The organism is Burkholderia sp. AcTa6-5, from assembly GCF_017815075.1.
GTDB lineage: Bacteria > Pseudomonadota > Gammaproteobacteria > Burkholderiales > Burkholderiaceae > Burkholderia > Burkholderia sola.
Window position 1 is genome coordinate 56,929 of record NZ_JAGIQE010000010.1, and the last position, 182,337, is coordinate 239,265.

The window sequence follows — 182,337 nt, forward strand, 5'->3', positions numbered from 1 at the left end:
AGTTCGGCGACCGGATGAATGCTGATCACGCCCGCGCAATTCACGAGGATGTCGAGCCGGCCGAGTTCGGCGAGCGCCTGCGCGACCATCGCGTCGACCTGCGCGGCCTGCGTGACGTCGACGTTCGCGATCGCGGCCCGGCGGCCGAGCGCGCGGACCTCGCGCGCGGTGGCGTCGAGCGCGTCGTCGAGCAGGTCGGCCAGCAGGATGTCCGCGCCGGCGCCGGCAAGCGTCAGCGCGATGCCGCGGCCGATGCCGCGCGCGCCGCCCGTGACGATGGCGACCTGTCCTTCGAGAGGGGCTGTCATGCGATGTCTCCTTGATGATCGTTATGGATGGCGAAGCGTCTTCGTCAAACCGGGGTATCAGTCGTGCCACGCGCCGGCGTCGCGCAGCAGCTGCCGCGACGATGCGTAGCGCAGCGTGCGACCGACGTCGACCGTCAACGGCCCGCGCCAGTCGAGCGCGATCTCGTAGCGATCGCCGCGCGCGACCTCGATCTCGCGCTCGCCGTCGAACGCGAGCGTGCCGCACTCGAACGGAATCGCGTGCCACGTGCCGGGTTCGAGCCGCTCGCAACTGCGCATCACGACACGATCGACGCGCCCCGGCGCGATCGGCGCGACGAGCGGCGTGCCGGCCGCGTTGCCGGCTTGCGCGAAGCGCATCGAGAGCCCGTGCGGCGCGCTGCGCTCGAGCGGTGCCCACGCGCCGCCGAGCGCGGACAGGCCGATGCCGTCCGGTTCCGCGAACGTCAGGTAGAGCGAGTCGATGTCGTCGGAGCCGGAAATCGCGCGCGCGCCGATGAAGCGCTGCCGCGCGGCGCACACGTCGACGAGCGCAATCTCCTCGCGCCCCGGCTGCGCGCCCGCGACGCAGCGCACGACGAGCCGCTTGTTGCGCACGAACGCGACCTCGGCCGGCACGGCGCCGGTCGCGGCGAGCCCCGCGGCGACGCCGGCGACGGTTGCCTCGCGATGTTCGGGAAACGCGTTGTTGGTGCCGGTGGACAGCGCGACGAGCGGCGTCGCGCCGCAATGCGCGGCAACCGCGCGATGGGTGCCATCGCCGCCGAGCACGACGATCAGCGACACTTCCATCCGATGCAGATAGGCAGCGCCCGCCTGCGTGTCGGCGACGCTGTCGGTGATCGGCAGGTCGACGAATTCGACCTGGGGCCAGCGCTCGTGCGGCGCGACCGCGCGATGCGTGTCGATCGCGCGCAGCAGCAGCGTCGCGATGCCCGTGCGGTCGCGCAGCGTCAGCACGCGCTCGACGCCCATCGCGCCGAGGCCGGCCAGCAGGCGCACGATCATGTTCGCCTTCTCCGCGGTCGGAAACACGGATGCATGCGTCGTGAGGCGGCGGATGTCGCGCCCCGATGCGGGGTTCGCGATCACGCCGACGGTAACGGGCGTCGTCACGGGTTTGTCTCCATCCAGTCGACGGAGCCGGCGCATTGACGCGCGCCGGCTCCGCCTGTTTCGTCCGCAGCCATCGACGGGCGGCGGATCGTCGTCGCCGACGCGATCGCGGCGGCTTGCCCGTCATTAATGCAAGCGGCGTGCCATCGTGCGTGCGATCGCCGCGAAACCCGCGTGGACGCTGGCGCGGCGGGCATGCGCGGGTTCCGGATGCGCGGCCGTGACGACGCAGCGCGCGTCGAATCCGCGCAGACGTCTCACGTCGCCGATACGGCGACGCGATTGCCGCGGCGCCCGTGCATGCGCGGCGTTCCGCCCGCCAACCCTGCGTTCGCGCCGCGCCGCGCACGCGACGCCCCGCCGCACGGCCGCCGCGCGCCGCGCATGCGGCCGTCTCAACTGCGCGAGACACGGCGCGATACCGGTGAGACGACCGTCTCATGCGCGCCGCGTGCTGCGATGCAATGTGATTCGCCGAACCGGATGTGCTACAAGAACAGCGACATCCCCGCCGTACGGAACCGGAGCCGACCATGCCCTACGCCGTCCCCCAGGCCCAGCACGCCGACCGTGTACTCGGCGCGCTCGCCGGACGCCTGCCCGCGCCGGCGGATTCCGCGCGCCTCGTGTCGTCGTGGCAACGGTCGCTGGAGCGCTACCGTCTCGACCCCGCTTCGTCGATCGGCCCGCGCGTGCTGACCGCGGCGGAGCTGCGCGAGGTGCGCGACAAGGAGGAAGCCTTCCTGCGCGCGTCGGGCCAGTGCCTGACGCGGCTGCACGACATGATTCGTGTCGCCGACTACTGCGTGATGCTGACCGACGCGCACGGCGTGACGATCGACTACCGGATCGACCGCGAACGCCGCAACGACTTCCGCCATGCGGGGCTGCACATCGGCTCGTGCTGGTCGGAAAGCGAGGAAGGAACGTGCGGCGTCGCGAGCGTGCTGACCGATCTCGCGCCGATCACCGTGCACAAGACCGATCACTTTCGCGCGGCGTTCACGACGCTCACGTGCAGCGCGGCGCCGATCTTCTCGCCGGGCGGCGAACTGATCGGCGTGCTCGACGCGTCGGCCGTGCATTCGCCCGACGGCCGCGACAGCCAGCGTCTCGTCTACCAGCTCGTGCGGCAGAGCGCGGCGCTGATCGAGGACGGCTACTTCGTGCACAGCACCGCGCAGCACTGGATATTGTTCGGGCATCCGAACCGTCACTACGTCGAGGCGCAGCCCGAGTGGCTGATCGCATTCGACGAATGCGGCAACATCGTCGCCGCGAACCGGCAGGCGCGCGACGCGCTGCCGGCGCTGCGCGAGCCGCGCCATATCGACGAGATCTTCGATGCGACCGAGATGCCGCTGCGCGACGCCGCGCGGCTCGACACGATCGTCGCGCTGCGCGTGCGCGCGACCGGCGCCCCGCTCTACGCGCGGCTGCGTGCGCCGCTACGACGCGCCGGCCGCGACCCCGGCGCGGCGTCGCGCCGCCCGGGCACCGCTGCGCCGCGTCACGTCGGCGCGCTGACGCCGTTCCTGCACAGCAGCGATGCGCGCATCGCGCAACAAGCGGAACTCGCGCTGCGCGTCGCGAGCAAGCGGCTGCCGATCCTCGTGCTCGGCGAAACCGGCGCAGGCAAGGAAGTGTTCGCCCGCGCGATCCACGACGCCGGCGCGCGGCGCGCGCGGCCGTTCGTCGCCGTCAACTGCGGCGCGCTGCCGGAAGCGCTGATCGAGAGCGAACTGTTCGGTTATGCGGCCGGCGCGTTCACCGGCGCACGCAAGCACGGCGCGCGCGGCAAGATCGCGCTCGCCGACGGCGGCACGCTGTTTCTCGATGAAATCGGCGACATGCCGCTCGCGCTACAGACGCGCCTGTTGCGCGTGCTCGCCGACGGCGAGGTCGTGCCGCTCGGCAGCGATACGCCCGTGCGCGTCGATCTCGACGTGATCTGCGCGACGCACCGCGATCTCGCGCGGATGGTCGCCGACGGCACGTTCCGCGAGGATCTGTACTACCGGTTGAGCGGCGCGACGTTCGACCTGCCGCCGCTGCGCGAACGCGCGGACGTGCGCGACGTGATCGCCGCCGTGTTCGCCGAGGAAGCGCAGGCGACCGGCCACGTGCTCACGCTCGACGCGACGCTCGCCGAACAGCTCGCCGCGTATGCATGGCCGGGCAACGTGCGGCAACTGCGCAACGTGCTGCGCTATGCGTGCGCGGTGTGCGACGCCGCGCGCGTGACGCGCCGCGACCTTCCGGCCGACCTCGCCGCGCAACTCGGCGGCGCGCCGCCGGGCGCGCTGCCCGACGACGAACGCGGCCGCATCGTCGCCGCGCTCACCGCGCATCGCTGGCGGCCCGACGCGACCGCTCGGGCGCTCGGCATGTCGCGCGCGACGCTGTACCGGCGCATCGCGAAGTACCGGATCGTCGCGCCGCACCGCGCGTGACGCACGGGCGCACGCCCCGTCATGCGGGCTGTCCGGCCGCTTCGTTCGCGTCGTCCGTCACGCCGGCCGCCTCGTCGCGCCGCGCGAACACCTCGCGCGCGGCGAACAGCGCGTTCAGCGCGGCCGGCATCCCCGCATACACGGCCATCTGCATGAACACCTCGACGATCTCGTCGCGCGTGCAGCCGACGTTCAGCGCGGCCTCGATATGCACCTTCAGTTGCGGCTGCGCGTTGCCGAGCGCGGCCAGCGCCGCGATCGTCGCGATTTCGCGCGCCTTCAGGTCGAGCTGCGGCCGGCTGTAGATGTCGCCGAAGCTGAATTCGACCAGGAGCCGCGCGAAGTCCGGCGCAATCGGCGCAAGCGCCGCGATCACGCGTTCGCCCGCTTCGCCGTCGATTTCCTTCAGTTTGTTCCAGCCGCGCGTGTAGCGATCCTCAACGAGTCGTTCCATCGTGTCCGTCCTGTTCCGATAAAGAGTGTGAAGGTTTCGCCCGTCGTTCCGTTTCCCGTTCCTGCGCCTCGTAGTACGCGATCTTGTCGCCAATCGCGTCGAGGCTCGCCTGCAACTCCGCGATATGCGCACGCACCGCGTCGCGATGCGCGACCAGCAAGTCGCGCCGCGCGCCGAACGTCGACGCGCCCTGCTCGCGCAGCACCGCGAACGCCTGCATCTGCGCGATCGGCATGCCGGTCGCCTTCAGGCGCATCACAAAGGCCAGCCAGTCAAGGTCGGCCGGCGCATAGAGCCGGTGCCCGGCCGCCGTGCGCGAAATCGCGCGCAGCAGCCCGGCCTGCTCGTAATACCGCAGCGTGTGCGTCGACACGCCCGTCAGTTCGGCGACTTGCCCGATCGTCAGCGGACCGGCGGCGGAGGGTTGGGATACGGTTTTCGACATGGCAGGAACAAGGTTAGGAGTTAGAGTTCACTCTAAGTCAAGCATTGTCTGACGGCCAGTGGGGCGTTCACCCGCGATACGCTCGCGATACCCGGCGACACCGTAAAGAATGGTCAAAATCGGCGCCCCGCAGCGGTTTCGGCCTTTACAGCGCCGCAAGCCTTCAGCAAGATTCGGTCAGCCTGTCTCAAAAAGGGCACGCATTTGTCCTATGCTTAACGGCGACGCCCGGCGAGCTCGCGCGTCGTCGTCCGTTGCAACAGCCATTCATCCGTCAGAACCAGGGAGCCCTTGCCATGCTGAAAAAGCTGCTGATGCTGTTTGTCGCGCTGTCGCTGTCGCTCGCCGCCGGCCTTGCCGCGGCCGTCGAAGTCAACACGGCCGACCAGGCCGCGCTCGAATCCGTGAAGGGGCTCGGGCCCGTGAAGTCGAAGGCGATCATCGACGAACGCACCAAGAACGGCCCGTTCAAGGACGCCGACGATCTCGCGAACCGCGTGAAGGGCCTCGGCACGAAGTCGGTCGGGCATCTCGAGGAAAACGGCCTGACGATCGGCGGCGCGTCGACGCCGCCGAAGGGCGTGAAGCTGTCGAAGCCGGCCGCGACGACGTCGGCGGGCACGTCGACCACGACGTCGGCGGGCACCGCATCGACGTCCACGACCGCGACGGCCGGCACGACGACCGCGGCGCCCGCGCCGACGGCGAGCGCGCCGGAAGCGGCAACCAAGCCGGCCAAGAGCAAGCGCGCATCGAAGAAGGAAAAGGCGGCCGCTGCTGCCGCGGCATCCGCCGACGCCGGCGCGAGCGCACCGGCCGCCGCGTCGTCCGCGAAGGCGACGAAGGGTTCGAAGAAGAAGAGCAAGAAGGACAAGGCCGCCTCCGCCGCCGCGGCGTCGGGCGCCTGATGTGCGTCGCGCGCGCGATGGCGTGCGCGCGGCATTCGTTCAACGGGCGCCGTCGTCACGGCGCCCTTTTCAGTGAAGGTGAAGAATCATGGGTCTCCTCGACATCGTTGGCGGTCTGATCGGCGGCCAGGCCGGCGGCAACTCGCAAAGCGCGCTCATCGCGACCGCGCTCGAATTCATCAACAACCAGCCGGGCGGCCTGAACGGGCTGATCGAGAAGTTCAAGGCCGGCGGCGCCGGCGAGATCATCGGTTCGTGGGTCGGCACCGGCGAAAACCAGCCGATCTCGCCGGATACGCTGCAAAACGTGCTCGGCTCGGACGTCGTCGGCTCGCTCGCGAGCAAGGTCGGCATCGATCCGTCGCAGGCGTCGTCGATCCTCGCGCAGGTGCTGCCGCACGTCGTCAACGGCGCGACGCCGAACGGCGAAGTGCCGGCCGGCGGCCAGGTCGACACGTCGAACCTGCTCGGTACGCTCACGCAGCTCGCCGGCATGTTCGGCGGCAACAAGGCCTGAGCCCGCACGCCTGACAGCCCGGGCGGCCGCTTCGAACGTTTCGGCCGCTCCATAAGCAAACACCCCGCCTGAGCGGGGTGTTTGCTTTTGCGCGCCCGGCGGTGCGAACCGGGCGCACCGCCGATTACCGGCGATCAGTGCACGACGCGGTCGAACACGAACTGGCCGTCGTTGACGTCGACCGGGATCACGTCCTTCGGACCGAAGCGGCCGGCGAGGATCAGCTTCGCGACCGGGTTCTCGATCTCCTGCTGGATCGCGCGCTTCAGCGGCCGCGCGCCGAACACCGGATCGTAGCCGACCTTCGCGATCTGCTCGAGCGCCGACGGCGACACGTCGAGCGCCATGTCGAGTTTCGCGAGCCGGTCGTGCAGGCGGGCGAGCTGGATCTTCGCGATCGACTCGATGTTGCTGCGGTCGAGCGCATGGAACACGACGACGTCGTCGATCCGGTTCAGGAACTCGGGGCGGAAATGCTGCTTCACCTCGAGCCACACCGCGTCCTTGATCTCGTCCTGCGGCGCGCCCGTCATCGCCTGGATCACCTGCGAGCCGAGGTTCGACGTCATCACGATCACCGTGTTCTTGAAGTCGACCGTGCGCCCCTGCCCGTCGGTCATGCGGCCGTCGTCGAGCACCTGCAGCAGCACGTTGAATACGTCCGGATGCGCCTTCTCGATCTCGTCGAGCAGGATCACGCTGTACGGCTTGCGGCGCACGGCTTCCGTCAGATAGCCGCCTTCCTCGTAGCCGACATAGCCCGGCGGCGCGCCGATCAGCCGCGCGACGCTGTGCTTCTCCATGAACTCGCTCATGTCGATGCGGATCAGATGCTCTTCCGAATCGAACAGGAACGACGCCAGCGCCTTGCACAGCTCGGTCTTGCCGACCCCCGTGGGGCCGAGGAACAGGAACGAGCCGTACGGACGGTTCGGATCGGCGAGACCCGCGCGCGAACGACGGATCGCGTCGGCCACCGCACTGATCGCCTCATCCTGGCCAACCACGCGCTCGTGCAGCTTTTCCTCGATGTGCAGCAGCTTCTCGCGTTCGCCCTGCATCATCCGCGACACCGGAATCCCGGTCGAACGCGACACGACTTCCGCGATTTCCTCGGCGCCGACCTGCGTGCGCAGCAGGCGCGGGCGCGTCGGGTTGTGCTGCTCCTGCTCTTCGGCCTGCGTGACCTGCTTGAGCTGTGACTCGAGCTGCGGCAGCTTGCCGTACTGCAGCTCGGCGACCTTCTCGAGCTTGCCTTCACGCTGCAGGCGCGCGATATCCGCCCGCACCTTCTCGATCTCTTCCTTCAGTTGCGCGCTGCCCTGCACCGCGGCCTTCTCGGCGGTCCAGATCTCTTCCAGGTCCGCATACTCGCGGCCGAGGCGGTCGATCTCTTCCTCGATCAGCTGCAGGCGCTTCTGCGACGCTTCGTCCTGCTCCTTCTTCACGGCTTCGCGCTCGATCTTCAGCTGGATCAGACGACGGTCGAGCTTGTCCATCTCTTCGGGCTTCGAATCGATTTCCATCTTGATCTTCGAAGCGGCTTCGTCGATCAGGTCGATCGCCTTGTCGGGCAGGAAGCGGTCGGTGATGTAGCGATGCGACAGCTCGGCCGCGGCGACGATCGCCGGGTCGGTGATGTCGACACCGTGGTGCAGTTCGTACTTCTCCTGCAGCCCGCGCAGGATCGCGATCGTCGCCTCGACGCTCGGCTCGTCGACGAGCACCTTCTGGAAGCGGCGTTCGAGCGCGGCGTCCTTCTCGATGTACTTGCGGTATTCGTCGAGCGTGGTCGCGCCGATGCAGTGCAGCTCGCCGCGCGACAGCGCCGGCTTCAGCATGTTGCCCGCATCCATCGCGCCTTCGGCCTTGCCCGCGCCGACCATCGTGTGGATCTCGTCGATGAAGACGATCGTCCGGCCTTCGTCCTTCGCGATGTCGTTGAGCACCGCCTTCAGGCGTTCCTCGAACTCGCCGCGGTACTTCGCGCCGGCGAGCAGCGCGGCCATGTCGAGCGACAGCACGCGCTTGCCCTTCAGCGTCTCGGGCACCTCGCCGTTGACGATCCGCTGCGCGAGCCCTTCGACGATCGCGGTCTTGCCGACGCCCGGCTCGCCGATCAGCACCGGGTTGTTCTTGGTGCGGCGCTGCAGGATCTGGATCGAACGGCGGATTTCGTCGTCGCGGCCGATCACCGGATCGAGCTTGCCCGCACGGGCGCGCTCGGTCAGGTCGACCGTGTATTTCTTCAGTGCCTCGCGCTGGCTTTCCGCGTCCTGGCTGTGCACCTGCGAGCCGCCGCGCACCGCGGCGATCGCGGCTTCGAGCGCCTTGCGCGTGAGGCCGTGCTGACGCGCGAGCTTGCCGGCGTCGCCCTTGTCGTCGGACACGGCGAGCAGGAACATCTCGCTCGCGATGAACGTGTCGTTGAGCTTCTGCGCTTCCTTGTCGGCCTGGTTCAGCAGCCCGGCCAACTCACGGCCGATCTGGATGTCGCCGCCCGTGCCCGTCACTTGCGGCAGGCGCGAAATGGCTTCGTTCAGCGCGCCTTGCAGCGCCTGCACGTGCACGCCCGCACGCGACATCAGCGAGCGGGCCGATCCGTCCTGCTGCGCGACCAGTGCCGCGAGCACGTGAACGGGTTCGATGTATTGATTGTCGCGGCCGGCCGCGAGGCTTTGCGCGTCCGCGAGTGCTTCCTGGAACTTGGTGGTGAGCTTGTCGATTCTCATTTGGTTGAGACCTCCAATTTTCGATTAACACCAAGATGAGGATGGTTATGCGGCTTTCAAGCGAAATTCGGGTTGATTCAGCGCAAAAAATGCCGGACACCCTTAAAACGGCCCGGCGGTGTGATCGGATGGACGCAGGGGCCCGCGGCGCCCGCGTGTCAGTGGGCGTTGGACGACGGCTCGGCGGCCGTCGGCGCTTCGTCCGGCGTCGGCGCGGCGCGCACGAGCGCGACCGGACGGATGCCGAGCAGCGCCGCGAGCGGCGACGCGGGCTCGGCCAGTTCGCCGAGCGTGTGACGATCGAGTTCCGCGAAGAACGCATCGCGTGCGGCCGCCAGCACGCCCTTCAGCCGGCACTGCGGCTCGATCGCGCAGCCGCGCGACTCGCCGCCATCCGACGAAAAGCAGCCGACCAGCGCGAAGTCGTTTTCGGTCGCCCGCACGACCTGGCCGACCGTCAGTTGCAGCGAATCGGCGAACAGCCGCAGCCCGCCGTTGCGGCCGCGAACGGTGTCGACCCAGCCCAGCTCGCCGAGCTGCTGGACGACTTTCATCAGATGGTTCTTCGAGATGCCGTAGGCGTCCGAGATCTCCTGGATCGTCGCGAGTCCCTCGCCGCGCACGGCGAGGTACAGCATCACGCGCAGCGAATAGTCGGTGTAGTCGGTGAGTCTCATGAGCGAATACGGAAAAGATCGATCGTGCCCCAACGACGTGAGCCGGGCCGATCGCGACGCGTGCAAGGCCGATCGAGGATCCCGCGGCGCGGCCCCGGGTTGCCGGGATCGCGTGCGCGCAATAAGATGCGTGATATCCGCACGTTTTCCAGGGGTTACAGGACGCTATTTTGCGTCAAAATCCGGCCGGCGTCCTGCTCGTTGCCTGCGCCGGCGCCCTGTCGCTGCCCTGCTCCACCGGCCCTTTTTGTCATGACTGCCCTGCCTGCCTCGCCCGAACCCGTACCGGCCCGCCCCCGCGACGCCGAGCCGACCGAAGACAACATCCGCGCTCTCGTCTACGCGTTTTACGACCGCGTACGCGCCGATCCGCTGCTCGGGCCCGTGTTCGACGCGAAGCTCGCCGGCCGCTGGGACGATCATCTGCCGAAGATGGTGATGTTCTGGTCGAGCCTCGTGCTCGGCACCAAGGGCTATCGCGGCAACGTGCAGCAGGCGCACCAGCCGCTCGACGGCATCGAGCCGGCCCATTTCAGCCGCTGGCTGTCGCTGTTCCTGAACACCGTCGAAGCGCGTTACGCGCCGGCCGCGGCGATCCGATTCATGGAGCCCGCGCTACGGATCGCGCAGAGCCTGCAGTTGAGCCGGTTCGGCTGGGACTACCGGATTCCGCCCGAACAGCAGGCGCTGCTCGACGCGGTCGCGCCGCGCCGTCGCGACACGGGCGACGATCCGCACGCGTTGCCGTCGCGCGCTCGCGGCGAGCCGTTTCCGACGAAGATCATCGGGCGCGGCGTCGACCCGGACGCGTAATACCCGTCACGCGCGACGACGCCGCACCTGCGGTACGTCGCCGCATCGTCCGCGCGCCGCACTCAGCGCCGCGTATTGCCCGACTCGACGCCCCAGCGCGCGAGCGCGGCGTCGTCGGTACTGCGCGCATCGACCCAACGCTCGCCGTCCGGCGTCGTTTCCTTCTTCCAGAACGGCGCTTCGGTCTTCAGATAGTCCATCACGAACTCGCATGACGCGAACGCATCGCCGCGGTGCGACGCGACCGTCGCGACCATCACGATCTGGTCGAGCGGCAGCAGCCTGCCGACGCGATGCACAATCGCGACGTCGATGCCCGGCCAGCGCCGGCCGGCCTCCGCCGCGATCTTCTCGAGCGCCTTCTCGGTCATGCCCGGATAGTGCTCGAGCTCCAGCGCGGCGACCGCATCGCCTTCGTTCAGGTCGCGCACCGTGCCGACGAAGCACGCGAGCGCGCCGATCTTCGGGTTGCGCGCGCGCAATGCCGCCACTTCGGCGTTCAGGTCGAAATCGTCGGTCTGGATTCGTATCGTTGCCATCACCGGTCCCATGCAAAGCTCAGCCGCCCGTCACCGGCGGGAAGAACGCGACCTCGCAGCCTTCGGTGAGCCGCGTGTCGGGATCGGTCATCTCGTGGTTGCAGGCCATGCGCAACGCGCGCCCTTCGGCGAGCGTGTCGGCCCACGCGCCACCGCGCACGCGCAGCCACGCACGCACGTCGCCGACGGTCGTCACGCTGTCCGGCACGTCGGCTTCTTCGTCGGCCACGCCCAATGCTTCACGCACGCTTGCAAAAAATTTAAGCTGAATCTTCATGGTTCGGAAGCCGCCGCGTTACGACAGCAATTCGGAAAACGGAATGAAACGCACGGTCTCGCCCGCGCTGATCGCGTGCTGCGGCGGATTATCGATCAGGCCGTCGCCCCAGACCGTCGACGTGAGCACGGCCGAACTCTGGTTCGGGAACAGGTCGAGACCGCCGGCCGCATTGACGCGCGCACGCAGGAATTCGTTGCGCCGGTCGCCCTTGCTCTGCGAAAAATCGGCACGCAGCGACAACGCGCGCGGCGCGACGTCGCGCACGCCGGACAGGCGCAGCAGGAACGGCCGAACGAACAGCAGGAACGTGACGAAGCTCGAGACGGGGTTGCCGGGCAGCCCGATGAAGTGCGCGTCGGCGCGCGCGTCGCCACGGCGCACCGCGCCGTACGCGAGCGGCTTGCCGGGCTTCATCGCGATCTGCCACAGCGCGAGCCGCCCTTCGGCCTCGACGGCCGGCTTCACGTGGTCCTCGTCGCCGACCGACACGCCGCCGCTCGTCAGGATCACGTCGTGATCGCGGGCGGCCTCGCGCAGCGTGTCGCGCGTCGCGGCCAGCGAGTCGGGCACGATTCCGTAGTCGGTCACGTGGCAGCCGAGCCGCTCGAGCAGCCCGCGCAGCGTGAAGCGATTCGAGTTGTAGATCGCGCCGGGCTTCAGCGGCTCGCCGGGCATCGTCAGTTCGTCGCCGGTGAAGAACACCGCCACGCGAATCCGCCGCGCGACCGACAGTTGCGCGCAGCCGACCGATGCGGCGAGGCCGAGCGCCTGCGGCGTGAGCCGCGTGCCGGCCGACAGGATCACCGAACCCTGACGAATGTCCGCGCCCTGCGCGGTGATCCATTCGCCGGCCTTCGGCGTGTGCAGGATCTCGACCGCGTCGCCGTCGGCCGACGTCTGCTCCTGCATCACGACGGCGTCGGCGCCGGGCGGCACCGTCGCACCGGTGAAGATCCGCGCTGCCGTGCCCGCCGCGAGCGGCGCGGCCGGGTGGCCGGCCGGAATCCGCTGCGACACCGGTAGGCGCCGCTCGCCGTGCAGCAGGTCGGCGACGCGCACCGCATAGCCGTCCATCGCGCTCGTATGCATCGGCGGCACGTCGAGCGGCGAGCTGACGTCGGCCGCCAGCACGCGGCCGAGCGCGTCGAGCGTGGCGACGGTTTCGGCCCCGGGCAGCGGCTTCGCGGCATCGAGCAGCGCGGCGAGCGCCTCGGCGGTCGACAGCATCGGCGCGCGCGGCGCCGCGGGATTCGGGTTCGACATCGATGGAATCGGGGATCGTTGGAATCAATACGTCATTGTAGCGACGCCGCCGTACGCACGCGCGATATGGCGAACATGCGAAGATTGTGATCGGCGCGAACCCGCAGGTCTGACACTTGTTTCGCGCATTTCGCGCCACATGCGATGTCCGCGTACCCAACCCGCGGGCCAAACGAAACGGCCGGAACCCCGATCCATTCGACGAATCGGCATTCCGGCCGGCCTGCCTGCACGCCGGGCTCGCGCCCGGCGGCACATCATGCGCCCGTATGGGCGGCGATGAAGTCCTTCACCTGCTGCGCGTCGGCCTTCACGACCTCGAAGCGCTGCGGCAGCGCCTCGAGCCCATCGAATGCGGCCGGCCGCTCGGCTTCGCGATCGAGCGCTTCGCGGATCGTCTCGCCGAACTTGATCGGCTGCGCCGTCTCGAGCACGACCATCGGCACGCCGGCCTCCAGATGCTCGCGCGCGACCTTCACGCCGTCGGCCGTATGCGTATCGATCATCGTGTCGTAGCGCGAGAACACGTCGCGGATCGTCGCGATGCGGTCGGCGTGGCTGCTGCGGCCCGACACGAAACCGAATTCGGCGACGCGCGCGAAATCGCCGCTGGCCGCGAGATCGAAGCCGCCCTTCTCCTCGACGTCGCGGAACAGTTGCATCACGCGGGCCGGATCGCGGCCGAGCAGGTCGAACACGAAGCGCTCGAAGTTCGAGGCCTTCGAGATGTCCATGCTCGGGCTGCTCGTGTGATAGGTGTGCTCGGCGCTGCGCACGCGGTATGCGCCGGTACGGAAGAACTCGTCGAGCACGTCGTTCTCGTTGGTCGCGACCACCAGCTTCGCGATCGGCAGCCCCATCATCCGCGCGATGTGGCCCGCGCAGACGTTGCCGAAGTTGCCCGACGGCACCGTGAACGACACGCGCTCGTCGTTCGACTGCGTCGCCGCGAAATAGCCCTTGAAGTAGTACACGACCTGCGCGACGACGCGCGCCCAGTTGATCGAGTTGACGGTGCCGATCTTCTGCTGCGCCTTGAATGCGTGATCGTTCGATACGGCCTTCACGATGTCCTGGCAGTCGTCGAACACGCCTTCGACCGCGAGGTTGAAGATGTTCGGATCCTGCAGGCTGAACATCTGCGCGGTCTGGAACGCGCTCATCTTCTTGTGCGGCGACAGCATGAACACGCGCACGCCGGCCTTGCCGCGCATCGCGTATTCGGCCGCGCTGCCGGTATCGCCCGACGTCGCGCCGAGGATGTTCAGCGCTTCGCCGTGCTTCGCGAGCGTGTACTCGAACAGGTTGCCGAGCAGCTGCATCGCCATGTCCTTGAACGCGAGCGTCGGGCCGTTCGACAGTTCGAGCAGCGACAGCGCCGTGCCGTGCTCGGTGCCGAGCGTCTTCAGCGGCGTGATGTCGGATGCGTTCTCGCCGTGGCGCGTGTTGCTGTACACGGCAGCCGTGTACGTGCGGCGCGTGATCGCGCGCAGGTCGTCGGCCGGCACGTCGTCGCAGAACTTCGACAGGATCTCGAACGCGAGATCCGCGTACGGCAGCGTGCGCCAGCGCGCGAGCTCGTCGGCGGACACCTTCGGATACTCGGCCGGCAGGTAGAGCCCGCCGTCCTTCGCGAGACCGCCGAGCAGGATGTCGGAGAACGTATGGCGCTCGCCGATGCCGGCGCCGCGCGTGGAGATGTAGTTCATGTCGTCAGCCTCAGTTCAGCGCTTCCATGCGCAGCTTCGTCACCTTCGACACGACGGTCGCGAGGCTCTCGATTTGCGCGATCGCCGCGTTGACGTTCTTCTCGACCGTCTCGTGCGTGATCAGGATGATGTCGGTTTCGCCGTTCGCGCCGTCGATCTGCTCCGATTCCTTCTGCAGCAGCGCGTCGATCGAGATGCCCGATTCGGCGAGGATGCGCGTGATCGCGGCGAGCACGCCGGTCTGGTCGGCGACGCGCAGGCGCAGGTAGTAGCCGCTCGTCACTTCCTCGATCGGCAGAATCGGCGTGTTCGACAGGCTGTCCGGCTGGAACGCGAGGTGCGGCACGCGATGCTCGGGATCGGCCGTATGCAGGCGCGTGACGTCGACGAGATCCGCGACGACGGCCGAAGCGGTCGGCTCCGCGCCCGCGCCCTTGCCGTAGTACAGCGTCGTGCCGACTGCGTCGCCGTGCACGACGACCGCGTTCATCGCACCCTCGACGTTCGCGAGCAAGCGCTTTTCCGGGATCAGCGTCGGGTGCACACGCAGCTCGATGCCGTTTGCGGCGCGGCGCGCGATGCCGAGCAGCTTGATCCGGTAACCGAGCTCTTCCGCGTAGCGGATGTCGGTCGCGTCGAGCTTGCTGATGCCTTCGACATACGCGCGGTCGAACTGCACCGGCACGCCGAACGCGATCGCGCTCATGATCGTCGCCTTGTGCGCGGCGTCGACGCCCTCGATGTCGAAGGTCGGATCGGCTTCCGCGTAGCCGAGCGCCTGCGCGGCCTTCAGCGCGGTCGCGAAGTCGAGCCCGCGGTCGCGCATTTCGGACAGGATGTAGTTCGTCGTGCCGTTGATGATGCCGGCGATGTACTGGATGCGGTTCGCGGTCAGGCCTTCGCGCAGCGCCTTGATGATCGGGATGCCGCCGGCGACGGCCGCCTCGAACGCGACCATCACGCCCTTCTCGCGCGCGGCTTCGAAGATCTCGGTACCGTGCACCGCGAGCAGCGCCTTGTTCGCCGTCACGACGTGCTTGCCGTTCGCGATCGCGCGCAGCACGAGCTCGCGCGCGATGCCCGTGCCGCCGATCATCTCGGCGATGATCGCGATCGACGGATCGTCGACGACCGCGTTGAAGTCGTCGGTGATCTGCGCGGTGCCGGCGTGGGCGCCGAGCGCCGCCTGCGCCTTGGCCGGGTTGCGCACGGCAATGCGCGCGACCTCGATGCCGCGCCCCGCGCGTCGTTTGATTTCTTCCTGGTTGCGGTGCAACACCGTGAAGGTGCCGCTGCCGACGGTGCCGAAGCCCAACAGGCCAACTTTGATCGGTTCCATGCTGCGTGTGATCGATGAGTAAGAAGTAGTGAGTTCCGTGAGACGCTGCCCGCTCAGACCGAATGGCGCTTGCGGTAGCCGTCGAGGAAGCGTGCGATCCGGTTGATCGAATCGGTCAGGTCGTCGAGGTTCGGCAGGAAGACCACGCGGAAATGGTCCGGCGTCGCCCAGTTGAAACCCGTGCCCTGCACCAGCAGCACGCGCTCCTCGAGCAACAGGTCGAGGATGAACTGCTGGTCGTTCTGGATCGGGTAGAGCTTCGGGTCGAGGCGCGGAAACATGTACAGCGCGGCCTGCGGCTTCACGCAGGTCACGCCCGGGATCGACGTCAGCATGTCATACGCGAGTTCGCGCTGCTTGTACAGGCGCCCGCTCGGCACGATCAGCTCGTTGATGCTCTGGTAGCCGCCGAGCGCCGTCTGGATCGCGAACTGGCCGGGCACGTTCGCGCACAGGCGCATCGACGACAGGATGCCGAGCCCTTCCAGGTAATCCTTCGCGCGCCGGCGGTTGTCGCCGCCGAGGCCCGACACGGCCATCCAGCCCGCGCGATAGCCGCACGACCGATAGCTCTTCGACAAACTGTTGAACGTGACGGTGATCACGTCCTCCGACAGCGCGCCGAGCGCCGTGTGCTCGAGGCCGTCGTAGACGATCTTGTCGTAGACCTCATCCGCGAACACGATCAGCCCGTGCTGGCGCGCGATCGCGAGCAGCTCGAGCAGCAATTCGTCGGAATAAAGCGCGCCGGTCGGGTTGTTCGGGTTGATCACGACGATCGCCTTCGTGTTCGGCGTGATCTTGCTGCGGATGTCGTCGAGATCGGGCATCCATGCGTTCTGCTCGTCGCACACGTAGTGCACGGGCGTGCCGCCCGACAGGCTCACGGCCGCCGTCCACAGCGGGTAGTCGGGCGCGGGCAGCAGCACTTCGTCGCCGTCGTTCAGGAGCGCCTGGGTCGCCATCACGATCAGCTCGGACGCGCCGTTGCCGATGTAGATGTCGTCGAGACCGACGCCGACGACGCCCTTTTCCTGCGTGTAGTGCATCACGGCCTTGCGCGCCGAGAACACGCCCTTCGAATCCGAATAGCCGGACGACGCCGGCAGGTTGCGGATCATGTCCTGGATGATTTCGTCCGGCGCGTCGAAACCGAACGGCGCGAGGTTGCCGATGTTCAGCTTGATGATACGGTGGCCTTCTTCCTCGAGGCGCTTCGCGTGCTCGAGCACCGGGCCACGGATGTCGTAGCAGACGTTGAGCAGCTTGTTCGACTTCTGAATCGGTTTCACGACGACACGGTTCCTGGGTTGGCCTTGCGGCCGGGGGACGGGATCAAAACTGGAAAGCGGCCGGTCTGTGCGCGCTGTCTAGACTGGGAAAAAGCGGCGGCCGGACGCGGCTTGTGGCGACGCACGACGCAAGTGGCGCCCGCGGGCGACCAAAAAGTTATAATTTAGCGGATTTTGGCCGACTTTCGCAATGCACCATAGCCGCGCCGGGCCCGCGCCGTCGGGCGTCCGCGCGTGGCCGGGCGCGCGAAACCGGCCTGCCGGGCCCTTGCGGCCCGGCCAACCCATTCCCCTACGGAACCGCGGAATACCGATTTGAAACTGCACCAGGACACGAGCGGCGCGCTCAACACCGTCACCGGCTACGGCCCCGATTATGTCGATGTCAATCTCGAACGCCATGAAACGAGCGTCATCGTGCTGCCCGGCGCGCCGGTCCAGGCCTGGCCCGTGTCGTCGTTCGACGCGCTCGCGCCCGAGCATTTCGCGATGCTGCTCGATCCGACGCCCGAACTCGTGATCTTCGGCAGCGGCGCGCGGCTGCGCTTCCCGCACCCGCGGCTCGTCGCGGCGCTCACCGCGAAGCGGATCGGCGTCGAGACGATGGATTTCCAGGCCGCCTGCCGCACCTACAACATCCTGATGGCCGAAGGCCGCAAAGTCGCCGCCGCGCTCTTAATTGAACGTTAATCCCGGTTGCGGTAAAACTCGGGCCGGCGCAGCGGGTCGATCCCCCGGATCGGCCCGGCCAGGCCGCCCGCCCCCGGCGCAACCCGCCGGCGGCCCGTCACAATAACCAACAGGCTGAAAACCCATGAACGATACGCCGTCGAGGCTACCGCTCAATCGCATCACGCTCGTCCTCCTGCTCGTCGCGTTCGCGATCGTCTGGTTCGCGCCGCTCGGGCTGCGCCACCTGATCCCGAGCGACGAAGGCCGCTATGCGGAAATGGCGCGCGAGATGTTCGTCACCGGCGACTGGATCACGCCGCGCTACAACGGCTACAAGTACTTCGAGAAGCCGCCGCTGCAAACCTGGCTGAACGCGCTGACGTTCGCATGGTTCGGCATCGGCGAATGGCAGGCGCGCCTGTATACCGCCGTCGCGAGCTTCGCCGGCGTACTGCTCGTCGGCTACACCGGCGCGCGCCTGTTCAACCCGCTGTCGGGCTTGCTCGCGGCCGTCGTGCTGGCCAGCGCGCCTTACTGGAACCTGATGGGTCACTTCAACGCGCTCGACATGGGGCTCGCGTTCTGGATGGCGCTGTCGCTGTGCTCGCTGCTGCTCGCGCAGCGGCCCGGGCTGCGCCCGGCCGCGGTGCGCGGCTGGATGTGGGCGTGCTGGGCCGCGATGGCGTTCGCGGTGCTGTCCAAGGGCCTCGTCGGGCTGATCCTGCCGGGCGCCGTGCTCGTGCTGTATACGGTGATCGCGCGCGACTGGGCGCTGTGGAAGCGCCTGTATCTGGTCAGCGGCCTCGTGATCTTCTTCGCGATCGTCACGCCGTGGTTCGTGCTCGTCCAGCAGCGCAACCCCGAATTCTTCAACTTCTTCTTCGTCGTCCAGCAGTTCCGCCGGTACCTGACCCCGGAACAGAACCGCCCGGGCCCGCTGTACTACTTCGTGCCGGTGCTGCTGGTCGGCTTCCTGCCGTGGCTGTCGGTCGCGTGGCAGAGCATCCGCCATGCGCTGCGCATGCCGCGCCAGCCGAACGGCTTCTCGCCGATGCTCGTGCTGCTGATCTGGAGCGCGTTCATCTTCCTGTTCTTCAGCGCGTCGCATTCGAAGCTGATCTCGTACGTGCTGCCGGTCGCGCCGGCGCTCGCGCTGATCATCGGCGCGTACCTGCCGCTAATGACGGCCGAGCGCTTCCGCCGCCACCTGCTCGGCTATCTCGTGTTCTTCGTCGCCGCGGCGTTCGGGATCATCTTCCTCGCGTACCAGGGCGACACCCGCACGCCGAACGCGCTGTACCGCGCGTTCCAGATGTGGCTGTACGCCGGTCTCGCGGTCTCGGCCGCGCTGACGCTCGCGGCCGCGTGGCTGAACCGCCGCGCGGGCGTAGCCGCCGCGCTCGCCGCGTTCGGCGCCGCATGGCTCGCGTTCGGCACGATCGGCGGCACCGGGCACGACGAGTTCGGCCGCTACAGCTCGGGCGCGCTGCTCGCGCCGGCCGTGCGCGCCGAACTGGCGAAGCTGCCGCCCGACACGCCGTTCTACTCGATCGAAATGCTCGATCACACGTTCCCGTTCTACATGGGCCACACGACGATCATGGTCCAGCGCCAGGACGAGCTCGCGTTCGGGATCTCGGTCGAGCCGAACAAGTGGATCCCGACCGTCGGCGAATGGGTCACGCGCTGGAAGCAGGACACCCATGCGCTCGCGATCATGCCGCCCGGCCAGTACGACGCGCTCGCCAAGGAAGGCGTGCCGATGCGCGTGGTCGCGCGCGACAACCGCCGCGTGATCGTCGAGAAACCGCAATCGTAAGGACGTCCTTCGCATGAATCCCGTTTCGTTCGTCTGCATCATCACCGGCGTGATGCTCAACGCCTGTGCGCAACTTCTGCTGAAAGCCGGCGTCAACGCCGTTGGACACTTCGAATTCAGCCGTGCGAACATCATCCCGGTCGGGTTCAAGATCGCGACCCAGTTGCCGATCATCGGCGGGCTCGGCTGCTACGTGCTGAGCGTCGTCGTGTGGATCGTCGGGCTGTCGCGGGTCGACGTGTCGATCGCGTACCCGATGCTGTCGCTCGGCTACGTCGTCAACGCGTTCGCGGCGTGGTACCTGTTCGGCGAGGTGCTGTCGATCCAGAAGTTCGTCGGCATCGGCATCATCCTGATCGGCGTGCTCGTGCTCGCGCGCAGTTGAGCGCGGCCCGCGGCCCCGGCGTTCGTTAAGCGTCCGCCTACAAAAAATCACGGTGCGAATCGGCCAACCGGTGTTTAATGCCGGTTTCGGACGGATCGCCCGACCCTTTTATTACACGCCATTACAGGCCCAACGCGTTCATGAGCCAGACTACCGCTCCGTTTCTGCCGTTCACCCGCCCCGAGATCGATGAGGAAACCATCCAGGGCGTCGTCGACGTGCTCCGTTCGGGCTGGATCACGACCGGCCCGCAGTGCCAGAAATTCGAAGCCGCGCTGTCCGAGTACTGCGGCGGCCGTCCGGTCCGCGCATTCAATTCGGGCACCTGCACGCTCGAGATCGGCCTGCGCATCGCGGGCGTCGGCCCCGGTGACGAGGTGATCACGACGCCGGCGTCGTGGGTCTCGACCAGCAACGTGATCATCGAAACCGGCGCGACGCCCGTGTTCGCGGACATCGATCCCGTCACGCGCAACATCGACCTCGACAAGCTCGAGCAGGCGATCACGCCGCGCACGAAGGCGATCATCCCCGTGTTCCTGTCCGGCCTGCCGGTCGACCTGGACCGCCTGTACGCGATCGCCCGCGCGCACAAACTGCGCGTGATCGAGGATGCCGCGCAGGCGTTCGGCTCGACGTGGCACGGCAAGCGCATCGGCGCGATCGGCGACATCGTGTCGTTCAGCTTCCACGCGAACAAGAACCTGACGACGATCGAAGGCGGCGCGCTCGTGCTGAACAACGAGGACGAAGCCGTGCTCGCGCAGAAGTACCGGCTGCAGGGCATCACGCGCACCGGCTTCGACGGGATGGACTGCGACGTGCTCGGCGGCAAGTACAACCTGACCGACGTCGCCGCGCGCGTCGGCCTCGGCCAGCTGCCGCACATCGAGCGCTTCACCGCGCAGCGCCGCGCGCTCGCCCGCGCGTATTTCGCCGCGTTCGACGGCGGCGCGGCCGTGAAGCTGGGCCTCGGCCTGCCGGTCGCCGAATTCGAGAACGGCAACTGGCACATGTTCCTGGTCACGCTGCCGCTCGAGCGGCTGACGATCACGCGCGCCGAATTCATGGCGCAGATGAAGGAACGCGGGATCGGCACCGGCATCCACTACCCGGCGATCCATCTTTTCACGCTGTACCGTGCGCGCGGTTTCAAGGAGGGCATGTTCCCCCACGCCGAACGGTACGGCGCGTCGACCGTCACGCTGCCGCTGTTTACGCAGATGACGGAAGGCGACGTGCGTCGCGTGGCCGACGCCGTCAATCAGATTTGCGAACAATACGGAAAATAAGCGTACATGAGTCACCTTGAAGCACGCGCCGGGCATTCGGGCGCCGGGCACCCGGGCGCCGCGCATCTGGACACCGACCGGCCCGAAGTATCGGTCATCATCCCCGTATACAACGAGGAAGACGGCCTCGCCGCGCTGTTCGCGCGCCTGTATCCGGCGCTCGACGCACTCGACGCGTCGTACGAAGTGATCCTGATCAACGACGGCAGCCGCGACCGCTCGGCCGCGATGCTCGCCGATCAGTTCCACGTCCGGCCCGACACGACGCGCGTCGTGCTGCTCAACGGCAACTACGGCCAGCACATGGCGATCCTCGCGGGCTTCGCGCAGTCGCGCGGCGAGATCGTCATCACGCTCGACGCCGACCTGCAGAACCCGCCCGAGGAAATCGGCAAGCTGATCGCGAAGATGCGCGAGGGCTACGACTACGTCGGCTCGATCCGCAAGCAGCGCCAGGACAGCCTGTGGCGGCGCAAGGCGTCGCAGATGATGAACCGGCTGCGCGAGCGCATCACGCGCATCAAGATGACCGACCAGGGCTGCATGCTGCGCGCGTACAGCCGCCGCATCATCGACACGATCAACGTGTGCGGCGAAGTCAACACGTTCATCCCCGCGCTCGCGTACACGTTCGCGCAGAACCCGACCGAGATCGAAGTCGCGCACGAGGAACGCTTCGCGGGCGAATCGAAGTATTCGCTGTACAGCCTGATCCGGCTGAACTTCGACCTCGTGACGGGCTTCTCGGTCGTGCCGCTGCAGTGGCTGTCGTTCATCGGCGTGATCCTGTCGCTCGGCTCCGCCGCGCTGTTCGTGCTGCTGCTCGTGCGCCGCTTCATCGTCGGCGCGGAAGTGCAAGGCGTGTTCACGCTGTTCGCGATCACGTTCTTCCTGCTCGGCGTGATCATCTTCGCGCTCGGCCTGCTCGGCGAATACGTCGGCCGCATCTACCAGCAGGTGCGCGCGCGTCCCCGCTACCTGATCCAGGCCGTGCTCGAGCAGCACGACGGCATGCCGCCGGTGCCGGCCGCCGCGAACCGCCCGGGAGCCGCGCAATGAAGCCGCGCGCGGTCGTCTTCGCGTATCACAACGTCGGCGTGCGGTGCCTGCAGGTGCTGCTCGCGCGCGGCGTCGACGTCGCGCTGGTCGTCACGCACGAGGACAATCCGAACGAGAACATCTGGTTCGGCAGCGTCGCGTCCGTCGCGGCCGAGCACGGCATTCCGGTGCTCACGCCGGCCGACCCCGCCGATCCGGCGCTGCGCCGCGCGGTGTCCGACGCGCGGCCCGATTTCATCTTCTCGTTCTACTACCGGCACATGCTGCCGGTGGACCTGCTTGCGATCGCGCCGCGCGGCGCGTACAACATGCACGGTTCGCTGCTGCCGAAATACCGGGGTCGGGTACCGACCAACTGGGCCGTGCTGAACGGCGAGACCGAGACCGGCGCGACGCTGCACGAGATGGCCGCGAAGCCCGACGCGGGCGCGATCATCGGCCAGACGGCGGTGCCGATCCTGCCGGACGACACGGCCGCGCAGGTGTTCGACAAGGTCACGGTGGCCGCCGAGCAGACGCTGTGGCGCGTACTGCCCGCGCTGCTCGCGGGCGAGGCGCCGCACCTGCCGAACGATCTCGCGACCGGCAGCTACTACGGCGGGCGCAAGCCCGAGGACGGCCGCGTCGACTGGTCGAAGCCGGCCGCGCAGGTCTACAACCTGGTGCGCGCGGTCGCGCCCCCGTATCCGGGCGCGTTCACGGACGTCGACGGCGCGCGCTTCGTGATCGCGCGTGCGCGCCTTGCAGCGCCCGGCAGCGCGGCAGCGGCCGCCGCGGCGGATTTGCCGCCCGGCCTGCACGTAAGCGATAATGCGCTATTCGGCGTCTGCGGCGACAGCCGCGCCCTATCCATTCTCGAGCTCTGGCAGCAGCGCGACGGCAGCGAAACCGTCGTGACGCCCGCGGAATTCGCGCAGTTCATTCATTCTTCCCGTCATTCATGAAAGCAAAAAAAGTCCTGATCCTGGGTGTGAACGGCTTCATCGGCCATCACCTGTCGAAGCGCATTCTTGAAACCACCGATTGGGAAGTGTTCGGCATGGACATGCAGACCGACCGGCTGGGCGACCTCGTCAACCACGAGCGGATGCATTTCTTCGAAGGCGACATCACGATCAACAAGGAGTGGGTCGAGTATCACGTGAAGAAGTGCGACGTGATCCTGCCGCTCGTCGCGATCGCGACGCCGGCGACCTACGTCCAGCAGCCGCTGCGCGTGTTCGAGCTCGACTTCGAGGCGAACCTGCCGATCGTGCGCTCGGCCGTCAAGTACGGCAAGCACCTCGTGTTCCCGTCGACCTCCGAGGTCTACGGCATGTGCTCGGACGAGCAGTTCGACCCGGACGCGTCGGCGCTCACCTACGGCCCGATCAACAAGCCGCGCTGGATCTACGCGTGCTCGAAGCAGCTGATGGACCGCGTGATCTGGGGCTACGGGATGGAAGGCCTGAACTTCACGCTGTTCCGTCCGTTCAACTGGATCGGCCCGGGCCTCGACTCGATCTACACGCCGAAGGAAGGCAGCTCGCGCGTGGTCACGCAGTTCCTCGGCCACATCGTGCGCGGCGAGAACATCAGCCTCGTCGACGGCGGCTCGCAGAAGCGCGCGTTCACCGACATCGGCGACGGCATCAGCGCGCTGATGAAGATCATCGACAACACGGGCGGCGTCGCGTCGGGCAAGATCTACAACATCGGGAATCCGAAGAACAACTTCTCGGTTCGCGAACTCGCGCACAAGATGCTCGAACTGGCCGCGGAATTCCCCGAGTACGCGGATTCGGCCAAGCAGGTGAAGCTCGTCGAAACGACGTCCGGCGCCTACTACGGCAACGGCTACCAGGACGTGCAGAACCGCGTGCCGAAGATCGACAACACGATGCAGGAACTCGGCTGGGCGCCGCAGGCGACGTTCGACGACGCGCTGCGCAACATCTTCGAAGCGTATCGCGGCCACGTCGCCGACGCGCGCGCGCTCGTCGAACAGCAAGGCTGACCGGGACGTTCGCTTGGCTCGCATTGTCCTCAAGATCGACGTCGACACGCTGCGCGGCACGCGCGAAGGCGTGCCGAACCTTGCGCGCATCTTCGACCGCTTCAACGCGCGCGCGACCTTCCTCTTCAGCCTCGGGCCGGATCACACCGGCTGGGCGCTGCGGCGCGTGTTTCGCCCGGGCTTCCTGAAGAAGGTGTCGCGCACGTCGGTGGTCGAACACTACGGCGTGAAGCAGCTGATGTACGGCGTGCTGCTGCCCGGCCCCGACATCGGCCGTCGCGCGATCGCCGACATGCGCGCGATTCACGAGGCCGGCTTCGAATGCGGGATCCACACGTGGGATCACGTGGTCTGGCAGGACAACGTGCGTGCACGCGATCGCGACTGGACCGCCCGTGAAATGCAGAAGAGTCACGCGCGCTTCGTCGAGATCTTCGGCGCGCCGCCCGTCACGCACGGCGCGGCCGGCTGGCAGATGAACGACGCCGCGTTCGAGCAGATCGACGCATGGGGAATGCGCTACGCATCCGACGGTCGCGGCCATTCGCCGTACCTGCCCGTCGTCGGCGGCCGCACGCTGTCGCACGTGCAGATGCCGACCACGCTGCCGACGCTCGACGAAGTGCTCGGCGTCGACGGCATCGACACGCACAACGTCGCCGCGCACATCCTCAAGTTCACCGAAACCAATCCGCACGACCAGGTATTCACGCTGCATGCGGAGCTGGAAGGCCAGAAGCTCGCGCCGGTGTTCGAGCAACTGCTCGCCGGCTGGCGCGCGCAAGGCCATACGTTCGCGACGATGGGCGACTACCACGCGACGCTGGACCGCGACTCGCTGCCATCGTACCCTGTCGCGTGGGGCGAAATCCCCGGCCGCTCCGGCGAACTGGTCGTCCAGCCCGACTGAATTCGCGCGAGCCGGCGTCGTCGCCCCGCCCTTGCGGCGCGCTGCCGCGACGCCCCGCCGAACCGCGCCGCCGCAGCGGCGCCATTCCATAACAACAGGAGAAGCACGTGTCCGTCGAAGTTGACCGTCAAGTTCCCGATTTCACCGCACCGGCCACGGGCGGCGACATTTCGCTGTCCGGCCTGAAGGGCAAGAAGCTCGTGCTGTACTTCTATCCGAAGGACAACACGCCGGGCTGCACGACCGAAGGGCTGCAGTTCCGCGATCTCTATCCGAAGTTCAAGAAAGCCGGTGCGGAAGTCATCGGCGTGTCGCGCGACAGCCTCCGCTCGCACGACAATTTCAAGGCCAAGCTCGAACTGCCGTTCCCGCTGATCTCCGATGCCGACGAAGCGCTGTGCGCGTTGTTCGATGTCATCAAGATGAAGAAAATGTATGGCAAGGAAGTGCGCGGAATCGAGCGCTCGACGTTCCTGATCGACGCCGACGGCGTGCTCCGACAGGCATGGCGCGGCATCAAGGTACCGGGTCACGTGGACGACGTGCTAAAGGCTGTACAAGCGCTTTGAGGCGCGTTATATTGGGCCGCAATGAATGCCAGTTCGCCCCATATTTCTCGTAGCTGCGCCGGTGCCTGTTGCAATGCTTCACGGCACCTGACGCGCATCACGACGGCATCAGCCGAGCCGCATGTCCCTGTCGACGGGGCAGCGGCTTTTTTTATGGAACGCGCGCCGGCCCGCCCCGGTCCGGCCTTTACCGCATCGAGGAGCTGATCGACACTTAGGCGAACCGGCTAGACGAAATTCCTGTGCGCCACCGCGCGCAAACTGCATGCGTCTACGTCACGCAGGATGCGATCAGCGGCGCACGCCATGCGACACGATTCCTCCCGAGGGACACCATGCCTTTGCCTACTCCCCCCAGCAAGCTCGGCAGCCTCCTGCCGCCCGACGAATACAAGGCGAAAGCGCGGCCCGCGAAAGCCGCGAAGAAATCCGCCGAAGGGGACGCATCCACAGCCGGTGACTATGGTCCGGCCAGCGTGGCCCAACCGATGATCGAAGCCGCGAACACGGCCGCGCCGCTGCGCGCCGTCGCGTCTTCGGCGCCCGAGGCCGCAAGCGCCCCCGCGCGCGGCCGCAAGACGAGGCAGACGGCCGCGCTGCTGCAGCCGCTGCAGACGCCCGCCGAACCGGCGGCACCGGTCGTCGCACGCAACGACAAGCCGGCCGCCGACAAACCGGCCGCCGCGCCCGCGCGCGATGCCGGCGCCGCGACGAAGTCGCGCAGCCGCAAGCCCGCCGAAGCCGAACTGCAGAAGCTGTTCGTGCTCGACACCAACGTGCTGATGCACGACCCGAGCAGCCTCTTCCGCTTCGAGGAACACGACGTCTATCTGCCGATGATGACGCTCGAGGAACTCGACAACCACAAGAAGGGGATGTCCGAAGTCGCGCGTAACGCCCGCCAGGTCAGCCGTACGCTCGACGCGCTCGTCGCCGACGGCGGCCCGATCTCGGCCGGCATTCCGCTGTCGCGCCTCGGCAGCCGCGACGCGCTCGGCCGCCTGTACTTCCAGACGAAGCTCGCCGACATCGCGCCCATCGAAGGCCTGCCCGAAGGCAAGGCCGACAACCAGATCCTCGGCGTCGTGCGCGCGCTGCAGCGCGACCGGCCCGATCGCCAGGTCGTGCTGGTGTCGAAAGACATCAACATGCGGATCAAGGCGCACGCACTCGGCCTGCCCGCGGAAGACTACTTCAACGACCAGGTGCTCGAGGATTCGGATCTCCTGTACAACGGCGTGCGCGAGCTGCCGCAGGATTTCTGGACCAAGCATGCGAAAGGCATGGAGAGCTGGCAGGACACGAAGACGGGCACCACGTACTACCGCGTGACGGGCCCGCTCGTCGCGTCGATGCTCGTCAACGAGTTCGTCTATCTCGAGCCGCAGAACGGCGAGCCGACGTTTCATGCGATCGTCCGCGAGCTGAACGGCAAGACGGCGCTGCTGCAGACGCTGCGCGACTACAGCCACCACAAGAACAACGTGTGGGGCATCACCGCGCGCAATCGCGAGCAGAATTTCGCGCTGAACCTGCTGATGAACCCCGAGATCGATTTCGTCACGCTGCTCGGCCAGGCCGGCACCGGCAAGACGCTCGTCGCGCTCGCGGCCGGCCTCGCGCAGGTGCTCGACGACAAGCGCTACAACGAAATCATCGTGACGCGCGCGACCGTGCCCGTCGGCGAGGACATCGGTTTCCTGCCCGGCACCGAGGAAGAGAAGATGCAGCCGTGGATGGGCGCATTCGACGACAACCTCGAGGTGCTGCAGAAGACCGACGACGCGGCCGGCGAATGGGGCCGTGCGGCGACGCAGGAGCTGATCCGCTCGCGCCTGAAGGTGAAGAGCATGAACTTCATGCGCGGCCGCACGTTCGTCGACAAGTACCTGATCATCGACGAGGCGCAGAACCTGACGCCGAAGCAGATGAAGACGCTCGTCACGCGCGCGGGCCCCGGCACGAAGATCGTGTGCCTCGGCAACATCGCGCAGATCGACACGCCCTACCTGACCGAAGGCAGCTCGGGCCTGACCTACGTCGTCGACCGCTTCAAGGGCTGGGGCCACAGCGGCCACGTGACCCTCGCGCGCGGCGAACGCTCGCGGCTCGCCGACTACGCGTCGGACATTTTGTAACGCGCAGGCCGGCCTCTCGGCCGGGCTTTCGACGCCCACGCGGCGCCCCGTTTTTTGGGGCGCCGTTTTTATTTGGGGTCGAAGAGAAAAGTAACGCTTTGTCACGCAACAATGCAGTTTACGCGCGAAACTTCAAGTAAATTCTCAAGAATGGTTGCTTAAGCCCCGTCGGAGCGTCTACCATCGGGTCTGTCTGTTGTCATACGATTCGCGAGCGCGTCGCGCTCGCCCGCCTTGCCATGCTTCGAATCTGGGTTCCCGTCGCCGTCGTCTCCCTGCTTGCGGCCTGCTCCAGCGTGCCGCCGCAGTCGGCATCGCGTTCCGCGTCGGGCATGAAGATCACGACGCCGCGTGCGTTCCCGGCGCCCGCCAATTTCCCGAAATTCGTCGACCACAGCGTCGGTCAGGAAGAAATCTCGATCCAGGCGATGAGCCTCGTCGGCGTCCCGTATCGCTGGGGCGGCAACACGCCGACGAGCGGCTTCGACTGCAGCGGGCTCGTGCGCTACGTGATCGGCCGCGCGGCCGACGTGAACCTGCCGCGCACGACCGCCGACATGAGCGGTCGCGGCGTGTCGATCGAGCCCGACGAGATCGCGCCGGGCGACCTGATTTTCTTCAACACGACCGGACGGCCGCATTCGCACGTCGGCATCTATGTCGGCAAGCTGCGCTTCGTCAATGCGCCGTCGACGGGCGGCACCGTGCGGCTCGACTATCTGACGAACCCGTACTGGGCCAAGCGATTCGACGGCATTCGCCGCGTCGCGCCGCCGCGCTCGGCCCCGACGCCGTTCGATGCGCCGACCTACGAGGCCAAGCGCGACGAGCCGCGCAATCCGCCGACGGTCGCGGCTGCTCCGGTGGTCGTGACGGCTGCCGCCGCGTCGCGGCAGCCTGCGACTGCGTCGTCGCAAGCGAGAGCGGCGCAGGCACCGGCTCCCGCTCCGACCGTTCCGAGCACGCCGGTCGTGACGGCTGCCGCAGTTGCACCGGCAGCCCAGGCCGCCGACCCGTACGAGCCGCCGCCACCGCGGATGCAGGTGGCCCGGCAGCAGGCCACGTCGGTAAATGACGATGCGGCCGCGACGACGGCCAACGCCGCACCGGCCGCGCCGGCGGAAGTCGGCACGCAGATTCCGACGACCGCGCTGACGGCCGCCCAGGCCGCCGCGTTCGATGCCGAACCGCCGCCCGCCGCCGCGTCGGCGCCCCCACGCAATATCGAGCCCGCGCCCGTGCAGGTATGGCGTGCGTCGACGCAATCCGCGCCCGTCAGTCCGCGCACGAGTACGGCTGACGATCCGATCGCGCGATTCGCGAACGGCAGTTACTGACCGCTCGTTCTTGCCGAGCGGCGGTGACGTCGAAGGTATTGTCGGCCGCCCCACCCGCGCCGCAGCACGCTTTGGCCACCCCAAAAGAAATGCGCCGCAGCCTTTCGGCTTGCGGCGCATTTTTCATGTCGATCCGGGCGTGTCGGCGATCAGAAGATCTGATGCCCGAGCCACCACCCGCCGGCCGCAAACAGCGCGGCTGCCGGCAGCGTCAGCACCCACGCCCACACGATGTTGCCGGCGACGCCCCAGCGCACGGCCGACAACTTCTGCGTGGCGCCGACACCGACGATCGCGCCGGTAATCGTGTGCGTGGTCGACACCGGAATGCCGAGGAACGACGCGACGAACAGCGTGATCGCGCCACCGCTTTCCGCACAGAAACCGCCGACCGGCTTGAGTTTCGTGATCTTCTGGCCCATCGTGCGCACGATGCGCCAGCCGCCGAACAGCGTGCCGAGGCCCATCGACAGGTAGCACGCGCCGATCACCCACGCCGGCGGCGCATCGGCGGTCGCCGACGCGTAGCCGCTCGCGATCAGCAGCATCCAGATGATACCGATCGTCTTCTGTGCGTCGTTGCCGCCGTGGCCCAGGCTGTACAGGCCGGCCGACAGCAACTGCAGCCGGCGGAAGCGCCGGTCGACCTTGCTGGGCGCGGTACGGAAATACAGCCACGACACGCCGAGCATGAACAGCGAACCGAGGATGAACCCGAGCAGCGGCGAAATGAAGATGAACGCGATCGTCTTCAGCAGACCGTCGACGTTCAGCGCACCCCAGCCGGACTTCGCGAGCGCCGCGCCGACGAGGCCGCCGATCAGCGCGTGCGACGAACTCGACGGAATCCCGTAATACCACGTGATCACGTTCCAGCCGATCGCACCGACCAGCGCGCCGAACACGACGTAATGGTCGACGATCTCGGGATCGATCGTGCCTTTACCGACGGTCTGCGCGACTTTCAGGTGGAAGATGAAATACGCGATCACGTTGAACGCGGCCGCGAACACCACGGCCTGCTGGGGCTTCAGCACGCCGGTCGACACGACGGTGGCGATCGAGTTCGCCGCGTCGTGAAAGCCGTTCATGAAGTCGAATACGAGCGCGACGAGCACCAGCGTCGCGACCATCCATAGGGCGAGTTGTATCGAATGCATCGTGGTCCGCTCAGGCGTTTTCCAGCACGATGCCTTCGATGATGTTCGCGACGTCCTCGCACTTGTCGGTGATCTCTTCGAGCAGCTCGTAGATCGCCTTCAGCTTGATGAGCGTCTTCACGTCGTCTTCCTCGCGGAACAGCTTCGACATCGCCGCGCGCAGCACGCGGTCGGCCTCCGACTCCCAGCGGTCGATTTCCTCGCATTGCTTGAGGATCTGTGCCGACTGCTTCATGTCGGACAGCAAGCCGACGGCCTGCTGCACGTGTTGCGCCGACTGCGTGACGATGTGCGCGAGCTGGCTCGCCTCGGACGTGACGGACTGCACGTCGTACAGCGACACGGCCGTCGCGACGTCCTCCATCAGGTCGAGGATGTCGTCCATCGTCGTGATCAGCTTGTGGATCTCGTCGCGATCGAGCGGCGTGATGAAGGTCTTGTGCAGCAGATCGATCGCCTCGTGCGTGAGCTTGTCGGCGGCCTTCTCGGCGATTTGCACGTTTTGCTTGTGAATCTCGGCGTCGGCGAGATTGTCGATCAGCAGTTCGAGTTCGCGGCCACCGGAAACGATGTGCTTCGCGTGCGCGTTGAAGAGTTCAAAGAACTTGCCCTCGGTGGGCATGAATCGACCGAACATGGGATTCCTGAGAGATTGTCAAACTACTGTCACGAAAACGGGCGACATTGTACCGGTTTCGGTCCCGACGCGACGTGCGCATATGCGCACGCCGGGATTGGATACAACAATTGGCGAAATAGGTGTTTACAACCGGCTTTACTCGCCGTAGAAGGTCTGCGCCCCGGCAAAATTGTCGAACTTCGTGTATTGCCCCAGGAACGTGAGCCGAACAGGGCCGATCGGGCCGTTACGCTGCTTGCCGATGATGATTTCGGCCGTCCCCTTGTCGGGGCTGTCCGGATTGTAGACCTCATCGCGATAAATGAACAGGATCACGTCCGCGTCCTGTTCGATTGCGCCCGATTCGCGCAAATCCGACATCACCGGACGCTTGTTCGGGCGCTGTTCGAGGCCGCGGTTCAGCTGCGACAGCGCGATCACCGGCACGTCGAGCTCCTTCGCGAGACTCTTCAGCGAACGCGAGATTTCCGAAATTTCGGTCGCGCGGTTCTCGCCCTGCGACGAACCCGACATCAGCTGCAGGTAGTCGACGATGATCAGCCCGAGCTTGCCGCACTGACGTGCGAGGCGCCGCGCGCGCGAGCGCAGCTCCATCGGGTTCAAGCCGCCCGTCTCGTCGATGAAGAGCTGCGCCTCGCTCATCTTCTGCACCGCGTGCGTCAGCTTCGGCCAGTCCTCGTCCGTCAGGCGGCCGGTACGCATCCGGTGCTGGTCGAGCCGGCCGATCGAGCCGAGCATACGCATCACGAGCTGGGTGCCCGGCATTTCCATCGAGAACACCGCGACCGGCAACCCGTACTCGACCGCGACGTATTCGCCGATGTTCATCGAGAAGGCCGTGTTGTGCGTGACAACATAATCGTCGGTCACGTACAGCCGAGACGGATGCGAAATCGAGATGCACTGCGTGGCGGTCCGGCGCGACGGCTCGATACCCATAATTACCGGCAGCTTGCGGCGCGTCCGCCCGGCCATTAGCCGCTCGCGCTTGCCCTCGAACAGGAACAGGCTTTGCGGATCCGGGTGACTGATCGTGCAAATATAAGCCGTCGCACCGGCCTTGCGTTCGCCGTCGACCGTGAAGCTCGTCGCCTTTTCGGCAACCTGGCACCACGCGCCGAGCGAACGCGCCAGTTCGCGCACGTCGCTCGCCAACTGCGCACTGGCGGTCGAATAGCGCACCGTACCCCACGATTCGACCCAGCCGTCCGTGTCGAGCAACCCGCGCAACACATCCAGCCGCGCGTCCTTGTCCGCATCGAGGTAGAGACGCGGGATGAACTTGTCGTAACTCGTCCTCCCCCACACACCGAGTTGCTCGAGCGCAGCCTTGAGCGGGTTGGCGGACGGCCGGGCCACGGTGGCCGTCGACGGCCGGCGCTTGATGCGCCAGTCGTACTGGCCCGCGTATTCAAGTTCGAGCGACGCGTCGACACGCTCGCGCATCCGGTTCAACGTCTCCTCGGCCTTCACGCTGAAACGCACGGCGGTCCCGCCGAGCGCACCGTCGCCCAGCAGCGCGCCGAGTACCCATGGGTCAACCGGCAGCGCCTCGCGATGACCAAACTCGCCGCTCGGCATGTCGATCCACAACCGGTTCCGGTAGCGTTCGCGCGTCAGCAACGTGCGAATCTCCGCGGTCGACAGCACACGGGGCTTTTCCCACTCGCGGAAATGGACGCACCACAGGTGCTCGTCGCAGCATTCGGCCGAACGCCCATCCGAAAAGCGGACCCGATACACCTGGCGTTCGCCCTGCGGGTAGATGCCGGTCACGATCGATGGAGCCCCGTCGACCGAAGCAAGTGCATCACCGACCGCCAGCCCGCCCATCGGCTTCCAGCCCGTCAACGTCCTGACGCGCGCATCGAGCGGCTGCGCCTTACCCATCGACGGGCGCCCCGCCACGATGATCAGCTCGCCGCCATGCATCCCCGACGTCATCCGGTCGAGGTCGACGAAGCCGGTCGGCGTGCCGGTGACGTCGCTCGGGTTCGCGGTGTGGTACAGCGTGTCGATGCGCTCGACCACCTGCGTGAGCAGCGGGCCGATCTCGAGGAAGCCCTGGTTGCCGCGCGCGCCCTCTTCGGCGATCGAGAACACCTTCGATTCGGCCTCGTCGAGCAGCTGGCGGACTTCCTTGCCCTGCGGATTGAATGCGTCGGCCGAGATCTCGTCGGCGACCGACACGAGCCGGCGCAGCACCGCGCGGTCGCGCACGATTTCCGCATAGCGGCGGATGTTCGCCGCGCTCGGCGTGTTCTGCGCGAGGGCGTTCAGGTACGCGAGCCCGCCGACGTCGTCGGCCTTGCCGGACGTGGTCAGCGCTTCGTACACGGTCACGACGTCGGCCGGGCGCGTCGACGCGATCAGGCGGCCGATGTGCTCGTAGATGATCCGGTGGTCGTAGCGGTAGAAGTCGCCCTGCGACAGGAAGTCGGCAATCCGGTCCCATGCCGCGTTGTCGAGCAACAGGCCGCCGAGCACCGACTGCTCGGCTTCCACCGAATGCGGCGGGACTTTCAGCGATTCGATTTGGGGATCTTGCGGCGCGTTCATGAGTTGGGATTATCGCGAATAGATGGCGGCAGCGCTACCACCGCTTGCCGGCGAGCAGGCAATAAAAAAGGCAGGCCCCGGTTACCCGGGCGCCTGCCCTTGTCCGGACGGCGGAAGCCGCCCGGCAAGCTTGCGTCTACGCTTACGCGTGGTCGCCGATCACGTTGATCGTGACGTCGACGACGACGTCCGTATGCAGCGCGACTTGCACGTTGTGCTCGCCGATCATCTTCAGCGGGCCTTCCGGCATGCGAACTTGCAGCTTCTCGACTTCGTAGCCGGCCTTCTTCAGCAGTTCCGCGACGTCGCCGTTCGTGACCGAGCCGAACAGACGGCCGTCGACGCCCGACTTCTGCGTGATTTCGAACGACTGGCCGTTCAGCTTCTCGCCGACTGCCTGCGATGCCGCCAGCTTTTCAGCGGCGATCTTTTCGAGTTCAGCACGGCGCACTTCGAATTCGGCGATCGCTTCCTTCGTTGCACGGCGAGCCTTGCGGTTCGGGATCAGGAAGTTGCGAGCGTAACCGTCCTTGACCTTGACGATGTCGCCGAGGTTGCCCAGATTGGCGACTTTTTCCAACAGAATGATTTGCATTCGAATTCTCCTTATTGCGTCGCCTGATTACGCCTTGTGCTGATCGGTGTACGGCAGCAGCGCGAGGAAACGCGCACGCTTGATTGCCGTATCCAGCTGACGCTGATAGTGGGCCTTCGTACCCGTCAGGCGAGCCGGCGTGATCTTGCCGTTTTCGCCGATGAAGTCCTTCAGCGTTTCCGTGTCCTTGTAGTCGATCTGCTCGACGCCGGCAGCCGTGAAACGGCAGAACTTCTTGCGCTTGAAGAGCGGGTTTTGTTGCTGACGACGCTTGTCGAATTTCTTACCAGTCGGGCGGGCCATGATTTCAGTCCTTTCCTGTGTCCTGCAATGCAGTGATGTGAAACACCAAGGTTCTCGCGTTGCGGCTTTTCTTGGCCAGGAAGCCCGTGAACAGCGTTTCGACGCCCATTTCACGACTTTCCAGCTTGCCGCTCGCCTCACCGGCCGCCACCGCCTCGATCGTCATTTCGACCTGACGGGGAATGCCTGCTTCGACGACTTCCGTGCGGTGATGCAACGTGGCGCTTGCGATCGGAACACCGGCCGGCGTATATCGCACCGGTGCGCGTTCGACGACGCTCGCCGTCAATTGCAACCTGTTCACGTGAGTGGCACGCTCCTTGATGGCTTAATAAGTGACGAACTTAAGCCTGCGCTTCGGCCGGCTGAGCGGCAGCCGCCTTCTTGGCTTCTTCGCGCTGAACTTCCTTCATCATCGGCGACGGGCCGGTTTCGGCCTTCTTCATCTTGACGATGAGGTGACGCAGCACGGCGTCGTTGAACTTGAACGCGTGTTCGAGTTCGTCGAGCGTCGTCTGGTCGCACTCGATGTTCATGCAGACGTAGTGAGCCTTCGCGAGTTTCTCGATCATGTAGGCCAGCTGGCGACGGCCCCAGTCTTCGACACGGTGGATCTGGCCGCCGTGCGACGTGATCGTGGACTTGTAGCGCTCGATCATCGCGGGCACTTGCTCGCTTTGATCCGGGTGCACGATGAATACGATTTCGTAATGACGCATACACACTCCTTGTGGATTAAAGCCACCCGGGCGTCTGAACCGGTGTGGCAAGTGAGAAGCCGAAGATTCTAACCCGGTTACGGGGCGCATGCAAGGCCAATCGACGATTCGCCGACTGATTCGGCCGTGTTTTCAAAGACTTGAACGGGTATGCGGGCCCGCGAGCGCCCTTCGCCCTTTCGCGGCCGGGGTCGGAACAAGAGTGCGCCCCCCATAACGGCATGGTCATTCGCCGTGCGCGCCGGCCAGCCGCGCGTCGAGCGCCGTTCGGAACGCCGCGAGCGCCGACGGCTCGGCGTCGGTCACCGCCCACCACGTCATGCCGGCCGCGTTCCAGCGGTCCAGCGCATAGCCCTGCGACACGGTCGCGTACGGGGCCGCCGGCCGTTCGCCGGCCGGCTGCACGTAGACGTCGACCACGTGCTGCCGGTGGCGGTAGACGAGCACTGCGACGCGACGCCGCCCGACGTAGTCGAGCCGGCCGCCGACCAGCGCGAAACCGTCCGTGGCGAGATTCTCGACCGGCGGCGCATAGTCGAGCCGGCCGTTGAACCACGGCTTGACCGTGTGCTGGTCGGTCGAGATCACGTCGATGTCGCGCGCCGACAGGTCGGCCCGCACGTGGCTCGCGACCAGTTCGTCGACCGTGCGGTCGGTGTCCGCGTGGCGGGCGGACCACGCCACGCCGCCCGCCGCCGCGACCGCCATCAGCAGCGCGACGCCCCAGCCGAGGCCCGGCCACGCGGCCACGCGCGACCCGGCGCCTGTGCCGGCCGACCCGGCCCGCCCGGTCAGCCAGGCGAACCAGTCGCGTCCGCGCGGCCGCCGGGGCGGCGCTGACTGCCGTTCAGGCCGGGGCGCGGCCCGCGACGGCTCATGGGCCGGCGCGTCGGCCGCGGCCGGCAGGCTCGCGAGGATACTCGCCCGCAGCGCGTCCGGCGCACGGTGATAATCGGCCTGCCGCACCGCCTGCACCAGCGTGACGATCCGTGCGCGTTCGCGGCGGCATGCGTCGCACCCTTCGACATGCTGCTGGACCCGCAACGCATCGGGCGCCGACAGCTCGCGGTCGACGTCCGCGTCCAGCAACGCTCGCGCTTCGTTACAGTCCATCGATCGCCTCCGATGCGGTTCCGCCAGCCGGCGCACGGCCCGGCCGGCCTTCGGTCGCCGGCGCCTGTGCCTCGCCCAGCAGCGCGGCAAGCTTGCGCCGGCCGCGCGCGAGCCGCGACATCACCGTGCCGACCGGCACGTCCGCGATCGCCGCGATCTCGCGATAGCTCAGGTCCTCCATCTCGCGCAGCACGAGCACCTCGCGGTATTCCGGCGGCAGCTTCGCGAGCGCCGCGTTCACGAGCCGCACGTTCTCGCCGCGCAGCAACTGCGCGAGCGGGTCCTCCGTCGCCGGCTGCCAGTCGTCGGGCACGTCGGCATCGTCCAGCGTGTCGGGCAGCGCGACCTCGTGCGCCTGCGTGCGCCGCCGCCACTCGGTGTACCAGGTGTGGCGCACGATCGTCAGCAGCCACGGCCGCGCGTTGTCGCCGCGACACGAGTCGACGAAGCGCAGCGCGCGCATGCACGCGTCCTGCACGACGTCGTCCGCGTCGCCGGCGCTGCCGCTCAGCCAGCGCGCGAGGTTGTACGCGGCGTCGAGATGCGGCAGCACGAGCGCGCGAAACCGCTCGCCGCGCGCGAGCGCATCGTCCACCGCCCGCTCATCGACCGCCTGTCCGGCTTGCCCCACATGGCCTCCCTGGTCCCGGCGGCCGACGCCGCGCCCGTTCCGCGCACGGCGCGCGGACAGACCGGCAACGTGCGCGCTCGATGACCTTACCGCTGCTGCGTCGAGTTTATTCCCGCGCCGCGCGCATGAAGCGTAAAAAATCGCCGGACGGCCGGGCAGCCCGCCCCGTTACGGCGTGGTGCTCCAGTAACCGGGGCGCGCATACGCTTCGCGCAGGTAGTCGATGAAATAGCGCACGCGCGCCGGCACGTAGCGCTGCTGCGGGTAGACCGCGAGGATGTCGTAGTCGGGCAGCGCGTACTCGTCGAGCACGGTCTCGAGTTCGCCCGTTTCGAGCTGCGCGGCGATTTCCCACGTCGAGCGCCAGCCGAGCCCGAGCCCTTCGGCCACCCAGCGATGCAGCAGCTCGCCGTCGTTGCAGTCGAGATTGCCGGTCACGCGCATCGTCGCGATCTTGCCGTGGCGCTGGAAATACCAGCCGCGGTTCTGCCCGCCCTGCAGGTTGAAGGCCAGGCAGTTGTGCTTCAGCAGGTCATCGAGCGATTTCGGCCGGCCGTGCTGGCGGAAATACCCGGGCGTGCCGCACACCACGCGCCGGTTCGACGCGAGCTTCACCGCGACGAAGTTCGGATCGACCGCGCCGCCGATCCGGATCGACAGGTCATAGCCCTCGCGCACGAGATCGACGACGCGGTCGGTCAGGTTGAACGACAGCTGCATTTCCGGCTTGTCGGCGAGAAAACCCGGCGCGTGCGGCGCGACGTGCTTGCGGCCGAACGCGGCCGGCGCCGACACGATCAGGTGTCCGCTGACCGCGCGCCGCCCGGCGGCCAGCTCGTTCTCGGCCTGATCCCATTCGGACAGCAGCCCACGGCAGCGCTCGAGGAACGCGGCGCCCTCCTCGCTGACCACCAGCCGCCGCGTCGAGCGGTACATCAGCTTCACGCCGAGGCGCTTCTCCAGCGCGTCGATCCGCCGCCCGAGCACCACCGGCGACACGCCCTCCTCGAGCGCGGCCGCCGCGAGGCTGCCGGCATCGGCCACCCGCACGAACGTCTCGATCTGCTTGAAACGATCCATCTGCTGTCTCCGTCCCGGCTCCGACACCGGCGGGAAGCCCCGTCCGGCCGTCATTCCATACTTTTAGTTTCGAAATAAGCGACTTCGGCTGATCTTATCAAACCTTTCGTGCATCCCTAAAGTGTCCTCAACAGACCGATTCGCAAGATCCCACTATCCAAGGAGACATTCATGGCCAAGATGAGAGCCGTCGACGCAGCCGTACTCGTGCTCGAGAAGGAAGGCATCCAGACCGCGTTCGGCGTGCCGGGCGCCGCGATCAACCCGTTCTACTCGGCCATGCGCAAGTCGGGCGGCATCAGCCACGTGCTGGCGCGCCACGTCGAAGGCGCATCGCACATGGCCGAAGGCTTCACGCGGGCGGCGCCGGGCAACATCGGCGTGTGCATCGGCACGTCGGGCCCCGCCGGCACCGACATGATCACCGGCCTCTACTCCGCATCGGCCGACTCGATTCCGATCCTCGCGATCACCGGCCAGGCGCCGCGCGCGCGTCTCTACAAGGAAGATTTCCAGGCCGTTGACATCGAATCGATCGCGAAGCCGGTCACGAAGTGGGCGGTCACCGTGCGCGAACCGGCGCTCGTGCCGCGCGTGTTCCAGCAGGCATTCCACCTGATGCGCTCGGGCCGTCCGGGCCCGGTGCTGGTCGACCTGCCGATCGACGTGCAGCTCGCCGAAATCGAATTCGACATCGACACGTACGAACCGCTGCCGGTCTACAAGCCCGCGGCCACCCGCGCGCAGATCGAGAAGGCGCTCGCGATGCTCAACGACGCGGACAAGCCGCTGATCGTGTCGGGTGGCGGCGTGCTGAACGCGGCGGCCGAAGACCTGCTCGTGCAGTTCGCGGAAACAATCGGCGTGCCGGTGATCCCGACGCTGATGTCGTGGGGCGCGATTGCCGACGACCACCCGCTGATGGCCGGCATGGTCGGCCTGCAGACGTCGCACCGCTACGGCAACGCGACGCTGCTCGCGTCCGACTTCGTGCTCGGCATCGGCAACCGCTGGGCGAACCGCCACACGGGCAGCGTCGAGGTCTACACGAAGGGCCGCAAGTTCGTGCACGTCGACATCGAGCCGACGCAGATCGGCCGCGTGTTCGGCCCGGATCTCGGCATCGTGTCCGACGCGAAGGCCGCCCTCGAGCTGTTCGTCGCGGTCGCGCAGGAATGGAAGGCCGCCGGCAAGCTGAAGGATCGCAGCGCGTGGGTCGCCGACTGCCAGGCACGCAAGCGCACGCTGCAGCGCAAGACGCACTTCGACAACGTGCCGGTCAAGCCGCAGCGCGTGTACGAAGAGATGAACAAGGTGTTCGGTCGCGATACCTGCTACGTCAGCACGATCGGCCTGTCGCAGATCGCCGCCGCGCAGTTCCTGCACGTGTTCAAGGCGCGCAACTGGATCAACTGCGGCCAGGCCGGCCCGCTCGGCTGGACGATCCCCGCCGCGCTCGGCGTGCGTGCGGCCGACCCGAGCCGCCCGATCGTCGCGCTCTCCGGCGACTACGACTTCCAGTTCATGATCGAGGAGCTCGCCGCCGGTGCGCAATTCAAGCTGCCGTACGTGCACGTCGTCGTGAACAACTCGTACCTCGGGCTGATCCGCCAGGCGCAGCGCGCGTTCGACATGGACTACTGCGTGCAGCTCGCGTTCGACAACGTGAACGCGCCGGAACTGAACGGGTATGGCGTCGACCACGTGGCCGTCGCGGAAGGCCTCGGCTGCAAGGCGCTGCGCGTGTTCAAGCCGGAAGAGATCGAGCCGGCGCTGCGCCAGGCGCAAACGCTCGCGGAAGAGTTCAGCGTGCCGGTGGTCGTCGAGGTGATCCTCGAACGCGTGACGAACATCTCGATGGGCACCGAAATCGACGCGATCAACGAATTCGAGGATCTCGCCGATAAGGCCGAGCACGCGCCGACCGCGATCTCGATGCTCGACTGAACCGCACGACATTTTTGACCGACCGAAGAGGCTTAGCTCATGCCGAAGTTTGCTGCAAACCTGACCATGCTGTTCAACGAAGTGCCGTTCCTCGACCGTTTCAAGGCGGCCGCGGACGCGGGTTTCGACGCCGTCGAGTTCCTGTTCCCGTACCCGTACGCGAAAGAAGAACTCGCCGAGCAGCTCGAGTCGCACCGCCTGCGCCTCGTGCTGCACAACCTGCCCGCCGGCAACTGGGATCAGGGCGAGCGCGGCATCGCGTGCCTGCCCGATCGCGTCGGCGAGTTCCAGGAAGGGGTCGGCCGTGCGATCGGCTACGCGAAGGCGCTGAAGGTGCCGCAGCTGAACTGCCTGGTCGGCATTCCGTCGGCGAGCACCGCGCGCGACAAGACTTTCGTGACGATCGTCGACAACCTGCGCTTCGCGGCCGATGCGCTCAAGCGCGAAGGCATCCGCCTGCTCGTCGAGCCGTGCAACCGCTTCGACATCCCGGGCTTCGCGCTGAACCGCTCGTCGGAAGGGCTCGACGTGATCCGCGCGGTCGGCTCGGACAACCTGTTCCTGCAGTACGACATCTATCACATGCAGCGCATGGAAGGCGAACTGGCCGCGACGATCGAACGCAACCTCGCATCGATCGGCCACGTCCAGCTCGCGGACAACCCGGGCCGCAACGAGCCGGGCACCGGCGAGATCAACTATGCGTTCCTGTTCGCGCTGCTCGACCGGCTCGGCTATGCCGGCTACGTCGGCTGCGAATACAAGCCCCGCACCACCACGACGGAAGGCCTCGGCTGGCTGCAAAGCGTGGCCGGCTGCGCACCGGCCTCGGCGCGTCGCGCCGCCTGAGTCGCCCCCTTCCCGTTTTCAGCCCCAGAGGAGACTTTCACATGGCAATCATCGGTTTCATCGGCCTCGGCATCATGGGCGCGCACATGGCGCGCAACCTGCTCAAGGGCGATCACCAGCTCGTCGTGAACGGCGCGTTCCCGATTCCGGACGATCTGCGCGGCAGCGCGAAGGTCGTCGCGAACTCGACCGAAGTCGCGCAGCACGCGGACATCATCATCGCGATGGTGCCGGACACGCCCGACGTGCGTAACGTGCTGTTCGCCGACGACGGCGTCGCGAAGGGCCTGACGGCCGGCAAGCTCGTGATCGACATGAGCTCGATCTCGCCGCTCGACACGCAGGCATTCGCGAAGCAGATCAATGCGCTCGGCTGCGACTACCTCGACGCGCCGGTGTCCGGCGGCGAAGTCGGCGCACGCGAAGCGACGCTGACGATCATGGTCGGCGGGCCGGAAAAGGCGTTCGAGCGCGCGAAGCCGCTGTTCGAGAAGATGGGCAAGAACATCACGCTCGTCGGCGACAACGGCGCGGGTCAGACCTGCAAGGTCGCGAACCAGATCATCGTCGCGCTGAACATCGAGGCGGTCGGCGAAGCGCTGCTGTTCGCCGCCCGCTCGGGCGCCGATCCGGAGCGCGTGCGCCAGGCGTTGATGGGCGGCTTCGCCGCGTCGCGCATCCTCGAAGTGCACGGCGCGCGGATGACCAAGCGCACGTTCGATCCGGGCTTCCGCATCGAGCTGCACCAGAAGGACCTGAACCTCGCGCTCGACGGCGCACGCAAGCTCGGCCTCGCGCTGCCGCACACCGCGAGCGCGCAGCAGCTGTTCAGCGTATGCGCGTCGCACGGCGGCAAGGCGTGGGATCACTCGGCGCTCGTGCGCGCGCTGGAGATCATGTCGAACTTCGAGATCGGCCAGACGCCGGCCGCGTAACGCGGATGCAGCAACGCGCGTTTCGCTGCAATGGTGAAACGCGTGTCACGAACAGACGCGATCCGGTTACGGCCGGTCGCATCGATGCGCGACGCACGCGCGCATCACGGTGGGGCGCCCCGCCCTGCATCGCCAACGGCATGCGGGACGGGGCGAAAAACGCCGCTCTGGGCTGAGAGCGGCGTGGTGGGGTCCGCAGCGGCACCCGGCGGCGCCGGGGAAGCCTTGGTCGGTCAGACGTCGTCGTCGGGTGTCCGCCTGTCGGATTTCGCGTATTACATTTCTTTACGTTCGAGCGTGCGATTTTTCATGCATTCGTCGCGATGAACGCCTACACTTTCGCCACGCCTTTCGAGAAAACCGCCGCGCCTGCGCGCCCCTTCCGGGCCCGCACCCAGCGCGGTGTTTTTTTCGCCACTTCACGGCGCGTTTTCTTTTCAACCACCTAAGGAGTGCAACGATGGGTCTTCTTTCGTTTATCAAGGAGGCGGGCGAAAAACTGCTGGGTCACGCCGATGCACAGGCAGCGGAAGATCCGAATGCCGCGAACCAGACCGCGGCCGATGCGATCAAGAATTACATCAACTCGCAAGGTCTCGACACGTCGAACCTGACCGTCGCGTTCGACGGCGCCTCGCGCACCGTCACGCTGTCGGGCAGCGTCGCCGATCTCGACACGAAGGCGAAGGTCAAGGTCGCGGCCGGCAACGTGCAGGGTGTCGCGGGCGTCAACGACGACGATCTGCAGCCGGACGATCCGGAAGTGCGGTACCACGACGTGAAGCCGGGCGACACGCTGTCGGCGATCGCCAAGGAAGTGTACGGCGACGCGAACAAATATCCGGCGATCTTCGAGGCGAACAAGCCGATGCTGTCGAGCCCGGACCGGATCTACCCGGGCCAGAAGCTCGTGATTCCGCCGCAGTCCTGAGCATTCGCGCAGCACTGACGTAAAAATGGCAGGCTATTCATTGGCCTGCCATTTTTTTATGCTTTCTACGCGCCGCCCGAGCGGCGGCCATCGGTCACAGCGTGTCGAATACGCGTTGCAATGCGTCGCGATCGCGAATGCCGTTCGCGAGTGCGAGCATCAGCAGCACGCGCGCCTTGAACGGGTGCAGCGAGCCCGCGCTCACGAAACCGAGCGCATCGTCGCTCGCGGCGCCGTTGCGCATCACGTGCCCCGAACCGACGCGCGACGCACGGACCACGGCCACGCCCGCGTTCACCGCATCGGCGAGCGCCGTCTGCAGCGTCGCATGGATCGACCCGTTGCCGGTGCCCGCGACGACGAGGCCGCGCACGCCGGCCGCGACGAGCGCGTCGACGGCCGTGCGCGTCACGCCCGCATAGCTCGCGACGACTTCGACCGGCGGCCAGGTCGCGGCGATCGCCAGTTGCGCGTCGCGCGTGCGCGTGACCCGGCGGGCGAATTCGACGCGGCCGTCCTGCACCCAGCCGAGCGCACCGAGCTCCGGTGACTGGAACGCGTCGACCGCGTACGTGCTCGTCTTCACGACGTCGCGCGCGCCATGGATCCGGTTGTTGAACGCGACCAGCACGCCCTGCCCGCGCGCGGCCGGATGGGCGGCCACGGTCACCGCGTTCAACAGGTTCAGCGGGCCGTCGGACGACAGCGCAGTGGCCGGCCGCATCGCGGCCGTCAGCACGACCGGCTTGTCGCCCCGGACGACCAGATGCAGCCCGTACGCGGTTTCCTCGAGCGTATCGGTGCCGTGGGTGATCACGATGCCGTCGATGGCCGGATCGGCCATCAGCGCGTCGATCCGCGCGGCGAGCGTATTCCATAGCGGCAGCGCGAGATCCTTGCTGTCGATGCTGGCGACCTGCTCCGCGTCGATGCGTGCGACCGACGCGAGCGCCGGCACGGCGTCGACCAGAAAATTGACGCCGAGCGCGCCGGCCTGATAGCCGGCCGTGCTGGCCGCGTCGGGCGCGGCGCCGGCGATGGTGCCGCCGGTGGCGAGTACGGCGATGCGCGGCAGCGCCGCCGCGGACGAAGGGGATGCGGTGTTCGGTGTATTCATGGCCGCGATTGTAATGGCTCGCGCCCGGCATCCGGTAGGTCCGGCGCGAACGCGCGCTGCGCGCGCCCCGTGTCATGGTTTGTCCCGATCGCCGGCGCGTGCGCGCCGTCAACGGCCATGCCGCCCACCGCGTTATAGAAAGGCCGTTTTGGTGTTTTCACATTGATTTGCCATAATCGGAGCGCGCGGCGCGATGCGACCCTGTTCACGTCGCGCCGGGCTTCGTGACGGCGTCGATATAAAACGCAATTCACCCCATGGGAGTGTCGAAATGAAAATCCAATCGCTCGTAGCCGCAGTGCTTCTCGGCGGCATGCTGGCTTCCCCCGCATTCGCGGCGAACAGCCAGCAGGACAAGATGAAGGCCTGTAACACGCAGGCAGCCGGCAAGACGGGCGATGAACGCAAGGCGTTCATGAAGGACTGCCTGTCGGCGAAGCCCGCGAAGGCGATGACGCAGCAGGAAAAGATGAAGGCGTGCAACACGCAGGCCACCGGCAAGAAGGGCGACGATCGCAAGGCGTTCATGAAGAGTTGCCTGAGCAACCAGCCGGCCGCCTGAGTTCCGGCGCTCCCGTCTCGAATGCCGCGCCCCGCTTCGGCGGGCGCGGCATTTTTATATTCGTTGCACGCGCATCGACGCACGCATTCCAGCGTTTCCCGCCCCGTTTTTCCGGCCCGCCGCACCGGCGCCGCCACATGGTGCGGCAATTCGCCGCGTTTTCTTCTATGATGGCTGCAACGCGGCCCACCCAAGACCAAGAAGCGCCATCGGGCCGCCCTCGAGACGGACGCGCACGCGCGTCAAACGGAGGCTTGGATGGCATGGAGACAACACCGCTGGTTCCGCCGCTGGCTGATCGTGATCGTGTTCTGGGCGGTGCCCGTCGCGATCATCGCCGTGCGCGAGATCCGCGAGGAAATGGCGTACAACAAGGCGGACCTGCAGCTCGCGCTGACCACCTGGCAGCTCACCGACGCGCAACAAGCCGCCGGCGCCGCCGCGAAGTGCCACGGGGATCCTGACGAAGCGCGCGCGGCCGGCTGCCCGGCCGACGTGCTCGCCGCCAACGCGCCGCGCCAGCAGGCGGCCCGCGACGAATACGTGGTGCGCCGCAATACGCTCGCCGGTTACCTGTGGCATGCGTTCGTCGGCTACTGGGTCGTCCCGGCCGCGTTCCTGTTCGCATGCGGCGTCGTGATCGCGCTGATCCGCCGCGCGCTGCGCCGCCCGCCGATCAAGCCGCCCGTTCCGCCCGTCACGCACTGACACCGACGCACATCGACGCACACCGCAAGCGCCGCCGCTCTCCGCTCGCCCCTCGCGTTCGCCGCACGCCGGCCACGCGCGGGCCACGCGTCGCGCGTCGGCGTCGTTTCGTCCGTTGGCGCGCCGCGACATCCCCGCGCGATTTGACGCTTTTTCACACGGCAACGAAAAGAGGCCGTAATCCGCTGTGATATAACTGCCGACGTGATCCGCTCCTTGAGCGAGACTCACTCCGAACGTCATCCGATGGAGAACAACGATGCAAAAACGGACTCTTGTGCTCAAAGCCGCCGCCGCGCTCATCGTCGGTAGCCTCGCGCTCACCGGTTGCACCACCACCCCGGACAAGCCGGACAACGCCGCGACCAACGCGTCGAAGCGTCAGTCGATCGACGCGAGCGTCGACGCCACGCTGTCGCGCATGTACTCCACCGTCAAGGGTTCGCGCGAGCTCGTCGCGAAATCGCGCGGCGTGCTGGTCTTCCCCGAAGTGCTCCAGGCCGGCTTCATCGTCGGCGCCCAGTCCGGCAACGGCGCGCTGCGCGTGGGCGGCAGCACCGTCGGCTACTACAACACGTCGTCGCTGTCGGTCGGCCTGCAGGCGGGCGCGCAGTCGAAGGCGGTCGTGTTCCTGTTCATGACGCAGCAGGCGCTCGACGAATTCCGCAACTCGGACGGCTGGGCAGCCGGCGCCGGCGCATCGGTCGCACTCGTGAAGATGGGCGCGAACGGTGCGGTCGACTCCAACACGGCCACGGCGCCGATCCAGGTCGTCGTGCTGACCAACGCGGGCCTGATGGGCGACGTGTCGATCAACGGCACGAAGGTCACGAAGCTCAAGATCTGACGTCGACGCACTGCCCGCGCGCATGGCGCGCGGGGCATGCGCAAACGGCGATGTCCTTGCGGGCATCGCCGTTTTTTTATCCGCCCGCGACGCGCGCCAGGTCGGACAGGTTGCTCAGGCCGATCAGGTCGTCGAATCGATCACCTTGAAGCGCGAGCGCTTCTGCGCGCGGATCACCGACTGGTACACGTCGACGTACTGCTGCGCCATCCGGCGCGACGTGAAGCGCTCCTCGAAGCGCTGCCGCACGCGCGCACGCGGCAGCAGATGCAGCCGGTTCACGGCGGCCACCGCGCTGATTTCATCCTCGACGATGAAACCCGATACGCCCTCGTCCACCACTTCGGGCACCGCGCCGCGGTTGAACGCGATCACCGGCGTGCCGCACGACATCGCCTCGATCATCACCAGGCCGAACGGCTCAGGCCAGTCGATCGGAAACAGCAGCGCATGCGCGCCCGACAGGAATTCGGCCTTCTCGTGATCGGCGATCTCGCCGATGTATTCGACGTGCGGCAACGCGAAGAGCGGCTTGATCTCGCGGTCGAAGTATTCCTGATCGGCCGTGTCGATCTTCGCGGCGATCCGGATCGGCAGCCCGCACTGGCGGGCAATGCGGATCGCGGTGTCGACGCGTTTTTCCGGCGAGATGCGGCCGAGGAACGCGAGATAGCGCGGCTCGACCGGCTGCGGCATGTACAGCGTATCGGGCAGCCCGTGATAGACGGTCGTCAGCCATTTCGCCTGCGGCAACGGCTGGCGCTGCGAATTGGAAATCGAGATCACCGGCGCCGTGTTGAACGTGTCGAACACCGGTTGCTGCTCGGGCAGGTCGAGCCGGCCGTGCAGCGTCGTCACGTAAGGCGTTTCCTGCCGGTTGAAGACCGAGAACGAATAGTAGTCCATGTGGAAATGGAGCACGTCGAAATCCTTCGCGCGGCGCGCGACCGTCTCCATCAGCAGCATGTGCGGCGCGACCCGGTCGCGGATCGACGAATCGAGCCGCAGCGCGCGCGGCCACACGGGCTCGAGTTTCGCCCGCGTCGTCGAATCGCCGCTCGCGAACAGCGTCACGTCATGGCCGAGGTCGACCAGCGCCTCGGTGATGTAGGACACGACGCGCTCCGTGCCGCCGTACAGCTTCGGCGGCACGGATTCGGTCAGCGGGGCGATCTGGGCAATTCTCATGGTCCACGTCTCCTGTGTCGTGTCCGTTGCGGCACGGCCGGCCGGGCCGCGCCGGCCGGCGTGGGGCCAGCCGGATATCTCATTATTATTCGCGATCCCGGCGAGCGGAACCGCAGGTCTTGCATTTTTTGGGGGTTGTTACAGACCGGATACATTCGACCGAGCGGGTCCGGCCGCCCCGCGTCGGGCCCCGGTCGGGCCGATCCCGCGCCACCGGGCGCCGATCGCCACCCCGAGCACGCGATCGGGCTGTCAACGCGACGGCCACTTCCACGCCGGCAGGTCGCGCGAATCGGCATCGACGAGCGCGGTCGCGCCGAGCTGCTTGTCGAGCACCAGCGATTCGCAGCCGGCCTCGCGCTCGAGTGTCGCGATGAGCCGCGCCGCGTGCGACACGACCAGCACCTGCGAGTGCCGGGCCGCCTGCGCGATCAGGCGGCCGAGCGCGGGCAGCAGATCGGGATGCAGGCTCGTCTCCGGCTCGTTCAGCACCATCAACGCAGGCGGCCGCGGCGTCAGCAGCGCGGCCGCGAGCAGCAGGTAGCGCAGCGTGCCGTCGGACAGCTCGGCCGCCGCCAGCGGCCGCAGCAGCCCCGGCTGGCGCATCAGCACGTCGAAGCGGCCGCGGCCGCCCGGATTGTCGATCTCGACCGACGCGCCGGGAAACGCGTCGTCGATCGCCGCGTCGAGCGCCGCCGCGTCGCCGATTTCGCGAATCGTCTGCAGCGCGGCGGCCAGGTCGGCCCCGTCGTCCGCGAGCACTGGCGTATGGGTGCCGATGTGCGACTGACGCGCCGGCGCCTGCGCATCGGTCCGGAAATGGTCGTAGAAGCGCCACGAGCGGATCCGTTCGCGCATCGCGATCATCTCGGGCGCGCCGGTCGGATCGGCGAACTCGGTCATCATGCTGTCGAAGCTCGCGACCGGCTGCGGAATCGTCCGCCAGTCGCCCGATGCGGTGCGCGCACGGATCTGCGCGCCCTGCCGGTCGACCAGCAGCGTGGACGGGCGCGGCACCGCGCCGCCCCAGATGCATTCGCGCTTGACCACCGGATCGAGCGCGAACTGCGAGCGGCTCGGCAGCGGCAGGCCGAGATCGATCGAATAGCCGAAATCGTCGCACGCGAAGCCGAGCTTCAGGCTCACCGGGCCATTGCGCACGGTGCCCGTCACCGGCACGTCGCCCGCCAGCATCGCGCGCGAAAAGCGCTCGGGGCCGGCCCACAGCGTCGACGGCAAGCCGCCTTCGCGCGCGAGCGACGGGATCACGCGGCCCTGTGCGGTATCGGCGAGCAGCCGCAGCGCGCGGTACACGCTCGACTTGCCGCTGCCGTTCGGTCCCGTGACGACGTTGAGCGCCGCGAGCGGCACGATCAGCTCGCGCAGCGAGCGGTAATTGGCGATGGCGAACGTCTTCAGCGCGGTCATGGGAATGGGGGCGGGAATGGCAGGCCGGGCCGCGTTCAGCGGCCGTCGACAGCCTGCGGATCGGCTGCGGTGTTGGCCGCCGTGCTGGCGGCAGGCGAGCGCGCATGCGGCCGCTCGGGATTCGGCGCGCCCGGCGCGGCTTCGTGCGGGTACAGTTCCATCCGGTCGCGCGGGAGGCATTGCGGATAGCGGTTCTGCAGATAGGCGATCAGCCCCTCCCGCACGCGGCAGCGCAGATCCCAGCACGACGACGAATCGACCGCGCTGACCAGCGCGCGCAACTGCATCGTGCGCTCGGTCGCGTCGGTCACCTGCAGCACCTGCACGCGGCCGTCCCACTCGGGCGCGGCATGGACGAGCCGCGCGAGTTCCTCGCGCAGCGGCGCGAGCGGCGTGCGGTAGTCGACCGACAGATACACGGTGCCGATGATTTCCGCGCTGCTGCGCGTCCAGTTCGTGAACGGGTTCTCGATGATCCACTGCAGCGGCACGACGAGGCGCCGCTGGTCCCACAGCCGCACCGACACGAACGAGCCGGTGATTTCCTCGATGCGCCCCCACTCGCCCTGGATCACGACCACGTCGTCGAGCCGGATCGGCTGCGTGAGCGCGATCTGCAACCCGGCGATCAGGTTGCCGAGCACCGGCCGCGCGGCGATACCGGCAACCAGCCCGGCCACGCCGGCCGATGCCAGCAGGCTCGCGCCGACCTGCCGTACGTTGGGGAACGTCATCAGCGCGGCGCCGGTGCCGATGATCACGATCAGCACCATCACGGTCCGCACGAGCACCTTGGCCTGCGTATGGACGCGCCGCGCCTGGAGGTTGTCGGCCGTGTCGATCGGATGGGCCTGGATGATCGCGTCGCCGACGCCGGCCGCGAGCCGCACGAGCAGCCAGGTGAGCGATACGATCGAGCCGACCGCGGCCGCGGCGCGCATGCCGCGCACGAACGATATGCCGTCGTCCGCCTGGACCCACAGGAATTCGAGCGCCAGCAGCGCCAGCACGACGAGCGACGGCTTGTCGATGTAGCGCAGGATCGCGCTCATCAGCGGATACGGCTGCGCGATGCGCTTGACGATGCGTGCGCCGAGGCGGTGCACGACCGTGACGACCAGTATGACGATGACCGACACGAACAACGTGCCGAGCCACGAATGCAACGGCGCATCGGCGATGCGCTGCAGTTCCTCGATTGAAATCATCGGCGCCCTCGAGTGATGAAGCGCACAGGCTTCGTCCTGGATGCGTCGGCGACGTCCGGGCCACGCACGCGCCCGGACACGGCGTCAGATCAGTTGCCGCTCCTGCAGGGAAACGCCTTGCCGAGACCGAGCGACACCGCGGTGCTCGCGTTGTAGTCGGCCAGCTTCGGATTTTCCGCGATGTACTTGCGTACCGCGTCCGTCATCTGTTGCGCCCGGATGTCGGGCGGCAGGCAGAAGTACTGGCCGACGCGCGGCCCCGTGGTGCCGCCGATCGCATCGATCGTGTTGTAGACGCCGTCGGCGGCGCCTTCGATATAGGCCGCGCACGACGCCCGCGACTTGACGTCCGTCTTCGCGCACAGCCGGTCGAGATCCGCGCCCGTGAAAGCCGCCGCCGACAACGGCACGGCAAACGCCGCGGCACAAAACATTGCGCGCAACATGGTGTTCCTTCTTATGTCAATGCGGCCGGAGACCGCCTGCTGCCTTGGCCGGTGCGGCGCCGGACGCCCTGCTCCGGCCGGAAAGCCGGCCGGGCGGACACGCGCCGCCGCACCAAAAACCGTTATTTTGCACTCTTTTGAGCATCTGCCGGCGTCGCCGCACCGATACGCGTCGTTCGCTTGCTCAGGATCTCGATCGCGTCCGGCGCGTTGTAGTGCTTCGCGAACTCGAGCGCGGTGATGCCGAGCTGGTTCTTCACCTGCGGATCGGCGCCCTGGTCGAGCAGCAGCGTGACCGTCGACGCATGGTTGCCGCGCGCGGCCATCATCAGCGGCGTCGTGCCGTTCGGCGATGCGGTGTCGATGTACGCGTCGTGGTCGAGCAGCACCTTGACGACCGCATCCTGGCCGTTGGTCGCCGCGTAGTGCAGCGGCGCCCAGCCCTTCTTGCTCACTTCCGCGCCCTTGTCGATCAGCAGCTTGACGAGGTTGAGGTCGCCGTTCAGCGACGCGAGCATCAGCGCGTTTTCGCCGGCCTTGTCTTCCTTCTCGAGATCGACGTTCGGCGTCGTGGCGATCGCCGCCGCGACCTTGTCGGACTTCTCGCGTGCGGCGATCACGAGGAGCGGGTCGCCGTTCGGCGCGACCGTGTTCGGGTCGAGCTTGCCGCTCTTGAGCTGCTTGCCGATATCGGCGATGTCGTCGAACTTGACTGCCTTGACGATCGCGTCGAGCGACTCGGCATGCGCGCCGGCGGCGGCGAACAGGCCGCTCGCGACGAATGCGGCGGCAACGAGTGCGCGTTTGGGCAGATGGTTGGTCGGCTTCGTCATTGTTGTGGGCTCCTTCCCTGGGTTGTCGGCTGCGCGCCCGTCGTTAGCGGGCGATCTTGAACAGCCGGAAAAAGTTCTGCGTCGTTGCATCGGCGAGCGCCTCGACGGCGATCCCGCGCTCGGATGCGATAAAGCGTCCGACATGGCTGACGTACGCAGGTTCATTCGGCTTGCCGCGATACGGCACCGGCGCGAGGTACGGCGAGTCGGTCTCGATCAGCAGCCGGTCGAGCGGCACGCGCCGCGCGACGTCCTGCACGTCGGTCGCGTTCTTGAATGTGACGATGCCCGACAGCGAGATGTGGAAGTTCTGCGCGAGCGCCTGCTCGGCGACCGGCCACGGCTCGGTGAAGCAGTGCATCACGCCGCCCGGCACGTCCGCGCGCTCCTCGGCCATGATCCGCAGCGTGTCTTCCGACGACGAACGCGTGTGGATGATCAGCGGCTTCATCGTCGCGGTCGCCGCGCGGATGTGCGTGCGGAAGCGCTCGCGCTGCCATTCCATGTCGGCGATCGAGCGGCCTTCGAGACGATAGTAGTCGAGGCCGGTTTCGCCGATCGCGACGACCTTCGGATGCGCGGCCAGCTCGATGAGCTCCGCGAGCGTCGGCTCGCGCATGTCCTCGTGATCGGGATGCACGCCGACCGACGCGTACACGTTGTCGTGCGCTTCGGCGATCGCGAGCACGTCGGGCAGCGTCTCGAGATCGACCGACACGCACAGCGCGTGCGTGACGTCGTGCTCGCGCATGTTCTCGAGAACGGCCGGCAGGCGGTCGGCCAGGCCCTTGAAATTGATGTGGCAGTGAGAGTCGACGAACATCGTGTTTCCTGAATACGTGAGACAGGCGCTCATGCGCCCGCCGGCATGCGGCACCGGGCGACGTAGGCGGGCCGGCCGACCACGGTCGCGCCGCCGCGTGATCCGTTCATCGTTTCGCAACGCATCGGAAACAATGCCGGATCAACCAAACATTTCCCGATATCCGAGAAACAATTCCTCGAATACGAGCCGCGCGTTGAGCGGATGGTTCTCGGCCGTGCGCTGCCGCGTCACGGCCTTCATGAAGCGCGCGAATGCGTTCGCATCGACCGCTTCCGCGCAGCGCGCCAGGGCGGCCGCGTGCGTCGGGAAGTAGCGCGGCGCGCCGGCCATCCGCTGCGCGAGCAGATCGTACAGCCAGCGCTGCAGCCAGCCGAGCACCAGCGGCACCGGCAGCTTCTGCAGCGCCTCGCCGCACGCGAACGGATCGCAGCCCGCACCGGCGGCCAATTGCCCAAGCGTGTAATCGCGCAGCGGGCGATTCTCGTCGCTCGCGAGCGCCAGCGCGGCGAGCGGCGCGCCGCCGGCCTCGGCGAGCAGCGCGCTGGCGTGGTCGACGCCCTGCGCCGCGAGCCACGCGGCGGCGGCCTCCGGCGCCGGCACGGTCATCGGCCACTGCCGGCAGCGGCTGATGATGGTCGGCAGCAGGCGGTCGATGCGCGCCGACACGAGCAGGAACACGACGCCCGGAGGCGGCTCCTCCAGCGTTTTCAGCAGCGCGTTCGACGCGGCGACATTGAGCGCCTCGGCCGGATACAGCACGACGACACGCGCGCCGCCGCGGTGCGAACCGACCCCGCAGAAGTCGAGCAGCGCGCGCACCTGCTCGATCTTGATTTCCTTGCTCGGCGCCCGCGTCTTCTTGCCGCCTTCGTCCGCGTCGGCCGGCTTCGCGTCGTCGGCCGCGCCCGGCGCCTCACCCGCCAGCGCCTCGGGCAGCACGATCCGGTAGTCCGGATGGTTGCCCTGCGAGAACCAGTTGCAGGCCGCGCAGGTGCCGCACGGCTCGCCGTTCGGCTGCGGCGATTCGCACAGGAAGCCCTGCGCGAGATGCTGCGCGAACTGCAGCTTGCCGATCCCGGCCTGACCGTGCAGCAGCAGCGCATGCGGCCATTGCGCGCGCAGTTGCTGCAGGCGGTCCCAGTCGTCGGTTTGCCACGGATAGATCATGGGTGCGTTCCTTGCGGGTTACAGCGCGGCGAGCACGCGTTCGAGCTGCTGGCGAATCTCGGGAATCGATCGCGTCGCGTCGACGATCGCGAAGCGGTGCGGCGCCTCTTCCGCGCGCCGCAGGTATTCGGCGCGCGTGCGGGCAAAGAACGCGTCGGACTCGCTTTCGAACTTGTCGGGCATGCGCGCGGCGCCGCGACGCTCGCTCGCGACCTGCGGCGCGACGTCGAACAGCACCGTCAGGTCGGGCTGGAAGCCGCCCTGCACCCAGCGCTCGAGCGTCTCGAGCTTGTCGCGCGGCAGCCCGCGGCCGCCGCCCTGGTACGCGAACGTCGCGTCGGTGAAGCGATCCGACACGACCCAGTCGCCGCGCGCGAGCGCCGGCTCGATCACGAGCGCGAGGTGCTCGCGACGCGCGGCGAACATCAGCAGCGCTTCCGTCTCGAGATCCATCGGCTGGTTCAGCAGGATCTCGCGCAGTTTCTCGCCGAGCTGCGTGCCGCCCGGCTCGCGGGTCACGACGACCTGCCGGCCGGCCGCGGCCAGCCGGCCCTGGAGGCGTTCGCAGAACCATTGCAGGTGGGTGGTCTTCCCCGCGCCGTCGATGCCTTCGAACGTGATGAATTTACCGCTCGCCATTATTGACCTCGTATGTATTTATCCACGGCCTTGTTGTGGTCGCCGAGCGTGTCCGAGAACACGCTCGTGCCGTCGCCCTTCGCGACGAAATAGAGCGCGCTCGTCGGCGCCGGATTGATCGCCGCCTGCAGCGCGGCGACACCCGGCAACGCGATCGGCGTGGGCGGCAGCCCGCGTCGGGTGTAGGTATTGTAGGGAGTGTCGGCCTGCAGGTCGCGCTTGCGCAGACGGCCGTCGTACGCGTCGCCGAGCCCGTAGATCACCGACGGATCGGTCTGCAGCGGCATGCCGATGCGCAGCCGGTTCGCGAACACGGCCGCGACGAACGCGCGATCGGCCGCGTGGCCGGTCTCCTTCTCGACGATCGACGCGATCGTCAGCATTTCGTAAGGCGTCTTGTACGGCAGCCCCGGCGTGCGCGCGGCCCAGGCCTCGTCGATGCGCGTCTGCATCAGGTGGTACGCGCGCCGGTAGATGTTCAGGTCGCTCGTGCCCTTGTCGAACAGGTAGGTATCGGGGAAGAACAGCCCCTCGCCGCTGCCGCGCTGCACCGCGCCGTCCGATGCGCCGATCGCGCGCAGCAACTCGGCGTCGCTCATGCCGGCCGTCGCGTGCGACAGATCCGGGTTCGCGTCGAGCTCCGCGCGCATCCGCTTGAAGGTCCAGCCCTCGATGACCGTCGCGACGTACTCGTTCACGTCGCCGCGCGCGATCTTCTGCAGCACGTCGTAAGGCGTGATGCCGGTCTTGAATTCGTAGTTGCCCGATTTGAGCCTGCTCGACAGCCCGAGCACGCGCGTCATCGCGACGAACGCGAACGGCTCGACCGGCACGCCGCCGTGCTTGAGCTGTAGCGCGACGCTCTTCACGCTGCTGCGCGGCTTGATCGTGACGTCGAGCGATGCCGAGCCCAGCAACAGCGGCCGGGTCGCCCAGTAATACCCGCCGCCCGCGCCGGCAGCGGCCACAACGACGGCCAGCGCCACGATCGTCGCGGCGCATTTCTTCAGTAGGGACATGGAAACGTGACTCAGGTAAGACCCATATAATACTTGCTCGCCTCCGTCAAAGTCAGGGTTGACTGTTCCCTCATTCCATGAGCACACCGTTCGCTTCACCGGCTGCCCAGGCCGCATCTGCCTCGCTCCCCGTTTTCCCCCGCCCGCCTGCCGCCGATTTCGATGCGCCGGGCGCCTGCATGCCGCTGCCGCAGTTCGGCGTGATCGACGTGGCCGGCGACGACGCCGCGACGTTCCTGCACAGCCAGCTCACCAACGACATCGAGCATCTCGATGCCGGCAGCGCGCGGCTGTCCGGGTACTGCTCGCCGAAGGGCCGCCTGCTCGCGTCGTTCCTCACGTGGCGCGCCGGCCACGACGTGCGCCTGCTCGTGTCGAAGGACGTGCAGCCGGCCGTGCAGAAACGGCTGTCGATGTTCGTGCTGCGCGCGAAGGCGAAGCTGACCGACGCGAGCGACACGCTCGCGGTGGCCGGCTTCGCGGGCGACGTGCGCGACGCGCTGTCGGGCATCTTCGATGCGCTGCCCGACGGCGTGCACGTGAAGGTCGACGGCCCGGCCGGCGCGCTGATCCGCGTGCCCGATGCGGCCGGCCGCAAGCGCTATCTGTGGATCGGCCCGCGCGCCGAGGTCGACGCGCGCCTCGCGGCGCTCGCCGGCACGCTGCCCGTCGTGTCGCCCGCCGTGTGGGACTGGCTCGACGTTCGCGCGGGCGAGCCGCGCATCACGCAGCCGGCCGTCGAACAGTTCGTGCCGCAAATGGTCAACTTCGACGTGATCGGTGCCGTTAACTTCAGGAAAGGGTGCTACCCGGGCCAGGAAGTGGTGGCGCGCAGCCAGTACCGCGGCACGATCAAGCGCCGCACCGCGCTCGCGCACGTCGCCGGCGAGACCGATACCGTGCATGCCGGCGTCGAGCTGTTCCACAGCGACGACCCGGGCCAGCCGTGCGGGATGATCGTCAACGCGGCGGCCGCACCGGCGGGCGGCGTCGACGCGCTCGTCGAGATCAAGCTCGCCGCGCTCGACAGCGGCACGGTGCACCTCGGTTCGGCCGACGGCCCGGCGCTCGCGTTCGACGCGCTGCCGTACGCGTGGCCGACCGAAGCGTGATGCACTGACAACCCGTTCGCGCGCCGGCTCGCGAGTCGCAGCCGGCGCGCGACGTTTCCTGCGAGAGATTCGCCCGATGTGTCTGATTGCCTTCGACTGGCAGCCCGATGCCGCCGCCGGTCCCGTCTTTACCCTCGTCGCCAATCGCGACGAGTTCTTTCGCCGGACCAGCGCGCCGCTCTCGTGGTGGGAGGACGTGCCGGGCGTGCTGGCCGGCCGCGATCTCGAAGCGGGCGGCACGTGGCTCGGCGTCTCGCGCGACGGCCGCTTCGCCGCGCTGACCAACTACCGCGCGCCGTTCGACATCCGCGCGGGCGCGCCGACCCGCGGCAAGCTGGTCTCCGACTTTCTCGGCAGCGCGTCCGTCGCGCCGCTCGACTATCTCGCGCAGCTTGCCGAGCATGCGGCCGTGTACAACGGCTTCAACCTGCTCGTCGGCGACTGGCGCCGACGCGAGCTCGCGTGGTTCTGCAACCGCGCGCCCGAAGGCGAAAGCCGTGTCGCCGCGCCCGTCGCGATCGCGCCGGGCGTGCATGCGCTGTCGAATGCGCGGCTCGATACGCCCTGGCCGAAAGTGGTGCGCAAGCGCGCGGAGCTCGGCACGCTGCTCACCGACAACCCGACGCCGTCGCTCGACGAACTGATCGCGCTGATGCGCGACCCGCACGTCGCGGACGACGACGCGCTGCCGCACACCGGCATTCCGATCGAGCGCGAGCGCGCGCTGTCGGCCGCGTTCATCGAGACGCCCGAATACGGCACGCGCGGCACGACCGCGCTGCGCGTCACGATGAAGGAAGGCGTACGGCTGACGGTCGAGGTCAAGGAACGCAGCGACGACGACGGCTCGCACCGCACCGTCCGCCCCGGCGCGTTCGAACGCGCGGTTACGTTCGATATCGACGCGGCGCGGCCGCGCTGAGCCCACACGTGGCGCGCTACGGCGCGCGCGCCATCTCGACGTGCGGCACGCCGGCTTCGACGAACGGCTCGCCGACCGCCGCGAAGCCGTGCCGCAGATAGAACGACACCGCCGAATCCTGCGCGTACAGCCGCACGACGGCTTCGCCGCGGCGGCGCGCGGCGTCCAGCAGCGCATTCAGGACGGCCGACCCGACACCCTGCCCGCGCATGTCGGCCAGTACCGCGACACGGCCGATCGTGCCGGACGGCAGCAGCCGCCCCGTCGCGACCGCACGGCGCAGCCCGGTCGCCGCGTCGGTCCGGTACGCGACCGCATGCAGCGACAGCGGATCGTCGTCGTCGAGTTCCCATTCCGGCGGAATCTGCTGCTCGCGCACGAACACCGCGTCGCGGATCCGCGCGGCGTCGCCGCCCAGCACCGTCCAGTCGCCCGTTTCCACCCCGCCCACGCCGTTCGTCATCGCCATCCTCCCGCGGCGCGCGCGCCTTCCGCGCTCGCCGTCAAACCTCGTCGAATGCAGCCTTCAGCGCCGCGACCGCATCGGCATGCGCGACGCGCACCTCCGGCACGTAGCCGCCCATCTTGAAGAATTCGTGGATCATCCCCGGATAGCAGACCAGCGTGACCGCGTTGCCGGCCGCGCGCAACTTGTCCGCGTACGCGGCGCCCTCGTCGCTCAGCGGATCGTATTCGGCCGTCGCGATCCACGCCGGCGCGACGCCCGCGAACGACGGCGCATCGCGCGTGCCGTCGAGCGGCGCGAAACGCCAGTCGTCGCGATCCGCGCGATCGCGCACGTATTGCGTGAAGAACCACTGGATCGTGTCCTGCGTCAGCAGGTGGCCGCTGGCGAGCCGCGCGTGCGATTCGGTGTCCTGGTCACGCGTCACACCCGGATAGATCAGCAGCTGCAGCGCAAGACGAATGCCCGCGTCGCGCGCGAGCACCGCGCAGACCGTCGCGAGCGTCCCGCCCGCGCTGTCGCCGCCGACCGCCAGCCGAGCGGCGTCGATGCCGAACGCGGCGGCCTCGCGATGCAGCCATCGCAGCGCGTCGTCCGCGTCGTTCACCGCGGTCGGAAATCTGTGTTCGGGCGCGAGCCGGTAGCCGACCGACAGCACCGCGCATTGCGCATCGCGCGCGAACATCCGGCACAGCGCATCGTGCGTGTCGACGCTGCCGACCGTGAAGCCGCCGCCGTGGTAGTACACGAGCGCGGGCAGCGGCTCCGCCAGGCTCGGCGCGACCGGCAGATACAGCCGCGCACCGATCGTGCGGCCGTCGCGCGTCGGCACCATGCATTCCTCCACCGAATGCATCGGGGCCGGCGCGACGTCGAGGATCGGCGCGCTCTTCTCGTACGCGGCGCGCGCCTGCTGCGGCGTCTGATGGTGATACGACGGACGTTTCGCGCGCTCGATCATGTCGAGCACCTGGGCGATCTTCGGATTCAGCGGCATCGGAGTGGACGGCGCGGGCGTGGCGCCGTGAACGGACAAGCGTGACATGATGCCACGTGGGGGGCTGGACAGCAGCGGCGCGCCGCGCCGTGTGCCGTTCCGTCCTGCCAAACGAGACGGCCCTGCCGCATCGAAGAGACAGGGCCGTGCGTGGCGGAGGCTTACGCGTCGCTCGGGCCGGGATGGGCGTCCGGCGCCGTGCGCGAGCGTTGCCGCTTGATGTCGCGGCCGACCGCCAGCCGCCGCATGTACTTGAACGTACCGAGCGCCTTCGCGACGAAATTGCCGTCGCTGTCGCGCACTTCGCCTTCGCAGTAGGCCATCGTCGTCGAGCGGTGCATCACGCGCCCGTAAGCGCGCAGCTCGCCGCGGCCCGGCTGCATGAAGTTCACCTTCATCTCGACCGTGACGACGCCGACGCCGTCGTCGGTCAGGCTGCGCGCCGCCATCGCGAGCGCGATATCGGCGAGCGTCATCGTCACGCCGCCGTGCGCGATGCTCCACGTGTTCATGTGGCGCGCTTCGAGCGGCAGCACGATCTCGCTCGCACCGTCCTTCGCGGACACGAGCTGCACGCCGAGCAGATCGACGAACGGGCTTTCGATCGACGGGCCTTCCGTCGGGGTTGCCGCGTCGCTCATCGTGCGACGTCGACGATGTAGTCGACGCACTCGCGCGATTCGGCCACCGCGACGACGAATTTCTTCACTTCCTGGTGAACCGGATGCACCTGGTACGCGTCGAGCGCCGCCTTGTCGGTGAAATCGGAGACGAGCACGATGTCGGCGGTCGCGTCGAGGCCAGGCGTCGCGAGGCCGACGTCGATCTGCAAGGTGCCGGGCACAAGGTCGCGGCAGCCTTCGAGCTTTTCCTTCAGCTTTAGCGCGTTCTGTGCGCGCGTCGCGCCTTCGGCGGATTCTTTCAACTTCCACATGACGATATGTCTGATCACTTCGTTCGCTCCTGTTCGTGTTGGTTCGGCGATTGGCCGGGGACCCTTGGCAGTCGGGCACATTACGCCCGTTCGCCGGTCGCTTTCGTTCGCTCGGGATCTCGTCCGGTTGGAAAAAGCGGGCATCTTTGAAATCTTCACGGAAGATACCCGCTTTCTCACCGTATCATTTACCGGCGTCAAGACGCCGACAAGCGAAGGCAGGCGACAAGCCTACCAAACTTACTGACGGCAATGGACTGTGTCTTGACGTGGGTCCGTCAGCTTTGGTCACTGCCGACATGAGTCTGACGAACGGCGCAATGCAACCCTCTCCGTCACTCCGCCGGCTGCAGCGCGGCAACCTTGTTCCGCCCGGTCGCCTTCGCGTAATACAGTGCCTCATCCGCCGCCTTGATCACGGCATCCGGCTGCCCTTGCTGATCCGGCATCCAGCACGCCAGGCCGATGCTCGCCGTCACACGCCCGTATTCGCTGCCGGCGTGCTCGAGGGCCAACGCATCGATTGCCGCGCGGATCCGCTCGGCAATCTGCGCCGCTCCGGTCTGTGGCGTGTCAGGGAGCAGCACGACGAACTCCTCTCCGCCATAACGCGCCGCCGTATCGGCCGGCCGGCGAATATTCTCGCCGATGCACCGCGCGACCGCCGCCAACGCATCGTCCCCGGCCTGATGACCGTACGTGTCGTTGTAAGCCTTGAACCGGTCCACATCGACGAACAGCAGCGAGAAAACGGAATGCGCGCGTCGTGCGCGACGCCACTCCTGATCCAGCACCTCGCCAAAGCTGCGACGATTGCTCAGGCCGGTGAGACCGTCCGTCCGGGCGAGCAGCACGAGTTCCGATTCCGCCCGCATACGGCGCCGTAGCTGCGAACCGAGCAGAAGGGACAGTGCGATAAACGCCGCCCCGAACGTCGCGACCAATCCGCCGATCTTGATCGCACGTTGCCGCCATGCGGCGTAAATGTCCTCCTCGGCCTCCGCCACCATGATGATCAGCGGCAGTTTCGGCAAATGCTTGAAGTAGTACAGGCGGCGCACGCCGTCGATCGATGACGTTTCGGAGAAGGCGCCCTCTCGCGCGGTCTGAAACCGCCGGAACGTCGCGGCTTTGCTGATGTCGCGGCCGATGGTATGCACATCGTACGGCTGACGCATCACCATCTTGCCGTCTTCGCCGATGAGCGAAATCGAGCCATGCTTGCCAAGCGAAAGCCCGGCGAAGAGCTGATGGAAATAATCGAGATTGACCGCGATAACGACGATGCCGCCAAACGATCCATCGGGGTTCGAAATCCGCCGCGTGAGCGCGATACTGAGCTTTCCCCCACGCAAACGGGAGACGAACGGGTCACTGATATAGAGTCCGACGTTCGGATTGTCGCGGTGGACCGTGAAGTATCGGCGATCGGAGAAATTACCCTTGCGCGGCTCGTCATAGCCCGAATCCAGAACGATATTGCCGCCTGCATCCATCACGAGCATCGAACCGAGAAATTCCGCGGTCATCGCGTGATCGAACAGCACCGACCGGCGCAGGCCCGGCGAAGCATCCATCACATCGCGGCGCTGCAACCCATGGATGACCGCCTGCAAAGACAGGTCGTACAACTCGATATTGCGTTCGATGTCGCGTTCGGCGATCAGTCCGAGGTTGCGGGACGTTTCCCTTGCCCGCTCCATCGCATCGTCACGACTCTGCAAGAGTTGCAGCACGCATAGCGCCATGAGCGCGCATGCGATCACGGAAGCAATCGCCACGATGATGTAAGGGGCGGTCTTACGGGGATGCATGGGTCTCCTCACCGCGAATGCGCGCCCCTCGCGTCGAGCGCAGATTGCTCATACTAAATCAGTTGGGCCGATGTTCGCGCCCGGCGCGAACGGAAAGGCTCAGCCGCGGGCGATTATAAATATCCAGCACGAAAAATTGCCCGCTTGCAGGGGGCTTCTGCCTCCCGATACACACGTTCGGCGCGCGTCATCGGCCGCGAACGAGCCGCTCGAGCTTCGCGCCGTCTTCGTCGAACTGCTTCAGCCGCCGAAGCGCCGATGGCGACGTCGCGTCGTCGTGCGGGCATACGCAGGAACGCGGATGCCAGGCGGCCTTCGCGCGCGTTTGCCGCGCACGTCGGCCTGTCACGACACCGACCGACACAATCCGGCGATTCGTTTCCTTTCCGGCATCAATCGCCGGCGCGACAGCGTATTGTCGACCGGTTTTCAACCGATATCCGGAATGCATTAATCCGATCCCGTTGAATCGCACATTTTACCGGCGCGACGGGTAATAATTGCGACCGGTTTTCAATTCAATATTGGAAAACAAAAACATTATTGACTTCGACTTTCCCGCAAATTTAGAATCGCCTACGACGGCCTACGTATCGTTTTCCTCGCCGCTCCGGATTCGCCACTCACCTGCGCGAAGGCCCTTCGCATCGGCCTTCCCGCCGGGCATCGACGTGCGCCCCTGTCGTTTTCAGCTGTCGGCATTTATCGACCACCCGGTTGTTTTTCAACCCATTTTCCTTTCGAAGAAACGCAATACCTCCATTCATTCCGGTCATTCGCCAAGAATGAATGCAAGGCAGCACCAAACGGACCCAAGATCCGCCAATTAGATATCCAGATAAAAAATCGCCAGTCATCAGGAGGGACATCAACATGCATCGCCTTGCGAAGTCGCTGTGTCTCGGGCTCGTCTGCGCCGGCCTGCTGTCGGCCTGCAACGACGACGACGTCCAGTCGACCACCCCGCCGTCGAACACCGCCGCGTTGTCGTTCCGCATGGATACCGGCGGCCAGATCAACGCGTTCTACCGGCAGGACAAGGTCGCCGCGCACCTGCTGGTACGCTCGTCGACGAAGCCGCGCCTGCTCGTGGTCTTCCCCGCCGGCAACAGCGGCACCGGGCTGTGGTTCGACGACACCGCGCAGCCGGTGAACTGGAGCCTCGACACGCCGCCGTCCGCGCTGTCGGCCCCGGACGCACACGGCCGCCCGCTGTACGGCATCGGCGCCGACGTGTCGGTCGACACCGCTACGCTGACGATCCGCCAGGGCGTGCTCAGCAACGTGCGCTTCCTGCGCGACTTCAACGGCGGCGCGACGATTCCGCAGCAGATCCTCACCGCGCCGACGGTCCAGGGCGGCACCGCGCAATGGCAACGCGACCGGCTCGACGGCGCGCCCGGCTATGCGCTGCGCATCACGCTGCGCGACGGCGGCAGCATCGCGCCGGCAGCGGGCGGCAAGCTCGTGCTGAACGCGCCGGCGGGCTCGCGCACGCTGAAGCTGCACATCGATGCGCTGTCGGGCGAGACGCCGCTGTCGCCGATCACGCACGCGGACCTGTTCGCTCCGTCCGTGAATCCCGACCCGGTCAGCCAGAACGTGCTCGAATTCCTGAGCTTCAACGACAAGCTGCTGGCCGGTTCGTGGCAGTACGACACGTACTTCGGCCGCGACACGCTGATTTCGGTCCGCATGCTGATGCCCGTGCTCGAACCCGCGGCGATCGAGGCCGGGCTGTCGTCGGTGCTGAGCCGCCTGTCGGCGGACGGCAAGGTCGCGCACGAGGAAGGCATCGGCGAATTCGCGCTGGTCGACAACCAGAAGAACGGGCGGCCGAACGACGCGACACCGACCTACGACTACAAGATGATCGACAGCGACTACCTGCTCGCGCCGATCGCGGCCGCGTGGCTGATCGACGATACGCGCGGCCAGGCGCGTGCTGCCGCGTATCTGGCGCAGCGCGGCAGCGACGGGCAAACCAACGGCAGCCGCCTCGTCGTCAATCTGCTGCACGTCGCGACGACCGCGCAGCCGTTCGCGCAGCAGCCGTCGGTCGCGAACCTGATTCACCTGCGGCCCGGCGAAATCGTCGGCAACTGGCGCGACAGTACCGACGGCCTCGGCGGCGGCGTGTACCCGTACGACGTGAACGCAGTGCTCGTACCGGCCGCGCTGCGCGCGGCGAACGCGTTCCTCGCCCGCGGCCTGCTCGATCCGTACCTCAACGCCGGGCAACGCGCGACGCTCGCCAACACGGCGAACGAAGCGGCCACGTGGGAAACGCAGGCGCCGCCGCTGTTCCAGGTCAGCGTGCCGGCCGCGCAGGCGGCCACCGACGTATCGGCCTATGCGCCGTCCGCCGGGGTGCCGGCCGGCGCCGCGCCCAATGCGCCGCTGGCCTTCTACGCGCTATCGCTCGACCAGCAGGGCAACCCGATCCCGGTGATGAATTCGGACGGCGGCTTCGCGCTGCTGTTCGGCACGCCGCCGGACGATCAGCTCCAGCGGATCGTGACCGACGTCACGCGGCCGTTCCCGACCGGCCTCGTGACCGATGCCGGGATGCTGATCGCGAACCCCGCGTATGCGAACCCGTCGCTGTGGCCGAAGTTCACGAGTTCCGCGTATCACGGCACGGTGATCTGGTCGTGGCAGCAGGCGATGTGGGTGGCCGGGCTCGATCGCCAGCTGGCGCGCCAGGACCTGTCGGCCGCGACCCGCACGCTGCTCACGCAGGCGCGGCAGACGATCTGGCAGGTAATCTCGAACGGACGCGACATGCGCACGTCGGAAATGTGGACGTGGTCCTACGTGAACGGCAAGTACCAGACCGACGCATTCGGCACGCGCAGCGCCGATGCGACCGAAGCCAACGCGGCGCAGCTCTGGAGTACGACGTATCTCGCGATCCGCGATCCGCAGCAGCGCGCGGGCAAGTACTGGTGGCAAGCGTCGCAGCCGATGCAGGACGGGCAGCCGAAGCAGGCGACGGCGGTGGCGTCGCGCTAGCGCGCGGCCGGCACCGGCCTGCAAAAGCCCCGGCGGCGCGCCCGCCGCCGGGGTGTCGGTGCCATGCGGATCATCGCGACACCACGCGGTTGCGCCCTTCCCGCTTCGCCTGATAAAGCCGCTCGTCGACCGCCCGCAGCAGCGCATCGACCGTGCCGCCGTCGACGCCGTATTGCGCGACGCCGACGCTGACCGTCACCTGCACGCGCTTGAAGTCCAGCCCGAACGGCGCACTCGCGATCGACGAACGCACGCGCTCGGCCGTCATCCGCGCGCCTTCGAGCGGCATCTCGGGCAAGAGCGCCATGAATTCCTCGCCGCCGACCCGCGCGAGCGCGCCCGCCGGCCGGATCGCCTCGAGGCACTGGCGCACGACGCCGCGCAGCACCTCGTCGCCGATCTGGTGCCCGTAGGCATCGTTGATGTTCTTGAAATTGTCGAGATCGAGCGCGAGCAGGCAGAACGGCGTGCCGTCGCGCTCGGCCCGCACGATTTCGCGCTCGACCTGCGCGATGAACTGCCGGCGGTTCGACGCGCCCGTCATCGGGTCGGTCGCGGCCATGTACTCGAGCTTCTGGTTCGTACGCCGCAGCTCCTGCAGCGCGCTTTCGGTGCGCGCCATCGATTCCGACAGCCGGCTCATCAGGTCTTCCTGGCTGTAGATCGCCGAGAACGAGCGCGTCGTCTGCAGCGCCTGCACGACACCGTAGCTCAGCAGGAAGAACCCGCCCGCGAAGATCGCGTGCGCGAGCCACCACATGTGATTCCACGGCTTGCCGAGGATGAACGCGAGCGACGACAGCGCGAACGCCATGATCGACACGCCGTAGATCACCATCAGCGGCGAGCGGATCCGTCGTGCGAGCAGCAGGCACACGTTCAGCAGCGAGAACACCAGCGCGCCGCCTTCCATCGACAGCCGCGTGCCGAGCGCACCCGCGACCGGCGAATACGCGATGTACGCGACCGCCACGTTGACGAGCAGGAAGAACACGATCCACGGCAGCCACGTGCGCACGCTCGTGCGCTTGTCGAGCCGGTCGGGCGGACGCGAATACGACAGCAGCCCCGTGAGCAGCAGCGCCGACATCACGAACCGCGACGCGGGCCCGTACAGCAGGAACAGCCAGATATTGTGGTGCGCCATCCCGGTGAACGCGCCGTGCAGCGCGTAGATCATCGCGAAGCCGAGAAAGCCGAGCGTCAGCCAGCGCAGCAGCGGCTCGCCGGACGACCGGTAACACACCCACGTCACGTAGGTGACGAACGCGCCTTCGATCGTCGCCGCCGCGATCGCGATTTCATGGAAGGCGTGGTTCTCGAACACGACGCTCCGGTCGCTGAAGAACCACAGATAGGCAATCAGATAGGCCGGCAACAACGCGAATCCGACCAGCAGGCATTTCGCGTAGAGCCTGGCGGCCGCGCTGACGACGCGCGGCGGTTCCCCGGCTGCATAGGTCGTACTCATTCGGTCCCCGGTCGGTCTGCTGCGTTGGCTGGAATCTTCCCGGAACGGATCGCGCCCCCACGCGCGATCTGGCCCATCATGCCGAAAGGCAAATGTCAGAGCTAGTATAGGAGGGGTAATTCGTTTGACAAGTCAGGGGAAACGGCATTGCCGGGTGCATGCCTTTTGTTTCCCCATCATTGCGAATGGCGCATCGGTCGCGCCGATTCGCTGCGGCGGGGTGCGGTGGCGCCGAAGCGCGACCGCGGCCGCCGCCGGTCAAAGATCAGAGGATTTCGAACAGGCCGGCCGCGCCCTGCCCGCCGCCGATGCACATCGTGACGACCACGTACTTCACGCCGCGCCGCTTGCCCTCGATCAGCGCATGGCCGGTCAGGCGCGCGCCCGACACGCCGTACGGATGGCCGACCGCGATCGCGCCGCCGTTCACGTTCAGGCGGTCCTCAGGAATCCCGAGCGTGTCGCGGCAGTACAGCACCTGCACCGCGAACGCCTCGTTCAGTTCCCACAGGCCGATGTCGTCGACTGTCAACCCGGCCTGCTTCAGCAGCTTGGGCACAGCGAACACCGGGCCGATGCCCATTTCGTCCGGCTCGCAGCCGGCCACCGCGAAGCCGCGGAACGCGCCCAGCGGCTGCAGCCCTTCGCGCTGCGCGGCCTTGGCGCTCATCACGACGCATGCCGACGCGCCGTCCGAGAACTGGCTCGCATTGCCCGCGGTGATCACGCCGCCCGGCACGGCCGAACGGATCTTCGACACGCCTTCGAGCGTCGTGTCGGGGCGAATGCCCTCGTCGGCCGAGACCGTCACTTCCTGCGTGAACAGGCGGCCCGTCGCCTTGTCGGCGATGCCCGCGAGCACGGTGATCGGCACGATCTCGTCGCGAAAACGCCCGGCTTCCTGCGCGGCCGCGGCCCGCAGTTGCGACTGCACGCCGTATGCGTCCTGGCGCTCCTTCGAGATCCCGTAGCGCTTCGCGACATTCTCGGCGGTCTGCAGCATGTTCCAGTAGATCTCGGGCTTGTGCTGGACGAGCCAGCCTTCCTGGACCATGTGCCGGTTCATCTCGTTCTGCACGCACGAGATCGACTCGACGCCGCCGGCCACGTAGATCTCGCCTTCGCCCGCGATGATCCGCTGCGCGGCCAGCGCGATGGTCTGCAGCCCGGACGAACAGAAACGGTTCACCGTCATCCCCGGCACGCTCACCGGCAACCCGGCGCGCAGCGCGATCTGCCTCGCGATGTTCGCGCCGGTCGCGCCTTCGGGGTTCGCGCAGCCCATGATCACGTCCTCGACGCGCGCCGGATCGAGCTTCGCGCGCTCGAGCGCGGCCGCGACCACGTGGCCGCCGAGCGTCGCGCCATGCGTCATGTTGAAGGCGCCGCGCCAGGATTTCGCGAGCGGCGTGCGGGCGGTCGATACGATTACGGCTTCGGTCATGCGAGTCTCCTTCGGTCCTGCTTCATGTTGGGGTCTGCGCTACGCCGCCGGGCGCGCGCTGGCGGACGTCGCATGCACGACGCCCGCTGCCTGCATCTGCTGCCATGCGTGCGCGAGCGACCCGTTCAGGTCGATCGCGCGGCACGCATCGTTGATCACCGCGGCTTCGAAACCGGCCGCGCGCGCATCGAGCGCCGACCACGCGACGCAATAGTCGGTCGCGAGCCCGCAGCACCACACGCGCTTCGCGCCGAGTTCGCGCAGATAGCCCGCGAGCCCCGTGCGCGTCGTGCGGTCGGCTTCGACGAACGCGGAATAGCTGTCGACCTGCGCGTCGCCCCCCTTGCGGATCACGAGCCGCGCATGCGGGATGTCGAGGTCGCGATGCAGCGCCGCGCCGTCGGTGTCCTGCACGCAGTGCACGGGCCACAGCACCTGCTCGCCGTACGGCAGCGCGAGCGTCGAGAACGGCTCGCGGCCCGGATGGTTCGCCGCGAACGACACGTGCTCGCGCGGGTGCCAGTCCTGCGTGAGCACGACCTGGTCGAAGCGTTGCGCGAGCGCGTTGATCACGGGCACGACCGCATCGCCGTCGGGCACCGCGAGCGCGCCGCCCGGCATGAAGTCGTATTGCACGTCGATCACGAGCAGGACGTCGTCGGTGCGTTTCATTGCGTGTCTCCAGACAGGATCGGTCGCGCCGCGATGCGGCGGCGTCAGCCGTTGAACCCGCGGCCGGCCTTCGCCCGTTCCGCGATCGACGGCGCGAGCTGCCATGCGTCACCGTTCGGCGCGGCCGCATAGCGGCGAATCGCGCGCTCGACGTTGTAGAGGCCGACCATGTCCGCGTACAGCATCGGGCCGCCGCGCCACAGCGGGAAGCCATACCCGGTCAGGTAGACCATGTCGATATCGGACGCCTTCGACGCGATCTTCTCTTCGAGGATCTTCGCGCCTTCGTTGACGAGCGCGAACACCAGCCGCTCGACGATCTCGTCGTCGCCGATCTTGCGCCGCTCGACGCCGCGCTCCTTCGAGTACGCGACGACCATCTCGTCGACGAGCGACGACGGCTTCGCCTTGCGGTCGCCCGGCACGTAGTCGTACCAGCCGGCGCCCGTCTTCTGGCCGAAGCGGCCCTGTTCGCACAGGCGGTCGGCGATCTTCGAATAGTGCAGATCGGGCTGCTCGACGTAACGGCGCTTGCGGATCGCCCAGCCGATGTCGTTGCCGGCGAGGTCGCTCATCCGGAACGGCCCCATCGCGAAGCCGAACTTCTCGATCGCGCGATCGACCTGCGCGGGCAGCGCGCCTTCCTCGAGCATGAACAGCGCCTGGCGGATGTACTGCTCGATCATCCGGTTGCCGATGAAGCCGTCGCACACGCCCGACACGACCGCCGTCTTGCGGATCTTCTTCGCCACCGCCATCACGGTCGCGAGCACATCCTTCGCGGTCTGCGCGCCGCGCACGACCTCGAGCAGCTTCATCACGTTCGCCGGGCTGAAGAAGTGCATGCCGACGACGTCCTGCGGGCGCTTCGTGAACGCCGCGATCTTGTCGACGTCGAGCGTCGACGTGTTCGACGCGAGGATCGCGCCCGGCTTCGCGACTTCGTCGAGCTTCTTGAACACCTGCTCCTTCACGCCGAGTTCCTCGAACACCGCTTCGACGATCAGGTCGGCGTCCTTCAGGTCGTCGTAGGACAGCGTCGGCGTGATCAGCGCGATGCGTGCGTCGAGCTTCTCCTGCGTGAGCTTGCCCTTCTTCACCTGCGCGTCGTAGTTCTTGCGGATCGTCGCGAGGCCGCGCTCGAGCGCATCCTGCTTCGTCTCGAGCAGCGTGACCGGCAGCCCCGCGTTGATGAAGTTCATCGCGATCCCGCCGCCCATCGTGCCCGCGCCGATCACGCCGACCCGGCGGATCTCGCGCAGCGGCGTATCGGCCGGCACGTCGGGAATCTTGCTCGCCGCCCGTTCGCCGAAGAACGCATGGCGCAGCGCGCGGCTTTCCGGCGTCATCATCAGCGCGACGAAACCCTCGCGCTCGGCGATGCTGCCTTTGTCGAAGCCGTTCAGCACGCCGGCCTCGATCGCGTCGATGCACTTGTGCGGCGCGGGGAAATTCGGCGCGGCGGCCCGCGCGGAATTGCGCGCGAACTGGATGAAGCCCGCCGCGTTCTCGTGGACGATCTTGCGATCGCGGACGCGCGGATGCGGGCCGTTCTGCGCGCCGACCTTGCGCGCGAACGCGACGGCCGCGTCGAGCAGGTCGCCGTCGGCCATTTCGTCGAACAGCCCGCTCTTCGCGAGTTGCTCCGACGGCACCGGCGCGCCCGACACGATCATGTTCAGCGCGGTTTCGAGGCCGACCGCGCGCGGCAGGCGTTGCGTGCCGCCCGCGCCCGGCAGCAGCCCGAGCTTCACTTCGGGCAGCGCGACCTGCGCGCCGGGCGCGGCGATGCGGTAGTGCGCGCCGAGCGCAAGCTCCAGCCCGCCGCCCATCACGACGCTGTGCAGCGCCGCGACGACCGGCTTCGCGCTTGCCTCCACCGCGCGGATCACGGTGTGCAGCGTCGGCTCCTGCAGCGCCTTCGGCGTATTGAATTCGGTGATGTCGGCCCCGCCCGAGAACGCGCGGCCCGCGCCGGTCAGCACGATGGCCGTGATCGACGGATCCTGCGCGGCGCGATCGAGCGCGTCCATGACGCCCTGGCGGGTCGACAGGCCGAGCCCGTTGACGGGCGGATTGTTGAGCGTGATGACGGCCACGCCGTCGCGAGTCGAGTAATCCACTGCCATCTGCCTGCCTCCATGCATCGCGCGCCGGATTGGCTGCGCTTCATTGTGCGCGGTCGAACGGCCGCATGTCCGAATGAACGCAGGCAGCATACAACGAAAAAGCACGGTCGTTCAATTTGAATTTCGTTCCCGATCCGGGGACGGATCGGGGGATCGCATCGGGACCGAATCGCGGGCCGACGGCGGCCCGGACGCGAAGGCTTACGGCGCGCACACCGCCGTCGGCAACACGTAATCGCGGAACGTCTCGCGCAGCTTCAGCTTCTGCAGCTTGCCGGTCGCGGTGTGCGGCAGCGATTCGACGAACACGACGTCGTCGGGAATCCACCATTTCGCGACCTTGCCCTCGTAGAACGCGAGCAGCGCGTCGCGGCTCAGGTTCGCGCCTTCGCGCGGCACCACGACGAGCAGCGGCCGCTCGGTCCATTTCGGGTGCGCGCACGCGATGCACGCGGCTTCGGCCACCCCGGGATGCGCGATCGCGACGTTCTCGATGTCGATCGAACTGATCCACTCGCCGCCCGACTTGATCACGTCCTTGCTGCGGTCGGTAATCTGCAGGAAGCCGTCGGGGTCGATCGTCGCGACGTCGCCGGTCGGGAACCAGCCGTCCGCCAGCGGCGACGCATCGCCGCGAAAGTAGTGGTCGATCACCCACGGCCCGCGCACCTGCAGTTCGCCGAACGCGACGCCGTCCCACGGCAGCTCGCGGCCGTCGTCGCCGACGATCCGCATGTCGACGCCGCAGATCACGCGCCCCTGCTTCTCGAGCAGCCGGCGCTGCGCGTCGAGCGGCCGCTGCGACTGCGCCCAGTTGAGCTTCGCGAGCGTGCCGAGCGGCGACAGTTCGGTCATTCCCCATGCATGGATCACGCGCACGCCGTATTCGTCCTCGAACGTGCGCAGCATCGCGGGCGGGCACGCGGAGCCGCCGATCACCGTGCGGTTCAGCGTCGAGAAACGCACGCCGGCCTCGCGCATGTAGTTCAGCAGGCCGAGCCATACGGTCGGCACGCCCGCAGAGAACGTCACGCGCTCGGCCTCCATCAGCTCGTACAGCGATTTCCCGTCGAGGTCCTTGCCGGGCAGCACCAGCTTGCCGCCGGTGAGCGGCACCGCGTACGGCAGCCCCCATGCGTTGACGTGGAACATCGGCACGACGGGCAGCACGGCGTCCATCGCGGACAGGTTCATCGCGTCGGGCAGCGCGGCGCCGTATGCATGCAGCACGGTCGAGCGATGCGAATACAGCACGCCCTTCGGGTTGCCGGTCGTGCCCGACGTGTAGCAGAGCCCCGATGCCTGCTGCTCGTCGAGGCGCGGCCAGTCGTAGCGGCCGTCCTCGACTTCGACGAGCGTTTCGTAGCAGAGGAACGGCGTCGCGCCGGACGGCAGGTGCGCGGCGTCCGTCATCGCGATCCAGCCCTTCACGTGCGGGCATTGCGGCGCGATCGCATCGACGAGCGGCGCGAAATTGATGTCGAAGAAGACGTAGCGGTCTTCCGCGTGATTGACGATGTACGCGATCTGTTCGGGAAACAGGCGCGGGTTGATCGTATGGCACACGGCGCCCATCCCGCCGATCCCGTAATACGCTTCCAGATGCCGGTACCCGTTCCACGCCAGCGTGCCCACGCGGTCGCCGGTTGCGACGCCGAGCCGCGCGAGCGCCTGCGCCAGTTGCTTCGCGCGGCGTTCGCAATCGCGATACGTGTAGCGATGCAGGTCGCCTTCGACGCGCTTCGACACGATTTCCGTGTCGCCCGCATGCCGCGCGGCATGCGCGATCAGCGACGACACCAGCAGCGGCACATCCATCATCTGGCCCAGCAACGGCTTACCCATCGTCTTGTTCTCCGTGAGGATGCGAATCGGTGACCCGCCTCGCGGCCGTTTCCATCCGGAAGCAGCCCGCATGCGCGCCCGTCAGCGGCCCGGACGGGCGTGGCGCACGATGCGCGGGCCGCCATGCGGGCGGCGCGACGCCGCCTTACAATATCGGCTTACCCAGAGGCGCTCAACATGTCGTTTTCCCGAAGCGCAGCCGATGCGGCTGACACTCTCCCCGACCTCGCCGCGACGCTCGGCGCGCCCGCCGAACGCGCGTTCGTCACGCTCGGCGACGCGTTTCATACGCGGCTGCCGGCCGCGCCGCTGGCCGCGCCGTACGTCGTCGGCTTTTCCGACGAAGTCGCGCAGCTGCTCGACCTGCCGCCCGCGATCGCCGCGCAGCCCGGCTTCGCCGAGCTGTTCGCCGGCAACCCGACGCGCGACTGGCCTGCGCACGCGATGCCGTACGCGTCGGTCTATTCCGGCCATCAGTTCGGCGTGTGGGCCGGCCAGCTCGGCGACGGCCGCGCGCTGACGATCGGCGAGTTGCCCGGCGCTGACGGCCGGCGCTACGAACTGCAGCTCAAGGGCGGCGGCCGCACGCCGTATTCGCGGATGGGCGACGGCCGCGCGGTGCTGCGCTCGTCGATCCGCGAATTCCTGTGCTCGGAAGCGATGCATCACCTCGGCATCCCGACCACGCGCGCGCTGACGGTGATCGGCTCCGACCAGCCGGTGGTGCGCGAGGAGATCGAGACGGCGGCCGTCGTCACGCGCGTGTCGGAAAGCTTCGTGCGCTTCGGCCACTTCGAGCACTTCTTCTCGAACGATCGCCCCGACCTGCTGCGCCAGCTGGCCGATCACGTGATCGACCGCTTCTATCCGGCCTGCCGCGACGCGGACGATCCGTACCTCGCGCTGCTCGAGGCCGCGACGCTGCGCACGGCCGACCTCGTCGCGCAATGGCAGGCGGTCGGCTTCTGCCACGGCGTGATGAACACCGACAACATGTCGATCCTCGGCGTGACGATCGACTACGGTCCGTTCGGCTTCGTCGATGCATTCGACGCGAACTACATCTGCAACCACTCGGACACCAACGGCCGCTATGCGTACCGGATGCAGCCGCGCATCGCGCACTGGAACTGCTATTGCCTCGCGCAGGCGCTGCTGCCGCTGATCGGGCTGCAGCACGGCATCGCCGACGACGACGCGCGCGCCGAGCGCGCGGTGGACGACGCCCAGGCCGTGCTCGCGAAGTTTCCGGAGCGCTTCGGCCCCGCGCTCGAACGCGCGATGCGCGCGAAGCTCGGCCTCGAACTCGAACGCGACGGCGACGCCGAGCTCGCGAACAAGCTGCTCGAGACGATGCATGCGAGCCACGCGGATTTCACGCTGACGTTCCGCCGGCTCGCGCAGATCTCGAAGCACGACGCGAGCCGCGACGCGCCCGTGCGCGACCTCTTCATCGACCGTGAAGCATTCGACGCATGGGCGAACCTCTACCGCGCGCGGCTGTCCGAGGAAACGCGCGACGACGCGGCTCGCGCGGTTGCAATGAACCGCGCGAACCCCAAATACGTGCTTCGCAACCATCTGGCCGAAGTTGCGATCCGGCGCGCGAAGGAAAAGGATTTTTCGGAAGTCGAGCGGCTCGCGCGGATCCTGCGTCGCCCGTTCGACGAACAACCGGAGCATGAAGCGTACGCGGCGTTGCCGCCCGACTGGGCCGGCACGCTCGAAGTGAGCTGCTCGTCCTGAGCCCGCAACCCGCGCATCTCGACCGACCGATCAGGAGAACCCCCATGTCCCACGATTCCGACGACAAGACCTTCCCGTACCAGAAGGACGACGCCGAGCTGCGCCGCCGGCTCACGCCGATGCAGTACGAGGTCACGCAGCACGCGGCGACCGAGCGCGCGTTCACCGGCGAATACACCGACACCGAGGATGCCGGCATCTACAAGTGCGTCGTCTGCAGCACGCCGCTGTTCGAATCCGGCGCCAAGTTCCATTCGGGCTGCGGCTGGCCCAGCTACTTCAAGCCGCTCAACGGCGAGGTGATCGACGAGAAGGTCGACTACTCGCACGGAATGGTGCGCGTCGAGGTGCGCTGCAACCACTGCGGCGCGCATCTGGGCCACGTGTTCGAGGACGGCCCGCGCGACCAGACCGGTTTGCGGTACTGCATCAATTCGGCTGCGTTAAACTTCGAGTCCCGACCCGAAAACGAATGAGCGGCGCCGGGCGGATCTGCCGGGCGGCCAGCCGCGGGCCGGCCGCCCGGCTCCGCGACGGCGATGCCTGGCGGGTCCCTACAACGGTGACAGGCCGCACATGCGGCCTGTCACGCAGCTGCGAGCGCCATGAAATTCCTGTTCGATCTGTTTCCGATCATCCTGTTTTTTGTCGCCTTCAAGGTCTGGGGCATCTTTACCGCCACCGCCGTCGCGATCGTCGCGACGCTGGCCCAGGTCGCCTGGGTCGCCTTCCGGCACCGGAAGGTCGACACGATGCTGTGGGTCAGCCTCGGCGTGATCGTCGTGTTCGGCGGCGCCACCCTCGTCCTGCATGACGAGAAATTCATTCAATGGAAACCGACTGTGCTGTACTGGCTGTTTGCGATCGGGTTGCTCGCCGCGCGTTATGCGTTCAGCAAGAACCTGATCGAGAAGATGATGGGCAAGCAGCTCACGCTGCCGCACCCCGTGTGGGACAAGCTGAACGCCGCCTGGGCGCTGTTCTTCGCGGTGCTCGGCGTCGCGAACCTGTACGTGGTGCACAACTTCACCGAATCGCAATGGGTGAACTTCAAGCTGTTCGGTACGACGGGCGCGATGGTCGTGTTCATCATCCTGCAGAGCCTGTGGCTCACGAAATACCTGAAGGACGAGTGACATGAGCGACGCCTTTCTCCACGCCTCCGCCGACGAACGCATCGCGCTGATCGAAGCGCGCCTCACCGCGTCGCTCGCGCCGCTGTCGCTCACCGTGCGCGACGACAGCGCGCAGCACGCGGGCCATGCGGGCGCGGCCGCCGGCGGCCATTTCACGGTCACGATCGTCTCGTCCGCGTTCGCGGGCAAGCCGCGCGTCGCGCGGCACCGGCTGGTGTATGATGCGCTCGCTGATGCGATGCAGCGCGGCATTCACGCGCTCGCGATCGTGGCTTACACGCCCGAAGAATTCAACGAATCTTCAATCTAGTCTCATTAGGAATTCCCGATGATCCTGAAATCCCCCCGCCTGTGGGTCGCGGCGGCTGCGTTTGCAGCGGCACCGGCATTTGCCCAGAACATCGCCGTCGTCAACGGCACGCCGATTCCGAAATCGCGCGCCGACGCGATGGTCGCGCAGCTCGTCCAGCAAGGCCAGACCGACGGTCCGCAACTGCAGCAGGCCGTGCGCCAGGAACTCGTGAACCGCGAAATCCTGATGCAGGAAGCGATTCGCGAAGGCATCCCGAACCGTCCGGACGTGAAGGCGCAAGTCGCCGTCGCGCAGCAGACCGTCGTGCTGCGCTCGATGATCGAGAGCTTCCTGAAGAAGAACCAGCCGACCGACGCCGAAGTGAAGGCGCGCTACGACGAACTCGTCAAGGGCGTGGGCGGCAACCGCGAGTACCACCTGCACCACATCCTCGTCGAGAGCGAGCAGCAGGCGAAGGACCTGATCGCGAAGATCAAGGGCGGCGCGAAGTTCGAGGATCTCGCGAAGCAATACTCGAAGGATCCGGGGTCGGGCAAGAACGGCGGCGATCTCGACTGGTCCGACCCGAAGGCGTACGTGCCGGAATTCGCGGCGGCCGCGCAGAAGCTGCAGAAAGGCCAGATGACCGACGCGCCGGTGAAGACGCAGTTCGGCTGGCACATCATCCGCGTCGACGACATCCGCGACATCGCGCCGCCGCCGTTCGACCAGGTGAAGGCGCAGATCGCGCAGCAGCTCGTGCAGCAGAAGCTGCAGGCGTTCGAGGAAGGTCTGCGCCAGCAGGCGAAGATCCAGTAACGCCGGCGCGCGTCGTACGCGCATCGACAAGCCGCTCTTCGGAGCGGCTTTTTCTTTTGGCGCGCACGAAACAGATATACCGCGACGCGATGGTGCGCGGCGCGCCGTGCAATAAAAAACCGCTCCGGAGAGCGGCTTTTCCACGCCAGGTGTCGCCCGCCCGCGGCATGCGCTACGCGGCGGGATGGAACACGTCGTGATAACGCACGTCGCCCGCCGGCAGCGAAGCCGATTCGTCGAACGACAGCGCGAGAAAATACTCGGCCGGCACGCCCGGAAACACGATGTCGCCGTGCGGTTCGAACCCGAAACGCGTGTAATACGCGGGCTCGCCGAGCACCACGCAGCCGCGCGCGCCGAGCCGACGCAACGCGTCGAGCCCCGTGCGCACGAGCCCGGCGCCGATGCTCTGCCGCTGGCAATCGGGCCGCACCGCGAGCGGCGCGAGCCCGTACCACTGCTGGCTGCCGGCCGGCTCGCCGCCGATCGCGACCGGCGAGAACGCGACGTGCCCGACGATACGTCCGTCGCGCTCCGCGACGAGCGATACGCTCAGCGCACCGTCCGCACGCAGCGTGTCGACGATGCGCTGCTCGAACGCGCCGCCTTGCGGCTCGCCCGCGAACGCCGCGCGGATCACGCGGCCAATCGCGTCGGCCTCGCTCGCCCGCGCGTCACGCAGCGTGACGACCTCGACCGATGCGTTCGGGTCGAACATCATCCCGATCAGCCGATCCAGCGGCGCGCGTTGCGGAATACGCGCAGCCACGGGCTCGCTTCACCCCAGCCTTCCGGGTGCCAGCTCATCGTGACCGTGCGATGCACGCGCTCCATGTGCGGCATCAGCACCGAGAAGCGGCCGTCGGCCGTCGTCACCGACGTGATGCCGGCCGGCGACCCGTTCGGGTTGAACGGATAGCGCTCGGTCGCTTCGCCGCGGTGGTCGACGTAACGCATCGCGACCGCGACGCGATCGATGTCGCCCTGCTGCGAAAAGTCCGCATAGCCTTCGCCGTGCGCGACCGCGACCGGAATCCGCGAGCCTTCCATCCCCGCGAAGAAGATCGACGGCGACTTCTCCACTTCGACGAACGAGAAGCGCGCCTCGAACTGCTCGGACTTGTTGCGCGTGAACTTCGGCCACGCTTCCGCCCCGGGGATCATCGACGCGATGCTCGACAGCATCTGGCAGCCGTTGCAGATACCGAGTGCGAACGTATCGGGACGCGCGAAGAACGCCGAGAACATGTCGGCGAGATTCGCGTTGAAGCGGATCGTCTTCGCCCAGCCTTCGCCCGCGCCCAGCACGTCGCCGTACGAGAAACCGCCGCATGCGACCGCACCCGCGAAATCGGCCAGCGACGCGCGGCCCGCGAGCAGGTCGCTCATGTGCACGTCGTGCGCATCGAAGCCGGCGCGGTCGAACGCGTAAGCCGTTTCCAGATGCGAGTTCACGCCCTGCTCGCGCAGGATCGCGACGCGCGGCCGTGCGCCCGTCGCGATGAACGGCGCGGCGATGTCGTCGACCGGGTCGAACGTCAGCACCGGCGAGATGCCCGGGTCGGCCGCGTCGAGCAGCGCGTCGTATTCGGCATCCGCGCAGGCCGGGTTGTCGCGCAGGCGCGCGATGCGCCAGCTCACTTCGCTCCATGCGCGATGCAGTTCGGTGCGCGGCGCGTCGAAGATCTTCTTCGCGTCGCGGTACACCTCGATCACGTCGCGATCGTTGACCGAGCCGATCACGTGCGAGCACGTCGACAAGCCGAACTCGCGCAGCGCGCCGAGCACCGCGTCGCGGTCGGACGCGCGCACCTGCACGACGGCGCCGAGCTCTTCGGAGAACAGCGCGCGCAGCGTGCGGTCGTCGCGCAGGCCGCTCGTCTGCTTCGCCCAGTCCTTCGCGTCGCCGTAGTCGAATTCGTGGTTCGGGTCGAGCGTCAGCATGTCGACGTTCAGCGACACGCCCGCATGGCCCGCGAACGCCATTTCGCATACCGTCGCCCACAGGCCGCCGTCCGAGCGGTCGTGGTACGCGAGCAGCTTGTCTTGCGCATTGAGCGACTGGATCGCGTTGAAGAAGCGCTTCAGGTCTTCCGCGTCGTCGACGTCCGGCGTCGTGTCGCCGACCTGCTGCGTGACCTGCGCGAAGATGCTGCCGCCCATGCGGTTCTTGCCGCGGCCGAGATCGATCGCGATCAGCACCGTGTCGCCCGCGTCGGCCACGCGGCGCAGTTGCGGCGTGAGATGACGGCGCACGTCCTCGACCGGCGCGAACGCCGAGATGATCAACGACACCGGCGACACGACTTCCTTCGCGACGCCCTGCTCATCCCACTTCGTCTTCATCGACAGCGAGTCCTTGCCGACCGGGATGCCGATCCCGAGCGCCGGGCACAGCTCCATGCCGATCGCCTTGACCGTGTCGAACAGCGCGGCGTCCTCGCCGGCCGTGCCGCACGCGGCCATCCAGTTCGCCGACAGCTTCAGCTTGTCGAGCGACGCGATCGGCGCGCTCGCGATGTTCGTGATCGCTTCGCCGACGGCCATGCGACCCGACGCCGGCGCGTCGATCACCGCGAGCGGCGTGCGCTCGGCCATCGTCATCGCCTCGCCCTTGAAACCGGCATAGTCGAGCGCGGTGATCGCGCAGTCGGCCACCGGCACCTGCCACGGGCCGACCATCTGGTCGCGCACCGACGTACCGCCGACCGAACGGTCGCCGATCGTGATCAGGAACGACTTGCTGCCGACCGTCGGGTGCTTCAGCACGTCGAGCGCGACGGCCGACAGCGCGATGCCCGTCACGTCGACCGGCGCACGCTCGGTCGTCACACGCGCGACGTCGCGGTGCATGCGCGGCGGCTTGCCGAGCAGCACTTCCATCGGCATGTCGACCGGGTATTCGTCCGCGCCCGTCGCTTCGTCGTCGACGAGCTTCAGCTCGCGTTCGTCGGTCGCGACACCGACTACCGCGAACGGGCAGCGCTCGCGCGCGCAGATCGCCTCGAAGCGCGGCAGGTCGGCCGGCGCGATCGCCAGCACGTAGCGCTCCTGCGCTTCGTTCGACCAGATTTCGCGCGGCGACAGGCCCGATTCCTCGAGCGCGACCTTGCGCAGTTCGAAGCGCGCGCCCTTGCCCGCGCCGTCGACGATTTCGGGGAACGCGTTCGACAGGCCGCCCGCGCCGACGTCGTGGATGCTCAGGATCGGGTTTTCCGCGCCGAGTTGCCAGCAGCCGTTGATCACTTCCTGCGCGCGACGCTCGATTTCCGGGTTGCCGCGCTGCACCGAGTCGAAGTCGAGTTCGGCGGTGTTCGCGCCGGTCGCCATCGAGCTCGCGGCGCCGCCGCCCATGCCGATCCGCATGCCGGGGCCGCCGATCTGGATCAGCAGCGAGCCGGCCGGCACGTCGTGCTTGTGCGTGTGCTGATCCGCGATGTTGCCGAGGCCGCCCGCGATCATGATCGGCTTGTGATAGCCGTGCACCGTGCCGCCGACGTTCTGCTCGTACACGCGGAAGTAGCCGCCGAGGTTCGGGCGGCCGAATTCGTTGTTGAACGCGGCGCCGCCCAGCGGGCCATCGATCATGATCTGCAGCGGCGACGCGATGCGGTCCGGACGACCGTACGGGCCGTGCACTTCGTTCGGATTGCGCTCGGCGACCGGCTGCGCGGCGTCGCGCGCGTTTTCCCACGGCTGGCGCGCATCGGGCAGGTCGAGGTTCGACACGGTGAAGCCCGTGAGGCCGGCCTTCGGACGCGCGCCGCGGCCCGTCGCGCCTTCGTCGCGGATCTCGCCGCCCGCGCCGGTCGCCGCCCCCGGGAACGGCGAGATCGCCGTCGGATGGTTGTGCGTCTCGACCTTCATCAGCGTGTGCGTGAGTTCGGTGTGGCGGCCGTAGCGCTCGCCCGGCTCGCCGGCCGCACCGGCCTTGCGCGGGAACCAGCGCTCGGCTTCGGCGCCGACCATGATCGACGAGTTGTCCGAATACGCGACGATCGTGCCCTGCGGGCTCAGCTTCTCGGTGTTGCGGATCATCGCGAACAGCGACATGTCCTGCGCTTCGCCGTCGATCGTCCACTGCGCGTTGAAGATCTTGTGGCGGCAGTGTTCGCTGTTGGCCTGCGCGAACATCATCAGTTCGACGTCGGTCGGGTTGCGTTCGAGCTTGCGGAACGCGTCGACCAGATAGTCGATCTCGTCGTCGGCGAGCGCGAGGCCCAGCTCGACGTTCGCACGCTCCAGCGCGCCGCGGCCGACGCCCAATACGTCGACGGTCGACAGCGGCTTGGCCGGCAGTTCGTCGAACAGGTGTTTCGCATCGTCGCGCGCCGCGACCACGCTTTCGGTCATCCGGTCATGCAGCGCGGCCGCGACGGCCGCGCGCGCGTCGTCCGACAGCGCCTTCTTGCCGCCGAGCAGGCCCGACTTCAGCGTGACCGTGAATTCGACGCCGCGCTCGATGCGGCGCACCTGCGTGAGGCCGCAGTGCTGCGCGATGTCGGTCGCCTTGCTCGCCCACGGCGAAACCGTGCCGAAGCGCGGCAGCACGACGAAGGTCTCGGTCGCGCCCTTCTCGCCCGCCGGCTGGAACGGCGCGCCGTAGTGCATCAGCGCATCGATGCGCGCGCTGTCGTCGGCCGACAGCGGCTCGGCCGCATTGACGAAGTGCAGGAACTGGCCGCGCACCGCGACGATGTTGGCGTCGATTTGCCTGAGCGTGTCGAGCAGACGGGTTTGACGGAAATCGGAGAGGGCCGAAGCGCCGGGAAAACACGAGAAGTGAGCCATGGGCTGGACTGACGTCGATGAGTCGCGCGGGGTGGCGACGTGGGGCGAAAGGAAGGCCGTAATTATACCCGGAAGTCGGCCGCCCAAGACCGGCCAATCGGTAGTCCGGCTGCACCGCCACGGTGCTGGTGCGGGCGGCACGCGCGGCTGTCCGCCGGATCGGCCTCTATCGGCCCGGGCGCCGGCCGCCGCCGCATGGCCGCACGGCCATGCTCGCCCGCCGCCGGCTCGCGCACTTTTGGCGCTATCATTCCGGGTTCACCGGGCCCGGGCCCTCAGCGAATTCTCACCGGGCGGCGTGCGCGCCGCCCGTCATCGAAGCAATCTCAATGGATGTCATCGTCATCGGCGGCGGAATCAGCGGCGTCGCCACCGCCTACCAGCTGCGCGCGGCCGGCCATCGCGTATGCGTGGTCGAACGCCACGCGACCGTCGCGCAAGGCGCGACCTACGGCGACGGCGGCGCGCTGCTGCCGAGCCCGCTCGACGTCTGGTTCGGCCCGACTTTCATGCACCAGCGCCAGGCGCGCGACAGCGGCATCGTCTACAAGCCGGGCTTCAACGGCGGCGTGCGCCGCTTCATCAAGCAGCTCGGCACGCTGCGCGAGCCCGATGCATTCGCCGCGCAGTACGCACGGCTGCGCCCGCTGATCGACGTGTCGCGCGACGCGCTCGCCGATATCGAGGCGCGCCTCGAGCTCGAATTCGAGCAGAAGCCCGGCATCCTGCACATCGTGCGCGATCCGCGCGACTGGGACGCGCTGCAGCCCGCGCTCGACCTGCTGCGCACACTCGACCAGCCTTACCGCACGCTCACCGCCGACGAATGCGTGGCGCTCGAACCGTCGGTACCGGCCGAGCCCGGCTTTGCCGGCGGCGTGCTGCTCGAAACCGAGCGCACCGGCAACTGCCCGCTGTTCGCGAAACTGGTCAAGCAGACGCTCGACGAGCATGGCGTGCAGTTCCGCTTCGGTGCGGACGTCGCCGCGATCCGCGTCGACAACGGCCGCGTCGCGGTCGAGCTCGCCCCGCCGGGCAACCGGAGCGCGGCGCACGCGCGCGAGGTCGACGTGATGTCGGCCGACGCGATCGTGGTCGCCGCCGGCGCCGGCAGCCTTGCGCTGCTCGAACGGCTCGGCTGGCGCCTGCCGCTGCACCCGGTGCGCGTGCATACGCTCACCGCGCCGGTCGCGTACGAAGAACATGCGCCGCACCTGAGCGTCGTCGATTCGATCAAGCGGATCTCGATCACGCGCACCCACCAGCGGCTGCGCATCGGCGGGGCCGCCGTGCTGCAGAGCCTGGCGGATACCGCGAAGCCGCTCGCCGAGCCGCTGTCGGAGGCCGCGCTCGCGCTGCTCGGCCAGGCCGTCCACGACTGGGTGCCCGGCGCCGCGAAGATCTCGGCCGCGCTGTCGTGGCAAGGCATGCAACTGCTGTCGCCGGACGGCTTGCCCGTCGTGGGTCCGACCCCGCATCCGCGCGTGTTCGTCAATTTCGGCCATGGCCCGGCCGGCTGGGGCCTCGCGTGCGGGTCTGCTAAAGTGGTGACCGACTATCTGGGCGGCAACGTCCAGCACTGGCCCGCCGACACGCTCGCCGCGCTGAACGCCGGCCGCTTCACGACCTGACCGCCGCGGGCCGGCCCGTGGCGGCATCCTTGCCAGCCGCCACGATCCCGCGATGACCGTTACCCCCGCTCCCCCCGTTCGCCCCCCGTTCCCCGATTCCGATCCGATCGCGCTGCTGCGCGTCGCCGACCTGCGCGCGGCCGAAGCCGACGCCGCCGCCGCGCTGCCGCCGCACACGCTGATGGGCCGCGCCGGCGCGGCCGCCGCGCGCTGGCTGTCCGAGCGCGTCGCCGGCGACGATCGCCCCGTCTGGTTCGCGGTCGGCCCCGGCAACAACGGCGGCGACGCGCTGGTGGCCGCCGCGCAACTCCAGCAGCTCGGCGTCGCGACGCATGCGTGGATGCCGGTGCCGGTCAAGCCGGACGACGCGCAATGGGCGCTCGGTCTCGCACGCTCGGCCGGCGTGCCGCTGTCGGCCACCCCGCCCGCGTCGCTGGAGGGCTATGCGTGGGTCGTCGACGGGCTGTTCGGCATCGGTCTCGGCCGCGCGCTCGATGGCGCGTTCGCCGAACAGGCAGCACGCATCGCCACCCATGCGCGCGGCGGCGGCCGCGTGCTCGCGCTCGACGTGCCCAGCGGGCTCGACAGCGACACGGGCCGCATCGTCGGCGCGGGCGTCGCCGTGGCGGCCACGCAGACGCTCACCTTCATCGGCGCGAAGCCCGGCCTCTACACGGGCGACGGCCGCGATCTCGCCGGCGAAATCCACGTCGCGTCACTCGACGTCGCGCCGCCCGCCGCGCCGGCCATCGTGCTGAACGCGCCCGCGCGGTTCGCCGCGGCGCTGCCCGCGCGCGCGTTCGCGTCCCACAAGGGCACGTACGGCAGCCTCGCGGTGCTCGGCGGCGACACCGGCATGTGCGGCGCGCCGATCCTCGCCGCGCGCGCCGCGCTGTTCGCGGGCGCCGGCAAGGTGCACGTCGGCTTCCTCGGCGCGGGCGCGCCGCCGTACGACCCGCCGTTCCCCGAACTGATGCTGCATCCGGCCGACACGCTCGACCCCGGCGCGATGACCGCGATCGCGGCCGGTTGCGGGCTCGGCACGCGCGAAGCCGCGGCGACGCTCGTGCGCGACGTGCTCGCGCACGACACGGCGACGCTGCTCGATGCCGACGCGCTGAACCTCGTCGCGACGCACGCGGACCTCGCGACCGCCGTCGCCGCGCGTGGCGCACGCGGCAATCCGTGCGTGCTGACGCCGCATCCGCTCGAAGCCGCGCGCCTGCTCGGCGGCGACACGGCCGCCGTGCAGCGCGATCGCGTCGCGGCCGCGCAGGCGCTCGCCGCGCGTTACGCGGCCATCGTCGTGCTGAAAGGCTCGGGTACGGTGATTGCGGCGCCCGACGGCCGCGTGACGATCAACCCGACCGGCAACGCGGCGCTCGCCACCGGCGGCACCGGCGACGTGCTCGGCGGCCTGATCGGCGCGCTGCTCGCGCAGCGGGTCGCACCTTACGAAGCCGCGCTGGCCGGCGTCTACCTGCACGGCCTCGCGGCCGACACGCTGACCGCGACCGGCACCGGCCCGGCCGGGCTCACCGCCGGCGAGCTCGCGCCGATGGTGCGCACGCTGATCAATCGCCTTTTTTATCCGTCGCCGCGCGCCGACACGTAACGCCGCTATACTGACTGCCCCGCCGCACGGCGGGCCTTCTCGTCCGCCGGCTTTCCGATCACGATGAGCCGGCGCGGCATTCCTCCCGATTCACGCTTCACTCGAACCGCCATGACGCTGAAATCGCTCCCCGCCTGGACTGCCCTTCAATCCCACTTCGAACAGATCCGCCACGCGCGGCTGCGCGACTGGTTCGCGCCGGAAAACGATCGCGCGCCGACCCGCGCCGAACGCTTCACGATTCCGGGCGGCGGTCTCGCGGCCGATTTCTCGAAGAACCGCATCGACGACGAAACGCTGCGCCTGCTCGTGCAGCTCGCGCGCGACGCCGGCGTCGAAGCGCGCCGCGACGCGATGTTCGCGGGCGAGGTCGTCAACCCGACCGAAGGCCGCGCGGCGCTGCACACCGCACTGCGCGCGACCGATCCGCAGGCGCCGTTCCACGCGCAGGTGAGCGCCGAGCGCGCGAAGATGGCGACGTTCGCGCGCGCCGTGCGCAGCGGTACGTGGACGGGCTATACGGGCAAGCGCATCCGCCACGTGATCAACATCGGCATCGGCGGCTCCGATCTGGGCCCGAAGATGGTCGTGCATGCGCTGCACCACGTCGCGACGCCCGAGATCTCGACCCACTTCGTGTCGAACGTCGACGGCGCCGATCTCGCGCGCGTGCTCGAACAGGTCGATCCCGAGGAAACGCTCGCGATCATCGTGTCGAAGACGTTCACGACGCTCGAGACGATGACGAACGCACGCTCGCTGCGCGACTGGTTCGTCGCGCGCGGCTGCCCCGAGGACGCGCTCGCGAAGCACTTCGTCGGCGTGTCGGCGAACCCGGCCGAAGTCGTGAAGTTCGGCATCGCGGCGGACAACGTGTTCGAAATGTGGGACTGGGTCGGCGGCCGCTATTCGCTGTGGTCGGCGGTCGGCCTGTCGATCATGATCGCGGTCGGCCCCGAACAGTTCGACGAACTGCTGGCCGGCGCGAACGACATGGACCGCCACTTCCGCGAAGCGCCGCTCGAGCGCAATTTGCCGGTGCTGCTCGGCCTGATCGGCATCTGGTACCGGAATTTCTTCGGCTCGCAGAGCTATCTCGTCGCACCGTACTCGGAAGCGCTGCACTACCTGCCGTCGTACCTGCAGCAGCTCGAGATGGAAAGCAACGGCAAATCCGCGCGCCTGGACGGCGCCTTCGTCGACTACCCGACGTCGGCCGTCACGTGGGGCGAGCCGGGCACCAACGGCCAGCATGCGTTCTTCCAGATGCTGCACCAGGGGCCGACGATCGTGCCGATCGACTTCATCGCGGTGCTGACGCCCGAGCATCCGCTCGCGAGCCATCATCCGAAGCTGCTCGCGAACTGCTTCGCGCAGAGCGAGGCGCTAATGCTCGGCCGCACGCTGGAAGAAGCGCGCAAGATCGCCGGGCCGGGCAAGGAGGCGCTCGCGCCGCACCTGACGTTCCCCGGCAACCGCCCGACCACGACGCTGCTCGTCGATGCGCTGACGCCGCGCACGCTCGGCGCGCTGATCGCGCTTTACGAGCACAAGGTGCTCGTGCAGGCGACGGTGTGGGACATCAATCCGTTCGACCAGTGGGGCGTCGAGCTCGGCAAGATTCTGGGCAAGGTCGTCGAGGCCGATCTGTCGGCCGACTCGGTCGATCCGGCGAAGCACGATTCGTCGACCACCGCGCTGATCGAGCGCGCCCGCGCGGCGCTCAAGCGTTGAAGCACTGACGCGACGGCGTCATGCCCGTGCCGGCCGCGCGCTTCACGCTGCGCGGCCGGCACGAACATTCACGCGTTGCGCGATGCCGCGTGCGGCGCGACGATGCGCCCCGCGTCGATGGTAACCGTCGTCGCGCAGCGGCGCGCGAGTTCGGCATCGTGCGTGACGAGCACGAGCGTCGCGCCGTGCATGCGGTTCAGTTCGAACATCAGGTCGATGACCGCGTGGCCGGTGGCCGCGTCGAGGCTACCGGTCGGCTCGTCGGCGAACAGGATCGCCGGCCGCGTGACGAACGCGCGTGCGAGCGCGACGCGCTGCTGTTCGCCGCCCGACAGCAGCTTCGGATAATGCGCGGTGCGTTCGCCGAGACCGACCTGCACGAGCAGCGCCCGGGCGCGGTCGGCCGCATCGCGCGCGCTGATGCCGCCCTGCAGTTCGAGCGGCAGCATCACGTTCTCGAGCGCCGTCAGGTGCGGCATCAGCTGGAACGACTGGAACACGAAACCGACCGCGCCGTTGCGCAATGCCGCCCGCTCGTCCTCGTCGAGCTGGTCGAGCACGCGGCCGAGCAGGCGAACCGTGCCGCTCGTCGCGCTGTCCAACCCTGCGAGCAGGCCGAGCAGCGTCGATTTGCCCGACCCCGACGCGCCGACGATCGCGAGGCTGCTGCCCGGCTGCACGGCGAGCGTGATGTCGTCGAGGATCGTCAGCTCGCCCGTTGCATCGGCAACCCGCTTGCACACGTCATGGACTTCGATGATCGGATCGGTAATCTTGAACATGGACACGACATTTCGCTGGAAAAGACGCGCGGCGACCGCCGCGCTGCTGGGCACCCTGCTGGCCGTCACCGTGCCCGTACGCGCTGCGACGGCGCCGGCATCGAGCCCGCCCGTGATCGTCGTGCTCGGCGACAGCCTGTCGGCCGAATACGGATTGCCGCGCGACACCGGCTGGGTGGCGTTGCTGCGGCAACGGCTCGCGACCGAGCGAATCGATTATAGCGTCGCGAACGCCAGCGTCAGCGGCGACACCACGAGCGGCGGCCGTGCGCGGCTGCCCGCGGTGCTGCAGCGGCTCAAGCCGTCGATCGTCGTCGTCGAACTCGGTTCGAACGATGCGCTGCGCGGCGTGCCGCTCGCGACGACCGAACAGAACCTGCGCGATATCATCGCCGGCGCGCGACGTGCGCAGGCAAAGGTCGTGCTGGTCGGCATGTACGTGCCGCCCAATTACGGCCCCGACTACACGCAGAAGTTCCATGCGCTCTATACGCGGCTGTCGAAGGATCTCGCCGTGCCGCTCGTGCCGTTCCTGTTGGCCGGCATCGAGAACAAGCCCGAGATGTTCCAGGCCGACCAGATGCACCCGGCACGGCAGGCCCAGGGCATCCTGCTCGACAACGTATGGCCGGCGCTGAAGCCGCTGCTCGGCAAGCCGCACGGCTGACCGCGGCTGCACCGGAAAACAAAAAGCCCCGCTTCGAGCGGGGCTTTTCGATGGTTGCGGGCGAAACGATGCTCAGTTGTCGCCGTCCTGCTGCTGGCTGGCCGTCGTGCTGCCGTACAGCTTCACCTTCGAGCGATCGCGCAGCGCGGCGAGGTACGCTTCGCCTTCGCTTTGCGCGTCGACCTGCGCCATCTGCTGCTGCGCGGCGGCCAGTTGCTGCGGATCGACCGCGGAACCGGGGATCACCGCGTTCACGCGGTAGATCGCATAGCCGTCCGCACCGAGGTCGACACCGACGTAAGCCGGCAGCGTCTTCGCATCGACCTTGTAGACGGCGCTCAGCGCAGCCGGCGTCAGGCCCTGCGACTGCGTGCGCGACACCTTCTGCGCGGCCGTAAAGCCGTCGGCCGACTTCGACTTCTGCAATTCGGCCAGCTTCGCCGCACCGTCCTTCTTCGCGAGTTCCGCGGCCTGCTCGGCGATGACCTTCTGGCGCACGACGTCCTTGATCGCGTCGAGCGCGGGCACCGCAGCCGGCTTGTGCTCGGTCACGCGCGCCGAGATCAGCGTGTTGTTGCCGACGTCGATCGCCTGCGTGTTGTTCTGGTTCTTCACCGCGTCGTTCGCGAACACGGCGGCCAGAAACTTCGGATTGTTCAGCGGGCTCGTCGGCGGCAACTGCGGATTCGGCGTCGGCGTGACGGTGGCCGTCTGGATCGTCAGCTTGTACTTGTCCGCGGCCGGCTGCAGCGTCTTCGCCTTTTCATAGACGGTCGATGTGAAACCTTCCGCATTGTCCGAGAACGCCTTCGCTGCGTACTGCTGCTTCAGGTCGATCGCGATCTGGTCTTTCACTTCCGCGAACGGCTTGACGACGGCCGGCTTCACTTCGGTCGCCTTCAGGATGTGGAAACCGAGATCCGACTGCACGAGACCGCTCACGTCGCCCTGCTTGAGCGAGAACGCGGCATCGTCGAACGCCTTGCCGCCCGCGGTCGAACCGCGCGTGATGAAGCCGAGGTCGCCGCCCTTCGCCGCCGACGGCGCGTCCTGCGAGTTCTTCTGCGCGATCTGCGCAAATTGATCGGGATGCGCTTTCACGTCGGCGAGCAGTTGCTCGGCCTTCGCTTTCGCGGCCGCCTTGTCGGCCGCGCTGGCGCTGCCCGGCGCGGCGATGAAGATGTGGCTCACGCGCACCTGCGCTTCGGTACGGAAGTGCGTCGGGTTGTCGTCGTAGAACTTCTTGATGTCCGCTTCGGTCGGCTGCGCGCTCGCGGCCGCCGCGGCCGGCGAATAGACGAGGTACTGGATCGTCGCGGTTTCCGGCGTCGCGAAGCTCTGCTTGTGCGCGTCGTAGTACGCGGTGAGCTGCGCGTCGGTCGGCTGGACCTTCGCTGCGAAGTCGCTCGTCTTCAGCACGAGCGCCTGCACTTCACGCTGCTGCGCAGCGAGTTCGGACAGGCGTTGCGCGAGGCTCTTCGGCGTGAACGCGCTCGACACGATGCTCGCAGGAATCTGCTGCAGCGACAGGCTGTAACGCACGCGCTCCTGATACTGCTCGGGCGTCATCCCCTGGAATGACAGCAGTTGCGCATAGCGTTCGACGTCGATCGTGCCGTCGGGCTTCTTCAGCGACGCGATCATCGGGTCGCTCATCAGCGCGTCGCGCACCGCGTTGTCGGACGCGGTCAGGTGCAGACGCTGCGTCTCGTCGGCCAGCACGCGTTGCTGGATCAGGCCGTCGAGCACCTGCTTGCGATGCTCGGGCGTGTCGAACATCTTGATGTCGAACTGCCCACCGAGCGCCTGGCGCGCCTGGTCGATCTGCTGGCGGAACGCGCCGTCGAATTCGACCCGCGTGATCTTGTGCCCGTTGACCGCCGCGACGTTCGCACTGTCGTCGAAGAAGCCGCGGAAGCCTTGGATCCCGACGAAACCCAGCCCCGGCAACACGATCAGGAGCAGGAGCGCCATCATCAGGCGCTGGTGATTACGGAAGAAATCGAGCATGCGTGACGGAAAAATTGGACAAAACGACCGATATTACAACATACGGGGTGGGACGGGAAAAAAGCAGGCAAATGCTGTGCGCGAACGGAACCGGAATCCGGAAGCCTCGCAGGCGACTTTTCGCCACTCCGCAGCCACGCGCTCGCAAGCGAGCGCAAACCGAACGCACAAACAACAATGCCCGCACAAGGCGGGCATCGTTGTTTGTTTGGCGGAGCGGACGGGACTCGAACCCGCGACCCCCGGCGTGACAGGCCGGTATTCTAACCGACTGAACTACCGCTCCTTGGTCTGGCTGAATCGTGAAACTGGTGGGTGCTGAGGGGTTCGAACCCCCGACCTACGCCTTGTAAGGGCGCCGCTCTACCAGCTGAGCTAAGCACCCGTTTCCGATTCGTTCTGACTGCGATCTGCGTTTGCGCATCAACAATCAGCGAGCCCGCAAGTTTAATTCATCCCCGATCATTTTGCCAAGCCTGGCGCGCGAATTTTTTACGAACGCGCTCGCATGATTCCGATGCGCGTAAAAAAACCCGCGGACACCGCCGCGGGTTTTCGGGAACGACCGTCAGCAACGACGGCGTTCAGCGCCTCAGTGCTTGACGACTTCCGTCGAGCCGGCATCCTTCGCCGCCTCGCCGACCGGCGCCGCAGCCTTCGCCTCTTCTTCCGGCGGCAGCGGCGTCGGCGAACGCTCGAGCGCGAGCTCCAGCACCTTGTCGATCCAGCGAACCGGCACGATCTCGATCGCGTTCTTCACGTTGTCCGGAATGTCCGCGAGATCCTTCACGTTCTCTTCCGGGATCAGCACGAGCTTGATGCCGCCGCGATGCGCCGCCAGCAACTTTTCCTTCAGCCCGCCGATCGGCAGCACTTCGCCACGCAACGTGATTTCGCCCGTCATCGCGACGTCGGCCCGCACGGGAATACCCGTCAGCACCGACACCAGCGCGGTCGTCATCGCACCGCCGGCGGACGGACCGTCCTTCGGCGTCGCGCCTTCCGGCACGTGGATGTGGATGTCCTGCTTCTCGAACGCTTCGTCCTTGATACCGAGACGACGCGAACGCGAGCGCACGACCGAACGCGCAGCCTCGACCGACTCCTTCATCACGTCGCCGAGCGAGCCCGTACGAATCACGTTGCCCTTGCCCGGCATCACCGCGGCTTCGATCGTCAGCAGATCGCCGCCGACTTCCGTCCACGCGAGCCCCGTCACCTGACCGACCTGGTTTTCCTTCGCCGCGAGGCCGAAGTCGTACTTGCGCACGCCGAGGAACGTATCCAGATTCTCGCCATCGACCTTGATCGCGCCCGACGCCTTCTTCAGCAGCAGCATCTTCACGACCTTGCGGCAGATCTTCGACACTTCCCGCTCGAGCGAACGCACACCGGCTTCGCGCGTGTAGTAGCGGATGATGTCGCGAATCGCCTGCTCGGTGACCTCGATCTCGCCTTCCTTCAGCCCGTTGTTCTTTTTCTGCTTCGGCAGCAGGTAACGCTGCGCGATGCTGACCTTCTCGTCTTCCGTGTAGCCCGACAGACGGATCACTTCCATCCGGTCGAGCAGCGGCGGCGGGATGTTCAGCGAGTTCGACGTCGCGACGAACATCACGTCCGACAGATCGAAGTCGACTTCGATGTAGTGGTCGGCGAACGTGTGGTTCTGTTCCGGATCGAGCACTTCGAGCAGCGCCGACGACGGATCGCCGCGGAAATCCATGCCCATCTTGTCGACTTCGTCGAGCAGGAAGAGCGGATTGCGCACGCCGACCTTCGCGAGGCTTTGCAGGATCTTGCCCGGCATCGAACCGATGTACGTGCGGCGGTGGCCGCGGATCTCGGCTTCGTCACGCACGCCGCCGAGCGCCATCCGGACGAACTTGCGGTTCGTCGCGCGAGCGATCGACTGGCCGAGCGAGGTCTTGCCGACGCCCGGGGGCCCGACGAGGCACAGGATCGGCGCCTTGACCTTGTCCACGCGCTGTTGCACCGCGAGATACTCGAGGATCCGTTCCTTGACCTTCTCGAGGCCGAAGTGATCCTCGTCGAGCACCTGCTCGGCGTTCGACAGGTCGTTGTTGACCTTGCTCTTCTTGCGCCACGGCAGGCCGATCAGCGTGTCGATGTAGTTGCGCACGACGGTCGCTTCCGCCGACATCGGCGACATCAGCTTCAGCTTCTTCAGCTCGGCGTCGGCCTTCTTCTTGGCTTCCTTCGGCATGCGCGCGGCGTTGATGCGCTTCTCGAGCTCTTCGAGATCCGCACCTTCCTCGCCCTCGCCCAGTTCCTTCTGGATCGCCTTGACCTGTTCGTTCAGGTAGTACTCGCGCTGGCTCTTTTCCATCTGGCGCTTCACGCGCCCGCGGATGCGCTTTTCGACCTGCAGGATGTCGATCTCGGCTTCGAGCTGCGCGAGCAGATGCTCGAGGCGCTCGATGACCGGGAACATCTCGAGGATGTGCTGCTTCTGGTCGAGCTTCAGCGGCAGGCGCTCGGCGATCATGTCGGCGAGACGGCCGGCTTCGTCGATGCCCGACAGCGACGTGAGAATCTCCGGTGGGATCTTCTTGTTCAGCTTCACGTACTGGTCGAACTGCGACACGATCGCGCGACGCAGCGCTTCCGTCTCGGCGCTGTCGGCATGATCCGGCTCGAGCGGCATCACTTCGCAGGAGAACTGCGTCTCCTGTTCTTCGATGGACAACGCCTTCGCGCGCTGCAGGCCCTCGACGAGCACCTTCACGGTGCCGTCCGGCAGCTTCAGCATCTGCAGAATGTTGGCGATACAACCGACCTCGTACATGTCCTTTTCGGTCGGTTCGTCCTTGGCCGCGGTTTTCTGGGCGACGAGCATGATGTGCTTGCCGCCTTCCATCGCTGCTTCGAGGGCCTTGATCGATTTCGGCCGGCCCACGAAGAGCGGAATGACCATGTGCGGGAAAACGACGACGTCCCGCAGCGGCAGCAGCGGGAGCGTGATGCGTTCCGGCGGGAGAAGTTGGGTGCCTGACATTTCATTTCCCCATGAGTGGAATCAATTGTTCGGTAATTGAGGCCGCCACAACGAATTGCAAGCCTTCAAGTGCGGGAAATATTCGGTAAGAAAGTAACCACCGCGTGTCGAGTCAGAGTTACCCACAAGATAAACGAAAAAAAGCCGCCCACGGACTCATGAACGGCCTTTTTCGCTGAACATCGTCGGCAAGCCGGTCAGTTCGAACCCGCCACCTTCGGCGTGTCCTCGTAGATCAGCAAGGGCTTGCCGTCCCCATCGATGACATTCTCGTCGATGATGACCTTGCTGACCCCTTTCATCGTCGGCAGCTCGTACATCACGTCGAGCAATGCCTGTTCGATGATCGAACGCAAACCGCGCGCGCCGGTCTTGCGGCGGATCGCCTTGCGGGCGACCGCCTGCAACGCGCCCGGCCGGATTTCCAGCTCGACGCGCTCCATTGCGAACAGCTTGTGATACTGCTTGACGAGCGCATTCTTCGGCTCGACCAGGATCTTCATCAGCGCGGCTTCGTCGAGCTTGCCGAGCGTCGCGACCACCGGCAGGCGGCCGATCAATTCGGGGATCAGACCGAATTTGATCAGGTCTTCCGGTTCCGTTTCGCGCAGCACCTCGCCCGCGTCGCGTTCCTGCTTGCTCTTGACCGTCGCGCCGAAGCCGATACCGGTTTTCTCGGTACGATCGGTGATCACCTTTTCGAGACCGTCGAACGCGCCGCCGCAAATGAACAGGATGTTGGTCGTGTCGACCTGGATGAAATCCTGGTTCGGATGCTTGCGGCCGCCCTGCGGCGGCACCGACGCCATCGTGCCCTCGACGAGCTTCAGCAGCGCCTGCTGGACGCCCTCGCCCGACACGTCGCGCGTGATCGACGGGTTGTCCGATTTGCGGCTGATCTTGTCGATTTCGTCGATGTAGACGATCCCGCGCTGGGCCTTGTCGACCTCGTAGTTGCAGTTCTGCAACAGCTTCTGGATGATGTTCTCGACGTCCTCGCCGACGTAGCCGGCTTCGGTCAGCGTCGTCGCGTCGGCGATCACGAACGGCACGTTGAGCAACCGCGCGAGCGTCTGCGCGAGCAGCGTCTTGCCGGAGCCCGTCGGGCCGATCAGCAGGATGTTGCTCTTCGACAACTCGACGTCGTCCTTCTTGTCGAGATGCTTCAGGCGCTTGTAGTGGTTGTACACGGCCACCGCGAGGATTTTCTTCGCGCGCTCCTGGCCGATCACGTACTGATCGAGGATGTCGCGAATTTCCTGCGGGCTCGGCAGATCGGACCGGGACAGGCTGGCCTCGACGCCGGCGGCAGCCGCCTCGTCGCGAATGATTTCGTTGCAGAGGTCGATACATTCATCGCAGATGAACACCGACGGACCCGCGATGAGTTTTTTCACCTCATGCTGGCTTTTCCCGCAAAACGAGCAATACAACAGCTTCTCGCTGTTCGAACCTTTTTTGTCCGCCATGAATGTAGAGCCTCCGGACAGGTAAATGACATGATACGCCGATTGCTCCGGACGCCGCGCCTAGGGCGCGACCGGAGCCGGCTGGATGCGCTTGCCGCAGATGCTCAGGGCACTCGGGACGTTTGAGGGCGCCGGCCCGAATCGGGGCGGCACCCCGTTTAAGCTCACGGGCGCTTCAGCAGCACCTGATCGATCAGCCCGTACGCCTTCGCGTCCTCGCTCGACATGAAGTTATCACGGTCGGTGTCGCGCGCGATGCGCTCGACGTCCTGGCCCGTGTGCTGCGCGAGCAGGTTGTTCAACCGTTCCTTCAGGTACAGGATCTCGCGTGCCTGGATCTCGATGTCGGATGCCTGGCCGCGCGCGCCGCCGAGCGGCTGGTGAATCATCACGCGCGAGTTCGGCAGAGCAAAGCGCTTGCCCTTCGCGCCCGACGCGAGCAGGAACGCACCCATGCTGGCCGCGAGGCCCATGCACAGGGTCGACACGTCCGGCTTGATGAACTGCATCGTGTCGTAGATCGCCATCCCGGCCGACACCGAGCCGCCCGGGCTGTTGATGTAGAGGCTGATGTCCTTGTCGGGATTCTCGCTCTCGAGGAACAGCAATTGCGCGACCACGAGGTTGGCGGTCTGGTCGTTCACTTCGCCGACCATGAACACCAGGCGCTCCTTCAGGAGACGCGAATAGATATCGTACGAACGCTCGCCGCGGCCGCTCGTTTCGACGACGATCGGCACCAGCCCCAGCGCTTGCGCCTCGAAACCCTGCGGCGCGTTCGAAGCAAGCATGTCCAGCAATTCAGCGCGAGTGATCATTCAATGAACCTTGTTCGAATGGAAAATTGAACGGAAGGAAGCCGCCCGCCCAATCGCCATATTAATGGCAACCGTGCGCTTGACGTAAAAACGGCGTGCGGGCCGTCGCTCCGACAGCCGGCACGCCGCTAGAGCAACACTTACGCTTGCGCCGATGCGCTCGCGAGTGCCTCGAAGCTCACTTCCTTGTCCGTCACCTTTGCCTTGCCCAGCACGAAATCGACGACGTTGCTTTCAACGACGAACGCTTCCATCTCGGCGAGGCGCTGCTGGTTGGAATAATACCAGCGGACCACTTCCTTCGGGTCTTCGTAGCTCTTCGCGAACTCGTCGACTTCCGCGCGGATCTGTTCCGGCTTCGCTTCGAGGCCGTTCGCCTTCACCAGTTCGGCCAGCACGAGGCCCAGCTTCACGCGGCGCTCGGCCTGCTCGACGAACATTTCGGCCGGGATCGGCGCGTCCTTCGCGTTCGGCACGCCGCGCTGCGCCAGATCCTGGCGAGCCATTTCGACGAGACGTTGCTGGTCCTGCTCGATCAGCGCCTTCGGCACGTCGAGTTCGGAAATCTTCAGCAGCGCGTCCATCACCTGGTTCTTGACGATCGACTGCGTGCGACGCTTCGCTTCGCGCTCGAGGTTTTCCTTGATCTCGGCGCGCATCTTCGTGAGGTCGCCGTCTTCGATACCGAGCGACTTCGCGAATTCCGCGTCGATTTCCGGCAGGTGCGGCCATTCGATCTTCTTCATCGTGACCGTGAACTGCGCCGTTTTGCCGGCGACGTCCTTGCCGTGGTAGTCGTCCGGGAACTTGAGGTCGAACGTACGCTGTTCGCCGACCTTCAGGCCGAGCGCCGCCGTTTCGAATTCCGGCAGCATGCGGCCTTCGCCGAGCACGAACGGGAAATCTTCGGCCGTGCCGCCCGGGAACGCGACGTCGTCGATCTTGCCGACGAAGTCGACCGTCACGCGGTCGCCGTTCTTCGCTGCGGTGTCGTCGCCGCCGTCGCCGTGCTCGCCGGCTTCGCCGCGTGCGTGGTAGTGCACGCGCTGCTTGCGCAGGATGTCCAGCGTGCGGTCGATTTCGGCGTCGCCGATCGACGTGGTCGAGCGCTCGACTTCAGCCGTCGCCAGATCGCCGATCTTCACTTCCGGGTAGACCTCGAAGGTCGCGTCGAACGCGTAGGCATTCTCAGCCTGCTCCTGCTTCGGCTCGAAGCTCGGCTGGCCGGCGACGCGCAGGTTTTCCGCGCGGCTGATCGTGAAGAATTCCTGGCCGATCTTGTCGCTCAGCACTTCGGCTTCGACCTGACCCGCGTATTGCTGGGCGACCATCTTCACCGGCACCTTGCCCGGGCGGAAACCCGGCATGCGCACGGTCTTCGCGAGTTTCTGGATGCGGGCGTCGATTTCCTTCTGCACGGTGTCTTTCGGCAAAGAAATCGTCACACGGCGTTCAAGCTTGCCGAGGTTCTCAACAACGTTAGCCATGGCTTCAATCGTCCTAAAATTATTCGAGCGAATCGGGTTTTCCTTGCCGTGCCTGCCTGCAGCATGCGGTGCGTCGCACTCGCACGCCGCGCCGGAGCGCCACGCCATCCCTGCACGCGCCGGATGGCTAGCGCAAGCGGCTCGGAGCACGGCTTTGGCCGGAAGAATCGAGTATTCTAGCAAACAATTTTCCTCATACGGCCAGATCGGTGCGACACGCGTGCGTCCCGCGCCGTCGACGGCCCGTTACACGGCCCACGCACGCGGATCGCGGCTATGCCGAACGGCGTATCCACCGCGCGCGCGCCATCCTGTAAGCTCCGATAGCGTGTGAGCCACTCTCGTGGCCCGACCGCTCATTCTTCACACCAATAACGCCTTCCGGAGACACCATGCCGCACCACCCGTCCGCGCCTGTCGTCGTCATCGCGCCCGATTCGTTCAAAGGCTCGCTTTCCGCCGAGCAGGTCGCGGACGCGATCGCCACCGGCATCCGCCGCGCGCGGCCCGACGCGGTCGTGCGCTGCTGCCCGATGGCCGATGGCGGCGAAGGCACGCTCGACGCGATGCTGGCAGGCGGCGGCACGCGGCGCACGCTGCGGGTGGCCGGTGCGTCGCTGGCGGCGCGCGATGCGGCGGTCGGCGTGATCGATGCGCGCACCGCGATCGTCGAGACGGCCGAGATCGTCGGGATCACCGACCCGGTCGGCATGAGCGTGCCGGTCGACGCGCGCAGCACGCGCGGGATGGGCGACGCAATCCGCACGCTGCTCGACGACGGCGTGCGCCGCTTCTTCGTCGCGCTCGGCGGCAGCAGCACCAACGACGCGGGCGCCGGGTTGCTCGCGGGCCTCGGCCTGCAATGCTTCGACGCCGGCGGCCAGTCGGTCGAGCCGGTGCCGTCGCGGCTCGCCGACATCGCGCACATCGACGCGTCGGGGCTCGATCCGCGCCTGAAGGAAACGGAATTCGTCGGCATGTCCGACGTCGACAACCCGCTGACGGGCGCGCATGGCGCGACCGCCGTATTCGGTCCGCAAAAGGGCGTGACGGCCGCCCAGGTCGCGATCCTCGATGCGGCCCTCGCCCGCTTCGCCGACCTGCTCGAAGCCGCGCTCGACCGCCGCGGCCGCGATCTGCCGGGTGCGGGCGCCGCGGGCGGCCTCGGTTTCGCGCTGCACATGCTCGGCGCACGCTTCGAGCCCGGCGCCGAAGTGGTCGCGCGCCAGGTCGGGCTCGACGCCGCACTGGCCGGCGCCGACTGGCTGATCACCGGCGAAGGCCGCTCCGACGTGCAGACGCTGCACGGCAAGGCGCCGTTCATCGCTTGCCGGCACGCGCGGGCTGCCGGCGTAAGCGCGTCGCTGCTGTCGGGCGCGGTCGACCCGGCCGCGCTGCCGCGCCTGTCCGAGCATTTCTCCGGCTGCTTTTCGCCGGCGCCCGGGCCGATCACGCTCGACGTCGCGATCCGCGACGCGGCCAATCTGCTCGCGAACGAAGCGGAACAGTTGACACGCCTGAAGTACGGTGCACACTGACCGTTGACCCGAGCGCGCGATACAGGAACAATCGGGCCCGCCCTTTTTCTTCAGGATTCGACATGAAAGGCCGTCAAGCCGGGCTCGATCAGTTTCTGACCTATCGCCTCCATGCGCTCACGAAGCGCTCCGACCGCGGGATCGGCGAGGTGTACCGGCACAAGCTCGACATCTCGCTGCCCGAGGCGCGCGTGATCGCCGCCGTCGGCGCATTCGGCCCGTTCTCGATCATGGATCTCGCGCGCCACACCAATCTCGACAAGAGCCAGGCGAGCCGCGCGGCGGAAGCGCTGCTGCGCCAGGGGCTGCTCGAGCGCAGCGCGAGCGACGAAGACGGCCGGATCGTGCTGATCGCGCTGACCACCGACGGTCGCGCGCTGCATCGCAAGATCATGCCGATCGTGCGCAAATGGAACGACGGCTTGCTCGCATGCCTGTCCGACAGCGAACGTCAGACGTTCGAGCGGCTGCTCGACAAGGTCGTCACGCACGCGATCGAACGCGACGACTGAGCCGCGTGGCGGGCCGCCATCGCCGGATTGGCGAGCGCTGGCGGCAGGTTTGATCCGACGCATCAGACAGGCCGCCCGGGTCGCGTCACGTGCGATCCGGGCGGCCCGTTTTGCATCATGCGGCCGGCATCGCACGAAGCCCGCGTGGTCGCGTTGACGGCGTTGCCGGCGGCCGCGAATTCAGCCGCCCCGTGCGCACTACAACCCGCTGTTCGCCGCGCGCTGGCGCAACAACCCGAGCACCGCGTCGCAGTACGGGGTCGGCACGCCAAGCTTGCGGCCGAGCTCCGGAAACACGCCGAGGATCGGCCCGATCTCCAGCGAGCGCCCCGCCTCGAAATCCTGCAGCATCGACGTCTTGAATGCGCCGAGCTTGCGCGTAACCGCGATCCGCTCGGGGCCGCTCATCCCGGTGGACAGGCCGAGCCTCGCGCCGATCGCGGCTGCCTCCTCCATCATCCGCAGCGCGAGATCCTGCGTGAACGGATCGTCGAGCAACTGCTCGGCCGTCGACCCGGTCAGCGCGCTCAGCGGATTCATGTTCATGTTGCCCCACAGCTTCGTCCAGATCTCGGTCCGGATCGCGCGCGTCGATTCGACGTCGAAACCGCCGGCCGAGAGCGCGTCGGCGAACCGCGCGGTGGGCATGTCGAGCCGCGGATCGGGCGTGCCGACGATCAGCCGGTTGCCGCGCCCGCGACGCACGACACCCGGCGCATCGGTACTCGACGACAGGTGCACGACGCAGCCGATCGCCTGTGCAGGCGGCAACGCGGCCGACACCGCGCCGGCGGGGTCGACCGCATCGAGCGGCACGCCGTCGATTGCCCCTTCGAGCCCGTGCGTGAACCACCACGGCAGCCCGTTCATCGCCGCGACGATCACGGTGTCCGGCCCGACCAGCGGCGCGATGCGCGCGGCCAGCGCCGGCAGCGCCTGTGCCTTCAGCGCGATCACCACGTAGTCCTGCACGCCGAGCGCGGCCGCATCGTCGCTGGCGCGCACCGGCACCGACGAGATTGCGCCCGCCTCGTCGATCACGCGCACGCCGTGCGTATTCAGTGCATCGAGCGTCGCGCCGCGTGCGTACGCGCTCACGGTCATGCCGGCTCTCGACAACGCGGCCGCGAGCAATCCGCCGATCGCGCCGACGCCGACCACCGCCGTGCGCACCGACCCCGAATTCGTGTCCTTCATGATGGCATTCCGTCTCCTGGGAGCTGACGAGCATAACGCTCAATGGTTGCGGGCACAACCATTCTGGCAACGCAGTGCGCGCCGCCCGGCACACGTTCGTGCGCTTCAGCGCGGCACGCCGCCGGCTTCCACAGCTTCGTCGTCGGTCGCGCCGCCGGTCGCGCCGAGCATGCCGGCGATCTGGCTCTTGTCGTGCATGCCGAGCTTGCGGTACGCGCAGCGCAGGTAGTGGCGCACGGTGGTCGGCGAGATCGCCATCTGCTGCGCGACTTCCTTGTGCGAACGCCCGGCGCCGTAATAGCGGATCGCCGCGAGTTCGCGCGGGCTCAGCCGGTCGAGCAGCGAGCGCGGCCGCGCGTCGATCTGGAACAGCCCCGCGACGGGCACGCACTGGATGCGCAGCGCGTCGCCGACGAACGGCCGGCCCGAGTGGCGCCGCAGGTACGCGACGAGCGGCTCCGGCACGCGCGCGCCGGCCCAGTCCGGCCATTCCGTGCGCAGCACGTCGTCGAAACCGTGATCGGCGTGGTGCAGCACCCCGAAGTTGTCGCACAGCGCACGCGCGGCCGGCGCGACCGTGTCGGCGCGCTCGCGTTCGCGCGTGAGCTGCGCGGCGCGATTGATCGTCAATGCGGCCGCGAGATGCGGAATGACCTCCTCGAAACGACGCGCGTCGTCGTCGCCGAACGGCCGGTTCAGGCCCTGACGGTAGATCGACACGAACGTCGTCAGGCCGAAGCGGCGATCGAGCGTACACACGAACATCAGTTGCGCGAGCCCGTATTTCACGCACCAGTCGCGAAACCGCGCATCGAGCCCCGGCTCGACGACCGACAGCCGCACCGCGCGGCCGTGTGCGCCGTGCAACGTGCGGTGCGCGAGCGGATCGCAATCGCGCACGCGCTTCCAGTCGCTGAAGAACGCGTGCGGCAACCGGTACAAAAAGCTGTTGTGCATCACCGGGCCGGTCGGCAGATGGGTCGCGACGCCCGTCCACGCGGCATCGAACGGCATGAGCGCCTGCAGCAGCGAAAAGAACCGGTACTCGAATTCGCCGATGGCGGACTGCACGGCCACCGCGTACAGGTCGAGCAGCATCAGGCCGAGTGCGCGCTGCGCTGCGTCGCCACGCGTGACGCCGTCGAAATCGGCGCGACGGGACGGCCGCGGCGGCCACGCGAATTCGTCGAGCACGATGGCGGCCGGCACGTCGCGCAGCGCGTCGAGATCCTGCCCGATATCCGTCGTGATCCTCACCTTCCGCTCCCCTGCCCGGTCGGGCTGCTGATGTGCGCAACGACACCGGCCGATTATAGCGAGCGGCTTTTTTGGCGGGCCGGGGCGCCGGAACGCTCGCCAGCCCCATCCATTTGAACGGTGCGCCGCCGGTTGCTGCTGCGCAGCAACGCGCGCGGCGGCATCGCGGGGCCTTTGCGCCGTGCGTCGCGGGTTTTCCGCACCGTTCATCTGGACGACTGTTCGGCCGTTTTCCCGCTGCGGACACTGCGTCGCGACAACACCAACGACAAACCGATGCAGGACGGTATGGAGAACCCGACGTGACGACACCCCGCTTCATCCGCACGGCCGCGGCCGCCGCGGCGCTTGCCGCATGCGGCGCCGCCGCGCACGCGCAGTCCGCCCTCACGCTGTACGGCGCGCTCGACGCCGGCGTGCAATATCTGACGCACGCCGACGGGCATCGTTCGGCCGTGCGGTTGCAGAACTACGGCATCCTGCCTTCGCAGTTCGGGATCAAGGGCCACGAGGATCTCGGCGGCGGGTGGCGGGCGCTGTTCAAGCTCGAACAGGGCCTCAACCTCAATGACGGCACCGCGACCGTGCCCGGCTACGCGTTCTTCCGCGGCGCATATGTGGGGATCGCCGGGCCGGTCGGCACCGTCACGCTCGGCCGCCAGTTCAGCGTGCTGTTCGACAAGACGCTGTTCTACGACCCGCTCTGGTATGCGTCGTACAGCGGTCAGGGCGTGCTCGTGCCGATGAGCGCGAACTTCATCGACCACTCGGTCAAATACCAGTCGCCGACGTTCGCCGGCTTCGACGTCGAGGCGCTCGTCGCGACCTCGGGCGTCGCCGGCAATACGCGCGCCGGACGCGTGCTCGAGCTCGGCAGCCAGTACACGAGCAACGGCCTGTCGGTCAGCGCGGTGCTGCATCAGGCGCACGGCGACGTATCGGCGGCGGCCGACGCGTCTGCGCGGCGTCGCGAACTCGGCACGCTCGCCGCGCGTTATGCATTCGCGACGCTGCCGCTCAGCGTGTATGCGGGCGTCGAGCGCCTGACCGGCGACCTCGACGCGGCCCGCACGATCGTCTGGGGTGGCGCGCGCTACCTGACATCGAACGGAATCGGCCTGAACGCGGGCGTCTACCACACCGATTCGCGCACGCCGGCGATCGGCCATCCGACGCTGTTCATCGCGAGCACCACGTACGCGCTGTCCAAACGCACCGTCGCGTACGCGAACCTCGGCTATGCGCGCAACAGCGGCCAGAGTTCGCAGACCGTCTACGAATACGACCCGACGCCGCTCGCCGGCGCGTCGCAGTTCGGCGCGATGGTCGGCATGTACCACCTGTTCTGATTCCGTCAACGAGATCCCGCCATGAAAACCTTGTCCTCCGATGCCGCCCTCTCGCCCGGCCGCGCATCGACATTCGCTCGTGCGACCCTCGTCGCGCTCGTCGTGTTCGCGGCCATCACGCCGCTGCTGCTGCTCGTGGCGCCCGCCGTCGCCGGTCGGCTGGCGACGCAGCTCGGTTTGTCCGCGTCGCAAATCGGCATCTACTTCTTCGTCGAACTCGGCGCGTTCAGCGTCGCGACCGTGCCGTCGTACCTGTGGCTCGGTCGCATCGACGCGCGCCGCGTCGCCGCGTTCGCCATCGCGGTGTTCGGCGCGGGCAACCTACTGACCGCGCTCTGGATGCCGGGCTTTGCCGCGCTGCTCGCGCTGCGCGCCTTCACCGCGCTCGGCGGCGGCTCGCTGATGGTGCTCTGCATGACGAGCGCGGCGACGAGCAAAAACAGCGACCGGGTGTACGGCCTGTGGGTCGTCGGCCAACTGATCGCGGGCGCGATCGGCCTGTTCGTGCTGCCGCACGTGTTCGCCGCATTCGGGCTGCGCGCGCTGTACGTCGGGCTCGCCGCGCTCGCGCTGCTCGCGGCGCCGCTGTCGCGCGGCTTTCCATCGTCGCTCGGCATGCGGACGGCATCCGCGCACACCGCGCGCAGCGACGCACCGCGAACGCCGCGACGCTTCGTCGTACTCGCCATCGCCGCGGTGCTGACGTTCTATCTCGCGATCGGCAGCGTGTGGACGTTCGCGAGCCGCGCGGCGGCCGAGGCCGGGCTCGATCCGCAGTCGACCGGCAACGTGCTCGCGATCGCGAGCGTGATGGGGATCGCCGGCGCGGCGCTCGCGTCGTGCGCGGGCGGCCGGCTCGCGCGGCGCGCAATGCTGGCGGCCGGTTACGGGCTGCTCGCGGCGTCGCTCGTCGCGCTCGCCGCGCTACGTGACACCGGCGGCTACAGCGCGGCGATCTTCGTGTTCAAGTTCGCGTGGACCTTCGTACTGCCGTTCATCCTCGCGACCGTCGCGCAGATCGACACGTCGGGCCGCCTCGTCGCGACGCTCAATTTCGTGATCGGCGCGGGGCTCGCCGCCGGCCCGCTGCTGGCGGGCCTGATGCTCGACGCCGGCGGCACGATGCGCGCGCTGTTCGCGGCCGCGACGGCCGTCGCGATCGTGTCGTTCGCCGCGCTGCGCCACGTCGATCGCCGTTCTTCTGTTTCCTCCCAACCGTGACAGGTCACGCATCCATGAATCGCACTGCCTTCTTCACCGACGAACGCACTTTCTGGCATACCGGCGGCACGCACGCGCTGTTCTTTCCGGTCGGCGGCTGGGTCCAGCCGCCATCGAGCGCGGGCTACGCGGAATCGCCCGATTCGAAGCGCCGCTTCCTGTCGCTCGTGCAGGCATCGGGCCTCGCCGCGCAGTTGGACCTGCGCGGCGCCGAGCCCGCGACGGCCGCCGACCTGCTGCGCATTCATCCCGCGCACTATCTCGACGCGTTCCGCGCGCTGAGCGACGCGAACGGCGGCGACCTCGGCGAGCTCGCGCCGTTCGGCAAGGGTAGCTACGAGATCGCCGCGCTGTCGGCCGGCCTCGCGATCGCGGCGGTCGACACCGTCGTCGGCAAGCGCGCGGCGAACGCGTTCTCGCTGTCGCGGCCGCCCGGCCATCACTGCCTGCGCGACCGCCCGATGGGCTTCTGCCTGCTCGCGAACGTCCCGATCGCGATCGAAGCCGCGCGCGCGAAGCACGGCATCGAGCGCGTCGCGGTGATCGACTGGGACGTGCATCACGGCAACGGCACGCAGTCGATCTACTACGACGATCCCGATACGCTGACGATCTCGCTGCACCAGGACCGCTGCTTCCCGCCCGGCTACAGCGGTGCGGACGATCGCGGCGAAGGCGCGGGCATCGGCGCGAACCTGAACGTGCCGCTGCTCGCGGGCAGCGGCGACGATGCGTATCGCCATGCGTTCGAGCGGATCGTGCTGCCGGCGCTCGTGCGCTTCCGCCCCGAGCTGATCGTCGTCGCGAGCGGCCTCGATGCGAGCGCGGTCGATCCACTCGCGCGCATGCAGCTGCATACCGACAGCTACCGGTTCATGACCCTCGCGGTGAAGGAAGCCGCGCAGCGCCATTGCGGCGGGCGACTGGTGATCGTTCACGAAGGCGGCTATTCGGAGGCGTACGTGCCGTTCTGCGGGCTCGCGATCGTCGAGGAACTGGCCGGCATTCGCACCGAGGTCGCCGATCCGATGCTCGACCTCGCGATCGCGCAGCAGCCGGGCGAGCGGTTCGTCGCGTTCCAGCGCGCACTGCTCGACGAACTGGCCGCGTCGTTCGGGTTGTAACGCGCGGGAACGGACGTGACGGGGCCGGCCCGTGCCGGCCCTTGCGCGATCGGTGCGGATGGGGTTTCCTGTGTCTTTACCCCTGTTCCGGCACGAGGCCGCACTCTTCCGATGAAATCGTCCCCGCGCGACAACAACGACAACGCCAAAACGCGCCGCCAGCCGTCGAAGCTGGCCCTGAACATCGCCGCCGTGACGGTCGGCCTCATCACGTTCGCGATCGGCGCGGCGTGGGTAATCTATAGCTGGATCGTCGATCGCGAAGCGCAGTATTTCGCGATTCCGCTGGTGTTCTCGGTGCCGGTGATCGTGGCCGTCGCGATCCGCAGCTTTTGGGAATAGGCGCGGCGGAAATGGCGAAGCGCCGCGGTCAGGCGACGCGTAGCGCTTCATATCGTGCTTGTTTCAACTGAAGCGGCGCAGTCCGCGATCGGCTTGCGAGCGAATCACAGGCCAGGGCGCGCGCACGGATTGGGGGCTGCGCCCTGATATCCGCCGACGACAGCGCCTAGCGCGGCGCCGGCCAGCGACGTGCCGAGCGCTTTCAGCACACCCTCGGTCGACAGCGACTCACCGCTCGACATCACGCGCCCCGAGTATGCGGAGCAGGCGGACGACGATGCAGCCATCTTCACGGGCTGGGCGCTCCAGGCGATGTTGTCGGCGGGCGTATTGGCAATGGCTGGTGCGGCCAGCATCAGCGCCAGAACGGAAATCGGGATGCGTACGGTGGGTTTCATCGGTGGCCCCTCGGTGTGGTTGTGCGTCTTGTATGAAAAGCGCACACGATATTACACGCGGCCGATTGTTCGGACGAGGTCCGAATGCTTGACGAGGAAATCGACATCGACAAAAAAGCGCTGCGGTTAGCCGCCCGCAGCGCTTTTTCGCGAACGGCTCCGACAGGGCACGTTCAACTTCTGGTGCATGAGGCCGAACTTGAATTCAACCATCAATTCATTGCCACGCAGCAGTCTCTTCGATGAACCACCGGCAACTTCGCCAGAGTGCTCGAGTTTTTTCATCTTTCGAATCTGAGATTTTTTCTTTTTGATGACCCATCAAGCAAATCAAGGACACAATGCATCAAGCTATATGCCTTGTTCATTGCAGATCGGAGCATGAAGGTAAAACATGCTTGACTCCTTATCCGAAAACTACCTTTCACATTTTTGAGTCGCAAAATCCGGAGTGTAAGTCGGATCATAAAACGTCGACTTCCGCTTGACCAAGTCGATAACATCAACCCCAAATCTACTATCGACAACAGCCACTCTCTGATCGACGCTGAATGAAACGTCGTAAACCCGACTCTCGTACTCCTCCTTTATGAAAAGACTCACGCGATTGACCCTAAAAATGGAAAGGAATGTTCTTTGAGGGCTTCTCCCACTTACATTTCTAGGCAGGCCGTAAATAATCAACAACGAATCGTCATTGCTGAACGCCCCGCCATCAATCTCATGGTCGATCTTCGACGCGCCCACTACTTTACCTGCACGCTCAACAATGAGTAAACCATGACTACTTTTCGCAGAAAACAAAGCATCACATGACTCAATCGCAGTCTCAGCCATCGCGCTCGTCGATAGCAATATTGCGGCAATTAAAAAAATATGTCGTTTCACAGCCACTCCCCCACCACCTTACTTGCATCAAAAGTTTCCCTCCAACGCAAGGGAGGACTCTTTTTATCATAAGGATTAACAATTTTTGTGACTGCCGCAGACACCGCCTCCGTGAGCCCGCCATCGGCAGCTTTCGTGACAAGATATCTGACGCAAAATAACCCAGCAGTATCGACGGCCGCGTAGGCATCATTTCCAGCGAACTCCGGGTTTAAAATTTCAGGCCCAGTAAGAAAATTCCCATTAGGATTTTTCTTAAACCAAGCGTGATTGTAAGAATTTGACTTGAGCCAACCACGATAAACCCAGTACTCGGAATAATTATATCTACCCGTAAGCTGCTTAAACCCTCTGCCTCGAAACTTCACACCATCCCCTGCATCCGTGTTTCCAAGAGACAACATCCCCTCATAGCGCAAAAAACTTTCAACATCTGCCGCCGAGGCTGGAGGGGATCGTAGATAGCCATGCTCTTCCGGCATGACTGAGATGTGATTTTTCTTAATGGCGACACCGACCGATATCGAGCTCTCCCTTGGAGCCATCATGTAAAATGATTCAACCGCGCATTGACCGAAAAAATGAGAATATCTGACCGAATCATTTAGTCCGTACTTTCTAGCGACAGCATTGATTTCGAGGCGATATTTCTCTTTATACTCTTTCCCTATTTTTCCAACGGCCCGATACTTTGATTCTGGGTAGATCTGGGATAGCTCGGCTTCCGAAAACCACCCACACTTTCTGAAATGCCGAATAAACGCAAGGGGATGAAAAAACCACAGCTTCTGCCCTGCCGGTAGTCCAGTGTTTTTCCAAAACTGAACGGCCTTCAGGTGCTTCATGAAATCGTTGTAGCCCTTATCGTTGCCGTGATAGAACCCACCCTCATCGAGCAGTCTTGCATAGCGCTCCTCGTTCTCTGTACTATCCCATTCGCTCGGCGCATTGCAGACAAAGCCGCGTAACTGGCGCCGCACCTGGTCGTTACCTTTGACATAGGCCGAGAGTACCCTGGCCTTGTGTGCTTCCGTCGCTTCCCCTGGCTCCGCTGATACTTCATGCGGGGCAGCATCATTCACTATTTTCTTCAGCACATCCAGATCACACATCCCGTCACTATCGAACGGCGTATTGCCCTCACTGACTTTCTGCCAATCCGTAAAGGCCAGGAAGTCTGCATCAGAGAACTTGTGGATACTTGCATCATTCACATCTATGTAGCCGACCTTGCCTGAGGCCCAATTGACCTTGATCCACGTTACGCACTCATTTTCCGCCAGCTTTGGGGACGGGGAGAGGATGCGACCAAAACGCAGCAGCTCGTAGCCGTCGCTTGGACATGACGGATAGAGTGCCGTAGCACGCTTGTACAGATCGTATTCGTAGCCCTTTTCCTCGACGGGTTGCGGCGTGAGCAGCGTACGGGTGCCGTCTTGTGCAACAGTCCAGACATTGGTGTATTTCGAGCCGAGGCTGAAGTAGGTCTCGACCAGCAGCGGCAGGGATGAGTTCGAGCCCTCTTGACCTGGCTTGAATTCGATTCCGCTCAACTTGTTGTGAGTGTCGATCTTCTCGGGCAGACGACGAAACGTGCTGCCTGCCGGAATAATGAAATACGCGTGCCCCCACCAGTCCGTTCCAGTCGACGGGGTAGGTATGCTGTTGCCCAGCTGCGTGCGTCCAAAATATGCGTCGAAATCCGCCGGCAGCATGAAGATTTCGAAATGCAAATGCGGCATGCCCTCGTACTGGCCGAGCCACCCGAGCACGTCTTTGCGCCGGACCTTCTTACCGTCTCCCGAAACCGCAGGCGTCACCTGGCCCCTGGCCGTCGGACCAGTCGGCTTGCGCAGGAATTCCGGCAGATCGGCGTCGCTCGCTCCGGCCTTTCCATATTCGTTCAGCGATAGCAGATGCATATACAGCGAATAGAACGCCAGCGTGCGGCCTTCACCGGTCTCCGTCGTATGCCTGAGCAACACAAATCCCGCATTGCTGATCAAGGGAAATTTCGGATCGGTCGTGCCCTCGTCAATCCCATGCTGACAGATGCGATAAGCAACGACCTCGCCGTCTGCAATCGCGTACACCTTGCCCTGCGTGCTGGGCTGAAGATGTACGCCGCAATGCCAGCGGCGATCAAAGGCGATCGGATAGATGCCGTGTGCACATTCGAACTGGTCCACTGCGTCCATCATCGGATCAGGGTTCGTCCCGGTCGGGGCAACGAGCCCAGCTTCGGGCAAAAAGGGTGGGCTGATAATCATGATCGTTACTGTGTGTGGCTGTATCTGGCGTTAGGCCGGTAGTCGCTCACCCGGAGTGGCGGCAAGTCGAACGAGGTATGGCTGCGCCCTTCGAACATGAACGAGGCTGCTCTAATGCGGAAGTCGGCCGGACAATGAAGACGACATTTCCGTTTTCGATGGTCATTGACGCACCGCCGCCGGCCACCATTTCCCTCGTCTTAGCGTTACAAGCATATTCTCGTTGGGGCTCGACACGTGCAATTGATCGTCGGCATAGAGATCCATTGCAGCGCGCTGCGCTTGCAGCTCGATTTTTCCTTTTGAGAAGATCTTGGTGCCTAGTTTATGCGCGTACAGCGAGATAAGCTCGCCCGCCATCATGCGTGCCTGATCGATACTTCATCATGTTATCCCCGCTCGTACGGCGAAATCTCAAGGAACTTATACGCGGCAAGCCTGGGATGCGCAAAAACACACCACATGCGTCTTTCAACTTAAATGTCACAAATCGTTAAATATAAACGCTCTTCTTTTAGACTCGGTCGGTCAATTATCTTAAAAATATTTTCGCCAGACCATCGCCTCCTCCCTCACGCCCGATAGGCTGGTCTTTATTTCCTTGTAGGGTGATGGTTACTGGTGCGAGAAATCACATTTATTTGTAGAGATTGATCGCGTCTTTCATGAAATTTCTTTTATAGGTTACGCTGCTTCATCAAATAGCGCCCTGCCGCACGAGAAACCATGCGAATTGAGAAGCCACTATGGTACGAGGGCCTGATCCTGACGCAGCAGCATTTTCAGCAGCAGGACAGACAGGTCGGGTTTGCGCTAGACCAGTACGTATCCACTGCAACTGCGCAAACCGATCCGCCGTCGGCAAGGATGCGATGTCGGCTACCCAGACCTGTTCGGGATCGCCAGGCACGACCTGTTCCGGCCCGGCTTTCAGCAGATTCAGACGATGTCGGAAGCGACGATGGCTTGCAGCGTCTTGATAGGTCCGGTGGTGCAGCGTCCTTAGCGAGCGAAGCCTTTAATCTCGTTGCGAGCCTTCCGAGCAGCCAGCAAGGTGACGGCCGGGACACCCCGAGGGCCATCCGTTTCTCCTTGCCGTCGATGCGATACTTCAACCGCCAGTATCTAGAGCCGTTCGGCATGACCTCGAGATACATGCCTTGGCCGTCGGCCAGCTTGTACGACTTTTCGCGGGGCTTGGCCGCACGGACAGCGACATCGGTAAGGGGCATTTGAGCGAGGGGGCATTTCGATGCCCCAGATCAGGAAAACTGCCCCCGACGATGCCCCGGGGTTCCGTGGGTGTCAATTGGAAACGCTGCGCAACGCTGGCAACAAAAAGCCCCGCAAGTATCTGACTGACGGGGCTTTTTGGCCAAACATGGGATTGCTTGGGAGTATATGTGGTGCGTGAGGCCGGACTCGAACTCATTTGGTTAGCGGCATAATTCAGGATGCGTGGGGAATTTGTGGGGAGATATTTCGAAAATCCGAATATGACTCGAACCGGCGCATCCCTGCTCGCGGGCGGCGTTTTCGCGTAGCATCAGGTTCACAATAACGCAATGTGCGGGGATGGCATGAACAGGAAGCAAATTGGTCTTGCCTTGACCATCGTCGGGATCGTCGTGGTTGCGAGCCTTGGGCGCCATCTCTTCGCGCCACCACACGATAGCGGGGGCGACCCGCAAACAATCTCGGAGACGCAACCCACCGAAGCGGCGCGCACGAGCCGGCCGTCGACCCAAATGGGGCAAGAGCGCGCCAGCGCCGAACAGATGGCCGTTCTTGGCGTCATCGGCAAGACCTTCGATGCAATGCGTGATCAGGCGTCGATGACGGTCTCTAGCGTCGGCGTGGTCAATTCATCGAAATCCATCACGGCCTGTCTCGAGTACGCATCGAAAAATGGCTTCGGTGGCATGAACCGCGGGTACTCGGTATGGCAGATGGACGATGCGAAAGGATTTCACTTTTCGATGGATGACGCCGGCCCGTGGAACAAACGATGCGCCGGCCGGCAAATGGCCGACTATACCGACGTCGGCCGCGAGCTGCTGCTCAAGTTGAAGAGGAATGGCGGATTTTGAGCTGTCCCCAGACTAGAGCCACGAAGGGCACCTCATAGACTCCATCAGTTGGTGAGCACCGGCCACTTCTGCGGCGCATAAACCGAGAACCAGCGGCGCACCCACCAGATTGTCGCGATGCCCATGATCGCGCCCGCTCCGATATCGGCAAGATAGTGACCGCCGATCGAGAACGTCGACGCGAGCATCACCAAGTTGATACCCAATGCCACACCAAAGAGCACGCGGAAATTTCGCATGACGTAGATGAGCATCAGCGCGAGCACCGTGTGGAAGGACGGCATCGACACGATGCCTTGGACCGCGAACGGGTCCACCACTCTCAACTGCCCATTTCGAACGTTGTAGAAATCCGACACCTGCGACGCAGTACCAGGGTCGGTTATTCCGAAATGGACAAATGGGCTGGCGGCGGGATACACAGCGGAGATGGGAAGCACTATCGCGAGCGAACAGACGAAAATCAATATCATTTCGCAAAGCTCTTGCCTTCGTCTCAGAAGCCCGAACAGAAAGCAAAATCCGATCATCTGGGGGAAAGCGCTCTCATACGCGATCCGCAATATCAGTTGCAGGCCGCGAAATTCGCTGATCCAGTGGTACGTCTTCAACCAGTCAAATCCGAATGTCTGCTCGAGCGCGAGAAGGCCATCCTGAACTGTCGGACGCCCAATCGCGGCGGCAATGTATGAGGTGATCGTGGCTGCCTGCCCATACACGGCAATCGTCAGCAAGGAAAAAATGATGATTGAGAGGTCGCGACACCGGAATTTTTCTGCGACGGGTTTATATCGAGGAATGCGCTGGAGTTCAAACAGGGCGTAACACAACAGCGCCGATATCACGCACAACTTCGTAAATCTTGGACTCCACGCTGGGCTGATCGATAAGCCGACGTGGGGCATCGCGATGAAGTCGATCGCGAACATTACTATCGTCATAGCCCACGCGATCGCGTACGCCCCCTCAATTTTTGTTTTCATCGCTTTCCCCGAGTCTACTTCTTGGGTCGCCTAGTGATTTTCCCTAGTCGTATTGCGGCATAGCCTACCCTCATCTATAAACCAAAAAATACGGGGAAATACTGATATTTGCGAAGAGGCACTAGGTGAACAGGACAATCACTGGCCTGGAGGGCTTGCGCGGCGTTGCCGCGCTTTTTGTCGTTCTGTTCCATATGCAAATTAGCCTGCCAGAGTTGGGGCTCGCGCGGAACGGCTATCTGGCCGTCGACCTATTTTTCGTGCTCAGCGGATTCGTAATCGCGGGAGCGTACGGGAAGCGCGTCGCCAGCGGCGCCGAACTGGCGCATTTCCTAGTTCGTCGGGCCGGTCGCCTATGGCCTACGCATATCGTCACGAACGCACTGTTCTATATCCTACCGAGCGCATTCGGCATGGCCGCGCTCGCCTTGGGCGCTGAGAATGTGAAGTTGTCGTTTCCGAATACTGGAGAAGCGATTGGCCTCATCCTCATGTTGCATGGGCTGCCGATCTATGATCACTTCGTCGGCTCGCTGGTGAGTTGGAGCACCAGCGTCGAGTTTTACGTCTATGTGCTATTCGGAGTTGTGTGCCTGTTGGTGCGCGGCCGCGCACGCTCGATGGCGTACTTGGCGCTCGCCGGGATAGGCTATACGACTGCCGTCTGGGCAGCAGCGCATTCGAATGACTGCGTAGCGCGCCTATTTTGTTTCTCGTTGACGTACGACTACGGATGGGCTCGGTGTCTCGCTGGATTTTTTCTGGGGGCGCTGATCGCGGAGCATCGAAATGCCGCGCCGGTCGTCGCAATGACACGACCAGTCGTTCAGATCGTTGCGTTCACCGCGGCCATGTCGCTTATGCTATTCGCAAATCACGCATATGGGTCGGTGTATTTTGCTCCGGCCGTGTTCGCCATGGCGATTGCGTCAATGAGCCGAGATACCGGGCCGGTCTCACGCATTTTACGCACGCGGCCGGCACAATATCTCGGCAGTCTCTCGTATTCGCTATATCTGGGCCATGCAGTACTGCTCCCAATCCTAATAGCGATATCCAGAACATGGCGTACCTCGATCGGACATGTAGTTGCCGGTGCACTGTTTCTCGCTGCGTCGATCGCGCTGGCGAGGCTACTTAACCGAGCGATTGAGATTCCGTTTCGGGAAAAGGTCTACGCATGGGCCGATGCGGAATTTCGGCCGCGCCCGGCCGGCAGCGTGGCGTCAGACAGGTGACGACTGCGCGATATTAATCATTGCCGCCGACGTCGTCGCATATCCGTCGTCATAGAGGCGCTGCCGCGTGGCGACTGCCATGTGTCGGTCGAATGAACTGGCGTAGCCGGTGGGCACGCGCACGATCGTAGCGCCGTTGACCATATCGAGCGCGACATGCGAATCCTCATTCGAGGCGAGCATGATGTCGATCATCCGCGGCGCAAGCGTGCCGAAGCCATATGCGCCAGGCGGGAGTGGCGCATCGTCGGACTCGAGATAGATCCCGACGCGCGGAACGCCATCGACCGTGAGATCGCTGACCGGGATGTTGTCACACATTCCGCCATCGACCATCAGGCCGCCGGCCACCTCGACCGGAGCGAATACGATCGGGATCGACGCGCTAGCGCGCGCCGCCAGCGCGACCGGCACGTCGGGCGTCGTCTCCTTCGAGAATTGAAACTCGCGCTCGGTGAGCAGGTTAGCTGCGATCACCTTCAGTTCGACTTCGATCTGCGCGAACGTCTTGCCGTTCGTGACCTTCGTCAGGTACTGCAGCAGCGCGTCACCCGAGCACAGCGCCTGGTGCTGGATGAGTGCCCACGGCGAGAATCCCATCATGCGAGACCAGTTGAGATCCATCAGGATCTCGCGCATGACGTCGAGCGGCATGCCGCTGGCGAACAGGGCCGCGATGATCGAGCCGCCGGACGTGCCGGCGAGCTCGACGATGGTGTATCCGGCGTCGACGATCGCCTGCAGCGCGCCAAGGTGCGCGCCGAGGCGAAAGCCGCTGCCGCTGAGAGCGACGCGGATCGGTTTCGTCATGCCGACCTCCACACGCCACGCTCGAGCCAGCCGTGCCACTCCGGCGGCGTCTCGCCGGTCTGTGTGACGAGAATCGACGGACTCACCGTGATCGAACCGTCCGGATGCTCGACAACGTGATGAGCGGTCAGGTTTGCGCACTTCCCATCCGGAACGCACGCATACCAGTTGCCCTTATCAGCATCCCAGCGACCGTAATCGCCCGGTTCAAGCTCGTGCGGAGCTTTGCCATAGACGCGCCGCCCGTTCATTGCAGCGCGCTCCCGGCGAGCGACGTGGACGCTGCCGCCGGCGGCGTTGCGGCCGCCTGGTTCATCGAGATCGCCACATTGAACGCGAGGATTGCCGTGTCGATCGCAGCATCGGCCGCTGCCTTGTTCGGGAGCGACGACGCGTCGACCAGCGATTTGATCGCCGGCAACGTGTCGTTGACGATCGTCTGAAGGTCAGGCGTCGTCACAGTCGCGCCAAGCGCGCACGCCTTCGCGATTGCCGGCTTGACGGTCTTATCCAGCGTGGTGGCCGCGCCACCGGTGAATACGCCATCGGCCTTCAGAATGGCGATCTCGCCATTCGCCGCGCCGCACGCGATCGCAACTTGTTGCGGGAACGTGAGCGCGGGTGCCGATTTGCAGCCGGCGAGGATGGAAACGGACGCGGCAATGCCTGCCGCAAGCAGCATGAGGTTCTTCACGGTAAAACTCCTTGATTGAGGGAGAGATTTCCCTATTTGGGGTAGAACTTGATCGCGGCCGCCGCCGCGTTACTGACAGCCGTCGCGACATTCGAGACGACTGCACCCTGCGCGGCGGCCGGCGCAGTTGCGCCGACGCCGGACTCTTGGAAGTGGATCGTCACGGTGCCATCCGGCGACGTGACGACATCGAGCTGCAGTGCGGCGATGTCCTTGCCGTTGAAGGCGAGCGCCTCGCAGCACACCATTCGGCCTAGACCAGGCTCATAGAAGGGATGCACCGAATACGTGGCGGTGCCGGCACATCCGGCCACCGAAGCGAGCATCGAGGCTATGACGGCATGCCGGATCATTGCGCCTTCTGCGTCGACTTGGCGGCATACAGCTCGCCAAGCCAATGGGCCGCGACGACGATGCCGCCAGCGATCGACACGACGTCTTGCGCGGTCAAGCCGAGCCCGAAATGTTGATTGATGGGCGTGATGATCGCGACGATCGCCGCGATCACAACGCCAGCGGTACCGGTTGCGGCCGGGGACGTTTGGTTCATGGCTGCTCCTTCATGTTTCGGCCAGTGGCCGGTGGGTGATTTCGTCGTTCAGAGGATGCCGAGCGCCGCACACGACGCCTTGTACAGCGCGCGCCGCTGATCGGCGCCGGCCATCGCCGGGTTGATGCGCCGCGTGATCGAGTCGAACGACCGCGCGTCGGCCAGCGTGTTGCATCCGTTCGTGAACCAGAACCAGGCGGCCGCGAGCGCGGCAGTCGCCGGATCGTTGCGCACGAGATCGGGGCTCCCCACCGCGTCGATCCCGCACGCAGTGCCGAACGCTTCGAAGTTGTCGTGGAATGTGAGCTGGAGCATCCCCGAGCCGCGGTATCGCCAGCCATCGCCGCTCGCGGCGTCGCCGTTGCCCATCTGGCCGGCATAGACGATGCTCGCGATCTTCTGCTGCGTGGCGAGCGGTAGCGCCGGCGCGCCCGGCTGCCGGCCGAGCGACGCGGCGAGCGCCGGCGTCATCCTGCGGAACGTCGCGCGCAGCCCGGCCACGCTGTAGTTGAACGATTCAGCGAACTGCGACAGGCCGGTCGACTCGTGACCGATCTGCGCGAGAAACGCCGCGACGCGCAGGTTCGACGCGCTGATCGAGAAGCGATCGCACGCCGCCTGAATCGGCGCGAGCATCGCGTCCGCGCGCGCCGGCGTCGCGCCGCAACCGCACGCGATGATGTTGGCGGTCAGTTGCACGGCTACCTCCCGAACGGAATGTGCTGAATCAGCCACGTCAACACGCCGCCCACGACAGCACCGATCGACGTCAACATCAGCAGGCCACCGCGCCCCTGATTCGCCATCGCGAGGAGCCGTTTGATATCGCCACGCATCTCGGCGATCTGCTTGTCTTGTTCGTCGAGCCGAGCCAGAACCTTCCCGAATTCGACCGGATCAATTTCGTCGCCCATACGCACCCCGCAATAAAAAAGCCGCCCGAAGGCGGCTTGTGTGTGATCGTTCTGTTCTGCTTATGCAGGCAGCGGCGTGTTCCCGGCCGCGAGCCACGGTTCGTATATCTCGGTCCAGATGCGGTGGCCGCGCGGTACCGTCCAGACGACGCCGTCCGGGTCCGTGTACAGGATGACGTCCGGGTCGACCTGACCGGTGAACGGGTTTAGGTATTGCTTGAACATGGCGGCCTCCTCACAGACGAGCGTCAAAAGTCAGTACTGCGCCACCGCTCCCGGACTGTATGTAGCCGGCCTGCCCCACTGTCAGTCCTGATGCGACGTCAGTCAGGATGATGCCGTTTAGCGGCCCTACGTTCGCTGAGCTGAACGCCGTGACCGTGAACGCCGAGCCTGCCGCAGTGATTTGAAGCGCGCCAGAAGTAAGCGCTATGGCTGGCGCCTTTCTCATCGTGACGGGGTACTGAATGGTGGAGTACCCCCGGGTGGTCGTTTGAATGGCGCACGTGTTGAACGCTCCGAAGGCCGGGATATTGAACACCCATAGGGAGCGCAACACGCGCATCATCTCCAAAGCCGGCCCTCGGTACCGGAACGGCTGCGGCGTGCCGCCCGCGCCGGTTGTATCGCTGCTCGCCGCGCTGCCGCACACGTCGATCTGCGCCTGATCGACGTACAGGGTGAACGTGAGCCCGGTTTGCGTGCGGAGTTCCACGGCGAGGTAGTCATTGCCATTGGTGCCGAGCGTCTTGCCGCTGATGCTGGGGACGTCCAACCTGACGCTGAAGCGCTTCTCCGTCGTGGTGACTGCCCAGGTCACGGCCTTCGTGGTCGTGACCGTAGACGAGGGGGACCCGCCCGTGCCGAAGTTCTGGATCAGGTTGACGTTGACCACGTTCATGTTCACGTCGGACTGCAACCAGTACGACACCGTGATGCTCTGCCCGTTGTACTGCGCCACGCTCTCGAGCGCCTGCCCGATACGCGACTCGATGCTGGCCGACGTCGTCTGCTGAAATTTGAGGCGGTACTTCGAAGGCCGGGTCATGCCGGACGGCTCGCCTCCCAGCGTGCGCGTGTCCTGGCTGACCGTGGCAACGCCGGAGAACCCCGCGTCGCAGTACCACATGTCGGCCGTGTACGTCTTGGTCTGACCGCTGATGCTGAACGACGTGCCGACCTGCCACGAGTCGAAGTTCCCGTCGACGAACCCGCCTGCCTCGTCCGGATAAAGGCGCACCAGCTCGTCGTTCGCCGTCATGGCGAACCTGTCCGCGAGCCGCGCCGCGATTTCCGCGTTGGTGATGGTCATAATTGCACCTGTGCAAATTGGGTTAGGCCGCCGCGAAGCTCATGACCGAGACGGCGATCTGGGTCGTGGCGCTGGTGCTGCCGAGGTTGTGGTCGACCCACACGCCGCACACGGAAGGCGTGGATATGTAATCCGTGACGCTGATGGCTAGCATCTGCGCGAACGTCTCACCGTCGGCCGATAGCGAGAAGACGAAGTTGCCACCAGAGGTGTAGCTCAGCTTCATCCACACGGGGACGCCCGGCGGCAGCGGGTACGCCGAGTACCCCGTCCGCCCTGTGAACGAGTTGATGCTGGCCCACTTCCCGTAGGTCACCTTGACCGCGAATGCATCGAATCCGAACAGGACGATCTTTCCCGACGCGTCCTGCACGGCGAGGCTGTAGTTGCTGGCGTTGCCGGGCGGCACCATCGGCACGAGCATTGCGGTCATGGTCCACGATGAGCCGCCGGGGACCGCCTTGTTCACAAACGCGTTGTTGTCGGCCGAGCTCTGGCACGGCACGACGATGTTGAAGCCTCGGCCGCTGGCGAGGTTGTTCATGCTGGCGTTGCCGGACAGGCTCGTCGACTGGCTGAGCGTGAACCCGGAGGTGGTCGGGTAGTTCGCCAGGTAGAAACCCTGCGCGTCCTTCTGCGTCCCGGCGCCACCGATGGAGGGCATCCCGATATACAGCATCTGGTCGCCGGTCTTGACGGCGACAGAGAAGTTCACGTTGACGCCGTCCGTCGCCGTGAAGTCGATGGTGGGGGTCAGCAGCGACCCGTTCTTCACGACGAGCACCGTGCCAACCGTATAGCCGCCAGTCGGCTTGTACTGGGTGGATGAGGCCATGCCCGCCAGCACAAACGGCGTGAGCGCGGCGCCGCTGACGCTGGCCCACGCCGGCGCACCGCTGGCGACCATCATCACCTGCCCCGTGGACCCGATGCCGAGGCGCTGCGGCGTGCCGCCACTGCCGCCAATGATAATGTCGCCGGCAGTGGTCATCGGGTTGGTCATGCCTCCGCCGCCTCCCGACCCGGCAATGCCGCGAATCGTGTAGACGTCCGTCCCGTCAGTAAAGAACGTCACCCCGTTGTTGGTCGGCACGGCCAGCGTTCCGTTCGTGACGCCGTCGAGCTTCGTGCCGGTCGGCACGGTCAGCGTCATCGTGCCCGCGCCGATGTTCTCACACGCAGCCCACCACTGAGCACCGAACGACGCGGCATTCAGTTGCTGGGAGACGGCGCCGGAGCTGTTCATGATCAGGCACTGGCCCTTGTCGCCGCTGACGAACGTGTACGCCGCCGTCTTGATGGTGCCGCCCGCGAGGCCCATCCCGCCGGAGCCCGAGCCGACGGCGGACGGCTGGTAGCTGCGGTAGTCAAGCCAGCTCGATATGGCCGACGCGCCAGTGACGACCGAATACAACGGCACCTTTCCCGCCGGAAAGCCGGTCATGTTCGACGAGACGGCCCCGGTCACGTTGTCGGCGTAGATGTAGGTCGTGGTGCTCGCGCCGAGCGTGATCGCGCCGTTGGCGATCGCGTGGGCCGTGCCGGTGCTGTCCACGAAGCGGCCGCCGTAGTATCCCCACGTCAGGCCGAATGTCGCGGAGGCGTGCCGCCCCCAGATCATGGCCGGGCTGGCGGCGTCCGTAAGAGCGTTCATCGTCAGCTCTTTGTTCGCCTGCGTTGAGCTGATCTGGTCGATCGGCGCGCTACCGGAGAAGTCAGCCATTTCGATTCCTTAGATGGTGATGGCAGTCGTCGAGACGTATCCCGGAACGCCCTGGTCGCTGTTCTGGTACACCTGGAACGTGATCGTGCTCCCGGTCGTGAAGCCGTCAGCTGCGATCAGCGCCGCCGTGTACACCCACGTCGGCTGCGCCGGCGCCGTGAATGGCCCCGACACCGTGAGCTGACGAACGGTCGCCCCGCCGGCGTTTAGCACGGTGACGTTGTAGGTCTCGGCCGACTCGTCAAGCGGCACGTCGGTGCCGCTCACCCATGACGTGCCCACGCGCGCGCGACGGATCCACTTCAACGTCACATCGCCGGCCGCGCCGCTCGCACTTCCCTTCCCTGCTGCGAGCAGGTACGGAGCGAGCGGCTTCACGCGCGCGCGGACCGGCGTCACCTGCGTGACGCTGCCCGGCGTGTTCCCGAAGATGTTCAGCAGGAAAGGCTCGAAGTACAGCGGCTGCCCGATATCGGTCAGGTTTATCCCAACCTGCACCAGCTTCGTCGCATCGAGCAGCACGAACGTTTCGCCTGACGTGTGGCTCCCGATCGCCGCCCCTGTGCCTTTGACACCGCGCACAAGCCCAGTGAGCGTGTACGCGCCGGCGCCGGTCTGCGTCGCCGTGCGGAAGTAAATCAGCTCGCTCCCGACGAGCGCTGCGTTTGCACCGTTGAGGAACGACGCGTACGGAACCGACGACAGAGTCTGCGACGTGTTGTACAGCTGAACCGTCAGCGCGTTTCCCTCGTCTGGAAAGTTTCCGCCCGCGTATCCGCCTAGCGCTGACGTGGTCTGCCCGATGACGCTCTGCGACGTGATTGACGTCAGTTGGGAGAAGTTCACGTCGTCGCGCGAGATGTCAACCGCAACACCGGGCCACGCGTTGCTGAACCCTGCCGCCGCCAGATATAGGCCCGGCGTCGTGTCTTGATCGCGCAGCGGCGGCACGTCAAGCAGTCGCAACAGCGTGCCCCCATTGTATGGGACATTCTGCTGAGTGAAGCCAGCCGACACGCCGCCCTGAGCGACGTATGTAGCTGGGTTGGGGTATATCTGCGGCACGCTGGGATCTGCCGATATGCTCAGCGAGCCTTTGCCATCGTTCACGATCTTCGTGATGCGAAGGTCAATCGAAGTACCGAATTGATTAACTACCGTTGCGACATCGCCAGGCTCGAGCGGAAGATATTTCAGTTGTACCGAAAACTGAAACGATTTTCGCTTTATCCATCTCTCCCACAACATGGCCTGCACGCGCAGTTTGGCATCGTTATCGGCAAACACGATAGGAACGTTGGCCGATTCGTCAAGATTAGATGTCGTTTGCGGCATTATCTCCGGCTGCAATCCGGGATTGTAATCGGTATTGGCAGATGCATATGAAAGCGACATCTTGCGAGGAAGTTCGAATTCATGCGTGATTGTCTCTTGTATCGGGTTCTGCGCATTATGGGATTGATGGTCTGAATCAGCGCCAAGATCAGACCATGGGATCGTCAACGCTGGCGCGCCGCCGCGGCGTACGAATTTCAACGGCCCACCGGTATCGCAAGCATCAAAGAAGTACGTTGCCATGAGCGGCGCAAGGGCATCGCGCGGCGAGGAGTTGCCGGTGATAGCATATCCCATCACACCGTCTATTAGCTGCGTAACGTCGAATTGAGAGTTCTGCAGACCTGCGTAGTTGCACTCAGCGGATACGACCGACGACAATTGAAGATCTGATGCGTTTGGGTTGAGTACCTGTGCGCCGAAGGTGGTGCCGAAAGCAAAGTCCGAGAAGAAGACGATGTTGCCGGGCGAGACGACATTGAGCAGCGACTGGTTACCGGAGCTACTGCCGGGCATGCCCGTGTCGACGGAACCGGCCTGCGGCGTCCACTGCCATACGTGACCGTTCCCGCCGTTGTAGTAGATGAGGTTGTCATTGATGACCTGACCCACGGTCAGCGCGCTGTACTTGGTGAAGCTCGGACCGTCCAGCACTGCCACGAGGTTTCCAAGCATGTCCAGGCGGAGTAGGCAGTACTGGTTCGCGCCGTTCGTCGACACTGCGTAGATGTAGTTCGCCGTGACGCCCAGCAAAAACAGGCAGTCGCCGGTCCATGCACCCGTGATGATGGTCGGTGGCACCACGGAGGCGGCGATCTGCAGCACCGGCGTGATGATATACACGGGCCCGACGGTGGTCCCGAGAAAACTAGTCACGTAGATCTTGCCGCCAGCCTTGATATAGGTCTGATCCGTGACCGGGCTGAAGGTCATTCCGATGCTCAACACGTCGCCGTTGTTCTTACGAAACAGCCCATCCGAGCACAGGATCCCCTGGTCGTCCTGGCAGTGGCCGTACGGTATCGGGAACCCTTGGCCGAGGTTGACCGGCGGCATCATCCACTCGGTGCCGTTGGGCGTCATCTTGAACGGCTGGCCGGTGATGGTCGTCAGGCCCGGCACAGTCAGGCCGTACTGCCAACCCCATACGGTACCGGAGTTATCCATGTAAGAGCCGATGCTGCGCGAGACCGTGCCCACCTGAGCCGGCACCATGCCGGGCGAGTTCGGCACCTGCGCACCGCTCTTCACGAAGGTCGGCGTTCCGGACTTTACGACCTCGAACGACAGCGAAGGCAGGTAGTTACCCCAGTTTTGCAGGTTCAGCTCGTTGAAGACGACATACGCTAGGCCGCGATACGCCGGCACATTGGCAGCCCCGAGATACGACTGCATAGTTGGGTCAGCCGTTTGACTCTCATCACCGGGATACACGATGAAGTTCGTCACCATCTGGGCTGAGCCAGAGATCGCCTGGAAGTTCGACGGATTGGTGATGTCGTAAATCAGCTTGCCATTCGCCCAGATGCGCGTTACGGCGGCGATCGGACCAGCGCAGATGGCAACAGCAAGGCTCATCGTCACATACGGCTGGTTGCCCTTGCCGCCCATGCCCTTCCCACCTTGGCTATGTTCGTGCGCGGGCCCAACCCAGATCACATTTCCGGAAAGCCGATATTTGCCGTAGACGCGCGGAATGTACTTGCCGTATGCCGCGTCCTGAACACGAATGTCTGGAAGTTGGGGAAGCTTGTGCGGCGTCAGGATTGCACCAAGCACTGCTCCCGCCAAAAAACCAGCTTGAATCGCCAGAGACGCGCCGCCCGTTAAAACCCCACCGACGACAGCGCCGGCGACGCCAAGAACCAAGCCAAGAGACTGGCCCATATCAGTCCACCCCGCGAACTTGGCGCACGCACGTTATATGGCGGCACATATGATCGTCAAGATCATGCTCGACGACTTCGCGGGCCATTGCGTAGGCATGGATGATCGTGCTGGGACTGGTCAGGATCCCAAGATGGCATGGATCGTTATCCCAATGCATAAGCACCACGTCTCCAGCCCTCCAATCTGCAGTCGCTTCGGTCTGACGCCGCACGATATCGAGCAGCGAGCCATCCGGCCGGCGCGAATATCCCTCGACGTCCTCTACCTCCAATCCGACATTTCGAAGCACGCACACGACGAGACCGGCGCAGTCGACGCCGACGCCCTTGAGCCGTCCTTGATGTTGCCAGCGCGTGCCGATCCAGGTCCGCGCCTCGTCAACCACCTGTTGCCGCGTAACCATCTCAACTCCCCTGCGCTCGAAGGATCGTGTCGGGACCGGGCACATACGGCTCACCGCGGAAGTGCACGACGTTGTTGTAACGGTCGCGACACGTACCAAATTGCTTATCGCATCCCGCGACAATCGTGTACGTATCGCCGACCTGAATCGGATTCGGCATCGGCATACCCAACGTCACAGAGCCTACGGCAGATGTCTTCACTGGGCCACTAAGGCCGATGTTTGCGCCGCTGGTCCATGTGACATTCCCATACGCGAAATAGCCGACTGCATACGTGAAGTTGATCTTCACGAACCAACCGGCCTGCGCAATGTTGAACGTGTAGAGACCGGTCCCGGACACCGAATACTGACCAGCGCCGGGCGATCCGCCGACCAGCGTCAACGGATTGCCATCTGCGCCGACCACGCCGGCATCCGCTTGGAACGATCCCGATGGCGAGACGACCTGCACCGTGTATGGGCCGGTCGTCGGCACGCGGTGACCGATCGAATCCACGAAGGTCGAGATAGGACCGGTCTGGGTCAGCGATGTGTCGCCCCATTGCAGCTGATTCACGACAGACGTCACGGAACCAGATGCAGTAAGCGGAGCGAGATTGATAGTGCATTTCGCGTCGCCGAGACGTGCGCGGCACATGGGCGAGAACTGATCGCCCTTTGCCTGCTGAAACGTCTGGGAGACACCGCGCAACTCAACCTTCCACGATCCGTTCAGCAGCGTGAAATTGCCGAGATTCCCGTTCACCAGGTTGATCTGGCCCATCGTCAAATCTGCGTAGTTCACGCCGAAAATGAGGACCGCTGCATTGCTCCACACGCCGCCTTCGATATCCGAAAGCGCGAACGCGCCACCGGCAGAAAACAGAAGGCCATCAATTTCGAGATTGGAGGTTGAAAGGCTGGCACCATATTCGATCGCCGACCCTGAAAATCCGTTGAATGCGCTATAGGTAAGACCGCCATAGACGATGTCTACGTCGTGGTCGGTAAATCCCCACACCGATCCATCTGAACGAGTGATCTGCACACAGGTTGCCCATGTCAGCACATCGCTCGCGAGCCATGTGGCCATCGCCGTCGAGATAGACCTCATACACGGATCTCCACGATCGGAATGGAGCCCCACTCGACCACGAGATCGCCGTTCGTTCCGTTTCTGTCGACGATCTGCTTCTTCATTTCATCAACGTCAAAGCGCACCGGAACATCGAACTGACCGACCCATGACAAAGTGTCGCTCGGCTGCGGGTACTTCAGACCGACGCCAGAGCCGACGGTGATCGTTTTACCGCTCGTATTGACGGTCAGGGAATATTGCGATCCTGAAATGGAATTGATGGTCGACTGCTTCCCATTTAGCAGGCCCGCATCGGCACCACCCAATCCCGTTAAGGTAAGAAGTCCGCCGGCGCTTAGACCTGGAAGCGCAGCGTTGAGTGTTACTACCGTCGGAAATCCAACCGCGATAGCCGTTACGGCCGACGATGCGGATGCCGACAGAGTGACGAGCCCAGTAGTGGTATCAACGGTCACGCCAGTTGTCAGTGTCGTGCCGTTTAAAATAACCGAGACAGTGCCAGCCACTGGCTTCGATATCAGACGCGTTTCAGTAAATGCCCCCTGCGAATACAGCTTGCCCATCTGATACGAACCTGGGCTTGATTGCGCGATGAGGACGCCGGCGCCCCCATCCGTGAAGTCTGTCCAGTCCTTGATACGAAATCCATAACCGCGTCCTTTCACAACTCGAAAGAACGCGTCGATCGCCGCCGTGTCGGCCGCTTTGAGGGCCCTCATGCCGACCTCGAAATTGATCTTCGATTGACTCCACGCGACGATGCGATTCTCGCGCCCGGAAAATATCGAATTGATCACCGTCGAATACGTCGGCCCCACGACTGCGCCAAATGAAATGCTGTCCGGAAAGCGCGGGGATTCAAGGAACGTTGCCATTACCCATTCCTCCGTTGCGCGATCGACGCACTTTCCATAATCGCGCGGCCCTGCTGCTGTGCTGTTGCGCGCGTCGTGCCGGCCGGTACGTTGACGTTGATGTTCATCACCGAGTTCGAGACATTTCCTGCGCGGGACGCATCAGTTCCTCCGGCACGCAACTCGTGATTCGGGACCACACGCCCAGACTGCTTGGGGACGAATATTTCCGGACCCTTTTCCCCAACCAGATACGGAGTCCCGCCATCTGCAGATCCGCCACCCGCCAGTGCGCCGCCGAGGCCGAATAGAGCCGACATCCCGCTCACACTCGAGTCCGACATCGCGCCGGCCATAACCGCATCCGCCGATCCAGTAACACCGGTCGCCGTAAAACCAAATGCCCCAGCCATGTCACCCTGTCCGAGTCCACCAAGCAAACCGCCCAAACCACCGATACCGCCACTGGAGCCGGTACCGAATCCGCCGATCAGCGTCCCGACCGTCATGGTCGCGACGGTTGCATTAGCGGCGTTGAGGGCGGCGGTATTCTGCGTGGCCGCCCCCATCGAACCGATCGCCTTCGGCAAAATTTGCGCGCCCGTCGTCCCGAAGCCCTTCGTGAGCTTCATCAGACTTTCCAGCGGGTCTCCTGGCAGCAAGTTCGCCGTCTTGGCTGCCACATCAGGATGCGATGCGAAAATACCGCCAGCTATTTGGCCGCCGAACGAAGATGCATTCTCGAATGCCTTCGACATGAGTCCGCGCGTTGCCATCCGCGTGAGATCAGCGAGGATCCCATCCGCCAGCTTGGTGAAACTCACGCGCCCAGTCGTAACGAACTCGACCATCGCGTCTTCCATGCCTTTGATCGTTCGCGTTACCGCTTCCTGCGCCTGAGCAGCGGCGTTGTGCGCGGAATCGACATAGTTAGCAAACGCTGCGGCTGCGCCATTCGTCCAATCGTCCTGCTTGGCCTTCAGCGCCGCGTAGTAATCGTCGAAATCCTGCAGCGATTGATTCAACCCGGCCTTAATTTCGGCCTGCGCCGCAAGATATTGCTGCGTCCCGCGCGCGCTCTTCGGCGTCTCCTTCTCAAGCTGCCATTGAAGGCGCTCGTATTCCGAATAGATAGATTTGATGGCCTGAGCGCGTTGCATCGCTTCATTGCCCATGCCGAACGCATCGAGCTGGCGCTGATGTTGTTCGTTCTGACTGCGCTGATAGTTGCCGATCTGGGCGCGTACTTGAGAAGCGCGTTCGTCGAGCTTCTCGATGTCCTGCTTGAGTTTGAGTTCTCGCTCGTGCTCGATATTGATGGCGAACTGAGCCTTGATGCGGTCCTGCGCCGCAAGGAGGCTTTTCTCGTCGGCCGTGAGGATCTTGCGCTCTTTCAGATCGGAGATCTTCTGGAGGAATTCGGCCTGCTGCTTCTCTGCCTCCGTCAGCTTTTCATTCGTCGAAAGCGCCGCGCGCGTCGCAGCATCCTGATCTCGAAGCTGTTGGATGAAGCGGGTTGCGGCATCTTCATGGAACGCCTTCGGCGCATGGCTGCCCCCCTTCGCGAAGTTGAGTTGATTCGCGCCGACGGGACCGACATTCGGCGTAGGCGGAGCCGTATCGGACCAGAGCTGCTTGATGAACTTCGCGTAGTTCTCACCTTGAGACTTGATATCTCGATACCCAGCCTTCGCCGCGTCGATCATGCCGGAGAAATCGCCAGCGCCGGCGCGATTTGCGATCGTCACGACCGTGGAGAGAGCCGCGCCGGCCTGCTGTGCTCCCACGACAAACGTCGAAATCACGGACGCGGCGCCTTTCACGACGTCCGCGACTCCGGTATAGAAATCGACCAGCATCGGCTTCAACGAAGCGTTTTCCGACAATGCCATCGTGAGATTCATGATGGTAGGCAAGAGCACCGTCTTGGCGCTCATCGACATGGCGTCCATCTTGGCGTGCGCGAGCTCCATGTGCTCCTTGAATGCCGCCATCTGCCTGACCGTATCGTTTCCGATGATGGCACCGGCATCGCGCGCGGCCGTCCCCAGCTCGTGCAACCCCTCTGCCCCGCGATCCAGCAACGGGATCAGGTTCTCGCCCGATGCGCCGAAAATCTCGTTCGCGATGGCAGCCTTCGCGGCACCATCTGCAGATTGATGGAACGCCTCAGCGACCCGCGGAAGCAGATCACTCGGGCTGCTCTTCTTCAGGTCAGCCAGAGAAATGCCGATCGCTGCGAAGGCGGCGGCCGCATCCTTGTTGCCGTGAACTGCTTTGTTCTGCGCCTCACCGAGATCGCTGATCGACTTGACGGTCTCCTTGGCATCGATCCCGGTTGCCTTCGCGGCGAACATCCATTGCTGGATAGAATCCGTGGACATGCCAGTCCGACGAGCGACCTTTTCAACCTCATCGCCATACTCGCCCATGGCCTTGGCGGCCTCATAGGTGGTATGGATCGCCATCGTCACCACGCCCACGAGTGCGCCGACAGACAGCGTGCCCTTGTTCATGATGAGCGACATCGCATCGGTTCTCTCGCCGAGAACCATCAGCGAGCCGGCGAACCGCTTCCAGTTGCCTTGCGATGCTTCATGCGCGAGAACGAGCATCTCGCGCCGCGCGCCGGCGGTCGCAAAGTTGAGACCGTGATGCGCGTTCTCTGCCGCCTTCACCTGGGCGATATAGCTCGCCATGGAATCGCTCACGCCGAGCTGCGCGGCCTTCATCTCAAGCAGTTGGCTTCGCGTCTTGCCGACGGTATCGGCCATACGCATCGTCGACTGCACGAACGAGTTGATCGCACTGGCAGACGCCTTGCTGCCGTTGGTCGCAGCCTCCGTGATCGCCTCTTGCGCGGCCTTCATGCGCTTCGAAACCGCCTCCTGAGATGCGGCAAACGATTCGGCGCTGCGCTTCGCTCGGTCGAGTCCGGCCGTATAGCCGGATGCGTCGACTGTGACGCGTGTAACGCTTTCGTTGCTCATGGGGTGGCTTCCTTGACCTTGCGATCAATCACTTCATCAATGGCTTGCGCAACTTGCCGCTGCTTCGCATCAAACGATGGACGGAGGAACGGTTCAGCCGCCATCTTTGCCGTCCCGTATTCGACAAACCGTCCATAGAACGCGTCTTTGCTCCATGTGACGATGTACGACGCGATTTTTCCTTCGACCGATTTCTCACGGTCATAGGCGATGAGCATGCTGTCGCGAAGCATCCCCGGATACCGCTTCTGCGATGTCGTCTCCCAGCCGCGCACGCCAACCGGCGCGCGCAACTTCACCTCGTCGAAAATCACGCGCGCGCCAGCGACGGCCGCCTGCCGCAAAGTCGACTCGCTGGCCACGTTGCTCAGCGCGCGCAGTTGCGAGGTCAGCGCATCCGGATTGACGATGTAAAAATTCTTAGCCATTTCGGTTCGGAAACATCGTCGAAAACAACAGCTCGGCCTGCGCGTTGGGGTCTTCCAGCAAGATCGGAACATCCGGCTCGTTCGCCGCCTCATGAACCTCATTCCATGGAATGAAATCGAGCGTTTCGAATGGATCGCGCCGCAACTTCGTGTTCCGATTGACGTTAGCGATCATCGACGCGATAGCGCCGGCGCGAAGATCGTCGTAATGGCCCCCGCGCTGGTCAATCTGGTACGAGGCCATGTATTCGACGAACTCCGCGCTCGTGATGCGCTGCTGTAGCTCCCTTACTGGGATGCCGAGGTCGATGCTGAGCCGGAGCCAGAATCGCCGCTCGGGGCGGCGTCGGAGTTTTTTGCAGCCTCCTCCACGGCTTTCGACTGCATACCGTTGAGTCGCATTGCGGCGTCGGCGATCCGGTCGAGCGCGGAGAAGCTTTGCGCGCGAAGTGCCGGGATGTCGCCATCGCTCAACACAAGCTCGCCGGCCTCGTCGACGACGGTCAGCAACAGGAGTGCTGCTTGCTGCTCGCTCACCGGCGCCTTGAGCCGCTGGTCCTGGTTGCTGATGAACGAATCGCGAGCGAGGCCGGACATCTCCGACACGATCACAAACATGTCTTCGCCGAATTCCGGGACCGGCACGCGCTCCGTCTTGAGGCGCGTGCTGTCGAGGATGTCGTGCTTCGTTTCTTTCGAGAGGGTCGGCATTTCAGCTGTCCTGTTCCTTGATAGGTGCGTTGATGAATCGCGGCGATTACGCGTACGTCACGGTGCCGCTGATGCGGATCGAAATGCCCGGCACCTTCATGAGCTGATCGACCCCACCGTCGAGCGGCGTGTTTTTCACGTAGCCGCTGAAGGTGGCCGACTTGCCATTCGGTGCGAGCAACTTGAATTGCTTCAGCGTGCCGTTCTGTTTCGCCTGGTCGCAGGCGACCTGGCCCGGATCGGTGAAATCCTTGTCGACGTCGAACGAGAAGTGGCCGAAATCCTGCAGGCCGAGCATGAATTCCTTGGCCGTGCTCGACAGATTCGTCTTGTCGATTTCGTTCGCCTGGCCGTCGAACCCCTTGAAGCTGGTGATGTTGGCGATCGGCGTCCACGTCGTCGGCGTCGCGGTGCCGCCGCTGGTGTATGCGGAGCCCCCGGTCGTGTCGATGTCGACCGCGAATGTGTTGGTCGTCACGTTCTTGACGACAGCCGTCTGACCGTTGAGCGTCGTATTGCCGCCCAAGCTGGCAAACGTGACGATGTCGCCGTTTGCAAAGCCATGCGCGGCCGAAGTGACGATGGTCGGGTTGCCGAGAGCCAGACCCGTGATGGTCTTTGCGGTGCCAGCGGAACCGGAAACCGAGAAGGTGGTTCCCTGAGCGGAGATTGCGGTCGAAGTCATTTCTGCCTCACAAAAGAAAAAGCCCGCTCAGGGCGGGCCGGTGGAAAAACGCGATGCGCGTATGAGCGATGTAGGGAATTAGGGGGTGAACCAGATCGAAAAATCGACGCGTGAACCGTACAGCTTCGTATCGAAATCGCGCTCGCTCGCCGGCGCGCCCATGCTTGTAGCGTTGATGGGCGGCACACACAAAGCTGCGATGATCGACCTCATCAAGGCGTTCGCTGCAATTCGGTCATCAGCCCAAACTGCGACCTGAAGTCGGCAATTCTGCTGCGCCGAAACGGTCTCGCTCAGATAGCTTGCGGACTTGCCGCCAACGCTCTGATAAACGACATACGGTTTCAGTGCGCCGACCGGAGCCTCGTCCGGATACATGCGGAACGTGCCGTCTCCGTTATCGACCAGCGGCTTGATCGCGGCAACCGCAATCGCCTCTGCCGAGTTAGCCATTGTTGATACCCTCACGCGCCTGAATCATCACCAGGCAATTCCGCTCGTCCTGGTTCATCGAGTCGGTCAAATCAAAAATGCGGGTGCCGAACACCACGCGCATGGCTGCGACGTTCTTCGGTACCTGGAGTTCGGGCCGGTAACGCACGCTGATCATGTGCGTCACCTCGGATTGCGCGCCCTGAGCCAGACGCTTTTCGTAACCAGAAATGGGAGACACCTCTCCGCGGCATTTGAAGACCTCAGTCCATACGTTTTGCGGCTGAAGCAGTGCATCCTGCGCTTGCGACTTCTGCTGAAAACTCAGCACATGACGAAGCCGGCCCGCAGGGACCAGATAGCTATTGACGCCCGGCATTTTCCGCCTCTCTTTTTGCGCTTATGCGGTAGCGACGCGGTACGGGTCGAGCAGCAGATCGAAGAACGGCATCGGATCGACCTTGATCGATCGCTCAGCGACGATTTCCTCCCGGAACGCATACAGCGAACCGATGCGCAGCAGCATCCACCGCTTGATCCCTTCAGGTACGGCCGTATCGTCGCCGTATCCGGCCGTGTAATTGACGGTCACGGCACCGATCTCAGGCATCGGAATCGGCCAGATACGGCCGAACGCCGGCGCGATGCGCGCCGGAAGTGCGGTCAGGTCGGCGACGATGTTGCCATCAGTCGACCGCTGAATTCCACTCGATGGCATATCGAATGCGACAGACTGGATCGTTCCGGACATGTCGCGATACGTAATCGAATTGATTTTCTGCACGACACCGCGCTCGAGCGCAATGCAGATCGGGAAATAATCGAGCGTCAGTTGCCACGTCTGCGTGACAAAGCTGCGCCCGGTGAGCGACTCCGCGAACTGACGCGCCGCCGCAATCAGCGCGGTGATCAACGAATCGTCATCGCTGATATCGACGCGAAGATGCAACTTCGCGGCCGCGAGCGTGATCGGCTCGATAGCGGGCGGAACGGTTTGAACAAGCATAGCGGCTCACAAAGAGGCGGCCCGCTCGCAATTGCGCGCGGGCCGCATACGACTGCCGATTTAGACGACCTGCACGACGCCAGCCTGGTTGAACGCCGATGCCGGCATGAAGCGCGGGGCCACGCCCAGCAACTTCCCGGCGATCAGCGACGCGGCCGTGCCGACCGTCATCGAAAGGCGCACGTAGGCGAAGCCGTTCGTACCGTCGAGATCGGTATCGGCGAGCACCTCGATATACGCCTGCTTGCCGTCTCCGGTCGCTTTGACGATTTGCGTGATCGCCTTGTTCGGCACGTCCTTGGCGCCCGTACCGCTCGAGTCCTGCGCTTGCTGAACCTTTGCGTCCAGCGTGGCGCTCGCGCCCATGATGCCCGTCTGGATCTCGGCGCAGATGCGATGGAAGTTGGCGACCGAGACCCAGCCGGTCGTTACCGTGCCAGCCGCCTGGCTGATCGGATCGATGGTGGCGAGCACCGAAACGCCCTCGGTGTATTTGATGTTCCCGTTCATGAGAAAGCTCCGATAGAAAATCGATTGATGGACAGGCGGCTCGCGCCGCCCATCTCACATCCGCCGACGATCAGCGCGCGCCGAGCGTGACGAAGTAGCTGCGGGTGTTGGTGCTCTTGCCGGTCGGCGGCGTCACCGGCGCCTGCATCACCGGCTGACCGTCGATTCGGAAGATGAACCGGAACGCCGTCGCATTCGCGTCGAAGTACAGATGCATCGACGTCGCGGTCTCGAGGCCGCCAGCCTTCGTGATCGTGCGGTAACCCTTCAGCGAGATCAACGAAAGGTCGGACTGCGAGCTGAGTGCCGCAGCATGCTCCGTCAGGATCAGCGGCCGACCGTTCAGCGTGCCGTCATATCCGCCGTCACGCAGACCGGTACCGGGCGGCAGGAAGATCGGGATCTGCCCGACAACCAGGCTTTCGAGCGCGGGAAGGATGTCCGGGTTGCCGATCCAGATCGCGTTCTTGAGCTGCCCGGTCAGGAGACGGCTGCGCATCTTCGAGATATTCGGCTGCAGAATCGTGCCCGACGATTGACTCCCCTCCTTGGCAACGACGACGAGTGCATTGCTGTTCATGCAGCCCTGCGGTTGCGCGCCGCCCGTGCCGTACAGGATCGCTTCGTTCGTTTTCCACTGGATGCGATCGCTCGCCAGCGGCGTCAGGTACGAGCCCAACGCCGGCGCGTCCTCGAGCAGCTCGTTCGTCACCGGAACCAAAACCATCAGCTCCTTCAGGCGCAGCATCTCGGTGCCGAGTTGCATTTTCGATTGCGCGGTCGCCGAACCTTCGCCCTTCCAGTACGCCTGGATGCCCGAACCCCACGGCGTCGTTTCGTCTTTCGGGAAGACCATGCTGTTGCTCGACGTCTCGGTGTTCAGCGTCATCGGCACGAGCGAGCCATCCTCGATCGAGAGACGCCAGATCTCTTGCGAGAATTCCGGCGGCACGGCGAAACCACCGTCTGCGCCATTGCTCTCGTTGTTGAACGTCGTCGGGGCTGCGGCCATGATGCCGAGGCGACGGTCGAGCGGCGCGCCAGTGAGCGATGCCATCGCGGCACCGCGAACGGCGCGCGAGAAGTCGCCGAAGCTCTGGAAGCCGCGGCGCGGATCGCGCATCACGTTGTCTTCGACCGAGATACTCGCACCGCTCGGAACGACGACGCCCGACGGCGCCGCATTCGCGCCGGATGCACCACCGGTCATCGGAGCGATGGCACGCAGGCCAGCTTCTTCGGTGATCAGAGCCTGCTCGCGGTCGATCGATGCCTGCGTTGCGACGATGCCTTCTCGCATCGCATGATACTGGGCCGTTTCTTCATCGGTCCAACCGCGGCTTTCGGCCTGAGCCTTGGCATCGGTTTCATCGTTGAACTTGCGGGCGGCAGCGACCTGTTCGGTCTTCTTCGCCTGAAGTGCGCGGAGTTTGACGGACATTTCAGTTCTCCAGAAATGCAAAAACCGCCCGGAGGCGGTTGAAATTAAAAACCCGCACATGGCGGGCTTACGGGTCGCACAACGGCCCGAAGGGGCCGCGCTCGCGAGCCGAAGGACTCGCTAGCGGGTGGGCCGTGCCAGCCCTTGCCTTGAAATTAGATAGAAAGAAGGTCGATCTCGTTGCGGTTTGCCTGCGCGGAGCGGCCCGGTGCGCGCGATGCCTTTGCATCGCGCTGCATTTTGCGAATCACCTGGTCGACGTTCATCACGCCATCAATCATGCCGGCAGCGAGCGCTGCATCGGCACCGAGAACGCGACCCTGGCCCATTCCGTTGCGCACCGTATCGATCGGCACGTTGCGGCCCTTCGCGACCGCCTTCGTGAACATCGCGTAATAGTCTTGTGCGCGCCGCTCCTGATAGGCGACTGCCTCCGGCGAGAGACCATCGCTGAATGGGCTCATTTCGGTCTTGTACTTGCCGGCGCTGAACAGTTGGATGTCGACGCCAGCCATTTCCATCGCTTTCGCGATGTTCTGATAGCCGGAATAGACTCCGATGCTGCCCACCTCACCGCCCGGCGTGCAATACGCCTCCGTGCATTGCGAGAGTGCCCAGTAACCAGCCGACGCGGCAAGACTCTGCGCCACGCCGATGACGGGCTTCGATGCCTTCACGCGATTGATCACGTCGCCGAGCTCCGCGGTGCCATAGACACTGCCGCCAGGCGTGTTGAACACCATCAGGATTTGCCCGACGGTTTCATCGTTCTCCGCATCGGTGAGCTGCTGCGCTACCACTCTGGCGCTCGCGCCGCCCTCGCAGACGTCGATATCACCGGGCCATTCGACCATTGCACCGAACACGTTGATCACGGCGATGTTGCCGGCCCGGCTGGACTGCCGAGCCGACGATTGCGAAGCCGCTTCAGGAGCAGGTTGCGATGCCGGCGGCAACGATCCTGCATAGTGCGATGCGAGAACGCCAGCATATGCAGCCATACGCTCCGGCATGAGAGCCCACGGATGGGACAGCGCCCACGCGATCAGATGTGCGTTTTTCATGTGAAATCTCCAGACCCAAGGCTCAGAAATGCGATGGTGAGTTGCTCGACTGTATCCGACGGATCGGGACTCCATGTCGCCGCGAGTTCTTCCGAGATCCCGAGCGCCTCGGCGAGCAACCGAGCCGGCACCGGTTGACCGGCAACGACACGTCGCGCCAGGCGCTCGGCATTTCCACGAAGAACCCGCGCCAGGCGCGCGGAGGCATCGTTGTCGCCCTGATCATCCTGAGTCGGCGCAGGAAGTTTGGCGGGCGGCGGCGCACCCTTTGTCACCGTCGGCTCGCCGGCCGCATCAACGGTCGTCACGTTGAGCGGCATCAGCGGTTTGTCCAGTCCGGCGAGCGGGTCATAGCCCTCTTCGCCGCGTCCCTCGTTACGCGTCATGACGCCAGCAGTGACGAGCGTGCTGATGCGGCCCGCGCGTGCGACGCCATCGCCGCGCATCATGGGCTTGTGATCGAACTCGGGATCGAGATCCGAGTCCGGGCCCAGCAAGTTGAAGCACATCGAATATTCCCAGAGCCGCGCCCACGGAAGCATGGTGTCGGTCCAGAACTCGATGGACAGGTGTTCGATGTTGCTGAATGTCGCCTTGCTCAGGTCGCCGATCTTATGCGGCGGCACTCGGAAAATGCGCGCGATTTCGGTCGTCTTCGCGCCGCGCGCCTCGATGAACTGGCTGTCTTTGTTGTTCATGCCCAGTTCATGGAACTTCATGCCGCGCTCGAGCACGGCAACCTTGCCGCGGTTCGCGCCGCCCTGCATTTCCTGCCAGGAGTCGCGGAATTGTTGCTTGACTTCCTTGCTGCCAAACGTCCCCGGATACTCGATCCAACCGCCGCCGGGCTTCGCATCGTTTGCAAAGAAGCGTGTCGAGTAGTCCTGCATCGACAAGCCCTCGCCGAACGCTTCCCGTGCCAAACCGATGAGGCTCAGCCCCATATAGCCGTCATCGCTCATGCCGCGCAGATGCCAGATCTCATGTCGGCTGTAATAGATGATCTGGGCGTTCTGGTCGACATACCGATAGCGATATGACCCATTGCTCAGCGGCTCGATCGACATCCGATCCGGATGGAGCGGCAGAAGTTCGGTAATCTCGCCGGCACCGTTGGCTGTGATCTGGCTGAATGCATTCCCGCGCAACGCGAGATGTCCGGCGAGCATCATTCGATACTCATACGGCGACTGAAAGCGATTCGGTGCCTTCTCGATCAGCTTATACAGCCAGTGCTTGTGCTCGCGCGTGCGGCCACCGCCCGCCTTCGGCTTGTAGAGCTCGAACGGCATGATCGCGAACGATTCGGCCAAGACGCGCACACACGCCAGAACATCGGGCAGCGAAAGCGCGGATGTTGCCGTGACACGCGATCCGGCCGTCGACCGATAGCCGAGCGGCGCGAACCAGAAATTCCCCCACGGGGATTTGTCGCTCGGCGCACCGATGTCGGCGCGAATGCGCGAGATGAACATCAGGCCACCTCGCTCTCGTCAGCCTTCTTCGGCCGCGGTGGCTGTTCCCAGCCAGCGAGATACGCAGCCACCAGCGTCAGCGCGATGAGGAGGCCGCCGGCCGCGATAATGCCCCACCCGACATTCAGAATGACGCCGCCAGCGAGCACCATCAGCCAACCCAACAACAGGCAGAGGTTGAAGACTTTGATATTCACGTTCACACCGCCATCAGTTCGTAGTCGTCGCCGATCACCATCGAGACCGGATTGAGCGCCATCAGCGAGACGGCATTGAATGTGGCCATCAGCGGGTCGATCTTCGCCTTCCCGGATGCCGCCTTGGTGATCAGGATCGCATTCCCCTTGTCCTCGACCCTCGCATTGCTGACGCACCAGTTCATGAGCGTCGAGCCACCGTGCACCAGCTCACCGCCAGCCAATTTGCGCTCGCACGTCTTGATCGCGCCGCTGAGGCGCCACCCCTGAGAAATGCCAATGATTTGTTCAGGCTCAATGCCACGGAGATCAGAAGTAAGCTCATCGATGATGTCGCCGATTCCGGCGGGATCGACGCCGATCGCCTTTTCGGTTGAAAGCAATCCAGCATCGCGAACTTGACAAACGATGTCTGCGAGGTGCGCGACGTCTTCACCCGGCATCTTCACAATCGTGAGGCTCCCCTCAGCCGCGAAATCATGCAGCCGCGGGGCAATCTCCTTCCTCCGCTCCAGCACAATTTCATGAGCCCATGCGTGGTTCCACGCAAGCCATCGGCGCGTCTTTCGATCACGGCCCAACGCGCTGAACCCGAGCAGGTCATCGAGACCACCGCCATCAATACCGATGGTCACGACTTCCGATCTTGCAAGGAGTTCTTCGAGCGTCAGCACCGGATCGGCCGCCTGCTCCCAAAAATCGGCACCAGCCCACCGATCGGAACGCAAATTCAGCCCGATCTCGATATTCAGATGCTTCGCAAGGAACTGCTGAAATGATCCGTCCGTCTTGTCGCGGTTCTTCGCTAGGTTGTCCTCAATCCATTCGGCACTGACCGAACGACCAAGATTCGGGTTAGTGATGTAGCAATATTTCGGGTCGAGATATGCCTTGCTCTTGACCATCTCATCGGGGAACTCATACAGCACGCCGAGCGACTTGCGGTCGATGATCTTTCCGTCGCGTACGTCGCGGTAATACTGCAATTTCTCCTTGAAGACGCCGGCCGGCGGGTCATCGCTTTGCGTCGTCAGGTAGATCACCCAACCTTCATCGCGCGACACCTGGCCGCCGGTAGCCTCCATGAACATCGCGGCGGCGTTGGAGCGCTTCCCGAAAACCCAATGCTCATCAACAAGAATCTTTCCCGACTTCTTGCCCGATACGGTGTCGGTATCGGCGGCCACCACTTTCAGCGATGCCCGACTCACACGATGCGTGATCGTGCGGATATGGTCCTGCACATGAAACAACGCGGACAATTCTTCGTCGGCACGCACCATCCCTGCCGCAGGCTTGAAGCTGTTTCCGGCAACTTCGATTGTCGGCGCGATGATCAGGTGCTCCTCCTCTTCGCGCCAACAGAGGATCACCGCGGTGAGCATGATCCCCGCAGCGATCGTCGACTTCGAGTTCTTCTTGCTGATGAGCAGAAAGAATTCGCGAATCAACTGGTTCCCCGTCTCGGCGTCATAGGCGCCAAAAATCGCGGATACGAAATCGAAGACCCATTGCTCGCAACACTCGCCGAACGTCGGCTTGCCGGGCAGATCGACGACACGCAATTCCTTGAAAATGGCGAGCGCCTGCGCGGCCTGGTCCGGAAAGATCGGTGCCGGGATAATCGACTCACGATCGATCAGCCGGCGCTCCCAATCTGGGCACGCAGTGGTCCATTCCATAGTCATGTCTTCTTCCCGCCATTCGCGACTAGTCGCGGCGGTGCTGCCGGCGCAAATCGATTCGCGACTCGCTTAGCTGCATCAGCGACTTCATCCTTCTTTCCGCCATCACCCTTTTTCGTGTGCGTGTATTGCACGGCCGCAATCGCGGCACGGACTTGCAGACTGCTCGCCTTGACCTTCCCGAGCGCAACATCCTTCAGGAGCGTGAGCATGTCGCGCTCGGCAATTTCTACCGAATCTTCTTTCGATCGCTTCAGGGCACCGCCGTGAGCCTGCGGCTCGAGGCGCACCGTAACCGCCGCCTTCACAGGCGATTTCGCAGCCACCGGCTTCGATTTCGGCTTACGCCCGGCGCCGGGCCGCGCGCCGCCGCGCCGCTTCGGTGCCTCCAGCGTTTGATTTTTTTCCGGTTTGATTTCGGCCGGTTTGGCCTTCGGCTTGCGACCCGCTCCCGGTCGCGAACCGCCGCGCCCATTGGGTTTGCTGGCCATTTGATTTCAGCCTCGTTTGAATTTGAAAATTGAAAAAGGGGATTTTTTCTCTGCAAGCGGGGATGCGCGGTGTCCCGCGCCGCAACACGCAGAGATTTGACCCCCTTACCCCTACAAATGAGAATTATTCCCGTTTATTGCGTGGGCCGCTGCTGCGCACAGATGGAATCGATACTCAATCTCAATTGCATCAGCGCGCTCGTGTGCGCGCCTCATTTGCGGTCTTTAGCTTGTGGCAGTCGTCACATAACAGCTGAAGATTGCTATCGTCGTTACTGCCGCCCTGCTCGAGAGGGACTTCATGGTCTACCTCATCGCGCCATGGCAGCCAAGTACATCCGCAGCCGCGGCACACGAACTGCTGCTCAACCGCGATCCGCTTTCGCGTCTCAACCCATCGGCGCCCGCGGATACGCGGCGTCGCGCCGGCCTTAGTCTCTAACGTCGAGACCCGCGATTCCTTCAGCGTCCCGACGCGAGCCTTAAGAGTCGACAAGCGCGCGACCATGTTTGATGCTCCGGGTCATTTGACCCATTCCTTCATATCGAGCGCGCAAGCACGCATACGAGTTTGAATTGTTTTTGGAGATCAACGAGTTATGCGCGCTTTCGATATTTGATGGTCATTTGATCGTAACACGCATCGCGCGCTTGATCGTCGCCTCTAGCTTTGCCTGGTCAGCCACGCGGCCGGTTACGACGCAAAGCAACGCCAACACGAACAGATACGGCTTCAACCACCATGCGATGGTGACGTTGAGGCGGAAATCCTGTTTCATGCTCATGTGGGCGCACAAATAAAAAAGCCGACCTAGCCGCGCATGCGCGCGAACGGTCGGCAACCCGACGCTCACGCGACGGAGGAGACACCAGAAATGCAAAAACCCGCCACTCGGGCGGGTTTCAGCACAGCAATGGTACGGTATAGATTGAGGCAGATTTTTGCGCACTCAATCTGCAATGTCAAGTGGCATTCCACGAAACCCATGCCGATTCCATCTTTTGCTTGGGTTCATCGACATTGACCGGCATCGAGAACGTGATGCCATGGAGTGGATGCGTCACCCACAACGCCTGACGCGGCAACTCAAACGGGAAGTTGTTGGCGTACGCATACTCGTCGTACCCCTTCAACGAACCATTGACGATCAGGCGCGGCAACTGAATCCACTGATGCCAGTGACCCAACAGCATCGTGTCGTATGACTCGCCGATCTGCGTCTGCCGACTGCGCTTCTTGTGGTCACCCCGTATGATCGGACCCAGTGCGCCGATCATGCCATCGCCGCCACGGAACTGATCGCCGTGCGTCAGCAGATAGCGGTGGCCGTAGATCCGATATAGCGCGTCGGAGCCATTCGGGATCAGGAAAGATACGCGCTTGTCGCCTTCGAAGTGCTTCGCCAGGAAGCAATACAGCAACCAATCGAACGACGTATAGTTGCGACCCTTGGCGCGGATCTTGTGAGTGTTTCGCCCATGATTGCCAGAAACGCACGGCACGAACACGCGACCGAAGTGATTCGCCAATGTCGTGATGCACCATATGAGCACGCCGAACAAGTCGATCACGGTAGGCATGATCTCAGCCTCGTTGGTCGCCATGAGTTCTTCGTGAATGTCCCCGCTGACCATATCCCCGCCCAGCGGAAACACGATGCCGGGATATTTCGGGTTGACCATGTGATTGTTCAGCAGGTCGATCGCCGTGAGCACCATGCGCCGCGCGCGGGCGTGCGCAATCTCCAAGTTGTATTCGTTCACACCGCCAATTTGCCGCGGATCGACGATTTCCGCCCAATGCCAGTCGGATGCGAAAAGCGTCGGAACACCAGGCGCGCCCTTAGCGAACTGCTTGGGCACCAACCATGCCGGCGGTTCGGTTACGGAAGATGAGAGCTTGAAAATCTTCGCCTTGACGAACTCCTCGTCCAGTTCATCGCGTGCACGCTGCGCGAGGGCCGCGCGCAAGGTGCGCAACTCCGTCTGCAACTGAGCCACATTTGAATCACTATCGGATAGCATTTCGCCGGTGCGCGCAGCACGCATCTCCGACCTTTCTGGGACGCCTTTCAGCCGGCGGCGGATACGCGTCGCATTCACACCCAACGCTCGCGCTGCAGCGCGAATGCTGCCATGCTGCTTGATAGCGGCCTTGTATTGATCGATCTCGGACATGCCAATCACCCCCGCGTATGGCGCGCATGGGTTGCAGCGCCGAAAATCGGCAACAGTTCGCGCATCAAATGCGCGAGCAGATATGCCATCACCTCGTCGTTCTCTTCCGTTACCGGAACCCCGGCCTCTTTGAGAATGAACACGACCGCATGCAGCGTTTCATGCGCCAATGTCGCGACACTGCGATCGAATACGCCGATCACGTAGATCGCACCGTCTGCGGTAGGCGGAATTTGTACGCACATTCCCGCAGCGTTCGGGCTGACGAACTGATCGCATCGGTAGTGGCCCATCGTCGCATCCCAATCCTTGCGGGTTCTACACAGGTACACATCTCCCTCAAAAAGCGGGATCGGTATGGACGGGAGGATGGGGCAACTCATGGCGCGAAAATGAAAAAGCCCACGGCTTTCGCACGTGGGCTTTTCGAGACTCTTCCCGTAGAGACAGCATTCCTACGGTATAGACGGGAGTAAGTATTTGCGCATAAAACCTGCAATGTCAAGAAAAATCGCAACCAGTCATGCCGATTTCCTCGAGCTTGGCGTCAAAGCGCACCCAAATTGGGTATTCAGCTGCACGCAAAACGTCGGAAATTTCTCTCCATCTCGTATTTACCGTTCTCGCGCTAACGCCGGCGGCCTCTGCGATCTCTTTGGACGTATGTTTCACGCCGAAATGCTTCTCGATCATCATTCGCCTAAGGGTTAAGTTGGCGAAAGACTTATCCGTCTGCTCTAACGCGAATTCACTGATGAACTCGATGGCGTTTTTCCACATCTTGTTCGGCCGCCATCCCTGACAGCATTCGTCGCCGCATTTACACTCGAACGATCGCTGCGCACACATCGCCACCACAAATGCCATTTCGAAGCGCGATAGCGCCTCGATCTCTGCCAATACCATGCCAGCCTGGCCAGCACCGTCCAGACCGATGAGCCCCTTCCCGCTTCCCATCGCAGCGCCGCCCGCTAGCTTTGCCGCCGGTGACATGGCGTATTGCTCGTACGCGTACCGCAGCGCCCATCTACATGCCGCCCGGCTGGTCTCAAACACCGCTTGTTTCGCCTTCCCCATTTTCCGCCCCGTTTGAGATGTTTCTTTCGGTATCATGCGCCCCCGAAAGAAAAGTTCTTGCACTTAAAAGACGAATTTCTCAAGATCCATTTCTAAAATTGACTTTATTGTCATGTGTGGAGAACGTCGGAGGATGCCAGCGCGGATTCAGTCGCCTTGACACGTAGACGAACACTTCCCGTCGACTGGGCGATTGAACCAACTGAATGAATTCCGGCAATTGGACGATCGCCCCGTACGTATATCGCGAATCTCGAATTACGCCACGCGGCGCGCGAGCGGTAATGCGACTGCGTATCACTTCAAGGACGTCGCATTCCATCGTCTGCTCGACGCATTCTGAGACAGGACGGCCGCGCACGATAGTGCGCTCCGGGATGCGGGCCGTGATTTTCATGCGACCACCAACAAGCCGCGCTCGATCAGCTCGACCAGTGTCTGTTTCACCAGCACCGTCTCGAGCATCCGCCGTTCATCCTTCGGCAAGCCGCCGCCTTGGTCGAGTTCTGAATGGCACTTCACGCACAACGCCATCAGACAAGCATCCGATGCCTTGATGGCACCGCCCTTGCCTTGGTTTTCATGGGCTGCCTGCGTCTTGTTCTCGAGCCCGCATTTCATGCACGGCAGTGACGCGACGGCGCGGCGCAATGCCTCCGACCGGAACGTCTGTGGCTTTGGGAAAATCAGCTTCGCGGGCATGGCATGCCACCTTCGCGCCGTGGCGCACACTGATGATGTACGACGTGATGGCGCAGCAGCAGAATCGCGCCATCATGCGGACGATCCGTCCATACCTTGGTCTTGATGTGGGGATGACTTACTTCCCATGCATGTCCGCCAGGGCCGACGAGGTATTTGGCGCGGGGCTTAACGGTCTGCATGTTCACCTCTGCTGCCAGCAACCGATGCCCCCAGAAGTTCGTCTTGCTTCGCGTATAGCGGCACTACATCGCCATCACGCAGGTACTTTGCATCGACGTGCTCGAAGTGAGGATGCAACTCACGTCTATCATTGGGTGCCGTATTGATAAAGTGACCGACGCAGACGTATTCATGCGCATGCGCAGCGCGCGCCAGGTTCGCAGCGGCCGGTGACTCCAGCGCCGCGAGGACATCTTCCAGCGCCGCGTTATAGCCGTCGCGATATTGCGACTCCGGCTCGTCCGACGGCCCGAGTTCGCCGGCTGGATTTTCGATGAACAGCGCCTTGACGAGATCGATCACCGATGCTTGACCTTCGACATCACCCGCATTGCCCTTCGAATGTGAATGGATTTCGTCGACCGGCGCGACGCGGTTCGCGAACTTGTCGACGAGTTCCTGCGTGCGGCGCGTCGATTCATCGAGATACCACGCAGAGTCAATGCCCACACCGTCGTACCGCGGCTCGCGCAGTGCATGCTCAATGGCACTGCGCGCGAAGTCGAACAGATCGCGACGATCGAGGACGACGTCAAACTGGTCGAGCAGCTCGACGTGGAATCCCAGTCGGCATGTCGGCGCGCCGTGATGCCACAGGAATAGGCAATACGCGATCACGTCGAGCGGATCGCCCTTCGTGATGTGGTGGTACATCTTCGCCCTGCATTCGCTCATCCAGTTCGGGGAAAGCCAGCCATCGCGATAACCGTACTTCTGTTCGGCTCGCGCGAGCTTGTCGCGCACTGCAGCCATACCGCGCACGACGAGATATTCGGTTGCCGGGTGGAGAGGTTGTTTTTCGCTCACGATTGATCCTTGCGATCGATTACGCGCAGTCCTGCGCGTTGAAGAAGGAGGACAAGCGCTGCCGCAGCTTGGAGCGGTACAACGCCATTTCCGATTTGACGGAGCTGGTGATTCCGGGATTCGTCCACCAGACAGGCCATCCCATCAGCCAGCATGCGAACGCCGGATTCAACCGCGGGCGCGAGGTCTGGACGTCCGGCGATGATGCCCCCCCATCGTTCGTCACCGGGGCCTGGCGCAAAGAGCTCGCCATCCCATGCGCCGCGTCCTGAAGATTCACGGCGTGCCCCTGCTGACGGCGAATCTCCGGATCCTGCCCCGATCCACGTATGCTGTTCTCGGTACATGCCGTCGGGGTTGGCCAGTGCCGCGTCTCCGACTCCAGCCCAATCTGCCTCTTGCCGTTCTCCGTCTTGCCCCGATTCGCGACAACCTCGGCCGATACCGAACGACCTCCGTTCGGCACATTCGGAGTCGCCCACTGTGCCGACATGCTGGGCAGCATCGGATCCCCGGCGCTCCCATGCTGATTCGGGCCACCCTTCGTTCCGTCCGTTGCGCGCGGCATCGGCCATGCCAGCACCTTTACCTGGAGGGACGTGATTGTCTCGGTAGCCTCGCCCGTTCTCCCAAGCTTCTCCATGCGCATGCGCTTGTATGCCTCCGGAGATTTGTTGTCGTCCTGCGCCACCGGCGTCGGCCAGTTCTGATCGACCTGTCCCGACAATCGTAGATTGATGGAGCATCCCCGCCGCTCCGGGCTGCGGTTCCCATAGCTGTACTTCATCCCCTTCGCATCGCTGCACGCCGGGGTTCCCCAACCGCCAGGCGAAACAAAACCACCGCTCACGCTGGTGATTTCCGCCCACGTCGGACGCGCGTATATGCGCCCATTCCGCATGCCACCCGCGATCGGCCAGTTCTCCCACGACCCGGGAAGCTGCGCGCTCGAAGAGCTCGCCATCCTCTTCGTCCACAACGGAGGCAGTGGCAGATATGATTCCTGAGACGTTCTCCAGAATGAGGAGCGCCGCACCGCAATCGGTAGCGATGTCGACGACGTTGAAGAAAAGACCAGAGCGCTTACCGTCGAGGCCGGCGCGCCGCCCAGCGACGGAGATGTCTTGGCACGGGAATCCAGCAACAACGCAATCCACGCTTCCGCGCCACGCTGAGCCGTCGAACGTGAGAAGGTCAGACCAGACAGGCGCCGGATCAAGCGCTCCTTCTTCCATAAGCGTGACAAGTTGGCCGGCGGCACTGGCTTCCCGCTCCACGTAACAAGCGGTTCGGTGGCTGATTCCGAAATGCTCGAGTGCAGCCCTGACACCCTCTCCGAGCATTCCGACTCCGGCACAAAGCTCGATGGAATGAATAACCAGGTCATTCACTGGACCTCCGCACCACGGTAGAGGCGGCCCATGCCTTCGCGGGCCGCCGCGCCTTGTTCATCTGCCGCAGCAGCACGAAGCCCGCGATCGAACTCCGTCTTCGGGAACCCGCAGAGATACGGATTCGGCGCGAGAGACCCAAACCGTTCATATGCGCGCCGCCCCTCGCCGTAGTAGTCGCGCTCGTTGTTGCGCTTGCGTTCCTTTTTCATCGTGATGATCTCCACGGTTGCAGCTCGGTGTCGTAGCCGAGCATGAGCGGATGCTTCGGATCGCCGGATGCGGTAAGGCCGAACGTCATCACTGATTTCGTGGCCCCGTTCATCAGGCGGCTGATCATGTCGAGGCGCGGCAGAAGCGATGGCAGCAGCTTGCCGCGGGCACCCCAGCACGGAACGATGATGTCGGCGTCGTTGAGGATGCTGGCGAGGTGGGCGTCGTTCATCGGGCCAACCGGATCGTCGGCAGACGCGAGCGCACCGACGTCGGTCGCGCGGTAGGCGTACACATTGCCGACGATGAACTTGCGGCCACCCCACCGCGAAACGAAGCCGATCCATTTCCGAACGGTCGCATCGTCGATGCTGGCATCTGCGGTGGACGGGTTGATCCCGATGAACGCGTATGTCGGTCCGTCGAGACCGACTTCACGCTCGAGGCGATAGCGGTAGGTTCCGCATGTGCTGATGATGGCGCTCACGATGCACCTCCCATGCGTATCCAGCCCTTCGTCGTCGCCTTGATCTTCCCGGCCTTGCGCAGCGCCTGCAGGCGTCTGTCGACGACCCGCCAACCCACAACTTCGCCGAAGGTGGTCGGCTTGCATTCCTCGCGCGCGAGACGCTCGCTTTCCCGCCGAACCTCGCCGGTGTTGACCGCGACGAACTTCTTCGGGGTTTCGTTGATTGCCGCGAGGATCAGATCGTCGAGTGTCTGGTATTTGCTCACGATGCCTCTCCTGCGCGGCCGGCGTCGATGGCGCGGCGAATCGCCACAAGCGTGTCCGGTACGCCAAGAACGTCGAAATACGCCGCGACATCCAATGCGAAATCCAGCGTGACAGGAGCGCGACCGAACTCCATTGCAGACACTTGCGCGCTCGGAATATTCAGGCTTTTCGCCATATCGCCCAGCAACGTGCCGGTGACGATTCGCAATGCGCGCACGAGCATGCCGTAGGGCGTTAGCGGATTCGTGAGGCTCGGCTGTTCTTCCGTCACCTCGACTCGCGGCTCCGGCAGCTTCAGTTCGCCGCGTTGGATCTTGATCGCGTTGTCGAGCGCGTCAATATGCTCGTCGGTCAAGACATGCGCACGGTCGCACTCGATCACGGCGATTGCTGCTGCGATGACGCCGGCCGAGGCTTGCGGCTCCGGCTGCACCGGATGCGCAATCAGCACTTCCAGCAAGCCGTTCGCGGCCTCAACGTGTTCCGGCCCGCGCCCGCGCAAGCACGCCTCGGCGCGCTCGATCTTGTCGCGGTGATCGTCGGTGAGGGAAGCTCGCGGCTCCGGCTGCTGGGTGGCGAGAAGGGCGCGGACGCATTTGACGACAGCCTGCCGTACGCCGTGCAGTCCGCATGCGTTCGCCATGGACTCGATGTCTTCGTCCGTCAGCCCGACAGGAGCGGATGCCGGGGCGGGAGGGGGCGGGGCGGTGTAGAGCGCAAGCTCATCGTCCTCGGTGACATGGCCGGTTTCGCGCCAGTAGACCCATGCGTCGGATGTGAGGTCTTCGAGCTGTTCGAGCTGCTCTTTCGTGATCCAGCACACCGGTTCCGCCGCCTGCGCGGGGGCGGCGTAGTTGGCATCGACCCACTGATCGCGCTCGTCCTTAAGCTTCTGGATCGCGTCGAGAATCGGTTCTGCGCCGCCGTCTTCGGGATCGAGGCCGAGCGCTTCATTGATGAGCCCGAGGTCATGACAGGCGGCATGGAACATGCGCGTCATGCTCGCGAGTTCACTCGCCGCTTCCGCCCCCGCCGCATTGGGCGACGAGGCGCGGGCGTAATCGAGCGCTTCGAGCCATGCGCCGCGTTGGCTATCCCACACGTCCTGAGCAATTCCTTCCGTTTCCGGCCGGTCGTAGCCCATCAGCTCCACGAACGCCGCCTGCTCATCCGTCCGCGCGGACTGTATGCGGCAGACACCGTCGTAGCCGAAGCGATACACCGCCTCATCTGCCGTTCGCGGCTCGGGCTGGATCGATGCGTCCTTGGGATGTGCCACGCACGGATCCTCCGCCTCACGCTTGCATGCGCCAGAGGCGCAACCGCGCGAGCACTCGGCGTCGGAGATTGCGCACACGCGCACGGTTGCGGCGTTTTCGTTACTCATCGCACGTCTCCTTGCGGCTGAGCCGCGCGCGGCCGCTTCAACTCGTCCGTGTCGGCGATCGTGAAATGGCGAGGGTGCTTGTCGGCGTACTTCGCGCGGATCTTCGGCATCAGCGCTTCGAGCTCGGCGCGCACTTCTGCCAGGCGCTCGTGATTGCCCGGCGGCCGATCGTCGATGACGTTGCCCGTCAGCATGGCGTCGACGACGATGTTCAGGCAGCACATCGCGTTCGCGAGGTGCGGCGTACCGTCTGCGGGGTCGTAAAACTCCCCTTCCCAGAACGCGTCCATGTGGCGATCGTGCGCGGCCTTGTAGACGGAGAGACGGATGCCGGCGGCACGCCAGTTCCATGCGCCATATTTCACGTTGCCGAGGTAGTGCGCGATTGCCTGGTATGCCTTCACGAACGGCGACAGGAGGTGCAGCGGGAGCTTGTCGGTTGCGATGGCGTCCTTCGGGTTAGTCGGCTTTCCACCGTCGGGAATTTCAGGCGATCCCGAGAAATCGATCGGCGTATGGAAACGCGCGCGGCACGTTTCGAGTGAGCGAAGATCAACCTCCGGTTCGCTCAGTGATATCCGCTGCTCGAACATCTGCGGCGTCTCGCCGGGGAACGGTTTGGGAGCGTCGTCGGGTATCGCCGTGCCTTCAATGATCGGCGCAGCGCCTCGGTGATTCCCCGTCTGCTCGAGCCAGTGCTCGCGAAACTTCTCTTCCGGGATGTCGGTGCATGCGCGGAGTGTTTCCTTCGGCACGGAGTCATGTTGAACATGACTTTCGGTTTCCCGTGAAACAGCGTCACCGCGTGAAACGCTGCCGGGTTTCTGATCGGCAGGACCCAGATCGGTGAGATCGACGACGAGCGGCGTGCGCGAATCGCCCACGCGGACGAGCCGATACTGCATGCCATAAAAGCCGGTGACATGGCCTTCCTGACCAGTCGTCAGGACGATCACTCGCTTCCCCACCTTTGTCCACTCCGCCGCATGATTTGATGCATCACTCATTTTTTAGCACTCCTCAAACTTCCAGCCACAAGAATCATCGCGATGGACCGCGACGAATCGGAAAGGGAATTGCTCGGCCGCGATCTTCACCGTCGTGAGCGGCTCGTTTTTTGCCGCATCCATGACGTGGTGCATCTCGAGGTGTCCGCTGGCGACCATCACGGCGAAGTTCGGGCCGTAATACGTCTCGTCAGCCAGGCGCAACTTGATCGGATTCGCGCGGAACCAGAGAACATCGCCACGCAGCCGGAGCGTCGCGAGCAATTCGCCGTACGCTTCAATCGCGGCGTCCACTTTTCGTGTACGCACGTGGCCGAGTGAACGCATGACGGTTGCGCCAGCCTTCGCGGGCTCAGGAGCGGACTCCAAGAACTTCGCGCCGGTCTTCACCTTCTCTGCGAGGTCGGCCCGGAATCGCTTCTGCGGAACCTTCGATACCGTCCCGCGTTCGTGGCGCGATAAGCACTCCTCCTGCTTCATCGCCTCGATGCCAGCGTCGAAACCAGCGGCGATGTCGTCGAACTCGCTGTTCGGCTTTGTGCCGTGCATCTCGGCGAGCTTGCGTTGGGCGTAACCGCGGATCGGCGTCGTAGCGCTTTCGCGGACCGCCCCGCCCGCACGCGCCGTCGCTTTCTTCTTCATGCCCGCACCTCGTCCGTCACGTCGTCGTTGATCGGCACGCCGCTGATTGGCCGAAGACGACTGTCCTCGCAGAAGTGCTCAGTGAGAAACTCGCCACTCTTCAGCAGCATCGGGTCTCGTGATCGGCATTCCCACATCTGCATCTCACCGCTCCATGCGATGACCTCGACGATGCGTCCGATGTTTTGTGGGATGGTTGATGCGATCACGAAGGCAAGATCGCCGGGCTTGCAGTTCATGCTGCCTCCCCATCTTCGACAACGACATGGCCGCGCCGGGACGACAGCACGCGCAGCGCCGACTCGGCATCTCTGATCGCCTTTCGGCATGCGTTTCGCTCGGGAATGCGCGCGCTGTAATCAGCCCACGCCTCGAACGGATTCGTTGCAGCAGCCCACCGGATTTCGTCGAGGTTCGCGTATTCACTGCGCGCCTTATTGGCTCGCGCAAGTTCTTCCCGTGCCGCCTCGAATATCTGTCTGCGTGACGTCATGTTCAGTCTCCGTTATACGACCAGGTGCCGACTCGTTTTTCCTGCGGCCGGCGCAGCGGTCGATCCTTCATGCTGAATCGCGCGGGTCGGAGCGCAGATGTACTGGGCGCCATTGATAGAAAGTGCAGCGCCGGCGAAATCGCAAGTCGACGCCACTCGCAGCGACGTATAGGCCATTCCGCCGATGACTCCGAGCCACGCGAAAAATGCATATGCGATGATTCGTTTCATGCTTCCACCTCGACGTCGTCGTTCGAATGAATGGTCATGTCCTGCTTGAAAACGCGGCCGGCAGTAGCCGTAAGAACCGAATCCGGGGCAGCCCGGATGACCCACGGATTGAAGGCGGCAGCGGCAATCTTCTGGCGGCGTTTGTATTCGCGGCGGCATAGCGCCGTATCTTTTCTCGGTGGCCGCGGAGCGTCTGGTTCGCATCCAATCGCCCAGATTGGTGCGAGCCCATGCAACCCGACGCGCCTCCATGCGATCACGTAGAAGTCTTTCCCGCGGCCACGTCGCATCGTGCGACGTACGCTATCGAGGCTGTATTCGAGGCGAGCGACGATATCTTCCGTAGCCATCGGGCCATGCTTCGCGAGCAATGCAATGACGCATGCGCGAACGACCGACAGGGAACCATCCGTCGCGGCAGGCTTCGAGCCAGCGACGCCGAGTTGACGCGCGCGCACCTTGACGGATGAATAGGACCGACCGGGCAGAGAGTTCAGCCGCGACTTGATGGATGAGTTCGATGCGTAGATTTCACGCACGATCCGATCCTCATCAGCCGTGTATCCGCGCTCGCGATGGATCTGCAAACGCATGCGCTCGCTCTGGCTTTTCAACGCGGAATACGTCCGCCCCACAAAGCGATTCGCTTCGTCACGCAAAACGCGACGTTGTTCAGCAATCTCGATCAGGAGACTGGTCTCCTCAGGCGTCCATGGCCGGCGAGTGATTTTCGCCTTCATGCAGGCGTTCATTGTTTTCATGCAGACACCTGAGGAATGAGGGATTCGAACGGGTTGAACTTCGCGCGCCGCCGCGCGCGCCTTTGGCGAATACGTGCGCATTCGCGCACGGTCTTGCGTTCGTAGTTCGGGACATCTGGGCCCGGACCTGCCGCCCACCGCTTCGCCCAGTTCGTCGGGCGACGCTTCCAGCCACCGATGTGGAAAAGCGTTCCGTGACCTTCCTTGAGCACGAGATAGACGTGAGCGAGCGAAACGCCCGTCGCGGCAACTATCTCGTATGGGGTCGTTGGGCCGTTCTCGTCGAGGAATCGGAAAATCTCGCCGGGTGCCCACGTCAGATGGGAACCACGTGGCGCGAGCCCCTTGCCAGTAAGCTTGAGAACTCGCGCGCGCTTCTGGACGCTTCCTTGGGAGCGGTCGACGAGCTCGCGCGCGATCACCTTCGGCCCCTTTGAAGCGCGGTATCCGCTGACGATCACGGCGTCTTCTTCGGGCGACCACAGGCGATATGCGGGACGGGTATTCATGCCGCATGCCTCCCATCGTTCATGCGCTCAATGATCCGGGCCTTGTATTGCTTCAGGCTCTCGCCTTGGCGCCCTTCGTCCATGCCGAGCTCGCGCGCCGCCGCCTTCAGGCTTTTCTCGTCGTCGCCGAGTGCGATGCGCTTCTTCGATGCACGCTCCGGCGGGTTGATCATCTCGTCGATGATCTTGGCGAGGTAGTTCGCCGGAATGTGGGCGAGCTTGTAGTCCTTGGCCTTGGCGATCGCGATGGTGAACTGCCCTTCCGTGACGCCGGCGCGCCGCCATCCGATCAGGAGATCACTCGATGCGTCGATCTGCACACCGCGATCCTGCAGCCATTCGACCGACACCGACAGCGGGGGCATTCCATCATCCGACACGCGTGCGGGGGCCGCCATGCCGCTCGCTACGCCTTGCCGATGTGCTGAGCCATCCGGACCCGCAGCAACGACGCCAGCGGCCGATTCTTGGCTTGCGGGGTTCAGGGTTTGGGAATCGGTACGATTCCCCTCAGTCGTCGTCTCGTCTTTTTGCTGTTGCTGGTCGTCAGCCAAGTTATCCACAGGCTCACCGGCTGCAGTGCACAGACGACGACTATTAGTAGGTTCCTGTTCCTGCTCCTGCTTCTGGATCGCCATAGTCTTTCCGGAAGCCATGTCGAAAGCCTTCCCGGAAGCCTTAACGATAGGCTTTGCGAAAGCCTTGTCGAAAGCCTTTCCGAAAGCCTCTCCGAGGCCATGGATAAAGGACTTCAGGACTTCGAATGCCTCGACCTTGAGGTCGCATTCCGGCAACTGTGGCCACTCCTTACCCCACGACGTGACCACGTTTGGCGACGCCGGCCGATTGCACTCGACCGCCTTCGGAATCCACACAAACTTGGCTTGCCAGTCGGCTTTCGCCATGCCTCGCCGAAAGACTTCCGCAAAGGCTTCGTCGAAGGCTTCCGGGGTCCAACCGAGTTCTTCGGCCAGGCCGGCGCGGCCAGCGCGGAAAACGCCGGGTATCGGGCCAGTGTGCGGCCCGGTGAGCAGGTAGACCCAGAGACCTTGGCCGGATGGCGGGATCGGTGACAGCGCGCAGAACTTCTGGTCTGCCCACATGCGGACCTCGATCACGCGGTAGCGGCTGCGCTCGGGGAGTTCTTTCTTCGTGGCCATTTACATGTCCCCGATCAATCCGTCCTGCTTCACGATGCTGCGGAGGTTCCCTTCGGCCTGGGCAAAATAGCTCTCCTTGAGCTCGACGCCCACCGCGCGCCGCCCCATTTCGACCGCCACGTAGAGCTCACTTCCGATGCCGGCGAACGGGGACAGCACGACATCGCCGGGATTCGTCCACAAATCGATACCGCGGCGAATCACCTCGAGCTGCAGCGGGCAAATATGGCGCTCGTCATCGTGCTCGCGTGCGCTCTTGTGCTGCAGCGTGTCGGACGGATTGATGTCCATCCAGATTGGCGACGCGACCTGTTGCCACTTAGATACCGGATATTGGCCAGGATCGTGTTTCACGCGTTCCTCCACGTCGCCGGGTGCGCGCATCGTGATCAGGTAGTCAGGAATGCCCTGCCGGCACATGCTCGCGTTCTCGCGCACGGACTTGTGGAGCAGGCCGAGTGCCTTCGTCCGCTGCATGGCCGTCACCGGATCCTTCCAGATCACGACCTCGGAGTGGTGGATGAAGCCGTGCGACTGGAAAGCCCTTATCAGATCGCCGCGAAAGTCCTTGAGGCCGATGTAGCCGTCACGCTCCTTGCTCGATGGAAGCAGCATGCAATGGAACGAGAGAACGCGGCCGGGTTTCATGACCCGCCTGAGCTCGGCGATCAAATATCCCATGTGCTCGAAGAACTCAGCGTCGGTGCGGCAGTTGCCCATATCACGCGTCGAGTTGCTGTACGTGTACAGCGACGCGAACGGCGGCGAAAAGATCGAGTAATCGATGCTGCGATCCGGCAGCCCTTGGACGACCTCCACGCAGTCCCCGTTATAGATCGTCCAGTTATCGCCGGCGGCTTGTTTGATGACAGTCATACGTTCTCCGTTGCCAACCACGCAGGAATGGCAATCTGCGTCTCGGCGCGATACGCGTTCGTATTTCGTGCGGTGCCGAAGATCTCGCTGCGCATCGCTTCTCGCGTTTCGAAGGCGAGCGCCTCGGCCATTTCTTGTGCGTCACGTTCCTTGCGTTTCAGGTTCGCGACGACAGAACCTTCCTCCTCGCTCGCGAACGTATGGACGTTCACCGATTGCGTCTGTCCGAATCTCCAACAGCGGCGCACCGCCTGGTAATACGACTCGAATGAATCGGTAACACCAACGAACGCCATGTCGCGGCAGTGCTGCCAGTTGAGTCCCCACCCTGCGATCGATGGCTTCGTGACCAGCACGCGAATACGGCCTTCGGCGAAGTCGAGGAACGCTGATTCCTTTTCATCAGGGGTATGACTACCTCGAATCTCTACGGCGCCGTGGATCGATCTCGCGAGAGCCTCGCTCTCGGCATTCAAATCGCACCAGACGATCCACGGGCGATCAGTGGCATTGACGATCCCGGCCGTCATATGGACGCGCGCCGACAACGAACGCTTTCGCGCATCCCTACGCTCGCTCATCGTGCGAGCTTCGGTGGGAAACAGGCCGTCGTTCATGAATTCATCTGAGGCCACGGTATGCTCGTGATGTACGAGCGGCGGGAGTTCGTATCGCGCGTCGTCATATCCGAGATCAGACGGCTTCCTGACGAGAGCGCCCCAGGTCGCTACCCAGCGCCAAAATTCCTGCCGCGCGTGCCCCTTCAGTCGCCACGTCTGCGTATCACCGCCGTCATGGATGAAGAATTCGGCGAGCATCTCGGGGCGGCTGCAAACATCCAGAAATTCCGCGTGCGTTCCCAACTCCGTCCAGTCGTTCGGCGCCGGCGTTGCGGTCGCGCAAAGGCGGAATGGGGTTTTCGAGAAAACATCAACAAGCATCGAGAATGTCTTCGCGTTGTGATGCTTGATGCAACTCGATTCGTCGAGCCCTACTGCGCCGAAACGACCGGCATCGAAGCGATGCAGGCGGTCGTAATTGGTAATGTTGATGCCAGGCCGCACGTCGCTGTCGTCCCTGCAGACATTGACGTCAATTCCGATCGTGGCACCTATCCGCGCTGTCTGGGCTGCGACAGCGAGTGGCGCGAGCAGAATTACATCGAGGCTGCGGGCACGCACGAGCGCATCCGCCCATGCGAGTTCGATATAGCTCTTGCCGAGTCCCGTATCCGCAAAAACGGCTGATCTGCCCTTGCGAAGTGCCCAATGCGTAAGCATTGATTGATGACCGAACATTGATGGCGGCAGCGACGGAATATGATCGAGCCCGTTCGACGGTGCCATCCGGAATTTCCGCGCGAGGAATTGCTGATATCCCGTCATCGCGCCGCCCTCCAGCAAAACGCAGCAGCCGCTGCGATCACCGCGAGCATGCCGAAAATGAGGATGTCAGCATCCATCAACGCACCCCGTTTGCCGCGCTGAGCGCGAGTGATGCCCGCCGCGTGATGCGGCCATAGAGCTTGTTCATGGTCATTTCTCGTCGGCGTTGATCGCGTCGAGTAGTGCGAGGTCGGCGTCCGTCAGGACGCGGACCTCATCGGAAAGCATCACGTTGCCGCCGGCGCGCATCTGGCTCAGCGCGAGCAGCGCGGCCTTATGGCTACTGAATTCGCCCAGCAGGCGATCATCGAGCCACAGTTCGGCGCCGACGACCGTGAAATCCTGATCCCAGTTCATGGCCGAGCCTCGTTACGAGCGCGGGATTCGTCGAGGATCTTCGTGGCCTGTTCCGGGCTGATGACCCCATTAGCCATCCCCGAATAGACATGAATCTTCAGGCCCGCTGCTCTACTCTTTCGTGCGCTACCAGTAAAGCGGTTGAAGAACCGGCGCAGCACGTAACCACGCACGATCGAAATGGCGGTGTAGATGAGGCCGAGCAGGATGTTCGCTGTCGCGCTGATGTGCATCCCGAACAGCGGAAAGATCAAAAGGTTCGCGGTGTAGTTGATGAGGTAGCCGATGGCCGTGTTGGTCAGGGCTTCGATAAACGAACCGCGTTTTGTCTGGCTCACTTTGTGTCTCCCGTTACAACATGACGCAAATGTCACAACTACCGCATTGAACAGACGGGGACATGTCGCCAATACTCCCGTCACGACCCCGAAAACGGTAAGCACTACATACCAACCGAAGACCGTTGCGAAGCATCGAACTGACGAACACGCTCCATCCGCTCACGCTCGGCCTGTAGCCTGCGGATGATTCGTCTCGTCACGTTGTGGTCCGGCGTGTACACGATCCGGTGAATAGATCTCGTGCACACCTCGGCACGCTCGGCGATCTGAGTCCAGTTGCCGCGCTCGCTGAGGAGCCAGGCGGAGAGGTCTTTGAGTTCGTCCATGCTTCACAGTATGACTTATCGGTCACATTGTCAATGACCCAAGAGTCTCAGCAATTCCGTTAAGGTCAAAGAACACAGGGAGCTATTGGAATAGAAACTATGAGCACACAAGAGAAACCGACCTCGCACTTGCTGCGAGTGCTGTCCGACAATCTGAAGTCGCTAATCGGGCCGGATGGAAGATTCCACAGCGTCCGCGAACTTGGCGAGTTGCCGAAGCGGTCGCCGATCGGCGTCAAGCCGATCTATCGCGCGATGCGCGCCGAGCAGGAACCGACGCTGCTGCAGCTCGAGCGGCTGGCTGAGGCGACCGGCGTCGCGGCCGCCCTCTTGATTTGCGAGGGCATGGAGGCAAACGCCCTGGTCTCCAATTCCGGAATCAGAGGCGAGATCCGGGCGCTGATCAACAAATTGATAGCCCTAGACAAACTGCAACCCCTTACGGAACAAGAGCTTGGCTACGTCGACAACACGCTTGCCCTTATAGGTAGGGGAACCCCGCAACAACTGAAAGACCGGAAAGTGTCGTTAATGTGATCTCCATCGCGTTTTGTGCGCAGAATATTTGCAGCATGCTCGATTCGAGGGAACCATGAGCGCCAACAAAGAGAGATCTCATCTGTACGTAGTCGGGGGACGAAAGATCAAGGAGCTGTCACAGGAAGTCGCGCTCCCCAACACCTCCACCATCACGCTTTCCGTCGTCGACGGACGCCTGGTATCGAGCCAGGTGAATGCACGCCTTGAGGACTGCCTCGAACTCCTCAACGGCCTTTTGATCGCCCAGACGGCGGTCGTCCGCAAGATGCAGGGCGCTTAAGCAGCACCCTGAATACATCATACTTTTGACGGGTTTCATCCCGTATTCGTCAAAGCTCGCTTTTACTTTGACCGATAAGTCTTGCTAGTTGTGACTTTTAGGTCTAAGCTTGGTTCTAACAGGGCGACACATCTGCGCCCGGCGAACCGGAGAACGGCGATGACGAAGATCGAAAACGGCGCGATGGTCAACTACGAATACACGCTTGACCTCAGCGCGCCCCGCACCTTCCGCGGCGTCGGCCGCATCTGTGGCACGACGATCGTCGGCACCAGCGACGCATACGTCATCCAAGTTACCGAATCCAGCGACAACGAACTGGGCGAATACATCCATGTTCGCGCCATTCGCGTCTGGCGCGCGCGAGCACTCGTCGCTTAACGCTCGGAGGCCGGTCTCTATTCCGGCCTGATCAACGCACACGAAGGGGAACGACGATGGCACTCGATCACGGCTTGCTCAATCTGCCGCTCGCAAAGCGCGGCGACATCGACGCTCAGATTGACGCATACAAGCGCCAGCAAGCGGCAGCCGAAAAATCCGTGCGCAAAGCGCGGGCCGCGCAGCTGAAGCAGGACAAGGAAGCAGCGAAGCCCGTTCTCGCTCAGCTGCTCGCGGATGTTGCGTTGATCAACTGCAAGGCGGCCGAAATGAATGTCACGCCGAAGACGCTTCGCGATCAGCTGAAGAGCTGGGCGACGTGGCAACCGAAAAACCTGATCGCGCTCGGCGCGAAGTGGCTCGCCTGATCAACCGTTCCCGCTATGGCGGGCAATCACACCACACCGAGGAATGACCATGAACACGACGAAGCAGCATGCCCCGAAGTCTCTGATCACGTGGTCGCGTTCGAAGCCTGAATCGCGGACGCGTCGCATTGCCCGGCTCACGTTACGCGCGCTGCTTTACGTGTTCGCAATCCTCGGCGTTTGCTTTGCGTACCTGCTGTTCGTCGGGTATTCCCAGTATCAGAACGAAGTGGCGAAGGGTGAGATTCAATGCGCCACCTCGCAATGCCTGTGATGCCAGCCATGTACACGTCAAAGCACACCCCTCCGCCGTGGCGCGCCGAAGCATGGAATCGCCACACGCGAACCACGGTCGTTGTCGACGATTCGTCGATCGTCACCGGGAAGCGCGTTATCGCTGAATTTGAAACGGAAGAAGACGCCGCCATTGGCGCATGCGCTGCCGACATGACGCTGGTTCTCGACATGATCGGCGAGGCCGACGATGACGCGCGCGCCGCAGGCCGGCCGATGCTGAACAGCGCGCTACGTGCCGCCCTTGATGCCGTGCTGATCAAGGCCGGGATCAAAGATGCGCCCGAACCGATGCATGCGCGTTTGACCCGCTAACCGCAGGTACCGCGCCCCAGAAGGAGATCAACCATGCAAGCCGATCTGCTTTCCGCCCTGAAGCACGCACACGCCGAAGCGTATGCGCGCGATGACCACGAGCTTATGAACATTGCCGCCCGCGCGATCAGCTATGCGACCTCCGGCGAGCGCGATCTCGCACGCCGGCTCGCTGAAGAACACGGCTTGATCGACGCCGACCCGGCGCACTGAGCACCAAGGTGATAGCTATGAAAAACATCGTCGTCGTTATCGCCGTTCTCGTTGTAGCAGTCGTGATTGGAACGTTCGTATATACCAGCCTGCATGCCGTGGCGCAGGCAATTCATACCGCACTCTCGATTGAGGTGACGAAGTGAATTCTCGAAAAGCAATGCATAGGGGTGCCACAAGAAGTCTGGACGGCCGCATCCGAGTTCTCGTGATGGCAGGCCAATCGTACAAACTGATCACGCTTGGCGAGCTGGCTTCTCAGCCTGCGTCACACGTCGTTGCCGCGTTTGATCGCGGCCGAATCGTCCGAGCGCGGTAATCGGAATAATTAGCCATGGACACGCTCGTCATCCTCAATCTCGTCACCTGGTCCGCCGCAATCGGCGCCATTGCCGTGCTGCTTCGGCGGTCGCGTAGGGACAATGCTGATGCCGAGCGCTTCGAGAAGACAAACACCAAGCCTCACGCTTCCTGTGAACTGGCTGGAAGCACGCACACGTACCGTTAATCGGGAGATCGCAACATGACCGCTGGACCCATTATCCGCGTCGAAGCATCGGACTTCTCCGGCGCCTTCGATCTCGTCGAGAAAGCAATCGATCGGCGCTCGCTACTTCCTGCTGCAGCCTGCATCCGTCTGCGCGCCGGCGATGATCATCGGATCGAGTATTTCGGAACGAGCGCCGCCGGAAATATCGCAACGCGGACCCCGATGAAGGTCTTGCAGGAAGGCGAGTTCGATGTCTGCGTCCCGGCCGAAAAACTCGCGCCGCTCATGGGAAAGGCAGCCGGCCACATCAAGCTGTCCATCACTCCCAATGGCCGGTTGCTCGTCGAATCGGCACGGTCGCGCGCCCAACTGCCGATGTTGCATGGCGCTTCGATGCCGCAGCCGCAGTCACCTGGCGAGCCGCTCGCAGAGTTCGATACGCCCGGCCTCGGTGCTCTCGTCGAGAGCGTGGCATTCGTGGCTGACGACAAAGACATCCGCGAATTCTGTCAAGGCGTCTGGATCGAATCGGACGGTCAAAGCATCCATGTAGTCGCCACCAATGTGCTGATGATGGCGACGAACCAAATCGCGATAAAAGCGCCGGAATTCGGATTCATGCTGATGGAGAAGAGCGCAGCGCTCCTGACGTCGTTCAATCCGGAACGCATCATCGTCATGCAAGACGGTGTCATTGCCGTTCGCGGTGAATCGACGCTGCGGGCCAAAAAAGCTCTTCTCAAATACCCCACATGGCGCCGGATCGCGCCCGATCTCAAAAATTCGATCACGTTCCCGCTCGCGCAATTGCGGGACGCGATATCAGTTCACCGCTTCTACGACTCGAAGCTCGGCGCAGTCCGGTTCTTCAACGATGGCGATGGCTACCAGATCGAGATCAAGGATGGCGCGCACCATGTCGATTTCGAGCTCGAAGGCGTCGAAGAAAGCGGCGACATCAAGTTCGAATATGCGTTCAAGGGTGATCAACTCGCGAAGATGCTCACGCGCATCACGGGAGACAAGGTCACGTTCTTCTGGGATCCGGCGCGGCCGGTCGGATTTCTGATGCAGGAAGGCTCGTGGCGCGGCATCGTCTCGCGCATCAATCTGTGAGGCAGACACCATGACGACGTTCCACAAGCAAGCAGGAAAGGCAGCGCGCAAGGGCGATATCCGTGCCGCCGACGCAGCCGAACTCGGATACATGCGCGCATACGTCAAGCTGTATTCGGTCGAATCCGAACAGTACATCATTGCCCACTGCGCGCGACTCTGCCGCGGAGCGGGTGCGCACGGTGAGATGCTCGCTGAATGGGTTCTCCCCAATGGGGAAAGCGTCTATTCCGACATCGACGGAATGCTCATGCCCGAATACGAGGAACAGGTTCAGCGCTTCGCGCAGGCATCGCCGGCGGCCGCTATCGCTGCCTGACATTTTACTTGTTGCGCCGACCGCGCGGGACGTCCCCCGACTCGCGCGGCTTATGGAGGGTGGTCAACATGACGCCCCGCTTTTTCAGATTGAGAACGATATGGATTGCACCCCTTATCAGATAGGTTTGTTGCAGCGTACGCTCGGCCTGAGCCCGGATCGGCGCATACCGCACCGGAATTACTTTGTCGCTGGGATCGGCCATCATGATATGCGCCATCTCGAGACACTCGAATCCGGTGGATTTATGGCGCGCGGCCGTACGCCAAAGTTTCTTGACGCAGGTGACGTGGTGTTTATGGCGACCGACGCCGGCCGAGAACTTGCGATAGCCGCACTTCCAACCCCTCCCAAGCGCACCCGTTTTGATGATTGGCTTGACTTGGATGGAGCCGCGTCATTCGGGGAGTATCTGTGCGGCAGAAAGCTACCTCAGTTTGAGCGCCGCGAATTGCCGGCGCGAGATCATCGCGGGCGCCGGCGCGAGCAATGGCGCATGTATCGCAATGGCCCTGATGGCTGGTGGACGCATGATCGCGATATCGAGGGCGAATGGTGCGACACGATGAAAGCTGCGAAGGCCAGCTACAAGGAAGCGCTGCGGGCTTTTCATGCGCTGCGCAGCCATTCAAGGACCACATCATGACGTGTACACAAGAACGGTTCGAGCGCGACGTAGCCAACCATAAGATGACGATCATGAGAGACGATGGCATCGACCGGCATATCAAATTCCGCAAGGCGGATGGCGACAGCTGCTACTGGTTCGAAATCCTGACATGGCCCGGCGCACTTTGCATTCGCGGCGACTGCGGCACGTACGTGTTCTCCAGGTTGCCGGACATGTTCCAGTTCTTCCGCACGGATCGCGGGGATGATCCGACGAAGCTCTATATCAACGAAGGCTACTGGTGCGAAAAGCTCCAGGCAGTCTCCTGTGATGGCTACGGCAACGGCCAAGCGGAGAGATTCAGTGCAGATAGCTTTATCGCACGAGTGCGCGAGGAGTTCGACTCCTATTTCGCGAGGCGCTATATAAGCGCCGAACGCCTCACGGCGTTATGGGAAGAAATCGAATCGGAAGTACTCGCTGACGTGTTTGATGGCGACAACGGTACCGCATTTTCTAAACTTAACGAGTTCAGAAACGAAGAGTTTCCGAACCTTTTTGAAGACTGCTACGAATGGTATTCGGGCTGCAATGAGTACACGTTCGGGTTCATTTGGAACCTCTATGCGATCGCGTGGGCGATCCGCACGTACGATGCGGCCCGCGCCGCCACGGAGGCAGCATGACCACCCAACCGATGCTCCAGAAAATCCCCGTCGTGCGCGACGAGTGCGGACATTTCCTACATCCCGATCTTCGTCACTTCTGGGATGTGACGATGAAAGGTGCCGAGCATTGCTCCCCCATCGAGTGGGAAGAATTGTGCGAGCGGGCCGGGATCAAGACCCAAGTTGTTCGCCTCGAAAACCAGGAAAGCACCCATCCCGCATACGTCTCGTATTTCGAGAACGGCAGCGGTGACATTTCTGCATGGGACCCGTCGCCGCCGCCCGGTTGGTGGCTGATCGACATTGGCGATTCGGAAGACGGCCCGTATGCAGTCTGGGCAACGCACGCATGAGGACCACCACGATGACCACCGACAATAGCCGCGCTGATGCGCTGACGCGCGAATCGATCGAAGCGATCGGGCGCAAATATGCAGGAGCCTACTTCACCGGGCTACTGTTTCAGGACGCGGATTCGTTCGCGCGCTTCTCCGACGAGCTGATCCTTGCCGCATCCCCTGTCGAGCAGCACGAAGCAGCGCCGGCCAGTGGCATGGAGCTAGCGTTCAGCAGTGCGGCGATGAGCCGGCGCGACGAACTGGAATTGCCGGGCGCGACGGTCTACGTCGACCGGTTCGTTGACGCCTTGGGCCTTCTCTGCCGCAGCAAGCCGCCCAAGGAGTTGTGTGAGCAATGGCTGAATGGCGAAAGCGACGAACTTCAGTCGTGGACTATCGACAACCGCAGCATCTACTGGCAGACGGGCATCGGAGCGATCGAGGCCGCGCAGCACCTTGCAGACAACCCCGAGGAAGGCGAAGGCCACGAGGGGTTCACCGGCGACTACGCGCGTGCGGCGGAAGCGCGCGAAGACCACGAATGCGTCTACGAGAACGGTGATGGCGTGTGCCGGGAGTGTGCCGCGCTCGCAAAGGCCGCGCAGCCCGAACAGCCAGCGGCAGACGAGCGGGCGGCGTTCGACGCCTCCGCTATCTGGCATAAGGCACGAAACGCATGGATGGCTACGTCGCGGCATGGCACGCAAGAAGATGCGGACGCTGCTGCGATCGCCGTCCTGAACGCCGCCAGCGCCTCGTCGCCCAATGGGACGGGGGCGGAAGAACGTGCGGATGCGCTCTACGACAGCGCGTACTGCGCGGGCGTGCAAGAAGGATTCCGGCTCGGCGATGCTGGCGACAACGAAGGACTGCGCAAGGTGCTTGAGTCGCGGGCCGGCTATGTCGCGGTGCTGCGCGCTTCCCGCGCCCCTCGCACTGATGTGGCGGGAGGGGTGGACGAGCTGCCGCACTGGTTCGACATGTTCCTGACGAACGTGTGCGAACTCCCCGACCGGAACAGCCCGGAAGGCGAACCCGATGCAATCGTCGCCACGCTCGACGAGCTGCGCAACTGCGCCGTCAACGCGATCGAGCAATGCGTCTCGTACGCGCAACCTCCCTCCGCAGATGCAGCGGCAGCGCCGGCAGACGCGCAGGCGGTGGAAGCGGTGGCGATCAGCGGACACGATCTGAGCACAAGCGCTGGTGGGCGTGGCTACATCGCCGAGTTCTTCGCGACGCGCCTGCGTCGGCACGACTTCGACCGCTACATCAACGAACGGTTGGCCGCTGATTTCGCATGCGCGCTGGCTCAATACCTTCGCGATCAGGACGCCGCCCCGGCATCCGCTCCTGTCGGGCTGACGGACGCAGCGCGCGACGTGCTCGACGAACGGCGCCGGCAGGTTACTGCAGAAGGATGGACGCCGGGGCATGACGATCAATACACCAAGCGCGAATTGGCATATGCCGCTGGCTTATATGCCATGAGCGAGATGAAACGGGGCGATCCGCCGCTGATGTGGCCGTGGGATAAGAACTGGTGGAAGCCATCGACCGAGCGCCGCAACCTTGTGAAGGCCGGCGCGCTGATCCTCGCCGAAATCGAACGGCTCGACCGCGCCCTTCTCAAAGGTGACAAGCAATGAGCGAATACCACCGCTATCGCTCGATCGCGGACGATCTGAAGGCAGCCGGCAACCACGTTGCCGCCGAAGCCATCGACGAGCTGCTGCCCGGCGCTATGGCCACGCACGATGCGCAACAGGAGGCCGCGCGCCATGCGAAGCGCATCGCCGAACTGGAGGCCGCATTGGAAATGGTGCGCGGCATCCGGTATCAGGAGATGCGGCTCCATCTCCCCGAAGGCGGCCACGTCAGCCTCCGCTGGCCCGAATCGATGTCGCTGGAAAGCGCCGAGATGCTGCGCGAGGTGTTCGATCTGCAGATGAAGGCACACGCCAAGTACATGGCGAATCGGCCGGTAAAGCCGGAAACCGCTGGAGGTGACAAGCATGAGTAAGACGCTGACCGCCGCTCAGATCGCAGCGGCATGGCGAGAATCCGGCGCAGTGTCGGCCACGCCTCCTGATTGGGCGCTGCGCTTCGCCCGTTTCATCGAGCGTGAAGCCCTCGCTACCCAGCAGCCGGAGCCGCGAGACGAGGTGACGGTGCCCGATCGTGAGCGGCGTCACTGGAATCCGGTCTACAACACCGATCCGGTGCAGCGTGCGTGCGCCGAACTGCCAGACGGCTACGAGATCGAGATCTTGCTCGAACGTGATGCCGGTACCGTAGACGTATGCGGCCCGGATGGCAGCAGGCTCGATGCGGATTTCGACGAGGACACCTTCGACTGGAAGATTCATGCCGCGATTGATGCTGCCATCGACGCCGCCCGCACAGGAGCCTCTCATGAGTGATCCGATTCTTTCGCGCGAGGAAGTCCAAGAAATCGAGCGCAAATGCGACATCACGTTCTTTGTGCCTGACGACAGCGAAACGTTTCCTGGCACGTATATCAACCTGCGCCAGCTTCGAGACTACGCAGCACGCATCGAAGCCGCCGTTCTGGAGAAGGTTTGCGGGGAGCCGGTCGGATGGAGGCATGTCATGCACATGGAAGGCGGCCAGACACAGACTCGATTAACCGAGGATGCCGAAGACCATTTCGGTGTGCCCGGCGAAGACTATTCCGAAGAATACGTGGTCACGTCAGAGCCGCTTTTCGCCCTCACCCGGAGCAAGCCATGAAGATCACGATCGACGATAACGTGACAGTGCTGCCGGTCAAGCCGCGCCCGAACCTCGGTGATGAGCGCGTGTTCACGACCGTTCCGACGCATACCTGCTGGCACAAGCGTTACATCATCGACGACGAGCTCGCCGAAGTGACATGCGCAGACTGCAAGGAAAAGCTCAACCCGATGTGGGTGCTCAAGCAGCTCAGTCAGGCCGAGCACCGCTATCACGAGCTGCACGCGCGCTACCACGACGAGCTGAAACGGTTGGGCGAACGCTCGCGCACGAAGTGCCAGCACTGCGGCGAAATGACGAGGATCAGTAAATCATGAAGATCATCGATGACATGCTGACGGAGATGGAGCCAATCGTATCGCAGTGGCTCCGCGAGCGCGGCACCTGCATGGATGTAGCGAGCTATGCGGCCGCGCTAGAACTGGCAGCATTTGTTGCCGCCCGCAGCACCACTCCCGATAGAGAGGCGATCATCGAGGAGTGCGCGAAGGTGTGCGAAGTCGAGCGCTTGATTGATCCGACTGATAGCGCTGATGATGGCGCATACGACGCAGCGCGTAGCGATTGCGCGAAGGCTATCCGCGCCCTCAAGACCGTCCCCGCTAGCGATCAGAGAGGTGCATGATGGGCTGGTCAATCGGATATGACGACAACTGGAAGCGCGACATCGGCTACGGCGTGCCGGCTATCTGCGATCACCCTGACTGCAACGCCAGAATTGATCGCGGCTTGGCCTATGTGTGCGCGCACCAGGAACCGTATGGCGGCGAAGACGGCTGCGGGCTGTACTTCTGCCATGACCACCTCGCCGGCGGAAAGTGCGAGCGCTGCGCGACGAAGACCGAAGATGGTCCGTATGTCACATCGTTCGAGGCGAAGCCTGATCACCCAGACTGGATCCAATGGAAGCTCACCGATCCGAGTTGGTCGTCGTGGCGCGACGAAAATCCCGACGAGGTGGAAAAGTTGCGCGCCGCTATCGACAGAATATCGACCGGAGAAACACGATGAGCACGAGAACACTGATCGAGATCAACCACGACTTCCTTCTTCGATTGCTTGACGATCCTGTTGCCCTCGCCATCACACTCCGTTCGGTTTGCTGCGATCACCAGGCGGAGTTGAACGACGACAACGGCCGCGGCCGGCCGCTCGAGATCGGTGGCGGCATTCGCATCATCTATCGCCGACACCACAGCGAAGAAGCGCGCTTCACCACTAAATACGTGGACATCCAGATATGACCGATCTTTTCTACCTTCAGGACAGCCGTTCGTTTGTCGGCAATGACGTGATGTGGTGGGCCGATCCGGACGGCTATACGACCGATCTGCGCAAAGCGCGACTTTTCACCAGGGACGATGCGCAGCAGCAGCACAACATTCGCAAGACGGACATCCCATGGCCGAAGGAGTACATCGACGGCAAGACTAGGCCGGCGGTCGACTTCCAATATCTCAGCCGCGTCGCGATTTCTGCCGCTGGAATCACGCTTGCAAAGCGGACGAAGGAGCGCGCCTACCAAGTGAACTGCGTCGGTTGCGGCAGATTCCTGCGAGACGCTGATCGTTATTCCATCGACTGCCCGCACTGTGGCGCGGATAACCGACCATGAAAGAACGACCGAACTTTATCCCACGCGACATTTTCCGCCAGTATTTGAAGCCGGCGCATCTCAATCGGTATGCGGTCATAGACGGCATCCTACCAAGCAGCTTTATTAACCGGGAGGCCAAGCTTGGTCGACCGATCAAATCGATGGGCGAGTTTCCCAGCTACCGCATGATTGATGTCGTAGCGCGCGCATACGCGCTCTGCCTATCTGTTGGTCCGGTAGAGGAGGTTCTCATTGCGCGCTCTATCGATACCCCGAGAGCCGAAGAGGCGTCATTACGCGTGTCCGTTGAGGAAAGCAAACATGCGCTTGCCATAAATAGTGCATCGCTTGCGCTCACCGGTTCGACGCTTCTTACTGAAGCTGAGATCGTGGCCGGATCAGTTACATATCAACCAAGATGTGGCGTCTACTTCCTGATTAAGGGTGAACGAGTTTGCTATGTAGGTCAGTCGATCAATATCGAAGCGCGCGTTCGTACACACTACGATAGATTTAAGTTTGAAGCCATCGCATATATCCAGTGCGAACAAAGCAGCCTCGACAAGATGGAGTCGCTTTACATACATACCCTTAGGCCTGAGTGCAATGGTCGTCTAAATACAAACCATGGAGATACCCCGTCTGCACCTCTCTCACTGAGTCAGTTACTTGGTAAGTGAAAAGCGAATATCCGGATCGAAGAGGAAATCAAAAATGTGCAACAAGCCAATCGTGATTTACCACAGCAACTGCGCGGACGGATTCAGTGGCGCATGGTGTTTCTGGCGCAAGTATGGCGATAAGGCCGACTACTTCGCTGCGTCGTACCAGAAGGAACCGCCTGACGTGACCGGCAGAGTCGTCTACCTGGTCGATTTCAGTTATAAGCGCGACGTCGTCAAGGCGATGATCGAAAGTGCGCTCACGGTGACGCTCGTTGACCACCACAAAACGGCAATCGAAGACCTCGACGGTCTGCCAGGTCTATTCATGTACACGGACCTCGAGCGCAGCGGCGCGACGCTCGCGTGGGACTTCCTGTTTCCCGGCGAGAGTCGTCCCCTCCTGCTCGGTCATGTCGAGGACCGCGATCTGTGGCGCTTCCGACTGCCCGGCACGCGCGAGATTCAGGCCGCAATGTTCTCTCACGAATACTCATTCGAGACGTGGGACAAGTTGATGGCGGCCGACCGCGCCGAACTCACGCAAATGACCGTCGCCGGCGCGGCGATCGAGCGGAAGCACCACAAGGACATCGCGGAACTCGTGAAGGCGAGTCAGCGGCGCATGGTGATTGGCGGGTTCGATGTTCCTGTTGCGAACCTCCCCTACACAATGTCAAGCGATGCCGGCGCACTCATGGCCATCAACGAGCCGTTCGCGGCATGCTATTGGGATGGCCCCGCGGTGCGCACATTCAGCCTGCGCGCCGCCGAGAACGGCATGGATGTGTCCGAGATCGCAAAGCAATACGGCGGCGGTGGGCACGCCAAGGCATCCGGGTTCCGTGTGCCGCGCGATCATCCCCTGGCGGTAGCCTGACATACCATATCCACAGCCAGCTTATCTTGACGAGGTAGACCGCCCAATGGCCACAAAAGATATTTCCGATTTACAGGTATGCGAGGCAGTGCGCGATTCGTGGGAAAACAACCGCCAGCCTCGGCCAGATGAGATCTTGGAACAGCGCACAGGTCAACACCCGAAGGTTGTGGAGCGCGCGCTTGAGCGGGCAGTGAACCGTCAGCTGCTTGACTACGGAGTTAGCTTACGGGGAGTGTGGCTTACCGAAAAAGGAAAGGCACTTCTGGATGCCAATGGTGACGCATTGCAGCGCCGGAGCTAACGATGAGCGAATACCAAGAAATCGACGAGGCTGACGCGCTTCGTATCGCTAAGCATGCGGTGCGCCTTTATGCCGAGGCGCACCCGAGACCGACGCAGGTCAACCAACTGCAGGCCGCCGAGATGTTGGGGTTGAGCCGCGTCACGATCGGAAAGATGGTGCGGCAAGGGAAACTCAGGCTGAACGGGTGCGGCATGATCCCGATCAGCCAGATCGATGACACGCTGGCAGCCAGCTAGAGACGCGCGGCAATGTCTTCCGAGGTTTCACGATAGTAGTGGTCCATCAAGATCTGGAGGTTCTTGATCCCGGAGATTCGCGATAGCGTCAGCACGTCTACCTTCTTCGATAGACGTGTCAATGCCTCGCCGCGGCTATCGTGAAATTTCAGGTTCGTGATGCCGAGTTCCGTCTTTGCCTTTCGAAAAAGCGCATCCATTGATGCCGCCGACACCGTAAAGCACTGTTCTCGATTTGCTACCGGCTTCAACAACCGGATCGCCGCGCGCGGCAACGGAATCTCGCGCGGCTTCTTCGTCAGGTACTGCATCTTGTGTTCGAGCCGCGCGACGCCAGTCTTCATATTGAGCGTCTTCTTGCCGAGCCCACGCAGTTCCTTGGCACGCATTGCGCTGCGCATGGCAACCAACCACGCAAGCGCCACTTCCTGCTGTAGCGTCTCAGGCACGGCCCCAGTGCGATAGCCGAGCCATCTAACAATCGGCCTGATCTCTTTCCACGGATGCGGTCGGCGATCGCGCGGCGGGTTATCGCCTGGCTTTCCGAGATCCGTCAGGGGGCTGACCTCGACCCACTTCCATTCTCGACGCGCGATCGTGAACATGTTGCTGTAGAGGCTGAGCTCGCGCAGCACTGAACCACTGGTAATACCGCGGACGCGCTTGCCTGTTCCAGATGTGAATCCCGTCAGCCGCTTGTCGCGCCACTGGGCCCACATCGGTGTATCCGCTTGCGCAAGCGGTAACTCGGCATACTGGGGAAAATCCTTGAGGAAGGCGGCAATGCGGTTCTGCTCCCATCTCGTGCCGCCCTTCTTCGGCGATACCTCCTCCGAATACTTCATCAGCGCCTCGCCGAGCGTGCGACGCTCCGCAACCGGCGTATCGCGCTCGCGCTTCAACTCAATCTCACGCGTAGCGCCCCACGCATTCGCCTCACGGCGCGTCCGTAGCACCTTCGAATCTCGGAGCGGTTTCGAGCCGTTCACGCCAGGGACATATACCTGGACGCGGAAGCCGTCTTTGTGGGGGGTGATGGAGGCCACTGTGGGGAGTCCCGTGCGTAGGAAATGGGGAATCCATTGTACAAAAGTAGCGCTGATGTGCAAATACGCGCCTGTACAAACGTACAGGCGCGGCGCGCCAAGCTATTGTTTTATCTAACTTTGACTTATCGGTCAAAGCCGTGCATATGTCTGTTGGTGCGTGAGGCCGGACTCGAACCGGCACACCCTTGCGGGCGTCAGGACCTAAACCTGGTGCGTCTACCAATTTCGCCACTCACGCGTATTTCCGTCGCCTGATCGCGCGGGACGCAAGATGCATGCTCCGCGCGCCCGGGACTTCACGCCGGCCCGAAAACCGGCACGCCCGATCAGGCGAGCGCGAGATTCTACCCGATCCGTTCGACGTTGTCTCGCCCCGCCGGCAGCCGTCGTGCCGCGGTGCTAGAATGCCGCGCTCGACGTTTCGGCAGCGCGCCGCCGCGCGTCCCCCGAACCCGCCCCACCCGATCCAGCCCGTGAACTTCGACGACTACTGTCAGCAAAAGGCCGCCCCCGCCGGCTCCAGCGTCTACTACGCGCTGCGCCAGGCGCCGCTCGCCACGCAGCCGCGCCTGACCGCGCTGTTCGCGCTGCGCCGCGAACTCGAGGAAACCGTCAAGGAAACCAGCGATCCGACCGTCGGACACACGAAGCTCGCGTGGTGGCACAAGGAACTCGCGGCACTCGCCGACGGGCAGCCGTCGCACCCGGTCACGAAGGCGCTCGCGCAGCATCACCCGGCAATCGCCGCGGAAGCCGATGCATTGCGCACGCTCGTCAACGGTTACGGGATGGACCTCGAACAGGCGCGCTACCTCGATTTCGCGAACCTGCAGCGCTATATCGCGCAGGTCGGCGGCACGTTCGCGTCGCTGGTTGCGCGCGCCAGCTCGGCGAACCCGGCCGACCCACAGCCGTGGGCCGAGGACGTCGGCCGCGCGCTGATGCTCGCGCAATTCGTGCAGGAGCTCGGCAACGACGCGCGCCACGGCCGCATCTATTTGCCGATCGACGAACTGCAGCGCTACAACGTGACCGCGGCCGATCTGTTGAATCGCCGCTATAGCCCGGCCTTCACCGAATTGCTGCAATTCCAGACGACCCGCGCGCGCGACGCGCTCGCGGCCGCCGATGCGGCGATTCCCGCCGCCGAACGTCGCGCGCAGCGCACGCTGCGTGCACAGATCGCGCTGGCCGGCGCGCTGCTCGACGAAATCGCGCGCGACGGCTACCAGGTGCTGCACCAGCGCATCGCGCTCACGCCGATCCGCAAGCTGTGGATCGCGTGGCGCGCCGCACGCCGCCGCTGAGCGGCGCGCCTCACACCTTCAGCAGCGGCAGCGTATCGAAACGCTGCTGCAGCACGCGCGTCGCATCGAGCCCCCACCACGGCCCAAGCACGGTCGCGTAAAGCTGGCGGAAATCGACCGCGACCGGCAGGTTGCCGTTGCCGTCGAGCCGCCCGAGCGCCGGCGGCGCACCGTACAACCCGCCCGCCACGCGGCCGCCCATTACGAAATGCGGCGCGGCCGTGCCGTGATCGGTGCCGTTGCTCTGGTTCTCGCGCACGCGCCGCCCGAATTCCGCATACGTCATCACGAGCGTCTCGTTCCAGCGCCCGAGTTCGATCAACGCCGCGCGCATCGCGCTCATCCCGTCCGCGAACTGCTTGAGCAGCGCGGCGTGCTGCCCCGGCTGGTTCTGGTGCGTGTCGAAGCCGTTGAGCGTCAGGCGCAGCACCGCGACACCGTCCTGTGCGCCGGGGCCGGACGCTTCGCACGCGGCCAGCACCTGCATCGCGGTCTTGACCGACGTGCCGAACGCGCCGACCGGAAAGGCCGTCCTGAATTCGCGCATCCCGCCGCGCGGGCGCAGCCGGTCGGCCGCCTTCACGATGTCGTTCTCGACGTCGATGATGTGCGCGAGCGCCGGGTTCTGCTCGCGCAGCGACGACGGTTCGGCGAGCCGGGCCGCACGGATGAACTGCGCGGGATTGACGAGCGCGATCGCGCGCGCGCCGTTCGACAGCGGCCCCATCTCGGCGCTGCCGAGCACGACGCCGTCCGCCGCGAAACCGGGCGGCACGGGCGCCTGCGCGAACGTGCGCGTGAGCCAGCCTTCGTGCAGGTACTGATCCGAGCGCGACGCGGTGTCCCAGATCTCGATCGAACGGAAATGCGACAGGTTCGGCTGCGGATAGCCGACCCCCTGCACGACCGCGACCTGCCCGTCGCGCCACAGCGGCATCAGCGGCGCGAGCGACGGGTGCAGCCCCGTCTGCGCGTCGAGCTGCAGCACCTGGTCGCGCTTGATGCCGATGCTGCGCCGGAGCGGGTAATACAACGGATCGGCATACGGCACCACCGTGTTGAGGCCGTCGTTGCCGCCCTTCAACTCGACGAGGATCAGCACGTTCGCATACCCGGTCGCGGACTTGCGCCCGGCCGGCGTCGCGGCAGCCGCCATCGCGGGTGCCTGCCACATCGATACGCCAGCGGCGGCCGCGGCGCCTGTGAGCGTCAGAAAATCACGTCGGTTCATCGCACGTCCTTTGGTTCGCCGCCGCGGCGGCTGCCCGCTTCGTCGTCGTTTGCATCATTTCAGTTGATAGGCCGGATCCATCAGCAGCGCCTCGAGATACGCGCTGCCGGTCGAATCCGTGTCGATCGCCGCGACCGGCGAAAGCTGCAACACCGCGTGCTGCAACTGCAGTTCGGTCGACAATCCCGCGACCGCCTGCGGCCGCGCGCGATACTGGGCGAGCCAGCGTTCGAGGTCGAAACGCAGGCCGCCGCGCGCCGGCTTCGCCGGCAGGCCGCGCAGGCCGACAGCGGACGCCGTGTCGATCACCGGCATCGCGTGCGCACGCGCGTTCGGCGGCGGCGTCATCGCGCCACGGGCCGGCGGCCGCATGCCGGCCGTCTCGGTCGCGCGGAACAGCTGCTCGACGAACTGCTTGCGCGACAGCAGCGTGGTGCTGTTGATCCACAGCGCGCCGCCCGGCCAGCCCTTCACGTTCGGCGGATAGAACAGGTTCTGCCCGAGCGTGCGCACGGTGTCCGCGAGCATCTGCGGATCGCCGTACGCGACGTCGAACAGCCGCACCGACCCGACCACGAATTCCGCCGGCGACTTGACCAGCACGCCGCGGTTGCGCGGATCCCAGAACGCGTCGGTCGACCACAGCGCGGCGAGCGCCGCGCGAATGTCGTAGCCGCTCGCGCGAAACCGTTCGGCGATCGCATCGAGCGCACCCGGCTCCGGCGTATCGGACACGAACTCGCGCCACAGCTTGCCGGCGATGAAACGCGCGGTGCCCGGCCGCTTCAGCAGGACGTCGAGAAAGCCATCGCCGTCGAACGGCCCGGTTTCGCCGAGGATCGTCTTGTCGCCGGCATCGTGCCAGTCGGGCCGCACCGCGAAGCGCAGCGTATCGGGATCGACGGTCCAGCCCGTCATCGCGCGCGCGGCTTCGGTCACGTCGTATTGTGTGTAGTGCCCTTCGCCGAGCGTGAACAGCTCCATCACCTCGCGCGCGAAATTCTCGTTCGGCCGCCCCTTGCGATTGCTCGCGCCGTCGAGATACTGCAGCATCGCCGGGTCCTTCGCGACCGCGTGCAGCAGCGTGCCGAAGTTGCCGAGCGCCTCGCGGCGAAACAGCGCGTTCTGCGCGGCCATCGTTTGCGGATAAGGGACCTTGTCCTGTCCGGACGTGAAATGCCCATGCCAGAACAGCGTCATGCGCTCGGTCAGCGGCGACGGCGTCGCGACCATCTCGTTGACCCAGGCCGCGCGCAACGCATCATAGCGGCGATTGCGCTCGCGCTGCTCGTCGCGCCGCATGTCGGGCGTCAGCGCCTGGCGCTGCGCGCGCGTCGGCGGCGGCTCGGCGAGCCAGTCGGGCCACGTCGTGACGGGTTCGCGTCGCGCGCTGCCGAGGGTGTCGGCGACGACCTGCGCGCGCGTCATGCCGACGATGCGCGCGACCTCGGCGGGCGCGGGAGAGAAACCGGTGCGGCTGAGGAAAAACAGTGCGTCGTCGGCATCGAGCGGCGACTGCATGGCAGGCGACGGCGCCGGTGCGGCAGCGTTCGCTTTCATCGTCATGGCTCCGGGAACGCACCGGCGGTGCGGATGCCCGTACAACGGCATTCGGCAGCAGAAAGTTGACGGAAAAAGTGCTACGAATTCTTTCCGCGCGGACACTTCCGCGCAAGAAGAATGACGGCACGCGTCAGCGCTTGTACAGCTCGCGAACGGCGTCTTCGATGTGCTGGCGCAACAGGTGCCGCTCTTCGGGCGTCATGTGCCCGTCGCGGCGGCGCTGTTCGAGATCGGGAGGCACGGCGGAACGGACCGTCATATCGGCGGCGCGATCGGGTTGCGGCGCTTTGCCGCGCGGCAGCTTGCGCGACGATGCGCCCTGCTCGGGGCGCTGCGCATACGCGAAGTTCGACGCATACGGACCGGCAAGCGCGATCGTCAGCATCAGTGCAATCCGGGCAGATCGCATGACCGTCCTCGCTTCTTTGGTCGATTTGTTCCCTTCGTCACGCGGCAACCGGTTACCTCTGGTACTTGAAAAACCCTGCGGAATTCGGGTGTGCAAAGATGAAAGATGGAGTGCAGGGGAGTATCTACCGAATTTCGGCTTCGAGTAAAGGAATCTCTATAGCCTGCCTTTACTCGGCGCGACACTACGGGTAAATTTTGTAACCGACTGTAACGCACGAAAATCCCCGGCCGTGCGTCAATTCCCATTCGCGATAAGATGCCGATCATGGAAACGAAAAACCCCTCCAAGATTCTCGTCGTCGACGACGACCCTCGCCTGCGCGATCTGCTGCGCCGCTACCTCGGCGAACAGGGTTTCAACGTCTACGTCGCGGAAAACGCGACCGCGATGAACAAGCTCTGGGTACGCGAGCGCTTCGACCTGCTCGTGCTCGACCTGATGCTGCCGGGCGAAGACGGCCTGTCGATCTGCCGCCGGCTGCGCGGCAGCAACGACCGCACGCCGATCATCATGCTCACCGCGAAGGGCGAAGACGTCGATCGCATCGTCGGCCTCGAGATGGGCGCCGACGATTACCTGCCGAAGCCGTTCAACCCGCGCGAACTGGTCGCGCGCATTCACGCGGTGCTGCGCCGCCAGGCGCCGGCCGAACTGCCGGGCGCGCCGTCGGAAACCACCGAGGTGTTCGAGTTCGGCGAATTCTCGCTGAACCTCGCCACGCGCACGCTGACGAAGTCCGGCCAGGAAATTCCGCTGACCACCGGCGAATTCTCCGTGCTGAAGGTATTCGCGCGCCATCCGCGCCAGCCGCTGTCGCGTGAAAAGCTGATGGAACTCGCGCGCGGCCGCGAATACGAAGTGTTCGACCGCAGCCTCGACGTGCAGATCTCGCGCCTGCGCAAGCTGATCGAGCCGGATCCGGGCAGCCCGCGCTTCATCCAGACCGTCTGGGGCCTCGGCTACGTGTTCATCCCGGACGGCGCCGCCTGAGCTTCTTCCTTCCCGGTTTCGCCCCGCCCACGGCCCGTCCCATGCGTATCGACCGGCGCCTTTTGCAGCTCGCGTTCGGCGGGCTGTTCTGGCGCACCTTCCTGCTGATCGCGCTGCTGATCTCGGTCAGTCTCGCCGCGTGGTTCCAGAGCTTTCGCGTGATCGAGCGGGAGCCGCGTGCGCAGCGCGTCGCGCTCCAGCTCGTCGCGGTCGTGAAGCTCACGCGCACCGCCCTGCTCTATTCCGATCCCGACTTGCGGCGCGCGCTGCTGCAGGATCTCGAGAGCAACGAGGGCGTGCGCGTGTACCCGCGCGAGAAAACCGACAAGTTCAAGCTGCAGCCCGACGAATCGCTGAACCGCCTGATCGAACACGACATCCGCAGCCGCCTCGGCGACGATACCGTGATCGCGCAGTCGGTCAACGACATTCCCGGCGTGTGGATCAGCTTCAAGATCGACGACGACGATTACTGGGTCGCGCTCGACCGCGACCAGCTCGACAACGTCACGGGCCTGCAGTGGGCCGGCTGGGGGCTGTTCGCGCTCGCGCTGTCGCTGTTCGGCTCCGCATTCATCACGAGCCTCGTGAACCGGCCGTTCTCGCGGCTCGCGCTCGCCGCGCGCCAGGTCGGTTCGGGCCAGGCGCCCGAGCCGCTGCCCGAGCGCGGGATGGGCGTCGCGGCCGACACCAACCGCAGCTTCAACCAGATGGTGCGCGACCTCGAACAGCTCGAGGCCGATCGCGCGCTGATGCTCGCGGGCATCTCGCACGACCTGCGCACGCCGCTCGCGCGGCTGCGGCTCGAAACCGAGATGAGCCCGTCCGACCAGGCGACCAAGGACGCGATGGTCGACGACATCGAACAGATGGACCGCATCATCGCGGCCTTCATCGACTATGCGCGCCCGTCGCAGCGCAAGCCCGAGCCCGTCGACCTGTCGTCGGTCGCGCACGAAGTCGCCGCGCGCGTGTCGGGCGAGGACGGCGTCGAGATCCGCACGCGGCTCGCGCCGAGCGCGATCATCGAAGCCGACGAGACCGACATGCGGCGCGTGATCGGCAACCTCGTCGAGAACGCGCGCAAGTACGGTCAGAGCAAGCAGGACGGCATTTCGCGCATCACGCTCGAGACGCGCGTGTCGCATGCGCGCGTCGAGCTGTCGGTGAGCGACGAAGGCCCCGGCATTCCCGAGGATCAACTGCCGCTCGTGATGCGGCCGTTCTACCGCGTCGACACCGCACGCACCAAGGCGGACGGCACGGGCCTCGGGATGGCGATCGTGCTGCGGCTCGTCGGCCGCTATCGCGGCGCGCTGCGCCTGCGCAACCGCCACCCGGAAGCCGGCCTCGAGGTCACGCTGGAATTCCCCGGCGCCGGCAAGGCGCGTGCGACCGCGTGACACGCTCGCGCACGCATCTTGCGCGTCACACTATCGACCCGGTTGACAAAAGCTATGAGAGTCGTTAGTCAAAATCTATTGAAGCGCCTTGCTAATAGTGTTATAGTTTTCCCCATGCTGTCACATCATCGTTGCAGCACCGAGGTAGCTTGACTCAGTCTTCTTCCCAACTCACACAGGAGTATCCGCATGAAAACCGTGGGCGATAAACTCGAAGCTTTCACCGTCGTAGCCGCGAAGCCGGGCTTCAATAATCACGAGGAAAACGGCCAGTCGGCGTTCGAGACCGTCACCGAAGCGTCGTTCCCGGGCAAGTGGAAGATCATCTACTTCTATCCGAAGGATTTCACGTTCGTGTGCCCGACGGAAATCGTCGAATTCGCGAAGCTCACGAAGCAGTTCGAAGAGCGCGACGCCGTCCTGCTCGGCGGCAGCTCGGACAACGAATTCGTCAAGCTCGCATGGCGTCGTGAGCACAAGGACCTCGACAAGCTGAACCACTACTCGTTCGGCGACGTCAAGGGCGAACTGATCGACCAGCTCGGCGTGCGCGACAAGGAAGCCGGCGTGGCCCTGCGTGCAACGTTCATCGTCGATCCGGACAACACGATCCAGCACGTGTCGGTGAACAACCTGAACGTCGGCCGCAGCCCGGAAGAAGTCCTGCGCATTCTGGACGGCCTGCAAACGGACGAACTGTGCCCGTGCAACCGCGCAGTCGGCGGCGCAACGCTGTAAGCGTAGCAATGCACGAAGCCCGCGGCGCACGTCCTGCCTGCGGGCTTTTTTAACGGCCAACCCATAGGAGATATCAATGGAATTCATCGACTCGATTAAGGCACGTATCCCCGACTACGCGAAGGACATTCGCCTGAACCTCGATGGCACGATCTCGCGCTCGTCGCTCGAAGGCACCGATGCGGTCGGCGTGGCGCTGGCGGCGGCCATCGCGGCGAAGAGCACGGTGCTCGTGAAGACGATCCGCGAAGCCGGCGTGCTGTCGCCCGAAGAGACCAACGCCGTGCTGACGGCGGCCGCGCTGATGGGGATGAACAACACCTGGTATCCGTATGTCGAGATGGCCGACGACGCCGACCTGAAGACGCAGCGCGCCGAATTGCGGATGGGTGCGTACGCGACGCACGGCGGCGTCGACAAGCGCAAATTCGAGATGTACGCGCTCGCCGCGTCGATCGTCGGCAAGTGCCACTTCTGCGTGAAGTCGCACTATGCGCTGCTGAAGAACGAGCAAGGGATGACCGTCACGCAACTGCGCGACGTCGGCCGCATCGCGTCGGTGATCAACGCCGCCGCGCAGGTGATCGCCGCCGAAGGCGAATAAGCGGTTGCACGGCGCGCGGCCGTGAGCCGCGCCTGCTGCAAACGAAAATGCCACGCATTCGCGTGGCATTTTTCATTTCGGCGGCGCGGCGTGCGGCGCGAACCGCACGCGCCGCCGTCAAGGTCGTCAGCCGCCCTGCTTCACCACCAACGCGGCAGCCTGCGCCTCGATCCCCTCGCCGCGGCCGAGATAGCCGAGCTTCTCGTTGGTCTTCGCCTTCACGTTCACGCGATCGAGCGGCAGCCCGAGATCGGCCGCGATGTTCGCGCGCATCCCTTCGATATGCGGTGCCAGCTTCGGCGCCTGGGCGATCACGGTGGTGTCCACGTTCTGGATCGTGAAGCCGGCCGCCTTGATGCGTGCGGCGCACTCGCGCAGCAGCACGCGGCTGTCGGCGCCCTTGAATGCCGCGTCCGTGTCGGAAAAATGGCGGCCGATGTCGCCGAGCGCCGCCGCGCCGAACAGCGCATCGGTGATCGCGTGCAGCAGCACGTCCGCGTCCGAGTGGCCGAGCAGGCCGCGTTCGTACGGAATCGTCACGCCGCCGATGATGAGGGGGCGCCCCTCGACGAGCTGGTGCACGTCGTAGCCTTGTCCGATTCTGAAATCCATGCGTGTTCCGATTGAGAGGGGGTGAATGTCAGGAAGCGTTCGCGGGGCGCGCGAGGATCGCTTCCGCGAGCGCGAAGTCTTCCGGATACGTGACCTTGAAATTGCGCAGGCTGCCCTGCACGACGCGCGGCGTATGACCAGCCCATTCGATCGCGCTGGCCTCGTCGGTCAGGTCGTGCCCTTCGCGCTGCGCCTGCAGGATCGCGTCGCGCAGCATGCCGATGCGGAACATCTGCGGCGTCTGCGCCTGCCACAGCGCGTCGCGCGACTCGGTGCGCGCGATCGCGTCGCCGCCGGCCGGCACGCGCTTGAGCGTATCGGCCACCGGCAGCGCGACGATCCCGCCGACCGGGTCGTCCTTCAGCGTCGCGACCAGCGTGCGGATCAGCGCCGGCGTGATGCCCGGGCGCGCGGCGTCGTGCACGAGCACCCAGTCGTGGTCGGTCGCGCCGAATTCGGCCAGCTCCAGCAGCCCGTTCAGCACCGACGCCTGCCGCGAGCCGCCGCCGCAGCGGCGCACCGCGAAGCGCAGGCCCGCGAAGCGGCGCGCGTCGAAATGGGAATCGTCGGGCGCGAGCACGACGAGCGTCTGCGCGAACTCGCTGCATGCGTCGAACGCAGCGAGCGTGTAGTGCAGCAGCGCGCGGCCGGCCAGCGTGCGGTATTGCTTCGGCACGGCCGAACCGGAACGGCTGCCCGTGCCGGCGCAAGGAATCAGGGCGAAAAGTCGGGGAGTCACGAAGGGAAACGCCGGAAAGGTGAAATCGAGAAGCGGATTTTATAATAGGTCTTTCGTCTCGACCGGCGCACGCGATGCGCCCGTGCACGCCACCCCTGTCGTCCCTATGCCAGATAACGCTTCCACCCCGTCCGCTTCACCCGTTGCCCGCGTCAAGCCCGGCCAGCGTTTTGCCTTCGACGGCGCGCACGGCTCCGCCGACGCGCTCGCCATCGCCCGTTATCTCGCCGACAACCGCCAGGACGTGCCGCTCCTCGCGGTGATCTGCGCGAACGCGGTCGACGCGCAGCGGCTGTCGCAGGAAATCCGCTACTTTTCGCCCGATGCGCGCGTGCGCCTGCTGCCCGACTGGGAAACGCTGCCGTACGACACCTTCTCGCCGCACCAGGACCTCGTGTCCGAGCGCCTCGCCACGCTGCACGACCTCGGCGAGGGCCGCTGCGACATCCTGCTCGTGCCCGCGACCACCGCGCTGTACCGGATGCCGCCCGCGTCGTTCATGGCCGCGTACACGTTCGCGTTCGCGCAGGGCGAGCGGCTCGACGAGGCGAAGCTGAAGGCGCAGCTCACGCTGGCCGGCTACGAGCACGTGAGCCAGGTCGTGCGGCCCGGCGAATACTGCGTGCGCGGCTCGCTGATCGACCTGTACCCGATGGGTTCGCCGCTGCCGTACCGGATCGACCTGTTCGACGACCAGGTCGATTCGATTCGCGCGTTCGATCCCGACACGCAGCGCAGCCTCTATCCGGTGCGCGACGTGCGCCTGCTGCCCGGCCGCGAGTTCCCGTTCGACGAAGCGGCGCGCACGGCCTTCCGCAGCCGCTGGCGCGAAACCTTCGAAGGCGATCCGAGCCGCGCGCCGATCTACAAGGACATCGGCAACGGCGTGCCGTCGGCCGGCATCGAGTACTACCTGCCGCTGTTCTTCGACGAGACGGCCACGCTGTTCCACTACCTGCCGCAGGACGCGCACCTCGTGTTCACCGGCGATCTCGACGCGTCGATCCGCCGCTTCACGGCCGATACGAAGCAGCGTCACGCGTTCCTCGCACACGATCGCGAGCGGCCGATCCTCGAGCCGCAGCGGCTGTTCCTGTCCGACGAGGATTTCTTCGCGTTCGCGAAGCCGTTCGCGCGCGTCGTGCTGCCCGCGCAGCCGGCCGGCGGCTGGGCGACCGCGCTGCCCGAACTGACCGTCGACCGCCATGCGGACGATCCGCTCGCGTCGCTGCGCACGTTCGTCGAATCGTCGGGCAAGCGCGTGCTGCTGACGGTCGAATCGGCCGGCCGCCGCGAGACGATCCTGCAACTGCTGGCCGAACACCACCTGCGCCCCGCGTCGAACGACGACTTCGCGGGCTGGCTCGCGAGCGACGAACGCTTCGCGCTCGGCGTCGCGCCGCTCGCGAACGGCTTCGCGGTGCCGGGCGAAGGCTATGCGATCGTCACCGAAACCGAGCTGTACGGCGCGCTCGGCCGCCGCGCGGGACGCCGCCGGCAGGAACAGGCGAGCAACGTCGACGCGATGGTGCGCGACCTGTCGGAGCTGAAGGTCGGCGATCCGGTCGTCCACGCGCAGCACGGCATCGGCCGCTACATGGGCCTCGTGTCGATGGATCTCGGCGAGGGCGAAACCGAATTCCTGCATCTCGAATACTCGGGCGACAGCAAGCTCTACGTGCCCGTCGCGCAACTGCACGTAATCTCGCGCTACAGCGGCGCCGACCCCGACAGCGCGCCGCTGCACGCGCTCGGCTCCGGCCAGTGGGAGCGCGCGAAGCGCAAGGCCGCGCAGCAGATCCGCGATACGGCCGCCGAGTTGCTGAACCTGTACGCACGCCGCGCGGCCCGCGAAGGCCATGCGTTCTCGCTCGACCCGCGCGACTACGTGAAATTCGCGGAAAGCTTCGGCTTCGAGGAAACGCCCGACCAGGCCGCGGCGATCGCGGCCGTGATCGGCGACATGACGAGCGGCAAGCCGATGGACCGCCTCGTGTGCGGCGACGTCGGCTTCGGCAAGACCGAGGTCGCGCTGCGCGCGGCATTCATCGCGGTGCTCGGCGGCAAGCAGGTCGCGCTGCTGTCGCCGACCACGCTGCTCGCCGAGCAGCACACGCAGACCTTCGCCGACCGCTTCGCGGACTGGCCGGTGCGGATCGTCGAGCTGTCGCGCTTCAAGACCGCGAAGGAAGTGAACGCGGCGATCGCGCAGATCAACGAAGGCAGCGTCGACATCGTGATCGGCACGCACAAGCTGCTGTCGTCGGACGTGCAGTTCAAGCGCCTCGGCCTCGTGATCATCGACGAGGAACACCGCTTCGGCGTGCGCCAGAAGGAAGCGCTGAAGGCGCTGCGCGCGGAAGTCGACGTGCTGACGCTCACCGCGACGCCGATCCCGCGGACGCTCGGGATGGCGCTCGAAGGGCTGCGCGATTTCTCGGTGATCGCGACCGCGCCGCAGAAGCGGCTCGCGATCAAGACCTTCGTGCGCCGCGAGGAGGAAAGCGTGATCCGCGAGGCGATGCTGCGCGAGCTGAAGCGCGGCGGCCAGGTGTACTTCCTGCACAACGAGGTCGAGACGATCGAGAACCGCAAGGCGATGCTCGAGGCGCTCGTGCCCGAAGCGCGCATCGTGATCGCGCACGGCCAGATGCACGAGCGCGAACTCGAACGCGTGATGCGCGATTTCGTCGCGCAGCGCGCGAACGTGCTGCTGTGCACGACCATCATCGAGACCGGCATCGACGTGCCGAGCGCGAACACGATCATCATGCACCGCGCGGACAAGTTCGGCCTCGCGCAGCTTCACCAGTTGCGCGGCCGCGTTGGCCGCTCGCACCACCAGGCGTATGCGTACCTGCTGGTGCACGATCCGCAGTCGCTGACCAAGCAGGCGCAGCGCCGGCTGGAAGCGATCCAGCAAATGGAGGAACTGGGCTCGGGCTTCTATCTCGCGATGCACGACCTCGAGATCCGCGGCACCGGCGAGGTGCTCGGCGACAAGCAGTCGGGCGAAATCCACGAGATCGGCTTCCAGCTCTATACGGACATGCTGAACGACGCGGTGAAGGCGCTGAAGAACGGCAAGGAGCCCGACCTCACCGCCCCGCTCGCCGCGACGACCGAAATCAACCTGCATGCGCCCGCGATCCTGCCGGCCGACTACTGCGCGGACGTGCAGGAGCGGCTGTCGCTGTACAAGCGGCTCGCGAACTGCGAGCACGGCGACGCGATCGACGGCATCCAGGAGGAATTGATCGACCGCTTCGGCAAGCTGCCGCCGCAGGCGCACGCGCTCGTCGAGACGCACCGGCTGCGGATCGCCGCGAAGCCGCTTGGCATCGTGAAGATCGATGCGAGCGAAGTCGCGATCGGCCTGCAGTTCGAGCCGAATCCGCCGATCGACCCGATGCGGATCATCGAGATGGTGCAGAAGCATCGCCACATCAAGCTCGCGGGCCAGGACAAGCTGCGCATCGAGACGCGCTCGCCCGATCTCGCGATCCGCGTATCGACGATCAAGGAAACGCTGCGCGCGCTCGGCCCGAAACAGGGGGCGCCGTCGCGGCCCGCTGATGCCATCCTGACGGGCGCGACGTTGCTGCACCGCATCGCGCCCGACGAAGGCGGGCCGGCGCGTTTTTGAGTATGATTTCCCATTCATCAGACGGAGTTTTGCCATGTCCACTCTCGACGCGACGGCGCCGTCCGCCGCCCCCGAAGGCGACGCATCGCTCGTCAGCCTGCCCTGGGTCAAGCAACTCGTGTCGATGGACACGACGAGCCGCGTGCCGAACCTCGGCCTGATCGAAACGGTACGCGACGCGCTCGCCGCAAAAGGCATCGCGTCGACGATCACGCACGATCCGCGCGAGGGCTGGGCGAACCTGTTTGCCACCGTGCCCGCGCACGACGGTTCGACGAACGGCGGCATCGTGCTGTCGGGCCACACCGACGTCGTGCCGGTCGACGGCCAGCAATGGGACAGCAACCCGTTCGCGCCGGAAATCCGCGACGGCCGCCTGTACGGCCGCGGCACCTGCGACATGAAGGGCTTCATCGGCGCGGCGCTCGCGCTGCTGCCCGAGATGCAGGCAACCAAGTTCGCGAAGCCGATCCATTTCGCGCTGTCCTACGACGAGGAAATCGGCTGCGCGGGCGCGCCGCTGATGATCGCCGATCTCGTGAAGCGCGGCGTGCAGCCGTCGGGCTGCATCGTCGGCGAGCCGACCAGCATGCGGCCGATCATCGCGCACAAGGGCATCAACGCGTACCGCTGCTGCGTGCGCGGCCACGCCGCGCATTCGTCGCTGACCCCGAAGGGGCTCAACGCGATCGAGTATGCGGCGCGCCTCATCTGCCACATCCGCGACATCGCCGACCGTTTCCGCGCCGAAGGCCCGTTCGACGAGCTGTACGACGTGCCGTTCACGACCGCGCAGACGAGTACGATCCAGGGCGGCAACGCGATCAACACGGTGCCGGCCGAGTGCCGCTTCGACTTCGAATTCCGCAACCTGCCGACGCTCGATCCCGAGCAGATCTTTACGCGCATCGAAGCGTATGCGCAGCAAACGCTGCTGCCGCAGATGCGGCGCGAGCATCCGAACGCCGCGATCGAGTTCTCGAAGATCGCCGCGGCGCCCGGCCTCGACGCAACCGAACAGGCTGCGATCACGCAGCTCGTGCGCGCGCTGACGGCCGACCAGGACAAGCGCAAGGTCGCATACGGCACCGAGGCCGGGCTGTTCGAACGCGCGGGCATCCCGAGCGTCGTGTGCGGGCCCGGCAACATCGAGCAGGCGCACAAGCCGAACGAATATGTCGAGCTCGCGCAGCTCGCCGGCTGCGAGCAGTTCCTGCGCAAGTTCATCCGCAGCATGTCGGTCGACGCGCACTGACTGCCTCCCGCCACGCCGGCCCGTGCGCGGGTCGGCCCACTCCGCCACCCGCCACGTCATGTCGACTGAACAACAGGGCACTGCCCATACGACGATCGACGGCGAGCCGATTCCGACGCTCGACGAAATCGCCGCACAGCATTTCGCGTTGTCGCCGTGGGTCGCGCGCACGCCCGTGTTCGAACGCGCCGACCTGCCCTCCCTCGAAGGCACGCACGTCAACTTCAAGTTCGAGCTGCTGCAGGCAAGCGGCAGCTTCAAGGCGCGCGGCGCGTTCACGCATCTGCTCGCGCTCGACGAAGCCCGCAAGAACGCCGGCGTCACCTGCGTGTCGGCCGGCAATCATGCGGCGGCCGTCGCGTATGCGGCGATGCGGCTCGGCAGCAGCGCGAAGGTCGTGATGTTCCATACCGCGAGTCCGACGCGCATCGCGCAGTGCAAGCAGTACCGCGCGGAAGTCGTGCTGGCCGGCAGCGCGTCGCAGGCGTTCGATCTCGTGCGGCGCATCGAGGCCGAGGAAGGCCGCTTCTTCATTCATCCGTTCAACGGCTATCACACGATCCTCGGCACCGCGACGCTCGGCTACGAATGGGCGACGCAGACGCCGGACCTCGACGCGGTGATCGTGCCGATCGGCGGCGGCGGGCTCGCGGCCGGCATGGCGACCGCGCTGCGGCTCGCGAACCCGCGCGTGCACGTGTACGGCGTCGAGCCGGAAGGCGCCGACGCGATGAGCCGCAGCTTCGCGGCCAATCACACGATCAAGATGAGCGCGATGCAGACCATCGCCGATTCGCTGATGGCGCCGCACACCGAGGAATACAGCTACCAGCTGTGCCGGCGCCACCTCGACCGCATCGTCACCGTCTCCGACGACGCGCTGCGCGCCGCGATGCTGTTCCTGTTCTCGCACCTGAAACTGTCGGTCGAGCCGGCCTGCGCGGCCGCGCTCGCCGCGCTGCTCGGCCCGCTGCGCGAAACGCTGCAGGGCAAGCGCGTCGGCGTGCTGCTGTCGGGCACGAATACCGACCCCGCCACACTCGGCATGCATCTCGCGCACGCGCAACTGCAGCACTGACGCCGCATCCCGCGTGCGCAGGCCCTAGCAGGCTGTTGAAAAGCGCCTCGCTTTGATGACCGGGGCGCTGATTAAATGGATTTCGTATGCGATTAGCCGTCGAGGTGCCGATAGATCGTCGTGGCTGCCCCGCTGGCGAGCGGG

At 64.8% G+C, this 182,337-nt stretch carries 194 protein-coding genes, 3 tRNA genes and 4 pseudogenes (1 of these 201 only partly in view); 78 read left to right on the forward strand and 123 right to left on the reverse strand.

The genetic code is table 11. From position 1 onward, the window contains the following. Together J8I33_RS15335 and J8I33_RS15340 are read right to left on the reverse strand one after the other, a co-directional pair. On the reverse strand, positions 1 to 308 hold the beginning of the coding sequence (locus tag J8I33_RS15335; protein WP_209937552.1) for an SDR family NAD(P)-dependent oxidoreductase. 469 nt of this gene lie to the left of the window's left edge; the window shows 308 of its 777 coding nt (coding positions 1-308); its start codon is at positions 306 to 308; its stop codon lies off the left edge, out of view. Between the two features lie 57 nt (positions 309 to 365). Continuing rightward, positions 366 to 1,424 carry an NAD(+)/NADH kinase gene (locus tag J8I33_RS15340; protein ID WP_209937554.1) on the reverse strand — a complete coding sequence of 353 codons (1,059 nt, stop codon included), beginning with the start codon at positions 1,422 to 1,424 and terminating at the stop codon, positions 366 to 368. Between the two features lie 533 nt (positions 1,425 to 1,957). On the opposite strand from J8I33_RS15340, the gene J8I33_RS15345 reads away from it, so the two are divergent. Continuing rightward, positions 1,958 to 3,877: a sigma-54-dependent Fis family transcriptional regulator gene (locus tag J8I33_RS15345; protein ID WP_089488501.1), complete on the forward strand. Its 1,920-nt coding sequence runs from the start codon at positions 1,958 to 1,960 to the stop codon at positions 3,875 to 3,877. A gap of 19 nt (positions 3,878 to 3,896) precedes the next feature. Here the strand turns inward: J8I33_RS15345 and J8I33_RS15350 are convergent, their stop codons facing one another. Both J8I33_RS15350 and J8I33_RS15355 read right to left on the reverse strand, forming a co-directional pair. After that, entirely contained in the window at positions 3,897 to 4,331 is a 435-nt protein-coding gene (locus J8I33_RS15350; RefSeq protein ID WP_050013218.1) for a carboxymuconolactone decarboxylase family protein, read from the reverse strand. After that, entirely contained in the window at positions 4,315 to 4,776 is a 462-nt protein-coding gene (locus J8I33_RS15355) for a MerR family transcriptional regulator (protein WP_124554574.1), read from the reverse strand. The genes J8I33_RS15350 and J8I33_RS15355 overlap by 17 nt, the downstream gene beginning before the upstream one ends. Before the next feature lie 296 nt (positions 4,777 to 5,072). Here J8I33_RS15355 and J8I33_RS15360 point away from each other — a divergent pair, with 296 nt between their 5' ends. Continuing rightward, on the forward strand, positions 5,073 to 5,684 hold the full coding sequence (locus J8I33_RS15360; RefSeq protein ID WP_209937556.1) for a helix-hairpin-helix domain-containing protein: 612 nt from the start codon (positions 5,073 to 5,075) through the stop codon (positions 5,682 to 5,684). A gap of 88 nt (positions 5,685 to 5,772) precedes the next feature. Further along, on the forward strand, positions 5,773 to 6,201 hold the full coding sequence (locus J8I33_RS15365; RefSeq protein WP_209937559.1) for a YidB family protein: 429 nt from the start codon (positions 5,773 to 5,775) through the stop codon (positions 6,199 to 6,201). Between the two features lie 134 nt (positions 6,202 to 6,335). Here the strand turns inward: J8I33_RS15365 and clpB are convergent, their stop codons facing one another. Together clpB and J8I33_RS15375 are read right to left on the reverse strand one after the other, a co-directional pair. Next, positions 6,336 to 8,933: an ATP-dependent chaperone ClpB gene (gene clpB, locus J8I33_RS15370; protein ID WP_050013222.1), complete on the reverse strand. Its 2,598-nt coding sequence runs from the start codon at positions 8,931 to 8,933 to the stop codon at positions 6,336 to 6,338. Between the two features lie 158 nt (positions 8,934 to 9,091). Continuing rightward, the gene (locus J8I33_RS15375; protein WP_050013223.1) at positions 9,092 to 9,610 is read right to left on the reverse strand and encodes an Rrf2 family transcriptional regulator; all 519 of its coding nucleotides are present in this window, start codon (positions 9,608 to 9,610) and stop codon (positions 9,092 to 9,094) included. Between the two features lie 252 nt (positions 9,611 to 9,862). Here J8I33_RS15375 and J8I33_RS15380 point away from each other — a divergent pair, with 252 nt between their 5' ends. Beyond that, entirely contained in the window at positions 9,863 to 10,423 is a 561-nt protein-coding gene (locus J8I33_RS15380) for a group III truncated hemoglobin (protein ID WP_089488503.1), read from the forward strand. Positions 10,424 to 10,485: 62 nt separating this feature from the next. Here J8I33_RS15380 and J8I33_RS15385 read toward each other — a convergent pair whose 3' ends face one another. The 6 genes from J8I33_RS15385 to J8I33_RS15410 form a co-directional block, all read right to left on the reverse strand. Then, a complete protein-coding gene (locus tag J8I33_RS15385) occupies positions 10,486 to 10,962 on the reverse strand; it encodes a molybdenum cofactor biosynthesis protein MoaE (protein ID WP_050013333.1) in 477 nt (158 codons plus the stop codon). Positions 10,963 to 10,981: 19 nt separating this feature from the next. After that, on the reverse strand, positions 10,982 to 11,239 hold the full coding sequence (gene moaD, locus J8I33_RS15390) for a molybdopterin converting factor subunit 1 (RefSeq protein ID WP_050013225.1): 258 nt from the start codon (positions 11,237 to 11,239) through the stop codon (positions 10,982 to 10,984). An 18-nt stretch (positions 11,240 to 11,257) separates the two neighbouring features. Continuing rightward, positions 11,258 to 12,505 carry a gephyrin-like molybdotransferase Glp gene (gene glp / locus J8I33_RS15395; protein WP_209926863.1) on the reverse strand — a complete coding sequence of 416 codons (1,248 nt, stop codon included), beginning with the start codon at positions 12,503 to 12,505 and terminating at the stop codon, positions 11,258 to 11,260. 257 nt (positions 12,506 to 12,762) lie between these two features. After that, positions 12,763 to 14,214: a threonine synthase gene (gene thrC / locus J8I33_RS15400; RefSeq protein ID WP_124554576.1), complete on the reverse strand. Its 1,452-nt coding sequence runs from the start codon at positions 14,212 to 14,214 to the stop codon at positions 12,763 to 12,765. 10 nt (positions 14,215 to 14,224) lie between these two features. Further along, positions 14,225 to 15,553, reverse strand: coding sequence for a homoserine dehydrogenase (locus J8I33_RS15405; protein WP_124594398.1), 1,329 nt, complete (start codon positions 15,551 to 15,553; stop codon positions 14,225 to 14,227). 53 nt (positions 15,554 to 15,606) lie between these two features. Further along, positions 15,607 to 16,845, reverse strand: coding sequence for a pyridoxal phosphate-dependent aminotransferase (locus J8I33_RS15410; RefSeq protein WP_050013229.1), 1,239 nt, complete (start codon positions 16,843 to 16,845; stop codon positions 15,607 to 15,609). A 315-nt stretch (positions 16,846 to 17,160) separates the two neighbouring features. Here J8I33_RS15410 and J8I33_RS15415 point away from each other — a divergent pair, with 315 nt between their 5' ends. From J8I33_RS15415 to J8I33_RS15455, 9 genes are all read left to right on the forward strand, one after another. Further along, positions 17,161 to 17,535: an Mth938-like domain-containing protein gene (locus J8I33_RS15415; protein WP_012328660.1), complete on the forward strand. Its 375-nt coding sequence runs from the start codon at positions 17,161 to 17,163 to the stop codon at positions 17,533 to 17,535. A 124-nt stretch (positions 17,536 to 17,659) separates the two neighbouring features. Then, entirely contained in the window at positions 17,660 to 19,336 is a 1,677-nt protein-coding gene (locus tag J8I33_RS15420; protein ID WP_209937561.1) for a glycosyltransferase family 39 protein, read from the forward strand. A 13-nt stretch (positions 19,337 to 19,349) separates the two neighbouring features. Next, on the forward strand, positions 19,350 to 19,721 hold the full coding sequence (locus J8I33_RS15425; RefSeq protein WP_050013231.1) for an EamA family transporter: 372 nt from the start codon (positions 19,350 to 19,352) through the stop codon (positions 19,719 to 19,721). Between the two features lie 140 nt (positions 19,722 to 19,861). Continuing rightward, positions 19,862 to 21,013 carry a DegT/DnrJ/EryC1/StrS aminotransferase family protein gene (locus tag J8I33_RS15430; protein ID WP_124594399.1) on the forward strand — a complete coding sequence of 384 codons (1,152 nt, stop codon included), beginning with the start codon at positions 19,862 to 19,864 and terminating at the stop codon, positions 21,011 to 21,013. A gap of 6 nt (positions 21,014 to 21,019) precedes the next feature. After that, the gene (locus tag J8I33_RS15435) at positions 21,020 to 22,072 is read left to right on the forward strand and encodes a glycosyltransferase (RefSeq protein WP_050013233.1); all 1,053 of its coding nucleotides are present in this window, start codon (positions 21,020 to 21,022) and stop codon (positions 22,070 to 22,072) included. Then, complete coding sequence (locus J8I33_RS15440) at positions 22,069 to 23,016, forward strand: formyltransferase (RefSeq protein ID WP_124554579.1); 948 nt, start codon at positions 22,069 to 22,071, stop codon at positions 23,014 to 23,016. The genes J8I33_RS15435 and J8I33_RS15440 overlap by 4 nt, the downstream gene beginning before the upstream one ends. Beyond that, positions 23,013 to 24,068 (forward strand): bifunctional UDP-4-keto-pentose/UDP-xylose synthase, encoded by a 1,056-nt coding sequence (locus tag J8I33_RS15445; protein ID WP_209937567.1) that lies wholly within the window; start codon positions 23,013 to 23,015, stop codon positions 24,066 to 24,068. The genes J8I33_RS15440 and J8I33_RS15445 overlap by 4 nt, the downstream gene beginning before the upstream one ends. Before the next feature lie 13 nt (positions 24,069 to 24,081). Beyond that, on the forward strand, positions 24,082 to 24,978 hold the full coding sequence (locus J8I33_RS15450; protein WP_050013236.1) for a polysaccharide deacetylase family protein: 897 nt from the start codon (positions 24,082 to 24,084) through the stop codon (positions 24,976 to 24,978). 107 nt (positions 24,979 to 25,085) lie between these two features. Continuing rightward, positions 25,086 to 25,547 (forward strand): peroxiredoxin, encoded by a 462-nt coding sequence (locus J8I33_RS15455; protein ID WP_050013237.1) that lies wholly within the window; start codon positions 25,086 to 25,088, stop codon positions 25,545 to 25,547. 213 nt (positions 25,548 to 25,760) lie between these two features. On the opposite strand, the pseudogene J8I33_RS34475 reads toward J8I33_RS15455, so the two are convergent. Continuing rightward, positions 25,761 to 25,987, reverse strand: a pseudogene (locus tag J8I33_RS34475) (hypothetical protein); the annotation flags it as partial. Between J8I33_RS34475 and J8I33_RS15460 the strand changes: the two are divergent. Both J8I33_RS15460 and J8I33_RS15465 read left to right on the forward strand, forming a co-directional pair. Next, on the forward strand, positions 25,883 to 27,685 hold the full coding sequence (locus J8I33_RS15460) for a PhoH family protein (RefSeq protein WP_050013238.1): 1,803 nt from the start codon (positions 25,883 to 25,885) through the stop codon (positions 27,683 to 27,685). The pseudogene J8I33_RS34475 and the gene J8I33_RS15460 sit on opposite strands and share 105 nt — an antisense overlap. A 239-nt stretch (positions 27,686 to 27,924) precedes the next feature. Then, positions 27,925 to 29,022, forward strand: coding sequence for a C40 family peptidase (locus J8I33_RS15465; protein WP_209937574.1), 1,098 nt, complete (start codon positions 27,925 to 27,927; stop codon positions 29,020 to 29,022). A 149-nt stretch (positions 29,023 to 29,171) separates the two neighbouring features. On the opposite strand, the gene J8I33_RS15470 is transcribed toward J8I33_RS15465, so the two are convergent. The 10 genes from J8I33_RS15470 to J8I33_RS15515 all read right to left on the reverse strand — a co-directional run bounded on the left by J8I33_RS15470 (position 29,172) and on the right by J8I33_RS15515 (position 37,822). Then, positions 29,172 to 30,182: an inorganic phosphate transporter gene (locus J8I33_RS15470; protein ID WP_050013240.1), complete on the reverse strand. Its 1,011-nt coding sequence runs from the start codon at positions 30,180 to 30,182 to the stop codon at positions 29,172 to 29,174. Positions 30,183 to 30,192: 10 nt separating this feature from the next. After that, positions 30,193 to 30,819 carry a DUF47 domain-containing protein gene (locus tag J8I33_RS15475; RefSeq protein ID WP_006478627.1) on the reverse strand — a complete coding sequence of 209 codons (627 nt, stop codon included), beginning with the start codon at positions 30,817 to 30,819 and terminating at the stop codon, positions 30,193 to 30,195. A gap of 138 nt (positions 30,820 to 30,957) precedes the next feature. Beyond that, positions 30,958 to 33,381 (reverse strand): replicative DNA helicase, encoded by a 2,424-nt coding sequence (dnaB, locus tag J8I33_RS15480; protein ID WP_209937581.1) that lies wholly within the window; start codon positions 33,379 to 33,381, stop codon positions 30,958 to 30,960. Between the two features lie 142 nt (positions 33,382 to 33,523). Next, positions 33,524 to 33,976 (reverse strand): 50S ribosomal protein L9, encoded by a 453-nt coding sequence (gene rplI / locus J8I33_RS15485; RefSeq protein WP_006486256.1) that lies wholly within the window; start codon positions 33,974 to 33,976, stop codon positions 33,524 to 33,526. 27 nt (positions 33,977 to 34,003) lie between these two features. Beyond that, entirely contained in the window at positions 34,004 to 34,279 is a 276-nt protein-coding gene (gene rpsR / locus J8I33_RS15490; protein WP_004193360.1) for a 30S ribosomal protein S18, read from the reverse strand. 4 nt (positions 34,280 to 34,283) lie between these two features. Beyond that, a complete protein-coding gene (gene priB, locus J8I33_RS15495) occupies positions 34,284 to 34,583 on the reverse strand; it encodes a primosomal replication protein N (protein ID WP_011549649.1) in 300 nt (99 codons plus the stop codon). A gap of 40 nt (positions 34,584 to 34,623) precedes the next feature. After that, on the reverse strand, positions 34,624 to 34,998 hold the full coding sequence (gene rpsF / locus J8I33_RS15500) for a 30S ribosomal protein S6 (protein WP_006486255.1): 375 nt from the start codon (positions 34,996 to 34,998) through the stop codon (positions 34,624 to 34,626). A gap of 225 nt (positions 34,999 to 35,223) precedes the next feature. Next, complete coding sequence (locus tag J8I33_RS15505; protein ID WP_050013241.1) at positions 35,224 to 36,111, reverse strand: zf-HC2 domain-containing protein; 888 nt, start codon at positions 36,109 to 36,111, stop codon at positions 35,224 to 35,226. Then, the gene (locus J8I33_RS15510) at positions 36,101 to 36,742 is read right to left on the reverse strand and encodes an RNA polymerase sigma factor (RefSeq protein WP_050013242.1); all 642 of its coding nucleotides are present in this window, start codon (positions 36,740 to 36,742) and stop codon (positions 36,101 to 36,103) included. Before J8I33_RS15510 ends, J8I33_RS15505 begins: the two co-directional genes overlap by 11 nt. Before the next feature lie 168 nt (positions 36,743 to 36,910). Further along, on the reverse strand, positions 36,911 to 37,822 hold the full coding sequence (locus tag J8I33_RS15515) for a LysR family transcriptional regulator (RefSeq protein ID WP_050013243.1): 912 nt from the start codon (positions 37,820 to 37,822) through the stop codon (positions 36,911 to 36,913). 171 nt (positions 37,823 to 37,993) lie between these two features. Between J8I33_RS15515 and gcl the strand changes: the two genes are divergently transcribed. From gcl to lysM, 4 genes are all read left to right on the forward strand, one after another. Continuing rightward, the gene (gene gcl, locus J8I33_RS15520; RefSeq protein ID WP_050013244.1) at positions 37,994 to 39,769 is read left to right on the forward strand and encodes a glyoxylate carboligase; all 1,776 of its coding nucleotides are present in this window, start codon (positions 37,994 to 37,996) and stop codon (positions 39,767 to 39,769) included. A 39-nt stretch (positions 39,770 to 39,808) separates the two neighbouring features. After that, a complete protein-coding gene (hyi, locus tag J8I33_RS15525; RefSeq protein WP_050013245.1) occupies positions 39,809 to 40,618 on the forward strand; it encodes a hydroxypyruvate isomerase in 810 nt (269 codons plus the stop codon). 41 nt (positions 40,619 to 40,659) lie between these two features. Continuing rightward, a complete protein-coding gene (locus J8I33_RS15530) occupies positions 40,660 to 41,553 on the forward strand; it encodes a 2-hydroxy-3-oxopropionate reductase (RefSeq protein WP_050013246.1) in 894 nt (297 codons plus the stop codon). 460 nt (positions 41,554 to 42,013) lie between these two features. Next, positions 42,014 to 42,484, forward strand: coding sequence for a peptidoglycan-binding protein LysM (gene lysM / locus J8I33_RS15535; protein WP_050013247.1), 471 nt, complete (start codon positions 42,014 to 42,016; stop codon positions 42,482 to 42,484). A 94-nt stretch (positions 42,485 to 42,578) separates the two neighbouring features. Here the strand turns inward: lysM and J8I33_RS15540 are convergent, their stop codons facing one another. Further along, complete coding sequence (locus tag J8I33_RS15540) at positions 42,579 to 43,601, reverse strand: asparaginase (RefSeq protein WP_209926858.1); 1,023 nt, start codon at positions 43,599 to 43,601, stop codon at positions 42,579 to 42,581. Positions 43,602 to 43,872: 271 nt separating this feature from the next. On the opposite strand from J8I33_RS15540, the gene J8I33_RS15545 reads away from it, so the two are divergent. The 3 genes from J8I33_RS15545 (at position 43,873) to J8I33_RS15555 (ending at position 45,718) form a co-directional block, all read left to right on the forward strand. Next, complete coding sequence (locus J8I33_RS15545; RefSeq protein WP_011549641.1) at positions 43,873 to 44,163, forward strand: PsiF family protein; 291 nt, start codon at positions 43,873 to 43,875, stop codon at positions 44,161 to 44,163. Positions 44,164 to 44,421: 258 nt separating this feature from the next. Further along, positions 44,422 to 44,871 carry a membrane protein gene (locus J8I33_RS15550; RefSeq protein ID WP_012328676.1) on the forward strand — a complete coding sequence of 150 codons (450 nt, stop codon included), beginning with the start codon at positions 44,422 to 44,424 and terminating at the stop codon, positions 44,869 to 44,871. Between the two features lie 259 nt (positions 44,872 to 45,130). After that, a complete protein-coding gene (locus tag J8I33_RS15555) occupies positions 45,131 to 45,718 on the forward strand; it encodes a YSC84-related protein (protein ID WP_050013250.1) in 588 nt (195 codons plus the stop codon). A gap of 123 nt (positions 45,719 to 45,841) precedes the next feature. On the opposite strand, the gene J8I33_RS15560 is transcribed toward J8I33_RS15555, so the two are convergent. The 9 genes from J8I33_RS15560 to mltG form a co-directional block, all read right to left on the reverse strand. Next, positions 45,842 to 46,906 (reverse strand): glycosyltransferase family 4 protein, encoded by a 1,065-nt coding sequence (locus tag J8I33_RS15560; RefSeq protein ID WP_209926854.1) that lies wholly within the window; start codon positions 46,904 to 46,906, stop codon positions 45,842 to 45,844. 252 nt (positions 46,907 to 47,158) lie between these two features. Beyond that, positions 47,159 to 48,334, reverse strand: coding sequence for an AAA family ATPase (locus J8I33_RS15565; RefSeq protein ID WP_209937589.1), 1,176 nt, complete (start codon positions 48,332 to 48,334; stop codon positions 47,159 to 47,161). Between the two features lie 35 nt (positions 48,335 to 48,369). Next, entirely contained in the window at positions 48,370 to 49,542 is a 1,173-nt protein-coding gene (locus J8I33_RS15570) for a mechanosensitive ion channel domain-containing protein (protein ID WP_209937602.1), read from the reverse strand. Positions 49,543 to 49,631: 89 nt separating this feature from the next. After that, on the reverse strand, positions 49,632 to 49,988 hold the full coding sequence (locus J8I33_RS15575) for a Rap1a/Tai family immunity protein (protein WP_006485939.1): 357 nt from the start codon (positions 49,986 to 49,988) through the stop codon (positions 49,632 to 49,634). 122 nt (positions 49,989 to 50,110) lie between these two features. Beyond that, positions 50,111 to 50,821, reverse strand: coding sequence for an ankyrin repeat domain-containing protein (locus tag J8I33_RS15580; protein ID WP_050013254.1), 711 nt, complete (start codon positions 50,819 to 50,821; stop codon positions 50,111 to 50,113). 43 nt (positions 50,822 to 50,864) lie between these two features. Next, positions 50,865 to 51,644 carry a TatD family hydrolase gene (locus J8I33_RS15585; protein WP_050013255.1) on the reverse strand — a complete coding sequence of 260 codons (780 nt, stop codon included), beginning with the start codon at positions 51,642 to 51,644 and terminating at the stop codon, positions 50,865 to 50,867. A 141-nt stretch (positions 51,645 to 51,785) separates the two neighbouring features. Then, on the reverse strand, positions 51,786 to 52,814 hold the full coding sequence (locus J8I33_RS15590) for a DNA polymerase III subunit delta' (RefSeq protein ID WP_209937609.1): 1,029 nt from the start codon (positions 52,812 to 52,814) through the stop codon (positions 51,786 to 51,788). An 18-nt stretch (positions 52,815 to 52,832) separates the two neighbouring features. Next, complete coding sequence (gene tmk, locus J8I33_RS15595; protein ID WP_050013257.1) at positions 52,833 to 53,453, reverse strand: dTMP kinase; 621 nt, start codon at positions 53,451 to 53,453, stop codon at positions 52,833 to 52,835. Then, positions 53,453 to 54,472: an endolytic transglycosylase MltG gene (gene mltG / locus J8I33_RS15600; protein ID WP_050013258.1), complete on the reverse strand. Its 1,020-nt coding sequence runs from the start codon at positions 54,470 to 54,472 to the stop codon at positions 53,453 to 53,455. The genes tmk and mltG overlap by 1 nt, the downstream gene beginning before the upstream one ends. 77 nt (positions 54,473 to 54,549) lie before the next feature. Between mltG and J8I33_RS15605 the strand changes: the two genes are divergently transcribed. Then, positions 54,550 to 55,584 carry a folate-binding protein YgfZ gene (locus tag J8I33_RS15605; RefSeq protein WP_124637712.1) on the forward strand — a complete coding sequence of 345 codons (1,035 nt, stop codon included), beginning with the start codon at positions 54,550 to 54,552 and terminating at the stop codon, positions 55,582 to 55,584. A gap of 76 nt (positions 55,585 to 55,660) precedes the next feature. Then, a complete protein-coding gene (locus J8I33_RS15610) occupies positions 55,661 to 56,506 on the forward strand; it encodes an NRDE family protein (protein ID WP_209926851.1) in 846 nt (281 codons plus the stop codon). Positions 56,507 to 56,522: 16 nt separating this feature from the next. On the opposite strand, the gene J8I33_RS15615 is transcribed toward J8I33_RS15610, so the two are convergent. The 5 genes from J8I33_RS15615 to J8I33_RS15635 all read right to left on the reverse strand — a co-directional run bounded on the left by J8I33_RS15615 (position 56,523) and on the right by J8I33_RS15635 (position 60,717). Then, on the reverse strand, positions 56,523 to 56,969 hold the full coding sequence (locus J8I33_RS15615; RefSeq protein ID WP_124554591.1) for a GNAT family N-acetyltransferase: 447 nt from the start codon (positions 56,967 to 56,969) through the stop codon (positions 56,523 to 56,525). Between the two features lie 40 nt (positions 56,970 to 57,009). Beyond that, a complete protein-coding gene (locus J8I33_RS15620) occupies positions 57,010 to 57,969 on the reverse strand; it encodes an alpha/beta hydrolase (RefSeq protein ID WP_209938099.1) in 960 nt (319 codons plus the stop codon). Between the two features lie 161 nt (positions 57,970 to 58,130). Continuing rightward, entirely contained in the window at positions 58,131 to 58,610 is a 480-nt protein-coding gene (locus J8I33_RS15625) for a PaaI family thioesterase (protein WP_209937616.1), read from the reverse strand. After that, positions 58,607 to 58,921: a Dabb family protein gene (locus J8I33_RS15630; protein WP_012328683.1), complete on the reverse strand. Its 315-nt coding sequence runs from the start codon at positions 58,919 to 58,921 to the stop codon at positions 58,607 to 58,609. Before J8I33_RS15630 ends, J8I33_RS15625 begins: the two co-directional genes overlap by 4 nt. Positions 58,922 to 59,238: 317 nt before the next feature. After that, the gene (locus J8I33_RS15635; protein ID WP_209937623.1) at positions 59,239 to 60,717 is read right to left on the reverse strand and encodes a sensor domain-containing diguanylate cyclase; all 1,479 of its coding nucleotides are present in this window, start codon (positions 60,715 to 60,717) and stop codon (positions 59,239 to 59,241) included. Positions 60,718 to 61,590: 873 nt separating this feature from the next. On the opposite strand from J8I33_RS15635, the gene J8I33_RS15640 reads away from it, so the two are divergent. Then, a complete protein-coding gene (locus tag J8I33_RS15640) occupies positions 61,591 to 63,732 on the forward strand; it encodes a hypothetical protein (protein ID WP_209937630.1) in 2,142 nt (713 codons plus the stop codon). A gap of 70 nt (positions 63,733 to 63,802) precedes the next feature. Here J8I33_RS15640 and J8I33_RS15645 read toward each other — a convergent pair whose 3' ends face one another. From J8I33_RS15645 to J8I33_RS15665, 5 genes are all read right to left on the reverse strand, one after another. After that, positions 63,803 to 65,203: a sensor domain-containing diguanylate cyclase gene (locus J8I33_RS15645; protein WP_050013265.1), complete on the reverse strand. Its 1,401-nt coding sequence runs from the start codon at positions 65,201 to 65,203 to the stop codon at positions 63,803 to 63,805. Between the two features lie 265 nt (positions 65,204 to 65,468). After that, complete coding sequence (locus tag J8I33_RS15650; RefSeq protein WP_124554595.1) at positions 65,469 to 66,647, reverse strand: acetyl-CoA C-acyltransferase; 1,179 nt, start codon at positions 66,645 to 66,647, stop codon at positions 65,469 to 65,471. A gap of 39 nt (positions 66,648 to 66,686) precedes the next feature. Then, on the reverse strand, positions 66,687 to 67,319 hold the full coding sequence (gene pncA / locus J8I33_RS15655; RefSeq protein ID WP_050013267.1) for a bifunctional nicotinamidase/pyrazinamidase: 633 nt from the start codon (positions 67,317 to 67,319) through the stop codon (positions 66,687 to 66,689). Positions 67,320 to 67,363: 44 nt separating this feature from the next. Further along, positions 67,364 to 69,448, reverse strand: a complete 2,085-nt coding sequence (locus tag J8I33_RS15660) for a 3-hydroxyacyl-CoA dehydrogenase NAD-binding domain-containing protein (protein ID WP_124554596.1) — start codon at positions 69,446 to 69,448, stop codon at positions 67,364 to 67,366. Between the two features lie 201 nt (positions 69,449 to 69,649). Further along, positions 69,650 to 71,293, reverse strand: coding sequence for a 3-(methylthio)propionyl-CoA ligase (locus J8I33_RS15665; RefSeq protein WP_209926834.1), 1,644 nt, complete (start codon positions 71,291 to 71,293; stop codon positions 69,650 to 69,652). 177 nt (positions 71,294 to 71,470) lie between these two features. Between J8I33_RS15665 and J8I33_RS15670 the strand changes: the two genes are divergently transcribed. The 5 genes from J8I33_RS15670 to J8I33_RS15690 all read left to right on the forward strand — a co-directional run bounded on the left by J8I33_RS15670 (position 71,471) and on the right by J8I33_RS15690 (position 75,286). Continuing rightward, positions 71,471 to 73,039, forward strand: coding sequence for a protein adenylyltransferase SelO (locus tag J8I33_RS15670; RefSeq protein WP_204383286.1), 1,569 nt, complete (start codon positions 71,471 to 71,473; stop codon positions 73,037 to 73,039). A gap of 44 nt (positions 73,040 to 73,083) precedes the next feature. After that, entirely contained in the window at positions 73,084 to 73,515 is a 432-nt protein-coding gene (gene msrB, locus J8I33_RS15675) for a peptide-methionine (R)-S-oxide reductase MsrB (RefSeq protein WP_050013271.1), read from the forward strand. A gap of 129 nt (positions 73,516 to 73,644) precedes the next feature. Beyond that, entirely contained in the window at positions 73,645 to 74,175 is a 531-nt protein-coding gene (locus J8I33_RS15680; protein ID WP_050013272.1) for a septation protein A, read from the forward strand. A 1-nt stretch (position 74,176) separates the two neighbouring features. Then, positions 74,177 to 74,485 carry a BolA family protein gene (locus J8I33_RS15685; RefSeq protein ID WP_050013273.1) on the forward strand — a complete coding sequence of 103 codons (309 nt, stop codon included), beginning with the start codon at positions 74,177 to 74,179 and terminating at the stop codon, positions 74,483 to 74,485. Between the two features lie 18 nt (positions 74,486 to 74,503). Continuing rightward, positions 74,504 to 75,286 (forward strand): peptidylprolyl isomerase, encoded by a 783-nt coding sequence (locus J8I33_RS15690; protein ID WP_050013274.1) that lies wholly within the window; start codon positions 74,504 to 74,506, stop codon positions 75,284 to 75,286. Positions 75,287 to 75,458: 172 nt separating this feature from the next. Here the strand turns inward: J8I33_RS15690 and J8I33_RS15695 are convergent, their stop codons facing one another. Together J8I33_RS15695 and purL are read right to left on the reverse strand one after the other, a co-directional pair. After that, on the reverse strand, positions 75,459 to 76,007 hold the full coding sequence (locus tag J8I33_RS15695) for an N-acetyltransferase (RefSeq protein WP_209926887.1): 549 nt from the start codon (positions 76,005 to 76,007) through the stop codon (positions 75,459 to 75,461). 5 nt (positions 76,008 to 76,012) lie between these two features. Further along, on the reverse strand, positions 76,013 to 80,077 hold the full coding sequence (gene purL / locus J8I33_RS15700) for a phosphoribosylformylglycinamidine synthase (RefSeq protein ID WP_209937637.1): 4,065 nt from the start codon (positions 80,075 to 80,077) through the stop codon (positions 76,013 to 76,015). Between the two features lie 329 nt (positions 80,078 to 80,406). Between purL and J8I33_RS15705 the strand changes: the two genes are divergently transcribed. The 3 genes from J8I33_RS15705 to pgi all read left to right on the forward strand — a co-directional run bounded on the left by J8I33_RS15705 (position 80,407) and on the right by pgi (position 85,057). Next, positions 80,407 to 81,708, forward strand: a complete 1,302-nt coding sequence (locus J8I33_RS15705) for an FAD-dependent oxidoreductase (RefSeq protein WP_209937643.1) — start codon at positions 80,407 to 80,409, stop codon at positions 81,706 to 81,708. 52 nt (positions 81,709 to 81,760) lie between these two features. Continuing rightward, the gene (locus J8I33_RS15710; RefSeq protein ID WP_050013277.1) at positions 81,761 to 83,323 is read left to right on the forward strand and encodes an NAD(P)H-hydrate dehydratase; all 1,563 of its coding nucleotides are present in this window, start codon (positions 81,761 to 81,763) and stop codon (positions 83,321 to 83,323) included. Positions 83,324 to 83,434: 111 nt separating this feature from the next. Beyond that, positions 83,435 to 85,057, forward strand: coding sequence for a glucose-6-phosphate isomerase (pgi, locus tag J8I33_RS15715; protein ID WP_209937649.1), 1,623 nt, complete (start codon positions 83,435 to 83,437; stop codon positions 85,055 to 85,057). 68 nt (positions 85,058 to 85,125) lie between these two features. Here the strand turns inward: pgi and J8I33_RS15720 are convergent, their stop codons facing one another. After that, complete coding sequence (locus J8I33_RS15720; protein ID WP_209937656.1) at positions 85,126 to 85,839, reverse strand: ABC transporter ATP-binding protein; 714 nt, start codon at positions 85,837 to 85,839, stop codon at positions 85,126 to 85,128. Between J8I33_RS15720 and J8I33_RS15725 the strand changes: the two genes are divergently transcribed. Beyond that, a complete protein-coding gene (locus J8I33_RS15725; protein WP_050013280.1) occupies positions 85,838 to 86,506 on the forward strand; it encodes an arylesterase in 669 nt (222 codons plus the stop codon). The two genes, J8I33_RS15720 and J8I33_RS15725, sit on opposite strands and share 2 nt — an antisense overlap. A gap of 72 nt (positions 86,507 to 86,578) precedes the next feature. Here J8I33_RS15725 and J8I33_RS15730 read toward each other — a convergent pair whose 3' ends face one another. From J8I33_RS15730 to tig, 7 genes are all read right to left on the reverse strand, one after another. After that, positions 86,579 to 88,516, reverse strand: a complete 1,938-nt coding sequence (locus J8I33_RS15730) for a SurA N-terminal domain-containing protein (RefSeq protein ID WP_050013281.1) — start codon at positions 88,514 to 88,516, stop codon at positions 86,579 to 86,581. A 209-nt stretch (positions 88,517 to 88,725) separates the two neighbouring features. Continuing rightward, positions 88,726 to 88,802 (reverse strand) — tRNA-Asp (locus J8I33_RS15735). Positions 88,803 to 88,825: 23 nt separating this feature from the next. Continuing rightward, a tRNA-Val gene (locus tag J8I33_RS15740) sits at positions 88,826 to 88,901 on the reverse strand. A 207-nt stretch (positions 88,902 to 89,108) separates the two neighbouring features. Then, positions 89,109 to 91,532: an endopeptidase La gene (lon, locus tag J8I33_RS15745; protein WP_050013282.1), complete on the reverse strand. Its 2,424-nt coding sequence runs from the start codon at positions 91,530 to 91,532 to the stop codon at positions 89,109 to 89,111. Positions 91,533 to 91,729: 197 nt separating this feature from the next. Next, positions 91,730 to 93,001 carry an ATP-dependent Clp protease ATP-binding subunit ClpX gene (clpX, locus tag J8I33_RS15750; protein WP_006489345.1) on the reverse strand — a complete coding sequence of 424 codons (1,272 nt, stop codon included), beginning with the start codon at positions 92,999 to 93,001 and terminating at the stop codon, positions 91,730 to 91,732. 164 nt (positions 93,002 to 93,165) lie between these two features. Next, on the reverse strand, positions 93,166 to 93,819 hold the full coding sequence (gene clpP, locus J8I33_RS15755; protein ID WP_006496351.1) for an ATP-dependent Clp endopeptidase proteolytic subunit ClpP: 654 nt from the start codon (positions 93,817 to 93,819) through the stop codon (positions 93,166 to 93,168). A gap of 140 nt (positions 93,820 to 93,959) precedes the next feature. Then, positions 93,960 to 95,306, reverse strand: a complete 1,347-nt coding sequence (gene tig / locus J8I33_RS15760) for a trigger factor (protein ID WP_050013283.1) — start codon at positions 95,304 to 95,306, stop codon at positions 93,960 to 93,962. A 392-nt stretch (positions 95,307 to 95,698) separates the two neighbouring features. Between tig and J8I33_RS15765 the strand changes: the two genes are divergently transcribed. After that, positions 95,699 to 96,844, forward strand: a complete 1,146-nt coding sequence (locus tag J8I33_RS15765) for a glycerate kinase (RefSeq protein ID WP_124630786.1) — start codon at positions 95,699 to 95,701, stop codon at positions 96,842 to 96,844. A gap of 62 nt (positions 96,845 to 96,906) precedes the next feature. Further along, positions 96,907 to 97,356: a MarR family transcriptional regulator gene (locus J8I33_RS15770; protein ID WP_050013285.1), complete on the forward strand. Its 450-nt coding sequence runs from the start codon at positions 96,907 to 96,909 to the stop codon at positions 97,354 to 97,356. Positions 97,357 to 97,554: 198 nt separating this feature from the next. On the opposite strand, the gene J8I33_RS15775 is transcribed toward J8I33_RS15770, so the two are convergent. Further along, a complete protein-coding gene (locus J8I33_RS15775; protein WP_124630787.1) occupies positions 97,555 to 98,553 on the reverse strand; it encodes a 2-dehydropantoate 2-reductase in 999 nt (332 codons plus the stop codon). Positions 98,554 to 98,658: 105 nt separating this feature from the next. After that, on the reverse strand, positions 98,659 to 99,810 hold the full coding sequence (locus J8I33_RS15780; RefSeq protein WP_209926825.1) for a helix-turn-helix transcriptional regulator: 1,152 nt from the start codon (positions 99,808 to 99,810) through the stop codon (positions 98,659 to 98,661). 132 nt (positions 99,811 to 99,942) lie between these two features. On the opposite strand from J8I33_RS15780, the gene J8I33_RS34850 reads away from it, so the two are divergent. From J8I33_RS34850 to J8I33_RS15805, 5 genes are all read left to right on the forward strand, one after another. Further along, a complete protein-coding gene (locus J8I33_RS34850) occupies positions 99,943 to 100,116 on the forward strand; it encodes a hypothetical protein (protein WP_235356189.1) in 174 nt (57 codons plus the stop codon). After that, positions 100,113 to 101,159 carry a porin gene (locus J8I33_RS15790; RefSeq protein ID WP_209926824.1) on the forward strand — a complete coding sequence of 349 codons (1,047 nt, stop codon included), beginning with the start codon at positions 100,113 to 100,115 and terminating at the stop codon, positions 101,157 to 101,159. Before J8I33_RS34850 ends, J8I33_RS15790 begins: the two co-directional genes overlap by 4 nt. Before the next feature lie 21 nt (positions 101,160 to 101,180). Continuing rightward, entirely contained in the window at positions 101,181 to 102,380 is a 1,200-nt protein-coding gene (locus J8I33_RS15795; RefSeq protein ID WP_209926822.1) for an MFS transporter, read from the forward strand. A gap of 14 nt (positions 102,381 to 102,394) precedes the next feature. Next, a complete protein-coding gene (locus J8I33_RS15800) occupies positions 102,395 to 103,504 on the forward strand; it encodes a class II histone deacetylase (RefSeq protein WP_209926821.1) in 1,110 nt (369 codons plus the stop codon). Positions 103,505 to 103,615: 111 nt separating this feature from the next. Beyond that, positions 103,616 to 103,846, forward strand: coding sequence for a hypothetical protein (locus J8I33_RS15805; protein WP_050013292.1), 231 nt, complete (start codon positions 103,616 to 103,618; stop codon positions 103,844 to 103,846). Positions 103,847 to 103,950: 104 nt separating this feature from the next. On the opposite strand, the gene J8I33_RS15810 is transcribed toward J8I33_RS15805, so the two are convergent. Beyond that, on the reverse strand, positions 103,951 to 104,244 hold the full coding sequence (locus J8I33_RS15810) for a hypothetical protein (protein WP_209937665.1): 294 nt from the start codon (positions 104,242 to 104,244) through the stop codon (positions 103,951 to 103,953). A gap of 84 nt (positions 104,245 to 104,328) precedes the next feature. On the opposite strand from J8I33_RS15810, the gene J8I33_RS15815 reads away from it, so the two are divergent. Beyond that, entirely contained in the window at positions 104,329 to 104,490 is a 162-nt protein-coding gene (locus J8I33_RS15815; protein ID WP_209937671.1) for a hypothetical protein, read from the forward strand. A 171-nt stretch (positions 104,491 to 104,661) separates the two neighbouring features. On the opposite strand, the gene J8I33_RS15820 is transcribed toward J8I33_RS15815, so the two are convergent. The 4 genes and pseudogenes from J8I33_RS15820 to J8I33_RS15835 all read right to left on the reverse strand — a co-directional run. Further along, entirely contained in the window at positions 104,662 to 105,132 is a 471-nt protein-coding gene (locus tag J8I33_RS15820) for a hypothetical protein (protein ID WP_209937678.1), read from the reverse strand. Continuing rightward, positions 105,129 to 107,402: a peptidase M23 gene (locus tag J8I33_RS15825; protein ID WP_209937686.1), complete on the reverse strand. Its 2,274-nt coding sequence runs from the start codon at positions 107,400 to 107,402 to the stop codon at positions 105,129 to 105,131. Before J8I33_RS15825 ends, J8I33_RS15820 begins: the two co-directional genes overlap by 4 nt. A 162-nt stretch (positions 107,403 to 107,564) precedes the next feature. After that, positions 107,565 to 107,765 (reverse strand): DUF2345 domain-containing protein, encoded by a 201-nt coding sequence (locus J8I33_RS34480; protein ID WP_245172072.1) that lies wholly within the window; start codon positions 107,763 to 107,765, stop codon positions 107,565 to 107,567. 666 nt (positions 107,766 to 108,431) lie between these two features. Next, positions 108,432 to 108,634, reverse strand: a pseudogene (locus tag J8I33_RS15835) (Arm DNA-binding domain-containing protein); the annotation flags it as partial. A gap of 348 nt (positions 108,635 to 108,982) precedes the next feature. Between J8I33_RS15835 and J8I33_RS15840 the strand changes: the two are divergent. After that, positions 108,983 to 109,492 (forward strand): hypothetical protein, encoded by a 510-nt coding sequence (locus tag J8I33_RS15840; RefSeq protein WP_209937693.1) that lies wholly within the window; start codon positions 108,983 to 108,985, stop codon positions 109,490 to 109,492. Between the two features lie 44 nt (positions 109,493 to 109,536). Here the strand turns inward: J8I33_RS15840 and J8I33_RS15845 are convergent, their stop codons facing one another. After that, the gene (locus J8I33_RS15845) at positions 109,537 to 110,475 is read right to left on the reverse strand and encodes a phosphatase PAP2 family protein (RefSeq protein ID WP_209937699.1); all 939 of its coding nucleotides are present in this window, start codon (positions 110,473 to 110,475) and stop codon (positions 109,537 to 109,539) included. A 125-nt stretch (positions 110,476 to 110,600) separates the two neighbouring features. Between J8I33_RS15845 and J8I33_RS15850 the strand changes: the two genes are divergently transcribed. After that, positions 110,601 to 111,713, forward strand: coding sequence for an acyltransferase (locus tag J8I33_RS15850; RefSeq protein WP_209937706.1), 1,113 nt, complete (start codon positions 110,601 to 110,603; stop codon positions 111,711 to 111,713). Here the strand turns inward: J8I33_RS15850 and J8I33_RS15855 are convergent. From J8I33_RS15855 to J8I33_RS16120, 55 genes and pseudogenes are all read right to left on the reverse strand, one after another. After that, positions 111,702 to 112,523 carry a patatin-like phospholipase family protein gene (locus J8I33_RS15855; RefSeq protein ID WP_209937713.1) on the reverse strand — a complete coding sequence of 274 codons (822 nt, stop codon included), beginning with the start codon at positions 112,521 to 112,523 and terminating at the stop codon, positions 111,702 to 111,704. The genes J8I33_RS15850 and J8I33_RS15855 overlap by 12 nt on opposite strands. After that, on the reverse strand, positions 112,520 to 112,774 hold the full coding sequence (locus tag J8I33_RS15860; protein WP_209937720.1) for a hypothetical protein: 255 nt from the start codon (positions 112,772 to 112,774) through the stop codon (positions 112,520 to 112,522). Before J8I33_RS15860 ends, J8I33_RS15855 begins: the two co-directional genes overlap by 4 nt. Continuing rightward, on the reverse strand, positions 112,771 to 113,217 hold the full coding sequence (locus J8I33_RS15865) for a hypothetical protein (protein WP_209937727.1): 447 nt from the start codon (positions 113,215 to 113,217) through the stop codon (positions 112,771 to 112,773). Before J8I33_RS15865 ends, J8I33_RS15860 begins: the two co-directional genes overlap by 4 nt. A gap of 32 nt (positions 113,218 to 113,249) precedes the next feature. Then, the gene (locus J8I33_RS15870) at positions 113,250 to 113,570 is read right to left on the reverse strand and encodes a hypothetical protein (protein WP_209937736.1); all 321 of its coding nucleotides are present in this window, start codon (positions 113,568 to 113,570) and stop codon (positions 113,250 to 113,252) included. Next, positions 113,567 to 113,767 (reverse strand): hypothetical protein, encoded by a 201-nt coding sequence (locus tag J8I33_RS15875; RefSeq protein WP_209937744.1) that lies wholly within the window; start codon positions 113,765 to 113,767, stop codon positions 113,567 to 113,569. Before J8I33_RS15875 ends, J8I33_RS15870 begins: the two co-directional genes overlap by 4 nt. Positions 113,768 to 113,815: 48 nt before the next feature. Further along, the gene (locus tag J8I33_RS15880; protein ID WP_348636017.1) at positions 113,816 to 114,466 is read right to left on the reverse strand and encodes a glycoside hydrolase family 19 protein; all 651 of its coding nucleotides are present in this window, start codon (positions 114,464 to 114,466) and stop codon (positions 113,816 to 113,818) included. A gap of 2 nt (positions 114,467 to 114,468) precedes the next feature. Further along, positions 114,469 to 114,681, reverse strand: coding sequence for a hypothetical protein (locus J8I33_RS15885; protein WP_175683828.1), 213 nt, complete (start codon positions 114,679 to 114,681; stop codon positions 114,469 to 114,471). A 60-nt stretch (positions 114,682 to 114,741) separates the two neighbouring features. Beyond that, entirely contained in the window at positions 114,742 to 114,906 is a 165-nt protein-coding gene (locus J8I33_RS15890; protein WP_209937753.1) for a hypothetical protein, read from the reverse strand. Positions 114,907 to 114,916: 10 nt separating this feature from the next. Next, positions 114,917 to 115,993: a hypothetical protein gene (locus tag J8I33_RS15895; RefSeq protein WP_209937760.1), complete on the reverse strand. Its 1,077-nt coding sequence runs from the start codon at positions 115,991 to 115,993 to the stop codon at positions 114,917 to 114,919. Between the two features lie 22 nt (positions 115,994 to 116,015). After that, the gene (locus tag J8I33_RS15900) at positions 116,016 to 117,716 is read right to left on the reverse strand and encodes a hypothetical protein (protein WP_209937767.1); all 1,701 of its coding nucleotides are present in this window, start codon (positions 117,714 to 117,716) and stop codon (positions 116,016 to 116,018) included. 9 nt (positions 117,717 to 117,725) lie between these two features. Then, complete coding sequence (locus tag J8I33_RS15905) at positions 117,726 to 120,938, reverse strand: phage tail protein (RefSeq protein ID WP_209937775.1); 3,213 nt, start codon at positions 120,936 to 120,938, stop codon at positions 117,726 to 117,728. Position 120,939: 1 nt separating this feature from the next. Then, on the reverse strand, positions 120,940 to 121,344 hold the full coding sequence (locus J8I33_RS15910) for an NlpC/P60 family protein (protein ID WP_209937779.1): 405 nt from the start codon (positions 121,342 to 121,344) through the stop codon (positions 120,940 to 120,942). 1 nt (position 121,345) lies between these two features. Continuing rightward, the gene (locus tag J8I33_RS15915; RefSeq protein WP_209937783.1) at positions 121,346 to 122,440 is read right to left on the reverse strand and encodes a DUF2163 domain-containing protein; all 1,095 of its coding nucleotides are present in this window, start codon (positions 122,438 to 122,440) and stop codon (positions 121,346 to 121,348) included. Beyond that, entirely contained in the window at positions 122,437 to 123,300 is an 864-nt protein-coding gene (locus J8I33_RS34485; protein WP_245172074.1) for a DUF2460 domain-containing protein, read from the reverse strand. Before J8I33_RS34485 ends, J8I33_RS15915 begins: the two co-directional genes overlap by 4 nt. Further along, positions 123,300 to 126,269: a phage tail tape measure protein gene (locus tag J8I33_RS15925; protein ID WP_209937790.1), complete on the reverse strand. Its 2,970-nt coding sequence runs from the start codon at positions 126,267 to 126,269 to the stop codon at positions 123,300 to 123,302. Before J8I33_RS15925 ends, J8I33_RS34485 begins: the two co-directional genes overlap by 1 nt. Continuing rightward, a complete protein-coding gene (locus tag J8I33_RS15930; protein WP_209937798.1) occupies positions 126,266 to 126,697 on the reverse strand; it encodes an HK97-gp10 family putative phage morphogenesis protein in 432 nt (143 codons plus the stop codon). Before J8I33_RS15930 ends, J8I33_RS15925 begins: the two co-directional genes overlap by 4 nt. Continuing rightward, positions 126,690 to 126,941 (reverse strand): hypothetical protein, encoded by a 252-nt coding sequence (locus J8I33_RS15935; RefSeq protein WP_209937806.1) that lies wholly within the window; start codon positions 126,939 to 126,941, stop codon positions 126,690 to 126,692. The genes J8I33_RS15930 and J8I33_RS15935 overlap by 8 nt, the downstream gene beginning before the upstream one ends. 44 nt (positions 126,942 to 126,985) lie before the next feature. Then, positions 126,986 to 127,408 carry a hypothetical protein gene (locus tag J8I33_RS15940; RefSeq protein ID WP_209937813.1) on the reverse strand — a complete coding sequence of 141 codons (423 nt, stop codon included), beginning with the start codon at positions 127,406 to 127,408 and terminating at the stop codon, positions 126,986 to 126,988. A 46-nt stretch (positions 127,409 to 127,454) separates the two neighbouring features. Next, complete coding sequence (locus tag J8I33_RS15945; RefSeq protein ID WP_053524117.1) at positions 127,455 to 128,093, reverse strand: phage tail tube protein; 639 nt, start codon at positions 128,091 to 128,093, stop codon at positions 127,455 to 127,457. 78 nt (positions 128,094 to 128,171) lie between these two features. After that, a complete protein-coding gene (locus tag J8I33_RS15950) occupies positions 128,172 to 128,546 on the reverse strand; it encodes a DUF3168 domain-containing protein (protein WP_209937821.1) in 375 nt (124 codons plus the stop codon). Beyond that, positions 128,539 to 128,904 carry a phage head closure protein gene (locus J8I33_RS15955; RefSeq protein ID WP_209937829.1) on the reverse strand — a complete coding sequence of 122 codons (366 nt, stop codon included), beginning with the start codon at positions 128,902 to 128,904 and terminating at the stop codon, positions 128,539 to 128,541. The genes J8I33_RS15950 and J8I33_RS15955 overlap by 8 nt, the downstream gene beginning before the upstream one ends. A 21-nt stretch (positions 128,905 to 128,925) precedes the next feature. Continuing rightward, positions 128,926 to 129,531, reverse strand: coding sequence for a head-tail connector protein (locus tag J8I33_RS15960; protein WP_209937837.1), 606 nt, complete (start codon positions 129,529 to 129,531; stop codon positions 128,926 to 128,928). 60 nt (positions 129,532 to 129,591) lie between these two features. Then, the gene (locus J8I33_RS15965) at positions 129,592 to 130,041 is read right to left on the reverse strand and encodes a hypothetical protein (RefSeq protein WP_209937844.1); all 450 of its coding nucleotides are present in this window, start codon (positions 130,039 to 130,041) and stop codon (positions 129,592 to 129,594) included. A 70-nt stretch (positions 130,042 to 130,111) separates the two neighbouring features. Beyond that, a complete protein-coding gene (locus J8I33_RS15970; protein ID WP_209937851.1) occupies positions 130,112 to 131,482 on the reverse strand; it encodes a phage major capsid protein in 1,371 nt (456 codons plus the stop codon). Between the two features lie 155 nt (positions 131,483 to 131,637). Beyond that, a complete protein-coding gene (locus tag J8I33_RS15975; RefSeq protein WP_209937859.1) occupies positions 131,638 to 132,546 on the reverse strand; it encodes a S49 family peptidase in 909 nt (302 codons plus the stop codon). Next, positions 132,543 to 134,021, reverse strand: coding sequence for a phage portal protein (locus J8I33_RS15980; protein WP_209937867.1), 1,479 nt, complete (start codon positions 134,019 to 134,021; stop codon positions 132,543 to 132,545). The genes J8I33_RS15975 and J8I33_RS15980 overlap by 4 nt, the downstream gene beginning before the upstream one ends. Then, entirely contained in the window at positions 134,021 to 134,218 is a 198-nt protein-coding gene (locus J8I33_RS15985) for a hypothetical protein (RefSeq protein ID WP_209937875.1), read from the reverse strand. The genes J8I33_RS15980 and J8I33_RS15985 overlap by 1 nt, the downstream gene beginning before the upstream one ends. Positions 134,219 to 134,220: 2 nt before the next feature. Next, positions 134,221 to 135,900: a terminase large subunit gene (locus J8I33_RS15990; RefSeq protein ID WP_209937883.1), complete on the reverse strand. Its 1,680-nt coding sequence runs from the start codon at positions 135,898 to 135,900 to the stop codon at positions 134,221 to 134,223. 2 nt (positions 135,901 to 135,902) lie between these two features. After that, entirely contained in the window at positions 135,903 to 136,394 is a 492-nt protein-coding gene (locus J8I33_RS15995) for a hypothetical protein (protein WP_209937889.1), read from the reverse strand. 190 nt (positions 136,395 to 136,584) lie between these two features. Beyond that, positions 136,585 to 136,902: an HNH endonuclease signature motif containing protein gene (locus J8I33_RS16000; RefSeq protein ID WP_209937897.1), complete on the reverse strand. Its 318-nt coding sequence runs from the start codon at positions 136,900 to 136,902 to the stop codon at positions 136,585 to 136,587. A 115-nt stretch (positions 136,903 to 137,017) separates the two neighbouring features. Then, the gene (locus J8I33_RS16005; RefSeq protein WP_209937905.1) at positions 137,018 to 137,179 is read right to left on the reverse strand and encodes a hypothetical protein; all 162 of its coding nucleotides are present in this window, start codon (positions 137,177 to 137,179) and stop codon (positions 137,018 to 137,020) included. Positions 137,180 to 137,357: 178 nt separating this feature from the next. Beyond that, positions 137,358 to 138,572, reverse strand: coding sequence for a hypothetical protein (locus tag J8I33_RS16010; RefSeq protein WP_209937906.1), 1,215 nt, complete (start codon positions 138,570 to 138,572; stop codon positions 137,358 to 137,360). 5 nt (positions 138,573 to 138,577) lie between these two features. Beyond that, positions 138,578 to 138,865, reverse strand: coding sequence for a hypothetical protein (locus J8I33_RS16015; RefSeq protein ID WP_209937909.1), 288 nt, complete (start codon positions 138,863 to 138,865; stop codon positions 138,578 to 138,580). Between the two features lie 208 nt (positions 138,866 to 139,073). Beyond that, positions 139,074 to 139,712 (reverse strand): hypothetical protein, encoded by a 639-nt coding sequence (locus tag J8I33_RS16020; protein ID WP_209937915.1) that lies wholly within the window; start codon positions 139,710 to 139,712, stop codon positions 139,074 to 139,076. A 330-nt stretch (positions 139,713 to 140,042) separates the two neighbouring features. Then, positions 140,043 to 140,351, reverse strand: coding sequence for a hypothetical protein (locus J8I33_RS16025; RefSeq protein WP_209937923.1), 309 nt, complete (start codon positions 140,349 to 140,351; stop codon positions 140,043 to 140,045). Positions 140,352 to 140,519: 168 nt separating this feature from the next. Beyond that, positions 140,520 to 141,380 (reverse strand): hypothetical protein, encoded by an 861-nt coding sequence (locus tag J8I33_RS16030; protein ID WP_209937931.1) that lies wholly within the window; start codon positions 141,378 to 141,380, stop codon positions 140,520 to 140,522. Positions 141,381 to 141,399: 19 nt separating this feature from the next. After that, positions 141,400 to 142,167, reverse strand: a complete 768-nt coding sequence (locus tag J8I33_RS34490) for a hypothetical protein (protein ID WP_245172117.1) — start codon at positions 142,165 to 142,167, stop codon at positions 141,400 to 141,402. Between the two features lie 40 nt (positions 142,168 to 142,207). Beyond that, a pseudogene (locus J8I33_RS34495) lies at positions 142,208 to 142,771 on the reverse strand (DNA cytosine methyltransferase); the annotation flags it as partial. Next, positions 142,768 to 142,998, reverse strand: a complete 231-nt coding sequence (locus tag J8I33_RS16040; protein WP_209937938.1) for a hypothetical protein — start codon at positions 142,996 to 142,998, stop codon at positions 142,768 to 142,770. The pseudogene J8I33_RS34495 and the gene J8I33_RS16040, both read right to left, overlap by 4 nt. Continuing rightward, positions 142,980 to 143,471 carry a DUF1643 domain-containing protein gene (locus tag J8I33_RS16045; protein WP_209937945.1) on the reverse strand — a complete coding sequence of 164 codons (492 nt, stop codon included), beginning with the start codon at positions 143,469 to 143,471 and terminating at the stop codon, positions 142,980 to 142,982. Before J8I33_RS16045 ends, J8I33_RS16040 begins: the two co-directional genes overlap by 19 nt. Then, positions 143,468 to 143,719, reverse strand: a complete 252-nt coding sequence (locus J8I33_RS16050; protein ID WP_209937952.1) for a hypothetical protein — start codon at positions 143,717 to 143,719, stop codon at positions 143,468 to 143,470. Before J8I33_RS16050 ends, J8I33_RS16045 begins: the two co-directional genes overlap by 4 nt. Continuing rightward, positions 143,716 to 145,107 (reverse strand): helix-turn-helix domain-containing protein, encoded by a 1,392-nt coding sequence (locus tag J8I33_RS16055; protein ID WP_209937958.1) that lies wholly within the window; start codon positions 145,105 to 145,107, stop codon positions 143,716 to 143,718. Before J8I33_RS16055 ends, J8I33_RS16050 begins: the two co-directional genes overlap by 4 nt. Beyond that, positions 145,104 to 146,114 carry a dATP/dGTP diphosphohydrolase domain-containing protein gene (locus J8I33_RS16060; protein ID WP_209937965.1) on the reverse strand — a complete coding sequence of 337 codons (1,011 nt, stop codon included), beginning with the start codon at positions 146,112 to 146,114 and terminating at the stop codon, positions 145,104 to 145,106. Before J8I33_RS16060 ends, J8I33_RS16055 begins: the two co-directional genes overlap by 4 nt. A 3-nt stretch (positions 146,115 to 146,117) precedes the next feature. Then, positions 146,118 to 146,756, reverse strand: a complete 639-nt coding sequence (locus J8I33_RS16065; RefSeq protein WP_209937968.1) for a hypothetical protein — start codon at positions 146,754 to 146,756, stop codon at positions 146,118 to 146,120. Beyond that, positions 146,753 to 146,995, reverse strand: coding sequence for a hypothetical protein (locus J8I33_RS16070; RefSeq protein WP_209937970.1), 243 nt, complete (start codon positions 146,993 to 146,995; stop codon positions 146,753 to 146,755). The genes J8I33_RS16065 and J8I33_RS16070 overlap by 4 nt, the downstream gene beginning before the upstream one ends. Further along, entirely contained in the window at positions 146,992 to 147,249 is a 258-nt protein-coding gene (locus J8I33_RS16075) for a hypothetical protein (RefSeq protein WP_209937972.1), read from the reverse strand. Before J8I33_RS16075 ends, J8I33_RS16070 begins: the two co-directional genes overlap by 4 nt. Before the next feature lie 12 nt (positions 147,250 to 147,261). Next, entirely contained in the window at positions 147,262 to 147,480 is a 219-nt protein-coding gene (locus tag J8I33_RS16080) for a hypothetical protein (RefSeq protein ID WP_209937974.1), read from the reverse strand. Continuing rightward, the gene (locus J8I33_RS16085) at positions 147,477 to 148,241 is read right to left on the reverse strand and encodes a hypothetical protein (protein WP_209937976.1); all 765 of its coding nucleotides are present in this window, start codon (positions 148,239 to 148,241) and stop codon (positions 147,477 to 147,479) included. Before J8I33_RS16085 ends, J8I33_RS16080 begins: the two co-directional genes overlap by 4 nt. Then, the gene (locus J8I33_RS16090; RefSeq protein ID WP_209937978.1) at positions 148,238 to 148,750 is read right to left on the reverse strand and encodes a hypothetical protein; all 513 of its coding nucleotides are present in this window, start codon (positions 148,748 to 148,750) and stop codon (positions 148,238 to 148,240) included. Before J8I33_RS16090 ends, J8I33_RS16085 begins: the two co-directional genes overlap by 4 nt. Continuing rightward, entirely contained in the window at positions 148,747 to 149,910 is a 1,164-nt protein-coding gene (locus J8I33_RS16095; RefSeq protein ID WP_209937980.1) for a hypothetical protein, read from the reverse strand. Before J8I33_RS16095 ends, J8I33_RS16090 begins: the two co-directional genes overlap by 4 nt. Next, the gene (locus J8I33_RS16100; protein WP_209937982.1) at positions 149,911 to 150,786 is read right to left on the reverse strand and encodes a site-specific DNA-methyltransferase; all 876 of its coding nucleotides are present in this window, start codon (positions 150,784 to 150,786) and stop codon (positions 149,911 to 149,913) included. Further along, positions 150,783 to 152,171 (reverse strand): helicase-related protein, encoded by a 1,389-nt coding sequence (locus J8I33_RS16105; protein ID WP_209937984.1) that lies wholly within the window; start codon positions 152,169 to 152,171, stop codon positions 150,783 to 150,785. Before J8I33_RS16105 ends, J8I33_RS16100 begins: the two co-directional genes overlap by 4 nt. Before the next feature lie 150 nt (positions 152,172 to 152,321). Beyond that, positions 152,322 to 152,528: a hypothetical protein gene (locus tag J8I33_RS16110; protein WP_209937986.1), complete on the reverse strand. Its 207-nt coding sequence runs from the start codon at positions 152,526 to 152,528 to the stop codon at positions 152,322 to 152,324. After that, a complete protein-coding gene (locus tag J8I33_RS16115; protein ID WP_209937988.1) occupies positions 152,525 to 152,866 on the reverse strand; it encodes a hypothetical protein in 342 nt (113 codons plus the stop codon). The genes J8I33_RS16110 and J8I33_RS16115 overlap by 4 nt, the downstream gene beginning before the upstream one ends. Positions 152,867 to 152,970: 104 nt before the next feature. After that, positions 152,971 to 153,195: a hypothetical protein gene (locus tag J8I33_RS16120; RefSeq protein ID WP_209937990.1), complete on the reverse strand. Its 225-nt coding sequence runs from the start codon at positions 153,193 to 153,195 to the stop codon at positions 152,971 to 152,973. Between the two features lie 99 nt (positions 153,196 to 153,294). Between J8I33_RS16120 and J8I33_RS16125 the strand changes: the two genes are divergently transcribed. The 26 genes from J8I33_RS16125 (at position 153,295) to J8I33_RS16245 (ending at position 165,566) form a co-directional block, all read left to right on the forward strand. After that, positions 153,295 to 153,732: a hypothetical protein gene (locus J8I33_RS16125; RefSeq protein WP_209937992.1), complete on the forward strand. Its 438-nt coding sequence runs from the start codon at positions 153,295 to 153,297 to the stop codon at positions 153,730 to 153,732. A 55-nt stretch (positions 153,733 to 153,787) separates the two neighbouring features. After that, on the forward strand, positions 153,788 to 154,015 hold the full coding sequence (locus J8I33_RS16130) for a hypothetical protein (RefSeq protein ID WP_209937994.1): 228 nt from the start codon (positions 153,788 to 153,790) through the stop codon (positions 154,013 to 154,015). A 159-nt stretch (positions 154,016 to 154,174) separates the two neighbouring features. Then, positions 154,175 to 154,396, forward strand: coding sequence for a hypothetical protein (locus J8I33_RS16135; RefSeq protein ID WP_209937996.1), 222 nt, complete (start codon positions 154,175 to 154,177; stop codon positions 154,394 to 154,396). A 56-nt stretch (positions 154,397 to 154,452) separates the two neighbouring features. After that, positions 154,453 to 154,764 (forward strand): hypothetical protein, encoded by a 312-nt coding sequence (locus J8I33_RS16140; protein WP_209937998.1) that lies wholly within the window; start codon positions 154,453 to 154,455, stop codon positions 154,762 to 154,764. A gap of 49 nt (positions 154,765 to 154,813) precedes the next feature. Further along, positions 154,814 to 155,038, forward strand: a complete 225-nt coding sequence (locus J8I33_RS16145; protein ID WP_209938000.1) for a hypothetical protein — start codon at positions 154,814 to 154,816, stop codon at positions 155,036 to 155,038. Next, complete coding sequence (locus J8I33_RS16150) at positions 155,014 to 155,373, forward strand: hypothetical protein (protein WP_209938005.1); 360 nt, start codon at positions 155,014 to 155,016, stop codon at positions 155,371 to 155,373. Before J8I33_RS16145 ends, J8I33_RS16150 begins: the two co-directional genes overlap by 25 nt. Before the next feature lie 33 nt (positions 155,374 to 155,406). Further along, a complete protein-coding gene (locus J8I33_RS16155) occupies positions 155,407 to 155,586 on the forward strand; it encodes a hypothetical protein (protein ID WP_209938011.1) in 180 nt (59 codons plus the stop codon). Between the two features lie 17 nt (positions 155,587 to 155,603). Beyond that, positions 155,604 to 155,732: a hypothetical protein gene (locus tag J8I33_RS34745; RefSeq protein WP_280920972.1), complete on the forward strand. Its 129-nt coding sequence runs from the start codon at positions 155,604 to 155,606 to the stop codon at positions 155,730 to 155,732. Between the two features lie 188 nt (positions 155,733 to 155,920). After that, a complete protein-coding gene (locus tag J8I33_RS16160; RefSeq protein ID WP_209938018.1) occupies positions 155,921 to 156,094 on the forward strand; it encodes a hypothetical protein in 174 nt (57 codons plus the stop codon). A 15-nt stretch (positions 156,095 to 156,109) separates the two neighbouring features. Next, positions 156,110 to 157,192 (forward strand): hypothetical protein, encoded by a 1,083-nt coding sequence (locus J8I33_RS16165; protein WP_209938025.1) that lies wholly within the window; start codon positions 156,110 to 156,112, stop codon positions 157,190 to 157,192. 10 nt (positions 157,193 to 157,202) lie between these two features. Next, entirely contained in the window at positions 157,203 to 157,511 is a 309-nt protein-coding gene (locus J8I33_RS16170) for a hypothetical protein (RefSeq protein ID WP_209938032.1), read from the forward strand. 52 nt (positions 157,512 to 157,563) lie between these two features. Further along, positions 157,564 to 158,157 carry a hypothetical protein gene (locus J8I33_RS16175; protein WP_209938039.1) on the forward strand — a complete coding sequence of 198 codons (594 nt, stop codon included), beginning with the start codon at positions 157,564 to 157,566 and terminating at the stop codon, positions 158,155 to 158,157. Continuing rightward, positions 158,154 to 158,807 carry a hypothetical protein gene (locus J8I33_RS16180; protein ID WP_209938042.1) on the forward strand — a complete coding sequence of 218 codons (654 nt, stop codon included), beginning with the start codon at positions 158,154 to 158,156 and terminating at the stop codon, positions 158,805 to 158,807. Before J8I33_RS16175 ends, J8I33_RS16180 begins: the two co-directional genes overlap by 4 nt. Continuing rightward, the gene (locus J8I33_RS16185; protein ID WP_209938044.1) at positions 158,804 to 159,142 is read left to right on the forward strand and encodes a hypothetical protein; all 339 of its coding nucleotides are present in this window, start codon (positions 158,804 to 158,806) and stop codon (positions 159,140 to 159,142) included. The genes J8I33_RS16180 and J8I33_RS16185 overlap by 4 nt, the downstream gene beginning before the upstream one ends. Before the next feature lie 11 nt (positions 159,143 to 159,153). Beyond that, positions 159,154 to 160,776, forward strand: coding sequence for a hypothetical protein (locus tag J8I33_RS16190; protein ID WP_209938108.1), 1,623 nt, complete (start codon positions 159,154 to 159,156; stop codon positions 160,774 to 160,776). Further along, on the forward strand, positions 160,773 to 161,150 hold the full coding sequence (locus J8I33_RS16195; RefSeq protein ID WP_209938047.1) for a hypothetical protein: 378 nt from the start codon (positions 160,773 to 160,775) through the stop codon (positions 161,148 to 161,150). The genes J8I33_RS16190 and J8I33_RS16195 overlap by 4 nt, the downstream gene beginning before the upstream one ends. Next, positions 161,143 to 161,550: a hypothetical protein gene (locus tag J8I33_RS16200; RefSeq protein ID WP_209938052.1), complete on the forward strand. Its 408-nt coding sequence runs from the start codon at positions 161,143 to 161,145 to the stop codon at positions 161,548 to 161,550. The genes J8I33_RS16195 and J8I33_RS16200 overlap by 8 nt, the downstream gene beginning before the upstream one ends. Beyond that, positions 161,543 to 161,881: a hypothetical protein gene (locus J8I33_RS16205; RefSeq protein WP_209938054.1), complete on the forward strand. Its 339-nt coding sequence runs from the start codon at positions 161,543 to 161,545 to the stop codon at positions 161,879 to 161,881. Before J8I33_RS16200 ends, J8I33_RS16205 begins: the two co-directional genes overlap by 8 nt. Then, on the forward strand, positions 161,878 to 162,201 hold the full coding sequence (locus tag J8I33_RS16210) for a hypothetical protein (protein ID WP_209938056.1): 324 nt from the start codon (positions 161,878 to 161,880) through the stop codon (positions 162,199 to 162,201). The genes J8I33_RS16205 and J8I33_RS16210 overlap by 4 nt, the downstream gene beginning before the upstream one ends. Then, positions 162,198 to 162,509, forward strand: a complete 312-nt coding sequence (locus J8I33_RS16215; RefSeq protein ID WP_209938058.1) for a hypothetical protein — start codon at positions 162,198 to 162,200, stop codon at positions 162,507 to 162,509. The genes J8I33_RS16210 and J8I33_RS16215 overlap by 4 nt, the downstream gene beginning before the upstream one ends. After that, a complete protein-coding gene (locus tag J8I33_RS16220; RefSeq protein ID WP_245172076.1) occupies positions 162,506 to 162,895 on the forward strand; it encodes a hypothetical protein in 390 nt (129 codons plus the stop codon). Before J8I33_RS16215 ends, J8I33_RS16220 begins: the two co-directional genes overlap by 4 nt. Further along, positions 162,892 to 163,128, forward strand: a complete 237-nt coding sequence (locus J8I33_RS16225) for a hypothetical protein (protein ID WP_209938060.1) — start codon at positions 162,892 to 162,894, stop codon at positions 163,126 to 163,128. The genes J8I33_RS16220 and J8I33_RS16225 overlap by 4 nt, the downstream gene beginning before the upstream one ends. Then, complete coding sequence (locus tag J8I33_RS16230; protein WP_209938066.1) at positions 163,125 to 163,499, forward strand: hypothetical protein; 375 nt, start codon at positions 163,125 to 163,127, stop codon at positions 163,497 to 163,499. Before J8I33_RS16225 ends, J8I33_RS16230 begins: the two co-directional genes overlap by 4 nt. Next, positions 163,496 to 164,161, forward strand: a complete 666-nt coding sequence (locus J8I33_RS16235; RefSeq protein ID WP_209938071.1) for a GIY-YIG nuclease family protein — start codon at positions 163,496 to 163,498, stop codon at positions 164,159 to 164,161. Before J8I33_RS16230 ends, J8I33_RS16235 begins: the two co-directional genes overlap by 4 nt. Positions 164,162 to 164,195: 34 nt before the next feature. Next, positions 164,196 to 165,023, forward strand: a complete 828-nt coding sequence (locus J8I33_RS16240; RefSeq protein WP_209938110.1) for a hypothetical protein — start codon at positions 164,196 to 164,198, stop codon at positions 165,021 to 165,023. Positions 165,024 to 165,329: 306 nt separating this feature from the next. Continuing rightward, on the forward strand, positions 165,330 to 165,566 hold the full coding sequence (locus tag J8I33_RS16245) for a helix-turn-helix domain-containing protein (RefSeq protein ID WP_209938073.1): 237 nt from the start codon (positions 165,330 to 165,332) through the stop codon (positions 165,564 to 165,566). Here J8I33_RS16245 and J8I33_RS34855 read toward each other — a convergent pair. Both J8I33_RS34855 and J8I33_RS16255 read right to left on the reverse strand, forming a co-directional pair. Then, positions 165,563 to 166,612, reverse strand: coding sequence for a tyrosine-type recombinase/integrase (locus J8I33_RS34855; protein ID WP_209938075.1), 1,050 nt, complete (start codon positions 166,610 to 166,612; stop codon positions 165,563 to 165,565). The genes J8I33_RS16245 and J8I33_RS34855 overlap by 4 nt on opposite strands. A gap of 154 nt (positions 166,613 to 166,766) precedes the next feature. Then, positions 166,767 to 166,853: transfer RNA gene (locus J8I33_RS16255), tRNA-Leu, on the reverse strand. 235 nt (positions 166,854 to 167,088) lie between these two features. On the opposite strand from J8I33_RS16255, the gene hpnD reads away from it, so the two are divergent. Then, positions 167,089 to 167,922, forward strand: coding sequence for a presqualene diphosphate synthase HpnD (gene hpnD / locus J8I33_RS16260; protein ID WP_209938077.1), 834 nt, complete (start codon positions 167,089 to 167,091; stop codon positions 167,920 to 167,922). Between the two features lie 10 nt (positions 167,923 to 167,932). Here hpnD and J8I33_RS16265 read toward each other — a convergent pair whose 3' ends face one another. The 3 genes from J8I33_RS16265 to J8I33_RS16275 all read right to left on the reverse strand — a co-directional run bounded on the left by J8I33_RS16265 (position 167,933) and on the right by J8I33_RS16275 (position 171,125). After that, positions 167,933 to 169,153, reverse strand: coding sequence for a DUF1501 domain-containing protein (locus tag J8I33_RS16265; protein WP_209938083.1), 1,221 nt, complete (start codon positions 169,151 to 169,153; stop codon positions 167,933 to 167,935). A gap of 54 nt (positions 169,154 to 169,207) precedes the next feature. Then, on the reverse strand, positions 169,208 to 170,713 hold the full coding sequence (locus tag J8I33_RS16270; RefSeq protein WP_209938085.1) for a DUF1800 domain-containing protein: 1,506 nt from the start codon (positions 170,711 to 170,713) through the stop codon (positions 169,208 to 169,210). Positions 170,714 to 170,846: 133 nt separating this feature from the next. Continuing rightward, the gene (locus tag J8I33_RS16275; RefSeq protein WP_006478566.1) at positions 170,847 to 171,125 is read right to left on the reverse strand and encodes a hypothetical protein; all 279 of its coding nucleotides are present in this window, start codon (positions 171,123 to 171,125) and stop codon (positions 170,847 to 170,849) included. Positions 171,126 to 171,392: 267 nt separating this feature from the next. On the opposite strand from J8I33_RS16275, the gene ompR reads away from it, so the two are divergent. From ompR to J8I33_RS16295, 4 genes are all read left to right on the forward strand, one after another. Continuing rightward, entirely contained in the window at positions 171,393 to 172,118 is a 726-nt protein-coding gene (ompR, locus tag J8I33_RS16280; RefSeq protein WP_004199523.1) for a two-component system response regulator OmpR, read from the forward strand. Positions 172,119 to 172,159: 41 nt separating this feature from the next. Continuing rightward, the gene (locus J8I33_RS16285; protein ID WP_050013296.1) at positions 172,160 to 173,521 is read left to right on the forward strand and encodes an ATP-binding protein; all 1,362 of its coding nucleotides are present in this window, start codon (positions 172,160 to 172,162) and stop codon (positions 173,519 to 173,521) included. 189 nt (positions 173,522 to 173,710) lie between these two features. Continuing rightward, positions 173,711 to 174,259, forward strand: coding sequence for a peroxiredoxin (locus J8I33_RS16290; RefSeq protein ID WP_006478563.1), 549 nt, complete (start codon positions 173,711 to 173,713; stop codon positions 174,257 to 174,259). Positions 174,260 to 174,335: 76 nt separating this feature from the next. Then, complete coding sequence (locus tag J8I33_RS16295) at positions 174,336 to 174,863, forward strand: carboxymuconolactone decarboxylase family protein (RefSeq protein WP_006478562.1); 528 nt, start codon at positions 174,336 to 174,338, stop codon at positions 174,861 to 174,863. A 126-nt stretch (positions 174,864 to 174,989) separates the two neighbouring features. Here the strand turns inward: J8I33_RS16295 and ispF are convergent, their stop codons facing one another. Both ispF and ispD read right to left on the reverse strand, forming a co-directional pair. Further along, a complete protein-coding gene (gene ispF / locus J8I33_RS16300) occupies positions 174,990 to 175,475 on the reverse strand; it encodes a 2-C-methyl-D-erythritol 2,4-cyclodiphosphate synthase (RefSeq protein ID WP_209938091.1) in 486 nt (161 codons plus the stop codon). Between the two features lie 28 nt (positions 175,476 to 175,503). Then, on the reverse strand, positions 175,504 to 176,214 hold the full coding sequence (gene ispD / locus J8I33_RS16305; RefSeq protein WP_050013299.1) for a 2-C-methyl-D-erythritol 4-phosphate cytidylyltransferase: 711 nt from the start codon (positions 176,212 to 176,214) through the stop codon (positions 175,504 to 175,506). Positions 176,215 to 176,233: 19 nt separating this feature from the next. On the opposite strand from ispD, the pseudogene mfd reads away from it, so the two are divergent. The 3 genes and pseudogenes from mfd to J8I33_RS16320 all read left to right on the forward strand — a co-directional run. Beyond that, a pseudogene (gene mfd, locus J8I33_RS16310) lies at positions 176,234 to 179,758 on the forward strand (transcription-repair coupling factor); the annotation flags it as partial. 136 nt (positions 179,759 to 179,894) lie between these two features. After that, entirely contained in the window at positions 179,895 to 181,115 is a 1,221-nt protein-coding gene (gene argE / locus J8I33_RS16315) for an acetylornithine deacetylase (RefSeq protein WP_209938097.1), read from the forward strand. Between the two features lie 58 nt (positions 181,116 to 181,173). Further along, positions 181,174 to 182,193, forward strand: a complete 1,020-nt coding sequence (locus tag J8I33_RS16320) for a threonine/serine dehydratase (RefSeq protein ID WP_089435179.1) — start codon at positions 181,174 to 181,176, stop codon at positions 182,191 to 182,193. Positions 182,194 to 182,337: the final 144 nt, after the last annotated feature.

Bases quoted from the DNA above. Each gene is read 5' to 3' on its own strand.
- J8I33_RS16180 (WP_209938042.1), top strand. From the start codon at position 158,154: ATGACGTGTACACAAGAACGGTTCGAGCGCGACGTAGCCAACCATAAG.
- ompR (WP_004199523.1), top strand. From the start codon at position 171,393: ATGGAAACGAAAAACCCCTCCAAGATTCTCGTCGTCGACGACGACCCT.
- J8I33_RS16225 (WP_209938060.1), top strand. From the start codon at position 162,892: ATGAGCACGAGAACACTGATCGAGATCAACCACGACTTCCTTCTTCGA.
- J8I33_RS15660 (WP_124554596.1), bottom strand. From the start codon at position 69,448: ATGGCAGTGGATTACTCGACTCGCGACGGCGTGGCCGTCATCACGCTC.
- J8I33_RS15565 (WP_209937589.1), bottom strand. From the start codon at position 48,334: ATGACCGCGCTGAAGACGTTCGCCATCGCCAATTACCGCTCGCTGCGC.
- J8I33_RS15350 (WP_050013218.1), bottom strand. From the start codon at position 4,331: ATGGAACGACTCGTTGAGGATCGCTACACGCGCGGCTGGAACAAACTG.
- J8I33_RS15550 (WP_012328676.1), top strand. From the start codon at position 44,422: ATGGCATGGAGACAACACCGCTGGTTCCGCCGCTGGCTGATCGTGATC.
- J8I33_RS15685 (WP_050013273.1), top strand. From the start codon at position 74,177: ATGAGCGACGCCTTTCTCCACGCCTCCGCCGACGAACGCATCGCGCTG.
- J8I33_RS15590 (WP_209937609.1), bottom strand. From the start codon at position 52,814: ATGATCTATCCGTGGCAAACCGACGACTGGGACCGCCTGCAGCAACTG.
- J8I33_RS16295 (WP_006478562.1), top strand. From the start codon at position 174,336: ATGGAATTCATCGACTCGATTAAGGCACGTATCCCCGACTACGCGAAG.
- J8I33_RS15935 (WP_209937806.1), bottom strand. From the start codon at position 126,941: ATGGCCTCGTACCAGATTGACCAGCGCGGGGGCCATTACGACGATCTT.
- J8I33_RS15585 (WP_050013255.1), bottom strand. From the start codon at position 51,644: ATGTTCGTCGACTCTCACTGCCACATCAATTTCAAGGGCCTGGCCGAC.
- clpX (WP_006489345.1), bottom strand. From the start codon at position 93,001: ATGGCGGACAAAAAAGGTTCGAACAGCGAGAAGCTGTTGTATTGCTCG.
- J8I33_RS16165 (WP_209938025.1), top strand. From the start codon at position 156,110: ATGACCGCTGGACCCATTATCCGCGTCGAAGCATCGGACTTCTCCGGC.
- J8I33_RS15430 (WP_124594399.1), top strand. From the start codon at position 19,862: ATGAGCCAGACTACCGCTCCGTTTCTGCCGTTCACCCGCCCCGAGATC.
- J8I33_RS16320 (WP_089435179.1), top strand. From the start codon at position 181,174: ATGTCGACTGAACAACAGGGCACTGCCCATACGACGATCGACGGCGAG.
- hyi (WP_050013245.1), top strand. From the start codon at position 39,809: ATGCCGAAGTTTGCTGCAAACCTGACCATGCTGTTCAACGAAGTGCCG.
- J8I33_RS16130 (WP_209937994.1), top strand. From the start codon at position 153,788: ATGAGCGCCAACAAAGAGAGATCTCATCTGTACGTAGTCGGGGGACGA.
- J8I33_RS15840 (WP_209937693.1), top strand. From the start codon at position 108,983: ATGAACAGGAAGCAAATTGGTCTTGCCTTGACCATCGTCGGGATCGTC.
- J8I33_RS15575 (WP_006485939.1), bottom strand. From the start codon at position 49,988: ATGTTGCGCGCAATGTTTTGTGCCGCGGCGTTTGCCGTGCCGTTGTCG.
- J8I33_RS16210 (WP_209938056.1), top strand. From the start codon at position 161,878: ATGAAGATCACGATCGACGATAACGTGACAGTGCTGCCGGTCAAGCCG.
- J8I33_RS15725 (WP_050013280.1), top strand. From the start codon at position 85,838: ATGGACACGACATTTCGCTGGAAAAGACGCGCGGCGACCGCCGCGCTG.
- J8I33_RS16000 (WP_209937897.1), bottom strand. From the start codon at position 136,902: ATGGTCGCGCGCTTGTCGACTCTTAAGGCTCGCGTCGGGACGCTGAAG.
- clpP (WP_006496351.1), bottom strand. From the start codon at position 93,819: ATGATCACTCGCGCTGAATTGCTGGACATGCTTGCTTCGAACGCGCCG.
- J8I33_RS15560 (WP_209926854.1), bottom strand. From the start codon at position 46,906: ATGAGAATTGCCCAGATCGCCCCGCTGACCGAATCCGTGCCGCCGAAG.
- J8I33_RS15885 (WP_175683828.1), bottom strand. From the start codon at position 114,681: ATGGGCGACGAAATTGATCCGGTCGAATTCGGGAAGGTTCTGGCTCGG.
- clpB (WP_050013222.1), bottom strand. From the start codon at position 8,933: ATGAGAATCGACAAGCTCACCACCAAGTTCCAGGAAGCACTCGCGGAC.
- J8I33_RS15420 (WP_209937561.1), top strand. From the start codon at position 17,660: ATGAACGATACGCCGTCGAGGCTACCGCTCAATCGCATCACGCTCGTC.
- J8I33_RS15385 (WP_050013333.1), bottom strand. From the start codon at position 10,962: ATGGCAACGATACGAATCCAGACCGACGATTTCGACCTGAACGCCGAA.
- ispF (WP_209938091.1), bottom strand. From the start codon at position 175,475: ATGGATTTCAGAATCGGACAAGGCTACGACGTGCACCAGCTCGTCGAG.
- J8I33_RS15895 (WP_209937760.1), bottom strand. From the start codon at position 115,993: ATGACCATCACCAACGCGGAAATCGCGGCGCGGCTCGCGGACAGGTTC.
- msrB (WP_050013271.1), top strand. From the start codon at position 73,084: ATGTCCCACGATTCCGACGACAAGACCTTCCCGTACCAGAAGGACGAC.
- purL (WP_209937637.1), bottom strand. From the start codon at position 80,077: ATGGCTCACTTCTCGTGTTTTCCCGGCGCTTCGGCCCTCTCCGATTTC.
- J8I33_RS15345 (WP_089488501.1), top strand. From the start codon at position 1,958: ATGCCCTACGCCGTCCCCCAGGCCCAGCACGCCGACCGTGTACTCGGC.
- J8I33_RS16160 (WP_209938018.1), top strand. From the start codon at position 155,921: ATGGACACGCTCGTCATCCTCAATCTCGTCACCTGGTCCGCCGCAATC.
- J8I33_RS16085 (WP_209937976.1), bottom strand. From the start codon at position 148,241: ATGAAAACAATGAACGCCTGCATGAAGGCGAAAATCACTCGCCGGCCA.
- J8I33_RS16245 (WP_209938073.1), top strand. From the start codon at position 165,330: ATGAGCGAATACCAAGAAATCGACGAGGCTGACGCGCTTCGTATCGCT.
- J8I33_RS16230 (WP_209938066.1), top strand. From the start codon at position 163,125: ATGACCGATCTTTTCTACCTTCAGGACAGCCGTTCGTTTGTCGGCAAT.
- J8I33_RS16105 (WP_209937984.1), bottom strand. From the start codon at position 152,171: ATGACGGGATATCAGCAATTCCTCGCGCGGAAATTCCGGATGGCACCG.
- pgi (WP_209937649.1), top strand. From the start codon at position 83,435: ATGACGCTGAAATCGCTCCCCGCCTGGACTGCCCTTCAATCCCACTTC.
- J8I33_RS16150 (WP_209938005.1), top strand. From the start codon at position 155,014: ATGCGCCACCTCGCAATGCCTGTGATGCCAGCCATGTACACGTCAAAG.
- J8I33_RS15640 (WP_209937630.1), top strand. From the start codon at position 61,591: ATGCATCGCCTTGCGAAGTCGCTGTGTCTCGGGCTCGTCTGCGCCGGC.
- J8I33_RS15545 (WP_011549641.1), top strand. From the start codon at position 43,873: ATGAAAATCCAATCGCTCGTAGCCGCAGTGCTTCTCGGCGGCATGCTG.
- J8I33_RS15625 (WP_209937616.1), bottom strand. From the start codon at position 58,610: ATGAGCGACGCGGCAACCCCGACGGAAGGCCCGTCGATCGAAAGCCCG.
- J8I33_RS15845 (WP_209937699.1), bottom strand. From the start codon at position 110,475: ATGAAAACAAAAATTGAGGGGGCGTACGCGATCGCGTGGGCTATGACG.
- J8I33_RS16195 (WP_209938047.1), top strand. From the start codon at position 160,773: ATGAGCGAATACCACCGCTATCGCTCGATCGCGGACGATCTGAAGGCA.
- J8I33_RS15925 (WP_209937790.1), bottom strand. From the start codon at position 126,269: ATGAGCAACGAAAGCGTTACACGCGTCACAGTCGACGCATCCGGCTAT.
- J8I33_RS15875 (WP_209937744.1), bottom strand. From the start codon at position 113,767: ATGAACCAAACGTCCCCGGCCGCAACCGGTACCGCTGGCGTTGTGATC.
- J8I33_RS16120 (WP_209937990.1), bottom strand. From the start codon at position 153,195: ATGGACGAACTCAAAGACCTCTCCGCCTGGCTCCTCAGCGAGCGCGGC.
- J8I33_RS16010 (WP_209937906.1), bottom strand. From the start codon at position 138,572: ATGTCCGAGATCGATCAATACAAGGCCGCTATCAAGCAGCATGGCAGC.
- J8I33_RS16290 (WP_006478563.1), top strand. From the start codon at position 173,711: ATGAAAACCGTGGGCGATAAACTCGAAGCTTTCACCGTCGTAGCCGCG.
- J8I33_RS15405 (WP_124594398.1), bottom strand. From the start codon at position 15,553: ATGGAACCGATCAAAGTTGGCCTGTTGGGCTTCGGCACCGTCGGCAGC.
- J8I33_RS16185 (WP_209938044.1), top strand. From the start codon at position 158,804: ATGACCACCCAACCGATGCTCCAGAAAATCCCCGTCGTGCGCGACGAG.
- J8I33_RS15795 (WP_209926822.1), top strand. From the start codon at position 101,181: ATGAAAACCTTGTCCTCCGATGCCGCCCTCTCGCCCGGCCGCGCATCG.
- J8I33_RS15375 (WP_050013223.1), bottom strand. From the start codon at position 9,610: ATGAGACTCACCGACTACACCGACTATTCGCTGCGCGTGATGCTGTAC.
- J8I33_RS16005 (WP_209937905.1), bottom strand. From the start codon at position 137,179: ATGAGCATGAAACAGGATTTCCGCCTCAACGTCACCATCGCATGGTGG.
- J8I33_RS16110 (WP_209937986.1), bottom strand. From the start codon at position 152,528: ATGAACTGGGATCAGGATTTCACGGTCGTCGGCGCCGAACTGTGGCTC.
- J8I33_RS15505 (WP_050013241.1), bottom strand. From the start codon at position 36,111: ATGGACTGTAACGAAGCGCGAGCGTTGCTGGACGCGGACGTCGACCGC.
- J8I33_RS16055 (WP_209937958.1), bottom strand. From the start codon at position 145,107: ATGAGTAACGAAAACGCCGCAACCGTGCGCGTGTGCGCAATCTCCGAC.
- J8I33_RS15360 (WP_209937556.1), top strand. From the start codon at position 5,073: ATGCTGAAAAAGCTGCTGATGCTGTTTGTCGCGCTGTCGCTGTCGCTC.
- J8I33_RS15800 (WP_209926821.1), top strand. From the start codon at position 102,395: ATGAATCGCACTGCCTTCTTCACCGACGAACGCACTTTCTGGCATACC.
- J8I33_RS16215 (WP_209938058.1), top strand. From the start codon at position 162,198: ATGAAGATCATCGATGACATGCTGACGGAGATGGAGCCAATCGTATCG.
- gcl (WP_050013244.1), top strand. From the start codon at position 37,994: ATGGCCAAGATGAGAGCCGTCGACGCAGCCGTACTCGTGCTCGAGAAG.
- J8I33_RS16190 (WP_209938108.1), top strand. From the start codon at position 159,154: ATGACCACCGACAATAGCCGCGCTGATGCGCTGACGCGCGAATCGATC.
- J8I33_RS15460 (WP_050013238.1), top strand. From the start codon at position 25,883: ATGCCTTTGCCTACTCCCCCCAGCAAGCTCGGCAGCCTCCTGCCGCCC.
- J8I33_RS15470 (WP_050013240.1), bottom strand. From the start codon at position 30,182: ATGCATTCGATACAACTCGCCCTATGGATGGTCGCGACGCTGGTGCTC.
- J8I33_RS16155 (WP_209938011.1), top strand. From the start codon at position 155,407: ATGCAAGCCGATCTGCTTTCCGCCCTGAAGCACGCACACGCCGAAGCG.
- J8I33_RS15475 (WP_006478627.1), bottom strand. From the start codon at position 30,819: ATGTTCGGTCGATTCATGCCCACCGAGGGCAAGTTCTTTGAACTCTTC.
- J8I33_RS16235 (WP_209938071.1), top strand. From the start codon at position 163,496: ATGAAAGAACGACCGAACTTTATCCCACGCGACATTTTCCGCCAGTAT.
- J8I33_RS16135 (WP_209937996.1), top strand. From the start codon at position 154,175: ATGACGAAGATCGAAAACGGCGCGATGGTCAACTACGAATACACGCTT.
- J8I33_RS15855 (WP_209937713.1), bottom strand. From the start codon at position 112,523: ATGACGAAACCGATCCGCGTCGCTCTCAGCGGCAGCGGCTTTCGCCTC.
- J8I33_RS15670 (WP_204383286.1), top strand. From the start codon at position 71,471: ATGTCGTTTTCCCGAAGCGCAGCCGATGCGGCTGACACTCTCCCCGAC.
- J8I33_RS15710 (WP_050013277.1), top strand. From the start codon at position 81,761: ATGACCGTTACCCCCGCTCCCCCCGTTCGCCCCCCGTTCCCCGATTCC.
- J8I33_RS15425 (WP_050013231.1), top strand. From the start codon at position 19,350: ATGAATCCCGTTTCGTTCGTCTGCATCATCACCGGCGTGATGCTCAAC.
- J8I33_RS15355 (WP_124554574.1), bottom strand. From the start codon at position 4,776: ATGTCGAAAACCGTATCCCAACCCTCCGCCGCCGGTCCGCTGACGATC.
- J8I33_RS15930 (WP_209937798.1), bottom strand. From the start codon at position 126,697: ATGGCTAAGAATTTTTACATCGTCAATCCGGATGCGCTGACCTCGCAA.
- J8I33_RS15580 (WP_050013254.1), bottom strand. From the start codon at position 50,821: ATGACGAAGCCGACCAACCATCTGCCCAAACGCGCACTCGTTGCCGCC.
- mltG (WP_050013258.1), bottom strand. From the start codon at position 54,472: ATGTCCCTACTGAAGAAATGCGCCGCGACGATCGTGGCGCTGGCCGTC.
- J8I33_RS15995 (WP_209937889.1), bottom strand. From the start codon at position 136,394: ATGGCCAGCAAACCCAATGGGCGCGGCGGTTCGCGACCGGGAGCGGGT.
- J8I33_RS15555 (WP_050013250.1), top strand. From the start codon at position 45,131: ATGCAAAAACGGACTCTTGTGCTCAAAGCCGCCGCCGCGCTCATCGTC.
- J8I33_RS15680 (WP_050013272.1), top strand. From the start codon at position 73,645: ATGAAATTCCTGTTCGATCTGTTTCCGATCATCCTGTTTTTTGTCGCC.
- J8I33_RS16140 (WP_209937998.1), top strand. From the start codon at position 154,453: ATGGCACTCGATCACGGCTTGCTCAATCTGCCGCTCGCAAAGCGCGGC.
- J8I33_RS15620 (WP_209938099.1), bottom strand. From the start codon at position 57,969: ATGCCGCTGAATCCGAAGATCGCCCAGGTGCTCGACATGATCGAGCGC.
- J8I33_RS15730 (WP_050013281.1), bottom strand. From the start codon at position 88,516: ATGCTCGATTTCTTCCGTAATCACCAGCGCCTGATGATGGCGCTCCTG.
- J8I33_RS16145 (WP_209938000.1), top strand. From the start codon at position 154,814: ATGAACACGACGAAGCAGCATGCCCCGAAGTCTCTGATCACGTGGTCG.
- J8I33_RS15775 (WP_124630787.1), bottom strand. From the start codon at position 98,553: ATGAAGGACACGAATTCGGGGTCGGTGCGCACGGCGGTGGTCGGCGTC.
- J8I33_RS15650 (WP_124554595.1), bottom strand. From the start codon at position 66,647: ATGACCGAAGCCGTAATCGTATCGACCGCCCGCACGCCGCTCGCGAAA.
- J8I33_RS16100 (WP_209937982.1), bottom strand. From the start codon at position 150,786: ATGACTGTCATCAAACAAGCCGCCGGCGATAACTGGACGATCTATAAC.
- pncA (WP_050013267.1), bottom strand. From the start codon at position 67,319: ATGAAACGCACCGACGACGTCCTGCTCGTGATCGACGTGCAATACGAC.
- J8I33_RS15870 (WP_209937736.1), bottom strand. From the start codon at position 113,570: ATGATCCGGCATGCCGTCATAGCCTCGATGCTCGCTTCGGTGGCCGGA.
- dnaB (WP_209937581.1), bottom strand. From the start codon at position 33,381: ATGAACGCGCCGCAAGATCCCCAAATCGAATCGCTGAAAGTCCCGCCG.
- J8I33_RS15380 (WP_089488503.1), top strand. From the start codon at position 9,863: ATGACTGCCCTGCCTGCCTCGCCCGAACCCGTACCGGCCCGCCCCCGC.
- J8I33_RS15770 (WP_050013285.1), top strand. From the start codon at position 96,907: ATGAAAGGCCGTCAAGCCGGGCTCGATCAGTTTCTGACCTATCGCCTC.
- J8I33_RS15980 (WP_209937867.1), bottom strand. From the start codon at position 134,021: ATGTTCATCTCGCGCATTCGCGCCGACATCGGTGCGCCGAGCGACAAA.
- rplI (WP_006486256.1), bottom strand. From the start codon at position 33,976: ATGCAAATCATTCTGTTGGAAAAAGTCGCCAATCTGGGCAACCTCGGC.
- J8I33_RS15900 (WP_209937767.1), bottom strand. From the start codon at position 117,716: ATGGCTGACTTCTCCGGTAGCGCGCCGATCGACCAGATCAGCTCAACG.
- J8I33_RS15665 (WP_209926834.1), bottom strand. From the start codon at position 71,293: ATGGGTAAGCCGTTGCTGGGCCAGATGATGGATGTGCCGCTGCTGGTG.
- J8I33_RS15705 (WP_209937643.1), top strand. From the start codon at position 80,407: ATGGATGTCATCGTCATCGGCGGCGGAATCAGCGGCGTCGCCACCGCC.
- tmk (WP_050013257.1), bottom strand. From the start codon at position 53,453: ATGGCGAGCGGTAAATTCATCACGTTCGAAGGCATCGACGGCGCGGGG.
- J8I33_RS16090 (WP_209937978.1), bottom strand. From the start codon at position 148,750: ATGAATACCCGTCCCGCATATCGCCTGTGGTCGCCCGAAGAAGACGCC.
- J8I33_RS16205 (WP_209938054.1), top strand. From the start codon at position 161,543: ATGAGTGATCCGATTCTTTCGCGCGAGGAAGTCCAAGAAATCGAGCGC.
- J8I33_RS16240 (WP_209938110.1), top strand. From the start codon at position 164,196: ATGTGCAACAAGCCAATCGTGATTTACCACAGCAACTGCGCGGACGGA.
- glp (WP_209926863.1), bottom strand. From the start codon at position 12,505: ATGTCGAACCCGAATCCCGCGGCGCCGCGCGCGCCGATGCTGTCGACC.
- J8I33_RS16080 (WP_209937974.1), bottom strand. From the start codon at position 147,480: ATGAAACGAATCATCGCATATGCATTTTTCGCGTGGCTCGGAGTCATC.
- J8I33_RS16200 (WP_209938052.1), top strand. From the start codon at position 161,143: ATGAGTAAGACGCTGACCGCCGCTCAGATCGCAGCGGCATGGCGAGAA.
- J8I33_RS15960 (WP_209937837.1), bottom strand. From the start codon at position 129,531: ATGCTTGTTCAAACCGTTCCGCCCGCTATCGAGCCGATCACGCTCGCG.
- thrC (WP_124554576.1), bottom strand. From the start codon at position 14,214: ATGAACTACATCTCCACGCGCGGCGCCGGCATCGGCGAGCGCCATACG.
- J8I33_RS15435 (WP_050013233.1), top strand. From the start codon at position 21,020: ATGAGTCACCTTGAAGCACGCGCCGGGCATTCGGGCGCCGGGCACCCG.
- J8I33_RS15905 (WP_209937775.1), bottom strand. From the start codon at position 120,938: ATGGGCCAGTCTCTTGGCTTGGTTCTTGGCGTCGCCGGCGCTGTCGTC.
- J8I33_RS16125 (WP_209937992.1), top strand. From the start codon at position 153,295: ATGAGCACACAAGAGAAACCGACCTCGCACTTGCTGCGAGTGCTGTCC.
- J8I33_RS16015 (WP_209937909.1), bottom strand. From the start codon at position 138,865: ATGGGCCACTACCGATGCGATCAGTTCGTCAGCCCGAACGCTGCGGGA.
- J8I33_RS15635 (WP_209937623.1), bottom strand. From the start codon at position 60,717: ATGCATCCCCGTAAGACCGCCCCTTACATCATCGTGGCGATTGCTTCC.
- J8I33_RS15765 (WP_124630786.1), top strand. From the start codon at position 95,699: ATGCCGCACCACCCGTCCGCGCCTGTCGTCGTCATCGCGCCCGATTCG.
- J8I33_RS15950 (WP_209937821.1), bottom strand. From the start codon at position 128,546: ATGGCTAACTCGGCAGAGGCGATTGCGGTTGCCGCGATCAAGCCGCTG.
- J8I33_RS16175 (WP_209938039.1), top strand. From the start codon at position 157,564: ATGGAGGGTGGTCAACATGACGCCCCGCTTTTTCAGATTGAGAACGAT.
- J8I33_RS16285 (WP_050013296.1), top strand. From the start codon at position 172,160: ATGCGTATCGACCGGCGCCTTTTGCAGCTCGCGTTCGGCGGGCTGTTC.
- J8I33_RS15910 (WP_209937779.1), bottom strand. From the start codon at position 121,344: ATGGTTACGCGGCAACAGGTGGTTGACGAGGCGCGGACCTGGATCGGC.
- J8I33_RS15720 (WP_209937656.1), bottom strand. From the start codon at position 85,839: ATGTTCAAGATTACCGATCCGATCATCGAAGTCCATGACGTGTGCAAG.
- moaD (WP_050013225.1), bottom strand. From the start codon at position 11,239: ATGAAGATTCAGCTTAAATTTTTTGCAAGCGTGCGTGAAGCATTGGGC.
- J8I33_RS15805 (WP_050013292.1), top strand. From the start codon at position 103,616: ATGAAATCGTCCCCGCGCGACAACAACGACAACGCCAAAACGCGCCGC.
- J8I33_RS15890 (WP_209937753.1), bottom strand. From the start codon at position 114,906: ATGTTCAAGCAATACCTAAACCCGTTCACCGGTCAGGTCGACCCGGAC.
- J8I33_RS16075 (WP_209937972.1), bottom strand. From the start codon at position 147,249: ATGACGTCACGCAGACAGATATTCGAGGCGGCACGGGAAGAACTTGCG.
- J8I33_RS16220 (WP_245172076.1), top strand. From the start codon at position 162,506: ATGATGGGCTGGTCAATCGGATATGACGACAACTGGAAGCGCGACATC.
- J8I33_RS15445 (WP_209937567.1), top strand. From the start codon at position 23,013: ATGAAAGCAAAAAAAGTCCTGATCCTGGGTGTGAACGGCTTCATCGGC.
- J8I33_RS16095 (WP_209937980.1), bottom strand. From the start codon at position 149,910: ATGGCCACGAAGAAAGAACTCCCCGAGCGCAGCCGCTACCGCGTGATC.
- J8I33_RS15810 (WP_209937665.1), bottom strand. From the start codon at position 104,244: ATGAAACCCACCGTACGCATCCCGATTTCCGTTCTGGCGCTGATGCTG.
- J8I33_RS15440 (WP_124554579.1), top strand. From the start codon at position 22,069: ATGAAGCCGCGCGCGGTCGTCTTCGCGTATCACAACGTCGGCGTGCGG.
- J8I33_RS15970 (WP_209937851.1), bottom strand. From the start codon at position 131,482: ATGTCCGTCAAACTCCGCGCACTTCAGGCGAAGAAGACCGAACAGGTC.
- J8I33_RS15570 (WP_209937602.1), bottom strand. From the start codon at position 49,542: ATGATTTCAATCGAGGAACTGCAGCGCATCGCCGATGCGCCGTTGCAT.
- J8I33_RS16270 (WP_209938085.1), bottom strand. From the start codon at position 170,713: ATGAAAGCGAACGCTGCCGCACCGGCGCCGTCGCCTGCCATGCAGTCG.
- J8I33_RS34480 (WP_245172072.1), bottom strand. From the start codon at position 107,765: ATGATGGCGGGCGAGCTTATCTCGCTGTACGCGCATAAACTAGGCACC.
- lysM (WP_050013247.1), top strand. From the start codon at position 42,014: ATGGGTCTTCTTTCGTTTATCAAGGAGGCGGGCGAAAAACTGCTGGGT.
- J8I33_RS15615 (WP_124554591.1), bottom strand. From the start codon at position 56,969: ATGACGAACGGCGTGGGCGGGGTGGAAACGGGCGACTGGACGGTGCTG.
- J8I33_RS15515 (WP_050013243.1), bottom strand. From the start codon at position 37,822: ATGGATCGTTTCAAGCAGATCGAGACGTTCGTGCGGGTGGCCGATGCC.
- J8I33_RS16025 (WP_209937923.1), bottom strand. From the start codon at position 140,351: ATGCCCGCGAAGCTGATTTTCCCAAAGCCACAGACGTTCCGGTCGGAG.
- J8I33_RS16265 (WP_209938083.1), bottom strand. From the start codon at position 169,153: ATGAACCGACGTGATTTTCTGACGCTCACAGGCGCCGCGGCCGCCGCT.
- J8I33_RS15530 (WP_050013246.1), top strand. From the start codon at position 40,660: ATGGCAATCATCGGTTTCATCGGCCTCGGCATCATGGGCGCGCACATG.
- rpsF (WP_006486255.1), bottom strand. From the start codon at position 34,998: ATGCGTCATTACGAAATCGTATTCATCGTGCACCCGGATCAAAGCGAG.
- J8I33_RS15945 (WP_053524117.1), bottom strand. From the start codon at position 128,093: ATGACTTCGACCGCAATCTCCGCTCAGGGAACCACCTTCTCGGTTTCC.
- J8I33_RS15365 (WP_209937559.1), top strand. From the start codon at position 5,773: ATGGGTCTCCTCGACATCGTTGGCGGTCTGATCGGCGGCCAGGCCGGC.
- J8I33_RS34485 (WP_245172074.1), bottom strand. From the start codon at position 123,300: ATGGCAACGTTCCTTGAATCCCCGCGCTTTCCGGACAGCATTTCATTT.
- J8I33_RS34745 (WP_280920972.1), top strand. From the start codon at position 155,604: ATGAAAAACATCGTCGTCGTTATCGCCGTTCTCGTTGTAGCAGTCGTG.
- J8I33_RS15610 (WP_209926851.1), top strand. From the start codon at position 55,661: ATGTGTCTGATTGCCTTCGACTGGCAGCCCGATGCCGCCGCCGGTCCC.
- J8I33_RS15955 (WP_209937829.1), bottom strand. From the start codon at position 128,904: ATGCCGGGCGTCAATAGCTATCTGGTCCCTGCGGGCCGGCTTCGTCAT.
- J8I33_RS16275 (WP_006478566.1), bottom strand. From the start codon at position 171,125: ATGCGATCTGCCCGGATTGCACTGATGCTGACGATCGCGCTTGCCGGT.
- J8I33_RS15940 (WP_209937813.1), bottom strand. From the start codon at position 127,408: ATGCCGACCCTCTCGAAAGAAACGAAGCACGACATCCTCGACAGCACG.
- J8I33_RS15915 (WP_209937783.1), bottom strand. From the start codon at position 122,440: ATGAGGTCTATCTCGACGGCGATGGCCACATGGCTCGCGAGCGATGTG.
- J8I33_RS15825 (WP_209937686.1), bottom strand. From the start codon at position 107,402: ATGATTATCAGCCCACCCTTTTTGCCCGAAGCTGGGCTCGTTGCCCCG.
- J8I33_RS15690 (WP_050013274.1), top strand. From the start codon at position 74,504: ATGATCCTGAAATCCCCCCGCCTGTGGGTCGCGGCGGCTGCGTTTGCA.
- J8I33_RS15465 (WP_209937574.1), top strand. From the start codon at position 27,925: ATGCTTCGAATCTGGGTTCCCGTCGCCGTCGTCTCCCTGCTTGCGGCC.
- J8I33_RS15975 (WP_209937859.1), bottom strand. From the start codon at position 132,546: ATGAAAAACGCACATCTGATCGCGTGGGCGCTGTCCCATCCGTGGGCT.
- tig (WP_050013283.1), bottom strand. From the start codon at position 95,306: ATGGCTAACGTTGTTGAGAACCTCGGCAAGCTTGAACGCCGTGTGACG.
- argE (WP_209938097.1), top strand. From the start codon at position 179,895: ATGTCCACTCTCGACGCGACGGCGCCGTCCGCCGCCCCCGAAGGCGAC.
- J8I33_RS15605 (WP_124637712.1), top strand. From the start codon at position 54,550: ATGAGCACACCGTTCGCTTCACCGGCTGCCCAGGCCGCATCTGCCTCG.
- J8I33_RS15540 (WP_209926858.1), bottom strand. From the start codon at position 43,601: ATGAATACACCGAACACCGCATCCCCTTCGTCCGCGGCGGCGCTGCCG.
- J8I33_RS16170 (WP_209938032.1), top strand. From the start codon at position 157,203: ATGACGACGTTCCACAAGCAAGCAGGAAAGGCAGCGCGCAAGGGCGAT.
- J8I33_RS15860 (WP_209937720.1), bottom strand. From the start codon at position 112,774: ATGAACGGGCGGCGCGTCTATGGCAAAGCTCCGCACGAGCTTGAACCG.
- J8I33_RS34490 (WP_245172117.1), bottom strand. From the start codon at position 142,167: ATGAAGTACAGCTATGGGAACCGCAGCCCGGAGCGGCGGGGATGCTCC.
- J8I33_RS15990 (WP_209937883.1), bottom strand. From the start codon at position 135,900: ATGGAATGGACCACTGCGTGCCCAGATTGGGAGCGCCGGCTGATCGAT.
- lon (WP_050013282.1), bottom strand. From the start codon at position 91,532: ATGTCAGGCACCCAACTTCTCCCGCCGGAACGCATCACGCTCCCGCTG.
- J8I33_RS15645 (WP_050013265.1), bottom strand. From the start codon at position 65,203: ATGAGTACGACCTATGCAGCCGGGGAACCGCCGCGCGTCGTCAGCGCG.
- J8I33_RS15695 (WP_209926887.1), bottom strand. From the start codon at position 76,007: ATGATGTTCGACCCGAACGCATCGGTCGAGGTCGTCACGCTGCGTGAC.
- rpsR (WP_004193360.1), bottom strand. From the start codon at position 34,279: ATGGCCCGCCCGACTGGTAAGAAATTCGACAAGCGTCGTCAGCAACAA.
- J8I33_RS16070 (WP_209937970.1), bottom strand. From the start codon at position 146,995: ATGAACTGCAAGCCCGGCGATCTTGCCTTCGTGATCGCATCAACCATC.
- J8I33_RS16060 (WP_209937965.1), bottom strand. From the start codon at position 146,114: ATGAGTGATGCATCAAATCATGCGGCGGAGTGGACAAAGGTGGGGAAG.
- J8I33_RS15815 (WP_209937671.1), top strand. From the start codon at position 104,329: ATGCTTGACGAGGAAATCGACATCGACAAAAAAGCGCTGCGGTTAGCC.
- J8I33_RS16065 (WP_209937968.1), bottom strand. From the start codon at position 146,756: ATGAAGAAGAAAGCGACGGCGCGTGCGGGCGGGGCGGTCCGCGAAAGC.
- J8I33_RS15965 (WP_209937844.1), bottom strand. From the start codon at position 130,041: ATGAACGGGAACATCAAATACACCGAGGGCGTTTCGGTGCTCGCCACC.